This is a genomic window from Desulfohalovibrio reitneri, assembly GCF_000711295.1.
GTDB lineage: Bacteria > Desulfobacterota > Desulfovibrionia > Desulfovibrionales > Desulfovibrionaceae > Desulfohalovibrio > Desulfohalovibrio reitneri.
Genome location: NZ_JOMJ01000003.1, coordinates 2030945 through 2257927, shown reverse-complemented (window position 1 = coordinate 2257927; position 226983 = coordinate 2030945). Strand labels below are relative to the sequence as shown.

The 226983-nt window shown below is 65.8% G+C and carries 217 protein-coding genes, 1 tRNA gene, 1 other RNA gene and 1 pseudogene (2 of these 220 only partly in view); 101 read left to right on the top strand and 119 right to left on the bottom strand.

Annotation, left to right across the window (positions count from 1 at the left end; translation table 11 throughout):
* A protein-coding gene (locus N911_RS0111280) for a HAMP domain-containing methyl-accepting chemotaxis protein (protein ID WP_029897196.1) crosses the window boundary here: on the bottom strand, positions 1-1405 show its 5' portion. Its footprint begins 614 nt before the window's first position; 1405 of the gene's 2019 nt are visible here — the first part of the coding sequence; its start codon is at positions 1403-1405; its stop codon lies off the left edge, out of view.
* 259 nt (positions 1406-1664) lie between these two features.
* A complete protein-coding gene (locus N911_RS0111275; protein ID WP_029897194.1) occupies positions 1665-3776 on the bottom strand; it encodes a methyl-accepting chemotaxis protein in 2112 nt (703 codons plus the stop codon).
* A 191-nt stretch (positions 3777-3967) separates the two neighbouring features.
* On the opposite strand from N911_RS0111275, the gene N911_RS18475 reads away from it, so the two are divergent.
* Both N911_RS18475 and N911_RS0111265 read left to right on the top strand, forming a co-directional pair.
* Entirely contained in the window at positions 3968-4117 is a 150-nt protein-coding gene (locus tag N911_RS18475; protein ID WP_161781623.1) for a hypothetical protein, read from the top strand.
* A gap of 78 nt (positions 4118-4195) precedes the next feature.
* Positions 4196-5530, top strand: coding sequence for an alkaline phosphatase family protein (locus N911_RS0111265; protein ID WP_029897192.1), 1335 nt, complete (start codon positions 4196-4198; stop codon positions 5528-5530).
* On the opposite strand, the gene N911_RS0111260 is transcribed toward N911_RS0111265, so the two are convergent.
* From N911_RS0111260 to N911_RS0111235, 6 genes are read right to left on the bottom strand one after another with little or no spacing between them, the layout of a single operon-like run.
* The gene (locus N911_RS0111260; protein ID WP_051694227.1) at positions 5506-5853 is read right to left on the bottom strand and encodes an ArsR/SmtB family transcription factor; all 348 of its coding nucleotides are present in this window, start codon (positions 5851-5853) and stop codon (positions 5506-5508) included. The genes N911_RS0111265 and N911_RS0111260 overlap by 25 nt on opposite strands.
* Before the next feature lie 50 nt (positions 5854-5903).
* The gene (locus N911_RS0111255) at positions 5904-7082 is read right to left on the bottom strand and encodes a GNAT family N-acetyltransferase (RefSeq protein WP_029897189.1); all 1179 of its coding nucleotides are present in this window, start codon (positions 7080-7082) and stop codon (positions 5904-5906) included.
* Positions 7083-7142: 60 nt separating this feature from the next.
* Positions 7143-7565 carry a Fur family transcriptional regulator gene (locus tag N911_RS16975; protein WP_051694225.1) on the bottom strand — a complete coding sequence of 141 codons (423 nt, stop codon included), beginning with the start codon at positions 7563-7565 and terminating at the stop codon, positions 7143-7145.
* Positions 7562-8389, bottom strand: coding sequence for a metal ABC transporter permease (locus tag N911_RS0111245; protein WP_341860303.1), 828 nt, complete (start codon positions 8387-8389; stop codon positions 7562-7564). The genes N911_RS16975 and N911_RS0111245 overlap by 4 nt, the downstream gene beginning before the upstream one ends.
* Positions 8386-9147, bottom strand: coding sequence for a metal ABC transporter ATP-binding protein (locus tag N911_RS0111240; protein WP_035104718.1), 762 nt, complete (start codon positions 9145-9147; stop codon positions 8386-8388). The genes N911_RS0111245 and N911_RS0111240 overlap by 4 nt, the downstream gene beginning before the upstream one ends.
* A 16-nt stretch (positions 9148-9163) precedes the next feature.
* On the bottom strand, positions 9164-10204 hold the full coding sequence (locus N911_RS0111235; RefSeq protein WP_029897181.1) for a metal ABC transporter solute-binding protein, Zn/Mn family: 1041 nt from the start codon (positions 10202-10204) through the stop codon (positions 9164-9166).
* Between the two features lie 118 nt (positions 10205-10322).
* Here N911_RS0111235 and N911_RS0111230 point away from each other — a divergent pair, with 118 nt between their 5' ends.
* From N911_RS0111230 to N911_RS0111210, 5 genes are all read left to right on the top strand, one after another.
* Complete coding sequence (locus tag N911_RS0111230; RefSeq protein WP_029897179.1) at positions 10323-11252, top strand: permease; 930 nt, start codon at positions 10323-10325, stop codon at positions 11250-11252.
* On the top strand, positions 11249-12040 hold the full coding sequence (locus N911_RS0111225; RefSeq protein ID WP_029897177.1) for a TIGR03943 family putative permease subunit: 792 nt from the start codon (positions 11249-11251) through the stop codon (positions 12038-12040). Before N911_RS0111230 ends, N911_RS0111225 begins: the two co-directional genes overlap by 4 nt.
* 73 nt (positions 12041-12113) lie before the next feature.
* Complete coding sequence (locus tag N911_RS0111220) at positions 12114-13778, top strand: ABC1 kinase family protein (RefSeq protein ID WP_029897175.1); 1665 nt, start codon at positions 12114-12116, stop codon at positions 13776-13778.
* A gap of 10 nt (positions 13779-13788) precedes the next feature.
* Positions 13789-14115, top strand: a complete 327-nt coding sequence (locus tag N911_RS0111215) for a phasin family protein (protein WP_029897174.1) — start codon at positions 13789-13791, stop codon at positions 14113-14115.
* A 3-nt stretch (positions 14116-14118) separates the two neighbouring features.
* Complete coding sequence (locus tag N911_RS0111210) at positions 14119-15108, top strand: NAD-dependent epimerase/dehydratase family protein (protein ID WP_029897172.1); 990 nt, start codon at positions 14119-14121, stop codon at positions 15106-15108.
* Between the two features lie 38 nt (positions 15109-15146).
* On the opposite strand, the gene N911_RS0111205 is transcribed toward N911_RS0111210, so the two are convergent.
* Entirely contained in the window at positions 15147-15902 is a 756-nt protein-coding gene (locus tag N911_RS0111205) for a class I SAM-dependent methyltransferase (protein ID WP_029897170.1), read from the bottom strand.
* A 134-nt stretch (positions 15903-16036) separates the two neighbouring features.
* Positions 16037-17383 (bottom strand): response regulator, encoded by a 1347-nt coding sequence (locus tag N911_RS0111200; protein ID WP_029897169.1) that lies wholly within the window; start codon positions 17381-17383, stop codon positions 16037-16039.
* A 105-nt stretch (positions 17384-17488) separates the two neighbouring features.
* On the opposite strand from N911_RS0111200, the gene N911_RS17640 reads away from it, so the two are divergent.
* The gene (locus tag N911_RS17640) at positions 17489-18040 is read left to right on the top strand and encodes a tetratricopeptide repeat protein (protein WP_051694223.1); all 552 of its coding nucleotides are present in this window, start codon (positions 17489-17491) and stop codon (positions 18038-18040) included.
* Between the two features lie 12 nt (positions 18041-18052).
* Here N911_RS17640 and N911_RS16970 read toward each other — a convergent pair whose 3' ends face one another.
* From N911_RS16970 to N911_RS0111160, 7 genes are all read right to left on the bottom strand, one after another.
* A complete protein-coding gene (locus tag N911_RS16970; RefSeq protein ID WP_051694221.1) occupies positions 18053-20491 on the bottom strand; it encodes a sensor domain-containing protein in 2439 nt (812 codons plus the stop codon).
* 1 nt (position 20492) lies between these two features.
* Positions 20493-20894 carry an FxsA family protein gene (locus N911_RS0111185; protein ID WP_029897163.1) on the bottom strand — a complete coding sequence of 134 codons (402 nt, stop codon included), beginning with the start codon at positions 20892-20894 and terminating at the stop codon, positions 20493-20495.
* Positions 20891-21553 carry a response regulator gene (locus N911_RS0111180; RefSeq protein WP_029897161.1) on the bottom strand — a complete coding sequence of 221 codons (663 nt, stop codon included), beginning with the start codon at positions 21551-21553 and terminating at the stop codon, positions 20891-20893. The genes N911_RS0111185 and N911_RS0111180 overlap by 4 nt, the downstream gene beginning before the upstream one ends.
* 2 nt (positions 21554-21555) lie before the next feature.
* Positions 21556-21837, bottom strand: a complete 282-nt coding sequence (locus N911_RS0111175; protein WP_029897159.1) for an amphi-Trp domain-containing protein — start codon at positions 21835-21837, stop codon at positions 21556-21558.
* Positions 21834-23018 carry a PAS domain-containing protein gene (locus N911_RS0111170; RefSeq protein ID WP_029897157.1) on the bottom strand — a complete coding sequence of 395 codons (1185 nt, stop codon included), beginning with the start codon at positions 23016-23018 and terminating at the stop codon, positions 21834-21836. The genes N911_RS0111175 and N911_RS0111170 overlap by 4 nt, the downstream gene beginning before the upstream one ends.
* Positions 23005-23778: a ParA family protein gene (locus N911_RS0111165; RefSeq protein WP_029897155.1), complete on the bottom strand. Its 774-nt coding sequence runs from the start codon at positions 23776-23778 to the stop codon at positions 23005-23007. Before N911_RS0111165 ends, N911_RS0111170 begins: the two co-directional genes overlap by 14 nt.
* Before the next feature lie 176 nt (positions 23779-23954).
* Positions 23955-25562, bottom strand: coding sequence for a flagellar hook protein FlgE (locus tag N911_RS0111160; protein WP_029897153.1), 1608 nt, complete (start codon positions 25560-25562; stop codon positions 23955-23957).
* Positions 25563-25819: 257 nt separating this feature from the next.
* Between N911_RS0111160 and N911_RS0111155 the strand changes: the two genes are divergently transcribed.
* Complete coding sequence (locus tag N911_RS0111155; RefSeq protein WP_051694219.1) at positions 25820-27271, top strand: leucyl aminopeptidase family protein; 1452 nt, start codon at positions 25820-25822, stop codon at positions 27269-27271.
* 56 nt (positions 27272-27327) lie between these two features.
* On the opposite strand, the gene N911_RS0111150 is transcribed toward N911_RS0111155, so the two are convergent.
* Positions 27328-28089 carry a tetratricopeptide repeat protein gene (locus N911_RS0111150; protein ID WP_237559946.1) on the bottom strand — a complete coding sequence of 254 codons (762 nt, stop codon included), beginning with the start codon at positions 28087-28089 and terminating at the stop codon, positions 27328-27330.
* Positions 28090-28285: 196 nt separating this feature from the next.
* On the opposite strand from N911_RS0111150, the gene N911_RS0111145 reads away from it, so the two are divergent.
* The 3 genes from N911_RS0111145 (at position 28286) to N911_RS0111135 (ending at position 30430) form a co-directional block, all read left to right on the top strand.
* Positions 28286-28654, top strand: coding sequence for a hypothetical protein (locus N911_RS0111145; RefSeq protein ID WP_029897148.1), 369 nt, complete (start codon positions 28286-28288; stop codon positions 28652-28654).
* A 188-nt stretch (positions 28655-28842) separates the two neighbouring features.
* Positions 28843-30018: an alpha/beta hydrolase family protein gene (locus N911_RS0111140; protein WP_161781622.1), complete on the top strand. Its 1176-nt coding sequence runs from the start codon at positions 28843-28845 to the stop codon at positions 30016-30018.
* Between the two features lie 196 nt (positions 30019-30214).
* Positions 30215-30430 carry a hypothetical protein gene (locus tag N911_RS0111135; RefSeq protein ID WP_029897146.1) on the top strand — a complete coding sequence of 72 codons (216 nt, stop codon included), beginning with the start codon at positions 30215-30217 and terminating at the stop codon, positions 30428-30430.
* A 477-nt stretch (positions 30431-30907) separates the two neighbouring features.
* On the opposite strand, the gene N911_RS0111130 is transcribed toward N911_RS0111135, so the two are convergent.
* Complete coding sequence (locus N911_RS0111130; RefSeq protein ID WP_029897145.1) at positions 30908-31357, bottom strand: arsenate reductase ArsC; 450 nt, start codon at positions 31355-31357, stop codon at positions 30908-30910.
* 131 nt (positions 31358-31488) lie between these two features.
* On the opposite strand from N911_RS0111130, the gene N911_RS0111125 reads away from it, so the two are divergent.
* Complete coding sequence (locus N911_RS0111125) at positions 31489-32019, top strand: YbaK/EbsC family protein (RefSeq protein WP_029897144.1); 531 nt, start codon at positions 31489-31491, stop codon at positions 32017-32019.
* Here the strand turns inward: N911_RS0111125 and N911_RS0111120 are convergent.
* On the bottom strand, positions 31982-32458 hold the full coding sequence (locus N911_RS0111120) for a DUF3124 domain-containing protein (RefSeq protein ID WP_029897143.1): 477 nt from the start codon (positions 32456-32458) through the stop codon (positions 31982-31984). The two genes, N911_RS0111125 and N911_RS0111120, sit on opposite strands and share 38 nt — an antisense overlap.
* 193 nt (positions 32459-32651) lie before the next feature.
* Here N911_RS0111120 and N911_RS0111115 point away from each other — a divergent pair, with 193 nt between their 5' ends.
* The 6 genes from N911_RS0111115 to N911_RS0111090 all read left to right on the top strand — a co-directional run bounded on the left by N911_RS0111115 (position 32652) and on the right by N911_RS0111090 (position 37687).
* Positions 32652-33026: a response regulator gene (locus tag N911_RS0111115; RefSeq protein WP_029897142.1), complete on the top strand. Its 375-nt coding sequence runs from the start codon at positions 32652-32654 to the stop codon at positions 33024-33026.
* Between the two features lie 177 nt (positions 33027-33203).
* Complete coding sequence (locus N911_RS0111110; protein WP_029897140.1) at positions 33204-34097, top strand: ADP-ribosylglycohydrolase family protein; 894 nt, start codon at positions 33204-33206, stop codon at positions 34095-34097.
* The gene (locus N911_RS0111105) at positions 34097-35071 is read left to right on the top strand and encodes a hypothetical protein (RefSeq protein WP_051694216.1); all 975 of its coding nucleotides are present in this window, start codon (positions 34097-34099) and stop codon (positions 35069-35071) included. Before N911_RS0111110 ends, N911_RS0111105 begins: the two co-directional genes overlap by 1 nt.
* A 10-nt stretch (positions 35072-35081) precedes the next feature.
* The gene (locus tag N911_RS0111100; RefSeq protein ID WP_029897136.1) at positions 35082-35618 is read left to right on the top strand and encodes an aminodeoxychorismate/anthranilate synthase component II; all 537 of its coding nucleotides are present in this window, start codon (positions 35082-35084) and stop codon (positions 35616-35618) included.
* A gap of 435 nt (positions 35619-36053) precedes the next feature.
* A complete protein-coding gene (locus N911_RS0111095) occupies positions 36054-36893 on the top strand; it encodes a chorismate-binding protein (protein WP_051694214.1) in 840 nt (279 codons plus the stop codon).
* Positions 36890-37687 (top strand): aminotransferase class IV, encoded by a 798-nt coding sequence (locus tag N911_RS0111090; protein ID WP_051694213.1) that lies wholly within the window; start codon positions 36890-36892, stop codon positions 37685-37687. Before N911_RS0111095 ends, N911_RS0111090 begins: the two co-directional genes overlap by 4 nt.
* Here N911_RS0111090 and N911_RS0111085 read toward each other — a convergent pair.
* From N911_RS0111085 to N911_RS0111065, 5 genes are all read right to left on the bottom strand, one after another.
* Entirely contained in the window at positions 37671-40142 is a 2472-nt protein-coding gene (locus N911_RS0111085; protein WP_035104711.1) for a PEP/pyruvate-binding domain-containing protein, read from the bottom strand. The genes N911_RS0111090 and N911_RS0111085 overlap by 17 nt on opposite strands.
* A 48-nt stretch (positions 40143-40190) precedes the next feature.
* Complete coding sequence (locus tag N911_RS0111080; RefSeq protein ID WP_029897127.1) at positions 40191-40556, bottom strand: response regulator; 366 nt, start codon at positions 40554-40556, stop codon at positions 40191-40193.
* Positions 40557-40648: 92 nt separating this feature from the next.
* Positions 40649-42289, bottom strand: coding sequence for a glucose-6-phosphate isomerase (pgi, locus tag N911_RS0111075; RefSeq protein WP_029897125.1), 1641 nt, complete (start codon positions 42287-42289; stop codon positions 40649-40651).
* A gap of 13 nt (positions 42290-42302) precedes the next feature.
* Positions 42303-43025, bottom strand: coding sequence for a ribose-5-phosphate isomerase RpiA (rpiA, locus tag N911_RS0111070; RefSeq protein ID WP_029897123.1), 723 nt, complete (start codon positions 43023-43025; stop codon positions 42303-42305).
* Positions 43022-44260, bottom strand: a complete 1239-nt coding sequence (locus tag N911_RS0111065; protein WP_029897121.1) for an RsmB/NOP family class I SAM-dependent RNA methyltransferase — start codon at positions 44258-44260, stop codon at positions 43022-43024. Before N911_RS0111065 ends, rpiA begins: the two co-directional genes overlap by 4 nt.
* A 156-nt stretch (positions 44261-44416) precedes the next feature.
* Between N911_RS0111065 and N911_RS0111060 the strand changes: the two genes are divergently transcribed.
* The 4 genes from N911_RS0111060 to N911_RS0111045 all read left to right on the top strand — a co-directional run bounded on the left by N911_RS0111060 (position 44417) and on the right by N911_RS0111045 (position 48167).
* Positions 44417-45436 carry a TRAP transporter substrate-binding protein gene (locus N911_RS0111060; protein ID WP_029897119.1) on the top strand — a complete coding sequence of 340 codons (1020 nt, stop codon included), beginning with the start codon at positions 44417-44419 and terminating at the stop codon, positions 45434-45436.
* Positions 45437-45505: 69 nt separating this feature from the next.
* Positions 45506-46006, top strand: a complete 501-nt coding sequence (locus tag N911_RS0111055) for a TRAP transporter small permease (protein ID WP_029897118.1) — start codon at positions 45506-45508, stop codon at positions 46004-46006.
* A complete protein-coding gene (locus N911_RS0111050) occupies positions 46003-47304 on the top strand; it encodes a TRAP transporter large permease (protein ID WP_029897116.1) in 1302 nt (433 codons plus the stop codon). Before N911_RS0111055 ends, N911_RS0111050 begins: the two co-directional genes overlap by 4 nt.
* Positions 47301-48167, top strand: coding sequence for an RluA family pseudouridine synthase (locus N911_RS0111045; RefSeq protein WP_029897114.1), 867 nt, complete (start codon positions 47301-47303; stop codon positions 48165-48167). Before N911_RS0111050 ends, N911_RS0111045 begins: the two co-directional genes overlap by 4 nt.
* Here N911_RS0111045 and N911_RS0111040 read toward each other — a convergent pair.
* The 8 genes from N911_RS0111040 to N911_RS16965 form a co-directional block, all read right to left on the bottom strand.
* Positions 48157-48972 carry a sugar phosphate isomerase/epimerase family protein gene (locus N911_RS0111040; protein ID WP_029897112.1) on the bottom strand — a complete coding sequence of 272 codons (816 nt, stop codon included), beginning with the start codon at positions 48970-48972 and terminating at the stop codon, positions 48157-48159. The genes N911_RS0111045 and N911_RS0111040 overlap by 11 nt on opposite strands.
* Positions 48973-48992: 20 nt before the next feature.
* Positions 48993-50756 carry a M99 family carboxypeptidase catalytic domain-containing protein gene (locus tag N911_RS0111035; protein WP_029897110.1) on the bottom strand — a complete coding sequence of 588 codons (1764 nt, stop codon included), beginning with the start codon at positions 50754-50756 and terminating at the stop codon, positions 48993-48995.
* Positions 50722-51432, bottom strand: a complete 711-nt coding sequence (locus N911_RS0111030; RefSeq protein ID WP_029897108.1) for a hypothetical protein — start codon at positions 51430-51432, stop codon at positions 50722-50724. Before N911_RS0111030 ends, N911_RS0111035 begins: the two co-directional genes overlap by 35 nt.
* A complete protein-coding gene (locus N911_RS0111025; RefSeq protein WP_029897106.1) occupies positions 51429-52697 on the bottom strand; it encodes a L,D-transpeptidase Cds6 family protein in 1269 nt (422 codons plus the stop codon). The genes N911_RS0111030 and N911_RS0111025 overlap by 4 nt, the downstream gene beginning before the upstream one ends.
* Complete coding sequence (gene pyrE, locus N911_RS0111020; protein ID WP_029897105.1) at positions 52697-53254, bottom strand: orotate phosphoribosyltransferase; 558 nt, start codon at positions 53252-53254, stop codon at positions 52697-52699. The genes N911_RS0111025 and pyrE overlap by 1 nt, the downstream gene beginning before the upstream one ends.
* Positions 53251-54564: an adenylosuccinate lyase gene (purB, locus tag N911_RS0111015; RefSeq protein ID WP_029897103.1), complete on the bottom strand. Its 1314-nt coding sequence runs from the start codon at positions 54562-54564 to the stop codon at positions 53251-53253. The genes pyrE and purB overlap by 4 nt, the downstream gene beginning before the upstream one ends.
* Before the next feature lie 105 nt (positions 54565-54669).
* A complete protein-coding gene (locus N911_RS0111010; RefSeq protein WP_029897101.1) occupies positions 54670-55002 on the bottom strand; it encodes an FmdB family zinc ribbon protein in 333 nt (110 codons plus the stop codon).
* Between the two features lie 360 nt (positions 55003-55362).
* On the bottom strand, positions 55363-55707 hold the full coding sequence (locus N911_RS16965) for a hypothetical protein (RefSeq protein ID WP_029897099.1): 345 nt from the start codon (positions 55705-55707) through the stop codon (positions 55363-55365).
* Positions 55708-55790: 83 nt separating this feature from the next.
* Between N911_RS16965 and N911_RS0110995 the strand changes: the two genes are divergently transcribed.
* Positions 55791-56351, top strand: a complete 561-nt coding sequence (locus N911_RS0110995; protein ID WP_029897097.1) for an HDIG domain-containing metalloprotein — start codon at positions 55791-55793, stop codon at positions 56349-56351.
* A gap of 3 nt (positions 56352-56354) precedes the next feature.
* Here N911_RS0110995 and N911_RS0110990 read toward each other — a convergent pair whose 3' ends face one another.
* The 3 genes from N911_RS0110990 to N911_RS0110980 form a co-directional block, all read right to left on the bottom strand.
* Positions 56355-57995 carry a sensor histidine kinase gene (locus N911_RS0110990; protein ID WP_029897095.1) on the bottom strand — a complete coding sequence of 547 codons (1641 nt, stop codon included), beginning with the start codon at positions 57993-57995 and terminating at the stop codon, positions 56355-56357.
* Positions 57996-58116: 121 nt separating this feature from the next.
* Positions 58117-59784 (bottom strand): FmdE family protein, encoded by a 1668-nt coding sequence (locus N911_RS0110985; protein WP_081859170.1) that lies wholly within the window; start codon positions 59782-59784, stop codon positions 58117-58119.
* Positions 59781-60161: a winged helix-turn-helix domain-containing protein gene (locus tag N911_RS0110980; RefSeq protein ID WP_035104703.1), complete on the bottom strand. Its 381-nt coding sequence runs from the start codon at positions 60159-60161 to the stop codon at positions 59781-59783. The genes N911_RS0110985 and N911_RS0110980 overlap by 4 nt, the downstream gene beginning before the upstream one ends.
* Positions 60162-60322: 161 nt before the next feature.
* Between N911_RS0110980 and N911_RS0110975 the strand changes: the two genes are divergently transcribed.
* Both N911_RS0110975 and N911_RS0110970 read left to right on the top strand, forming a co-directional pair.
* On the top strand, positions 60323-61723 hold the full coding sequence (locus tag N911_RS0110975) for an MATE family efflux transporter (RefSeq protein ID WP_029897088.1): 1401 nt from the start codon (positions 60323-60325) through the stop codon (positions 61721-61723).
* Entirely contained in the window at positions 61704-62570 is an 867-nt protein-coding gene (locus tag N911_RS0110970; RefSeq protein ID WP_029897086.1) for a DUF2156 domain-containing protein, read from the top strand. Before N911_RS0110975 ends, N911_RS0110970 begins: the two co-directional genes overlap by 20 nt.
* 411 nt (positions 62571-62981) lie before the next feature.
* On the opposite strand, the gene N911_RS0110965 is transcribed toward N911_RS0110970, so the two are convergent.
* The 5 genes from N911_RS0110965 to N911_RS0110945 form a co-directional block, all read right to left on the bottom strand.
* A complete protein-coding gene (locus N911_RS0110965) occupies positions 62982-64037 on the bottom strand; it encodes a tRNA (5-methylaminomethyl-2-thiouridylate)-methyltransferase (RefSeq protein WP_029897084.1) in 1056 nt (351 codons plus the stop codon).
* A gap of 133 nt (positions 64038-64170) precedes the next feature.
* A complete protein-coding gene (gene pstA / locus N911_RS0110960; RefSeq protein ID WP_029897082.1) occupies positions 64171-65331 on the bottom strand; it encodes a phosphate ABC transporter permease PstA in 1161 nt (386 codons plus the stop codon).
* A 24-nt stretch (positions 65332-65355) separates the two neighbouring features.
* Complete coding sequence (gene pstC / locus N911_RS0110955; RefSeq protein WP_029897080.1) at positions 65356-66600, bottom strand: phosphate ABC transporter permease subunit PstC; 1245 nt, start codon at positions 66598-66600, stop codon at positions 65356-65358.
* Positions 66601-66699: 99 nt separating this feature from the next.
* The gene (locus tag N911_RS0110950; RefSeq protein WP_029897078.1) at positions 66700-67728 is read right to left on the bottom strand and encodes a PstS family phosphate ABC transporter substrate-binding protein; all 1029 of its coding nucleotides are present in this window, start codon (positions 67726-67728) and stop codon (positions 66700-66702) included.
* Positions 67729-67935: 207 nt separating this feature from the next.
* Positions 67936-70344, bottom strand: coding sequence for a methyl-accepting chemotaxis protein (locus tag N911_RS0110945; RefSeq protein WP_029897076.1), 2409 nt, complete (start codon positions 70342-70344; stop codon positions 67936-67938).
* A 221-nt stretch (positions 70345-70565) separates the two neighbouring features.
* On the opposite strand from N911_RS0110945, the gene N911_RS0110940 reads away from it, so the two are divergent.
* Positions 70566-71741 carry a BaiN/RdsA family NAD(P)/FAD-dependent oxidoreductase gene (locus N911_RS0110940; RefSeq protein ID WP_029897073.1) on the top strand — a complete coding sequence of 392 codons (1176 nt, stop codon included), beginning with the start codon at positions 70566-70568 and terminating at the stop codon, positions 71739-71741.
* 103 nt (positions 71742-71844) lie between these two features.
* Here the strand turns inward: N911_RS0110940 and N911_RS19190 are convergent, their stop codons facing one another.
* The 8 genes from N911_RS19190 to N911_RS0110900 form a co-directional block, all read right to left on the bottom strand.
* Positions 71845-72222 (bottom strand): rubredoxin, encoded by a 378-nt coding sequence (locus N911_RS19190; protein ID WP_081859169.1) that lies wholly within the window; start codon positions 72220-72222, stop codon positions 71845-71847.
* A gap of 110 nt (positions 72223-72332) precedes the next feature.
* Positions 72333-73439, bottom strand: a complete 1107-nt coding sequence (locus N911_RS0110930) for a protein-tyrosine phosphatase family protein (protein ID WP_029897070.1) — start codon at positions 73437-73439, stop codon at positions 72333-72335.
* A gap of 18 nt (positions 73440-73457) precedes the next feature.
* Positions 73458-74558 (bottom strand): 3-dehydroquinate synthase, encoded by a 1101-nt coding sequence (gene aroB, locus N911_RS0110925; RefSeq protein ID WP_029897067.1) that lies wholly within the window; start codon positions 74556-74558, stop codon positions 73458-73460.
* Positions 74558-75661 (bottom strand): chorismate mutase, encoded by a 1104-nt coding sequence (locus N911_RS0110920; RefSeq protein ID WP_035104696.1) that lies wholly within the window; start codon positions 75659-75661, stop codon positions 74558-74560. The genes aroB and N911_RS0110920 overlap by 1 nt, the downstream gene beginning before the upstream one ends.
* A gap of 33 nt (positions 75662-75694) precedes the next feature.
* A complete protein-coding gene (locus N911_RS0110915; protein ID WP_029897064.1) occupies positions 75695-76102 on the bottom strand; it encodes a hypothetical protein in 408 nt (135 codons plus the stop codon).
* 66 nt (positions 76103-76168) lie between these two features.
* Positions 76169-77323: an MFS transporter gene (locus N911_RS0110910; protein WP_029897062.1), complete on the bottom strand. Its 1155-nt coding sequence runs from the start codon at positions 77321-77323 to the stop codon at positions 76169-76171.
* Positions 77324-77640: 317 nt separating this feature from the next.
* Positions 77641-79455 carry a chloride channel protein gene (locus N911_RS0110905; RefSeq protein ID WP_029897060.1) on the bottom strand — a complete coding sequence of 605 codons (1815 nt, stop codon included), beginning with the start codon at positions 79453-79455 and terminating at the stop codon, positions 77641-77643.
* Between the two features lie 48 nt (positions 79456-79503).
* Complete coding sequence (locus tag N911_RS0110900) at positions 79504-80466, bottom strand: bifunctional riboflavin kinase/FAD synthetase (RefSeq protein WP_029897057.1); 963 nt, start codon at positions 80464-80466, stop codon at positions 79504-79506.
* A gap of 140 nt (positions 80467-80606) precedes the next feature.
* Between N911_RS0110900 and N911_RS18470 the strand changes: the two genes are divergently transcribed.
* From N911_RS18470 to N911_RS18870, 6 genes are all read left to right on the top strand, one after another.
* Positions 80607-81185, top strand: a complete 579-nt coding sequence (locus N911_RS18470) for a GNAT family N-acetyltransferase (RefSeq protein ID WP_051694211.1) — start codon at positions 80607-80609, stop codon at positions 81183-81185.
* Entirely contained in the window at positions 81182-82663 is a 1482-nt protein-coding gene (locus N911_RS18300; RefSeq protein WP_029897054.1) for a cryptochrome/photolyase family protein, read from the top strand. Before N911_RS18470 ends, N911_RS18300 begins: the two co-directional genes overlap by 4 nt.
* Positions 82651-84024, top strand: a complete 1374-nt coding sequence (phrB, locus tag N911_RS0110885) for a deoxyribodipyrimidine photo-lyase (RefSeq protein ID WP_035104690.1) — start codon at positions 82651-82653, stop codon at positions 84022-84024. Before N911_RS18300 ends, phrB begins: the two co-directional genes overlap by 13 nt.
* A gap of 785 nt (positions 84025-84809) precedes the next feature.
* Positions 84810-84896, top strand: a tRNA-Leu gene (locus N911_RS0110880).
* A gap of 56 nt (positions 84897-84952) precedes the next feature.
* Complete coding sequence (locus tag N911_RS18050; RefSeq protein ID WP_081859168.1) at positions 84953-86431, top strand: deoxyguanosinetriphosphate triphosphohydrolase family protein; 1479 nt, start codon at positions 84953-84955, stop codon at positions 86429-86431.
* Between the two features lie 54 nt (positions 86432-86485).
* Positions 86486-86821, top strand: a complete 336-nt coding sequence (locus N911_RS18870) for a DUF4870 family protein (protein ID WP_029897048.1) — start codon at positions 86486-86488, stop codon at positions 86819-86821.
* Between the two features lie 693 nt (positions 86822-87514).
* On the opposite strand, the gene N911_RS0110865 is transcribed toward N911_RS18870, so the two are convergent.
* The gene (locus tag N911_RS0110865; protein WP_081859167.1) at positions 87515-88207 is read right to left on the bottom strand and encodes an outer membrane protein; all 693 of its coding nucleotides are present in this window, start codon (positions 88205-88207) and stop codon (positions 87515-87517) included.
* A gap of 281 nt (positions 88208-88488) precedes the next feature.
* Positions 88489-89637 carry an MFS transporter gene (locus tag N911_RS0110860; protein WP_029897044.1) on the bottom strand — a complete coding sequence of 383 codons (1149 nt, stop codon included), beginning with the start codon at positions 89635-89637 and terminating at the stop codon, positions 88489-88491.
* Between the two features lie 564 nt (positions 89638-90201).
* Here N911_RS0110860 and N911_RS16950 point away from each other — a divergent pair.
* Positions 90202-90702: pseudogene (locus N911_RS16950) on the top strand (transposase); the annotation flags it as partial.
* Between the two features lie 330 nt (positions 90703-91032).
* On the opposite strand, the gene N911_RS0110845 reads toward N911_RS16950, so the two are convergent.
* The gene (locus N911_RS0110845; RefSeq protein WP_138774385.1) at positions 91033-91605 is read right to left on the bottom strand and encodes a hypothetical protein; all 573 of its coding nucleotides are present in this window, start codon (positions 91603-91605) and stop codon (positions 91033-91035) included.
* Positions 91606-91623: 18 nt separating this feature from the next.
* Positions 91624-92703, bottom strand: coding sequence for a hypothetical protein (locus N911_RS0110840; RefSeq protein ID WP_138774384.1), 1080 nt, complete (start codon positions 92701-92703; stop codon positions 91624-91626).
* 459 nt (positions 92704-93162) lie between these two features.
* Here N911_RS0110840 and N911_RS0110835 point away from each other — a divergent pair, with 459 nt between their 5' ends.
* From N911_RS0110835 to N911_RS0110820, 4 genes are read left to right on the top strand one after another with little or no spacing between them, the layout of a single operon-like run.
* Entirely contained in the window at positions 93163-93765 is a 603-nt protein-coding gene (locus N911_RS0110835; RefSeq protein WP_029897036.1) for a TetR/AcrR family transcriptional regulator, read from the top strand.
* Positions 93762-94766: a TRAP transporter substrate-binding protein gene (locus N911_RS0110830; RefSeq protein WP_029897034.1), complete on the top strand. Its 1005-nt coding sequence runs from the start codon at positions 93762-93764 to the stop codon at positions 94764-94766. The genes N911_RS0110835 and N911_RS0110830 overlap by 4 nt, the downstream gene beginning before the upstream one ends.
* 1 nt (position 94767) lies before the next feature.
* Positions 94768-95286, top strand: coding sequence for a TRAP transporter small permease (locus N911_RS0110825; RefSeq protein WP_237559945.1), 519 nt, complete (start codon positions 94768-94770; stop codon positions 95284-95286).
* Complete coding sequence (locus N911_RS0110820; protein WP_029897030.1) at positions 95286-96599, top strand: TRAP transporter large permease; 1314 nt, start codon at positions 95286-95288, stop codon at positions 96597-96599. The genes N911_RS0110825 and N911_RS0110820 overlap by 1 nt, the downstream gene beginning before the upstream one ends.
* Here N911_RS0110820 and N911_RS0110815 read toward each other — a convergent pair.
* Both N911_RS0110815 and N911_RS17635 read right to left on the bottom strand, forming a co-directional pair.
* On the bottom strand, positions 96596-98008 hold the full coding sequence (locus N911_RS0110815) for a sigma-54-dependent transcriptional regulator (RefSeq protein ID WP_029897028.1): 1413 nt from the start codon (positions 98006-98008) through the stop codon (positions 96596-96598). The two genes, N911_RS0110820 and N911_RS0110815, sit on opposite strands and share 4 nt — an antisense overlap.
* Positions 98008-99885, bottom strand: coding sequence for a hybrid sensor histidine kinase/response regulator (locus N911_RS17635; protein ID WP_051694210.1), 1878 nt, complete (start codon positions 99883-99885; stop codon positions 98008-98010). Before N911_RS17635 ends, N911_RS0110815 begins: the two co-directional genes overlap by 1 nt.
* 276 nt (positions 99886-100161) lie before the next feature.
* Between N911_RS17635 and N911_RS0110805 the strand changes: the two genes are divergently transcribed.
* The 13 genes from N911_RS0110805 (at position 100162) to N911_RS0110745 (ending at position 116463) form a co-directional block, all read left to right on the top strand.
* Entirely contained in the window at positions 100162-101313 is a 1152-nt protein-coding gene (locus tag N911_RS0110805; RefSeq protein WP_081859165.1) for a Coenzyme F420 hydrogenase/dehydrogenase, beta subunit C-terminal domain, read from the top strand.
* A 2-nt stretch (positions 101314-101315) separates the two neighbouring features.
* Complete coding sequence (locus N911_RS0110800) at positions 101316-103367, top strand: CoB--CoM heterodisulfide reductase iron-sulfur subunit A family protein (protein WP_051694208.1); 2052 nt, start codon at positions 101316-101318, stop codon at positions 103365-103367.
* 2 nt (positions 103368-103369) lie between these two features.
* Positions 103370-103846, top strand: coding sequence for a hydrogenase iron-sulfur subunit (locus tag N911_RS0110795; RefSeq protein WP_051694206.1), 477 nt, complete (start codon positions 103370-103372; stop codon positions 103844-103846).
* Between the two features lie 16 nt (positions 103847-103862).
* The gene (locus N911_RS0110790; RefSeq protein WP_029897020.1) at positions 103863-105014 is read left to right on the top strand and encodes a formate dehydrogenase; all 1152 of its coding nucleotides are present in this window, start codon (positions 103863-103865) and stop codon (positions 105012-105014) included.
* A 10-nt stretch (positions 105015-105024) separates the two neighbouring features.
* A complete protein-coding gene (locus N911_RS0110785; RefSeq protein WP_029897017.1) occupies positions 105025-108531 on the top strand; it encodes a 4Fe-4S binding protein in 3507 nt (1168 codons plus the stop codon).
* Positions 108528-109061 carry a 4Fe-4S dicluster domain-containing protein gene (locus N911_RS0110780; protein WP_029897016.1) on the top strand — a complete coding sequence of 178 codons (534 nt, stop codon included), beginning with the start codon at positions 108528-108530 and terminating at the stop codon, positions 109059-109061. Before N911_RS0110785 ends, N911_RS0110780 begins: the two co-directional genes overlap by 4 nt.
* Positions 109058-109960, top strand: coding sequence for a CoB--CoM heterodisulfide reductase iron-sulfur subunit B family protein (locus N911_RS0110775; protein ID WP_237559944.1), 903 nt, complete (start codon positions 109058-109060; stop codon positions 109958-109960). The genes N911_RS0110780 and N911_RS0110775 overlap by 4 nt, the downstream gene beginning before the upstream one ends.
* Before the next feature lie 16 nt (positions 109961-109976).
* Positions 109977-110912: a universal stress protein gene (locus N911_RS0110770; protein WP_029897012.1), complete on the top strand. Its 936-nt coding sequence runs from the start codon at positions 109977-109979 to the stop codon at positions 110910-110912.
* Between the two features lie 55 nt (positions 110913-110967).
* Positions 110968-112302: a (Fe-S)-binding protein gene (locus N911_RS0110765; RefSeq protein ID WP_029897009.1), complete on the top strand. Its 1335-nt coding sequence runs from the start codon at positions 110968-110970 to the stop codon at positions 112300-112302.
* Between the two features lie 65 nt (positions 112303-112367).
* Entirely contained in the window at positions 112368-112826 is a 459-nt protein-coding gene (locus tag N911_RS0110760; RefSeq protein ID WP_051694202.1) for a thermonuclease family protein, read from the top strand.
* A 388-nt stretch (positions 112827-113214) separates the two neighbouring features.
* On the top strand, positions 113215-114330 hold the full coding sequence (locus N911_RS0110755) for an SDR family NAD(P)-dependent oxidoreductase (protein ID WP_029897004.1): 1116 nt from the start codon (positions 113215-113217) through the stop codon (positions 114328-114330).
* A gap of 1 nt (position 114331) precedes the next feature.
* Complete coding sequence (locus tag N911_RS0110750) at positions 114332-115480, top strand: NAD-dependent epimerase/dehydratase family protein (protein ID WP_029897002.1); 1149 nt, start codon at positions 114332-114334, stop codon at positions 115478-115480.
* Positions 115471-116463 carry an NAD-dependent epimerase/dehydratase family protein gene (locus N911_RS0110745; RefSeq protein ID WP_029897000.1) on the top strand — a complete coding sequence of 331 codons (993 nt, stop codon included), beginning with the start codon at positions 115471-115473 and terminating at the stop codon, positions 116461-116463. The genes N911_RS0110750 and N911_RS0110745 overlap by 10 nt, the downstream gene beginning before the upstream one ends.
* A 188-nt stretch (positions 116464-116651) precedes the next feature.
* Here the strand turns inward: N911_RS0110745 and N911_RS0110740 are convergent, their stop codons facing one another.
* Positions 116652-117128: a hypothetical protein gene (locus tag N911_RS0110740; RefSeq protein ID WP_051694200.1), complete on the bottom strand. Its 477-nt coding sequence runs from the start codon at positions 117126-117128 to the stop codon at positions 116652-116654.
* Positions 117129-117205: 77 nt separating this feature from the next.
* Between N911_RS0110740 and N911_RS0110735 the strand changes: the two genes are divergently transcribed.
* The gene (locus tag N911_RS0110735) at positions 117206-118255 is read left to right on the top strand and encodes a response regulator (RefSeq protein WP_161781621.1); all 1050 of its coding nucleotides are present in this window, start codon (positions 117206-117208) and stop codon (positions 118253-118255) included.
* A gap of 337 nt (positions 118256-118592) precedes the next feature.
* Here N911_RS0110735 and N911_RS18865 read toward each other — a convergent pair whose 3' ends face one another.
* The 42 genes from N911_RS18865 to N911_RS0110535 form a co-directional block, all read right to left on the bottom strand.
* Complete coding sequence (locus tag N911_RS18865) at positions 118593-118844, bottom strand: hypothetical protein (RefSeq protein ID WP_237559943.1); 252 nt, start codon at positions 118842-118844, stop codon at positions 118593-118595.
* A complete protein-coding gene (locus N911_RS16940) occupies positions 118793-119944 on the bottom strand; it encodes an alkaline phosphatase family protein (protein WP_237559942.1) in 1152 nt (383 codons plus the stop codon). Before N911_RS16940 ends, N911_RS18865 begins: the two co-directional genes overlap by 52 nt.
* Positions 119945-119951: 7 nt before the next feature.
* Complete coding sequence (locus tag N911_RS0110725) at positions 119952-120530, bottom strand: hypothetical protein (protein WP_029896995.1); 579 nt, start codon at positions 120528-120530, stop codon at positions 119952-119954.
* 64 nt (positions 120531-120594) lie between these two features.
* A complete protein-coding gene (locus N911_RS16935) occupies positions 120595-121407 on the bottom strand; it encodes a glycosyltransferase (RefSeq protein ID WP_138774383.1) in 813 nt (270 codons plus the stop codon).
* Positions 121356-121721: a glycosyltransferase family protein gene (locus N911_RS17630; RefSeq protein WP_051694197.1), complete on the bottom strand. Its 366-nt coding sequence runs from the start codon at positions 121719-121721 to the stop codon at positions 121356-121358. The genes N911_RS16935 and N911_RS17630 overlap by 52 nt, the downstream gene beginning before the upstream one ends.
* The gene (gene asnB / locus N911_RS0110715) at positions 121714-123618 is read right to left on the bottom strand and encodes an asparagine synthase (glutamine-hydrolyzing) (RefSeq protein WP_029896993.1); all 1905 of its coding nucleotides are present in this window, start codon (positions 123616-123618) and stop codon (positions 121714-121716) included. The genes N911_RS17630 and asnB (N911_RS0110715) overlap by 8 nt, the downstream gene beginning before the upstream one ends.
* 48 nt (positions 123619-123666) lie before the next feature.
* Complete coding sequence (gene wecB, locus N911_RS0110710) at positions 123667-124743, bottom strand: non-hydrolyzing UDP-N-acetylglucosamine 2-epimerase (protein WP_029896991.1); 1077 nt, start codon at positions 124741-124743, stop codon at positions 123667-123669.
* Positions 124740-125915 carry a DegT/DnrJ/EryC1/StrS family aminotransferase gene (locus N911_RS0110705; RefSeq protein ID WP_029896989.1) on the bottom strand — a complete coding sequence of 392 codons (1176 nt, stop codon included), beginning with the start codon at positions 125913-125915 and terminating at the stop codon, positions 124740-124742. Before N911_RS0110705 ends, wecB begins: the two co-directional genes overlap by 4 nt.
* Positions 125912-127492 (bottom strand): Gfo/Idh/MocA family oxidoreductase, encoded by a 1581-nt coding sequence (locus N911_RS19015; RefSeq protein WP_029896987.1) that lies wholly within the window; start codon positions 127490-127492, stop codon positions 125912-125914. Before N911_RS19015 ends, N911_RS0110705 begins: the two co-directional genes overlap by 4 nt.
* A 129-nt stretch (positions 127493-127621) precedes the next feature.
* A complete protein-coding gene (locus N911_RS0110695) occupies positions 127622-128743 on the bottom strand; it encodes a glycosyltransferase (protein ID WP_029896985.1) in 1122 nt (373 codons plus the stop codon).
* Positions 128740-130641, bottom strand: coding sequence for an asparagine synthase (glutamine-hydrolyzing) (gene asnB, locus N911_RS0110690; RefSeq protein WP_029896982.1), 1902 nt, complete (start codon positions 130639-130641; stop codon positions 128740-128742). The genes N911_RS0110695 and asnB (N911_RS0110690) overlap by 4 nt, the downstream gene beginning before the upstream one ends.
* A 14-nt stretch (positions 130642-130655) precedes the next feature.
* A complete protein-coding gene (locus N911_RS0110685; protein WP_051694196.1) occupies positions 130656-131789 on the bottom strand; it encodes a DegT/DnrJ/EryC1/StrS family aminotransferase in 1134 nt (377 codons plus the stop codon).
* A 10-nt stretch (positions 131790-131799) separates the two neighbouring features.
* Complete coding sequence (locus N911_RS0110680; RefSeq protein ID WP_029896978.1) at positions 131800-132837, bottom strand: dTDP-glucose 4,6-dehydratase; 1038 nt, start codon at positions 132835-132837, stop codon at positions 131800-131802.
* A complete protein-coding gene (locus N911_RS0110675) occupies positions 132837-133577 on the bottom strand; it encodes a WbqC family protein (protein ID WP_051694194.1) in 741 nt (246 codons plus the stop codon). The genes N911_RS0110680 and N911_RS0110675 overlap by 1 nt, the downstream gene beginning before the upstream one ends.
* A 134-nt stretch (positions 133578-133711) precedes the next feature.
* Positions 133712-134638 carry a radical SAM/SPASM domain-containing protein gene (locus N911_RS0110670; protein WP_029896974.1) on the bottom strand — a complete coding sequence of 309 codons (927 nt, stop codon included), beginning with the start codon at positions 134636-134638 and terminating at the stop codon, positions 133712-133714.
* Positions 134622-135125, bottom strand: coding sequence for a GNAT family N-acetyltransferase (locus N911_RS0110665; RefSeq protein ID WP_161781620.1), 504 nt, complete (start codon positions 135123-135125; stop codon positions 134622-134624). The genes N911_RS0110670 and N911_RS0110665 overlap by 17 nt, the downstream gene beginning before the upstream one ends.
* Positions 135126-135186: 61 nt before the next feature.
* Complete coding sequence (gene asnB / locus N911_RS0110660; protein ID WP_051694191.1) at positions 135187-137064, bottom strand: asparagine synthase (glutamine-hydrolyzing); 1878 nt, start codon at positions 137062-137064, stop codon at positions 135187-135189.
* Positions 137065-137165: 101 nt separating this feature from the next.
* Positions 137166-138374, bottom strand: coding sequence for a glycosyltransferase (locus N911_RS0110655; RefSeq protein ID WP_029896967.1), 1209 nt, complete (start codon positions 138372-138374; stop codon positions 137166-137168).
* Positions 138371-139063 (bottom strand): CatB-related O-acetyltransferase, encoded by a 693-nt coding sequence (locus N911_RS17625; protein ID WP_138774382.1) that lies wholly within the window; start codon positions 139061-139063, stop codon positions 138371-138373. The genes N911_RS0110655 and N911_RS17625 overlap by 4 nt, the downstream gene beginning before the upstream one ends.
* A gap of 149 nt (positions 139064-139212) precedes the next feature.
* Positions 139213-140712, bottom strand: a complete 1500-nt coding sequence (locus N911_RS0110645; RefSeq protein ID WP_029896963.1) for a capsular polysaccharide export protein, LipB/KpsS family — start codon at positions 140710-140712, stop codon at positions 139213-139215.
* Between the two features lie 91 nt (positions 140713-140803).
* Positions 140804-142063 carry an N-acetyl sugar amidotransferase gene (locus N911_RS0110640; RefSeq protein WP_029896962.1) on the bottom strand — a complete coding sequence of 420 codons (1260 nt, stop codon included), beginning with the start codon at positions 142061-142063 and terminating at the stop codon, positions 140804-140806.
* A 12-nt stretch (positions 142064-142075) separates the two neighbouring features.
* Positions 142076-142903 carry an imidazole glycerol phosphate synthase subunit HisF gene (gene hisF, locus N911_RS0110635; protein ID WP_081859164.1) on the bottom strand — a complete coding sequence of 276 codons (828 nt, stop codon included), beginning with the start codon at positions 142901-142903 and terminating at the stop codon, positions 142076-142078.
* Complete coding sequence (gene hisH / locus N911_RS0110630; protein ID WP_029896958.1) at positions 142900-143517, bottom strand: imidazole glycerol phosphate synthase subunit HisH; 618 nt, start codon at positions 143515-143517, stop codon at positions 142900-142902. Before hisH ends, hisF begins: the two co-directional genes overlap by 4 nt.
* An 11-nt stretch (positions 143518-143528) precedes the next feature.
* Positions 143529-145202, bottom strand: a complete 1674-nt coding sequence (locus N911_RS0110625; RefSeq protein ID WP_161781619.1) for an ABC transporter ATP-binding protein — start codon at positions 145200-145202, stop codon at positions 143529-143531.
* A gap of 111 nt (positions 145203-145313) precedes the next feature.
* On the bottom strand, positions 145314-145880 hold the full coding sequence (locus N911_RS0110620) for a GNAT family N-acetyltransferase (protein WP_029896954.1): 567 nt from the start codon (positions 145878-145880) through the stop codon (positions 145314-145316).
* Complete coding sequence (locus N911_RS0110615) at positions 145881-146111, bottom strand: acyl carrier protein (RefSeq protein WP_029896952.1); 231 nt, start codon at positions 146109-146111, stop codon at positions 145881-145883.
* Between the two features lie 14 nt (positions 146112-146125).
* Positions 146126-147910 (bottom strand): HAD-IIIC family phosphatase, encoded by a 1785-nt coding sequence (locus tag N911_RS17620; RefSeq protein WP_161781618.1) that lies wholly within the window; start codon positions 147908-147910, stop codon positions 146126-146128.
* Between the two features lie 10 nt (positions 147911-147920).
* A complete protein-coding gene (locus N911_RS17615; protein WP_237559941.1) occupies positions 147921-148847 on the bottom strand; it encodes a class I SAM-dependent methyltransferase in 927 nt (308 codons plus the stop codon).
* A gap of 54 nt (positions 148848-148901) precedes the next feature.
* A complete protein-coding gene (gene pseI / locus N911_RS0110600) occupies positions 148902-149966 on the bottom strand; it encodes a pseudaminic acid synthase (protein WP_029896947.1) in 1065 nt (354 codons plus the stop codon).
* Positions 149967-149982: 16 nt separating this feature from the next.
* Positions 149983-150663, bottom strand: coding sequence for a PIG-L deacetylase family protein (locus N911_RS0110595; RefSeq protein ID WP_029896945.1), 681 nt, complete (start codon positions 150661-150663; stop codon positions 149983-149985).
* Complete coding sequence (gene pseG, locus N911_RS18045) at positions 150663-152873, bottom strand: UDP-2,4-diacetamido-2,4,6-trideoxy-beta-L-altropyranose hydrolase (RefSeq protein ID WP_081859161.1); 2211 nt, start codon at positions 152871-152873, stop codon at positions 150663-150665. Before pseG ends, N911_RS0110595 begins: the two co-directional genes overlap by 1 nt.
* Before the next feature lie 18 nt (positions 152874-152891).
* Positions 152892-154211 (bottom strand): aminotransferase class III-fold pyridoxal phosphate-dependent enzyme, encoded by a 1320-nt coding sequence (locus tag N911_RS0110585; protein WP_029896942.1) that lies wholly within the window; start codon positions 154209-154211, stop codon positions 152892-152894.
* Complete coding sequence (locus N911_RS17610) at positions 154208-155254, bottom strand: Gfo/Idh/MocA family protein (protein WP_029896941.1); 1047 nt, start codon at positions 155252-155254, stop codon at positions 154208-154210. Before N911_RS17610 ends, N911_RS0110585 begins: the two co-directional genes overlap by 4 nt.
* Positions 155251-156297, bottom strand: coding sequence for a sulfotransferase (locus N911_RS0110575; protein ID WP_029896939.1), 1047 nt, complete (start codon positions 156295-156297; stop codon positions 155251-155253). Before N911_RS0110575 ends, N911_RS17610 begins: the two co-directional genes overlap by 4 nt.
* A gap of 20 nt (positions 156298-156317) precedes the next feature.
* Positions 156318-157556 (bottom strand): methyltransferase domain-containing protein, encoded by a 1239-nt coding sequence (locus N911_RS0110570; RefSeq protein ID WP_029896937.1) that lies wholly within the window; start codon positions 157554-157556, stop codon positions 156318-156320.
* Positions 157556-158257 (bottom strand): acylneuraminate cytidylyltransferase family protein, encoded by a 702-nt coding sequence (locus N911_RS0110565; protein WP_029896934.1) that lies wholly within the window; start codon positions 158255-158257, stop codon positions 157556-157558. The genes N911_RS0110570 and N911_RS0110565 overlap by 1 nt, the downstream gene beginning before the upstream one ends.
* A gap of 1 nt (position 158258) precedes the next feature.
* Positions 158259-159332: an N-acetylneuraminate synthase family protein gene (locus tag N911_RS0110560; protein WP_202593865.1), complete on the bottom strand. Its 1074-nt coding sequence runs from the start codon at positions 159330-159332 to the stop codon at positions 158259-158261.
* 24 nt (positions 159333-159356) lie between these two features.
* A complete protein-coding gene (gene pseC, locus N911_RS0110555; RefSeq protein ID WP_029896931.1) occupies positions 159357-160490 on the bottom strand; it encodes a UDP-4-amino-4,6-dideoxy-N-acetyl-beta-L-altrosamine transaminase in 1134 nt (377 codons plus the stop codon).
* On the bottom strand, positions 160487-161467 hold the full coding sequence (gene pseB / locus N911_RS0110550) for a UDP-N-acetylglucosamine 4,6-dehydratase (inverting) (RefSeq protein WP_029896929.1): 981 nt from the start codon (positions 161465-161467) through the stop codon (positions 160487-160489). Before pseB ends, pseC begins: the two co-directional genes overlap by 4 nt.
* Positions 161468-161471: 4 nt before the next feature.
* Positions 161472-162452, bottom strand: coding sequence for a UDP-glucose 4-epimerase GalE (gene galE, locus N911_RS0110545; protein WP_029896926.1), 981 nt, complete (start codon positions 162450-162452; stop codon positions 161472-161474).
* The gene (locus N911_RS0110540; protein WP_029896924.1) at positions 162449-163405 is read right to left on the bottom strand and encodes a UDP-glucuronic acid decarboxylase family protein; all 957 of its coding nucleotides are present in this window, start codon (positions 163403-163405) and stop codon (positions 162449-162451) included. Before N911_RS0110540 ends, galE begins: the two co-directional genes overlap by 4 nt.
* Before the next feature lie 14 nt (positions 163406-163419).
* Positions 163420-163944 (bottom strand): GntR family transcriptional regulator, encoded by a 525-nt coding sequence (locus N911_RS0110535; protein WP_029896922.1) that lies wholly within the window; start codon positions 163942-163944, stop codon positions 163420-163422.
* Between the two features lie 111 nt (positions 163945-164055).
* On the opposite strand from N911_RS0110535, the gene cysC reads away from it, so the two are divergent.
* Entirely contained in the window at positions 164056-164667 is a 612-nt protein-coding gene (cysC, locus tag N911_RS0110530) for an adenylyl-sulfate kinase (protein ID WP_237559940.1), read from the top strand.
* A gap of 15 nt (positions 164668-164682) precedes the next feature.
* Here the strand turns inward: cysC and N911_RS0110525 are convergent, their stop codons facing one another.
* Positions 164683-165405, bottom strand: a complete 723-nt coding sequence (locus tag N911_RS0110525) for a class I SAM-dependent methyltransferase (RefSeq protein WP_029896918.1) — start codon at positions 165403-165405, stop codon at positions 164683-164685.
* Between the two features lie 191 nt (positions 165406-165596).
* Between N911_RS0110525 and N911_RS0110520 the strand changes: the two genes are divergently transcribed.
* Entirely contained in the window at positions 165597-166556 is a 960-nt protein-coding gene (locus tag N911_RS0110520) for a lysylphosphatidylglycerol synthase transmembrane domain-containing protein (RefSeq protein ID WP_051694184.1), read from the top strand.
* A gap of 13 nt (positions 166557-166569) precedes the next feature.
* Here N911_RS0110520 and asnB (N911_RS0110515) read toward each other — a convergent pair whose 3' ends face one another.
* Genes asnB (N911_RS0110515) through N911_RS0110505 form a run of 3 tightly spaced genes read right to left on the bottom strand, consistent with a single transcriptional unit; the run spans position 166570 to position 171337 of the window.
* On the bottom strand, positions 166570-168459 hold the full coding sequence (asnB, locus tag N911_RS0110515) for an asparagine synthase (glutamine-hydrolyzing) (RefSeq protein WP_029896914.1): 1890 nt from the start codon (positions 168457-168459) through the stop codon (positions 166570-166572).
* 3 nt (positions 168460-168462) lie between these two features.
* Entirely contained in the window at positions 168463-169512 is a 1050-nt protein-coding gene (locus tag N911_RS17605; RefSeq protein ID WP_051694182.1) for a glycosyltransferase family 2 protein, read from the bottom strand.
* A gap of 7 nt (positions 169513-169519) precedes the next feature.
* Entirely contained in the window at positions 169520-171337 is a 1818-nt protein-coding gene (locus N911_RS0110505; RefSeq protein WP_138774381.1) for a hypothetical protein, read from the bottom strand.
* A gap of 64 nt (positions 171338-171401) precedes the next feature.
* Between N911_RS0110505 and N911_RS0110500 the strand changes: the two genes are divergently transcribed.
* Both N911_RS0110500 and N911_RS0110495 read left to right on the top strand, forming a co-directional pair.
* A complete protein-coding gene (locus N911_RS0110500; protein WP_029896908.1) occupies positions 171402-171629 on the top strand; it encodes a hypothetical protein in 228 nt (75 codons plus the stop codon).
* 143 nt (positions 171630-171772) lie between these two features.
* Complete coding sequence (locus tag N911_RS0110495; protein WP_051694181.1) at positions 171773-172270, top strand: putative molybdenum carrier protein; 498 nt, start codon at positions 171773-171775, stop codon at positions 172268-172270.
* Here N911_RS0110495 and N911_RS0110490 read toward each other — a convergent pair.
* Positions 172243-172974, bottom strand: a complete 732-nt coding sequence (locus tag N911_RS0110490) for a hypothetical protein (protein ID WP_029896904.1) — start codon at positions 172972-172974, stop codon at positions 172243-172245. The two genes, N911_RS0110495 and N911_RS0110490, sit on opposite strands and share 28 nt — an antisense overlap.
* A gap of 166 nt (positions 172975-173140) precedes the next feature.
* Here N911_RS0110490 and N911_RS0110485 point away from each other — a divergent pair, with 166 nt between their 5' ends.
* On the top strand, positions 173141-173320 hold the full coding sequence (locus tag N911_RS0110485) for a hypothetical protein (RefSeq protein ID WP_029896902.1): 180 nt from the start codon (positions 173141-173143) through the stop codon (positions 173318-173320).
* A gap of 374 nt (positions 173321-173694) precedes the next feature.
* Here the strand turns inward: N911_RS0110485 and N911_RS0110480 are convergent, their stop codons facing one another.
* From N911_RS0110480 to N911_RS0110445, 7 genes are all read right to left on the bottom strand, one after another.
* Positions 173695-174318, bottom strand: coding sequence for a class I SAM-dependent DNA methyltransferase (locus tag N911_RS0110480; protein WP_029896901.1), 624 nt, complete (start codon positions 174316-174318; stop codon positions 173695-173697).
* Positions 174319-174404: 86 nt separating this feature from the next.
* Entirely contained in the window at positions 174405-175415 is a 1011-nt protein-coding gene (gene proX / locus N911_RS0110475; RefSeq protein WP_029896899.1) for a glycine betaine/L-proline ABC transporter substrate-binding protein ProX, read from the bottom strand.
* A 67-nt stretch (positions 175416-175482) separates the two neighbouring features.
* Entirely contained in the window at positions 175483-176325 is an 843-nt protein-coding gene (locus tag N911_RS0110470) for an ABC transporter permease (RefSeq protein WP_029896897.1), read from the bottom strand.
* 3 nt (positions 176326-176328) lie between these two features.
* On the bottom strand, positions 176329-177576 hold the full coding sequence (proV, locus tag N911_RS0110465; RefSeq protein WP_029896895.1) for a glycine betaine/L-proline ABC transporter ATP-binding protein ProV: 1248 nt from the start codon (positions 177574-177576) through the stop codon (positions 176329-176331).
* A 48-nt stretch (positions 177577-177624) separates the two neighbouring features.
* Complete coding sequence (locus N911_RS0110460) at positions 177625-178104, bottom strand: MarR family winged helix-turn-helix transcriptional regulator (protein WP_029896894.1); 480 nt, start codon at positions 178102-178104, stop codon at positions 177625-177627.
* A 438-nt stretch (positions 178105-178542) separates the two neighbouring features.
* Positions 178543-180285, bottom strand: coding sequence for a dipeptidase (locus tag N911_RS0110455; protein WP_051694177.1), 1743 nt, complete (start codon positions 180283-180285; stop codon positions 178543-178545).
* A gap of 558 nt (positions 180286-180843) precedes the next feature.
* Positions 180844-181857: a Rossmann-fold NAD(P)-binding domain-containing protein gene (locus N911_RS0110445; protein ID WP_237559938.1), complete on the bottom strand. Its 1014-nt coding sequence runs from the start codon at positions 181855-181857 to the stop codon at positions 180844-180846.
* A gap of 568 nt (positions 181858-182425) precedes the next feature.
* On the opposite strand from N911_RS0110445, the gene N911_RS0110440 reads away from it, so the two are divergent.
* Complete coding sequence (locus N911_RS0110440) at positions 182426-182788, top strand: CGGC domain-containing protein (RefSeq protein WP_029896891.1); 363 nt, start codon at positions 182426-182428, stop codon at positions 182786-182788.
* Between the two features lie 36 nt (positions 182789-182824).
* On the opposite strand, the gene N911_RS0110435 is transcribed toward N911_RS0110440, so the two are convergent.
* The 4 genes from N911_RS0110435 to N911_RS0110420 all read right to left on the bottom strand — a co-directional run bounded on the left by N911_RS0110435 (position 182825) and on the right by N911_RS0110420 (position 187780).
* Positions 182825-183259, bottom strand: coding sequence for a DUF2721 domain-containing protein (locus tag N911_RS0110435; RefSeq protein ID WP_029896889.1), 435 nt, complete (start codon positions 183257-183259; stop codon positions 182825-182827).
* A 118-nt stretch (positions 183260-183377) separates the two neighbouring features.
* Entirely contained in the window at positions 183378-184670 is a 1293-nt protein-coding gene (locus N911_RS17600) for an OmpA family protein (RefSeq protein WP_051694176.1), read from the bottom strand.
* A 582-nt stretch (positions 184671-185252) separates the two neighbouring features.
* Positions 185253-186881 (bottom strand): DUF342 domain-containing protein, encoded by a 1629-nt coding sequence (locus N911_RS0110425; protein ID WP_029896886.1) that lies wholly within the window; start codon positions 186879-186881, stop codon positions 185253-185255.
* 185 nt (positions 186882-187066) lie between these two features.
* The gene (locus N911_RS0110420; RefSeq protein WP_035105317.1) at positions 187067-187780 is read right to left on the bottom strand and encodes a M48 family metallopeptidase; all 714 of its coding nucleotides are present in this window, start codon (positions 187778-187780) and stop codon (positions 187067-187069) included.
* 108 nt (positions 187781-187888) lie between these two features.
* Here N911_RS0110420 and N911_RS0110415 point away from each other — a divergent pair, with 108 nt between their 5' ends.
* On the top strand, positions 187889-188293 hold the full coding sequence (locus N911_RS0110415) for a cupin domain-containing protein (RefSeq protein WP_029896882.1): 405 nt from the start codon (positions 187889-187891) through the stop codon (positions 188291-188293).
* 42 nt (positions 188294-188335) lie between these two features.
* Positions 188336-189595 carry an O-antigen ligase family protein gene (locus N911_RS0110410; RefSeq protein ID WP_029896880.1) on the top strand — a complete coding sequence of 420 codons (1260 nt, stop codon included), beginning with the start codon at positions 188336-188338 and terminating at the stop codon, positions 189593-189595.
* A gap of 328 nt (positions 189596-189923) precedes the next feature.
* Here N911_RS0110410 and N911_RS0110405 read toward each other — a convergent pair whose 3' ends face one another.
* The 3 genes from N911_RS0110405 to N911_RS18040 form a co-directional block, all read right to left on the bottom strand.
* Positions 189924-190697, bottom strand: coding sequence for a 4Fe-4S double cluster binding domain-containing protein (locus N911_RS0110405; RefSeq protein WP_051694175.1), 774 nt, complete (start codon positions 190695-190697; stop codon positions 189924-189926).
* Positions 190698-191289: 592 nt separating this feature from the next.
* Positions 191290-191910, bottom strand: a complete 621-nt coding sequence (locus N911_RS0110395) for a hypothetical protein (protein ID WP_029896876.1) — start codon at positions 191908-191910, stop codon at positions 191290-191292.
* The gene (locus N911_RS18040) at positions 191907-192593 is read right to left on the bottom strand and encodes a LexA family transcriptional regulator (RefSeq protein WP_081859156.1); all 687 of its coding nucleotides are present in this window, start codon (positions 192591-192593) and stop codon (positions 191907-191909) included. The genes N911_RS0110395 and N911_RS18040 overlap by 4 nt, the downstream gene beginning before the upstream one ends.
* A gap of 219 nt (positions 192594-192812) precedes the next feature.
* Here N911_RS18040 and N911_RS0110385 point away from each other — a divergent pair, with 219 nt between their 5' ends.
* From N911_RS0110385 to N911_RS0110180, 41 genes are all read left to right on the top strand, one after another.
* A complete protein-coding gene (locus N911_RS0110385; RefSeq protein ID WP_051694174.1) occupies positions 192813-193241 on the top strand; it encodes a hypothetical protein in 429 nt (142 codons plus the stop codon).
* Positions 193238-193513, top strand: coding sequence for a helix-turn-helix domain-containing protein (locus tag N911_RS0110380; protein ID WP_051694172.1), 276 nt, complete (start codon positions 193238-193240; stop codon positions 193511-193513). Before N911_RS0110385 ends, N911_RS0110380 begins: the two co-directional genes overlap by 4 nt.
* A 205-nt stretch (positions 193514-193718) precedes the next feature.
* Positions 193719-195683: a Mu transposase C-terminal domain-containing protein gene (locus tag N911_RS0110375; RefSeq protein ID WP_237559937.1), complete on the top strand. Its 1965-nt coding sequence runs from the start codon at positions 193719-193721 to the stop codon at positions 195681-195683.
* Between the two features lie 15 nt (positions 195684-195698).
* Positions 195699-196400, top strand: coding sequence for an AAA family ATPase (locus N911_RS0110370; protein ID WP_029896866.1), 702 nt, complete (start codon positions 195699-195701; stop codon positions 196398-196400).
* A complete protein-coding gene (locus N911_RS0110365; protein ID WP_237559936.1) occupies positions 196397-197008 on the top strand; it encodes a winged helix DNA-binding protein in 612 nt (203 codons plus the stop codon). Before N911_RS0110370 ends, N911_RS0110365 begins: the two co-directional genes overlap by 4 nt.
* Complete coding sequence (locus tag N911_RS0110360) at positions 197005-197208, top strand: hypothetical protein (protein WP_029896862.1); 204 nt, start codon at positions 197005-197007, stop codon at positions 197206-197208. Before N911_RS0110365 ends, N911_RS0110360 begins: the two co-directional genes overlap by 4 nt.
* A gap of 10 nt (positions 197209-197218) precedes the next feature.
* Positions 197219-197725, top strand: coding sequence for a host-nuclease inhibitor Gam family protein (locus N911_RS0110355; RefSeq protein WP_051694170.1), 507 nt, complete (start codon positions 197219-197221; stop codon positions 197723-197725).
* A complete protein-coding gene (locus tag N911_RS0110350) occupies positions 197725-197988 on the top strand; it encodes a hypothetical protein (protein WP_029896858.1) in 264 nt (87 codons plus the stop codon). Before N911_RS0110355 ends, N911_RS0110350 begins: the two co-directional genes overlap by 1 nt.
* 10 nt (positions 197989-197998) lie before the next feature.
* Positions 197999-198277, top strand: a complete 279-nt coding sequence (locus tag N911_RS0110345) for an HU family DNA-binding protein (RefSeq protein ID WP_029896856.1) — start codon at positions 197999-198001, stop codon at positions 198275-198277.
* Between the two features lie 4 nt (positions 198278-198281).
* Positions 198282-198348: hammerhead ribozyme type II (locus N911_RS18035), an RNA gene on the top strand.
* A gap of 218 nt (positions 198349-198566) precedes the next feature.
* Positions 198567-198986, top strand: coding sequence for a hypothetical protein (locus N911_RS0110335; protein WP_138774380.1), 420 nt, complete (start codon positions 198567-198569; stop codon positions 198984-198986).
* 90 nt (positions 198987-199076) lie between these two features.
* Positions 199077-200471, top strand: coding sequence for a replicative DNA helicase (dnaB, locus tag N911_RS0110325; protein ID WP_081859155.1), 1395 nt, complete (start codon positions 199077-199079; stop codon positions 200469-200471).
* The gene (locus N911_RS0110320; RefSeq protein WP_029896851.1) at positions 200468-200722 is read left to right on the top strand and encodes a DUF3850 domain-containing protein; all 255 of its coding nucleotides are present in this window, start codon (positions 200468-200470) and stop codon (positions 200720-200722) included. The genes dnaB and N911_RS0110320 overlap by 4 nt, the downstream gene beginning before the upstream one ends.
* Entirely contained in the window at positions 200719-201000 is a 282-nt protein-coding gene (locus N911_RS0110315) for a hypothetical protein (protein WP_029896850.1), read from the top strand. The genes N911_RS0110320 and N911_RS0110315 overlap by 4 nt, the downstream gene beginning before the upstream one ends.
* An 84-nt stretch (positions 201001-201084) precedes the next feature.
* Positions 201085-201561: a regulatory protein GemA gene (locus tag N911_RS0110310; protein ID WP_029896849.1), complete on the top strand. Its 477-nt coding sequence runs from the start codon at positions 201085-201087 to the stop codon at positions 201559-201561.
* Positions 201562-202207: 646 nt separating this feature from the next.
* Entirely contained in the window at positions 202208-202354 is a 147-nt protein-coding gene (locus N911_RS18850) for a hypothetical protein (protein ID WP_237559935.1), read from the top strand.
* A 4-nt stretch (positions 202355-202358) separates the two neighbouring features.
* Positions 202359-202805: a hypothetical protein gene (locus N911_RS0110295; RefSeq protein WP_029896844.1), complete on the top strand. Its 447-nt coding sequence runs from the start codon at positions 202359-202361 to the stop codon at positions 202803-202805.
* 94 nt (positions 202806-202899) lie between these two features.
* Positions 202900-203334 (top strand): hypothetical protein, encoded by a 435-nt coding sequence (locus tag N911_RS16905; RefSeq protein WP_051694167.1) that lies wholly within the window; start codon positions 202900-202902, stop codon positions 203332-203334.
* A 2-nt stretch (positions 203335-203336) separates the two neighbouring features.
* On the top strand, positions 203337-204071 hold the full coding sequence (locus N911_RS0110285; RefSeq protein ID WP_029896840.1) for a hypothetical protein: 735 nt from the start codon (positions 203337-203339) through the stop codon (positions 204069-204071).
* On the top strand, positions 204072-204356 hold the full coding sequence (locus N911_RS0110280; protein ID WP_029896838.1) for a hypothetical protein: 285 nt from the start codon (positions 204072-204074) through the stop codon (positions 204354-204356).
* The gene (locus N911_RS18030) at positions 204349-204564 is read left to right on the top strand and encodes a TraR/DksA family transcriptional regulator (RefSeq protein ID WP_035104674.1); all 216 of its coding nucleotides are present in this window, start codon (positions 204349-204351) and stop codon (positions 204562-204564) included. The genes N911_RS0110280 and N911_RS18030 overlap by 8 nt, the downstream gene beginning before the upstream one ends.
* 2 nt (positions 204565-204566) lie before the next feature.
* Complete coding sequence (locus N911_RS0110275; protein ID WP_029896837.1) at positions 204567-205034, top strand: hypothetical protein; 468 nt, start codon at positions 204567-204569, stop codon at positions 205032-205034.
* On the top strand, positions 205031-205273 hold the full coding sequence (locus N911_RS0110270; RefSeq protein ID WP_029896835.1) for a hypothetical protein: 243 nt from the start codon (positions 205031-205033) through the stop codon (positions 205271-205273). Before N911_RS0110275 ends, N911_RS0110270 begins: the two co-directional genes overlap by 4 nt.
* A 2-nt stretch (positions 205274-205275) precedes the next feature.
* Positions 205276-205857 (top strand): hypothetical protein, encoded by a 582-nt coding sequence (locus N911_RS0110265; RefSeq protein ID WP_029896833.1) that lies wholly within the window; start codon positions 205276-205278, stop codon positions 205855-205857.
* Complete coding sequence (locus N911_RS0110260) at positions 205854-207383, top strand: terminase large subunit domain-containing protein (protein WP_051694165.1); 1530 nt, start codon at positions 205854-205856, stop codon at positions 207381-207383. The genes N911_RS0110265 and N911_RS0110260 overlap by 4 nt, the downstream gene beginning before the upstream one ends.
* Positions 207383-208903 carry a phage portal protein family protein gene (locus N911_RS0110255; RefSeq protein ID WP_029896829.1) on the top strand — a complete coding sequence of 507 codons (1521 nt, stop codon included), beginning with the start codon at positions 207383-207385 and terminating at the stop codon, positions 208901-208903. The genes N911_RS0110260 and N911_RS0110255 overlap by 1 nt, the downstream gene beginning before the upstream one ends.
* Complete coding sequence (locus N911_RS0110250) at positions 208893-210170, top strand: phage minor head protein (RefSeq protein WP_029896827.1); 1278 nt, start codon at positions 208893-208895, stop codon at positions 210168-210170. The genes N911_RS0110255 and N911_RS0110250 overlap by 11 nt, the downstream gene beginning before the upstream one ends.
* A gap of 105 nt (positions 210171-210275) precedes the next feature.
* Entirely contained in the window at positions 210276-211211 is a 936-nt protein-coding gene (locus tag N911_RS17590) for a hypothetical protein (protein WP_029896825.1), read from the top strand.
* A gap of 12 nt (positions 211212-211223) precedes the next feature.
* Positions 211224-211817 (top strand): hypothetical protein, encoded by a 594-nt coding sequence (locus N911_RS0110240; protein ID WP_029896823.1) that lies wholly within the window; start codon positions 211224-211226, stop codon positions 211815-211817.
* A gap of 9 nt (positions 211818-211826) precedes the next feature.
* Positions 211827-212819, top strand: coding sequence for a major capsid protein (locus N911_RS0110235; RefSeq protein WP_029896821.1), 993 nt, complete (start codon positions 211827-211829; stop codon positions 212817-212819).
* An 89-nt stretch (positions 212820-212908) separates the two neighbouring features.
* Positions 212909-213352 carry a phage protein Gp36 family protein gene (locus tag N911_RS0110230; RefSeq protein WP_029896819.1) on the top strand — a complete coding sequence of 148 codons (444 nt, stop codon included), beginning with the start codon at positions 212909-212911 and terminating at the stop codon, positions 213350-213352.
* Complete coding sequence (locus tag N911_RS0110225) at positions 213352-213789, top strand: phage virion morphogenesis protein (protein WP_051694163.1); 438 nt, start codon at positions 213352-213354, stop codon at positions 213787-213789. The genes N911_RS0110230 and N911_RS0110225 overlap by 1 nt, the downstream gene beginning before the upstream one ends.
* A complete protein-coding gene (locus N911_RS0110220; RefSeq protein WP_029896816.1) occupies positions 213786-214214 on the top strand; it encodes a Gp37 family protein in 429 nt (142 codons plus the stop codon). Before N911_RS0110225 ends, N911_RS0110220 begins: the two co-directional genes overlap by 4 nt.
* Before the next feature lie 4 nt (positions 214215-214218).
* Complete coding sequence (locus N911_RS0110215; RefSeq protein WP_029896815.1) at positions 214219-215388, top strand: phage tail tube protein; 1170 nt, start codon at positions 214219-214221, stop codon at positions 215386-215388.
* A gap of 8 nt (positions 215389-215396) precedes the next feature.
* A complete protein-coding gene (locus N911_RS0110210; RefSeq protein ID WP_029896814.1) occupies positions 215397-216179 on the top strand; it encodes a hypothetical protein in 783 nt (260 codons plus the stop codon).
* A 110-nt stretch (positions 216180-216289) separates the two neighbouring features.
* A complete protein-coding gene (locus tag N911_RS0110205; RefSeq protein WP_029896813.1) occupies positions 216290-216478 on the top strand; it encodes a hypothetical protein in 189 nt (62 codons plus the stop codon).
* Between the two features lie 4 nt (positions 216479-216482).
* On the top strand, positions 216483-220892 hold the full coding sequence (locus N911_RS0110200; RefSeq protein ID WP_029896811.1) for a phage tail tape measure protein: 4410 nt from the start codon (positions 216483-216485) through the stop codon (positions 220890-220892).
* Entirely contained in the window at positions 220892-222016 is a 1125-nt protein-coding gene (locus tag N911_RS0110195) for a hypothetical protein (protein WP_138774378.1), read from the top strand. The genes N911_RS0110200 and N911_RS0110195 overlap by 1 nt, the downstream gene beginning before the upstream one ends.
* Positions 222013-222849 carry a hypothetical protein gene (locus N911_RS0110190; RefSeq protein ID WP_029896807.1) on the top strand — a complete coding sequence of 279 codons (837 nt, stop codon included), beginning with the start codon at positions 222013-222015 and terminating at the stop codon, positions 222847-222849. The genes N911_RS0110195 and N911_RS0110190 overlap by 4 nt, the downstream gene beginning before the upstream one ends.
* A gap of 413 nt (positions 222850-223262) precedes the next feature.
* Complete coding sequence (locus N911_RS17585; RefSeq protein WP_161781616.1) at positions 223263-224801, top strand: discoidin domain-containing protein; 1539 nt, start codon at positions 223263-223265, stop codon at positions 224799-224801.
* The gene (locus N911_RS0110180) at positions 224801-225241 is read left to right on the top strand and encodes a hypothetical protein (protein WP_029896803.1); all 441 of its coding nucleotides are present in this window, start codon (positions 224801-224803) and stop codon (positions 225239-225241) included. Before N911_RS17585 ends, N911_RS0110180 begins: the two co-directional genes overlap by 1 nt.
* Positions 225242-225683: 442 nt before the next feature.
* On the opposite strand, the gene N911_RS0110175 is transcribed toward N911_RS0110180, so the two are convergent.
* Both N911_RS0110175 and N911_RS0110170 read right to left on the bottom strand, forming a co-directional pair.
* Positions 225684-226694, bottom strand: a complete 1011-nt coding sequence (locus tag N911_RS0110175; protein ID WP_425266022.1) for an ABC transporter ATP-binding protein — start codon at positions 226692-226694, stop codon at positions 225684-225686.
* Between the two features lie 2 nt (positions 226695-226696).
* Positions 226697-226983 carry the 3' portion of an ABC transporter ATP-binding protein gene (locus tag N911_RS0110170; protein ID WP_029896799.1) on the bottom strand. It continues 685 nt past the right edge of the window, so only the last 287 of its 972 coding nucleotides appear in the window; its start codon lies beyond the right edge, outside the window — the gene reads right to left on this strand; its stop codon occupies positions 226697-226699.

Here is a 226983-nt window from a genome sequence, read left to right as displayed (position 1 = left end):
TCTCCTCGATGATGGAGATTTTCTCGGCGATGTCGCGCATGGCCGAAACGGTGCGCTCCACCGCCTCGCCGCCGCGCTTGGCGTTGTCCGAGGCCTTGGTGGCCATGGACTCGGTTTGCCGGGCGTTGTCCGTGTTCTGGCCGATGTTGGCGGCCATCTGCTCCATGGAGGCGGAAATCTCCTCCACGCTGGCGGCCTGCTCGCTGGCCCCCTGGGAGATGCTCTGAGCCGTGGCGGACAACTCCTCGGAACCCGAGGCCACGTTCTCCGAGGCGGAGCGCACCTCGCCCACCACACCGGTCAGGGCATCGGACATGTCCTTCATGGAGGCGTACACGCCACGCACCTTGTCCTGGTCGAAGCGTGTGCTCAGGTCGCCACGTGAGATGCTCTCGGCGATGTTAGCCACCACCGAAGGGTCGCGGCCGAGTTGGGCGGAGACGCCGCGGATGATGAGCCAGGCCATGAGCGCGCCGAAGAGCAGGGCCGCTCCGGAGACGATACCGATGAGGCGTATGGTGAACCTGTTGGATTGCTGCACGCTGGAGCTAAGCTGGTTCTGGTCCTCGATGATGGACAGCTTGACGTCCTCGGTCAGTCCGGCCACCTCCGGCCCGATGCGGTCCAGGCTGTCCTCGATGAGGCGGTTTCGCTCGAAGATGGCCGGGACGAAGGCATCGAAAAACGTGGACGTGTAGCGATCCCGGCTTTCAATGGTCCCGGCCAGCAGCCCGCGTCGCTCCGCGTCCTGTATCGCGCGTTCCAGCGCCGCCATTTCCTCGTCCATCACCTCGAACTCGTCGCGCACCCGGTCCACGTCCGCTTGGTCGTTGCTCTCCAGGAACTTGACGACGTACAGCCTGGCCAGCAGCAGGTGCCGCAGGGTCAGCCCGGCGTGGTAGGCCGTCGCGGAGTCGCCGTCCCCCTCGGCCGTGCGCATGAGTTCCGCGAGGTTCCGCTCCATGGCCGCGCCCTCGGGGGCGAGGACGCCCTGGAGCAGTTCATCGCGGCGGTCCATGAGCTTGACCACCTCGCCGAAGCTCTTCTGATAGGTGTCCAGTTTCTGATCGGCCTTGGCGATCATGGACGCGCGCTCCGGGTCGCTTATGCGCCCCTTGGCCTCCTCGAGGAAGCCCTGGGTGGCCGTCATATACTCGTCGAACTCGCGGCGCTCGCTCTGCTCGCCGCTCAAAATGTAGTCCTTCACCTGCATGCGCAGCATAAGCATGTTGCCCTGCACGCGCCCGGCCAGCACCGAGTCCCGGGCCAGCTCCCGGTAATCGGTGAACCCGTCCGTGGCCGAGGTCAGCGCCCTGAAGGACACGATTCCCAGCACCACCAGCAGCACCAGCACGGCGCAGAATCCCAGGATGAGCTTCCTGGCCAACGACATATTCTTGAACATGAAGGCCCCCTTTCGAATGTCCGTGGATTGCGCGGCACACGCGGAGCGAGGCGCGAACGCGCCGTTTTCCGTACCGTGTCTCGCGGACGAAATCGTGATTACAGGCATACTGACAGACTCGCCATGATAACTGAACGGTTGTGCATGAAAATATAACGCCCGTCCCGGAGGCCGCGCCGGGCGGACGCGAAAAAAGGCCCGGGGACGACGTCCCCGGGCCTTGTCGCGTCGGTTGGTCCGGCCTGGAGGCCGGAAGCGGCTAGAAGCGCTCGAACTCGTCGTCCTCGCCGCTCTCGTCCATGTCGTAGGAGAAGCCCTTGGAGCCGGATTTGCCCTCGCCGCCCTGTCCGGCGCCGCCCTTGGCGCGGGTATTGCCGTTGCCCTGGGCGGCCGGCTTCTTCCCGGGCTTGTTTTCGCCACCCTGCGGCAACGCCTGGCGGGACGTCCCGGCCGTGGCGGCTTTGCGCTGCCGCCCTCCGGAACCGTGGCTGGTCTCCAGCTTGAAGAAGGAGATGGTGGAGAGCAACTGCTCCGACTGGGAAGACAACTCCTCCGAGGTGGAGGCCATTTCCTCGGCCGCGGAGGCGTTCTGCTGCACCACCTGGTCCAGCTGCTGGATGGCGTTGTTGATCTGCTCCGCCCCGGATTTCTGCTCCTCGGACCCGGCGGCGATCTCCTGCACCAGGTCGGCGGTCTTGGTGATGTCCTCCACCACCTGGTCGATGAGCTTGCCCGCTTCCTCGGCGGTCTCCACGGAGGAGGACGAGACCTCGGTGATCTCCCCGGCGGCCTCGCCGCTGCGCTCGGCCAGCTTGCGCACCTCCGCGGCCACCACGGCGAAGCCCTTGCCCGCCTCGCCCGCGCGGGCCGCCTCGATGGCGGCGTTGAGCGCCAGCAGGTTGGTTTGCCGGGCGATCTCCTCGATGATGGTGATCTTCTCGGCGATGTCGCGCATGGCGGACACGGTACGGCCCACAGCCTCGCCGCCGCGCTTGGCGTTGTCCGCGGCCTTGGTGGCCATGGTCTCGGTCTGGCGGGCGTTGTCCGTGTTCTGGCCGATGTTGGCGGCCATCTGCTCCATGGAGGCGGAAATCTCCTCCACGCTGGCGGCCTGCTCGCTGGCCCCCTGGGAGAGGTTCTGGGCCGTGGCGGACAGCTCCTCGGAACCGGAGGCCACGTTCTCCGAGGCCTCCCGCACCTCGCCCACCACCTCGGCCAGGCGCCCGCCCATGGTGCGCAGGGTCTCGGCCATGCGGCCTATCTCGTCCTTCTGGTAGACGTGCACGTTGGCGGTCAGGTCGCCCTCGGCGATCTCGTCGGCGAAGCCCATGCTCGCCATGAGGGGGCGGAGGATGCCGCGCGCGATGACCCAAGCCAGCAGCACGCCGATGACCAGGGCGCTTCCAGCCAGCCACTCCACGCCCATGCGCGTGGTGGAGGCCGCTTGCAGCATCTCCTTGTCGGTCATGACGTTCTCTTCGACCGTGGTCTCGGCGCGGTTCAGCAGCTCCTTGACCTGCTGCAGATTTGGCAGGGTCTTCTGGGCATAGATCGCCATGGCCTTCTCGTAGCCCTCGCGCCGCGCCTCGTACCACTCCCTCACCTCGTCCAGACCGGCCAGGGTCTCGTCCGCGGCCGTCTCGGTCTCACCTCGGAAGACCTGTTCCGCCTGGACGCGATCGTTCTGGTCGATCAGCTCCTGGATGGTGATGGCGCTCTGGTGCAAATGCTTGTGCGGGTCGTATATACCCTCAATGGCCTGCCCGAAACCGGGGTTCTCCCTGGCCATTGCCTTGGTCTCGTCGGAGTAGAGCCACTTGCCCAGGGAACACTTGGTCCAGTCGGTCTCCACGCCGAGTTGCGTGATGGAAGGGTCCAGCAGGGCGTCCTTGACCTTGTGGGTCCAGCGCAGGTGGTCGTTCTGCTTGTCCGCCAGGAAGGTGCCCAACCCGGTGTCCACCGGCGTATAGACCTCCTTGATCTCGCGGGCCGATTCGTGGAGGTGGATGTGGGGTTCTTCCACCTCGGCCATGACGGACCGGATTTCCGGCACCATCTCCTCGGCCTCCTGCCTGCCCTGGCCGTAGTACCACTTGCCGAAGCCGCACTCGCGCGGGTTCAGCTGCACGTCAAGCGTGTTCTGCTCGTCGTCGGTGACGAAGACGCTCACCGCCTCGGCCCACTCCAAGTGGTCCACCAGCCGCGAGGTGAACTCGCCCCGCAACTCGTTGCCGTGGATGACCTCCTCGGCGTTCTCGGTGATGTCACCCACGCCGAGGAAGGCCCAGCCTCCCACCAACAGCAGCAGCAACAGCACCGCACCGAATCCGACTCCGAACTTGCCCTTGAGGGAAATGTTCTTCCAGCTCATCTCGCCCGCCCTTTTGCACGATCGTTCAGGATATGTTTCGCAGGGTATATCCATACCATACGGGCATTCAAGGGCAAGGTCGGACCGCCAATAATCAAACGCCCCCGGGAAATCCTTGCGGTATGCGGAAATCCGCCCCGCCCCCTCAAGTCAGGGACAGCATCGTCCGATAGGATTCGAAAGGGAGTTGTATGGAGATTCAGGAAGTGGCCGCCAAGGCCACCAGCGCCATCCAGGCGCAGCTTTCCATGCGGGTCATTCAGGGCACCCTCGAACACGGGCAGCAGTCCCAGCAGGCGCAGCAGCCGGACAAGGGGCAGCGGCTGGACATCAAAGTCTGAGGACCTTCCCGCCCGCGAACGCTCCGGGAGAAGGTATAATCCCTTCCCTCCGAGTCCGTTTGCCGCTAGGCTTTCCCCATGCCCCGCAATTGCCTGATCATCCTTCTCGACGGCGCGGCCGACCGGGCCCACCCCGGCCTGGATGGCCGCACTCCGCTGCAGGCCGCGGCCACCCCCTTTCTGGACTCCCTGGCCCGCCAGGGCAGCGTGTGGCTGCATCACCCCACCGATCCCGGCCAGCCCCTGCCCGTGGAGTCCGCCCTCTACCCTCTGCTGGGCATGGGCGCGCACCACGCCCCCAGCCTGGGCGTGCTCTCGGCGCTGGGCTCGGGCATGGACCTGGCCCAGGGCGACGTGGTTTTCTCCGCCAGATTGGCTTCGGTTGAGCGCGAGGAGGACGGCGCGCTGGTGCTCATCGACGAGGATCCCTCCTCCACCGACGAGCCGGACGAGGCGGCCCACGCCTGCACGGGCGAGGCCTGCGCCGATCTGTTCAGGTCCCTGGAGCCCGCCACCCTGCGCGGCGTAGAATTCCAGCTCGTGCACACCGAGGGGCTGGACGGCGCCCTCATCCTGCGCGGCGCGGCGGACGAGCGCGTGACCGACGTGGACCCCCTGGCCGAGGGGCTGCCCCTGGCCAGGCCCATGGCCCTCGACGGGGCGCCCATGATCGCCGAGGAAACGGCCCGCGCCCTTGGAGAGTACCTGGCCCGGGCGCACAGCACCCTCTCCGGCCTGGAATTCAACCGCCTGCGGGAGGAGCGCGACGAGCCCCCTGTGAACGCCCTGCTCACCCGCGCGGGAGGCCGCCAGACCCCCTCGCTTTCCTTTCTGAATCGCTTCTGCATGGAGGGGGGACTGGTCTCCCCGCTGGCCGCCCTGGGCGGGGCCGCCCGGGACATGGGGCTGGCCTTCCGCCACGACCCGGACCGGGGCGAGGCGGGGGAGGACCTGGCCCGCCGCCTTGGCTGGGCCAGGGAGTTGTTCGAACAGGGCACGCGGGTGGTGGTTGTGCACAGCCGGGCTTGCTTCCGGGCCGCCCGGGCCAAATCGCCGGGCCGCAAGAAACGCGCCCTGGAAAGCCTGGACGCGGCCCTGGCGGAAAACCTGCCCTCCATGACCGTGGCCGGCAGGCGGCCGCTGGTGGGCATAGCGGCCGGGCCGGGCGCTCCCGCCTCGGGGCGGCTCATCCGCACCGGCGAACCCTATCCCGTGCTGCTGCACGGACCTGGCGTGCGCTGCTGCGCCGGGACCTCCTTCCAGGAGTCCGAGGCGCGGGCGCTGCTGCGTTCCACCGAATTCTTCGCCCTGCTTCTGGACCTGCTGGACCGCTCCCGCCTGGCCGGCTGGCGCGAGACCCCGGTCCCGGCCTGGGCCTGGCCCGCGCCCTACGAACCCTTCAGGGTGGACTGAGCCGCGCAGTCGCAGGCGGGCTCGGCCTCTTCCCCGCGCCGCGCCGCGTCCACGCAGTCCATGAAGTGCGGCACGCAGGGCATGGCCACCCGGTAGAGCACAGCGCTGCCGCGCTTGGTGGAGGCGACCACCCCCGCCTCGCGCAGCACCGAGAGGTGCTTGGACACGGTGGACATGTCCAGTTCCAGGGCGTCGCGCAGGTGGCCCACGCCGCATTCCCCCCGCAGGGAGAGCTGGTGCACGATGAACAGCCGGGCGGGGTGGCCCAGGGCTTTGAAGATGCGGGCGTGGGGATCGAAGGCTTGGCGGATGGTCTCTTGCATGGGGCTCCTCGGATGGGCAATGTACCTCCTACGAATGCCCGCTTCCCCCGTCAAGACCGCCCCGCGGTCCACTCCTTGAACGGCAGCAGTTCGTTGAGCTCGGCAACGTGGGTCCGCTCCAGGGAGTTGATCTCCGGCATGTGGCGGCGCAACAGGGCGTGCAGCCGGGGATCGCTGAAGCGGTGCAGGGAGTAGGCGCTGCGCGAGGCGAAACCGCGCCTGGCCTTGTGCGCCCCGCCCATGCCGGGGTCGAACTCCCGCAGTCCATGCTCTATGCAATACTCCATGGGGGTGTAGTAGCAGACCTCGAAGTGCAGCCCCGGGACTTCCTCGAAGCAGCCCCAATACCGGCCCCACAACCGCTCCCCCTGCTTGGCGAAAAGGGCCATGGCCAGGGGGCGCTCCCGCCCGCCCTCGGTGGCCCCGGCCACCACCAGATTCTCCGGCAGCTCCCGGAATATGCCCTGGAAAAAATCGCGGTTGAGGTAGTGGCAGCCCCAGGGGCCGAACTTGGCGTTGGTGCGCTCGTAGATGGCGTACAGCCACTCCACCCAGGCATCGGACACGTCCGCGCCCTCAACCATCTCCACCCGCACGCCCCGCTCCCGCAGGGCCCTGCGCTCCCGCGTCACGTTGCGGCGGCGGGAGCGGCGGAAGTAGGCCAGGAACTCGTCCAACGAGGCGTAGCCGGGGTTGCTCCAGACGAACCCCTGGTGCTCCCAGCGGACCATGCCCGCCCGCTCCGCCGCCTCGGCGAAGCGCGGGGAGGCGAAATTGACGTTGAGCCCGGACAGGCCGTGGCCGCGCACGAAGGCCTCGGCCTCGTCCAGCACGCGGGTGAACACGTCCTCGGTGTCGGCTTCCGGCGCGGTCAGGGGCTCGTACCCCGTGGCCGGGGTGAAGGGGCTCATGGCCGTGAGCTTGGGGTAGTAGGAAAGCCCGATGCGGGCGGCCACCTCCGCCCAGACCTGATCGAAGACGAACTCCCCGGAGGAGTTGGTGCGCACGTACATGGGGGCGGCCCCCACCAGCTCTCCGCCCCGGTGCAGCAGCAGATGCCTGGGCAGCCAGCCGGTCCCGGGAGTGACGCAGCCGGTTTCCTCCAGAAGCCGCAGCCAATCCCAGCGCATGAAGGGCGTGCCGGGCCGGAAGCGCTCCCAGTCCTCGCGGCGGACATCGCTCAGGGATTCCGCCCAGGCGGCGGTGAGGGGTTCGCGGGGCTGTGTCATATTTCCATAGTACGCCCAAAGGGTGCTGGAAGGGAACCCTTGGCTGGAAAAAGCGGGCAGTCAGGCGGAGGTTTTTTCGCAGTCGCGGCACACCCCGGACAGGGTCAGGCCCACCTCGTCCACGCTGGCGGCCGGGGGCGGCGGCTCCGGCGCGGGCGGCAGGCTCTCCGGCCCCAGGCAGAAGCATCGGCCGCAGCGGCGGCAATGGAAGTGGCCGTGGCGGCGCGGCCCCTGGTCCACGGGCTGGGTGAGCACCCCGGCGCAGAAATGGGCCGCCTCCGAGCCCTGGTGCTTGAGCACCAGCCCATGCCGGGTGAGCAGGTCCAGAATGCGGTAGAGCGTGACCTTGTTCATGCGCCCCTCCACCCGCGCCAGCAGTTCCGGCGCGCTCAAGGGCCCCTCCGCCCGGTGCAGCAGGTCCAGCACCAGGGAGCGGTTGGCGGTGGGCTCCAGCCCTGCCAGGCGCAGGCGGGACTCGGTCATACCCTCGCCTCCGGGGTCTTTCTTCCGCCCAGGGCCAAGTCGGCCAGGTAGCAAAGTCCGGCCAGGCCGATGACCGCCGCGCCGGAGGTCACATCCAACAGGTAGGCCGCAAGCACCCCCAGCACGCAGAAAGCCGCTCCCAGGACCGAGGCCAGGGCCATCATGGAGCCCAGGGAGCGGGTGCGCCGCTCGGCCAGGGCCGGGGGGATGGTCAGCAGGGCGATGACCAGGATGAGTCCCACCACCTGCACCACCATGACCACGGCCAGGGCGGTCATGGCCGGGAGCAGATAGTGCAGCAGGGTCACGGGCACCCCCTTGGTGCGGGCGAATTCGCGGTCGAAGGAGAAGGCCAGGAAGTCACGGTAGAAGCGCAGGCACAGCCCGGTGATCAGCAGGGTAAGCAGGGCGATGGCCAGCAGGTCGCCCCGCGAGACGGTGAGGATGGAGCCGAAGAGGTAGGACATGAGCCCCCCGGCGTGCTGCGGGGCGAAGTCCACGCAGACGATGCCGAAGGCCATGCCCAGCGCCCACATGGCCCCGATGACCGTGTCCGCCCGCTGGGGGTGGCGGCGGGTGGCCGCGGCCATGGCCGTGGACGAGGCCAGGGAGAAGCCCACGGCCGCGGGCAGCACCGGCAGCCCGGCCAGCATGGCCAGCCCCACCCCGCCGTAGGCGGCGTGGGCCACCCCCCCGGCCAGGAATACCAGCCGGTTGACCACCACCAGGCAGCCCACCAGCCCGCAGGCGATGGAGGCCAGCACCCCGGCGGCCAGGGCGTTTTGCATGAAGGGGAAGGACAAGGCCTGGAGCAGGTCGCTCACGCGTCCTCCCACTCCCGGACCCGCAGGTCCGGCAGGCTGGTCACGGCACGCATGTAGGTGTCCGCGGGACAGGTGTGCTCGTGGCTGCCGTAGAGCAGGGAGAGCATCTCCTGGGTCAGCTCCGGGGAGGGATTGTAGAGCAGGCGGCGGTTGACGCAGGCCACGGCCGTGACTCCGGAGGCCATGATGGACAGGTCGTGGGAGACCACCACCACGGTGGTGTCCCGGGCCAGCCCGGCCAGGAACTCGTAGAAGCAGAAACGGCCGTGGGGGTCGATGGAGGAGGTTGGCTCGTCCAGCAGCAGCAGGTCGGGCCGCGAGGCCAGGGCGCGGGCGATGAGCACCCGCTGGGCCTCGCCGCCGGAGAGGTCGGCGAAGAGCCGCTCCGCCCGGTCGGCCATCTCCACCCGCTTAAGCGCCTCCATGGCGCGCTCCCGGTCGCCCTTGCCGGGCCGGTGCAGGTGCAGCCCCATGAGCGCCACGTCCAGCGCCCTTACGGGGAAGGCCCGGTTGCCCTCGCCGTGCTGGGGCACGTAGCCCACACGGTCCAGGACCTTGCCCGGGGGCTTGCCGAAGAGGCGGATTTCCCCCTCGTCCGGCCGCAGCAGCCCCACCAGCAGCTTGAGCAGGGTGGTCTTGCCGCCGCCGTTGGGGCCCAGCACGGCCAGGTACTCGCCCTCCCCCAGGTGCAGGGAGACGTCCCGCAGCACGGGGCGGCCGTCGTAGGAGAAGCTCAGGTGGTCGACGTCGATGGACATGTCCGGAAACCCTGCCCTATTTGGCCGCCGAGCGGAAGGCGCGCGCCAGCCGCTTGAGGTTGTCCGGCCAGTCCGCCGCCAGGGGGTCGGCCTCCACCACCTCCGCGCCGATGCGGTCCGCGATGATCGAGGCTTCCCGGGTGGAGAACTGCGGCTCCACGAAGATGGCCTCCACACCCTTCTCCCGGGCCATTTCCGTCAACTCGGCCAAGCGGCGGGGACTGGGCTCCTTGCCCGCCTGCTGGATGGCCACCTCCCTCAGCCCGTAGGCCCGGGCGAAGTAGGCGAAGGCCGGGTGGTAGACCAGGAAGGCCGCCCCCCGGGGGACGTCCGCCAGGATGTTCCGCACCTCGCGGTCCGTGCGCGCGACCTCCTCCAGCAGCCGGGCGTGGCCCGCGCGGTACGCCTCCGCGCCCGCCGGGTCCGCCTCAACCAGCGCGGCCAACATGTTGTCCGCGATGACCCGCACCGGTTCGGGCGCCAGCCAGACGTGGGGGTCGTACGCTCCGTGGCCGTGGGCTTCGCGGCCGGGCTCCCCATGGCCGTGGGATTCATGAGCATGCGCATCATTGCCGTGCTCCGCGTGGCCATGTTCGCCATGGCCGTGTTCGCCGTGGCCGTGTTCGCCATGGCCGTGTTCGCCGTGGCCGTGTTCGCCGTGGCCGTGTTCCTCATGACCGTGGGCTTCATGGCCGTGCCCCTCGTGGCCGCTCTCCCCCATGGGAATTTTGTCGATGCCGCTGTCCGTATGCACCACCCGCATGGCCGGGCTGATGGAGCCGAAACGTTCCAGCCAGGCCCGCTCGAAGGGCGCGCCCACGGCGAAATAGACATCCGCTTCCGAAAGGGAGCCCACCTGGCGGGGCGACGGCTCGTAGGCGTGGGGCTCGGCGCCGGGTGGCACCATGACCGTGAGCGCCTCCAGCCGCTCTCCGCAGATGGCGCGGGCGAAATACTCCTGCGGCGGGATGGACACGGCCACGGACAGCCCTTCTGCGGCGGCCGGGGCGGGGAGCAGCAGAAACAGCGCAAGCAGCAATCCGGATAGTTTGTTCATGGGATTCTCCGCGACTGGATTGAAGGATTATGTGGCATTCTGGTTATGCAACCGAGTTGCACAGAGGTCAAGCTCTCCCCTTGCCACGTTCCGCCTCCCGACGTAGGAAACGGGCGTCATGGAGGAGCAAGCCGCCATCTTCGCCACCATCGCCACAGCCATCGTGCTGGAGGCCTCGCCCTTTCTGCTGCTGGGCTCCCTCTTCGCGGCCGTGTTCGAGTTGTACGCCGAGCCCGAGGCCCTGGCCCGCAGGCTGCCCTCCTCCCGGCCCGGACAGTTGCTGGCCGGGCTCTTCGGCGGTCTGCTGTTGCCTACCTGCGAGTGCGGCACCGTTCCCTTGACCCGGCGGCTGCTGGCCAAGGGAGTCAGCCCGCGCACCGCCCTGGCCTTCATGCTGGCCGCGCCCGTGGCCAACCCGGTGGTGCTGGCGGGCACCTACGTGGCCTTCCGGGGGGAGTGGTCCATGGTGCTGGGGAGGCTGGCCATGGTGCTGGTTCCGGCCGCCGCCCTGGCCTGGGCCGCGGGCGAGGTTCCGGTGCGGAAGCTGCTGCGAGCCCGTCTGGACGCTTCGCCCCATGGCGACGGCTGCGCCTGCGGATGTGGCCACGAGCACCACCACGGCCCCGCCCCGCGCGGCCTCCGCGCCATCCCCCGGCTGCTGGCCCTGGCCGGGCAGGAGTTTCTGCACATGGCCGGTTTCCTCATCCTGGGGGCGCTGGCCGCCGCCGCGGTGAAGACCTTCCTGCCCCAGGACCTGCTCTTCGGCCTGGCCTCCTCGCCGGTGCTGGCCATCGCGGCCATGATGCTGCTGGCCGTGCTGCTTTCGGTCTGCTCCGAGGCGGACGCCTTTGTGGCCGCGGGCTTCGCCTCCTTTCCCATGCAGGCCCAGGTGGCCTTCACAGCCATCGGCCCCATGGTGGACCTCAAGCTGCTGCCCCTCTACTTCGGGGTCTTCGCCCGGCCCCTGGCCGTGGCCCTGGTCGTGGTCCCGGCCGTTTCCGTCTTCTTCCTCTCCCTGGCCTGGGTTTGGCTGGGAGGCGGCCTGTGAGCCCCGCCCTTCGCCGCTGGCTGGCCGCGGCCGCCCTCGTGGGATTGGGCGGGTTGCTGGCCGTGCTGGCCGAGTCCGAGATCTACTGGCGCTTTCTCAACCCCAGGTTCCAGCTGCTGACCCTGATCACAGGCGGGACGCTTCTGGCCTGCGGGGCCTGCCTGCCCTTCGCCCGGGACCTGCGGCCCAACCTGTGGCAGACAGCCGTGCTGGTCGCCTTCCTGGCCCTGGCCGCGCTGGCCATGGAACCGGCTGGAACGAAGTCCTTCGCCCCCGGCCCGCCGCCGGGCTCCACCTTCTCCCTTGGCCAGCGGCCCGAGCCCCGGGGCCCCTCGCGGCTCACGCGCGGCGGCACGGAGTACGTGCGCCTCAGCCCGCCGGAGCTGCACATGCTGCTGGACGAGCGGCCGGAGTACGCCGGCTCCACCCCCTTCGCCATGCGCGGCCAAGTGCGGCGCTCCCCCGCCCTGGACGCACGCGGGGAGATCGCCCTAGTGCGCACGGTGGTGGTCTGCTGCTTCGCCGACGCCCTGGCCGTGGGGATGCCGGTGCGGGTGGACGACCCTGCGGACTATGAGGATGGCCAGTGGCTGCGCGTGCTGGGCCGGTTGCGCGAGGCTGCTGACCCGGCCGCGCGCGAGGAGGACACCCCGCCCGCCACGCCCGGGGTCATCATGACCATCCTACCCCATGACCGCGTCTTTATCCCGGACCACGCCGAGCCGGTGGAGCCACCCAAGATCCCTTACGCCTTCGAGGTGCGGAGCAAGGAACCCTTCGCCTTCTGAAGCCGCGACGAATCCCGCCGCGGCTTGTCCACGGACCGCGCGCCGTGCTAAGAACGCGGAAACAAGGGGAACCATGCAGAACGAACCATTTCCCTTCCGCCCCGGCCAATCCCTGCTGCGGCTCAAGGACATTCTCTTCATCCTCGGCCGCTACGGCTTCGGGGAGGTGCTGGAAAACCTGCCCCTGCCCAAGCGGGTGAAGCCCAAGTGCGTGGAATGCCCGGAATCCCCCCGGCTTGCCCTGTGGACCAAAATCCGCCGCGCTCTGGAGGAGCTGGGGCCCACCTTCATCAAGGTGGGGCAGATCCTTTCGGTGCGGCCGGACCTGGTGCCCATGGAGCTGTGCGACGAGCTGAAGCACCTGCAGGAGGACGTGCCCCCGGAGAAGTTCGAGGACATCGCCGCGCGAGTGGAGGGCAGCCTGGGCGGCGGCCTGGACACCCTATTCGCGGAGTTTTCCCGCGAGCCGCTGGCTGCGGCGTCCCTCTCGCAGGTGCACCGCGCCCGCACCCATGACGGCCGGGACGTGGCCGTGAAGGTGCTGCGTCCCAAGGCCCGTTCAACCGTGGCCGCGGACATGGACATCATGGAGTACCTGGCCGGGCTCATCCACTCCCGGATGGAATCGCTCAAACCCGCCCATCTGCCGGACATCGCCTCCGAAGTGCGCAAGGGGCTGCAGCGGGAAATGGACTTCCTCAGCGAAGCGCGCAACCAGATGCTCTTCACCTCCCGCTTCGGGCCGGAGCAGGGCGTCATGGCCCCTGAGGTGATCGAGGAGTTGACCACCCCGGACGTGCTGGTCATGGAGTACGTGGAGGCCGTGCGCCTGGACGAGTACCAGGGCCCGGACGAAAAACGCCGCCAGCTGGCCCAGATCGGGCTGGACTGCGTGGCGGCCCAGATGCTGGACCACGGCTTCTTCCACGCCGACCCGCACCTGGGCAACCTGGGCGTGAACCGCGACGGCCTGCTGGTCTTCTTCGACTGGGGCATGGTGGGACGCCTGACCCCTGACATGCGCTCCGCCCTGGTGGACTACCTCATCGCCATGGTCCAGGGCGACGCCGAGGCCATCGCCCGCACCGCCCTGGAGATGTCTGTGGAGGTGCCCACCGACCTGGATTTCCAGCGCTTCCTGCGCGACGTCATGTACTACCTGGACAAGGTGCGCACCCCCGTGGCCGGGCACGCCAACATGGGCCGCTTTCTGCTGGACCTGACCGCCGCCTGCCGGGAGTTCGGCGTCTACCTGCGCTCCGATTACATCCTCATGGCCCGCGCCCTGCTCTCCACCGAGGCGGCCGGACGGACCATCGACCCGGACTTCTCCGCCCTGGACGGCCTCAAGTCCCTGGCCATCCGCCACGTGGTCAAGCGCGCCTCCATGGTCTTTTCCGACCGCCCCCCGTGGCGGCGGGCGGAGCGGGAGATACGCCGGCTGGGGCGGCTGCCCGCCCGCGTGGAGGGGGTGCTGCAGCGGCTGGAGAAAGGGGAGCTGCGGCTGCACGTGCAGCAGGACTTCCTCAAGGACCAGATGGAGTACCTGCGCGGCATCGCCTTCGTCATCGCCTCCTCCCTGGTGGTGGCCTCCCTGGTCATCGGCTCGTCGCTCATCTACGTCTCGGACGTGGCCCCGCACCTATGGGGCGTCCCCATACTCGGCCTGACCGGCTTCGTGCTCTCCGGACTGTTCGGAGCCTGGCTGGTCTGGCGGCTGCTGTTCCGCAAACGCTAAGGAGATACCCATGGACGTTTTCAGAAAAGGATTCTTCACCGGCCTGGGCCTGGGCATGCTGGCCAAGGACGAAGTGGAAAAGAACTTCTCCGAGGTTTTCGGCGCGGCCCGCGACACCGCCAAGGAGGGCATGGACGAGGCCCGCCGCCAGGGCGAGGACATGGCCAACCAGATCGCCGAGCAGATTTCCAAAATGGAAATGCGTGGCGAGGGCGAGGTGCAGGACGTGCTTTCCAAGGCCGGGCTGGCCACCACCGCCGAGGTGCAGGAGCTGCGCACCCGCGTGGAGGCCCTGGAGAAGGCCCTCGAGGAAATCCAGGGCAAGGGCGGGCAATAGCCCATGCGCCGCGTGCTGGTCACAGGGGCCACAGGCTTCATCGGCTACCGGGTGGCCGAGCTGCTGGCGGAGGAGGGGCTGACGCCCAGGCTGATGGTGCGGCGCATGCCGCGCGGGACCATCGTCTCGCACCTGCGGGCCGAGCCGGTCATGGGCGATTTGCGCAGCCCGGACTCCCTGCGCCGGGCCGTGGAGGGCTGCGACACCGTGCTCCACCTGGGCGCGCGGGCCAGCTTCGAGCCCTACGACACCCTCAAGCCCTCCCTCATTGACGGCTCGCGCGAGCTGGCCCGGGTGGCGGCCGAAGCGGGCGTGGAATGCCTGGTCTTCGCCGGGTCGCTCCTTGTCTACGGCCAGGTGGAGCGGGGCGGCGTGCCCATCGACGCCTCCACCCCGCCCGCTCCGGCCAGCGACTACGGCAAGGCCAAGCTGCACGCCGAAATGGAGATGGCCAAGGTCTGCCGCAACGCGGGCATGGCCTTCGCGTCCCTGCGGCTGCCCCACGTCTACGGCGCGCGCGACGCCGTATTCTCGGCCATCCGCGAGGGCGGCTTCATCATGCCCGGGGATGGGGAGAACGCCTACGGCCACCTGCACGTGGAGGACGCGGCCAGGCAGTTGATCGAGACGGCCCGCAAGCGGCTGTCCGTCATCTCCCCCTGCGCCGACGACCGCTCCGCCACCTGGAACGAGTTCTTCGCCCAGGTGCGGCGCTACTACCCGCGCCTGCGCCTGCGCAAAGTGCCGCGCGGATTGGCCATGGCCGGGGCGGGCTGCCTGGCGGCCTGGTCCAGGCTGCGGGGCAGGCAGTCCCTGGAAACCCCGGACGGGGTGCGCTCCTTCACCCTGAGCCTGCCCGTGGCCGAGGGCCTCTTGTGGGAGGAGCTGGGACTTCAGCCCCGCTACCCCACCCTCTACCAGGGCGTGCCCGCAGTGCTGGACGACTGCGTGTCCTACCGCTGGATGCATCCCCTGGAGGATAACCAGGGCTGAACCGCTTCCCTGGATTCACAGGATCGGAAGCGGGGGATTCACTCTCCCACCTTGCCCGAAACGTAGACCCCGTAGCTGTAATAGGCGCCATACCGTTCGTAGAGGGCGATTTCGTCTTTTTCCGCCGCAACGATGCGCCGTGCCGCTTCACTTTGTCCATGCCGGTCAAGGAAGCCCTCGAAACGGCTCAGCAATGGGTGGTAATACGCCTCGGTCCAGCAATGCCTCGGGAGGACGAAGAACGCTCCGGGGCTGTAGCCATGCCGCTCAAGCGACTCGAGCTTCGCCGACGCGACATCAACCTCCGGGTATTCCCTTTCCCAATGGGCCTGGATTTCCGGGGGCCGTGCGGCGGTAAGCCAGGTTATTTCGGAAACGACGAGCTTCCCTCCCGGCTTCAGAAACCGCCGCCAAGCCGAAACCCCGGCTTCAAATCCCATATTGTAGATGGCCCCTTCGGACCAAATCACGTCGAATTCCCCCTCCGCGAAAGGGAGGGCATCCATGGAGCAATTCACTGTGGCGATTTTGTCCAACACCCCCTGCTCATGGGCCCTTGATCGCAATTCGTCGAGGAATTCCTGCAGAAAATCCACCGCGGTGATCTCCGCGTTGAGTTCCTTCGCGAGCAGGAGAGTCGAAGCCCCTGTGCCGCACCCGATGTCCACGATTCGCAACGGCCGGGAGCGATCGACACGAGCCAGATCCAAGGCCAGTTTCGTTTCCGCCTCTCCCCCGGGTCCTTGGCGAGCGGCACCCCGGTGAAGGTCGACAAGCAGTTCGAGTTCATCCATCTTGCCCGCCTCCAGATATGTCGCCGCGCTTCCATGCCGGAGCGTACGCCGCGGCGTGCGGTAGCCCCCTTCCCGGCCCCGGCAGGCGTCCGATCATCGGGAAGCCTGCCCGATCAGGGGCTGCCATCGACCGCCTAGGACAGCTTGTCAAGCAACTTTTTGGCCTTGGCGTGGTCGGGATCAAGCTTCAGGGCAGCGTTGAGCCGTTCCTTGGCCAGATGGTCGTGCCCGGCCATGGAGTAGATGTAGCCGATGTTGAAGCAGGCCGTGGCGCTGCGGTAGCCGAACTCCGGATTGAGCTTGACCGCCTTGTTCAACTCCTTGGAGGCGTTGTCGAACTCCTTGCCGTCCACGTAGGCCATGGCCATGTTGTAGTGCAGGTTCTCGTCCTCCGGGGCCACCTTCCTGGCCTTTTCGTACTCGGACAGGGCGTCCTTCCAGCGGCCCTGCCGCCGCAGGACGATGCCCAGGGTGTTGAAGGTCTCCAGGTCCGACTTGTCCAGCATGTCTCCCTTGGTCTCCAGGGACTGCCGCAGGTACTCCTCGGCCATCTCCGGGTCGGCGTCCATGCAGCTCTCGGCGATCTGCTTGAGCATGGTGCTGACCTTGGAGAAGGCCTGGCGGGTGGCCAGCTTCTTGGCCGAGTCGAACATGCCCCTGGCCTTATCCGTGTCCCCCCGTTTGAGACTGATGCCGCCGATGTCCACCTTGCGGTCCACGTTGAGGGGGGAGAGGCGGTCCAGCTCCTCCAAATATTTGAGCTGCATGTCCAGGTCCTCTTCCTCCTTGTAGAACTGGACCAGCTTCTTGATGGGCTCCAGGTACATGGAGGCGCCGCGCCTGGCGCCCTCGTAAGCGGCCAGGGCCTCCTGGCGCTTGCCCAGCCCCTTGAGGGCGTCGCCGCGCAGCATGAGCCCGGCCGGGCTGTCCTGTTTGAGGGAGAGCACCTTGTCCGCCACGGTCAGGGCCTTGTCGAAGTCGTGCTTGGCGTTGAAGCGTTTGCCCGCCTCAACCAGTTCGCCCAGCCGCGAGGGCGGCTTGATGGTGTTGGCCATCTTCTCGATCATGACGTTGGCCGAAACCGGCTTGGTGACGAAGTTGTTGACCCCCATCTCGTGCAGAAGCACCAGGCCGTCGCGTTCAATCTCGCCGGTGAGGACGATGATGGGCAGGTGGGGGTAGTCGTTGCGCAGGTAGCTGACGAACTCCACCGAGAGCACCCCTTCCAATTCCCGCTCGATGATGACCAGGGGCTTGTTCCCGGCGGCCAGCGCGGCCTTGACCTGCTTCTGGGCCCGCGCCTTCTCGGCGAATGCCTCCACGCAGCCCTGGGGCAGGGCCAGGGTCTTGTACATGGTGCCCCGAAACACCTTCAGGAAGGTTTGGTCGTTGCTGACCACGATGAAGGTTCCCCGGTCCTCCTCCACGAAGTCCCGTACTATCTCGTCGTATTGCTTGGGCTTCTGCCCACCGTTGCCCATTGCGCCCCCTCCTTGTAAGGATATCGAAAGGCGTACAGTCTTGTGCACCTTATCCACCCTGTCAATACGGACGTGGAACCCCATAGACACGAAAGAGGAGGCCGCGTGGCTGACAAACTCTCCAGACGGGAACTGCTCTTCGGCCTGGGCAAACGGTTCAAGGCCAGGCATTGGAAGGACGAGTGGGACCGCATGCGGGCGGACCAGAACGGCAACGACGGCCGCCCCGCCCGACCGCCCAGGCGCGACACCCGCGAGGGCCCGCCCACCTTGCTGGTGCAGGGCAAGCTGGAGGACGCCGAGGCCCTGCTCCTCTCCAGGCTGGAGGAGGACCCCGAGGACGTCGAGTCCCGCTGCTGGCTGGGGGTCTGCCTGTACCGCCGGGGACAGTACGTCCGCTCCCGCTGCGAGCTTTCCCGGGTCTGCCGCAAGGGAGGGCCGCCCGCGGCCTCCCTGCACCTGGGCCTGGCCCACGCCCGCCAGGGCGACATGGACAAGGCCGCCGAGATCTGGCGCAACTACTTCGAGCCGGACAACACCGCTGTGCAGCGCGAGGTGAACCTGCAGCTGGCCCTGCACGAGTCCGGCTCCTGCACCGGCGAGGAGTGCGCCCAGGCCGTGGAGCGCGCCCTGGGCTACCCGGAAGGGGAGGAGTGACGACCCGGGCTGTCAGCCCGCCCGGCCCGACCTGCCGCTGGCCAGGCCGGTGCGCAGCAGGTCGGCGAACTCCCCCGGCGGCAGGGGCGGAGCGTACAGGTAGCCCTGGCACTCGGCGCAGCCCAGCCCCAGCAGGAAATTGAGCTGGCGGGTGGTCTCCACCCCCTCGGCCACCACGGACAATTCCAGCGCCTTGCACATGGAGATGACCGCCGTGGTGATGGCGATGTCCCCGGGGTCGTCCGGCAGGTCTTTGACGAAGCTCTGGTCGATCTTCAACGCCCGGATGGGGAAGCGCTTGAGGTAGTACAGGGAGGAATAGCCGGTGCCGAAGTCGTCGATGACCACCCCCACCCCGATGTCCGCTATCCGCCGCAGTTCCTGCGCCGCGGCCTGGGGCTCCCGCATGACGGCCGTTTCGGTCAGCTCCAGCTCCAGTTTTTCCGCCGGGTAGCCGGTCCGCTCCAGCACCCCGGCCACCAGGTCGGGCAGGCCGCGCGAGCGGAACTGGTGCGCCGAGACGTTGACCGCCAGGGTGAAGTCCTCCCGCTCCCCGGCCCAGGGCAAGGCGGCGCGGCAGGCCTCTTCAAGCACCCAGGCGTCCAGTTGGGCGATGAAGCCGGACTGCTCCGCCAGGGGAATGAACTCCGCCGGGGAAACGGCCTCCCCCTTGCGCGTCCAGCGCAAAAGCGCCTCCGCCCCGGACACCGAAGGGCCGGCAAGCCGCACCTTGGGCTGAAATGCCAGGTGGAACTCCCCCCGCTCCAGGCCGCCGCGCAAATCGCTGTCCAGGCGCAGCCGCCGCAGGGCCTCGTCGTTCATGGCCGGGGTGAAGAGGCGGTAGGTGTTGCGGCCGTCGTTTTTCGCCCGGTACATGGCCGTGTCCGCGTTGGTCAGCAGCGTTTCGGGATCGTCGCCGTCCTCGGGATAGAGGGCGATACCGATGGAGGTGGTGATTCGAAAGGCCTGCCCGGCCAGCGGGAAGGGGTCGTCCATGGCCTCCTTGATACGCCTGGCAGCGGCCAGGGCGTCCTCGGCCCGCAACAGCTCCAGCGCCAGCACCACGAACTCGTCCCCGCCCAGGCGGGCCACGGTGTCGGCCTGGCGCACTGCGCCCAGCAGCCGCTCCCCCACCTCCTGCAGCAATTCGTCGCCCCGGGCGTGGCCCAGGGAATCGTTGATCTGTTTGAAGTTGTCCAGATCCATGAAAAGCAAGGCCAGCTTGCGGCCGTGCCGCTTCCCCATGGCCACGGCAGTGCGCACCCGGTCCTTGAGCAGGGCGCGGTTGGGCAGTCCGGTCAGGGGATCGTGGTAGGCCAGCCTTCGTATTTGCTCTTCGCGCCGCTTGCTCTCGGACACGTCGTGGAAAACGCCCACGTAATTGGCCACCCCGCCCTTGTCATCGGTGATGGCCGAGATGGACAGCCACTGGGGATAGGCCTCGCCCGACTTGCGGCGGTTCCATATCTCCCCCTCCCACAGCCCGTCGGTCAGCAGGGACCGCCACATGCCGCGGTAGAACGATTCGGGGTGGCGGTCGGACTTGAGCATGCGCGGGTTGCGGCCCAGCACCTCGTCCCGGTCGTAGCCGGTGATTCGCTCGAAGGCGGGGTTCACGCGCAGGACGATGCCCCTGGCGTCCGTGACCATGATGCCCTCGATGGAGCTTTCGAAAACCCTGGCGGCCAGCTTGAGGTCGCGCTCCGCCGCCTTGCGGCCGGTGACATCGCGCACGTTGGCCATGATGATCGGCCCCCCCGGCGGCTCCAGCCGGCTCAGATACACCTCCACGTCGAAGGTCTCCCCGCTGCGGAGGCGGCGGGCCTTCCACTCGAAGAAACGCGGGCGGCCGGCCATGACGTCGTCCCAGATGGCGGGCAGGTCATCCACCCGCGCCTCCGGAGCGGAAAAGTCCGAGATGTCGAAGCGAAGGGCCTCCGCACGGTCCACGCCGTACATGGCCAGCATCTTGTCGTTGACGTCGACGATGCGGCCCCGGGTGTCGTGCAGGAAGATGGCGTCGTAGACGTTGTCGAACACCGTGCGCAGGGACGCGCCGACCCCTTCCGGACATCGCCCGGGCCATCTCCCGTCCGCCTCGCGGACCACTGTCAGGAGGCCAAGCTCCTCCCCGTCCCCGCCATGCGCGGCGGCCGTCTCCAGCCGAGCCAGAGAGGTTTCGCCACGGGGCGTCTGGAAGGCGCGCACCCCGGACAGGGGCGGTCCGCCCTCCGCCTCCCCGGCCAGGGAGTCGTCGGAGCGCAGGAAATCCTCCAGGCGCGCGCCCTCGACCTCCCTGAACGGGCGGTCAAGAAAGGAAAGGTAGTCGCGGTTGGCGTCGCGGATGCGGCCGGAGGAGTCGGTCAGCAGGACGGTCAGCGGCAGGGCCCGCCAGAGGGGCCGCTTCAGGGAGCCGCCCGGGCGGCGGGGGTACGGTTCGTCGGCGGGCACCTCACGGCCCCCGGTGGATATGGATGGTCCCCTGGTCCATCTTCCGCTTGATCCAGACGCGCAGACGCTTCTTGATCACTTCCCGCCCCTGCGGGACAAGCAGGAAAAGCCCCACAAGGTCGGTGAAGAAGCCCGGCGTGAGCAGCACCACCCCGGCCACCAGGATGAGCGCGCCGTCCAGCAGCTCCTCGGCCGGGGCCAGGCCGCGCTCCATGGCCCGGCGGATGCGCCGCATGGCTTCCGCCCCCTGGGCCCGGGCCAGCGCGGCGCCCACGGCCGCGGTGATGATGACCAGCACCACGGTGTTCAGGCCGCCAATGCGCTCCCCCACTTTGACGAAGAGGAAAATCTCCACCAGCGGAACCAGGGTAAAGAGCAGAAAGAGGCGGACGCCGAGGCTCATGCCACGTCTCCCCCGCCCCGCATGAGGAAGCCGGCCTTGAGGGCGCAGGAGACCAGTTCGGCCACGGAGTGCAGGCCCAGCTTGCGCATGAGGTTGGCCCGGTGCTTTTCCACGGTCTTGATGCTGATGTGCAATTGCTCGGAAATCTCGCGATTTTTCAGTCCCTGGGCCACCAGGGAGAAGATTTCCCGCTCCCGCTTGGTGAGGTTGCTGAACTCCGTCGGTCCCGGCAGCCCGGCCGCGCTGCCGGGGCCGTCCGGATCCAGTTCCGGTTCGAAGTAGACGCCCTGGCTGAGCAGATCGCGGATGGCTCCGGCCAGCTTGTCCTTGTTGGAGTTCTTCAGCAGGTAGCCGTCCGCCCCGGCGGCCAGGGCCAGGCGCAGCAGGTTGCGGTCCTCGTGGGCCGTGAGGATGAGCACCTTGGGCGGCTCGTCGCTGTCCCCCTTGATGGTGCGGGTGGCGTCGATGCCGTTGACCTGGGGCATGCCGATGTCCATGAGCACGATGTCCAGGCGGGTGTCGCGGGCGATGCGGATGGCCTCGTCCCCGTCCCCGGCCTCGGCCACCACGTCCAGGTCGGGCTGCGAGGCCAGCAGCCGGCACAGCCCCTCCCGCACGATGGCGTGGTCGTCGACGATCAGGATGCGTGTCTGGTCCATACTCACTCGATTTCCATGACGGGCCCATCGGCGGAAATGGTCACGTCATCCCCGGCCTTGTCCCGCTTCCAGGACATCTCCACCTCGAATTTTTCCTTGTCCTTCTTGCGGGAAAGGGTCAACTCGAAGTCCACCACCTGTCCCGGCGTGAGGGTGACGGATTCCCCGCCGGAGGAGACGCGCAGACGGCCTCCCTTGAGCGAAGCCAGCAGATCCTCCAGATAAGCGATGGCCTGGGGCAGCCCCATGACGGACTCGATTTCCAGCTTCTGCTTGTCGCTCATTGTTCGCTCCTTGTGGCGTTCCGGGCGGGAAGGGTCAAGCGCAATTCGGTCTCTCCGTCCCGGATGAGAAGGGCGGAGCCCCCCCGGCGGACCACCTCGGCGGCTATCCGGGCCACGCCTTCTTCCTTTTTGTCATGCAATTTGATCTTTTTGAAGAGCCCCGCGTGGTCCAGCAGCGACAGGCGGACGCCGTCATGGCCGTGGCCATTGAGGGAAACCTCCAGCCCCGCGCCGGGTTCCGCCTTGCCCCGCATCCTTTCCAGGCCGTAGCACAGGAGGTCGAAGAACACGAAATCCAGAAACACGGCCAGCGAACGCGGCAGGGCGGGACAGTCAGCCCCCACCCCCACAGCCACTGTCTTAGGGGGATAGCCAGCGCGCTCCAGCAGCGGCCCGGCCGAGGCGGCCATGCTTTGCCGCAACTCCTCCGCCTCGACCTCCGGCCGGGGGAAGAGCCCGCCGCTCTGGCTGGATTCGCGGTAGTCGCGACAGGAGTCCGCCAGCCGTCTGCCGCCTTCCTCGGCAAAGGCAAGGGCGGCCCCCAGGTCCTCGGCGGCGTCCCGGGGCTCTTCCGCCTCATGGCCGGTTTCCGGCTCAGTCTCCGGCTGGGGCGCCGCGTGCTCCACCGCCTCCGGAGGCGGCGGGACCGAGGCGGCCTCGCCCGTGGCCGGCAGCGGCTCCCGCGAGGGGTGGCGGAAATAGGAGAATACGCACTGGCCGCCGCCCTCCAGGGAGGCGGGCACGCACTCCACCTCCATTTCCGCCTCGGCTTCGCCGGGCAGGCGCACGGCCGACCTGCGGGGCCGGCCCGTCTCCAGGGCCTCGCGCCGGGCCTCGGCCGCTCCGGGGCTGTCCGGGCGGAACTCGTCGGGCCAGCGGACGCCCTCCAGCCCCTCCCCGCCCCACATCCGCCTGAAGGCGGCGTTGGCGAAGACCAGCCCGCCTTGGGCGTCGGTCACGCAGAAGGGCTGGGGCAAGTGCTCCAAGGCCCTGATGGGTTGCCAGGGCACGCCCGAGGCGGCCCGGAAAAAGCGCTCCAGGGAGCGGTCCGAGGGGTGGGCGCGGCCGGGGCGGTAGGCGTAGCCTTCCCCGGCTGAGTCGGCTTCGGCCCCGCCCTCATCCGCGGAGGGCTTGAGCCAGGCCAGGGGGTCGGCGCCGAGGCGGTTTTCACGCGTGGGCATGTCGCTGGCTCCGCTGTATTTCCCGGCACAGGGCCATGTAGTCCATGGCGCCGTGGCTGTCCGGGCGGTAGGTGAAGATGTCCTGGCCGAAGCTGGGGGCCTCGGCCAGGGAGATGTTCTCGCGCACGGAACTCTCGAAGAGCTTGTCACCGAAGTAGTCGCGGATCTTGCGCACCACCTCGCGGCTGAGCTTTTTCTGCTTCTGGTAGCGGGTGGCCACGATGCCCGTGACCTCCAGGGAGGGATTGAGGCGTTTTTTGACCACCTCCACCGTCTCCAGCAGCTTGGACAGCGACTGCAGGGCCAAAAACTCCGTCTGCAGGGGGATGAACACCTCCCGCGCGGCGGTCATGGCGTTGATGGTCAGGATGCCCAGGTTGGGCGGGCAGTCCACCAGCACGTAGTCGTAGCGGGACATCTCGTGGAAGCCTTCCAGTGCCTCGCGCAGCAGGAACTCCCTGCCGGGCAGCGCTGAGAATTCCAGGTCCGCCCCGGAGAGGGACAGCGAGGAGGGCAGCACGTCCATGCCGTGCCGCTCCAAAAGGGTGGAGGCCACGTCGGCCTCTCCCTTGAGCACCTCGTAGATGGTCGCTTCCAACTCGTGGGCGGGGATGCCCAAAGAATAGGTCAGGTGGGCCTGGGGGTCGAGGTCCACCAGCAGCACGCGCTGGTCCAGCCTGGCCAGCCCGGCGCCGATGTTGATGGTGGTGGTGGTTTTGCCCACCCCGCCTTTCTGGTTCATCACGGCAATGGTGCGCATGCGTCGGCTCCTGGTCTCGCTTGGGGGCGGCGCAATCCCTTGGGGGCACGTCATCTACGCGACGGAGGTTACGTCCTGACGACGCACCACGCCATTTCCCATACATGCGCGAGATCAGGCCAAAAGGCAAGCGAGAGCCGGACGAGCCGTACTCAGAGGCGGGGTCGCACCCCGCGTCAGCGCTTCATCTGCGTCAGCGTGGTGGTCATCTGGTCCGAGGTGGTTATGACCTTGGAGTTGGCCTGGAAGCCGCGCTGCCCCAGGATCATGTGCGAAAACTCCGTGGCCATGTCCACATTGGAGGTCTCCAGGGTGGACTGATGGATGGTGCCCATGCCGTCCTGGTTGGCCCGGCCCTCGATGGCCTCCCCGGACTGGGCCGTCTCGCTGAACAGGTTGCCCCCCTCGCGCCGCAGCCCGTGGTCCGAGGTGAAGCCGTACAGGGCCACCTGATACAGTCCCTCGGTCTGGCCGTTGGAGAAATGGCCGCTGAGCACGCCGTCGCGGTCCACCGTGACGTACTCCAGGTAGCCCTCGGCGAAGCCGTCCTGGTTCTCGTTGAGGGTCACGGAGGAGGTGGCGTAGCTGGTCATGCGCTGGGCCTCCAGCTGCGGGCCGGTCATGCCCACCAGATTGCCCGCGTTGGAGCCCACCTCCGCGGCCGAGGCCTGGGCCGTGTTCCAGGAGGCCCCGGAGGACGTCACCCCGAAGTCGAAGGCGATATCCTGGGCTGCCGCCGACCCCTCCTGGGTGGCGAAGGTCATGTTCATCATGGGCGCGCCGTCCTCGTTGAAGGAGGCCGGGCTCCAGTTGGAGAGCACGGTGTGGTCGCCACCCTGCAGGGTGTAGGAACTGACGTCCACAAGGTCGCCCGCGGAGTTGAACTCCAGGGTGCCCATCATCATCAGCCCCTGGGCGCCCGAGGCCAGCCCCCGGCCGTCCTGGGCCGGGTCCACGCCAACCGCGTACTCCCAAATGTTGAGATTCCCGCCCGCGCCGCTGGAGGTCACGCCATTCTGGGCCGGGTCGAAGTAGAAATTCAGCTCGTGCTGGTTGCCCTGGTCATCGTACACGGACAGCGCTGTGCGGTACTCGAAGTTGTCCGGGCTCAGCGGCTGGGAGCTGGTGCCGTCCCAGCTTGTGCCCAGGGCGAAGAAGGGATGGTTCTCGTCCGCGGTCAGGTCCGGGGCGGTGGAATCGAGGTTGGCCACCATGTCCACCAGGGAGGTGGCGCGCGGGTCGGAGCGGAATACGGTCTCCCCCTCCTCCTGGTCCACGGGCAGCTGGATGTCCATGGTGGCGTTGCCCACCTCGCCGGTGCGGCGGTCCACCCCGTAGCCCTGCAACACGTTGCCATTGGGATCGCGCAGAAGGCCCTGGGAATCGAAGCGGAAGTTTCCGGCGCGGGTGTAGTAGAACTCCTCCTCGCCGGAGTCAGCCCTGCCGCCCTCGGCGTAACTGCGCGGCTGGGCCCGCACGCGGAAGTAGCCCTCCCCGCCGATGGCCAGGTCCGTGGCCGCCGAGCCATCCTGGAAATCGCCCTGGGTGAAGTCGGCCACCACCGCGGCCAGCCCCACGCCCTTGCCGATCTGCCCGGCGGAATGGACGGTTCCCCCGGATTCGAAACCGCCCGGCGCGTCCTGGCTCATGAGGGTCTCGAAGTGGGTCCGTCCGGCCCTGTAGCCCACGGTGTTCACGTTGGCCAGGTTGTTGCTCATGACCTGGAGCCACTGGTTGTGGGCGACCATGCCCGTGGCTCCCGTGTACATGCTGCTGAAACTCATGGCGTCGCTCCCGACTGCTCCCGCCGCCGCTCGACCCCGGACGGCGGAAAAAAGGTTCACTCCGCCGCACCATGTCGCAAGGGGCGTGCCCGCCGCGTCCGGCCCGGGTCCATCACGCGGCAACCAGCCGCAATCCCATGAGATGTTTTCAAAACGGCCGCCCCCGTTCCTGGGCCGCCGCATGACGGGGCATGAAAAAATTGCCCGCTTAGCCCGTGCTCTGCTACCTTGCCGCCTCACCAACCAAGGAGGAAACCGTGGATATACGTTTGCATGATACCGTTCCCGGCCCCGGCGACGTGGCCGCCGTGCTGGCCTTCGCCCGGGAGGGGCAGGCCGCCATGCTGCCGAGGGGATTCGAGTCCTGCGCCGGAGCCCCCGGCATGGGCAATTTCAAGGGCAAGGAGCTGCGTACCGGGATTTTCTACTGCGCCAACGGCTCGCCCGCCTGCATGGTGGTTGTGGTGGGGCTGGGCTCCCGCGAGCCTTCCGCCGCCCTCTTCCGCCGCGCCGTGGCCAAGGGTGTGAAGCTGTGCCGCGAGCAGAACGCGGGCAGCGTGTACATCGAGCCCGCCGGTTGGCCGGGAGCGCCCGACGACCCCGACAAGGCCCTGGAGGAGGCGGCCGTGGCCGCCGGACTGGGCCTGTATTCCTACGCCGGGCACAAGAGCGAGCAGGACGACGCCGAGCCCGAGCCGGAGCTGTGGCTGGGCGGTTCCGGCCCCGGCGCGGAGCGCGCCGCGGCCCGCGCTCGGGCCCAGGTGGCCGGCGTCTCCCTGGCCCGCGACCTGGCCAACGCCCCCTCCAACCGGGCCACACCGGCCATGTTGGCCGAGGCCGCCCGCGATCTGGCCTCGCGCCACGGCTTCGCCTGCACCGTCATGGAGGGCGGGGACCTGCGCGAGTTCGGCTGCCTGCGGGCCGTGGCCCAGGGCAGCGCGGAATCCGCCCGCTTCGTGGTGCTGGACAGCGGGCCGGAGGACGAGGAACATCCCCTGGTATACTGCGGCAAGGGCGTCACCTTCGACACCGGCGGCATTTCCCTGAAGCCCTCGGCCAAGATGGAGGAGATGAAGGGCGACATGGCCGGGGCCGCCGCCGTGCTGGGCTTCTTCGAGGCCTACGGCGAGCTGGGCGGCGGCCGCCGCGTGGTGGGCCTGCTGCCCCTGACCGACAACATGCCCGACGGCCGGGCCGTGAAGCCCGGCGACGTCATCGACTCCTTCAAGGGGCTGACCGTGGAGGTCATCAACACCGACGCCGAGGGGCGCCTCATCCTGGCAGACGCCCTGGCCTACGCCGAGCGCTGCGACCCGGCCCTGACCGTGGACGTGGCCACCCTCACCGGAGCCTGCGTGGTGGCCCTGGGCGAGCAGTGCGCGGGGCTCTTCTCCCCGGACGACGAGTTGCGCGGCAAGGTGGCGGCCCTGGGCGAGGCCGTGGGCGAACGCTGCTGGCCCATGCCCCTGTGGGACGAGTACGCCGAGGCACTCAAAAGCGAGGCGGCCGACGTGAAGAACGTGGGGCCGCGCGAGGGCGGGGCCATCCACGCGGCCAAGTTCCTGCAGCGCTTCGCCCCGGAAAAAGCGCCCTGGGTCCATCTGGACATCGCGCCCACCGGCTTCGTCTCCTCTGCCAACGAGCTGCGGCCCAAGGGCGGCACCGGCTTCGGGGTGCGCATTCTGCTGGGGCTGGCCACGGAAGAGTAGCCGCCCCCCTCCTTCCGAACGAGGCGCGGCCCTCCGCTCAGCCGGGGGGCCGCGTTTTATTTCGCGGCCCCGCCGTTCCCCGCGCGGGCCACACCCAGCCGCCTGAACAGGGCCAGGGCCTCGCCGTCCGGCCGCAGCCCCCGCTCCAAGGCATGACGGGCCAGGCTCCGCGACTGGGCGTGTCCGGGGTCGCCCTCCAGGGCCAGGCGCAAATGCTCGAACATCTCGCCGTACTCCCCCTTTTCCAACAGCGCCCGGGCCATGTTGAAGCGCAGGTTCTCGTCGTCCCGCCCCAGCTCCAGGGCGCGGCGGTAGTAGCGCAGGGTCCGGGCCAGCATCCCCCGCTTGCGCAGGGCCATGCCGAACTCGTTGAACAGGTGCTTGTGCCGGGGGGCGAAGGTCTCGTCCATGTCCACCAGCCGCTTGAATACGTAGTCCGCCTTGTCCGTCTCCCCCTGGGACAGGTAGACCAGCCCCAGGCCGAAGTTGGCCCGGATGTTCTCCTCGTCCACGGACAGTGCGCGGGAATACTCGATGCGCGCCTCCTGCGCCTCGCCCCGCGCCCGCCGCTCGTCTCCTTTGGTGACGCGCAAAGTCACCAGCTCGTACCAGACGTCCGGCTCCAGCCTGTACTCCCGGAACAGCCGCTCCCTGGGCACCAATGCGGATTCGCCAGTGGGCAGCCAGTCGCGGTCCAGCCGCTGCATGGCCACCTGCCCGCCCTCGCGCTCCTCCCCTTTCCAATAGACCCGGCAGCCGTCGGCCGCCGTGTCCCCGGCCATGGAAAAGATGCCCTTGATGCCGCCTTGTCCGCCCATGGCGCGGAGTATGGCCCAACCTCCCATGGCGGGCAAGAACTCCACGTATCCAGAAAACGTGGAGCGAAATCCCCCACCATTGATGGACCCGGCCGTCCCAAGGCCCCGCCACCCGGCGGTTCTCCCCTTGCCAAACGTTGGCACGGCCTCTGCATTGGCGAGACCACGGGGGAGAAGATCTGTTCAGGAGCACGCCATGCTGAATGAAACCATGCTATTCGCCAGTCGGGCCGCCGCCCTTGACCTGCCCGCCTCTTCGCTGGAAAGCGCCGTCGCCCTGGCCGCCATCGGCCTCTACTGCCTCTTTTGCGGCCGCTGCCTCCTGGCTCCCATGGTCCGCGTGCTGCGACGCCTTGCCCAAGCCAGGGCGGAGCGCAGGGCCGCCAGAATAGCCCAGGCCAGAATCGACGCCGCCTCCCGCGCCCAGGCCAGGGCCGAGGCCCGCAAGGCGCGGCAGTCCGCACGCGCCCCACGGGCGGATGGCGAAAAACGGCGCTTCGGGCCCTTCCCGGTCAACGAACAGAGCGTGGGTCCCTGGCTGGAACCGCTTTCCAACCGGGCCTGATTCCTTCTTTCGACTTCCGCCGCGCGCGGCCTCACCCAACCGGTATTCGGGCGACCCTCCCCCCGCCCGTCGGGCGCCCCGGAAGCTGAAGCTTCCGGGGCGTTTTCCTTCCAACCCGCGCCGAGGTGGAAACAAACCCTTTTCAGACAACCCGTCCAGGATTACCTTGAATGCGTGAGGGGGAGATCATGACTGACAATCCGTTGACCTGGCTCGCTCCAGGCGACATCTCTTGGCCGCTGGCCGGCCGCTCCACGCCGCTGCCCGACCTGCTCACAGCGCTGACGCAGACCGGCGGCGGCCTGGGCGAATCACTGGCCGTAACCGGGCGCATCGCCCCGGACGATCCCGAATCCTGGTGGGAGCAGTGGCGCGGCGAGGCCCACCGCAACCTGGCCCGGGCGGAATACGCCCTGGCCAGAAACAGCCGCACCAGCGCGTCGCAGGGATATCTGCGGGCCGTGGCGCAGGGCGCGGCCGCCGAACGCGGCCTGCGCCTGCTGCCCACCGACGACCGCCGCCGGGAGGCGGCCGCTTTCATCCGCGACGCCTTTCGCCGGGCCATGCCCTTGCTGGCCCCCCGCACCGGGGAGGTCCTCGTCCCTCTCAACGGCTCCCGCCTGCCCGGCTACCTTCTCCATCCCAAAAAACGCGGCAAGTCGCCCTTGGCCTGGATTACCCTGGGCGCGGGTTCGTTCGCCGAGGAAGGTTTCGGCCTGCTGGGCCAGGCTCTGCTGGACAGGGGCTTCGCCGTGCTCCTGCTGGACGGCCCAGGCCAGGGCCGCAGCCTTCGCGAAAACGGCCTGCCCCTGCGGCCGGACTGGGAAACCGTGGCCCGGGCCGTGGCCGCGCACGCCAGACACTTCCCCGGCATCCGGCGCGACCGCATCTGCGTCCTCGGCCGGGGACTGGGCGGCCACCTGGCCCTGCGGGCAGCCACCCGCGAGGAAATCAGCGCCGTGGTCTGCGACCCGCCCCTCCATGGTGTCCATTCCTGGCTGGCCGCCGGACTGCCGCCGGACGGCCGTCCCGCCCTGTGGTCGGGGCATCCCCCCGGCTCCGCCCCGGCCCGGCACGCCCTGGACTGGCTGGCCGAAACCCTGGGTGCGGACGATCCGGCCGCGCTGCCCGCCGCCCTGGACGCCTACACACTGGACGGGCAGCAGCGCGCCGCGGCCGACGCCCTGCTCGTGACACCCGAGGAAATGGCCGACCAAGCCCGGCGGACCGCCGACATCCTCGGCCCCAAGGCCCGGATCGTCCCCTTCACCCACGACGAAGGGGCCGGACCCGACCCCCTGGCCCTGGCTCCGCACCTCTTCCACGCCCGCGTAACAGATACTTTGGCCGACCTCGTCCGGTAGCCGGTCGTCCCGCATCCGAACCGCTCGGGCGCGGCAGGGACCCTTCCGGCGACCATCAGGACTGGAAAACAAATCCACTATCCGTGGGTTTGCCTCGGTTCATCCGAAAAATACCCATTCATTCCAAATACAAAATGTTTGGCCCAGCTTTTGCTCGGCATTCCCGGCAATCCAAACAAACCACCGGGAGAACACTATGGACTTCCTGAACCAGATCCCGCAAATCATCTCACTGATGGGACCAGAACATGGCCTGGCGAACATCCTTCTCTTCTCCGGAGGAGCCGCCCTGGCCACCGCCGCCGTATTCTCCTTCGTCAACCGCGTGGGAAAACTCCTCACACCCTCACCCAAACCCGACCTCACCGAACGCTGGGAACAACTCAAACGCGACGAACGGCAAACCGCGTAAGAGAAGAAAGAGGCAAGAAAGGAAGAGAGGAAGATTTCGCCTTCGGCGACCAAGGGGCTACGCGCCCCCTGGACCCTGCGGCAAACTACCTTTGCATGTATTTTCGCGGGATGCCGCGCCTCAGGGGAAATGCGCGGGAGCACCCCGGCGAACCGGCAACAGGAGAACAAATTTCCCTGATAGCCCCTTTCCTGGCCGTTTGGTTTCAGATGCGTTGAACGCGAAATTGGGCTGAAGCCCCCGCCAACCACTTCCACGCACCCCGCCCCGAGCGAAGCGAGCGATAAAAGGTTTGGCGGAAGGAGGATGAGGGTTTGGGAGAAGGAGGAAACCGCTTTTTTAAAAGGGGTTTCCTCCTTCTCCCAATGCCCTGAATTCTATTCCCCGCCAGCCACCATCCATTCCCCTGCCCCTTCACATAAAAAAAGCGGCGCATGGGCTAGCCCATGCGCCGCTTTTTCGTTCCCCAACCTCTCCCTATTCGGGGCAGCCCTGTTCGCACCATTGCAGGAACTCCTGGATTTGTTCCTTGATCTGGTCTCGGACGCGGCGGGTTTGTTCCAGGATGTCCTCGCGGGTTCCCTGGAAGGAGGCGGGGTCGGGGAAGGGCCAGTGGAGGCGGTGTTGCAGGCCCGGGAAGACGGGGCACTTCCCTTCGGTGGCTTCGTCGCACACGGTGATGACGTGGTCGAAGAACGCGCCGGATTTGTAGAGTTCGAAGGCGCTTTGCGGTGTTTTGACGGACAGGTCCACGCCTTCCCCGCGCATGGCCTCGACCACGCGCGGCAGCACGGCTTCGCCGGGTTCGAGGCCGGCGCTTTGGACTTGGAAGCGGTCGCCGCCGAGTTTGTCGAGGAAGGCCTCGGCCATCTGGCTGCGGGCAGTGTTGTGGGAGCAGATGAAGAGGACGCGGTTGGGTCTGGCCATGGTCATGCCTCCGGGGGGTCTTGATGGGCGGGTACTGTAGCCTGAAAATGTTGCGGTTGGGTTGCGGCCGCGGGAGGATGGGCTTTTGTTTCCGGGCGGGATGAGGCTATGTTCGCGGTTTGGAGGAACGCATGAGCATGCTTGAACGAATCGAGGACTTTCTCACGAGGCGCTGCGTGGACTGGAGCGAGCTGGCCCACGCCCCGGTGGAGGGGTGCGAGGACTCCGCCGCCTACCGTCGCCAGGCTGGCTGGCGGGGGGCGGATTCCAAATGCATCCTGTTCCACGCCAAGGGTGTGTTCCACCTGGTTGTCACAACGCGCCAGCGGCAGGTCAACGCACGGCGATTCAAGAAGCCCTTCGGCACCAAGAACATCCGTTTCGCCACGCCGGAGGAGGTGGAACGGGTGCTGGGCTGCCGGGTGGGATCGGTGCCGCCGCTGCCGCTGGGCGCGCCGGAGGTGCCGATCTACGCGGACGAGGCCATCCTGGCCGAGGAGTGGTTCCACTTCAATCCGGGCGATCCGGAGCGCAGCTTCCGCATCGGTTCCACCTCCCTGCCGCCGTTGTACAGCTGGCTGGAGAACCCCTGTTTGTGGTTCCGCGAGGAGGAGGACGGGCGGTTCACCTTCCTCCGATCCCTGTCTCCGCCTCTTCGATGACCCGCCCCTCGGTGAGGAAGGAGATGCCCTGGCTGGCGGCGGAGCCGATCATGACCGCTTCCACCACGGGTGCCTGGACAGGGGCGGCGGCCTGCCAGGAAATAAGGAAATTGGCCCCGGCTCCGCCGGACTCGTCCCCTTCCTCGATGACGAACTCGGCCGAGGCCAGCGGGGCCAGTTCGCGCGGTTCGTCCAGGAAGCGCCGGACGAGTTTGCCCCGGTCGTCGTAGTAGTCCACCGAGGTGATGGTCAGCCGTTTGGCAGGTGAGACGTTGCGGACGCTGCAGGTCACGGTGAGCAGGAAGGGGCGCGTCTTGATGCCGTGATAGATGTGGGAGTAGGCGGGCAGGTAGACGGTCTGCCCCACGGAGTTTCCATGGGCTGCGACGGCCGGGAGCAGCAGGGCGGCGGCCAGGACGAGGCGGACCAGATGCTTCATGTTTTTTTCTCCTCCGGCTTTCCGGCCGGGTGAACCATAACCTCTTTACACCAGGACGTTTTTTCATGCCAGTAATTCCGGGACATGCGCCGCATGGGGGAAAGTGGGTATTGCCTTGCCGCCCCTCCGTGGGCATAAGAACATAAAGCGTAAGGGCCATGCCGGGGGGGCCGCCCTGCCAGGAGATGGAAACATGAAACACGTTTTGGTCATCGACGACGACCGCTCCACCTGCGACCTCATCAAGCACTATCTGGAGTCGCAGGGATTCGAGGTGGAGACCGCGCCGGACGGCCGCGAGGGCATCCGCCGCTACCACGACCACCCCGCCGACTTGGTCATTGTGGATATTTTCATGCCCCACAAGGACGGCATCGAAACCATCATCGACCTCCGCTCCCAGTCCCCGGAGGCGCGCATCCTGGCCATCTCCGGCGGCGGCGACATGGGCGGCATGGAGTACCTGGACTACGCCCGCGTGCTGGGCGCCACCAATACCCTGGCCAAGCCCTTCGACCGCTCCAGCCTCATCCGCGCTGTGACCTCCACGGCCTCCCACGCCGCCTGACGGCTCTCGCCCGCCCGGTATTCACCTGGGCTTTCCCAGCGTCCGGCGCGGCCACTCCGCGCCCCCTTCCCTTTTCCGCCGTCTTGCCGCCCATGGCGGATGATGCCATGATTCGGGGTGTGCCATGGCATCGGGCCGTCGCATCGCGCCAATGCATCGCACAAAAGGAGCAGGCCAATGCCGGAAAACAGAAAAGCGGCCGTGCTGGCCGCCTTCGCCGGTGACTCCCTGGCCCTGGGAGCGCACTGGATATATGATGCCGACTCCATCAAGGAACGCTTCGGCCGGGTGGACGAGTTCATGGACCCGCCGGAGGACTCCCACCATAAAAACCGCACCAGGGGGCAGTTCACCCACTACGGCGACCAGATGCTCATTCTGCTGGAGTCCTGCTCCCGCATGGGCGGCTTCGAACCGGCGGACTTCTCGTCCCGTTGGCAGGACCTCATGCGGGACTACGACGGCTACATGGACCAGGCCAGCCGCAAGACCATGGCCAACCTGGGCGAGGGCGCACCCCCCTACGAGGCGGGCTCCGACTCCTCCGACCTGGCCGGGGCGGCCCGCATGGCCCCGCTGCTGTATTTCATCCAGGACGCCGACTCCCTGGCGGCGGCGGCCAAGGAGCAGTGCCGCCTGACCCACAACAACCCCCGCGTGCTGGCCGCGGCCCAGTGCCTGGCTCACGCCGTCTGCAAGACCCTTGAGGGCGCGCGGCCGCGCGAAGCGCTCATCGAGGCGGCGGCGCTCAAGCCGGAGGGCATCGACCTGACCCCGTTCGTGAACAAGGGACTGGAGAGCCTGGAGGAGAACACCGCCCAGGCGGTGCGCCGCCTTGGTTCGCACTGCCACCTCGAGGGCGCCTTTCCGGCCGTGGTCCACCTGGCGGTGAAGTACCAGGACCGGCCCGCCGAGGCGCTGGTGCAGAGCGTCATGGCCGGGGGCGACTCCGCCGCCCGCAACGCCGCGCTGGGGCTTTTGCTGGGCGCGCACCACGGCATGGGTTTTCTTCCCCAGTCCTGGCTCGACGGCATGGAGGCCTCGGCCCGCATCCACAGGTTGCTCGGCTGATGTCCGGGGAGGGGGAATCCGTGCCCGGCGCGCCCGAGCGCAAGCCGGTGGTGGTGGAGGCCTGGAACTGCTGCCTGAGCCTGTTCAAGGTCATGGTGCCGGTGGCCGCCGCGGTGAAGCTGGCCCAGGACCTGGAGCTGATCTCCCTGCTGGCCGCGCCGCTGGAGCCGTTCATGCGGCTGTGCGGCCTGCCCGCCGAACTGGGACTGGCCTGGGCGGCGGCCCTGCTCAACTCGGTCTACGCCGGGCTGGCCGTGCTGGCCGAGCTGGCCCCCCGCCTGGACATGAGCGCGGCCCAGGCCACCATCCTGGCCACCATGATGCTCATCGCCCACGGCCTGCCGGTGGAGGCGGCCATCTCCCGCGCCGCCGGGGTCTCGGCCTGGTTCCAGTGTCTGCTGCGCTTCTGCGCCGCCCTGCTGGCCGGGGTGGTCCTGCACTGGACATATGGAGGGCTGGACGCCCTGCAGGGTCCGGCCAACATCCTGCTGGCCCCGCCGGAGGGCGGCAACGGCTGGGGCACGTGGCTCATCAACCAGGCCCGGCTGCTGGGCTCCATCCTGGTGGCGGTCACCGTTCTCATCGCCCTGCTGCGCTGGCTGGAGCGCATCGGCGTCACCCGGCTCATGGACAGGCTGCTGGGGCCGGTGCTGCGGCTTCTGGGCATCGGGCCGAGGGCCTCGTCCATCGCCGTGGTGGGGCTGACCCTGGGGCTGTCCTACGGCGGCGGGCTGATCATCGCCGAGGCCAAGCGCGGCCTGCCCGCCCGCGACGTCTTCGCGGTGTTGAGCCTCATGGGGCTGGCCCACGCCCTCATCGAGGACACCCTGCTCATGCTGCTGGCGGGGGGGCACCTTTCCGGCATCCTGCTCACGCGCGGGCTGATTGCCTTGGTGCTGACCGCTGTCATCTCCAGGGTGGCGGCGCGCATGCCGGACGGCCTCTTCCACCGTCTGCTGGGTCGGCCCGCGTAAGGGAGGGGCGGTGCGGCTGCTCATAGCGGACAACGACGACTCCTTCACCCGCAACCTGGAGCACCTGCTGGCGGTGGAAACGGGCGTAGCCCCGGTGGTGGTCAACCACGCCCGGCTGGACTTCGAGCGCGCCCGCTCCTGCGACCTGCTGGTCATCTCCCCCGGGCCGGGCCACCCGGACGACTACCCGGCCTACTTCCCCCTCTTGCGCGATCCGGCCTGCCCGCCGGTGCTGGGCATCTGCCTGGGCATGCAGCTCATCAACCAGGCCCTGGGCGGACAGACCGACCGCCTCAAGGGGTGCGTGCATGGCAAGGCCGAGGCCATCCCCTTCCAGGGCGGGGAGGCCGTGGTGGCCCGCTACCACTCCCTGGCGGTGAGCGGGGTGGCCCCGGAGCTGGTGGTGGAATCGGAGAACGCCGAGGGCACGCCCATGATCCTGGCCCACCCCTCACGGCCCCTGCTGGGCTACCAGTTCCACCCGGAATCCTTCCTCACCCACGACCCCGGACGGTTCATCCGCCATGCCATCGCCCGCCTTCTGTAGCGCCAGCCCGCGCCAGGCCTTGGACCTGCTGGCCCGGCTCAAGCGCGATCACCAGGTGGACCTCTTTCTGACGCCGGACGAGGAGGGACGGGCCAGCTTCGCCGCCGGGGTGCGGCCCCTGCGCACCTTCGCGCCCACGGCCTCGGACGGCCCGGACCGGCTGGCCTCCTTCGCTTTCGCCGACTCCGCCCCAACCTTCGGCTTCCTGGGTTACGAGTACGGCCTGGACCGCATGGGGGTGGCCTCGGACAAGCCGCGCGACCAGCAGTCGGGGCTGCTCAAGAAGTACGCCCTGTGCCTGACCTACGGCGACGGGCGGCTGTGCCTGGCTCCCAACCCCGCCTCCACCGGCGGACGGGAGTTGGCCGACGCCGCCCTGCACATGGTGCGGCGGCCGCCCCCGCCCCCCCGGAGCCGCCCCGCTTCCAGGGTCCGGTGGAGGCCTCCCTGGACCGCGAGGCATACGAGAACGTTGTGCGCCGGGCCCTGCGGTACATCCTGGACGGCCACGCCTACCAGCTTACCCTTTCCATCCGCTACGGCGCCCGGGGCCGGGCCGACCCCCTGGACTTGGTGCGCCGCCTCTTCCTGCGCCATCCAGCGGCCCACTACGCCCTTTTCCACACAGATTCCAAGGCCGTCATTTCCGCCTCGCCGGAGCGATTCCTGCGGGTCAGGGACGGGGACATCCTCTCCCAGCCCATCAAGGGCACGGCCCGGGTTCCCCAGGGCGGCGACCCGCACCGCATGGCCGAGCGGCTCATGGCCTCGGACAAGGAGTCGGCCGAGCTGTCCATGATCGTGGACCTGGTGCGCAACGACGTCTCGGCCAACGCGGACTACGGCACGGTGAAGGTGCGTGGCCACAAGAACGTCTTTCTGGTGGACGACCTGCTGCAGATGCGCTCGGACGTCACCGCCCGGCTGCGCTCCGACCGCACCGCCCTGCACCTGCTGCACGACGCCTTCCCAGGCGGCTCGGTCACGGGCTGCCCCAAGCGGCGGGCCATGGAGATCATGGAGGAACTGGAGCCGCACACGCGCGGGGTATACTGCGGCACGCTGTTCATGGCCTTCGGCCCGCGCGACCTGGATTCCTCCATCGCCATCCGCACGGCCGTGCTGGACCAGGCCTCGGGCGACTTCACCTTCCACGCTGGCAGCGGCATCGTGGTGGACTCCGACCCCTCGCGGGAGTTCGAGGAAACCACGGCCAAGGCGGACAAGTTTTTGAATCTGGTGGAGCGCGGCGGCTTCGGGGAGGGCACGCCGTGACCGCGCATCTTCTGGACGGACGGCTGGAAGCGGGCGGAGTGCGCCTGGACCCGGGCAGTTCCGCCCTGCGGCACGGGGCGGGCTTTTTCGAGACCATCCGCCTCTCCGGCTGGTCCGTGCTGCACCTGAAGCGCCACCTTGAGCGGCTCACGGCCTCCCCCAAGGCCTACGGCCTGCCCGCTCCGGCCTGGCTGCCGGGCGAGGCCGACCTGCTTGCCCTGGCCGAGGAGCTGGGGCTGGCCGGGGGCGAGGCGCGGCTGAACGCGGCCCTGCTCTACGACGACCTGGACGCCCCGCCCCGCTGCCTGGCCACGGCCGCCGCCTACCATCCCCCCGGGCCGGAGGCGGAGCGGAGCCTGGCACTCTCCCCGTGGCGGCAGACCTCCCACCTGGGCGGGCACAAGTCCGCCTCTTACCTGCATTATCTGCTGGCCGGGCGAGCCGCCAGGCACGCCGGGGCGGACGACGCCCTGCTGCTGGACCACGGGGGGCGGCTGCTGGAAACGACCACTTCCGCCCTGGTGGTGGCGGACGGCACGGGACGGCTGCTGACCCCGGAGTCCGCCTTCGCCCTGCCCTCGGTCTCCCTGGCCCTGGCGCGCGGGGCGCTGGGCATTGGCTTGGCGGAGCTGACCCCGGACAGCCTGCGCTCGGCCGAGCGGGTCTACTGCTGCAACTCCCTCACCGGCATGCTGCCGGTGACGCGCATCGACCTCGGCGACGGGGAAATATTGATTTTCGGGGCGGACCATGCGGCCTGCCGCACGGCCAACGGGGTCATTCTGCGGCCGTGATGGAGCGGCCCATGTAGGTCTCGGCGAACTCCTCGGCCAGCTCCCGCGCCTGCCCCAGATCTTTCATGGACATGTCCATGACCCGCGTGCGGGCCAGGATGACGCCCAAAAGCCGCAGCGCCTCCTCGGTGTCCTCCCGGGAGCTCCGCCGCACCTGGGCGTCCATGAGGTCGCCCCGGATGCGTGTCTCGAACCCGGCCGCCTCCAGCACCAGCCGCAGAAACTCCAGCCGCAGCAGCCGCTGCTCGAAGGAGGCCCCGCCGCCCTTGAAGCGGAAGCCAGCGTAGTTGGCCTCCGGGTCGTCCGAGATGTAGGCGTCCACCATGGCGAAGTGGTAGCCGAAGCGGATCATGAGGTGGGCGTAAGGTCTGGAGACTATGGCGTAACTGGCCATGGTGGCGTCCACCAGCCCGGCGGTGGTGGCCATGCGCTCGTCGAAAACCGCCTCGTCCAGGTGGGCCATGGCCCCCTCCCAGGAGAACTCCGGGTGGGTCAGCCCGTCCCAGACGGCCCGCATGGGGCGGGAGGTGATGGCCTCCGGCGGCACCATGCCGGTGGCCCGCTCCCAGTCCACGCCGTCCTCCAGGTCCAGCACCCGGAACTCCAGGGGCAGGTCGGTGTCCATGCGCTTGGCCCCGCTCATGCCGCGCCCGCCCAGTCCCACCAGGTCGAACATCTCCCGCACGCCCATCTCGTGGCAGTAGCGCACCAGGTCATGAAAACTCTGGATGCCGCCGGGCTTGAAGGCAGCGGCCGTGGGGTCGGTCAGGCTCAGGGGAGAGACGAGGTCCATGAAGGATTGCATGCGCTGGCGCAGGGGGGTCTCCGGCAGGGTGCGGCGGCCCATGCGGGCCCGCAGTTCCTCCACCGCGCCGTGGTAGACCGCCCCGGTGTCAGCGTCCACCGTGACCACCTCGCCTTCGGGCAGGGTGCCGAAGGGGTCGGGCGCGCCCACGATGACCGGAACGCCGTATTCCCGCGCCACCGAGGCGAAGTGCCCGGCCCGCGACCCGGCCGGGGAGACCACCGCGGCCATCCGGCCCATGGAGGATACGAGCCTCGGAGAAAGGGTGCGGCAGACCACCACCGCGTCCACGGGGATGTCGCGGGCCTCGGTGTGGCCGCGCGGGAAATGCACCGTGCCCATGGCCACTCCGCCCGAGGCGCGCTCGCCGCCCCGCAGCAGCACCTGGGCGTCCACCTGCTCGCAGCCGGGCAGCCCTGTGGGGCACTCCTCGTCCACGGCCTCGGCCGCGAAGGGCCGGGCCTGCACCACCAGCGGGCCGCTCTCCTCGTCCCAGCACCACTCGATGTCCTGGGGGCCGCCCATGGCCCGCTCCACACGCAGGGCCACGCGGGCCAGCTCCACGGCCTCGTCCGAGGTGAGCGGCCCATCCTCCGGAGCCTTGAGCAGCTCCGGCGTCTCGTCACGGGAGAGGGCGTACTCCGCGCCGCGTTCCTCGCCGCCCACCAGATCGTCCGCCAGGCCGGGCACGGCGTAGATGAAGAGTTTTTCGCCGCCGGGGGGGCCGTCGGCGGTGTAGACGACCCCGGCCGCGCGGGGCCTGGCCATGCGCACCACCAGGGCGGCCATGGGCGCGTCCTGGTCCGGCAGGCCCGCGCGGATGCGGTAGGCCACGGCCCGGGAGCCGTACTTGGAGAGAAAGACCTCGCGCAGCGCGTCGGCCACCCCCTCGGAGGGTACGTTCAGCTTGCTGTCGTACAGCCCGGCGAAGGTCAGCCCGGCCTCGTCCTCGCCCACTGCGGATGAGCGCACCGCCCATAGCCAGCCCTCTCCGCCGGAGACCTCCTTCACCGCACCGGCCGCCTCGGCGGCCACTCCGCCGGGCATGGCGCCGTCCTCCAGCAGCTCCTGCATGTGGGCGGACAGCTCGTCCAACTGCTCGGGATTCTCCGGCTCAACGCGGGAGAGCAGCTCGTCCAGGCGGGGGCGCAGGTCGTTTTCCGCTAAAAAGGCGTGGAAGGCGGAGGCGCGCACGGCGAAGCCCTCGGGCGTGCGCACTCCCTCGATGCGGGCGGCGCGGCCCAGGTTGGCCGCTTTGCCGCCGCACTCGCCCGGCCGGTCCGCGGCCTCGTCCAGGGAAAGCACATACGGCGGTCCGGCTTCCGGGGAGGGCTCGGCGAGCCGCTGGGCCAGTGCCGCGTCCAACTCGTCCAGCCGCTCGCCCAACCCCCGGTGGGCCAGGGGGTTCATCTCCAGCAAGGAGTCGGCCAGTTCGCGGGCGGACCAGCGCAGAGCGGCCACCAGGGAGGCCACCCGCGCCCAGTCCACGGCCACCTGGCCGTGCAGAATCTCCTCCAGCTCGGTGATGCGTTCCAGGCAGCGCTTGTCGCGGTCCAGAAGCCGCTTGAAGGCCTCGTAGCGCCTGCGGAGCTTCTGCCCCGGGGCGAACAGGCTCTCCGCCCAGTGGCGAAAGAGGTGGCGAAGCTGCACGGCTTCCTCCCGTCGGCCGGATGTGGGGAACGAATCTGGAAGCCGCCTCTACTCGGACTCCTCCAGGGCGATGGCCACCTTCTCCTCCAGTTCGTCCTTGTCGATGGGCTTGACGCAGTATTCGAAAGCCCCGAGCTTCTGCGCCTCGCGGGCGGTTTCCAGAGTGGGGTAGCCGGTGAGCATGATGACCCGGGTGGAAGGGCTGACCTTCTTCATCTCCTCCAGCACCTCCACGCCGCTCATCTTCTTGAGCTTGATGTCCAGGATGGCGATGTCCACCGGGTTGTCGCGGACGTAGGAAAGGGCGTCCTCCTCCTCGGTGAAGGATTCCACCTCGTGCCCCCTGCGCGACAGGATGCGCTTTATCATGACCCCGGCGTCCAACACGTCGTCCAGCACGATGATCTTGGCCATGACTCCTCCTTGCGGGCCAACCTACCCGGAAACGCGGGCGAACGAAAGCCGTGCCCTGCCCATGGGCGGCATGGCGTTCGTCCGGGCGGATACTACCGCATGTTCTTGACCGCCTGGATCAGCCCGTTGGTGGAGCAGTCGTGGGCCGTGGGATCCGGCGTTCCCTCCAGTTCCGGCAGAATGGCCTTGGCCAGCTGCTTGCCCAGCTCCACCCCCCACTGGTCGAAGGAGTTGATGTTCCAGACGGCGCCCTGGACGAAGATCTTGTGCTCGTACAGGGCGATGAGGACGCCCAGCATGCGCGGGGTCAGCTCGCGGAAGAGGATGGCGTTGCTGGGCCGGTTGCCGGGGAAGGCCTTGTGCGGGGCCAGGCGGTCCACCTCGTCCGGATCCATGCCCTGCTCGGCCAGCTCGCAACGCGCCTCCTCCAGTTCCTTGCCGCGCATGAGCGCCTCGGGCTGGGCCAGGAAGTTGGCCAGCAGCATGTCGTGGTGGCGGCCCAGGGGGTTGAGGCTAACGGCCGGGGCCAGGAAGTCGCACGGCGCAAGCTTGGTGCCCTGGTGAATGAGCTGGTAGAAGGCGTGCTGGCCGTTGGTGCCCGGCTCGCCCCAGATGACCGGGCCGGTCTGGTAATCCACCTCCCGCCCGTCCAGCCGCACGCGCTTGCCGTTGGACTCCATGTCCCCCTGCTGGAAATAAGCGGCGAAGCGGTCAAGGTACTGGTCGTAGGGCAATATGGCGTGGGTCTCCGCCCCGAAGAAGTTGTTGTACCAGATGCCCAGCAGGGCCATGATGATCGGGATGTTGGACTCCGGTTGCGCGGTGCGGAAGTGGGCGTCGGCCTCGAAGCCGCCATCGAGCAACTCCTCGAAGCGGTCCATGCCCACGGCCAGGGCGATGGACAACCCGATGGCCGACCACAGGGAGTAGCGGCCGCCCACCCAGTCCCAGAACTCGAACATGTTGGCCGTGTCGATGCCGAAGTCGGCCACCAGGTCCTTGCTGGTGGACAGGGCCACGAAGTGCCGGGCCACGGCGTCCTCGTCCTGGGCCGCCTCCATAAGCCAGGTGCGGGCGGTGTGGGCGTTGGCCATGGTCTCCTGGGTGGTGAAGGACTTGGAGGCCACGATGAAGAGGGTGGTCTCCGGCGAGACCTGTTTCAGGGTCTCGGCCATGTGGGTGCCGTCCACGTTGGAGACGAAGTGGGAGCGCGGGCCGTCATGGTAATGGGCCAGGGCGCGGGTGGCCATGACCGGCCCGAGATCCGAGCCGCCGATGCCGATGTTGACCACGTCGGTGATGGGTTTGCCGGAGTAGCCCAGCCACTCCCCGGAGCGCACCTTCCCGCAGAAGGCGCGCATCTGCTCCAGCACCCGGTTGACCTCGGGCATCACGTCGCGGCCCTTGACGTAGACCGGGCTGTTCTCGCGGTTGCGCAGGGCGGTGTGCAGCACGGCCCGCCCCTCGGTGGCGTTGATCTCCTCTCCCGCGAACATGGCCTCGCGTTTGGCCTCCACGTCCTCCTGGCGGGCCAGGTCGAAGAGCAGCCGCATGGTCTCATCAGTGACGCGGTTTTTGGAGTAGTCGAAGAGCAGGTCGTCGCCCAGGCGCACTGAGAAGCGGTCGAATCGCTCCGGATCCTCCCGGAAGAGGTCGCGCATGTGCGTGTGGCGCACCTGCTGGAAATGGTCTTCCATGGCCTTCCAGGCTGGGGAATTGGTCAGTTTGGACATGGCGGCTCCTTGTTCAGCTTGGCTGCATGTGCTCCACGCCGTCCTCGCCCGCGGCCAGGACGTCGGTGGCCAGCCCCAGGAAGAGGCCGTGCTCCACCAGCCCGGCCATCTCTTTGAGGGCGCGGTGCAGGGCGCGGGGATCGTCGATGGGCCCGCAGGCCAGGTCCAAAAGCATGTTGCCCTGCTCGGTGAGCGCGGGGATGCCCCGCTCGTCGCGGCGCAGCCTGGACTCCAGGCCAAGATCGCGGCGGATGTGCCCCCGCACCGGGGCCAGGGCGAAGGGCAGGACCTCCACGGGGAGGTCGAAGGAGGAGCCCAGCCTCTCCACCAGCTTCTGCCGGTGGCAGACGATGACCAGCCTCTCGGACATCTGGGCCAGGACCTTCTCGCGCAGCAACGCGCCGCCGCCGCCCTTGACCAGGTTCAGGGCCGGGTCCACCTCGTCCGCGCCGTCGATGGTCAGGTCCAGCCCCCCCATCTGGGCCAGGGAGCGCACGGGCAACCCCAGGCCCCTGGCCTGGGACGCGGTCTCGGCCGAGGCCACGGCGCAGGTCAGGCCGGGCAACTCCCCGCGCTCGTATCGCCCGGCCAGCACCTCTACGGCGTGACAGGCGGTGGAGCCGTGCCCCAGGCCGACCCGCATGCCGGGCCGCACCAGGGTCGCGGCTTCCTCCGCGGCCAGTCGCTTGTGTCGTTCCACGGCGTCCGCGCCGCCGCAGGCGGGTTCTTCACTCATCTGGCCCATAATACCCGTTTTCCCTTGCGGCTCAACCAGCCAAGCGGGATTTTCCGCCACCATACCCCCCTGCCCTCGCCCGGGGCCCGCAAGCTCTGCCCTTGCAGCAGTCCGCGCAGGGCTTCGGAGTCGTCGATGTTCAGTCCGTGTTCCGGAGCGTATGGCGGCAGCAGCAGGGCGGTCTTGGGCTCGGGGCGGAAGCGGCCGCGCTTGTCCAGTCTGCCCAGGGGAAAGCCCTGCCAACGCAGGGCGCGCGGCAGGGCGAGGGCCTTTCTGTGCAGAAAAAGGACGCGCCCCTTGAAAAGACGCACCTCCCCGGGCGGCAGGTTCTCCCAGGCCGGGGCGGGGTGCAGGCCCTCGGCCAGCTCCGCCGGGTCCACCGGCTCGCCGGGAATATCGTCCGAGGGCGGGGTGGAAACGTACGGCGACTCGCCCCGCTTGGCCAGCAGGCAAAGGTAGAAGCCCTGCGCCCCGGAGCCCGTGGCGTCCACGGTCAGCCCGCCCGCCGCGTCGGCCTCCGCCCGGAAGCCTTCGGGCAGCCGCAGCGGCAGGATTTCCAGCTCGTGCTCCCCGGCCGCGCGGGCGGTCTGCTCGCCGTTCTCCTCCGGGTTGGTGGTGCAGGTGGAGTAGAGCAGCCTTCCCCCCGGGGCCAGCAGGGTGGCGGCGTGGTCCAGCAGGGCGCGCTGCAGGGACAGCAGGCCGGATGTACGCTCGCCGCTCCATTTCTCGCGGATGCCGGGGTGGCGGTCCTCGGTTCCCCAGCCGGAGCAGGGCGGGTCCAGCAGCAGGTGGCCCCAGCCGCCTTCAATCAGCGGAATGCGCTCGCCCGGCCAGGAGCAGGTGGCGGTGTTGGCCAGGTTCAGCCGCCGCAGGTTGGCCCGCAGGGTGCCCAGCCGCTGCGGGTTGGGCTCGTTGCCCAGGACGAAGCCCTCCCAGCCGACAAGCCGCGCCAAAAGCGAGGTCTTGGAGCCGGGCGCGGCGCACAGGTCGGCCACGGCCGCCCCCGGCGGCGGGTCCAGCAGCAGCGGCGGCAGCATGGAGGAACGGTCCTGGATGTAGACCAGCCCGGCGCGCGCGGCCGTGGACTCGCCCAGGGGCGCGGGTTCCTCCGTGAGCACCCGCGCCAGGGGGTGAACCGGATCGGGCCGGGAGACGAACCCCTCGGCCGCCAGCAGGTCCAGCACGGCCGGGGCCTGGTTCTCCGGGCACTCCAGGCGGAAGGAGCGGCCGCTCATCGCCCCTCTCCCGAAGCCTGAACAGACCTCTCCGCGCGGCCCGCCGAACGACCGGGGCCCTTTGCCAACCAGGGCTGAAGCGTGTATGGCTCTACCATTCCGCACCATCGCTCGACGCGGCCCAAAAGGCCGCAGATTTTCCGGAGGAACCGTCCCATGCGCATTTCCCGTTTCCGCTTGAGCCTGGCCCTGTGCCTGGTGCTTGCCCTGGCCACCGTCTCCCAGGCCGCCGACATCACCCTCAGCTACGCCAATTTCCCGCCCGCATCCACCTTCCCCTGCGTGCAGATGGAGCGCTGGGCCGACGAGGTCGAGAAGCGCACCGACGGCAAGGTCAAGGTGGAGACCTACCCCGGCTCCACCCTGCTGGGCGCCAAGAATATGTTCCGGGGCGTGCAGATGGGGCAGGCCGACATCGGCTGCATCTCCACCTCCTACCAGCCAGGCGTCTTTCCCTTTTCCTTCGCCTGCAACCAGCCGGTGGGCTTCACCTCGGCCACCGTGGCCTCCATGACCCTGTGGGACCTCTTCGTCAAGTACCAGCCCGAGGAATTCGACGGCGTGAAGGTGCTGACCATGTTCACCTCCGCCCCCTCCCACCTCATGTCCAAGGAGCCGGTGCGGACCCTGGACGGGTTCAAGGGGCTGCGCGTTCGCGCCTCCGGCACCCTGGCCCAGACCATGACCGCCCTGGACGCATCGCCCGTGGCCATGCCCATGCCCGAGGTGCCGGAGGCCGTGCAGAAGGGAGTGGTCACATCCCTGCTGACCTCTTTTGACGTCCTCAAGGACATGAACTTCGCCGAGACCACCCGCTACGAGACCATCCTCAACTTCCCTGTCTACCCCTTCGCCGTGATCATGAACAAGCGCGCCTGGGCCTCCCTGCCCGAGGACGTAAAACAGGTCATGGACGACATGCGCCGCGAGCAGGCCCTGTGGACCGGCAAGTACATGGACCGCCACGTGGCCAACGCCCTGGACTGGTCGCGCGAGAAGTACGGCATCGAGGTCATCGAACTGCCCGAGGCGGACTACGCCGAGGCGCACGAGCGCATCCGCCCCCTGGTTGACGAGTGGAAGGTCGAGGCCCGCGAGGCCGGCCTGCCCGCTGACAAAATCATGGACGACCTCAAGGCCTTCAAGGCCGAACACGAGAAGCAATACGGCGAATAGCCGCCGGGCGGGGGGAGGCCGCGCGCCTCCCCCCTTGCCTTGCCGCCGTCCCTCCGTTAGACCCCGGCCATGCTTGACGCCCTGAATCGCTTCCGCGCCCTGCTCTCGCGCGCATTGGCAGCCGTGGCCGCCGCCTCCCTGGCGGGCATGGTGGCCCTGGCCTGCGCCAACATGGCCCTGCGCTTCTTCGGGCACCCCATCGACGGCGCCTTCGAGCTGATGGGCTTCCTCGGCGGGCTGACCGCCGCCCTCTCCCTGGGCTACTCCCAACTACACAAGGGGCACATCGCCGTCTCCCTGCTCTCGGGCAAGCTGCCGCCCGCGCTCAAGCGCGTGCTGGACGCCCTGGGACACCTGGGCGGTGCCCTCTTCTTCCTCATCGGCGGCTGGGAGGTCTTTAAGCTGGCGGACTTTCTGGTGATGTCCGGCGAATTGTCCGAGACCCTGCGCATGCCCTACCACCCCTTCGTCTACGCTGCGGGCGTGGGCTGCCTGGTCATGGGGCTGGTGCTCATCGTCGATTTCCTCATGGCCCTGGCCGGACGCGACGAGGAGAAGCTGCCCGCATGAGCCTGGCCATGGTCGGACTGCTGGGCGTGGCCGCCCTGCTCTTCGTACTTTTCATCGTGCGCATGCCTGTGGGCTTCGCCATGGGGCTGGTTGGCTTCCTGGGCCTTTGCCACGTGCTCTCCACCCGGGCCGCCTTCGGCATGCTGGGCAACGAGATATGGTCCGTCTTTTCCTCCTACGGGCTGACGGTCATCCCCCTGTTCATCCTCATGGGGCAGGTCTGTTTCCAGAGCGGGGTCAACAAACGGCTCTACCGCACGGCCTACGCCTGGATGGGCCAGGTGCGCGGCGGCGTGGCCATGGCCACGGTGCTGGCCTGCGCCGGGTTCTCGGCCATCTCCGGCTCCAACTCGGCCACTGCCGCCACCATGTCCACCGTGGCCCTGCCGGAAATGCGCAAGTACGGCTACTCGCCCATCCTCTCCACCGGCTCGGTGGCCGCGGCCTCCACCCTGGGCGTGGTCATCCCGCCTTCGGTGGTGCTCATCATCATCGGGTTGCAGACCGGCTCCTCCATCGCCTCCCTCTTTCTGGGCGGTGTCATCCCCGGGCTCCTGCTCACGGCGTTGTTCCTCGTCACGGTCAACGTGCTCTGCCGCATCCATCCCTCCTGGGGACCGGCCGGGCCGCGCACCAGCCTGCGCGAGAAAGTCGCCGCCCTGCCCGGCTCCATCGAGATGCTGGTGCTCTTCGCCCTGGTCATGGGCGGGCTGTTCGGCGGCGTCTTTACACCCAGCGAAGCGGGTGCGGCCGGGGCCGGGCTGGCCATCCTCATCAACGCCGTACAGGGCAAGCTCTCCTGGGGCGGGTTCAAGGCCGCCCTCATGGATACCCTGCGCGTCTCGGCCATGATCCTGGTCATCATCATGGGCGCGGTGGTCTTCGGCCGCTTCCTGGCCGTCACCCGCCTGCCCTTCGAGATCGCCGGTGCGGTGACAGAGTTGGCCATCCCCGGCTGGACGATCATGCTGCTCGTCTGCGTCATCTACCTGCTGGGCGGGGCCATCATGGACGCCCTGGCGCTTCTGCTCATCACCCTGCCCATCTTCTTCCCCGTGGCCCAGGCCCTGGGGTACGACCCCATCTGGTTCGGGGTCTTCATCACCGTGGTCACCACCATCGGGGCCATCACCCCGCCGGTGGGGCTGACAGCCTTCATCGTGGCCTCCATGGCCGCGCCCACCACCATGGGCGATGTGTTCAAGGGAGTCTCCCACTTTCTCATCCCCTTCGCCGTGGCCGTCATCCTGCTCCTCCTCTTCCCCGGCCTGGTGACCTTCCTGCCGGGGCTGATGTGAGCGCGCGCACCGTCACCGTCTCCCGCGCCGAAGCCGGCTGCAAGCTGGTGGATTTCCTGCAGCGCCGCGTGGGCGAGGGCGTGCCGCGCGGCGCGGTGATGAAGTGGGTTCGCACCGGCCAGGTGCGGGTGGACGGCGGCCGGGCCAAGCCCTTCCGCAAGCTGCGCGAGGGCGAGAAGGTGCGCATCCCCCCGCACACCCCGGCCACGCGCGAGGAGAAGCCCCGCCCTCCCCTGGAGATCGTCTTCCAAAACGAGGACGTGCTGGCCGTGGCCAAGCCGCGCGGCCTGCCCACCCAGCGCGGCGCGGGCTGGAACGACTCCGTGGCCGACCGCATGCGGGCCATGTTCCCCGGGGCCGACTACCCCCCCGCCCCGGCCCACCGCCTGGACAAGGACACCACCGGCCTGCTGCTGGCCGGGCGCAGCCACGCCTCCCAGCGCTGGCTGCACCGGCTGTTCGAGGAACGCGGGGTGGGCAAGCGCTACCTGGCCTGGGTGGCCGGAAAGTGGCCCCATTCCGGCGAGACCGAGGTGGTGGACAAGCTGGAAAAGGGTGCGGAGACCGGGGAGATGGAGAAGATGCGCGTCACCGAGTCCGGCCGCGAGGCGCGGGCCGTGGTGCGTCCCCTCTTGGTGCGGGAGGACGCCACCCTGGTGGAGGTGGAGTTGCTCACCGGACGCACCCACCAGATCCGGGTGCAGCTGGCCTCGCGCGGGCACCCGCTGCTCGGCGACCGCAAGTACGGCGCGCCGCCCCACGCCACCCCGCTCATGCTGCACGCCTGGCGGCTGGAACTGCCGTGCTACTGCCTGTGGCTGGACCCGGACTGGGCCCCGCCCCACGCCTGGCCTACAGGCTGAACACCTTCCCCAGCCGCTCCGCGTGCTCCGCCAGATACCGCGCGGAGACGGCGTAGTCCTCCTCCGAGTGCGGCTCCAATGTCACGGTGGGCCGTGTGCCAATGGCCGCCATGCGCTCCAGCAGCTCGTCCCAGGGCACGGCCCCGGCGCCGATGCCCAGGTGGTCGTCGTCGCGGCCGAAGTTGTCGTGCAGGTGGACGTGGCCGATGTACGCCCCCAGAGTCTCCAGCCAGAAGCCCAGATCCTTCTTGGCCGCCCCGTGGGAGAAGGTGTGCCAGTGCCCAACGTCGAAGCAGATGCCCACCGTGCCGGGGGCGCGCTCGGCCACCTCCGCCACCAAATCGCGCAGCCGCACGGGGTCGCTGTCGAAAGTGTTCTCCAGGTACAGCGGAGGATGGTCCCCGCCCCAGGCGGCCAGCACCTCCAGCCAGCTCTCCACCCCGGCCTCGTGCTGCCGCCGCGCCGACCCCTCGAAGGGCAGGTGCCCCAGGGTAGGATGGCCGATCAGGTGCACCGGGTCGTGGATGCGGGCGATCTCCACCGCGCTGCCCAGACGGATGCGGGCGGCGCGCAGGGCCACCGGGTCCTCGCTGGCCGGGTGGAGGTCGTCGAAGGGCAGATGGATGGCGCGGGGCAGACCGGCGCTGGCAAAGGCGGAAGTCACGTGGCGGTGCCACGCCTCGCCCGGCTGGTCGATGGCCCAGGCGTCCAGCCCCAGTTCGGGCCGGATGGACTGGCTCAGGAAGAGTTTCAGATAGCGGGGCCGCTCATGGACGTAGCGCAGGGGCAGGTTGGCGAACGGCATGGTTCTTCCGGAATGGCCGGTCAGTGTGTCCGGGTGGCTTCGCCCAGCATGGCCAGGGCGGCGGCGGAAAGGCGCATGGAGCCCATGGGGCGGAAGGTGGAGGCCTGCCGCAACTCGAAGCGCCGCACCTCGTCGAAGCCCACCCGCAGGGTGGAGCCCCAGTCCAGGGGCAGGCCGTCCAGCATGGGGGTCAGCCGGATGCTCTCGCCATTGGACCAGGCCCCGGCCAGGCGGTAGGTGCCCGGCGCCAGGGGGAACGTCGAGCCGTCCCGCCAGGGCAGCAGCACGTGCTCGCCGTCGTGGCGCACCAGCATCAGCGCCTGGACCTCGCGCGGCCGCATCTCCAGAAAATATTCCTGCCGGGGCGCGCCTTCGGTTTCGCGGGCGATGCGCACCCGCACCCGCTCCCCCCCGGCCGGTTCCAGGTAGCGCTGGATGAAGGCCCGCTTCTCAAGCACGATCTCCTTGCCCGCGTCCTGGCCGTGGTTGGTTCCGGTGGAAGTGACGATGCCCTTGACGTTGAGCACCTCCTCGCGCGGGCTGCCCCACACCCCCTCCAGCACCACCCGGTCGCCCTCGATCACGTCCAGGCTCTGTCCCGGCGCCAGGAACCGCTGGCGGCCGTTGCGCCGCAGCACCAGCAGGCCGTCCTCCCCGTCGCGCGGCTCCTCGCCGGTCCAGTCCACCTTCACCTTGCCCACGCTGCGGCCGTCGGCCCGCACTTCCAGTCCGTCCAGGGGGCGCAGGGCGGTGAAGGGCGTGCGGGAGAGGTCCAGTTCGCCGCCGGGGGCGAACAGGGCGGGCTCGGCGCGAGGGGCCCCGGCGTAGGAAGATATCGCGTCCAGCCGCACCGTGTCGCCCAGGGAAAGGCGCAGCGGTTCGTCCGGCTCCAGCGGGCGGCCGTTGACCCGAAGGCCCGGCCTGCTCCCGGCGTGCTTGTCGAAGTGGCCGGGCGGGGCTTCCGGCAGTTCGATATGCACCCCGAAGGTTTCCAGAAAGAGCCGGGTGGCCTTGAGTTGCTCGCGCACTTTCCAGTCGAGCCGGTCGATGTTCTTGGAGACCTCGATGGCCAGGGCCGGGATGCCGTGAGCCGTGAGGGCGTGGCAGGTCAGGGACTTGCTCATGGACTGGCTGTATGGGGAGTCGTCGTCGAAGGTGCGGGTGTTGAACAGGGCGAAGCGGTAGTCCGCGGGGTCCACCTGCGGGTTGAGCCGCTTGAGCACCCCTTCGGCGTAGTCGGCCAGTGGTATGGACCGGTAGCTGGCCGTGTCGATGATGACGCTCTGGCCCCAGCGGCGGGGGTTACGCAGGTGGTTGACGTAGGTGGGGCTGTAAAAGCCGGAGCCCTCGTGCAGGTGGATGAAGGCGTCGGCCATGCCCAGGTAGTGGGAGATGACCCGGGCCAGCCGGTCCTCGTAGAAGCGGGAGCGGTCGCGGTCGAAGCGGCGGTTGAGGTCCACGTTGACCTGCCGCGTCCGGCGGCTGATGGAGGGGGCGTTGGCCCGGGGGACGATGATCAGCCGCCCCCGCTCCACCTCCGCCTCGGTGAGGCGCTGGGCGGCTAGGTACCCGGCCACCTCGTCGCCCTGGATGCCGCCCTGCACCATGACCGTGGGGCCGGGCTGGCGCCCGCGCAGCACGTGGACCTCCAGGGGGTACTGGGTGTCCTCGAAGAAGACGTGGCTGCTCCCCGGGGCGGCCGCCGGGAGCAGCAGGATGAGGACCAGCAGCAGGGCCGCGGCGGGAAGTCTAGGAGAGGACGCGGTACAGCGGATAGGTGTCACTGAAGATCGCCTTGCCCTCGGGTGTGCGGATGACCAGGCGCAGGCCGAATACGTCGCTTTGCTCCAGGCCTTCGGGCAGGGTCAGCGTGGCCCGTATCTGCTTGAACTTCTGGATGGAGAAGGACAGGTCCGAGGGGTCCTGCGCCTCCGCCCGCTCCAGCCGGCCGGTGTTCGTCACCAGGGCGAATTCCACCTCGCCGGAAAGCCACTTCTGGCTCTTGTCCGTCTGCATGTAGTTGAGGTCGAAGCGAACCCGCATGCCGCGGCCGGTGAACTTGGCCTGGATGTTCTCCACTCCGGCCTGGTGGGAGTCCACCTGGGAAAAGATCTCCGAGAGGTCCATGGGCGGGGTGTCGGGGACCTGATCCGACTCCACCGAACCCAAGAGGGCCTGCAGGTCGTCCGGGTCGTTGGACTGGAGGATCTTCTCCACGTTCTCCAGCCGCTCCATGCGCACCTCGGCCTCGATGAGCCGACGCTCCAGCATCTTGCGGGCGCGGGTCAGCTCCTGGTTCTCTTGCCAGAAATGGTAGCCCGCGAAGAGCCCGCCGCCCGCGACCAGGATGAGCAGGGCCAGAAACCAGACGAAACACTTGATCCAGAAGGGATGCATGCGGAAACGGCGCACGTGGCGGTCGTCGCGCATGAGGAGCACGGAATACTTGGAGCGGCTCATGAAATCCTCCGCCACTCTTCGGAAACGATGCGCCAGCCGTCACCCGAGGGCTCCAGCACCAACGTTTTGCGGCCAACATCGGAGTAGCCGCTCTCGGCCGAGTATCGCTGGGTAAAGCTGACTTGCAGGCCATCGGGATGCAGCCGGGCGGAAAAGCCCTCCACGTCCACCCGCTCGGGCAGCCCCTTGTCCCAGACCTCCCGCTTGTGGGCGGTAATCTCCTCCAGTCCCTCGCGGCCTTCCTGCTCCGCCCCCGGGGCGTAGTAGGAGGCGTACTCCTCCAGGTCGGCCCGCTCCCAGGCCTCGCGCCAGCCGGCCACCAACTCCATGGCCTCCTGGCGGGCGTGGAGCAGGTAGTCGCGGCGATAGTCGCCTTCCGGCCGGGCGTACTCGTTGCCCACGATGCGCCATTCCCCGTCCTCGTCCTTCTGCCAGTAGAGGCGCTTGACGATTTGCGAATCCATCTGCGGGGTGCGGTAGTACTGGCCGAACCACGTCACCCAGTAGTCGGGACCGGGAAGGGCGCGGATGTCATGCACCCGCACGGCTATCCAGTCCACCTGGTCGAAGATGCGCTGCTTGCGCTGGCGGAAGCGCTCGAAGGCGCGCTCCGCCTTGGAGTAGCGCCCGGGATGGTAGTAGGAGAAGAACTCGGGGCTCTTGGCGGCCCAGGCCTCGGCCCAGCCACGCACCCGCCTGGCCAGTTCCTCGGCGGTGCGGCTCATCTCGCCCGGCTCGGCGGAAAAGGCCACCTCGCGGGCGATGACCACCGGCACGCCGGGGGCCAGGTCGGGGCCGATGCCCGCCAAGTCGTCGTTGTTCAGTGCCACGCAGCCCTTGGTGTCGCGCGGGGTCAGAGCGCGCCCCCGGCCGTGCACCCAGATGCCCGAACCGGTCTTGCCCTTCAGCACGTCCACCGGATTGGGATAGTCCAGGGTGTAGGCGGTGTCGCCGTACAGTTCGAAATCCAGCCCGCCGGTGCGCTTGCGCTGCACGAAGTAGACCCCCTCCGGGGTCTTGAGGTCGCCCTCTCGGAGCTTGTCGCCCGGCTTCTGCCCGGTGGTGCAGGTCAGGCTCTTGCGCAGGTTCAGCGGGGAGTGGCGGCCGAAAGCCAGCACGGTCTGCCGCTGCTTGGCCACGGCCAGGAAGAATTCGGGCGATGTGGGCGAGTCCTGCAGAGTCAGGTCCCACGCCCGCGCGCCAGGCGCGCCGGCCAGGACGGCGGCGGCCAGCAGCGCCGCCGCTATGGCCGGGAAGGGGCGCATCAGCCGCCCGCCTCCACCAGTTCGGGCCGGGTGAAGAGGCTGCGCAGGTCCAGCCCGGCGTCGGCCAGGGCCTCGGTGCCGCCCTCGTGGCGGTCCAGCACGGCCACCACGCAGGCCACCTCGAAACCGGCCTCGCGGATGCGCTCCACCGCCTTGAGCACGCTGCCGCCGGATGTGACCACGTCCTCCAGCACGGCCACCCGCGCGCCCGGGGCCAGGTTGGCGGCCCCCTCCACGAAGCGGCCGGTGCCGTGGCCCTTGGCCTCCTTGCGCACGATGAAGCCGGGCAGGGGCGTGCCGCGCTCATAGGAGACCACGTTCACGGCCGTGACCAGGGGGTCCGCCCCCAGGGTCAGGCCGCCCACGCCGTCAACATCCAGGCCGTCGAGGGCGTCCAGCAGCAGGTTGCCCAGCAGCCAGGCGCCCTCGGGGTGGTAGGCGGTCTGCTTGCAGTCGAAATAGTAATCGGACTTGCGGCCGGAGGAGAGGGTTATCTCCCCGGCCACATAGGACTTCTCCATCAGGAGCTTGGCCAGGCGGGCCTTGTGGTCGTTCATGTCGCGGTCGTCTCGCAGGTGCCGAAAACCCGTTTCAGGATGAGGTCCTCGTGGCCGAGGTAATAGCCGGGATCAAACAATTCTTCAAGCTCGTCCGGGCCGAGGTGCTCGGTTATGGACGGCTCGGCCCGCACCTCGTCCGGGAAGGGCCTCGACTCCTCCCAGCAGCGCATGGCCACGGCCTGCACCTTCTCGTAGGCCTCCTGCCGCGGCAGCCCCTTGTCCACCAGGCCCAAAAGCACGCGCTGGGAGAAGAACAGCCCGTAGGAGCCCATGAGGTTGCGCTCCATGTTCTCCGGCTTGACCACCAGTCGCGAGAGCACCCCCCGCAGGCGGTGCAGCACGTAGTCGGCCAGGATGGTGGAGTCCGGCATGATGACCCGCTCCACCGAGGAGTGGGAGATGTCCCGCTCGTGCCACAGGGCCATGTTCTCCATGGAGGCCAGGGAGTTGGAGCGGATGAGCCGGGACAGCCCTGTCATGTTCTCGGCGGAGATGGGGTTCTTCTTGTGGGGCATGGCCGAGGAGCCCTTCTGCCCCTTGGCGAAGCCCTCCTCCACCTCCAGCACCTCGGTGCGCTGCAGGTGGCGCAGCTCCACGCACAAACGTTCCACACCGCCCGCCATGACCGCCAGGGCGGTGAAGAAGGCGGCGTGGCGGTCGCGCTGCACGATCTGGGTGGAAACGGGGTCCACCTTCAGGCCGAGGATGTTCAGGGCGCGCTCCTCCATCTCCGGGGAGAGGAAGGCGTAGGTGCCCACCGCGCCGGAAATCTTGCCCACCTTGACGCCCTTGACCGCCTCGGCCACCCGCTCGCGGTGGCGCATGAACTCGGCCGCGAAAGAGGTCATCTTCAGGGCGAAGGAGGTGGGTTCGGCGTGGATGCCGTGGGTGCGGCCCATGCAGAGCCTGCCCTTGTGGGCCAGGGCCATGGACTTGAGCTGCTCGACGAGGGAGTCGATGGCCTCCACCACCATGTCCCCGGCGCGGCCCAGAAGCAGGCCGTTGGCCGTGTCCACGATGTCCGAGGAGGTGCAGCCCAGGTGGATGTAGCGGGCGGACGGGCCGACCTTCTCCTCCACGGCGGTGAGGAAAGCTATGACGTCGTGGCGGGTGGTCTTCTCGATCTCCAGGATGCGGTCCAGGTCGAAGGCGGCCTTCTCGCGGATCTCGGCCATGGCGTCGTCGGGGATGCGGCCCAGGCTGCGCCAAGCCTCGCAAACGGCCAGTTCCACCTCCAGCCAGGCGGCGAACTTGTTCTCCAGGGTCCACAGCGCCCCCATCTCGGGGCGGGTGTAGCGCTCGATCATGCTTCCTTCCAGGTCGCGGTTGGCGTCGTCGAGGCAGGTTCTACCTTGTTTCCGGACGTAAAAAAAGGCGGCCGGAGCCGCCTTGCACAATCCGTCAGGCCGCTTTTACGCCTCGGTGGACGAGGAAGCGGACGACGACGAGGAGTCCGAAGAGGACGAGGCGGAGGAATCGGCGGTCGAGGAGGACTCCTTTTTGTCGGAGCCGTTGCCGTTTCCATTTCCGGTGTCATTGCCGTTGCCGTTGCCGCTGGACGACTTGCCCTGGCAGTAGTCGGTCACATACCAGCCCGAGCCCTTGAGCACGAAGGACGTGTTGGAAATGATGCGCGGGGACTCTGTCTGGCAGTCGGGGCAAGGCGCGACTTCGGCCTCCACGCTTTTCTGCCACTCCTCGAAGATATTCTCGCAGTCGGGGCACTGGTATTCATAGATGGGCATGGTGACGCAACTCCGTTGGCGGTTCCTCTTAAATATGCGAAGACGCGGCCGGTTCCGTGGCCGAATCGTTTGATAAGTCGGGAACCCGGTTCGTCAAGAGCCACCGCCGGCCCGGATGGACCGGCGGCGGAAAACGGGTCTGGCGGCCGGGCTGGGGCGGCTACTTGCCGCCCTTTTCCTTCTCGGCCCGGATGCGGGCCTTGACGCGCTCTTTGCGGCGCTTGCGGCGGCGGTCCAGTTCTTTCTTGCGCTCGTGCTTCTTGTGGCGGGCCATGTGTTCCTCCAGAATAAAAAGGGCTGCGCCGCCCAGGGGCGGCGGGAAAGACAAGCAGACATTATAAGAATGGTTCCGAGTCCAAGTCAAGCCCCGGCCAGATGGCGCAGCGCGTCCTCCTCGTCCGGTCCGCCCAGCAGGGCGTTCTCCAGCACCACAACCTTCGGCGCCTCCTCCCCGAAGAGGCTGGCCACGCGCATGGCCAGGTCCGCCCCCTGGCGGCCGTCCGGCAGCAGGGCCGGAGCGGCCACGGCGTGAAAATCCTCCCCACGCTGCTCCGCCGAGGCGATGAGGCGCAGGGCCTCCTTGAACCCGGCGGCTCGGGCCACCTCGGCTCCGGCGTCGGCAGCCGCGTCCGCCAGCGACTCGCGCCGCTCGAAGTCGCCGTCCACGATAAGGACGCGCTTGCCTTGCAGTTCGGCTCGGGACATGGTCCGAGGGTATCCGCCTCCGGGGTTGTTTACAAGCCGCCGTCCCCCCGGCTATCTCTGTGCGGCAAACCCAAGGAGCCATCATGCTGGACCGCGACGATGCCCTGCGCCTGATGCGCGAGCGCATAGCCGACGAGAACACCCGCCGTCACTGCCTGGCCTCCGAGGCCGTGCTGCGGGCACTGGCCGAACGGCTCGGCCACGACCCCGAACTATGGGGCCTGACCGGGCTGCTGCACGACCTGGACTACGCCGAAACCCATGACGCCCCCGAGCGCCACGGCCTGGCCGCTGCCGGGGCCCTGGAGGGCAAGCTGCCAGAGGAGGCCGTGGCGGCCATCAAGCTGCACAACTGCGAGCGCAACGCCTGCGGCGAACCTTCCAGCGAACTGGACTGGGCCCTGCGTTGCGGCGAGACCGTGACCGGCCTCATCACCGCCGCCGCATTGGTGCGGCCCAACGGCATGGAGGGCATGAAGGCCAAGAGCCTGAAGAAGAAGATGAAGGACAAGGCCTTCGCCCGCAGCGTCAGCCGCGGGAACATCCAGGAATGCGAGAAGCTGGGCCTGGACCTCTCCGAGTTCCTGACCCTGTCCGTGGCCGCCATGACCCCCCTGGCCGGGGAGCTGGGGATTACGGAGTAGGGACTACTCTTCCCTCCACCCCGGCAGGCGCAGGTGGAGGGTGGTGGCCTGGGCTGCCTCGTCCAGAATGACGCTGAGCTCGCCGCCCATGACGCGGGTCATGAGGCGGGCGGAGTAGGCGCCAAGCCCCGTTCCCCGGTGCTTGCCCCGGGTGGCGTATTTTTCGAAGAAGCGGCCGCGCATCTCCGCCGGGGGCAGGCCGGGGTTGGTCAGGTACAGGTCGGCCCAGCGGCCTTCGCTCCTGGTGGCCAGGCGGATCCTGCCGCCGGGGGGAGCGGCCTCGGCCGCGTTGCGCAGCAGGTTGCCCAGTGCGGTGCCAACCAGTTCCTCCTCCGCCCGCGCCTCCACGCTTCGCAGCCCGTCCGTGTCAAGGTCCAGCCCCTTGCGCTCCAGAAGCAGCAGGTTTTCAGCTGCCGTGCGCCTGGCCGCCTCGTCCAGGCGCACCCGCTCCGCCGTGGGCTCGTAGGTGCCCTGCTCCATACGGAAAAGGACCAGCGAACGGTTGACCAGCCGCAGCACCTTGCGGGCGCTGTCGCGCACCTGCCGGAATGCCTCGGCGATCTCCGGGTCGCCGGTCTCCTCGGCCATGTGCTCGGCCAGCCCCATGATGCCGCTCAACGGGCTCTTGAGGTCGTGGCGGGTGATGTTCTCCACGTCTTCCCGCAACCGGGCCAGCTCCCGCTCCGCGGTGATGTCGCGCACAAACCCCTCGTAGTAGAGGATGCGGCCGCGTTCGTCCCGCTTGGCCCGCGCATCGCGGCTGGTCCAGACCAGCTTGCCGTCCGGGCGGGGGACGCGGCACTCGAAGCCCTCCACCACCCCTTTTTCAGCCAGCTCCGCCCGCAGCCGCTCCCAGTCACTCCGATTCTCGAAAACCTGCCCGCCGATGTCCCGCACCGTGGTCAGCAGATCCTCGGGGCTTGCGTAGCCGTACATGTCCGCCAAGGCCTGGTTAGCGTCCAGGTAGCCGCTTTGCATGGAAGTGCGGTAGATGCCCACCGGCGCTTCCTCGAACAGTTCCCGCGCCTGCCGCTCGGCCTGCCGCAAGGCGCGCTCTGTGCCGCGCTGCTCGGTGACGTCGAAGACAATGGAGAAAAGCAGGGTGCGTTCGTTCTGGGTGATGGGGCCGGAGAACACCTCCACCTCGCGGTGCTCGCCGGAGCCGAGGGTGTGCACGAACTCGTGCCGCTGTCCGCCGCGATCCACGGTCCTCTTCATGGCCTCGTTGAGGCGATCCTCGGGCAGGGGGTTGATGCGGCTGATATGGTTGCCGGGCAGGCTTTGCAGGCCGTAGAAGGCGCGGGCCGAGGCGTTGGCCTCCACGATGAGGCCGGACTCCGGGTCCACCAGGAACATGACCGCCGGGTTGTGTTCGAACAGGCCCAGATACCGGTCGCGGCTGCGGAAGGCGCGGTTGCGGGAATCCTTGAGGTCGGCCATGCGGATGGACCGCACAGCCAGCAGGATGACCGCGCAGGCCGCGAGCAGCACCGCCAGCCCCACGGCGACGCCGGCAGAGACCGCCCCCGCCACCTGGGCAAGCGCATCCCGCCGGAAGCCCAATAAAAAGACCAGGGAGATGCCCCCCAGACAGAGCGCGCCCACCAACAGGGCCTTCCAGAGGCCGCGTGTGCTTGTCCGCATGTTCTCCCTTCGGCCCGCCCGTGCGGCCGCGCATGCTCGCGGCTTGAGCGGAATGCCTCCGCTCGAAGCAGGTATTCCTCGCTTTTCGGGAACCTACAACCTCCCAAGGCTTGCGGGCAAGCTATTTGCCGAAAGGACAGTGCGGAAAGCGGCAGACCTCGCATTCGGCGCACATGCCGCCCGCCCCAAGCCGGGCCAGGTCGCGCCGGGAGAGGCGCAGGCCGGCCAGAATCCGGGGCAGCAGCAGATCCAGGCTGGTCACGGCGAAGTACAGGGCGCAGGCGGGCACGCCGATGAGGTCGGTCTGCCCGATGCGGCCGGTGAGGGTCATGGCCCCGGGCAGCACCGGCATGCCGTGCAGCAGGTCCTCCGCCCCGGCGTCCAGCAGGGCCTGGCGGGTGACGTCGTCCGGGTCCACGGACAGCCCGGCTGTGGTGATGACCAAGTCGCAGCCCGCGTCCAGCAGCTCCCGCAAGCCGGAAGCGATGGCCTCGCGGTCGTCCGGGCGGATGAGGCTCTTGACCACCTCGCCGCCGAACTCCTCCAGCTTGCGGGTCAGGATTGGTTCGAAGCGGTCCTCGATAAGTCCCTGAAAGACCTCGGTGCCGGTGATGAGCAGCCCGGCCCGGGCTTTGCGCAGGGGAAGCACGCGCACCGGTTCGGCCCCGGCCAGGGTGGCCAGGGCGGCCTCGGTCTCGGACCGGGAAAGATGCAGGGGAATGGCCCGGGTGGCCGCCACGGCCTCGCCCTTCTCCACCAGGGCGGCGTGGGGGCGGGTGGCGGCCATGACGCGCGGGGCCAAGTTGAAGGCCTCCAGGGCCTCCTCGTCCACGGCCAGCAGGCCGTCATGCGACGCGTTCAGGGTGACCTTACCCTCCCGCGGGGGCCCAGCGGGCTCCACGGAACCGTCCGGGGCCAAAGCCCCGGCGAAGAGGCGAGCGGCCTCGTCCTCGTGCACCCAGTCCTTGTTCTCGTCCTCGTCCAGCAGGTAGACCCGCTGCCTGCCCATCTGCTGCAAGCGGCAGACGTCGCCGGGCATGACCGCCTGCCCCCGGGTGAAGGCGGGGCCTTTGGAGACGCCCGGCTCGATTTGGGTCATGTCGTGGGCCACGTGGCGGCCCACGGCTTCCTCCACCGGAACGGCGCGCAGGTTGGGTCCCTCCCTCGAGGCCCGATGCAGTTCAGACTCCACCGGGGCGCGGCCCTGGCAGCCCAGGCAAATGCGCCCGGTGCGCTCGGGGTAGGCTTCGCCGCACAAGGGGCAGGCGCGGATGGGCCCCTTGGAGGTCTTGCCCACGTGCTCCGGCTTGACCTGGGCGGGCTCGATGCGCAGCACCGACTCCCCGGCCAGCCGCATCTCCTCGCGCAGCCTGTCCACGTCCTGCTCCGGCTTGCTCTTGGCCTTGAAGAACCAGTCGCGGAACTCGGGCCAGTCCTGGAGCTTCTCCGGGTCCAGGGCCACGCGCACCCCTTCGCCGGTGTGCTTGTTGAACAGGGTCAAGGCGTAGCGGCCCAGGTCGATGACCCGCAGCCAGCCGTTGCCCGCGGTGCAGGGAGTGAGAATCTGCACGGCGTCCGGCAGGCAGCTGGAGGCCTCGGAAATGGCGTCGAAAAGGACGCCCTCGGGCAGGCGGCGGCGGGCGGCCTGCACCATGATGCCGCCGATGATCAGCCCTGGCGCGGGGTAGCCGTGGAAGCGCCTGGCCTCCTCAATGAACTCCGCGAAGGTGTGAGGGCCGATGTGGCTGATGGCCGTGTACGGCTCGGGGGTGGTCTGGGTCTGGCTCACGAGTCGCCTTCATGAAAGGTCTGAACGTTGAAGGGAAGCCTGCGCGCGGCGGCCTCGGCGGCGAAATCCTCGACCTCCTGATACCAGGCCTCCAGGGCTTCCAGCACCTCGCGGCCGAAGGAAGTCAGCACGAACCCGCCGTGGGGTCCCTGCTTCTCCACCAGGGGGCGGCCGATCTTCTCCTGGCAGCGCTTCATGCGCCCCCAGGCCGCCCGGTAGGACATGCCCAGGGCCTTGGCCGCCTTGTTCAGGGAGCCCTGTTCGGCCACCTGGCGCAAAAGCACCATGCGGCCCAGGCCCAGCACCTGGTCGCCGTCGTCCTCCAGCCACATGCGCATGCGCAGGGTGGCGGTGGGCTGTCCGCTGTCCTCAGGCATTATTGTCCATTGTCTTCAAGCATTATGTTAATTCTAACAAAACATATTCTAGTCATGTACTACCCCCCGGGCCGCTTGGCAAGCCTCCCCCTTTTCAAAACCGGCCACTCTGCTACAAGAGGGGGCTCCGGGCGACAGCCCGCCCCCCGAGGACTTCCCTCATGGACGTATCCGCCAAGGACATAGAACGCAGGCCCCTGAGCACCATCTGGCGGCTGGCCTGGCCCCAGACGCTGATGATGGTATTCCACTTCCTCATCGGCTTCATCGACGTTTTCGTGGCCGGACGCATCTCATCCAACGTCCAGGCCTCCATGGGCATGATCAGCCAACTGCTGTTCTTCTTCCTGGTGCTAGCCATGGCCGTGGCCAACGGCTCGGTGGCGGCCATCAGCCAGTCCCTGGGCGCGGGGCTGCACCGCCGCATCCTGCGCTTCATCGGACTCTCCCTGCAGCTGGGACTGGCGGGCAGCGCCATCATCCTCATGGCGGGCTGGCTGGCCAAGGACGCCGTCCTCTCGCTGCTGCAAGTGCCTGCCGAAATCTCCGGCATCATGAGCTACTTCTACGACGTTTTCCTGCTCATCCTGCCGGTCTATTACCTCTTCATCATCACCAACGCGGTATTCCGCGCCCGCCAGCAGGTCTTTCAGCCCCTGTACGCCATGATCCTTGTGACCACGGTCAACACCCTGGGCGACTTCGGCCTTGGGCTGGGCTGGTTCGGCCTGCCGGAACTGGGCTACAAGGGGCTGGCCTGGGCCACTTTCGCCTCCATCGCCTGCGGCACGGTCTTCAACGTCTTCCAGCTGCTGCGCTTCGACCTGCTGCGCGCCCGCTCCTTCCCCCCGCTGCGCTGGATACGCCCGGCCGTGGGCTACATCTTCAAGGTGGCCTGGCCCGGCGGGCTGATGATGGTCGTCTGGCACTCGGCCTACATGGTCCTCTACGCCCTGGTGGCCTCCCTGCCGGAAGGCAGCGTCACCGCCCTGGCGGGCATGTCCGCCGGGCTGCGGGTGGAGTCCTTCCTCTTTCTGCCCGGATTCGCCTTCAACATGACCGCCTCCATTCTGGTGGGCGAGTACCTGGGCAAGGGCGACCCAGGCGAAGCCAAGCGCATGGGCTACCGCATCTGGCTGCTGGCCCTGGGCTGCATCGGCCTGCTCACCCTGGGGCTGTGGCTGGTCATCGAGCCGGTGGCCGCCTTCATCGCCCCCGACCCCACGGTGGCCGCGGAAACGGTCAATTACCTGACCTACAACATGGCGGCCATCCCCTTCGTGCTCACCGTCATGACCCTGGCCGGAGCAATGAACGGAGCGGGGGCGACCCTCTACAACCTGCTCTCCTTCTCCATCGGCTCCTGGGTCATTCGCCTGCCCCTGGCCTGGTGGCTGGGCCACCACGCCCTGGCCGAATCCACCGGCATATGGATGGCCATGCTCACCTCGCAGGTTCTGCAGGCCTGCATGGTGCTCTACATTTATACTTACTGGCCATGGCAGCGCTTCGCCCTGGTCAAACGACGCAAAGGACAGCCCAATGGATTTCGAACCAGTTAGCCTGGACCTGCAGGACGAATACCGCCGCCGCTTCGAAGCCACACCCGCCCGGGCCTCGGACTACTCCTTCATCAACCTCTGGGGCTGGTGCGAGGTGTACGGCCTGACCTGGCGCTTCGACGACGAACTGGTCTGGATCCGGCAGGAACACCCCGAGCCCGCCCTGTGGGCCCCCGTGGGCCCCTGGGACAAGGTGGACTGGTCCGCCTACCCCCTCCCGGACGTGGCCCCCAAACTCATCCGCGTGCCAGAGGAACTCTGCGAAACCTGGCTGCGCGCCCGCGACGGCGTGACCATCAAGGACGCCCGCGACCACTGGGACTACGTCTACCGGGTGGACGACCTCCGCAACCTGCCCGGCAAGCGCTACAAAAAGAAACGCGACCTGCTCGAACAGTTCAAGGCGGACTACGACTGGGACTACCGCCCCCTGTCCCCGGAATGCGTGGAGGAAGTGCTGGACATGCAGCTGGAATGGTGCCGCTGGCGCGACCGCGAGTCAGACACCACCCTGCAGGGCGAAAACGAGGCCATCCGCCGCACGCTCACCGACTGGGACCGCCTCAAGGGCATCACCGGCGGCGCCCTGCGGGTGGACAACCGCATCGTGGCCTACACCGTGGCCGACGCCCTGGCCGGCGACCCGCTGGTGGTCCACTTCGAAAAAGGGCACACCCGCATCGAAGGCGTCTACCAAGCCATCAACCAGATGTTCCTGGAAGACCAGGGCAAGGACTACGCCTACGTCAACCGCGAACAAGACCTCGGCGACCCCGGCCTCCGCCGCGCCAAACTCTCCTACGATCCTAGCCATTTCGTGAAGAAATTCGAGGTCATCCCGGAATAGCGGGTGCGCGGGAATGAAAAGTGGCTGGCGGGGGTGAATGGGCAGGGCAGCGGGGGAAGAGGAAACTTTTTTCTGGCGACAAAAAAGTTTCCTCTTCCCCCACACCCCCAACTCCTTCAAAAAATTCGCTTGGTTCTCGCTTCGCTCGGGGGCGTGGTACGGCGGGTGGCAGCCGGGCGCCCACAACCCAATTCCGCGTTCCACGCATGTGGAGCCAACCGGACAGGGCTATGGCTGTACCGGGTACAGCGAGTCACCCAGATGTGCCTTCGCCGGGGTGCCCCCCCGTCCGCGAATCCACCACGCCCCATCCCGCGAACACACATGCAAAGTTACTTTGCCTCGGGTCCAGGGCCGAGTAGGCCCTGGTCGCCGAAGGCGAAATGCTTCCCTCTTCCCTTCTTCACCTTCTCACCCCGGATAGGCTTCTTTTTTCCATTCCAGGGTTTCTTCCCAGGTGGGCGAGCGCCAGCCCAGGGGTGTTTGGCGTGCGGGGGTGACAGGAATTTCGGTTTGCTGGCCGCCGGTTTCCAGGCGTGCGCGGACTTCCTCGCCCGCTTGGGCTGCTTTGGCGGCTTTGGGGGAGAAGGAGGCCAGCAGGGAGGCGGCGTCGTCTGCGTCGGAGGGCTCCAGGGGGGTGCCGGGCAGGGGGCGCAGGAGGGCCCAGGGGCTGGGGAAGCCGACCAGGGTGATGGTGGTGTCGCCGGGCCGGGCCAGTTGCAGGAGGCGTTCGTTGTCTGCCTTGTTGCGGCCGATGGTCAGCCACTTGTTTCCGGCCCAGTACTGGCGGCCGACGTTGGCCAGGTGCAGGTCGTCGGCGGTGGGGGCGGGGTGGCGGGCCAGCAGGGGGTGGTAGCGGCGGCAGTTTTCCTTTTCCGTGAGGCGGCAGCCGCCCGCGGGCGTGGGCACTTCGGTGATGCCGAGTTCCTCGGCCAGGGCGAGCTGGCCTTTGCGGCCGCGCCCGCCAAGATTGAGGAGCTGGTCGCGATCCACCAGCCCGGCTTGTTCCACCGGCGTGGGGTCGAGGTTTCTGGCGCAGAGGGGGCGCAGCAGCACGTCGCGGACCCCGGCCTCGCGGGAGATGGCGTTGAGGGCGTCGTGGCGCTGGGACATGGGCCGCTGGCCGATGACCTCGCCGGTGGCCAGGATTTTGGCGCTGTATCGGGGCATCAATTCCTTGGCGTGGCGCAGCATGAGGATCTTGCAGTCCACGCAGGGGTTGAGCCGTTTGCCCAGGCCGTAGCCGGGCCCGCGCAGGAGCATGTCCACGAAGGGCTGACCCACGTCCACGGGTTCGATGTCCAGGCCGTATACCTCCCGCCAGTGGGGCAAGTTGTCCGGGCAGCCGAAGAAGGGGCTTGTGAAGTGCAGGCCGAGGACGTTCAGCCCCTGGCGCTGCAGGAGCTTGGCCGCCAGCAGGGAGTCCAGCCCGCCGGAGAAGAGGGAGAGGGCATCGTATTTGGGCATGGCGAGGCAATGTAAGGCCGTTTTTCCCACCCCGCAAGGCTGGTTTGCCATTCCCGGCAATTGATCGGGGAAAAGAAAGCGCCCGCCTCCGCGTAGGGGGCGGGCGCTGGAACTCGCTGTCAGGAAGCGGTGCCTACCATTTGCGCTCGTACTTGTTGCGAAGCCAGATGGCCAACCCGTTCATGCTCAGCAGGATGAAGAGCAAAACGATGATTCCTGCGGCCGTGCGCGAGGAGAAGGCGCGCAGGGCGCTGGAGGACCAGGTGTAGATCTGGGCGGGCAGCACGGTGGTGGCCTCGGTGACGCCGTCGGGCGCTTCGGGGATGTAGGCCATCATGCCCACGATGAGCAGGGGGGCGGTCTCGCCCATGGCCTGGGCCAGGCCGATGATGGTGCCGGTGAGGATGCCGGGCAGGGAAAGGGGCAGCACGTGGTGCCAGATGACCTGCCACCTGGTGGCACCCAGGGCCAGCGCGCCTTCGCGGATGGAGTCCGGGATGGCCCGAATGGCCGCGCGGGTGGCGATGATGATGATGGGCAGGGTCATCAGGGAGAGGGTCAGGCCGCCCACCAGGGCGGAGGAGCGCGGCACCTCGAAGAAGTTGATGAAGATGGCCAGGCCCAGGAGGCCGAAAAGGATGGAGGGGATGGCCGCGAGGTTGTTGATGTTGACCTCGATGATCTGCGTGAGCCGGTTGTCCGGGGCGTATTCCTCCAAGTAGATGGCGCACATGACGCCGATGGGGAAGCTGAAGAGGAAGGTCAGCAGGATGACGTAGAAGGAGCCCACGGCCGCTGCCTTGATGCCGGAGAACTCCGGCAGCTTGGAGTCGCCGTTGGTGAAGAAGGCGAAGTTGAAAAACGCCTCCGCCCTGCCTTCACTCTCCAGGCGGTCGACCACTTCCTTCTCGGCGGGGGAGAGGCGGTTGGGCTTGCCCTTGATGTACTGGTCCACTTCGGCCGTGGCCAGCACCCACTCGGTGCGGGTGGTGCCCATGAGGTCCGGGTTGTCGTCCATGCGGCGGGGGATGAGGCGCAGGTAGCCCCGGCTGACCAGCTCCTCGTACTGCCGCTCCACGGCGTTGTAGGAAATCCGCTTGCTGGCCTCGTTGTAGGAGACCTCGACCTGGATCTTGGTCTGCCAGAAGGCGGGGTAGCCCTTGGTGACGATGTCTCCCAGGAAGAAAACCAGGAAGGCCCCGGCCAGGAAGATGGCCGCCATGGAGTAGAGGCGGAATCGCTTCTCCTTGCGGCGCCTGGCCTTGTTGATTTGGTCGATGTTCGACCAGTCCATTTCTTTGGCCACGAAAGGCTCCTCCTACTCGTACTTCTGCCGGAATTTGCGGATGATAACGAGGGATATGACGTTCAGCACCAGGGTCAGGACCAGGAGCACCAGGCCCAGGCCGAAGGCGGAAAGCGTCTCCGGGCTGTCGAAGGACTGGTCGCCGGTGAGTGCGGCCACGATGCGCACGGTGACGGTGGTCATGCCCTCCAGGGGGTTGGCCGTGAGGTTGGGGCGCAGCCCGGCGGCCATGACCACGATCATGGTCTCGCCCACGGCGCGGGACACGGCCAGCAGGAAGGCGGAGACCACGCCCGGCAGGGCAGCGGGCAGCACCACCTTCTTGATGGTCTCCGAGGTGGTGGCTCCCAGGGCGTAGGATCCCTCGCGCATGTGCTGGGGCACGGAACTGATGACATCGTCGGAGAGGGAGGAGACCAGGGGAATGATCATCACGCCCATGACCAAACCCGGGGCAAGGGCGTTGGTGTAATCGGCGTTGAGGCCCACTGCTTCGACGGCCCTGACGATGAGCGGGCTGACGGTGATGGCCGCGAAGTAGCCGTAGACCACGGTGGGGATGCCGGCCAGGATTTCCAGGGTGGGCTTGGCGAACTTGCGGGTGCGGGTGTCCGCGTATTCGGACATGAAGATGGCCGCAAACAGCCCGATGGGGATGGCCACCAGCATGGCGATGGCCGTGATCATAAAGGTGCCCGCGAAGATGGGCACCGAACCGAACTCCGGTTCGGCCACGTTCTCCCCGGCCCGGCCCGCGCCGCCCAGGAAGGCGGTGTCCGGGCTCCAGGTCGTGCCGGTGAGGAAATCCCACAGGGAAACGATGTTGAAGAAGCGGATGGCTTCGACGACGATGGAGATGACGATGCCGATGGTGGTCAGAATGGAGATGAGGCTGGAGACGATGAGGGTCCAGACGATGACCTTCTCCACCTTGTCGCGCGCGCGCAGATCCGGGGCGATGCGGCGCAGGGCGAAGAGCAGCCCGGCCGCGCCCAGCCCCAGCCCGGCGGCCAGGAGCATCGGCCCGGGGACCTCCCACAGATGCACCAACTCCCCGAAGGCGGCCAGCACGGCCACGATGAGCGGCGGCAGGACGACCCACAGGGCCCCGTACCAGCCGTAGGAGCCGGAAGTGGAATGGAACCTCTCACCCCTGGCCTGTCCGACCCTGACCCGGGAGCGGGACAGGAAGAAGGCCAGGACGCCCAGGGGGATCAATCCGAGTAGCAGGTATTGGAAGACGAAGGAGGTGCTCACGTTCCGCCTCGACTGAAAAAGACTTGAGGAAAGATGGCCAGCCCGGGGGATGTCCCCCCGGGCTGGCCTTACTGTTCTCTGCGTGGTGGCGTCAACTCTCTAGAAGAGGTCGCCGCTTTCGAGCTGGGATTTGGTCATGGGGGTGAAGCTGGTCACCTTCTCCTGCATCTTGGCGCGCACGCTGTCAGGCAGGGGGATCAGACCAATGCGCTGCAGCAGGCCGCCGGGGCCGATCATCTTCTCGGACATGAACATCTCCACGTACTCCTTGACGCCGGGAACCTGCCCGATGTGGGCGTTCTTCACGTAGAAGAACAGGGAGCGGGAAATGGGGTAGTCGCCGGAGGAGATGGCCTCGGGCTTGGGCTTCACTCCCTCGATGGAGGCGCCCTGGATGCGGTCCTGGTTCTCGGCCAGGAAGGAGTAGCCGAAGATGCCGAAGGCGTCGCGGTCCTTGGTCAGGCGCTGCACGATGAGGTTGTCGTTCTCGCCGGCGGGCACGTAGGGGCCGTCCTGGCGGATCTTGGTGTACTCGCCGCCGTACTCGGGCATTTCCTCGGAAGCGGCCTCCATGACCAGCTCCTCGAAGGCGTCACGGGTGCCGGAGGTCGTCGGGGGGCCGTAGATCATGATCTTGCGGTTGGGCAGGCTGGAATCGATTTCGTTCCAGTTGGTGTAGGGGTTCTTCACCAGCTTGCCGTCCTGGGGCACCTCGGCGGCAACGGCCAGGTGCAGCTGCTCCAGGGTCAGGTCGACGGGGTCGTTGGCCACGTTCTGGGCGATGGCGATGCCGTCGTAGCCGATGACGGCCTCGGTGATGCCTTCGACGCCGTTGGACTGGGCGCGCTCGAACTCCTTGATCTTCATGCGGCGGGAGGAGTTGGTGATGTCCGGGGTGGACACGCCCACGCCGGCGCCGAACAGCTTGTGGCCGCCGCCGGAGCCGGTGGACTCGATGACCGGGGTCTTGAAGTCGGTGGTGGCGCCGAACTCCTCGGAGACGTAGCTGGCGAAGGGATAGACGGTGGAAGAACCCACGATCCGGATCTGGTCGCGGGCGTGGGCGGTGCCGACCCCAAGGGCCAGCAGCGCGGCGAATACAACGGCGAGCCTCAACATGTTACGCATGTAACTCCTCCTTACGAACTTTGGGATGATTCCCGTTTGAGCAACCTCTTCGAACCTCAACTTGATATGATCCACGTGTTACACTTGCTTGGTTGCCATATGACATTTCGGAAACAAGCCGAATCCGCTCAAAACGCTTATTCGACAGCTTTTTTCCGTCGGCAGCCCGAGTGACAACACGATTCGTCACCAAACCGTAACAATGCACTAGGAGCGCATGCCCTCGATGACCTGTTTCAGGGTCCCGGCCAGCTTCTCCAGGTCGGTGATGGCCTCCCTGGAATGGCGCATGGCCTCGGCGGTTTCCCCGGCGATGAGATCCACCCGCTCGCTGGCGCGGTTCACCTCGCTGGACACACCGGCCTGCGACTCCACCACGTTCACGATGCCTTCCACGTGCTCGGCGGTCCGCTGGGCCATGCTCACGATCTCGCCGAGGGCCTCGCCGGAGCGGATGGTCAGCCGGTTGCCCTCGTCCAGGGCCTCGGCAGCCTCCTGGGTGGATGAAACGCTGGAGGAAGCCGAGGACTGGATGGCCCGGATGGCCTCGCCCACCTCCTTGGTGGCCCCCATGGTTTTCTCCGCCAGCTTGCGCACCTCGTCGGCCACAACGGCGAAGCCTCGCCCCGCCTCGCCCGCGCGAGCGGCCTCGATGGCCGCGTTGAGCGCCAGCAGGTTGGTCTGGTCTGCGATGTCGGTGATTACGCCGACGATGCGGCCGATGTCCTCGGCCTGTTTGGCCAGCTCGCCCATATCGGTTTGCAGCGCGCCCGCCTTCTCCGATACGCGCTCCATGACCCGCACGGCCTCGCGCACGACCTCCTCGCCCTCCTCCGCTTTCCCGCGGGTGCGGCCGGAGAGATCGGCGGAGGTGGAGGCGGAGACCGAGACCTCCTCCACCAGGGAATTCATGCGCTCCATGGCTCGGGCGGCCTCGGAGGCGCGGGCCTTCTGCTCCTCCGCGCCCCGGGCCGAGGAATCGATCTGGGCGGCCAGCTCGGTGGTGGCGGAGGAAAGCTGCTGGGATATGTCGCCCGCGTCGGCCGCAGCCTCGGCGATCTTCTCGTTCTGCGCCGTGACCCGCTCCTGCTGCTCACGCTCCCGGGTCAGGTCCACCCACATGGCCATGGCGCCCATGATGGCCTTGTCCAAATCATAGATGGGGGTGGCGGCGGCGCGCAGGTAGAGGGTGGAGCCGTCGGCCCGGCGGTACTCGGTCTCCTCGGTGATCTGCCGCTTCTCGTCCATGGCCCGCCGCGTGAGGTCGGCCAGGCGGCACGGCCCCCCGGCCAGTTCCGAGACGGGGTGGCCCCGGTACTCCTCCGGCTGGCCGCTGTGGCCCAGGATGTCCATGGCCTCGCGGTTGATGTGGGTGATGCGGTCGTCGAGGTCCACCACGGCGCAAGGCACGATGAGCCCGGCCAGCACGCCCTGGGAAAAGCCCAGCTTCTCCTTGAGCTCGCCGACCATGGAGTTCATGGCCCGCACGGTCTGCCCAATGGTATCGTTGACCCCGTACTCGAAAGTGGCGTTGAAGTTGCCCCGCGAAACCTCGCGGGACAGGTTGGCCAAGCCGTACATGGGCCGCATGAGGGTGCGGCTGGTCAGCCAGATGACCAGCAGGGAAGCCGCCAGGGCCACGGCCGCGGCGATGCCGCCGCCGGTGATGATCTGTTCATTCACTCCGGCCATGAGATCGGCGCGGGAGACGACCGTGGCGAAACGCATGTCCCAGGGCTCGAAGTACATGACCCGGCCCAGCCACTCCTCGCCGTCCAGGTTGTAGGAAACCAGGCCCCCGTCGGCCTCCAGAAAGGCATCGCCGTAGGAGAGCCTTCCCAGATTCACGGCCAGCTTGTCCCCGGGCCGGATGACAACCCGCCCGTCCCCGGTGAAGGCGAAGGAGAAGCCGTGGCCGCCCACGTCGAACTTGGGCACGGCCCGGGCCAGCTCGGCCGTGACGATGGGCCGGGCAACCTCCACCGCGCCGATGATTTGGTCGCCCATGTCCTTGACCGGGGCATAGGCGGCCATGGCCCAGCCGTCCCCCACCCAGGCGCGGGCAGTGACCGGCTCGCCGCGCTCAAGCGCCTGGTAGGCGGGGGAGTCGTTCTCCAGATACGTCCAAGAGGCGCGTCCGCCGTCCGCCTGCACGCTGGTGCTCACCCGGATGAGCCTGTCCTCGTGCAGTTGCAGAACCGAGGCCCAGGCCCCGGTGAGATCGGTGACCTTGTCCACCAGGCCGGTGTCCTCGTGCAGGAACTTCGGGCCCAGCTTGAAACCGGGCAGGGTGGCCTTGGCGGGCTGTCCGCCGCGCTGGGAGCGAAGGGGGGCCTCCACCTCCATCAGCGGCTGGACGATGGGGAAGCCCTTCAACTCGAACTGGGTCCGCATGATGCTCAGGTCCGAGGCGGCGTTCTTCTTCTTGAGGTCGTGCTGCAGGCTGGCCAGCTCGCGCAGGGAACGGCTGACGTTGGACAGCGTCTCCTGGCCGTTGCGCAGGTAGCCGCGCTTGGTGGTGACGAACTGGGTGGCGGCCATGCAGGCCAGGGTCACGAAAACGATGAACAGGGAGGCGATGACCAGCTTGGTGCGAAAGGGTATTTTCCGGAGCATTCCTTTTTCCCGCGGTGAGTTCGCCGAATGATTCGGCCTTCCTGGCGCGCCGCGGGAGTCCCCCTCCCGTGCGGAACGCGGGGGCAGAAAAGCAGACAAGCGTGCCGCGCGTATCACGCCAGTGTGACGGCGTTCGTAACAATCCGTTTTCCCGCAACTTCCCGGCTGGATAGCCCGCAGCCATTGCCGCCCGGCCTCGCCTGGGCTACACCTGCCCGGTCATGCGTTGCCACGTCTGCATCATGGGCGCGGGGGCCGCCGGGCTGACCTGCGCTGCCGAGGCCGCCTCCCGGGGACTGGACACGCTCGTCCTGGAGCGCGGCCCGGGAACCGCGCGCAAGGTGCGCATCGCCGGGGGCGGCGGCTGCAACCTGACCAACCTGGAGTTGGACGCGGGCGACTACCTGTGCGCCAACCCCCACTTCGCCAAGTCCGCCCTGGCCCGCTTCACCCCCTGGCAGGCGGTCGACTTGCTGCACAAAGGCGGCCTGGACACGGTGGAGCCGCACGAGCCGGGCCGCATCTTCTGCGCCCAGGGCGCGGAGGCGGTGGCGGACTGGCTGGAAGAGCGCGCCCGCCAAGCCGGGGCGCGCATCCGGCTGGAGACGGCCGTGCTGTCCGTGCGCCAGCGCGACGGCGGCGGCTTTCTGGTGGAGACATCCGGCGGCGAAGTGGCCTGCGACAAGCTGGTGGTGGCCTCCGGCGGCCCGGCCTGGCCTCAGGCGGGAGCGACACCCGATGGCTACGCGGTCTGCCGCTCCCTGAGGCTGGAGGTCATCGAGCCGCGTCCCGCCCTGGTCCCCCTGCGCGCCGCCGGACCCCTGAAGCCAGTCTGCCGGGAGCTGTCCGGCGTCTCCGCCCGGGTGGCCGTGCATCTGGACACCCCCCCGCCCCGGCCCGTGGCCGGCAACCTGCTCTTCACCCACACCGGCTTGTCCGGCCCGGCCGCGCTGGACGCCTCCCTCTTTCTGGGGGCCGGGGAACATCTGGTGGTGGACTGGCTGCCGGGTCTGGACTTGGCTAGAGAACTGGCGGGCCGGGACAAGATGCTGGTCCGCAACGCCCTGGCCCGCCCGCTGCCCAAACGACTGGCCGCCGCCCTGTGCCGCCTGCTCGGCTGGAACGGCACCCTGGGCGACCTGGGCGCGGACTGGCCGGAGAAACTCGACGCCCTGCACCGCCACGACCTTGGCCTGTTGCCGCCCGATGCCTGGGCCAAGGCCGAAGTCACCGCCGGGGGCGTGGACACGCGGGCCATCTCCTCCAAGACCATGGAGGCCCAAAGCGTGGCGGGGCTGTTCGTCGTGGGGGAATGCCTGGACGTCACCGGGCGGCTGGGCGGCTACAACCTGCACTGGGCCCTGGCCTCGGGCATGGCCGCCGGGCAGTCCGTCTGACCCGGCCCGCGCTTTTCTTCACGTTCCAATAAAAACGGGCGGCGGGGAGCCTCGCGCTCCCCGCCGCCCGCTTCGGTTCGCCGGACTGGACGTCCTTTGGCAGTTAGGCCTGAGGTTCCTTGTCCTGGTGGTCCACGGACTTGTGGATGTCCACGTCAGCCGGGGCGGCCCCCCGGGCCGAAGCGGCCACGCGGCTGGTGATGCGCACATCGCCCTTGGCGATGTGCTTCTCGATCTCCTGGTCGCTGTACCCGGCCATGCCCGCGTGGTGGCGCACGTTCTCGTACAGCACGGAGCCGGGACCGGCCAGGGGCTTGAACATGTGCTTGTGCGCGCCGCAAATGGGGCACTTCCAGTCCTCGGGCAGGTCCTGGAACTGGGTTCCGGGCTTGATGCCCCGGGGGGGGTCGCCCACTTCCGGGTCGTACACGTAGCCGCAGTTGTGAACCTGGCACTGGTACATTTCATTCGCTTTACCCATGATCGACTCCTTGTTTTCCTTTTCCGGTTCATTGTCAGCACTACCGGAAAAGCGCGGAAGCGACAGGGGAGTGAATGGGGGGGTTTCGGTGAGAGGGTTTTCCCCCGCCGTCAGGGAGCAGCCGCCCCCCGGGACGCTTCGTTCTTCACCAGCAGGTGGAAAAACTCCTGCACGAAGCGGCCGGTGAGGACGTTGTTCAGGGAGAAGGTGGCGTCCAGGGTCTTGGGGAAGGTTCCGGCGTAGGCCTGGAAGAGGTCGCCGGAGAGCTTGCGCAGGGAGGGGGAAAGCTCCAGCCGCAGCTCCGCCCGCTTCTCCCTGGGCAGATCGGACAGGCGGCAGGAAACCGGGCGCTGGGGAAAGATGCGGCACTCGCCAAGCTCGCTCAAGGGGCAGGTGACGCCCTCCTTGCGGTAGGCGCGCGAGACCTCCGGGGTGAGCCCTCCGTGGCCGGTCCGCGCCCGCACCTCCCGCTGCACCCGCCGCTGCGTCTTGCCCGCCTCCACGGCCCGGCTCTTGACCTCCTCGCGGTCGCGGCGGCCCAGGGACAGGTTGGAGGCGTGGTGGATGTACACCGCCGCCGCCAGGGAAAGCCGCACCAGGGAGGTGCAGCAGCCGTCGTGCTCCATGCCGCAGCGCTCGGTGACGCCCTGCTCCCGCAATTCCTCGTCCAGCCGCTCCAAAAGGGCCTCGTAGTCGGCGAAGAAGGGGGCCAGGTCCACCTGGCGGTTGTGCTCCAGGGAGGGCTCGCGGATGGTCAGCTTGCTCTGCTGCTTGCCGTAGCGGCGCAGGAACCGCCATTGGCCGAAATTTGCCGGCTGGGAGCGGAAGCCGTGCAGCCGCTTGTCAGCCTGCTTGGAGGTCAGCCCCTTGCGCAGCAGCCAGGCCTTGATCACCGTACCGGTGCGGCCTATGCCGAAGCGGCAGTGCACCAGCACCTTGCGGCCGAGGTAGATTTCCCCGTCCAGCCACTCCAGGGCCTTCTCCAGCTCGTCCATGTCCGGTGCCTTCTCGTCCGGGATGGGCAGGTAGTAGACCTCCAGCCCGGACTCGGACTCCAGCCAGTGCAGGTCGCAGAACTCGGCGCACAGGTTCAGCACGGCCCGCACGCCCTGGTCCTTGATGGACTCCAGGTCGGCGTAGGACATGGGGGCGGAGCCCACGGCCAGCGAGTCCGTGATCCACCGCAGCTCGTAGACTTCCTTTTTCTTCGCGCCCACAGCCGCCTCCCGCCGGAGCTAGGCCGGATCGGCCAGGGTTTCGGCCACCGCCCGGCGCAGCAGGTGGCGGTCCACGTCGTCGCGGACCTCCACCCTGCCCAGGGCGGTGGGCACCACCAGCCGCAGCACCCCGCCCCGGGCCTTCTTGTCCGTGGCGGTGGCGGCCAGCACACGGTCCACGTCCAGATCCAGTGGCCTGGTGGCCAGGCCGAAGGCGTTCAAAAGCCGGTCGTGCCGGGCCTGGTCGCTGGGCGACAGCATGCCGGTCATGCCCGCCAGACGCGACATGCAGCGCATGCCGTAGGCCACGGCCTCGCCGTGGCTGAGGCCGTAGGAGCTGATGTCCTCCAGGGCGTGACCGATGGTGTGGCCGTAGTTGAGAATCATGCGCGGGCCGGACTCCCGCTCGTCCCGCTCCACCACGCCGGCCTTGAGGGAGCAGCAGGCGGCCACGGTGCGGGTGGCGGCCTCGTCCTCCAGGGCCAGCAGGGAGCGGGCGTTTTCCTCCAGATAGGCGGCGAACCCCTCGTCCGCGATGAGGGCGTACTTGACCACCTCGGCCAGCCCGCTGCGCAGCTCGAACTCCGGCAGGGTGGCCAGGGCGCGCACGTCGGCGTACACGCGGGCGGGCTGATGGAAGAGGCCGCAGGCGTTCTTGGCCCCGGGCAGGTTGACAGCGGTCTTGCCGCCCACCGAGGAATCCACCTGGGACAAAAGCGTGGTGGGCACCTGCGCGAAGGGGATGCCGCGCATGTAGCAGCCCGCTGCGAAGCCGCCCAGATCGCCGACCACGCCGCCGCCCACGGCCAGCAGGCAGTCGCCCCGGTCCACGCGCTGGGCCAGCATCTGAGAGAGCACCCGCTCCAGCACGGCCAGACTTTTTGACTCCTCGCCCGGCCGCACCTCCACGTACCCGGCGCACAGGCCGCGCTCAACCAGTTGCCGCCGCAACTCCCCGGCGTACAGTTCGCCCACGGTGGCGTCGGTGAGCACCAGATAGCGAGCGGCCACGGGGCGCGCCGCCAGGTCGTCGGCCACCCTGTCCAACTGCCCCGGCCCCACGCGGATGTCATAGGAAAGGTCCTCCTCCCGGCGGAGGCAGACCCGCACCTCCTCCATCAGTCCCTTTCCCCGGTCAGGTCGGAGGCCCCGGACTCCTGGTGGCGGATGGATTCCTCATGCACGTACTGGTAGACGCGCAGTACGAAATCCTCGTCCAGCCCCAACTCCTTGCCCTGGCGGATGCGCTGCTGCAGGGTCTGCTTCCAGCGCTTGGGCTGGTACACGGAGATGCCGTTGGCCTTCTTGAAGGCGCCGATGGAGCGGGAAACGTCCATGCGCTGCCGGATGAGCCCCAGCAGGGCGGTGTCGATCTGGTCCAGGATGCCGCGCATGTTGTCCAGGTAGGCGGCCTGCTCCGACCCGGCCTTCTCCTTCTTGGTCTGCAGCGCGGCCAGCACCTTGCCCAGGGCCTTGGGCTTGAGCTGCTGCTTGGCGTCGGACAAGGCCGAGTCCGGGTCGATGTGCGACTCGATCATCAGGCCGTCGAAGGTCAGGTCCAGGGCGGTCTGGGCGACTTCCTGGATGAGTGCGCGGGTGCCGCAAATGTGGGAGGGGTCGCAGATGATGGGCAGCGAGGGCACGCGGCGGCGCAGCTCGATGGGAATCTTCCAGTTGGGCTTGTTGCGGAAGCGGGACTTCTTGTAGGCGGTGAAGCCCCGGTGGATGGCCGCCAGCTTGGTGATTCCCGAGGTCTGCACCCGCTCCAGCGCACCCAGCCACAGCTCGATGTCCGGGTTGATGGGGTTCTTGACCATGACCGGGATGTCCACGCCCTTGAGGGCGTCGGCGATGGGCTGCACCGAGAAGGGGTTCACGGTGGTGCGCGCCCCGATCCAGAGCACGTCGATGCCCGCCTCCAGGGCCTCTTCCACGTGTTGCGGGGTGGCCACCTCGCAGGTCACGGGCAGGCCGACCTCCTTGCCCGCCTGTTTCAACCAGTACAGCCCCTCCTTGCCCACGCCCTCGAAGGATCCGGGCCGCGTGCGGGGCTTCCAGATGCCCGCCCGCAGCATGTTCACCCGGCCAAGCTCGGCCAGCCCCTTGGCCGTGGCCAGCACCTGCTCCTCGCTCTCGGCGCTGCACGGCCCGGATACAACCAGGTATTCGTCAAAGGGGATGCCCCAGCTCGTCAGTTTTTCCGCCTTTATCGCGTCAGACATGTCGCCCCCGGAAAGTTTGGGTTTTGCGGGAGCCTAGTTTCTTTCCGCGCGCGGGGCAAGGAAGGCGGTATCCGAATCGGCCAGCGTCCCCTCGTAGTTGCGGCGGCAGTAAATCTTGCAGTTGAGGTCCGCGTTATCCAGGATGTCGATGCAGTTGATGGCCGCCTGCGTCTTGCTGCGCACTTCCTTGCGCAGCCGGTCGCAGGTTTGCAGGCACTGGCGCAGATCCGCGTCCGCTCCCAGGGCGGCCAGGCCGTCTGAGTAGTCGTTGCAGATGCGCTTGCGGGTAAAGGAGCTGCAGGCCGCCGGATACCGATGCAGGTTGCGGTTGGTGACGAAGTTGCAATGGAACCTGAAGTTGGACAGCGTCATGGTCGGCTTGGCGCAACCGGCCAGCATCGCCGCCAGTATCAGCAAGGCGAGCCACGTTTTACCGGGCATGGGGACCTCCGTGTTTTACGGCCACAATACCATGGTCCGACTCCCTGGCAAGCGTCTTGCGCGGCGCTACCGGATGAGCTTGAAGCAGGCCAGGCCCATGGCCACGGCCATGGCCGAAGCCAGCAGGAATACTCCTTCCAGCCCGGCCAGGAGGTAGACCCCGCCCATGAGCAGCGGGCCGATGGACTGGCCGACGCGCAGGATGGTGGCGTTGGCGGCCATGAACATGCCCCTGTACTTGCCCGGAGCCAGTGTGTTCAGAAGCGTCAGCGCCGATGGAATGTTCAGCCCCTGGGCCAGACCGAAACAGGTCACCGGCGCGAGAAGCCACCACTTCTCGCCGATGAATGGCGTCACCCCGAAGGCTATGGCGTACAGCAGGTAGGCCACCCGGATTAGGCGCTTCTCCCCCACCATGGCGGAAAGCCTTCCCAGCTGCGACGAGGCCAGCGCGGTGAAGAACGAAGAGACGGAAATAATCAGCCCGATGATGAAGGGCGAGGCCTCGAACCGGCTGGACAAGAGCACCGGGTAGTAGGTCACCAGCGGTCCGTACAGCAGAACGAACGTCACCAGGGCGGACAGCAAAAGCCCCAGCACCGTGCGCGTCTTCATCTCCCGCAGCGAACCGCGCAGGTAGCTTAAAAACTTTTCGTCACGGGAGGACGGCACCGTCTCCAGCTTTGTCAGCACCACCCAGGCCAACGGCAGGGCCACCAGCGGCAGGACAAAGGGATACCGCCAGCCGAACAGCCCCAGCAGCCCGCCGATGAAGGGATAGGCCGCCGTGCCCACGGACAGCGCCCCGGCGTTGAACCCCATCACCGTGGCCAGCTCCCGGCCGGACCAGAAATCCCCCAGCATGGTGGTGGCCAAAACCCCCAGCGCCGAAGCCCCCACGCCCTGCAAAAGCCGGAGCACCAGCAAGCTGGAGAAATCCGGCGCGAAGGCGCAAGCCGACCCGGCCAGGGCGAATAGCACCATGGAGGGCACCAGCACCAGCTTGCGCCCCCACCTGTCCGCCAGCATCCCCAGAAACGGCGTCAAAAACACGCCCGGAATGGTGAAGGCGGCCACCACCCAGCCTATCTTCTCCGGCCCCACGCCGAACGCCCGGCCCATGTCCGGCAAAATGGGAATAATCGAGGAAACCCCCAAAACCACCATCAACGTGACGCCGAAAATGATCCGCAAACGCGGATCCTTCAACAGTTCATGCATCCGGCGGCAATACCAGCACCCCCCGGGCAGGGCAAATGGAGATTTGGGAAAATCACGGGTGGCGGGGAATGGGGTGAGGTCGGCGGGGGTGTGGGCGGGGGTTGGCTGGGAATAGCGGCCCAATTCCGCGTTGAACGCATCTGGAGCCAAACGGCCAGGGCGAGGTTTTACTGGCTGGGAAATCACCACAATCGCAGGTTCGCCGGAGCGCTCCCGCGTATGCCCATGGCGCGCCCCATCCCGCGAACCCACATGCAAAGTTACTTTGCCGCGGGTCCAGGGCCGCGCAGGCCCTGGTCGCCCGCCAGGGCGAAATCTTATTCTTCCTTCAACCTTCTTATAGTCTGGGAGTAGGCCTGGAAGACGTCGTGGCGGTTGATGATGCCGAGGACGTCGGTGGCGTCGTCGGGGTCGATGACGGGGATTTGTCCGTAGTCGGTGTCCACGAATTGCAGCAGGGCGGTGTAGAGGTCGTCATTGGGGTAGAGGAAGGCGGGCTTGCGCATGAGGTCGCGGGCGACGATGAGCTCGAAGAGGGCGTCCTCGTAGAGGACTTTGCGCACGTCCTGGAGGGTGAGGATGCCGGAGATACGGTCGTCGTCGCCGCGCACGGGGAAGAAGAGTTCGTTGGTGTTAGCGATGATGTGGGTGAGGACCTTGAGGTTCATGGACTCTTCCAGAACGGTGACGCGCCCTTTCTTGTAGAAGTCCTTGACCTGGAGTTCCTCGAGGATGTTGATGGTGGCGTCGTTGACGTGCGCCGGCGACTCGAACTTGTTTTCCACCTGGTGTTCGTAGAGGGAGGTGCGGCGGCAGAGCACCAGGGCCAGGGCGGAGGCGAGCATGAGGGGCGCGAGCAGGCCGTAGCCCTGGGTAATCTCCGTGACCATGATCAGCGGCCCGATGGGGGCGTTGGCCACGCCCGCGAAGAAGGCGGCCATGCCCACCAGGACGTAGGCCCCGGGTTCGCCGACGATGTGGGGGTAGCGGATATGGGCCAGCTTGCCCACCATTCCGCCTGTCATGCCGCCCACGAAGAGGGCGGGGGCGAACATGCCGCCGGACATGCCGGAGCCGATGGTCATGGAGGTGGCCACGGTCTTGCCCAGGATGATGGCCAGCATGAGCATGAGGGGGAGCTGGCCGAAGATGGCCATTTCCAGCCAGCCGTAGCCGCCGGTGAGGACGTGGGGGAAGAAGACGCCGAAGGCGCCCATGCACAGGCCGCCGAGTCCGGCGGTCCACATGAGGCCGACCTTGGCGCGCACGCGGTGGAAGATGCTGAATTTGATGAAGTAGAAGGCGCGCACGTAGAACCAGCCCACGGCCGAGGTGGCCACGGCCAGAATGGCGTAGAACGGCAGTTCCAGGGGGTTTTCGAACTGGAACGAGGGGATGCCGAAGATGGGTTCGGTGCCGTAGAAGAGGGTGAAGATGGTGTAGGCCACCACGGAGGAGAGAACCGAGGGCAGGATGGCCTCGGCCTCGAAGTCCTCGGTGTAGATGACCTCGATGGCGGTGAGGGCGCCGCCCAGGGGGGCGCGGAAGATGGCGCCCAGGCCGCCCGCCGCACCGGCCAGGAGCATGATGCGGCGTTCGCGCACGGACAGGCCCAGTCGGGTGGCCAGGAACGAGCCCACCCCCGCGCCAATCTGGGAGATGGGTCCTTCCTGCCCGGCGGAGCCGCCGCCGGAAATGGTGAGGATGGCCATGAGCCCCTTGATGATGGGTGTCCGCGGCCTGATGCGTCCTTCCTGGTTGTGGAAGGAGTTGATCATGGCGTCGGTGCCGTCGGTGCCCGCGTCCTTGGTCTCGGGGATGAAGCGCTGCACCAGCCAGCCGGTGAGCAGGCCGATGGCGCACAGGGCCACGGGCACGATCCAGGGCCGGAAATCGCCGGTGTGGCCGCCGTGGACCAGGCGTTCGCCCGCCGGGGCGGGGAGTTCGAAGCCCGCCAGGGTGGTGAGGATGAAGTGCTTGCCGTGCTCCACCCCGAGGTAGAAGAGGACGGCTCCCAGGCCGGAGGCCACGCCCACGCCGATGCCCAGCACCAGCCAGCGCACGGAGCTGATCTGGCGGTAGGAGCGCAGGAATTCGCGCCACAGCCGGATATGCCGTCCCAGGGGGCTCACCGGGACCCTCCTGGGAGGGGTATGGCGCGGTTCGTATCGCTCATCGTCCTAAAGCAGCGCCTCGGAAGCGGCCAGGATGCGCCGCCCGAGGCGCACGTCCTCGGTGATGCGGGCAACCAGCTCCTCGGGACCGGAAAAACGTTGTTCGTCGCGGATGCGCTGCACGAAGTGCAGGCGGATGTTCTGGCCGTAGATGTTCTCGGCGAAATCCAGCAGGTGGGCTTCCACCGAGAGGTCCGCGCCCTCGCCGAAGGTGGGGTTGTGGCCCACGTTGACCACGGCCGGTACGGGTTCGCGCTCCTCGCGGGGCTTGTCAAGCAGTTCCGCCCAGCAGGCGTAGACGCCCACGCGGGGGACCAGTTCGTCCACCAGCTCCAGGTTGGCGGTGGGGAAGCCCAGCTGCGCCGCGCCCCGCCCCACTCCGGAGACCACCTTGCCCGCCACCTGGTAGAAGCGGCCCAGCAGCTCGCGGGCGTCCCACAGCCTGCCCGCCTGCACCAGATCGCGGATGCGGGTGGAGGAGACCACGGCGTCGCCCACCATGACCGGGCCGAGCTGGGTGACGGAATAGCCGTAGCGTTCGCCCAGGGCCTTGAGTGCGGAATAGTCACCGGCGCGGTTGCGGCCGAAGGCGTAGTCGTAGCCGATGTAGAGGGCCTTCATGCGCAACCCCTCGACAAGGTGGCTGCGGACGAACTCCTCCGGCGGCAGGGCGGCCAGCTCGCGGGTGAAGGGCATGACCAGGCAGACCTCCACGCCAAGGGCGGCTATGAGCTCCAGCTTCTGGTCCAAAAGCGTGATGAAGGGCGGGGCCTTGCGCCCGGCCAGCACCTTCATGGGGTGGGGCTCGAATGTGACCACCACAGAGAGCTGGTGGTGGCAGACGGCGTGTTGCGTGACCGAGGAGATGAGTTTCTGGTGGCCCTTGTGCACGCCGTCGAAGTTGCCGAGCGTGACGCAGGACTCGGTCAGGCTGCCTTCGAGCTCGCTTGGGTCGTTGATGACGATCATGCTTTCGGGGCCTCTGTCCGGCCCGGCTCAAGAGGCCGGGTAACGGAGTCGTCGCATGGCTATCGCAAATCCCCCAGCGGCGCAAGTCCGCGAATACCCCACGGCTTTCCCCCGCTCCCGCGCCGTGTTATCCGTTGAGCATGACCGATTCCGTCTCGTCCGCCCGCGCGGAGCGTCCCGCGCCCTCTCCCGCCATACGCCCCGCCCGGCTGGAGGACGCGGGACGGCTGCTGGAGCTTGTCCGCCGCGTGGAGGGCGGGGCCCCCTATCTGCTGGACGAGGTGGACGAACTGGGGCTGACGCCCAAGACCATGCTCTCGCGCATGGCCTCCATCCTGTCGCGGCCGACCTCGTTCATCCTGGTGGCCGAGGACGAAAACGAGCGGCTGGTGGGCTACGTGTTCGCCCTGGGCGGCCATTTGACCGGTCTGTCCCACGTGAGCCGGGTGAACGGCATCGGCGTGCTGCCGGAGATGCGGGGGCACGGCGTGGCCCGGGCGCTGATGCGCGCCCTGGAGGTGCTGGCCCGCGAGGCGGGCGTGCGGCGGCTGGAGCTGAAATACATGACACCCAACACGGAAGCGGCTTCCCTCTACGAATCCCTTGGCTTCCAGCGGGAGGGGGTGGAGCGCATGGCCTACCGGGTGGGCGGGGAGTACCTGGACGCCGTGGTCATGGCCAAGCTGCTGCCCGTGGACGAGGAGGCGGAGGAGCGGTGAAGGCCGCCCTGGTCCTGCCCCACCAGTTGTTCGACGACCATCCGGCCCTGGACGGCGCGGAAGCGGTCTATCTTTTCGAGGATCCCCTCTTCTTTTCCGACTCCGAACGAAGCACCCGGCTGCACCGCCAAAAACCCGCCCTGCACCGGGCCAGCATGCTGCACTACGCGGACCGGCTGCGGGAGCGCGGCGCGAACCCCATCCACCTGCGCTTTGAGCCCAAAGAGCCGCCGGACCTGTGGGCGCGGCTAAGGGCGGACGGGGTGGCTGAACTGCGGCTGTGCGACCCGGTGGACCACCCGCTGGAAAAGCGGCTGGAGGACGGCGCCGCGGAGCACGGGGTGCGTCTGGCGTATCTCCCCTCCCCCGGCTTCCTGCTGGACGACGCCACGGCGCGGGAGTTGGCCGGGAAGGAGGGACAACGCCACTCCCAGACCTCGTTCTACCGCCAGGTGCGCACGCGGCGCGGCGTGCTGGTGGACGAGGCGGGCCACCCCGAGGGCGGCAAGTGGAGCTTCGACCCGGAGAACCGCCGCAAGCTGCCCAGGGACGAGCCGGTGCCGGACATCCCCGCGCCGCCCGCCACGCAGCACCTTACCGATGCCCTGGCCTGGGCGGCCCGGGCTTTTCCCGACAACCCCGGCGACCTGGCGGGCTTCCGCTGGCCCGTCACCCGCCAGCAGGCCCGCGACTGTCTGGACGACTTCCTGGACCATCGGCTGGCCCGGTTCGGGGATTTTCAGGACGCCCTGGAGCCGGACCACCCCTTCCTGTTCCACTCCCTGCTCTCCCCCGCCCTGAACACCGGCCTGCTGCCCCCGGCGGAGGTGGTGGAGCGCACCCTGGAGCGCGGCCGCGACGCGCCGATGAACTGCCTGGAGGGGTTTCTGCGGCAGGTCATGGGCTGGCGGGAGTACGTGCGGGCCATGTACCGCGTGGAGGGGGAGAACCAGCGGGCGGCCAACGCGCTGGGCCACCATCGCCCCATGCCCCGTGCCTTCTATGACGGAACAACCGGCCTGCCGCCCGTGGACCTGGCCGTGGCCAAGCTGCGCCGCCGCGCCTACACCCACCACATCGAGCGGCTTATGGTGCTGGGCAACGCCATGCTGCTGTGCGAAATCGACCCCGGCGAGGTCTACCGCTGGTTCCTGGAGCTGCACATCGACGGCTTCGACTGGGTGATGGTGCCCAACGTCTACGCCATGAGCCAGTACGCCGACGGCGGGGGCATGACCACCAAGCCCTACTGCTCCTCCTCCAACTACCTGCGCAAGATGGGCCGCTACCCGCGCGGGGAGTGGGAGACCGCCTGGGACGGGCTGTATTGGCGGTTCGTGCGCCGCCACCGGAAACTGTTCGAGTCCACCCCGCGCCTGAAGGCCATGCCCGCCGCCCTGGACCGCATGGACCAGGGCAAGCTGCGGGACAAACTGCGCGCGGCCGAGAACTTTCTGGAGGAAGTATGGGACGGCTGATGAACCACCGCCGGGCACGGCCTTTCGACGGCCGCGCGGCCGGGCCGCAGCACGGCGCTGGCCCGGTGCTGTACTGGATGCACCGCGAGCACCGCGCCCGCCACAACTGGGGCCTCATCCACGCCCTGGAGCTGGCCCTCACCCGCAAGGCCCCGCTGGCCGTGGTCTACTGCCTGGCCGACTCCTTTCTGGACGCCGCCCGGCGGCAGTACGACTTTCTGCTGGGCGGGCTGCGGGAAGTCGCCGCCGACCTGGAGGGCATGAACATCCCCTTCCTCCTGCGCACCGGCGACCCGCCGACGGAGGTGGCGCGGCTGGCCCGCGAGGTGGACGCGGCCTGCGTGGTCACGGACTTCGACTCCCTCAAGCCCAAGCGGGAGTGGATGCGCCAGGCGGCGGACGGGCTGGACCGCCCCCTCGTGGAGGTGGACTCCCGCAACATCTGCCCCTGCTGGGTGGTCTCGGAAAAGCGGGAGCACGCCGCCCGCACCATCCGGCCAAAGATCCACCGGCTGCTGGACGAATTCCTGGAGCCGTTCCCCGCCGATCTCCCGCCCCCGCCCGCTCCCTGGCCGTGGGACGTCCCGGCCATCGACTGGCGGGCCGCCGTCCGGGGCCTCGCCATCGACGAGACAATCCCCCCCTTGGACTGGGCCGCGCCCGGCACCCGCGCCGGGCTGGGTAGGCTGGGGGCCTTCATCCAGCACCGCCTGGGCGGGTACGAGGACAGCAACGACCCCAACGCCGGGGTCGTGTCCGGTTTGTCGCCGTGGCTGCACTTCGGCCACATCAGCGCCCAGGAGGCGGCCCTGGCCGTCTCCCGCTCCGGCAAGAAGCACGAGACGGTGCAATCGTTTCTGGAACAGCTGGTGGTCCGGCGCGAGCTGTCCGACAACTTCTGCCTGCACGCCGAGTACGACTCCCCGGCCTGCTTCCCCGACTGGGCCAGGCAAACCCTGGCCGACCACACCGGCGACGAGCGCGACTACCTCTACTCGAAAGACGAGTTCGAGCGTGCCGCCACCCACGATCCCCTCTGGAACGCGGCCCAAACGCAGATGGTCGAAACCGGTTACATGCACGGCTACATGCGCATGTACTGGGCCAAGAAGGTGCTGGAGTGGACCCGCACCCCGGAGGAAGCCATGGCCGCCCTCATCCGCCTCAACGACCGCTATGAGTTCGATGGCCGCGACGCCAACGGCTACACCGGCATCGCCTGGTCCATCGGCGGCGTTCACGACCACGGCTGGAAGGAACGCCAAGTGTTCGGCAAAGTCCGCTACATGAACTTCAACGGCGCCAAACGGAAATTCGACGTGCAGGCCTATGTAAAGAGGTGGACGGAGGGCAAGGGGTAGAACGTTGCATCGCCCTTCGGGCAAGAAAAGAAATGCGTTTCGCCCTTCTGGCGACCAGGGCCTGCGAGGGAAAAGATTTCGCCTTCGGCGACCAGGGGCTGCGCGCCCCCTGGACCCGGCGGCAAACTAACTTTGCATGTGTGACGCGGGATGGAGCGCGCCAGGGAACGGACGGGAGTAACCCGGCGAACTTGCGATTTGCGGAACGCGTTTACCCGGTAAAACCAATCACCGCCGTCTGGCTGGCCATGCGTGGGACGCGGGATTGGGCTGTTGCCTCCTGGCTACGACACGCCAGCCTCCGACCCTCGCGAATCGGACCACTCTTCTTTCCCGGAAGAAAAGATTTCGCCCTCAGGGCGGCCAGGGGCTACGCGCCCCCTGGACCCGGCGGCAAACCATCTTTGCATGTGTATTCGCGGGTTGGCGCGCGTCAGGAAGATGGGCGGGAGTGCTCCGGCGAAGGGACTACCATGGCAAGGAAATCCTTGAGTCAATCCAGGCCCTGCCGAAGGATTGGCAAGGGCTGAAACAAGACATCCACCTTCGCACCAAGCAAGCCACACAACTCCGTATTTCCAAGCCAGTCCCGTACACGAGTGCAACCAAAAACCCGAACCAAGCCGCCACCGAGTTCGCCAAGAAATCCGCCAGGCACCATGGAGCCGAAACCCAAAAAGCAACCACAACCCACCGCGCACTACCACAGCCACAAAAATTTTCACCTCACCCCCCAAAACCCCTTGCCAAGCAGCCCAGCTTTGGTTAGGTACTCCCTCTCGCGTGCCGAAGTGGTGGAATTGGTAGACACGCTAGGTTCAGGGTCTAGTGGCTTCACGGCCGTGGGAGTTCGAGTCTCCCCTTCGGCACCACAAAAAAGCCCCCGATCGTTTGATCGGGGGCTTTTTTGTGGTGCCGAAGGATCTAATTGGCAATATTCAAATATTCTTATAGCCTTGGCAAAAAAGGATTAGCTCTGGCTAAAAGAAAATTCAAAAATGACCCGTTAACTGTTCCTGAAAAGTTTTGCTGGCGCTCATCTGGAAAAACAGCAGACACTTATCGGTCAAATTTTCAAAGAGACCGAGACCGAATTTTATACTCAAAATCTTTCAGGCGATTGAATGGGAAGACTCAAGTTTTTTTATCACAAGCCCATGACCATGTACGAAACAGGCTTACACACACACTTGAGGTTGTGCAGATATCTAGAGTTACAGCAAGACAACTTGCCCTGAACGAAGACTTGGCTGAAGCCATAGCTCTTGGGCATGATATTGGTCATACTCCATTCGGCCACATCGGAGAGAGAGCTTTAAATTACATCATGAACAATTGTGAGAATATTGGACTGGATGTGCCAAGAAAAACCACTGCTGGCTTCAAGCACAACTGGCAATCCTTACGTATTGCCTGTGAACTCAACTCATTATACGACGAAAACCATGGCATGGACCTCTCTAATTTCACTCTTTGGGGAATACTACACCATAGCAATACATTTTGGAAGCAGTGCGAGCACTATTTTTACGGCAAATGTTTTCTTGGGATATCCGAACAAAATTGTCCAAATGACGGAACAACAATGCTTAGCGCATATGAACAATACGAGCCATATACTAAAATAAACAATGACAACCCGGCATGGTCTTTTGAAGGGAGACTTGTAAATCTGGCTGACGAAATTGCACAGCGGCATCACGACATCGAAGATGCATTCATAATGGGCATACTTAACAAAAAAGACATTATTGCTATATTCAAAAAGCACTTTGAGGATTTATTAGAGGACGATGATATTCAAAACCTTTACTTGGTAGAAAGTAAATTGGATTCTTATTTCCTTCCACTAATATCCAAGCTCATCGTTCATTTTTACAACAAAAATCTTATTAATCATTCTGCATCAATGATGAGAAAGTTTATGAAAAAATACAATATCAAAAATAAGACAGATTTCGCCCAAAAATACCTATCGGTTGACCCTGACGAGGCAGAAAAGAGCATAGATTTTCCACGTGAACTGAAGGAAGCTGACAAGAAATTTAAAGGCTTCCTCAGAGATACTATACTCAATTCTTTTTGGGTTCAAAGAATGGACGGGAAAGGTCTTTATGTCATAAAAAAGTTGTTCAAAGCTTACTTAACAAATCCAAACCAGCTTCATGACTATACAATCATAAGAGCATTCAACATGTTTGATACAGATATAAAACTCGACGCAAACAAAATTAATAAACAAGAGTTAGGCGATTTGAGAAATAAATTGAGCAAAACAGAGTTGAAGAACTCACCTGAGTTTCAGTCCGCCCTGTTGAGGTCAATCTGTGACCACATTGCAGGCATGACTGACTCTTTTGTCATCTCAGAGTACAACAAACTGTATGGCGACGCTCCTATTGGCTAGAGAATAAGCATTACGGCAACTACAATGCCTACCTCCCACAGATAGAGTACAGAAGTGACCAACTTTTCCAAAAACCGCCGCCTTCTCTTCGCCGTCTACATCCTCCAGGCCCTTTCATTTGTTGTGGGGATTACGTTTTTGATTGCGGTGATTGTGGATTATGTGAAGCGGGGGGAAATGCGGGGGGATTCGGTGCTTTCCTCGCATGTGACCTGGCAGATTCGGACGTTCTGGTGGACGTTGGCTGGGTCCGTGGTCGGGGTGGTGTTGTCTCCGGTGTTCGGGCTTGGGGTGGCTATCCTGGTGGGCGTGTCCATCTGGTGCCTGTACCGCATTGTGAAGGGCTTTCTGTACCTGCGGGACGGACGGGCCATGCCGCTGCCTTCGTAGGGTCCTGCGCGGCGTTCAGAGACCCCGCGGGTTCGGCATTTGCCTGGCCTGGAGCCCGCTTTGCGTTCCTGCAAGCCACTTGCCGCCGCTGATCCAGCGCCCACCACGCCACCCCGCAACCAATTCATTCCTCTGCTTCAGCTCGTTCAAAGCACGCCACCCTTCCGCCAGACAACCACGCTTCCGCCTCACCGGCTGGATTCACCACCCCGCCGCCCATTCGCCGGGGTGCTCCCTGTTCTCCCCGCGACTCACTCCCCAACACGCGATACACGTGCAGGATTATCCTGCCGCAGGGTCCAGGGGGCGCGCAGCCCCTGGTCGCCAAAGGCGAAATCTTTCCTCTCCCGAAATGCCTATGGTCGGGGATAGTTGGGGCGGCAACCCAGCTTCGTTCTCAGCGCGTTTGTGAACAAGAAACCAGGGCAAGGTTGAACCGGCGAATGGCACCTGGGTAGCGCAACTTCGCGGTCCGCTCTCTTTCCGTCGCCTGACTCGCCCCCACACGCGCTGCACATGCGGGACAATCCCGCCGCGGGTCCAGGGCCGCGCAGGCCCTGGTTGCCCACCAGGGCGAAATGCCTTTCCTTCAGCCTCCCCTGGCCACCGAAAGCGAAGTCCCCCATCAACGCAAAAAAGGCGGGCCTCCCGTGGGAAGCCCGCCTTTGCTGGCGGGTAGTACTCGGCCGGGCGCTAGAAGGTGTAGCGGATGCCCAGCACCACTTCGTGGGTGGTGATGTCGTCGGGCTTGACGGAGACGAACTCGGACTCGCCCCATTCCATGTCGCCGACGTCGAGGTATCGGTAGCCCAGGTCGGCGGTCCAGTTGGTGTTGATTTCGTAAGCTACGCCCCCGCCGATGTTCCAGGCGGCGTTGGTCTCGTCATTGTCGTGGCTGGCGGAATCGCCGGTGGACAGGTCGGTGATGGTGCCTTCGGAGTTGAGGAAGGCCCAGCCGATGCCGCCGCCGACGTAGGGGGTGAAGGCGGTGCCGGTGGGGATGTCCACGTAGGCGTTGAAGAGCAGGGTCTGCACGCTCATATCCAGGCTGCCCTTGTTGGGGATACCAGCCCCGACGAACGCGGGTTCGGCGTCGAAGCTGAAGTCGGAGCGGTACATGTACTCCATCTCCAGACGAACGGGGACCTCGGTGGTTTTCCCGAAGTCGTAGCCCACGGCCGCGCCGCCGACAAAGAGGGTGTCGTCCTCTTCCGACTTGTGCACATCCAGGTTCGAGCCATCCGTGGTGTTCTTGATGCCGTCGGCCGTCATGAAGGACGCGCCCAGCTTGCCGCTGAGATACACGGGCACGCGGCTTTCCGCAGCGGCCTGCGCGGCGAACAGCAGAACAATGGCCAACAGAGCGATTCCCTTAACAACTTTCATTCCGCCACCCCTGTCGCGTTTTTGAGGATTTTGCCAAAAATCGTTCCATACGACCGGCTCACGCAACAAGTCAATGCTGTATTCAATAATATAAAGAGGATGGCCATTCCATGCCTTCCCGACGCGCCCAGCCTCCGCCCATTCGCCGGGGTGCTCCCTCCCCTCCCCGCGACTCGTTCCAACACGCGATGCACGTGCAGGATTATCCTGCCGCGGGTCCAGGGCCGCGCAGGCCCTGGTCGCCCGCAGGGCGAAATCTTCCCTCTTCCCTCCAGTTTTCCCTACTCTTCACCCTTCAACCGCACTTCGCGGTCGATGAGCTGGACGAATACCAGGGAGGCGACTGCCAGGCCGACTCCGGCGGTGAAGACCGCCGCAGGGGAGACGGTGGCCCAGACGATGCCGCCCAGGGCGGGGATGGCCACGGCGGCAATGTGGTTGATGGTGAAGCCCACGGCCATGGAGGGGGCGATGTCCTCGGGCGCGGCGATTTTCTGGAAGAAGGTGCGGATGGCCATGGCGAAATTGAAGACCAGGTGGTCCACAACGTACATGGACGCCACCAGCCACTTGCTCTCGGAAAAGGCGTAGACCACGAAGACCGCCAACAGGGAAACGTACTCCAGGCTGAGCACCTTTCGCTCGCCGAAGCGGTTGACGGCCTTGCCGATGTAGGGGTTGGCGAACCAGCCGATGACGTTGTTGACGATGAAGAGCGCGGCCACTTCCTGGATGGAGAACTCGAACTTGCTGACCAGCAGGTAGACCGCGAAGGCCACGAAGATCTGCCGCCTGGCCCCACCCAAAAAGGTGAGGACGTAAAACAGCCAGTAGGTGCGCTTGAGGACCATCTTCTTGGACTGGGCGGGCAGGTCCACCCGCGTGGGGTCGGCCAGCAGGCAGCCCAGGGCCACAACCACCGCGAACCCGCCCAGCACGGCGTACATGGAGACGTACTCCAAATGCGTGGAGGCCAGCCAGACCAGCCCGCCCACGGCGATGTTGGTGGCCGAGCCCACCGCCCGCAGCCGCCCGAACACCAGCGGCGCGGTGCCCTTATCGAAGTATTGCAGGGTCAGCGACTGGTTGCAGGTCTCGAAATAATGGAAGCCGAAGGACATCAGCAGGGTGGTCAGCATCAAGCCGCCGTAGCTGGGGAACAGCCCGGTCAGCCCCACGCCCAGCCCCAGCAAGAGCACGGACAACGCGGCCAGGCGGTGCTCCCGCACGATGAGCAGCAGATACACCACCAGCAGCGCCAGAAAACCCGGCACCTCGCGCACCGACTGGATGACGCCCATCTCCAGCCCGCTGATGCCCGCGCGCTCCACCGCGAAGTTGTTCAACAGCGTCCGCCAGCCCTGAAAACCCGCGAACGTGGCCACGGTGAGGGCAAACAAAAACAGGTACATCTTCCGCGATTCACGCATGACCGGTCGGTCCTACACCTTTGACCGGGAAGATGCCAGAGGGCGCGGGATTGGGAGTGGGGGAATGGATGATGATTGGCGGGGGTTTCTATTCAGGGCATTGGGAGAGGGAGGAAAAACCCTTTGGAAAGGGTTTTTCCTCCCTCTCCCAAACCCTCACCCTCCTTTTCCAAAACTCCCTGTCGCTCGCTCCGCTCGGGGGCGGGGTACTGACGTATGGTTGCCGCAGGGACCACAGCCCAATCTGGCGTTCAGCGCATCGCTAGCCAAACGGCCGGGCAAGGATATTTACCGGCTGGAAATAGCCCGGCAATCGCGGGTTCGCCGAAGTGCTCCCTTTCCGCGATCCCACCACGCACCATCCCGCGAATACACATGCAAAGTTACTTTGCCGCAGGGTCCAGGGGGCGCGCAGCCCCCTGGTCGCCCGAAGGGCGAAATCTTCATTCACTCGTGGCTCAGAAAGCGTACCCAGCGGCCCTGCGTTGGCGAAAGAGGATGGTGGCGCGGATGAGGAGGATCACCCAGGAGACAATGAAATAAAGGAACGCGTAGATGGTTGCGAGGTACGAGTCCGGACGCAAGGTCTCCATCGCCTGGACCAAGACCACCGGTGTGATCGTAGGAGCCATGTCCTTCAAGGAGAACGTTTTCGACGGTCACACCCTGCCGGATGTTCTGGAGCAAGTTTCGCAAATCACGGAATCCTGCCCCGAGGCGGCCATCTGTGACCGGGGTTACAGGGGGCGCAAAAAAGTCGGTGACACGAGCATTCTGATTCCGGGCCGGCCGAAGAAAAGCGACACGCCCTACCAGAGACGAAAGGCCAGGCAACGTTTTCGCAGACGCGCTGGCATCGAGCCGGTGATCGGACATCTCAAACACGACTTCCGCATGGCCAAAAACTTCCTGAAAGGGGCCCTCGGTGATGCGATCAACCTGCTGATGGCCGCAGCCGCGTTCAACTTCAAGAAGTGGATGCGGGGACTGAAGCACTTTTTGTCTCTTTTCGCCCCTTGGCTCTGCTTCGGAACCTGGAGTCGGGGCAGACTAAAGTACGCCTGATTCAATCTGAAAGGCCTTTTTCAGGACCGACTACATATCTTTTTTCCAAACAACATATGAAAAGTAGGCTTGCAGCATAAACATTACGGATAGTAACAAAATGAAATATATTGAATCAAAAAATGGAAAATATCTCATACATCTGTTCCATCTTAGCCTCCAACATGCCACCTGTTCCCAGCTACCTGAGGACAGGTGGCATGTGTCTTTATTCAGTTTATCGGTCAAATCTTAAATTCGCGACTTCCACTTAGATCAAGGCTGTTTCAAACCGGACCGGGGTGCGCAGCCCCTGGTCGCCCGAAGGGCGAAATCATACCCGCTTTCGACTTACATCGGGAATCCAGCGGCCCTGCGTCGGCGGAAGAGTATGATAGCTCGGGCAAGCAGGATTATCCAAGATACGGTGCAAAAGAGGGCGAGGTAGGCATAGGCCAGTAAAGCTGGCAATCCTTCAGGATGAACCCCCATTACGATGAGGGGGGCCAGGAAATATACGTTTTCCTTGACATAGGGAGCAATGCCTTGGGCTTTGTCGGCAGTTTTTGGATCGTCTGGGTCGTAGCGAAGACTGATGCTGGAAAACATCAAGGCGAGAAGAAGAAGGAGAAGCCCAGCGTAGAAGTGGCCGAACTCGGTTCTGCCCGGCCCCAGGAGAAAAAGCACAGCAAGCACAGCCTGCCCGATGAGGAATCGTTGCGTGCTCTTCCCCAGAAATTCGGTGAACACGAACCTATTGTGCCCGAGGTCTTTCCGGCATGCGACATAGGCAAAATACACCTGCAAGAGAAAGACGGTCCAAAGAAAAAACTTGAAGGGTGCCGTCTCGAAGATGGCTTTGACGGTCTCCAACAGCTGCGTTGCATCCATCCGCGGGTCCTTATTTGGCTTGACCCTTTCCATCAGGGCCAAGCCACATGATTATTTTTTCTCGCTAATTTTCTGTAGCTTTTCAATTGTCGGGCTTATTCTTTTTTCCCATCTCTCCAAGTCGCTTACCACTTTAGCAGTCTTCAAAGGTGCCTGAAGCCCCTCATATAGAGAACTCGAGGCAGTTAATGGCCCTCCCGCAGCCAGAACGGCTCGAGAACCATTTTGAACTATCTGCCGCCCCACCTCTTCGGCTACGAATTTCGAAACCGCCCCTGCCATCTCAAAGCCTTTGGCGGTCCGCTCATCGGTGACCGCCTCGTACGAAGCCGGGATCGCTCGTTCGAACGTCTCGACGAGTATCTGTCCTGGATAATCCTGATCCTTAAATGAGCGGGGAGTGCCGTCATCCTCTTTAGGGCGTGCTTGCTTGTGTGAAGAATCTCTACGCGCGGTCACCCCGCCTTCCTGGCTTTTGGATGGCGGATGTGGCTTGGTGGTGTTGGCGTCCGGCGAGAAGAGGCTGGTTGTGGGTATGGCGGCCGATTGATCGAAATCCTGAGGTTCTTCCGGGGCGAAAAGTGACCCGCGAGTGAATTTCTTGTCCACCGAGGTGATTGATGCGGTTGCGGCGCGTCCATTTTCTTCCGGGGCATGATTTCCGAGAAGCTCCCGTTCAAACTTGGCCATGTAGTCTGGATTACCGAAAGCTACACCGAGGTAGTCTTCGGAGCTGATGGGTTCGTCAGGGAGTCGCTCCAGAAACTTTTTCGGGAAGCGGTCCCCATTTTCCAACATGAGACGTGACTTCGGAAGCGGATTTGGTTCTGGCATCTGAGCAGGGGAGCCAGAATCGAAACGCGGGCTCGCCGGGTCGATGGCGAAGTCCGGGTCGGGATTGCGCCGAGGCCTCCCGGGGTCGATTTCCCGCACTTTCGGGAAGATTTCGTCCAAAAGACCCTCGCTGAAAGTGGAAACGGCCTTTCCCCTGCCAATAAAGTGAGATCGCCCAGCCATGTGGCCTCCATGTGTTGCACGTTCGTCCAGTAGCGGCAAGCCGAACTCCACCGTCCACCCCCCAAAGCTTGGATTTCTTCGAAGCTTGAAAACGTGGACGATCACGAAGACCATTTTAATTATAGACCATACTGAAGATACTTAGCAAGCACTTAGTTCTGCAAAATCCAAATTTACTTGGTAGCTCTGCCTTTGCTGGATGGCACGGCTGGGGACGGATTGGCCGGGCAGTCAAAATCACCCTGCCATCCCTGGACCGCGACCAGGCATACTCAGAAATACTCCCCCACTCCCCCAGCCGCCAATCCGCCGGGGTACTCCCCTTCCGCACCCAGCCCCGCGCCATCCCGCGAACACACATGCAAAGTTACTTTGCCGCAGGGTCCAGGGGGCGCGCAGCCCCCTGGTCGCCCGAAGGGCGAAATCCTTCTTCACCCCCATCGTGCGCGTGTTTGGCGCGTGCCTTGCCCGCCGAACACGCTTGACACCACCCCCTCCCCCGCATACAACCTCCTCACAAAATGACCGCCGGTCACTTTTTGACCGCCGGTCGCTTTCGGGGACGCACATCGGATGACCAAGCAGCGGGAGAAGTCGCGGCAGACGCGCAGGGAGTTGATGGACGCGGCCATGGCCTTGTTCGCGGACAAGGGGTTCGGCGAGACGAGCGTGGCGGAGATTACGGCCCGGGCGGGGTACGCCAAGGGCAGTTTCTACCGGCACTTCGACGGCAAGGACCGGCTGTTTCTGGATATTCTGGAGCGCAAGCTGGCGGAGTACCGGGCGCAGCGTGACCGCAGCATCGAGGAGGCGGCGGACCTGGAAGAGGCGCTGCGAGTCATCTGGGATTTTCTGGCCACCATGGTGGCGGACCGCAACTGGGCCAAGGTGTTTTTGGAGTTCACGGTGCACGCAGCGCGCGACGAGGGGTTGCGCGAGGAGCTTGGCGCCACGCGGTACAGGCTGTCCGAGGACCTGTTCGCCCGGCTGATCCGTCCGTTCGTGCCCGAGGGGTACCCGGCGCGCAAGCTGGGGGCTTTGAACACGGCTCTGTTCGAGGGGTTCATGGTGCACAACGCTTTGGAGTCCGGGGTGCTGGACCTGGCGGACGTGCGGGAGGCCGCGGTGGCCTTGTCGCGCACGCTGGGAGCGGCCGGACACGAGGAGGAGACATGAGGCGCATTCTTGTTCTGGCCGCGATGCTGGTCCTGGCCCTGGCCCTGTCCGCGCAGGCGGCGCAACGGCTGACCTACGCGAGCTTCTTCCCGCCCACCCACGTGCAGTCCAAGCTGGCCAAGCAGTGGTGCGCGGAAGTGGAGAAGCGCACGGACGGCGAGGTGGCGGTGGACTACTTTCCCGGCGGCACGCTGGTGAAGGCTGCCCAGACCTTCGACGGCGTGGTGCACGGCATGGCGGACGTGGGCTTCTCCGTGCTGGCATACTCGCGCGGGCGGTTCCCGGTGATGGCCGCGGTGGACCTGCCCCTGGGCTACCCCTCGGGCGAGGCCGCCACCGAGGTGGCCAACGCGGTGTACGACGAGTTCCAGCCCAAAGCCTTCGACCAAGTGAAGGTGATGTACTTCCACGCCCACGGGCCGGGGCTTTTGCACACCAAGGGCGGGAAGGTGGACGAGCTTGCCGACATGAAGGGGCTGAAGCTGCGAGCCACGGGCAACTCCGCGCGGCTGGTGGAGGCCCTGGGCGGCACGCCGGTGGCCATGTCCATGCCGGACTCCTACCAGGCCATCCAGAAGGGCGTGGTGGACGGCGGCATGTACCCGGTGGAGACCAACAAGGGCTGGAACATGGCCGAGGTGGTGGACTACATGACCGAGTCCCACCCCGTGGCCTACACCACCACCTTCTTCGTGGTCATGAACAAGGCGCGCTGGCAGTCCATCTCCGAGAAGAACCGCCAGGCCATCGAGGCCATCAACCGGGAGTGGGCGGACAAGCACGCCACGGCCTGGGACGAGAGCGACGCCGAGGGCATGGAGTTCTTCAAGGCGCAGGGCGGCGAGGTCGTTCCGCTCAAGGCCGGGCAGGCCGAAACGTGGAAAGCCGCGGCCGAGCCCATGCTTGAAAACTACGTCCGGGAGGCGGACTCCAAGGGCGTGGACGGCCGGGCCGTGCTGGAATTCACCCGGAAATCGCTGACCGAGGCCAAGGGAGAGTAGCGTGGCCGGTGCCCGCCAGAATTCGGACGCGCCCGGCGCGCTGGAGCGGCTGACCAGGGCCATGCGCGGGCTGGCCGCGGCCTGCCTGGCGGGCATGGCCGTGGTCACCGGCGTGGACGTGGTGGGCCGGGGGCTGTTCAACGCCCCGCTGTACGGCTCGGAGGAAATCGTCTCCATCCTGGCCGTGGCCGTGGTGGGGCTGTCCCTGCCCTACGCCCACCGCAAGGGCAGCCACATCGGGGTGGAGGTGGTCTACCGCCGCCTGCCGCGCGGGGCGCGGCTGGGGCTCACGGCGGCCACATCGCTGGCCGCCTGCGTGTTCTTCGCGGTGGTGGCCTGGCGCATGGCCCTGTACGGCGCGGCCATGCAGCGGGTGGGCACCCTGACCATGAACCTGGGTCTGCCGGTGCATCTGGTGCAGTACGGCTTGGCAGCGTGTTTCGCCGTCTTTTCCCTGGCCCTGGGGCGCACCGGCCTGCTGGCGCTTGGGGGCAAACGGGAGCGGGAGGCGGCCGACTGATGGAGCCGACAACCGCCGGGCTGCTTGGCATCGCCGCCATGCTGGCCCTGTTCGCCACGCGCATGCCCGTGGCCTACGCCATGGCCGTGACCGGGTTCGTGGGCTTCTCTTTGCTGACAAGCTGGCAGGCGGGCATGGGCATGCTCTCCCGCACCATCTACGATGCCTTCGCCTCGTACGAATTGTCCACCATCCCGCTGTTCATCCTCATGGGGCAGCTGGCCTTCCACAGCGGCATCTCGCGGCGGCTGTACGACACGGCGGACCACTTCCTGGGGCACGTGCGCGGCGGGCTGGCCATGGCCACGGCCGCGGCCTGCACCGCCTTCGGCGCGGTCTGCGGCTCCTCCCCGGCCACGGCGGCCACCATGTCCCTGGTCTCCATCCCGCAAATGAAACGGTACGGCTACGCCGACTCCCTGGCCGCCGGGTCGGTGGCCTCGGGCGGCGGGCTGGGCATGATCATGCCACCCTCGGTGGTGCTCATCGTCTACGGCGTGCTCACGGAGCAGTCCATCGGCAGGCTGTTCGTGGCGGGCATCGTGCCCGCCCTGCTACTGACGGTGCTCTTCATCGCGGCCATCGGCGCCTTCTGCGCGGTGGAGCCCCAAGCCGGGCCCGCCTCCCCGGCCAAGCCGTGGGGCGAGCGGCTGCGCTCGCTGTTGGGGCTGGCCGACACCCTGGCGGTCTTCCTGCTGGTCATCGGCGGGATATTCCTGGGATTCTTCACCCCCACGGAGGCCGCCTCCATCGGCGTGCTGGCCATCCTGGCGCTGTCGCTTCTCAAACGGCAGATCAGCTGGAGCGGCTTCACCGCCTCCCTCACCGAGACCCTGCGCACCTCCTGCATGGTGCTCTTTCTGGTGGCCGGGGCGCTGGTCTTCGGCAAATTCCTGGCCGTGACCCGCATCCCCTTCACCACCGCCGCCTGGGTGGCGGGCATGGAGCTGCCCGGCATCGCGGTCATGGCCATGATCCTGGCGGTCTACTTCCTGGGCGGCTGCGTCATGGACGCCCTGGCGCTGATCATGCTGACCATCCCGGTCTTCTACCCCGTGGTGCAGAACCTGGGCTACGACCCCGTCTGGTTCGGCATCGTCATCGTGCTGGTCACGCAGATCGGGGTCATCACCCCGCCGGTGGGCATCAACGTCTACGTGGTCTACGGCATGACGCGGAAGATAGCCCCGGACATCTCCCTGGAGTCGATCTTCAAGGGCGCGGTTCCCTTCCTGCTGGCCATCCTGGCCGGGCTGGGGCTGTTCTTCCTGTTTCCGGAAATCATCCTCTGGCTGCCGGGGCTGATGTACTAGTCCACCGGCTCCCGGAAGGCCTTGCGGGAGACGCCGTATTTCTTGAGCAGGGCGTAGAAGCGCGCCCGGGACAGGCCGGAGACGCGGCAGGACTCCTCCACCACGCCGCCGGTGGCGGCCAGCAGGTCGAGGAGGTATTGCCGTTCCACCTCCTCCATGGCCCGCTCCCGCGTCTCGCGCAGGGTGGGCAGTGACTCGGGCTCGCCCGGGCCGCCCTCCTCCTCCGACCGTCCGCCGCCGGAAATGGAAGTGCGGGCCAGGTGGACCCGGATGTCCATGGGCAGGTGGGCAGGAGAAAGCACCGCCTGCCCGCCGGAAGCCGCAGCCGCGCTCTGCACCGCGTTCATCAGTTCCCGCACGTTGCCGGGCCAGTGGTAGCGGCCCAGCGCCTCCAGAAACTCCGGTGAGAGGTGCTTGCCCTGGCCGTTGGGCATCCTGGCCAGGGCGTGTTCGGCCAGCGGGCGCACGTCGCCGCCCCGCTCGCGCAACGGGGGAACCTCCACCAGGATGGTGCGAACCCGGAAGAGCAGGTCCTGGCGGAAGGCCCAGCGGGAAACCATCTCGTCCAGGTCGCGGTTGGTGGCCGCCACCAGGCGGAAGTCGCTCTCCACCTCCGGCCCGCCGCCCACTGGACGGTAGCGGCGCTCCTGCAGCACGCGCAAAAAGGCCTTTTGCATGACCAGGGGCAACTCGCCAATTTCGTCCAGGAAGAGGGTGCCGTGGTGCGCCTCGCGGATGAGGCCCGGCGAGGCGCGGTCAGCTCCGGTGAAGGCACCGCGCTGGTGGCCGAAGAGGGTGCTCTCCACCAGGTTGTCCGGCAGGGAGGCGCAGTCGACCACCACGAACGGCCCCTTGGCCCGGGCGCTGTTGACGTGCAGGGCGCGGGCGATGAGCTCCTTGCCGGTGCCCGTCTCGCCCGTGACCAGCACGTTGGCGTCGCTTCGGGCGGCCTGGGCCACCTGGTCCAGGCAGGCGGTCAGGGCGCGGCTCTGGCCCACGATGCCGCAGCGGTCCAGGCTGAACTCGGCGCTGCGGCTGAGCTTGTGGCGGCGGTACTCGATGGCCCGCTCCACCGGCAGCCGGATCTTGCTCAGGGTGGGCGGCTTGGGGATGTAGCTCCAGGCCCCGCTGCGTATGGCCAGCTCCGCGCCGTCCGGATCGGAGGAGCCGGAGAGGATGATGACCTCCGGCTTGTCGGGGCACTCGCGGAAGGCGGGCAGGGCGTCCAGGCCGCTGCCGTCGGGCAGGCGGATATCCAGGATGACCACGTCGAAAGAGCGGCGGCGGCAAAGGTCCAGACCCTGGGAGAGGAATCCGGCCGTGGCCGCGCTGTGCCCCATGCTCTCCATGACCTTGCCGAGCGCCTTGCACAGCTGCATGTCGTCGTCCACGATGAGCACCCCGGCCATCACGCCTCCTCCGTCGTCCGCAAGGGCGCCGCCCGCCGCAGCACCCCTTCCAGTTCATCCAGGCAGCAGGGCGTGCGCAGAAAGGCTCGCACCCCGGTGGCCTCTGCCCGGTCCGGGGGGAAGACCTCGGTGAAGCTGGAGAGCACCACCACCGGCAGGTCCGGCCGGGTCAGGCGCAGTTCCCGCACCAGCTCCATGGCCCGCATTTCCGGGGTGGCCACGTCCACCATGGCCAGCTCCACCGCGTCCGGGTCCTGGCGGAACCGGGCCAGGGCCTCGTACCCGTTGCCGCAGACGCGCGCGGCGTAACCCAGCTGCTCCAGGGCGGAGGCCACCCCCCTGGCCGAAACCTCGTCCCCGCAGACAAGCAGCACTCCCGGCCGCCCCGGCGCCTCCCCGGATTCCCTCGGAGGCGGCTCAAGGGGGCGCACCGGCGCCGCGGGCCGGGGCAGGTAGACGTCGAACACTGTGCCCCGTCCCACCTCGCTGGACAGCCGCACCTCTCCTCCCATGGAAGAGACGATGCCGCGCATGACGGTCAACCCCAGCCCTGTGCCCACGCCCGCCCGCTTGGTGGTGAAGAAGGGGTCGAATACTCGCTCCAAATGTTCCGGCGCGATGCCCCGGCCGGTGTCCGCCACCCGCAGCCGCAGATAGGAGCCGGGCGGCAGTTCGGCCTCGCCGGGGCTGCGGTCCTCTCCCACCTCCACCCGGTCCAGGCGCAGGTCCAGGCTGCCCGTCTCCCCCATGGCCTGGGCCGCGTTGGTGCAGAGGTTCATGACCACCTGATGGATCTGGGTGGGATCGGCCACCACGGTGTCGTCGGCCGCCTCGTTGGCGAAGGAGATGGCGATGGAAGAGGGCAGGCCGGGCCGGATGATCCGCAGGCACTCCTTGACGCTTTGCCCCAGGCGGAAAGGCAGCGGAGCGTCGCGTTCCCGCTCCCGGCTCAGGCCCAGGATGTGGTTGACCAGCCCCCGGGCGCGGTTGGCGGCGTCGAGAATCTCGCCCAGGGATTCGCGGTTGGGATCGTCCGGCCCTGCCCGAGCCAGCCCCAGCTCGGCGTGGATGATGATGGGGCCGAGAATGTTGTTGAAGTCGTGGGCAATGCCCCCGGCCAGGGTGGCGATGGCCTCCATCTTCTGGGCCTGGCGCAGCTGCCGCTCCAGGGCGCGCATTTCGGTCACGTCGCGCCAGATGCTGACGAAGCCCAGGGGCAGGTAGCGCTTGCCCCGGATGCGGCCGATGGTCTGCTCGCAGCTAAAGACAGAGCCGTCCTTGCGGGTGTTGTTGGTGCGTCCGGCCCATTTGTCTCCATGGGCGAGACACCCCATGATGTTGCCCAGCACCCCGGCCTGGTCCTCGCCTTGGTAGAGCACTTCGATGGAACGGCCCTTGATTTCCTTCTGGGCGTAGCCCGTCATGGCCTCGAAGGCCTGGTTGACGTACTCCACCACCATGTCCTCGTCGAGGATGATGACCGCCTCGGCCGCCTGCTCAATGGCGCAGGCCAGCCGGTAGCGCGACTCCTCGGCGCGCAGGTCCTGGGGCGCGTCGCGCACGGCCACAACGGCCATGTCCGCCCCAGCGCCGTCGGCGACGGGATGGATGCGGCACTCGAAAGGCGTCCCGGACTGCGAGACATCCTCGAAGGTCATCGTTTGGCCGGAGTCGATCGCCTCGCGCAGATGGCGGCGCCTGTCCCTGGCCACCGGCTCGGGGAAGAGGCTGAATACGTCGCGGTCCAGGAGCGAATCGCGAGGGATTCCCAAACGACGGCAGGCCGCGTCGTTGGCCTCCAGCACCCGGCCGTCGGCGTCGACAAGCAGGGTCTGGTGGAAGCTGGCGCGCAGCAGCGCGCGGTGCAGGACGTCCATGCCCGCCTCCGTGGGCTGTAAGGACTATCCGCCATTTCCTGCATACGCCGGGTGGGAGAAAGGAGCAACCCCTCTCCGCCTGTCTCGCCGCGCGAGACAAACCGTCCCGCCGGACGGGACGAATCCCTCCGTTCACGGCCCCGCCAAGCCCCCTCAGCAAACCGGCTCCGCATCCCCGCCCTTGTATTTCCTGCCCTTTTCCATCCGGGCACGCCTTTTGTTTTTGACGAGTCAGGCGAAGGCCCATCCCTCCCACGGCAACCGGGAGAAGCGCCCATGAAGACGTTCGAGAATCTTGTCGATGAAGTCCAGCGGCCCGGTCTGTGCCACAACTGCGGCGGCTGCGTGACCTTCTGTTCGGCCATCAACTACGGCGCGCTGGAAATGGACCCGGACAACGGCCCCCGCTACCGCGACGAGGCCAAGTGCATCGAATGCGGCTTCTGTTACCAGGTCTGCCCGGAGACCGACGATCTGCTGCCCGAAACCCGGGAGCGCCTGCACTGGTCCGAGCCCATGGGGCACGTGGACACCCTCTACATCGCCCGCGCCCGCGACGAGGTGCTGCGGGAGCTGGGCACCGACGGCGGCGTGGTCACGGCCATGCTGCTGCATCTGCTGGACAACAAGCGCATCGACAGCGCCATCGTCTCCCGCCAGACCGGGCCCTTCCAGCGCAGGCCCTGGGTGGCCTCCACCCGCAAGGACGTCATCCTCTCGGCCGGGACCGCCTACGAGGAGTCCTCGGGCACGGTGGCCCTGGGCGGGGCCTACTCCACCTACTGCCCCTCGCTGACCAGCCTGGGCGGCCTCAAGGAGCGCGACCTCAACCGGGTGGCCTTCGTGGGCGTGCCGGACCAGGTGCTGGCCATGCGCAAGATGGAGACCCTGGGCATTCCCCCGTCGCAACAGATCAAATACTACCTCGGCCTCTTCTGCGCCCGCAGCTTCACCTTCGGCGACGTGGAGCGCAAGCGGCTGGAGGACATGGCCGGGTTCGCCTGGGATGAACTAGAGTCCATGAACCTCAAGCGCGAGCTGCGCTTCAACCTCAAGGGCGGCCGCTCCGCCTCCCTGCCCCTGGACGTGCTGGACTTCATGACCCGGGGCGCCTGCGCCTACTGCACCGACTACTCGGCCGAGTACGCCGACATCTCCTTCGGCGGGCTGGGCGCGCCGGACGGCTGGACCGTGGTGCTCACCCGCACCCCGCGCGGGCGGGAGCTGTACCGCAAGGCGCGGGAGACCGTGCTGGAGGAAATGGAGCTGGCCAAGATGAAACCCCTGCGGGAAACCGCCCTGGAACTCATCCGGCGCTACTCCGCGGCCAAGCGGCACAACGCCCAGGCCAACCGGGACGAGGGCCGGGGCGTCTCCGCCTACGCCTTCTCGCCCGCGGGACGCGAACACAGGCATCCGGGAGTCTGACCATGGCCAATCGCATCGGCGTCTACGTCTGCCATTGCGGCACCAACATCGACCCCAAGGTGAACACGCACGAGGTGGCCCAATACGCGGCCACCCTGCGCAACGTGGCCGTGGCCCGGGACTACAAGTTCATGTGCTCCGACCCGGGTCAGGACATGATCATCAACGACATCAAGGAAATGGGTTTGAACCGGGTGGTGGTGGCCTCCTGCTCGCCGCGCCTGCACGAAAAGACCTTCCAGAACGCCTGCCTGCGCGCCGGGCTCAACCCCTTCCTCTTCCAGATGACCTGCATCCGCGAGCACTGCTCCTGGATCACCGAGGACTCCTCGGAGGCCACCGCCAAGGCCAAGCAGCTCGTGGCCGCGGCCGTCACCCGCGTCAACGAGCATCACGAGCTCTACTCCCGCCGCGAAACCGTCCACCCGGACGTGCTGGTGGTGGGCGGGGGCATCGCCGGCATCCAGGCCGCCCTGGACGTGGCCCGCTCCGGCCACAAAGTGCACCTGGTGGAGCGCGAACCCTCCATCGGCGGCCGCATGGCCCAGTTCGACAAGACCTTCCCCACCCTGGACTGCGCCGCCTGCATCTCCACGCCCAAAATGGTGGCCGTGGCCCAGGAGCCCAACATCAACCTCATGACCTACGCCGAGGTGGAGTCCCTGGGCGGCTTCGTGGGCAACTTCCAGGCCACCATCAAGCTCAAGCCCCGCTACGTGGACATGGTGGCCTGCACCGGCTGCGGGCTGTGCATGGAAAAGTGCCCCACCAAGGTGGAAAGCGAGTTCGAGGAGGGCATGGGCCTCCGCCGGGCCATCCACCGCAACTCGCCGCAGAGCGTGCCCAACAAGCCGGTCATCGATCCGGACCACTGCCGGGTTCTCAACGGCAAGAAATGCGGCGTCTGTCAGAAAGTCTGCCCCTCCGGGGCCATCGACTTCGAGCAGGCGGAGCGGCGCATCACCCTGGACGTGGGCTCGGTCATCCTGGCCACCGGCTTCTCCACCTTCGACCCCGCCCCCCTGGGCCAGTACGGCTACGGCCGGTTGGACAACGTCCTCACCGGTCTGCAGTTCGAGCGGCTGAACAACGCCGTGGGCCCCACCGGCGGCAAGATTCAATTGAAGGACGGCCGCGCGCCCGAGTCCGTGGCCATCGTGCACTGCGTGGGCAGCCGCGACGCCGCCCACCACCCGTACTGCTCCCGTGTCTGCTGCATGTACGCCTTGAAGTACGACCACCTGCTCAAGGACAAGGTGGGCCACCACGTCAAGGTGACGAACTTCTACATCGACATGCGCTGCTTCGGGAAAGGCTACGAGGAGTTCTTCCGCCGGGTGCAGGAAGAGGGCGTGACCTTCATCCGCGGCCGCCCGGCCGAGATCACCGACCAGGCCCAATCCCCGGAGGAGGAGGGCAAGCTGGTGGTGGTGGCCGAGGACACCTTGTCCGGCAAGGTGATGCGGGTGCCCGTGGACATGGCCATCCTCTGCACGGCCATGGAGCCGCGCCCGGACTCCCCGGACGTGGCCCGCCTCTTCGGCGTCAGTCAGGGACTGGACGGCTTCTTCCTGGAGGAGCACCCCAAGCTGGGGCCGGTCTCCACCGCCACGGACGGCGTTTTTCTGGCCGGGACGTGCCAGGGGCCCAAGGACATCCCGGACGCGGTCTCCCACGCCTCGGGCGCGGCCTCCAAGGCCCTGGGGCTGGCCGCCAGCGGCGAAGTGACCATCGCCCCCACCATCTCCTGGATCAACCCCGACGTCTGCGTGGGCTGCAAGACCTGCATCGGCCTGTGCGCCTACTCGGCCATCGAGTTCGACGAGCGCCGCCACGTGGCAGTGGTCAACGAGGCCATGTGCAAGGGTTGCGGCAGCTGCGCCGGGTACTGCCCAAGCGGGGCGGCCCAGATCAAGCACTTCAGCGAACGGCAGGTCTTCGCCGAGCTGGAGGGGATGCTGGAGGCGGCCCGCTCGGCCGCGGCCTCGCCCCATCCCGCCGAGCAACCGGCGCGGACCGCGCACGCGGAAGAAACAACAAGCCAGGGAGCCTGACCATGCCAGCCACCTTCGACCCCGTGATCATCGCCTTCGTCTGCAACTGGTGCACCTACACCGCGGCCGACCTGGCCGGGACATCGCGCCTGAAGCAGAAGCCCAACGTCCGGCTCATCCGCATGATGTGCACCGGCATGGTGGACCCCAAGTACGTCCTCAAGGCCCTGTTGGCCGGGGCGGACGGGGTGCTCATCAGCGGCTGCCATCCGGGGGACTGCCACTACATCAACGGCAACTACAAGGCGCGTCGCCGGGTGCGCTTGCTCAAGGAAGTGCTGACCACCTACGGCATGGACCCCGGACGGCTGAAGCTGACCTGGGTGGGCGCGTCCGAGGGCAACGAGTTCGCCGATGTGGTCAACGAGCTGGTCGAGGACATCCGCCGCATCGGCCCCAACCCGCTGGCCCCCGGGCGCAGGGAAACGCCCGCCGCCCCGCCGGCCGAGGCCGTGGAAACCGCCCAACCGCAAGCCTGAGCGCAAGGAGCCCGATATGGCCACCACCGCACGCATACCGGTCACTGACAACGACCCCTCCGCTTCCATGCGGGGCTTTCTGGCGGACCTGCTGCGCACGGGCGCGGCCCGGGCCGTGCTGACCCCCATGCACCGCCCGGAAAGGGCCATGCCCATGCCCGAGCTGGTCACCGACCCCGAGCACATGCGTTACGCCGAGCCCTTCAGCCCGGCCTACCCCATGAACGCGGCCAAGCTGCTCAGCCGCCTGACCATGGACGCCGAGGGCGACGGCGCCATCGCCGCCCTGGTGCGCCCGTGCGAGGCGCGGGCCTTCGTGGAGCTGGTCAAGCTGAACCAGGGCACCACCGACAACCTGGTGCTCATCGACTACGACTGCCCCGGCGCCTATTCCAACCGCGAGTACCTGCGGGCGGCCGAAGGCGTCGAGGCCCACGACCTGACCCGCCGTTTCCTGGAGGGCCAGGGCGTGCCCGGCGGACAGCGGAGCGAGGATCCGGACATGGCCACTGCCTGCCGCATGTGCGAGCACCCCGAGGCGGACGAGGCGGATTTGCATCTCGGCCTGTACGGGGTGGACGCCGCCGACGCCCTGCTGCTGCTCTCCGGCTCCGCCCGGGGCGAGCGGGTGGTCAGCGCGCTCGGCCTGTCCGACGCGCCCCTGCCCACGGAACGCGCCGCCGCCCTGCGCGAGCTTGTGGCTGAGCGCACCGCCCGCCGCGACGAAATCTTCCAGGAAACACGCGGGAAGGCCCCGGACATCGCCGCCCTGGAGACGTACCTGGCGGGCTGCGTCAACTGCTACAACTGCCGGGTGGCCTGCCCGGTCTGCTACTGCCGCGAGTGCGTCTTCGTCACCGACGTCTTCGACCACAAGCCGTGGGAGTACCTGGGCCGGGCCCAGCGGGAGGGCGCGCTGCGCCTGCCCACGGACACGGTATTCTACCACCTGACCCGTATGGCCCACATGTCCGCGGCCTGCGTGGGCTGCGGACAGTGCTCCAACGCCTGCCCCAACGAGATCCCCCTGGCGGAACTGTTCCGGCTGACGGCCGACGGCGTGCAGCGGGCCTTCGACTACGTCGCGGGCCAGGATCTCAACGCCCCGCCGCCCCTGTCCGTCTTCCGCGAGGACGAGTTTCCGGACGTGACCATGGCCACGTCCTGAGGAGGCCCAGATGAAGAAGAGTTACGGCGCATTGGTGGTCGGGGCCGGCATCGGCGGCATGCACGCCGCCCTCAGCCTGGCCGAGACCGGGCAGAAGGTGGCCCTCGTCGACGCCAAGGCCACCTTGGGCGGGTTGCTGACCCAGCTGGACCACCAGTTTCCCAGCGACAACTGCGGCATGTGCAAGATGCTGCCCCTGACCGAGCGCGACAGCTCCAGCCAATTCTGCATGCGCAAGGGGCTCTTCCACCGCAACATCGACGTCATGCCCCTCACCGAGTTGCACGCCCTGGAAGGGGAGCCCGGCCTGTTCCAGGCCACCCTCAAGCGGCACAGCCCCTTCGTGGACCCCCACAAATGCATCGGCTGCGGCCGCTGCTCCGAGGTCTGCCCGGTGCGGGTGCCCAGCGAGTTCAACGCCGGGCTGTCCGAGCGGGCGGCAATCCACCTGCCCGTGCCCCAGGCCATCCCCAACGCCTACACCGTGGACCTGGACAACTGCGTGCGCTGCCTGGAGTGCGTCGAAGCCTGCCCCACCGGCGCGGTGGACTTCCAACTGGAAAAACGGGCGGAATTTCCCGTGCTGCTGGCCCACCCCGACCCCGAAGCGGCCGAACCCCTGGCCGCGGGACTGCGCAAGCGGGAGTTCCCGGTGCATTCGGCCGCGAACGCCGAAGAGGCGGTGGCCGCCCTGGAGTCCGGCGGCGCGGGGCTGGTTCTGGCCTCCCTGGACCTGCCCAGGGGCGACGCCGAGCGCATCATCGGCCGGGCCTTGGAGCTGGCTCCGGCCACCCCTGTCGTCCTCCTGGCCCCGGACGCGGCCACTGCGAACGGCGAAGCCGCCAAGGAGATGCTGGACAAGGGCGCGGCCGAGGTCATGGTCGTCCCCGAAGACCCGGCCAAGCTGGTGCCGGACCTGGAAAAGCGGTTCATGCGGCTGGTCAGCGACGAGCTGGTGGACATCGACGTGGCCTCGGTCATCCTGGCCGCTGGCTTCCAGCTCTTCGACCCCGCCACAGACCCGGCCGCCCTGGGCGACTTCTACCTCTACGGCCAGCACCCCGCGGTGCTGACCTCCATGGAGATGGAACGCTGGCTGAGCGGCACCGGCCTGGACGCCGGGCGGCGCGGCGACGGCCACGGCGGCCTGCCCCGCCCCCGCGACGGCCGCCCGGTGAAGCGCATCGCCTGGTTGCAGTGCGTGGGCTCGCGCGACGTGCAGCGGCAGGGCGGCTTCTGCTCCTCCTTCTGCTGCCTGGCCTCCCTCAAGGAGGCGCGGCTGGTCAGGAAACGGGCGCGGGAGCTTGGCCTGGAGGAACCCGAAGCCACCGTCTTCTACATGGACGTGCGCACCCACGGGAAGGACTTCCAGCGCTACTGCGACCAGGCCCGGGATCGCGACGGCGTGCGCTTCGTGCGCGCCCGCATCCACACCCTGCTGCCCTCCATGGACGACCCCGGCCAGGTGCGCATGCAGTACGTGGACGAGACCGGCAAGCTCGTCACCGAGAGCTTCGACATGGCCGTGCTGGCCGTGGGCGCGCGGCCGCCCAGAGGCATGGAGGAGCTGGCCCGCGTGACCGGCATCGAGACCAACGAATGGGGCTTCTGCCAGACCGCCAACCTGACCCCCTCTCGCACCTCGCGCATGGGCGTCATGGCCGCGGGCAGCTTCGCCTGGCCCGCGGACATCTCCGAGTCCATGATCCTCTCCGGCGCGGCCGCCCTGGAGGCCTCGCGGCTGATCAACATCTACGCCCCCCTCAAGGAGCGCAAGCCCGAACCACGTCCCGAGTACCGCGACGTGCGCCGCGAGCGGCCGCGCGTGCTGGCCGCCCTGTGCACCGCCTGCCCCCTGCTGGAGGAGGAGGCCGACATGGGACGCCTGGCGGAGCGGCTGGGAACCGTACACGGCGTGGCCTCGGTGGAGTCCGTGCCCCGCTGTTGCACCGCCGAGGGCTGGGAGCGCATCACCGAGTTGATGGACGAGCACAAGCCCAACCGGCTGCTCATCGGCGCGTGCATGCCCTACGCCTACGTGCCCAAGCTGCGCGAGTTGTCGGAAAAGACCGATCTCAACCCCGCCCTCATGGACGTGGTTGACGTCTACTCCCCGCTCATGGCCGCTGGGAGCGATGAACCCCGCGACCCCGCCGCCATGGCCGACAGGCTGGCCTCCGGCCTGACCATGGCCGCCGTGCGGCTCTTGGACCAGGACCCCGAGCCGGTGGAGCCGGTGGTGGAGGTCTCCCGCGAGGCGCTGGTGGTGGGCGGCGGGGTGGCTGGCATGACCGCCGCCCTGGGCGTGGCCGACCACGGCTACAACGTCTGCCTGGTGGAAGAGGCCGAGCGGCTGGGCGGGCTGGCCAACAAGCTGCACACCACCCTCACCGGCGACGACCCGGTGCGCTTCGTGGAGAACCTGGTTGAACAGGTGGAGAAGCACCCCCGCATCCGGGTTTTCCTTGAGGCGCGGGTGGCCCTGTCCACGGGCCGGGCCGGACACTTCATGAGTCTCATCTCCACCCCCGATGGCACCTACCCCCTGGAGCACGGCGCAACCATCCTGGCCACCGGAGGACGGGAGGTGAAGGTGCACGACTTCGGGCTGGACGTGCACAAGAAGGTCATGACCCAGCGCCGCCTGGAGGAGGTGCTGGCCTCGGGCGAACTGGATCTCGCGGGGCTCTCCGGCGTGGCCATGATCCAGTGCTGGCGCTCCCGCGACGAGAACCGCAACTACTGCAGCCGCGTCTGCTGCCCGCAGGCCCTGAAGAACGCCCTGCTGCTCAAGAAGCGGCGGCCCGACCTGCCCGTGGTCGTTCTCTACCGTGACATCATGACCCCCGGCTTCATGGAGGAGTACTACACCCGCGCCCGTGAGGCCGGAGTGCTCTTCGTGCCCTACACCCAGGACGACAAGCCCCGGGTGGAGTTCGAGGACGGCCGCCCCAGGCTGACCTACACCGACCCCATCCTGGCCGCCCCCGTGGCCATGGACCCGGACCTGCTGGTGCTGTCCATCGGCCTGGAGGCGGGCGAGGCCGAGGAGACCGCCGAGGTGTTCGGGGTGGAATTGGACCAGGACGGCTTCTTCCGCGAGGCCGAGAGCAAATGGCGGCCTGTGGACAGCCTCAAGCAAGGGGTCTTCTACTGCGGAGTGGCCCGCGCCCCGGGCGGGCTGCGCGACACCGTGGCCTCGGCCAAGGCGGCCGCCCAGCGCGCCCTGCGCATCCTCTCCGAGACCCGGCTGGCCGGCTCCCGCGTCACCGCGCGGGTGCGCCACAGCCTCTGCTCCCGCTGCGGCCGCTGTATCGAGGTCTGCCCCTACGGTGCCCGGCGTCTGGACATGCGAAGCGGCACGGTTGTGGTGGACGACCTGCTCTGCCAGGGCTGCGGCTCCTGCGCCGCCGTCTGCCCCAACAGCGCCAGCTTCGTGCGCGGCTTCACCGACCGCCAGGTCATGGGAACCATCGACGCGGCCCTGGCCCAGGGCCGAGGGGAGACCTGCAAATGAACACCGCGGCCCGCACCGACCCCCTGGCCCTGATCCGGGAGACCATGGCCGCCTGCATGCAGTGCGGCACCTGCTCCGCCTCCTGCGTCAACGCGCCGGACATGGACATCACCCCGCGCCGCATGTGGCGGCTGGTGCAGCTGGGACTGTGGGACGAGCTGTTCGCCTCCCGCACCTTTTGGCTGTGTTCCGCCTGCTACGCCTGCACCCTGCGCTGCCCGCGCGGCCTGCCCCTCACCGATACCATCGCCGCGCTCAAGCGCGCCGCCCAGGCGGCCAACGCCCCCCGCGCCAAGGAGTCCTCCGCCTTCTACCGCGCCTTCATGGACAACGTGCGGGGCTACGGCCGGGTGCAGGAGAGCGCCCTCATGACCCGCTACCTGCTGGCCCGCCGCTCCCCGGCCCTGGGACTGAGCTACCTGCCCATGGGGCTGAAGATGCTGGCCAAGGGCAAGCTCCATCCCCCGTCCACGGCGCGGCGGGGGAGGCTCGACACCCTCTTCGCCGCCCAAGAGGAGAAGGAGTCATGACCATGACCTACGCTTACTACCCCGGCTGTTCCCTCAAGGAGAGCGCGGTGGAGTACGACGCCTCCACCCGGGCCGTGCTGGAGGTGCTGGGGGCCGAACTCAAGGACATCCCGGACTGGACCTGCTGCGGGGCCTCGGCCGCGGACGCGGTCTCCGAGAGCATGGGGCTGCTGCTGCCCGCCCGCAACCTGGCCCTGGCCGCCCGCGACGAGCCCGGCTGGGATGTCCTGGTGCCCTGCTCCGCCTGCTACCTGAACCTGCGGCGGGTGGCCGAAAAGACCCGCCACGATCACGCCATGCTGGACCGCATTAACAGCGGCCTGGCCGGAGAAGGGCTGGAACTGTCAGGGGAGGTGCGGGTGCGACACCTGCTGGACGTGCTCTCCTCCGACCTGCTGGAGGCCTTTACCGGCCGCGTCAAGCGATCCCTCAACGGCCTGCGCGTGGCCCCCTACTACGGCTGCCAGGCCCTGCGCCCCTACGCCGTGTTCGACGATCCCGAGCACCCCGTGTCCATGGAGCCGCTTGTGGAGGCCATGGGCGGAGAGGTGGTCCCCTGGGGTGCCGGCAACCGCTGCTGCGGCGCGTCCCTTTTGGTCACGCACCGTCAGGCGGCCCTGGACCGGGTGGATGAGATACTGGCCCAGGCTGGGGACGCGGACGTGGTGGTCACGGTCTGCCCCCTGTGCCAGATGAACCTGGAATCCGCCCGCCGGTCCGCCCTGGCGGGCCGGGAGAAGCCCCTGAGCATCCTCTACCTGCCCCAGCTCATGGGGCTGGCCCTGGACTTGGCGCCCAGGCGGCTGCTGCTGGACAAGAACATGCGCGCGGAGCCCGGCTTGGCCGCCGGCCGTCTGCCGGAACCCGCGCAGAAAGACGAACCCGTGGTCAACGCGTAACCCAGGGAGGTACGCCATGTTCAAGGACATCATTCTCGCCGTGACGCCCTCGGAAATCTGCGAGTGCGCCGTGGACGCGGCCCTGGCCTACGCCCGCCGCTTCGACTCCAAGCTCTACCTGACCTACGTCACGGGCATCGAGCGCGGCTGGGGCGACATGGAACACCTGGAGGCCTCCGGCGAATGCCAGCGCCTGCGGGAGAACATCGAAACCTACTACAAGGAGAAGCTGGAGGGCGTGCCCAATCTGGAAATCCTGGTCAAGGCGGGCATCCCCTACAACGAGATCCTGCGGCTGGTGCGGCAGAAGAAGGCCGATCTGGTGGTCATGGGCCCGCACACCAAGGAGTACACCGAGCGCCGCTCCAAGATGTGGGGCATGGCCGGGTCCACCCTTGAGCGGGTCAGCCAGCGGGCGCCCTGCCCGGTGATGGTCGTCACCTCCGAGGTGGGCAAGCCGGAGTGCAGCTTCGACACCATCCTGGTCTGCACCGACTTCTCCAAGCCCGCGGAGTGCGCCGTGAACTACGGCGGCCAGATGGCCCGCCACTACAAGTCCCGCCTCATCATCCTCCACGTGCAGGAGTCCGGCGCGCCCCAGGAGCAGATGGACGCCATCATCCAGGAGAACCGCGACCGCATGCGCGAGGAATTCGCCGAGCGGCTGAAGGGCATCGAGAAGGTGGACTACGAGTGCACCGAGGGCAAGCCCTCAACGGAAATCCTCAAGGCCGCCCGCATCAACAAGGCCGGGCTTGTCATCATGGCCCACCACTCCAAGGAGGTGGACCCCGAGAAGGCGCTTCTGGGCTCCACCGTCATCCAGGTGGCCCTCAACTCCGCCTGCCCCACCATGAGCGTGAACAAGCACTTCGACCTGCGCTGCGGCCTGATGTACGACCAGACCGGCGCGGTCGCCGAAACCACGGCCCAGGCCGAAACCCAGGCCTGAGCCCCACCCGAGCGGAGCGCGGCGCTGGGAGCCGCGCTCCGCGCCGGAGGCAGACATGACCGAAGCCGCCGAGATCATCCACCCCCGGGAACTGCCGGGGGAAGTGCGCGAGTACCTGGACAAGTTCGACCTCAGCGCCTGCATGACCTGCGGCAGCTGCGTGAGCGGCTGCCCCACCTCCTGCGCCCCGGGATACGAGGACTGGAACACCCGCAAGGTGCTGCGCATGCTTTCCCTGGGCATGCTCCAGGAAGTGGTGGACTCCAACTACGTCTGGCTGTGCACCGGCTGCGGCCGCTGCACCCAGAACTGCCCGGCGGGCGTGGACATCGCCCCGCTCATGCTGCACCTCAAGCACCTGCGCGACCGCGACAAGGTGCCCGGCACCCTGCACAAGGGGGCGCAGCAGAACCTGGACACCGGCAACAACCTCGGCATCCCCCTGGAGGACTACCTGCAGGGCATGGCCGAGCTGGGCGCCGAAATGGCCGAGGAGGAGTGCCCCGGCTTCTACGTGCCCGTGGACAAGGACGGGGCGGAAATCCTTTTCTTCCCCAACTCCAAGGAAGTCTACGGCGACTTTGAGGACCAGTACTGGTGGTGGAAGATCTTCTACGCCGCCCGGGAGAACTGGACCGTTCCCTCCACCGGCTGGGAGGCTGTGGACTGGGCCTTGTTCACCGGCAACTACGAGGGCACCCGCAAGCTGGCCCGCCGCAAGATCGACTACATGCGCCAGCACGGCATCAAGCGCATGATCATGCCCGACTGCGGGGGCGGCTCCTACGGCTGCCGCACCGGGCTGAAGTACTGCCTTCAGGAGAGCCCGGAGACCTCGGAAGTGGAATTCATCTACCTCTACGAGTACCTCAAGGAGATCATCGAGCAGGGGCGCATCACGCTGGACAAGAGCGTCCACGCGGGCAAACGCTTCACCTTTCACGACTCCTGCAAGCACGGCCGGGAACTCATGCGCCACTACGGTCAGGCCTTCTTCGAGGAGCCGCGCTGGATTCTCTCGCAGTGCGTGGACGAGTACGTTGACCTGGTGCCAAACCGCATGGCCAACTTCTGCTGCGGCGCGGGCGGCGGCATGTGGCCCATGCCCTTCGAGGAGCAGGCCGCCTACCACGGCCGCTTCAAGGTGGAGCAGATCAAGCGCAGCGGCGCGGACGTGGTGGTCGTTGGCTGCTCCAACTGCCGCGACCAGATCATGAAGCGGCTGCCCAAATACTACGAAGGCTGCGACTACGAGGTGAAGTACATCTGGCAGGTGGTGGCCGAGGCCCTGGTCATCGAGCCCCTGGAAGGCAAGGAACTCGAGAAGGCCGAAGCGGAAGCCGCGGAACAGTGGGAGCGGCTGGGCATCGACCTGGATGTGGAGTACTGAGCCCGATCTTACGCTCCACGGACGGAAACCTTGCGGCAGAGTGCGGCTGGGGGTATTCCGGGGGCATGCCCGCCCGGTACCTGGCCGCCATGCTCCTGGCCGCCCTGCTCGCCGCCCCGGCCTGCGCTGAACAGCAGTCCAACCCGCCGGAAACAGCCCAACTCGTGCGGGTCATCGACGGCGACTCCTTGCTGGTGCGCCATGGCTCCAGGGAGACCCAGGTCCGCCTCATCGGCCTGGACGCCCCTGAATGGAACCAGCCCTACGGCCAGCAGGCCGAGGATTGGGTCGTCCGGCACTGCCCTCAAGGCAGCCGACTCCATCTACGTTACGACCAGGAACTGCGGGACCGCTACGACCGCCTCCTGGCCTATGTCACCTGCCGCGGCCGCTTCCTCAACCTCCACCTCGTCAAGTCCGGTCTGGCCAAGGCCAAGTTCTATAAGCCCAACGGCAAGCACCAAAGGGAGTTGAAACAGGCCATGGAGACGGCGAAGAAAGCGAAGAAAGGGATGTGGGAGTAGGGAAGATTCCGCCCTTCGGGCGCCCAGGACCAGAAAGACATTTCGCCTTCAGCGACCAGGGGGCTACGCACCCCCTGGACCCTGCGGCAAAGTAACTTTGCATGTGAATTCGCGGGATGGCGGGAGTCAGGTGCGAGGGAAGGGAGCGCTCCGGCGGATCGGCATGGCTTGGCTCCAAAACCGCTTGACGCATTTCCCGCATAACAAAAACTGTTTATTTCTCCTTTCTTTTGCCCAAACCGACACCACCCACCCCATCCCGCCTGGCTTGCCGGAGCGCACTTAGCGCTGGTTTGCCAGGGTCTACGGGAGCGTGTATCCGTTCGGCGAGACAGCGGATTGTTCCACGGCAATGGTACCGGAACACGAACGGACCGCGGGGAGAACCATGAGCGAATCGATTGCCGAAAAGCGGGTGCTGGTCACCGGGGCCTGCGGCACCATCGGGGCCAGGCTGGTGGAGCATCTGCTCCGCGACCACAAGGTGGCCGAGCTGGTGGGCATCGACAACAACGAGTCGGAGCTGTTCTTCAGCGAGCAGCGGCACGCCGCCCGGCCGGGGGTCTCCTTCCGTCTGGCCGACGTGCGCGACCGCGACACGTTGGGCCGGGTCATGGAGGGCGCGGACGTGGTCTTCCACACCGCCGCCTTCAAGCACGTGGTCATGTGCGAGCACTCGCCCTTCGAGGCCACCCAGACCAACATCATCGGCGTGCAGAACGTGGTTCACGCCGCCCTGCGCTGCGGCGTGGAGCGGGTGATCTTCACCTCATCGGACAAGGCCGTGAACCCCACCAACGTCATGGGCACCTCCAAGCTCATGGGGGAGCGGCTCATGACCGCTGCCAACCTTTCCGGCCGAGGCGGTCGCCCGGTCTTCGCCTCCACCCGCTTCGGCAACGTGCTGGGCTCGCGCGGCTCGGTCATCCCCATCTTCAGCGAGCAGATACGCCGGGGCGGCCCCGTGACCCTCACCGACCCGGAAATGACCCGCTTCATCATGAGCGAGGAGCAGGCCGTGCGGCTGGTGGTGGACTCCGCCACCCTGGCCAGGGGCGGGGAAATCTTCGTCACCAAGATGCCGGTCATCCGCATCATCGACCTGGCCGAGGTCATGATCCGCGAGCTGGCCCCGCGCTTCGGGCACGACCCGGAGGACGTGGGCATCGAGACCATCGGGGTGAAGCCGGGCGAGAAGATGTACGAGGAACTCATGAGCCACGAGGAGACCCGCCGGGCCGTGGAGCTTGAGGATTACTTCGCGGTGCTACCCGCCTTCCGCGGGCTGTTCAAGGACATCGAGTACGACCACCCGGGTCTGCTCTCCGAGACGGTGGACAACCCCTACAACTCCCAGAACGAGACCCCCCTGGACCAGGAGGAGCTGCGCCGCTTCCTGCTGGACAACGACCTGCTGGCCGAGGCGGAGCGGGAGGTGGACCACCCCGCCCGCCGCTACTGGCCGGGGGACAAGGAAGAACTGGCCGAAGGCCGGGAGAACTGACATGCGCGTCCTCATCCTCGGCGGCGACGGCTACCTGGGCTGGCCCACGGCCATGGCCCTGGCGGCCAAGGGGCACGACGTCCTGGCCGCGGACAACTACCTGCGCCGCACCATCTGCCTGGAGACAGACTCCGAGCCGCTGCTGCCCGTGCCCACCCTGGCGGAGCGGGCGGAACTCTTTCAGGAGGCCTCCGGCAGCCAGGTGCGGGTCGCCGTGGGCGACTGCGCGGACATGCGCTTCATGGAGTGGCTGGTGGAGGAACACCGCCCCGAGGCGGTCATCCACTACGCTGAGCAGCCCAGCGCGCCGTACTCCATGATGGGCTTCGAGCAGGCCAAGCTGACCCTGGACAACAACCTGGGCACCACCTTCAACCTCGTCTGGGCTGTGCTCAGGCACGCGCCGGACTGCCACATCGTCAAGCTGGGCACCATGGGCGAGTACGGCACCCCGGACATCGACATCGAGGAAGGCTGGCTTGAGATCGAGCACAAGGGCCGCCGCGACACCTTTCTCTACCCCCGCCAGGCCGCCAGCCTCTATCACACCACCAAAATCCAGGACACGGACCTCTTGTGGTTCTACGTGCGCACCCACGGCCTGCGCGTGACCGACCTCATGCAGGGTCCGGTCTACGGCCTCTCCACGGACGAGGCCGACCTGCACCCGCGCCTGGCGCCCTATTTCAATTACGACGACATCTTCGGCACCGTGGTCAACCGCTTCCTGGTACAGGCCGCGGCCGGGGTGCCCCTGACCGTGTACGGCAAAGGCGGGCAGGAGCGCGGCTACCTGAACATCAAGGACACGCTGCAGTGCGTGGAGCTGGCCATGAACAGCCCGGCAGACAAGGGCGAGCTGCGCATCTTCAACCAGTTCACCGAGCAGTTCACCGTGCTGGACCTGGCCGAGCGCATCCAGGCCGCGGGACGGCTTCACAGCCTGGACGTGGCCGTGAAGTCCATCCCCAACCCGCGCAAGGAAGCCGAGGAGCACTACTACAACGCCGCCCATTCCGGCCTGCTGGATCTGGGGCTCAAGCCGCACTACATGACCGAGGACGTGCTGGGCGAAATGCTGGAGCGGGTGCTGCGCAACCGCGACCGCATCGACAACCGCAAGATTCTGCCGAGGGTGAAATGGTCCTAGAGCGCGCCAACTGGCTCATCACCGGGGGCTGCGGCTTCATCGGCCGCAACCTCATCCGCCGCCTGCTGGCCGAGGGGGAGCCCTTCATCCGCGTGGTGGACAACCTCAGCGTGGGCACCCGCGAGGACCTGGCCCTGGCCTGCGACTTCGTGGAGGCGGCTGAGCCGGGCCAGCCACGCCCGGGCAAGGTGGAGCTCGTCCCCGGCGACATCCTGGACGAGGACCTGGCCGTGCGCGCCGCCGAGGGCATGGAGGTTGTTGTCCATCTGGCGGCCAACACCGGCGTGGCCCCGTCGGTGGAGAACCCCCGCATGGACTGCCGGGCCAACGTCATCGGCACCCTCAACTATCTGGAGGCGGCGCGGGCGGGCGGCGTGCCTCGCTTCGTCTTCGCCTCCTCCGGCGCGCCCGCCGGGGAGGTGGAGCCGCCCATCCGCGAGGACATCCCGCCACGGCCGGTCTCGCCCTACGGGGCCTCCAAGCTGGCGGGGGAGGGCTACTGCTCGGCCTATTACAACACCTTCGGGGTGGAGACCGTGGCCCTGCGCTTCTCCAACGTGCTGGGGCCGCTGTCCGGCCGCAAGTCCAGCGTGGTGGCCAAGTTCATCCGCAAGGCCATGGCCGGGGAGGAGCTGGAGATTTTCGGCGACGGCACCCAGACGCGGGATTTCGTGTACGTGGACGACCTCATCGAGGCCATCCTGCGGGCGGCCTACGCCCCCGGGGTGGGCGGTGAAGTCTTCCAGATCGCCACTGCCCGGGAAACCTCCATCCTGGAATTGATGGACGTCCTGGTGCCGGAGCTTGAACGCGCCGGCATAACCGGCTTCACCGTGCGCCACGGCGAAAAGCGGCAGGGCGACGTCATGCGCAACTACGCCGACACCTCCAAGGCCCGGCGCATGCTCGGCTGGCAAGCCCGCACCGACTTGCCCGGGGCGGTGCGCCGCACCGTGGCCTGGTTCGCTGGGGGCAATACGTAAAGGCTGGGAAGATTTCGCCCTTCGGGCGACCAGGGGGCTACGCGCCCCCTGGACCCTGCGGCAAACTAACTTTGCATGTGTGTTCGCGGGTTAACGCGCGTGAGTGCGAGGGAAGGGAGCGCTTCGGCGAATCCGCGACCGGGGGCAGGATAATACTCACATTCCACTACCCTTCATCCCTCTTCCGCCTAAAACAGCGGCATCTGTCCCGTCGAGGCCTGTATGAGGTAGTTGGCGATGGCCAGGACGTAGAAGCAGAGGCCGATGAGGACGATCTTGAGGGAAGTGCGGAAGGCGCGGGTCTTCTGGTTGCGGGCGGCGATGATGCGGCAGAAGCTCTCTTCCGGGTTGTCCGCGATGTAGGTGGATATCCAGCGCAGTCGCGAGAATCCATACAACGCCACCAGCAGCCCGGCCATGACGATGACCAGGCCGATGACCAGCGGGATGCCGGACCACGGCCCGGCGGCCACCATGCGGTGGCCGGAGAAGCCGGTGACGGTGATGGCCAGCGCGCCCAGGGTGAAAAGGGTCTGGATGCGGTGATGGATGACGCCGAACTGGTGCTGCAGGGTCTTCCAGACCTCGGCGTCGCTGCCCAGCACCTTGCGCATCTGGGCGTACTCCAGATCGCAGCCTTCGAAATCCTTGTTCTTCCCCGCCATGCATCCTCCTGGCACCGCAACTGCATTCTCCACGGCGTATGTCCCAAAAAGGGAAAAAACTGCCGCTGGAGAACGTCATGCCGCAATTGGGAACCGTCCTGGTCGTTTCGGAAAACGAGGCCCGCGCAAGGCTTGACCGGTCCATGCTCAAAAACCTGGGCGCCGAAGAGGTCAACTCCTTCGAGTCCGGCGGGCAGGTCCTGCGCCACCTGGAAAAGAACGAGGCCGACCTGGTCCTGTGCGACCGCGTGCTGTCCGATATGCCGGGCACGGAACTCATCAACCGCCTGCGCGACGTCCACCACAATCTGCCCGTAATCATGGTTTCGGACAAGAACCACCGCAACCACGTGCTGGACGCCGTCTCCTCCGGCTGCTTCGGCTTCCTCGTGCGGCCGTACTCCCAGGACGCCCTCTCCCAGCAGATCAACCGCGCCCAGCGCAACGCCCGCCTGCCCACCGCCGCGGCCATGATGCTGGCCAAGGCCCGGGCCATGCGCCGCGAAAGCACCCGGCAGGCCGAGCGCACCGTGACCTCCTACGCCCGCGCCCACCCCGCCCGCGACCACCTGGAGCAGGGACTGGACCACCTGGCCGCGGCCAACTACGACCAGGCCGTCACCAGCTTCAAGACCGCCCTCTCCCTCAACCGCGCCTACGCCGAGGCCTATGAAGGCCTGGCCCGCGCCTGGAAGGCCAAGGGCGACAAGAACGCCTTCCTGCGGTTGATGAGCAAGGCGGCCTGGCTCTACGCCGAACAGGACCGCTTCATGGAGGTCAAGGCTATCTTCGGCGAAGTCCTCAAGGACGGCGGCTCCATCGAAAACCCCTTCTTCGAACTGGGCAAACAGCTCTGGAAAAAGGAACTCTACCGCCAAGCCGTCCTGGCCTGGAGACGGGCGGTCAAACTCACCCCCACCTGCCAGAAAACGGTCACCTGCTTGGCCAAGGCCTACATCATCATGGGCTACGAGGACCGGGCCGAAGACCTGCTCCAGCGCCACCAGCTCCCCCAGCCGGTCACCGTGGAACAACTCGCCCAAGCCCTTGAAGCCAGCCGCCAACCCCGCAAACCCTCCTGGCTGGACCACATCCGCCGCGCCTTCAAGAAACTGCGCGTGGCCTAGGGAGCAAGAGAATGGAGGGTGGCTGGCGAGGGTGAGCGTTCAGGGCATTGGGAGAGGGAAAAAAACCCTTTAAAAAGGGGGCTTTCCTCCCTCTCCCAACCCCTCTCCCTCTTGACCTGGGGCCACATAGGAAACTTTCTATCGCTCGCTTCGCTCGGGGGCGTGGTACTGGCAAAGTTTAGCCGGGAGACCGTAGCCCAATTCCGCGTCCCACGCATGGGAAGCTAAACGACCGGGGCGAGGTTGTACCGGCAGACGCGCTCCACAATCGCCGATTCGCCGGAGTGCTCCCATACATCCCACTGACGCGCTCCAACCCGCGAACACAAATGCAAAGTTACTTTGCCGCGGGTCCAGGGCCGCGCAGGCCCTGGTCGCCCGCAAGGGCGAAATCTTCACTTCCCGAACCAATCCCGAACCATTCCAGCACCAGCTCTCCCACTTCCCGCATTCTTCCCGGTTCACCGTGCCCTGTGTCGGTGAAGATGGCGTCGTGTGGGGTGTGGCAGCCGAAGCGGCCGTGCAGGGAGAATATGTCTACGCGGTCGAGCTTGGCCTTGAGCTCGTAACCGGGGTGGGCCGTGGCCACCAGGTCCGGTGCGCGGGGGGCGTCGTTGTAGAGGTCGTGGCGGGTGTGGACCTGCTGGATGACGGGCTGGCCGTGGTGCTGGAGGGCGGCCAGGCGGTCGCTGACGGCCCGGGCGATGGCGGGGGCCTCGGCCGGGGGACGGGGCCGTGGGGGAAGCGGTCGCTGGTGTGGATGTAGACGCGGGAGGGGTCCAGGGCGAAGGCGCGGGAGGCGGGGTCGATGGCGGTGGTGTCCCACTCGTCGCGCGGTTCGTGGCGCAGGCGCAAAAGGCCCATGTCGCGGAGCACGGCGTTGAGGTCCACCTCGGTGATGGTCTCGGTGAAGCCGTGGTCGGCCACGGTGATGAAGCGCTTGGGTTCGGGCAGGTCGTGGTGGCGTTCGAGGACCTCGCCCACAAGTTCGTCCCATTGGCGCAGCACGGCGGTGATGGGGGCGAAGAGGTGGTTGTCCGGGTCCAGGGCGGCCGGGAGGAGGAAATGGAAAAGGCGGTCGGTTTCCGTGAGGACGAGGCAGAAACAGTCCCAGTCCAGGTCGTCCCAGAGCAGGTCCAGCGCGGAGCGGCGGGAGGCGATGGTCTGGCGGAGCTGGGCCAGCAGGTGGTCCGGCTCGGCCGCGCCCCGGGTGGTGTCGGCTTCCAGCAGGTAGCCGCGCTGTTCCAGCATGGCGGCCAGCATGGGCGGGTGGCAGGCGCGGTGCAGGTTCGGGGCCACGAAGCCGGAAACCAGCATGCCGGGGATGGGCCGGGCCGGGTAGGTGTTGGGCAGGTTGACCACCCGGGAGGTGAGCCCGGCCTCGCCCAGGCGGTCGAAGACGGTGGGGGCCTGGACGTGGGAGAAGTCGGTCAGGGAGAGGGAGAAGTCCGTGGGGTCCAGGCGGGTGAAGCCGTACACGCCGTGGGTTTCCGGCCCGCTGGCCGTGGCCAGGGCGGTCCAGTTGACGGGCGAGAGCTCGGGCAGTTCCGAGGGGACGGTGCGGGCGGAGGGGGCGGTGGCCAAGCTGGCCACGGCGGGCAGGCGGTGGAGTTCCGCCAAGCGGCGGGCCAGGGGCAGGGAGAGGCCGTCGAGGCCGAGGATGGTCAGGCGGCGGCGCTGGGCTGCCATGGGGAAGCTAGGTGAGGATGTGGCCCTGGGCGCGCAGCAGGCGGATGGCCTGGTCGGTGAGGATGTAGCCCTTGGTGTAGCGCACGGCCTTGCCCTTGAGCTTGATGTAGAGGATGTAGCCGAGGTCGTAGAGGATTTTCATGTCCCGTTTGTCGTATTCCTCGACCTCGTGCTTGGGGGCGATGCCGTTGAACTTCTTGATCTGGATGAAGTGGTAGATGTCGCGGATGATGTTGATCTGTTCCTTGGTCAGCTCGCCGAAATCCTGGTCCGTGGGGATTTCCTCGATCTGCCCTTCCTCGGTGAGGTCCAGGCCCATCTTGCGCAGGTCCCGGCGGGCGGTGTCGGTCAGCCGGTAGCCGCGCAACTGGGAGCCGCAGCGGGCGATGACCGTGCCCTCCTCGATGAGGGAGTTCTCCTCCAGGTAGTCAAGCAGGCCGGGGTCGTAGAGCAGGGCGTGTTTCTCCGGCAGCATGCCGTGATAGCGGCGGATGCCGGAGAACTTGTAGATGTCCTGCAGGGCCTGGAGGTGCTTCTTGTTCAGAAGCGTGGCCCCGGGGTGGGAATCAACGACTTGTGCTTCCATGGCGACACGAAAATGTAACACCGGGGTTGGGGGATGGCAACAGCCTGGAGCGGTCCGGATGGGCTCAGCGACCGGCCAGACGGCGGTACAGGGCGGCGTAAGCATCGACCATGGCCTGGATGGAATAGCGGTCGATGATGCGTTGTCTGGCGGCCCGGCCCAAGGCGGCGCGCTCATCCGCGGGGAGCGCGGCCAGGGAAGCCAGGGCGTCGCCCAGGGCCTCGGCATCGCCCACAGGGGCCACCCGGCCGGTATCGCCCACCAGGCGGGCGGTGTCCCCGGCGTCGGTCACGGCGCAGGGCAATTCGGCGGCCATGGCCTCGCCCACCACGTTGGGCAGACCTTCGCTGCGGGAGGACAGGGCGAAGGCGTCCAGGCCGGCCAAAATTCGCTCCACGTCGCGGCGTGGACCGAGGAAGCTGCAGCGGGAGGCGTTGTCCTGGAAGAGGTTGATTGCGGGGTCGTCCGGGCCGAGGCCGCTGCCTGCCAGCACCAGCCGCAGTCGGGGGTTGGAAGCGGCGGCCCGGTTGAATGCGGCAGCCAGACAGGGCAGGTCCTTCATGGGGTCGTCGCGGCCTATCCAGCCCACCAGCACGTCGTCGTCCGCCGCGCCCAACTCGGCTCGCACCGCCGCCCTGGCTTCGGGGTCCGGACGGTATCTGCCGGTGTCGAACCCGCCGGGGATGATCTCGTAGTCACGGTCCGCGTAGCCGAGGCCCTGGTGGACCTCCACCGCCTTGCGGGAGTTCGTGGCCACGGCCCCCGGCCGGGAGGAAAGCAGGGCCAGGGAGCGCACCACCATGCGGGTCAGGCGGGAGTACCTGCTCAGGTCCATGTCCGAGCAGCGGATGTTCCAGGCCACGGGGATTCGAAGCATTCCCCCGCCACCAGTCCAAGGAAGTCGGCGTGGTAGAGCCAGGTTTGCAGCACGTGCGGCCGCTCGGCCCGCAGCAGGCGCAGCAGGCGCGGCATGCCCAGCGGGGCCACCACGCCCCGGGAGAGGCGCAAGCTGTCCACGGGTGCGCCGGCTCGCCGCACGTCCTCGGCCACCACGCCGGGCGGCAGCAGGCAGATGACGCGGTGGGAAAAAGCGCCCGGGTCCATGGAGGCCAGCAGCTTGGCCAGGGAGGCCTCGGCCCCGCCCTGGTCCAGGGAGGTAATGAGGTGCGTGACGCGCACCGGCTCAGCCACGGCGCTCCTCCAGCCAAGCCTGGAACATGAGCACGTTCCACAGCAGGGAGGCGCGGGAGGTGTCGCACTCCTTGAAACCGGACCACAGGGAGCGCACCCCCTGGGTGTCCAGCAGGCCGTGGGACAGGGCGTTCGGGGAAAGCAAGTCCTCGGCCCAGGGTTTCAGCTCCCCGCCCAGCCACTCGGGCAGGGGCACGCCGAAGCCCTGCTTGGGGCGGGTGGTCAGCTCCGGGGGCAGCAGGTCGGCCAGCACGTCCTTGAGCACGGCCTTGCCGCCGCCCTCCACGTCCAGGTTCAAATCCGGCGGCAGGGAGGCGGCCAGCTCCACCAGCCGGTGGTCCAGAAGCGGCACCCGCGCCTCCAGGCCGCAGCCCATGGAGGCGCGGTCGGTCTTGGTCAGGATGTCGCCCGGCAGGTAGGTGCCCACGTCCCACAAACTCATACGGCGGTAGCGGTCCAGCCCGGCGGGGTTCCAGGCCGGGTCGGTCAGGGGGGTGGGCGGCTCGGAGCCGCCGGGCACCAAGCGGGCGGGTTCGGGCTCGTGGGAGACCAGGTCGCGGTAGAAGGCCTTGAAGTCACGGGAGGCCAGCAGCCCGGCCCGCCAGCGCAGCTTGCGGCCCCGCTCCCCGGCCAGGTTGAAGCAGGCCCCTGGCCAGGCCTTGCACAGGGTGGCGGCCGCCAGGCGCAGGGGGCGGGGAAAACGCTCCACGTGCTCGAAATGGCGGGCCCAGAAATAGCGGGCGTAGCCAAGGAAAAGTTCGTCCCCGCCGTCCCCGGCCAGGGCCACGGTGACGTGCTCCCTCGCCAGCCGCGAGACCAGCAGGGTGGGGGCCTGGGAGGCGTCGGCGAAGGGCTCGTCCCAGAGCTTGGGCAGGTCCGGCACCAGCTCGCGCACGGCGGAGGGCTCCAATACCCGCTCGGTGTGGCGGCAGCCCAGGTGTTCGGCCACGGTCCGGGCGTGGGCGGACTCGTCCAGGGCGGAGTCGGAAAATCCGATGGTGAAGGTGCGCAGGGGTTCCGCGTGGTGGCGGGCGGCCAACGCGGCCACCAGGGAGGAGTCCACCCCGCCGGAGAGCAGCACGCCCACGGGCACGTCGGCCACAAGCCGCAGGCGCACCGCGTCCTCCAGGATGCGCCGGACTTCCCCGGCGGCCTCGGCCGCGTCGCCGGAGAAGGGATTCTCCAGGCCGCGTTGCCACGCCTCGCGGGCGGACCACCAGGGGCGGGGGCCGTCCACGACCACCTTGTCGCCCTCCAGCCGGGCTGTGAGCAGGTGGCCCGGTGGCAGCTTGGCCGCGTCCCGGTGGATGCAGTAGGGGTCAGGCACGTAGTTGTGCCGCAGGTACAGGGTCAGGGCGGCGGGCTCGATCTCCCGGTTGAAGGCGGGATGCTCGGCCAGGGCCTTGAGCTCCGAGCCGAAGAGGAGCTGCCCGCCCTCCCCCTTGGCGTAGAAGAGCGGCTTGACGCCCAGGCGGTCGCGCACCAGGGCCAGTTCCTTGACCCGCTCGTCCCACAGGGCGAAGGCGAACATGCCAATGCAGCGGCCCAGGGCGTCCTCCAGCCCCCAGTGCTCCACCGCCTCCAGCAGCACCTCGGTGTCCGTGCCGGTGCGGAAGGGGCCGACGCCTTCCGCCTCAAGCTCGGCGCGCAGTTCGCGGAAATTGTAGATTTCGCCGTTGTAGGCGATGCGGAAGCGGCCGGAGGCCGAGGCCATGGGCTGCGCCCCGGCCTGGGAGAGATCGAGGATGGCCAGGCGGCGGTGGCCCAGGGCGGCCGCGCCGCCGCCCCACTCGCCGCGTCCGTCCGGGCCGCGCGAGGACAGGGCGTCGGCCATGCGCCCGGCCAGGGGGGCCAGGTCGCCGCCGGAGGGGTCGAAGATGCCCGCAATGCCGCACATGGTGCCCTAGCTACCAGCCTTCCCCCGCAGCCACAACCGTACCATCGTTCAAGCCGCGAGGGTCGTCTTGAGGATGTCCGCGATGCGGTCCGCCGCATCGCCCCGGCCATACAGGGCGGGGCGTTCGCCCGACGGTTCGAACTCCGCCACCGCCCGGGCCAGCCTGTCCGGGGCCGCGCCCGCGAGGGTGTTCCAGCCCGCCTCCACCGTCTCCACCCATTCGGTCTCCTCCCGCACGGTGACGCAGGGCACGCCCAGGAAGTAGGCCTCCTTCTGCAGACCGCCGGAGTCCGTGACCAGCTTGGCCGCGCCCGAGACCAGCCGCAGCATGTCCAGGTAGCCCAGGGGATCGACGAAGCGCAGGTCGCCCCACCCCTCGGGGTCCCAGCCGGGCAGGGCCTCCATGCGGGCGCGGGTGCGGGGGTGGACCGGCAGCACCACCGGGCGGCCGCACCCGGCCAGGGCGGCGAGCGCTGCCCGCAGCCTCTTCGGATCGTCCACGTTGGCCGGGCGGTGCAGGGTGGCCGCCAGGTAGCCCTTCTCCTCCAGGCCCAAACGCTTGAGGATGGTGGACTTCTCCCTGGCACGTTTCTCGAATGCCAGCACCACGTCGTACATGGTGTCGCCCACCTGGTGCACGCCCCCGGTCACGCCTTCGGCGCGCAGGTTGGCCACGGCCGCGTCCGTGGGGCAAAAGAGCAGGTCGGAGCAGTGGTCGGTGAGGACGCGGTTGATTTCCTCCGGCATGTCGCGGTTGAAGGAGCGCAGCCCCGCCTCCACATGGGCCACGGGGATGCGCAGCTTGGCAGCGGCCAGCGCCCCGGCCAGGGTGGAGTTGGTGTCGCCATAGACCAACACCGCGCCGGGCCGGTGCGCCTGCATCTCCGACTCCAAGAGGGCCAGCATGCGGCCGGTCTGCTCGCCGTGGCCGCCGGAGCCCACGGCCAGGTTGGCCTCGGCCGGGGGGATGTCCAGCTCGTCGAAAAAGACCTGGGACATGGCGTGGTCGTAGTGCTGGCCGGTGTGCACCAGCCGCTCGGCCACGCCCGCCCGGGCCAGGGCCGCCCGCACCGGGGCGGCCTTGATGAACTGGGGCCTGGCCCCGACGACCGTCAGGACGCTCACGCGAAGTTTTCCGCGCCCTGGCGCACGGCCTGGCAGATGGTTTCGATCTGCCCGTCCTCAAGATACGGATGCATGGGCAGGCTCATGATGCGCCTGGAGACGCCCTCGCTGATGGGGAAGTCCCCTTCCCCGTAGCCCAGCCCGGCGTAGGCGGTCTGCATGTGCAGGGGTTTGGGGTAGTAGATGACCGAGGGCACCCCGGCCTCCTTGAGGTGGGCCATGAGCCCCTCGCGCGCCTGGGGGCCGGGGGTGAGCAGGGAGTACTGCGCCCAGGCCGAGAGCATGTTCTCCGGCACCGTGGGGGTGACGACGCCCTCCAGGCCCGCCATGCCCTTGGCGTAGGCCGCAGCCACCTTCTGCCGGGCCTCGATCTCGTCGTCGAAGATGTCCAGCTTGGCCAGCAGCACCGCCGCCTGCAGGGTGTCCAGCCGGCCGTTGATGCCCACGCGCACGTTCTCGTACTTGTCCCGGCCCTGGCCGTGCACCCGCACGGAGGTCAGCTTCTCGGCCAGCTCCGCGTCATCCGTGAACACGGCCCCGCCGTCGCCCCAGCAGCCCAGGGGCTTGGCCGGGAAGAAGGAGGTGGCCCCGCACAGCCCGAAGGAGCCGCAGCGGCGGTCGCCCAGGCGGCCGCCGAAGCTCTGGGCCGCGTCCTCGATGACCGCCACCCCGTGCTTCTCGCACAGGGGCAGGATGCGGTCGTAGTCCGCGGCCTGGCCAAAGAGGTCCACCGGGATGACCGCCTTGGCGGTCAGCTTGCCCGCGTTGGGCGGCAGGGTGTGGATGGAGGAGTCGTTCTGCTCCACCGCCCGGATGGCCGCTTCCAGCTTGTCCGGGTCGATGTTGAAGGTCACGGGGTCGATGTCCACGAACACGGGCGTGGCCCCTAGCAGGGAGATCACCTCGGCCGTGGCGATGAAGGTGAAGGGCGTCGTCAGCACGGCGTCGCCCGGGCCGATGTCCAGGGCCATGAGCGGCATGAGCAGGGCGTCGGTGCCCGAGGCGCAGGACACGGCGTGCTCCACGCCCACGTACTCCGCCAGCCGCTTTTCCAGTTCGTCCACTTCCGGCCCCATGACGAAGCGGCCATGCTCCAGCACGGCGTCCATGCGCCGCCTGGCCTCGGTTTCCACGCGGCGCTTCTGCGCCTGCAGGTCTATGAATGGGATCATGCGTTCTCTCCGGCGGCCGGGGCGAGGCCCTGGCCCGATTCGATGTATGCGGCCCCGCAGTCGGGGCAGGAAAGGTCCTCGTCGAGCTTGCCAGCGCAAGCGCACACCCAGCCCGCGAACCGGGCGGGGTTGCCCAGCACCTGGGCGTGGTCCGGCACGTTGCGGGTGACGACCGCGCCCGCGCCCACCATGGCGTAGCGGCCAATGGTCACGCCGCAGACCACGGTGCAGTTGGCTCCCAGGGTGGCGCCCCTGCGCACCAGGGTGGGGCGCAGTTCGTCCATGCGGCGGATGGCCGCCCGGGGGTTGAAAACATTGGTGAAAACCATGCTGGGGCCGCAGAAGACGTCCTCCTCCAGGGTCACGCCCTTGTAGATGGAGACGTTGTTCTGGATCTTGCAGCCGTTGCCCACGGTCACGTCCGGCCCGGCCACCACGTTCTGCCCCACGTTGACCCGCTCGCCCAGGCTGGTGCCGGGCAGCAGGTGCGAGAAATGCCATATTCTGGAGCCACGCCCCACGCGCACGCCGGGGTCGATGACCGCGGACTCGTGGGCGAACCACTCCCCCTCCCCGGCCTTGGCCGGGGCCAGGGGAACCCGGCAGCCGTTCCCGTTGAGGGAGCGCTGGGCGGCGTTGAGCACTCGCAGCACCCGCAGCCCCTCGCGGCCGTTGGTGTAGGGCTGCTTGCCGGTGGCCATGCACTCCAGAAAATGCTGGCACTCGGAGCGCAGCGGCTCGCCCCGGCCCACCTCCACCCGCTCCGGGTCCGCCTTCTCGGGCACGGGCACACCGCCTTCCCAGCGGATGGCGTGGGAGTAGACCCGCAGCTTGTCCTCCCAGGGCTGCACGTCGTCGAACACGGCCATCTTCTTCTCGCCCACCACCACCAGCTTCTGCTCCTTGAAGGGGTGCAGCCAGGAGACGAAGATGTGCGCCTTGAGCCCGGTGGAGAAGGCGAGATGGGTGGTGGTCACGTCGGCGATGCGCTGGTGCAGGTAGTTGCCGCCCGCGGCCATGACCTCCTCCGGATCCTCCCCGGCCAGGGCCAGGATCATGGAGATGTCGTGCGGGGCGAAGGAGAAGAGGATGTTCTCCTCGCGGCGTATCTTGCCCAGGTTGAGACGGTTGGAATAGATGTAGTCGATGCGGCCCAGCTCGCCCGAACCGGCCATCTCCTTCAGCTTCACGAAGGCCGGGTGGTAGTGCAGCAGGTGCCCTACCATGAGGATGCGCCCCCGCTCCTCGGCCAGCTCAATCAGCTCGCGGCCGTGCGCCTCCTCCAGCACCAGGGGCTTTTCCACGTAAACGTGCTTGCCAGCCAGAAGTGCCTCGCGGGCCATGTGGAAATGGCACTCCGCCGGGGTGGCGATGACCACGCCGTCCACGTCGTCCCGGCCCAGCACCTCGGACAGGGACACGGTGGTGTCGATGCCCTCGAACCGCTGGCGCATGGACTCCAGCGCGTCCGGGTTCTCATCGCAAACCAGCCGCAACGCCCCCAACTCATGGAAGTTGCGGACAAGGTTCTTCCCCCAGTATCCCGTGCCGACGACGGCTATGTTTTGTTTGTCCACTCTTTCACTCGTGTAGCTTGATTTGCGTCATGCGGTAACGCGCGGCAAAGGTGCGTTTGTACCTCCTCCGCTTGGGGGGTGGCAAGTCCGGCCGAATGTCCCTAACGAGCGCGACCACCCTTCCCGTCACTACCGCCGCCGGCAAAACTCCCGCAACAATCTTCCTGTCTTGCTCACCATTGTTTCGGTGTCGAAACCGTGCATCCGCTCCCGGGTCTTTTTCCGCACCCCTCCTCCGTCCTTTCGCAATTGTCCAATGGCGGCCTCGAGGGCCCTGGCTACTCCAGGGGCGTCCCCCACCTGAACAACAAGGGATGGATCTCCGACGATACGTGGCATGTCCCCGGCTCGGGTCACAACGCAAGGCGAGCCGCAGGCCATGGCTTCCACCACCACGTTGGGGAAGCCTTCCGAGGTGGAACACAAGCAGCAAACGTCCATAGCGGAATAGACCCCGGGCAGATCGCTCCGCTCCCCGGCGAAGACAACCTTGTCCGCAAGCCCTAGCTCCCCTGTCAACGCGCGCAACCCGTTTTCGTAAGCCACGTCACCGCCTCCGACCAGAAGAAATCGCAGGGAGTCGTCACGCGCCACCATCTCTGAAGCCGCCCTGAGAAACGTCGCATGGTCTTTGATCGGGTCCATCCTGGCCACCATGCCTACAACCATAGAATCGCCCGGAATGCCGAGCTCCGCGCGTACCGCCTCTCCTGCCGCCGGGTCGCGGCGGAAATGATCCAGGTCCACCCCGTTCTCCACCACATGCAGCCGGTCCGAAGGAAACCCCGAAGCCCGCAGGTGCTCCAGACCGGCTTGGGAGTTGACCACCACCGCGTCCGCCAGCTTGGCCAACCTGGGCTGCAGGGCATACTCCAACCGCACCACACGGTCGTAGTGGGAAAGGTCCATGTTGGCCGAGCGCACCCCCCAGACCACTCCGGGCCTGCCCGCCAATCGCGCGCCAAGACCGGCCACCAGGTTGGCCGTGCCCAGAAAGGAGTAAATCACGTCCGGTTGCTCCCGCCGCACCAAGCGGGCGAAACGCCATAGGAGCCCGGCCACGTCCCATCTGCCGCTCTTGCCAAGGTCGAACAGGGGCACATCTCCGGCCTCGCCGCGCAATTCCCCCTGGTCGTAAAAAAGGATAATTGAGGCGTCCTCCCCCATCTCCCGAAGTCTGCGGGCCAGAAGCAAAGCCTGCCGCTCCGCCCCACCCCGGTGCAGGGAGCGCAAAAGAAATAGGACCTTCACGGCCGCGCCTCCCCCGCCCGCTGGTCAAGCCAAGCCTGCAGCATGAGCACGTCCCACAGATAATAGGCGCGGTCGGCCTTGCCGGACTGGTGTTCATTCCACCAGCGCTCCACCTGGCATGGGTCGATGAGCCCCTGCCCGCGAATGGCTGTGGGGTTCAGCAGGTCTCCGGCCCATTCCTTGAGTTCGTTGCGGAGCCAGTCAGCAATGGGCACGCCGAAGCCCATCTTGGGCCTGTCCACCAGTTCCGGCGGGACGTGGCGGTACAGCACCTTGCGCAGAATGCGCTTGCCCCTGGGCGGAACCGGACGCATGGCCGGCGGCAGGCTGGCGGCGAACTCCACCACCCGGTGATCAAGCAGCGGCACCCGGACCTCCAGGGAAACCGCCATGGAGGCCCGGTCCACCTTGGCCAGGATGTCGTCAGGCAGGTAGGTGGCGAGGTCCCAGTATTGCATGGCCCGCACCGGGTCACCCAGCGCCCGCCAGTCCTCGCCTTCGTCCGTAAGAACTGTGGTCGGCTCACGGCCGCTCCGTACCAATCGCTCGGGATGCTTGGTGTGCGACACGAGATGCTTGTAGAAGGCTCGAAAATCCCGTGATCCCAGACAGTCTAGGCGGGAGGCAAGGCGGCTGTCCCGACCCAGGGCCGGGCCGAGCAGAGAGGCTGCGAGGCGAAGGCTCCCGGGAATGGCAGTCATGCGGTTCCAGAGCTTCAGGGCGGCGTAGCGCTCGTATCCGGCGAAGAGCTCGTCCCCACCATCGCCGGAAAGGCAGACGGTTACGTGCTTGCGCGCCAGCTTGCAGACCATGTACGTGGGTACCTGGGAGGAGTCGGAAAAGGGCTCGTCCCAATGCTCGGGGATGCGCGGCACCACGTCGAGCAGGTCCGAAGGGGAGCAGGTGAGTTCCGTGTGGTCCGTGCCCAGATGCCTGGCCACGGCCGCTGCCCGCTCGGCCTCGTCGTACTCTCGCTCGGCGAAACCGATGGAGTACGTATTCACCGGCCGCTGGCTTTGCTTCTGCATGAGCGCGGCCACGGCAGAGGAATCGATGCCGCCCGAAAGGAAGGCGCCCAGGGGCACGTCCGCTATCATGCGCAGACCAACGGCATCGGTGAGTATGGCCTCCAGCCTGTCGGCCGCCTCCTCCTCCGTGCCCCCAAAGGGCGCGGCCAGCCCGGCGTCCCAGACCGCCCGCGCTGACCAGTACGCGGTTTCCCCCATGTCGCGCAGACCGCCGTCCGCCAGCCGGAACGTGCGGATGGTGCCCGGGCGGAGCTTCCAGGCGGCGGAGTAGATGGAATGGGGCGCGGGGATGTAGTTGTGCCGGAAGTAGAGAGCCAGGGCGTTCGGGTCCAGGGCCGTGTCGAATCCGGGGTGCGCCGTGAGCGCCTTCAGTTCGGAGCCGAACACCAGGTCGTCCCCGGCGAACCCGGCGTAAAGCGGCTTGATGCCCAGCCGGTCCCGCACCAGGTGCAGCTCGCGCGCGGCCGCATCCCAGGCCGCGAAGGCGAACATGCCCACGCAGCGCTTGACCGCCTCCTCCACCCCCCACTGGGCGATTGCCGCCAGCAGGACCTCGGTGTCGGAATGGCCCCTGAAAGCGTGGCCCAGACTTTCCAGCTCGACCCGGATTTCGCGGTGGTTGTAGATTTCCCCGTTGTAGGCGATGACGTGGCCGCCGCAGGCCGAGACCATGGGCTGCGCACCCTGCGGGGAGAGGTCGATGACAGCCAACCGCCGCTGCCCCAGCGCCAGGCATCCGGCCGCGTCCACCCACACCCCGGAGCCGTCCGGCCCCCGGTGCGCCAGGGTCGCGGCCATGGACCGCGCCCGTTCCCGCAACCCGTCCCTTGAGCGGGGTGAGGGGGTGAGTATGCCGGTTATGCCACACATGGGAGGACGGCACGTCAGCCTTTGCCGAATTTCCCGGCGAGCACCCGGACCACGTAAGCCACTTGCTCGTCCGTGAGCCCAGGGTAAAATGGCAAGCTCATGGTGCGCCGCCCAATGGAGCAGGCATGGGGGAAGTCTTCGGGCTCGTGCTTGAGGTTCTCCCGGAACCAAGTAAGCGTATGGATGGCTCGGTAGTTCACGGCCACGCCCACGCCGTTGGCCCCCATGTGTGTCAGCAGTTCGTCCCGCATGTTCTCCGGGACGAGGACGGTGAACAGGTGGTGAGACGGCTCACCTCTGAGTTCCGGCAGCTCGACAAGCCCAGCGTCCAGCAAGCCCGCCAGGGCCTCGCTGTAGACCCCGTGCAGGCGCTTTCGTTCGGCCTGCATTTCGTCCAGCCTGGTGATTTGATCCACCATCAGGGAAGCGCGGATGTCATCGAGATTGGCCTTGTAGCCCAACTCGATCATGTCCCAGTGCTGGTAGGTACCGTGGTAGCGGTCGCTTGCCTCTTTGTTCATGCCGTGCTGCCGCAGCAGCCGCACTTGTTCGGCGAGTTCGCCATTGTTCGTGGCCAGGGCGCCGCCCTCGCCGCAGGTCAGGTTCTTGGTGGCGTAGAAGCTGTAGCAGGCGCAGTCGCCCAACTCGCCAACGTACACGCCGCCGCGGGAACTGGCCACGCAGTGGGCAGCATCCTCCACGATGGCCAGGCCATGCCGGTCGGCGATCTCCCGCAGGGCCGGCATGTCGCACATGGTGCCGTATAGGTGCACAGGCAGGATGGCGCGGGTATTCGGTGTCACCGCCTCCCTGACCCGGTCGGGGTCCAGGCAGCCGGTGGCCGGATTCACGTCCGCCAAAACGGGTGTGGCCCCGGCATGCAGAATGGCCGTGGCCGAGGCGATGAACGTCATCGGTGTGGTGATGACCTCGTCGCCCGGCCCGATTCCCAAGGCCAGCAGTGCCAAGTGCAGTGCGTCCGTGCATGAGTTCAGGGCCACCGCGTGCTCTAAGCCGGTGTACTCCGCGAAGCGTTTTTCGAACTCGCCGCACACCGGCCCGGTGGTGAGGAACACGGACTCGAGTACCCGCCGCGCATTGGCGCGGTCGGTCTCATCGAGATTGTGGCGGTAGAATTCGACCTGCATACGGACGCCGTTAGTGCAGCTCTTTCTTGCCTTCAGCGGTGATAATGGGAATCCCCCGCATCCACAACATTTTCCGCCACCACTCCTCGTTTTCCGAATACCAGCGGATCACCCTCTTGAGGCCCTCGTCCCAGTCCACGCACGGTTCCCAGCCCAGCACGTCCTTGATCTTGCCGTAATCGCAGGTATGGCGCATGACCTGGCCCGGCCTGTTCCCCACATGCACCCAGCACTGCTTGTCCGTGCACATGATAGAGGTGATGTCCTGGGCGATGGAGAGGATGGAGCGGTGCTGGCCGCTGCCAACGTTGAACACCTCGCCGACCACCTTATCCTGCGGAGCGTGCAAGGCCATGTCGATGGCCCTGCAGGTGTCGTCCGTATGGATGAAATCGCGGGAGGACTGGCCGTCGCCGTGAACACGCAGCTTTTCGTCCAGAATCACGGAAGTGACGAAGCGGGGGATGACCTTTTCCAGGTGCTGCCGCGCGCCGTAGTTGTTGAAGGGGCGGATAATGACGGCGGGGATGTTGTAGGTGGACCAGTAGGAGTACACCAGCCTGTCCGCCCCGGCCTTGGCCGCGGCGTAAGGGCTCATGGGATTGAGGGGGTGCTCCTCGTCCATGGCTCCAGATTCTGCGGTGCCGTACACCTCGCTGGTGGAGATGTGGATGAACCGCTCCACCTTGTCCTGGTACTTGCAGACCGCGTTGGCGATGGCCTGCGTGCCCAGCACGTCTGTCTCGAAGAACAGCTTGTTGTCGTAAATGGAACGAGTCACATGGCTTTCCGCCGCGAAATGGACAATGTAGTCGCTTTCGGCGACCAGGGTGCCCACCAACTCGGCGTTTAGCACGTTGCCGTTCCAGAACTGGAAGCGACCGTTGTCGAATTCCTTGCAGATGTCCACAGGCAGGTTTTCCACGGAACCCGCATAGGTGAGCGCATCAAGGACCAGGATTCTGTAGTCGGGATATTTCTCGTAGATGTAGTGGGCGAAATTGGAGCCGATGAACCCGGCCCCGCCGGTTATGAGGATGGTTTTCATTACGCTGTGTCCTTTGTTGCCGAATCTGTGGAGGAGAGGATGGAAAGGCTCTCCGGCCCGTGGTTCATGAGAAGGTCCAGCACGGAAAGATACGGCGTGAAATCTCCGTGTAACTGGTCATATACCGGGTGCTCGTAATCCTGGTAGCGGACCCGGATTTCCTCCCTTTCAAATTCCGAATCATCAATGTAGTTGCGCCCCGCCGAGCCCTCGTAGAATTCGGTGGCCCCGAAATGGCGCAGAATCCGGATCAGCCGCTGCGTGGACGCGCCCTCGATGCCCAGTTCGCTGGAGAGCACGCACTCGGTGCGGATGCCGAGCTCGCTTTGCAACCACGAGAGCACGGACATGTTCAGATCCAGCAGCAACTCCCAGCGGCGGCCCAACATTTCGAACAACGGTTCCGCATAGCGCTCGAAGTACTGGGCCTTGGCGTAATGCTGCCGGATGGTTTTCACATGCTTGTCCGCCCACGGCGTGGCGTTGTTGATTCGCACTTCCGTGAGCAGCTGGGCGCCCTTGCCTTTCGTAATGACCGGCACGGTAAGCCACTGGGGGCCGCCCGGCGTCTTGATGCGGTTGCGGTTGCGCCAGCTGCCCTTTTCGTACTGCGTATCGTCGTAGTGCACGAACACATCCGAGCGGTTCATCTGCTCGAAGTATCCCAGCCACGGCAGGTAGCTGGGCTGCAGAATGCCGACGACCTTTTCTTGGGGCTGGCTGCCGTGCTGCCTGCTCATTCCCACCCTGTTCCTGAATCCTCATTGGATGTTCGCAAGTTACGCCCGTTGCAGCGGCAACGCGTCGCCACGCCAGCCCCGAAACCACTCTTTCCGCAGGGATGGCGCGTTAGCCCCAGAGCTTTGCCAGCCACCTACCCAGTCTTCTTGAAGGAGGCGTATCCGGATTGCCAGTCCGAGCAATTGCTGCACATGTCGGGCAGTTCGTCGAACCGCCCTTCAAGGTGCATGGCGCGGTATTCGCGCAGGGTGGACTGCCACACGTCCTTGATGCTCCTGTCCACCACGCTACCGCAGTCAACCCGGCAGTGTACGTCAACTGAACACAAGGCGACGCGGCCGTCCGCGCAAATGTTGATGGTCTGCATCAGCCAGTAACAGGCCTTGCGGTCCACGTCCTCGTTGGCGGACAGGTTGTTCGCGTTCACGAGCCCCGCCCAGCTGACTTTCGGCCGGATCTTCACGTTCACGCCTTCCGCGTTCCAGAAATCGATGAAGTCCTGCACCTCGTGTTCATTGAGTTCGTCTTCAACGAACTGCACGTACAGCTCCTGCCCGGGCTTGCCGATCTCACGCAGGATGTCGCGGTAGGCAAGCACGTTGGCCACCGCTTTGTCGAAATCACCGCCCACTCGGATTTTGCCGTATGTTTCAGCAGTGGCCGCGTCGATGCCGCAGTAGAGGGCGTCCAGGCCAGCTTCGATCACGGCGCGCGCCTTCTCCGGCTTCATCTTCACGCCGTTGGTGTTGAGCACCACATCGGTCAGGCCCTTTTCCTTGGCGTAGCGGATGCGCTCCGGCATGTCGCGGCACATGAACGGATCGCCGAAGAATATCTGCCACACTCGCGCGTCAGGGTTCTCCACCGCGATTTCATCAATGAGCTTGCGGTACAGGTCCATGTCCATGAGCTGCACCTTGCGGTATTTGTCCATGTTCGGGTGATCGCACATGGAACAGCGCAGGTTGCAGGCGTTGCAGTTGTCGATGAGCAGGACCTTGGGAAACTCGGCGGCTTCCTGAATGCGGTCAGCCTTGGCGATGTCACTTTTGGGACTCATATTCACTCCGGAGAAGGGTCATGTGGGCAACGTCAACCCGTTGATTTTCTATGAGGTAATGTTCCGGCATCAGGCCGGTGGCCTTGAAGCCGAACCGTTCGTACAGCGCGATCGCACGGTGGTTCTCGGCGCCTACGTTCAGGTATATCTTGTGCAGGCCCAGCGTGTTGAATCCGAAATCCAGCATGAGCGCCAGGGCTCGGGAGCCAAGGCCGCTTCCCCACCGGGAGCTGTCTCCCACCAGAATCCAGAACTCCGCGCGGCCATGGTGGCGGTCAATGTGATAAAAACCTGTATTTCCTACGTGTTCTCCGCTGGCGGCATCTTCAATGGCGAACACCTCCCGGGTTCCGTCAGCCAGGAGGTTCTCGTACCAGCCCTGCTGGTCCGCCACGCTAACGTGGGAGACGCGGAGTATCAATCGTTTCAACACCGGATCGTTGGCCCACTCGCGGGTGCGCTCCAGATGCCTGGGTTCGATGGGCACGAGCCGTATGCTCGAATCGGAAAGCACAGAATTCATCCGGTGAAATCCTCCTACCCGGCCATCACGCGTGACGCAGCCAGACCGAAAAGCAGACCAGATTCCAGACCCGGGCGTTCAGGGATTCGTCGCCTTGGTCGAAGGCCCGCGTCAACCTGTCCAGGTAGTCGCGATTGAAAATCGATGCGGGCAGGTCTGCGAGACATTCCAGCATGAACGGCTTCAGCCCCCCGTGCATCCACGAATAGATGGGAGGCACAAAGCCCTCCTTGGGCCGGTTGACCAACTCGGGCGGCAGCAGGTCCGCCACCGCGCGCTTGAGAATGGCCTTGTTGGTCGGGGAACCCCCGTCGCCGCGGCTGATCTTGAACCGACCGGGCAACCGATTCACATATTCAACCAGCCTGTGATCCAGAAAGGGGCAGCGGACCTCAACGGAGTGGGCCATGGAGAGCCGGTCCACGAAGGGCAGGACCTGATTGGGCAAAATCTCCGCCTGGTCGGTTTCCAGCGTCCGGTTGAGCGCGTCCGACGCGGTATGGGCCGCAGCGAGCTCCGCATAGGGGTCCTTGCGTTCCGCCTCGGGAATCTGGTCCAGGAAGTCCGGCGAGAGCAGCTTTTCTCTTTCTGTCAGTGGAAAGACAGACAGGGCGTCACGCCAGACGGCTTCATCCGGGTTGGCGCGGGAGGAGAGGAAAGCGTACCCGTCCGGGTTGTCGAACGGTGCAAGGGCCTGCCGTTCATCGGGCGAAAGGTCGCCCCAGTCCCGCCAGGCGCCCATGGCCAGCAGGCGCTGCATGGGGAAGGCCATTCGATGCGGCAGGTAGCTGGCGAACAACTCGTCCGCCCCGTCCCCGGACACGGCCACTTTCACGTGCTCTTTGATGAGAATGGAGAGGAAATACGTGGAAATGCTGCCTGAGAACGGCTCGTCGAACGCGGCCAGCACCTCGGGAAGTTTTTCCGCAAACAGGTCGTAGTTGATTATGAACTCGTGGTGGTCGCTGTCGATGCGTTCGGACATCTGGCGGGCGAAGAGGATGTCGTTGGCCTTCCCCTTGAACTGCCCGGCAGCCTCGTCCTCGTAGCCCAGGCAGAAGGTCTTGACCGGGCGGTCGTGAAACCGGCTCATTAGGGTGGCCACCGCGGACGAGTCCACGCCGCCGGAAAGGTAGGCTCCGAACGGAGCGTCGCACTTCATGCGCAGCCTGACCGCGTCCTCGAAAAGGCGTCGAATCTCGGCGGCGGCCTCTTCCTCCGTTACAGTCTCCAGCGGTGAAAAATCGGCCCGCCACCATCGCTTGATCTCGATCTCACCGTCCTGCCAGACGAGCATTTGGCCCGGCTCCAGCTGGCGGATGTCGCGGTAGGCCGTGCGCGGGGCGCTGGTGTTCTTGAGCCCGAAGTACTGGAAAAGCGCGGTTGGGTCGGGCTCCCTCGAGACCCCGGGATGCAGGAGCAGCGACTTGATCTCGGAGCCGAAGACGATGTCCCGGCCGCTACGCGCCCAGTAGAGCGGCTTTTTGCCAAGCCGGTCGCGATACAGGCACAACCGTCCTCGCCGCTTGTCCCACACGGCCAGCCCGAACATGCCCCAGACGTGCTCGACCCACTCCGGTCCGTGCTCCTCGTACAGATGCACGATGGTCTCCGTGTCCGAGTGGTGAGTGCGCAGTTTGTGCCCGCGCTCGACCAGCCCGCGGCGCAAGTCTTCGAAATTGTAGATCTCCCCGTTGAACACGGCCCAGACGGTCTCGTCTTCGTTGGCGATGGGCTGCTGGCCGGATTCGATGTCCACGATGGCCAGCCTGCGCATTCCGATGGACACGCGTTCGTCGTGGTAGCACCCCTGGTCGTCCGGCCCCCGGTGCACGATGGAGGCGCACATGGAATTGAGGAGCCGGGAGTCCGGCTCGCCGGTGAACCCGGCTATGCCGCACATGATGTCCGCCCCTCGCAATCCGCGGGTCTCCCCGCCTGCGCGCTGCCCATGGGGCTGCACATGCTCCGACCCCGGCTTCGTTTACTCATCTTCATGGCTTGTTACGGTCTCAGTATTCCCTTGGGAGGGCTTTGGAACATGTTCGTGAAGCTGGCCGCGAACACTTCTTCCGAGCAGTTGTCCACTATCCATTGCCAAGCCTCGCGGCCAAGGGCATCTCGCTTGCCGGGAGTGGCCAATGTCTCGGCCATGTACCTGGCGATGTCCTCGGGGTCGACGCTGTTGTGTATCGGCGGAAAGCTCTTGTAGATGGGGACGTCGTTGGCGCTGTCGGTATGGGAAACGCAGGGGGTGGCGTTAGCCAGCGGCTCCAGCACAGCGAAGCTGAAAACGGGCGTACCGAACTGGGCCAGGCAGAAATCCGCCCCGGCGTAGTATTCATCGAGTTCACCCCGGGGCATGGGCTTGACCCAAACCACGCGCCCGGCAATGCCCAACTCCTCGATCAATCGCCTTGATTCCTCCACGTCGTTACCCTTTTCCACCAGAACTAGCCGGGTGTCCTGCTCCGGCGCCAGACGAACGAAGCGCTCGAACGCCCTGATGAGCACGTCGTTGCGCTTGTTGTCTTTGTACTCCTTGAGAAAGCCCGCCCATTCGTGTCGGGTGGCGGAGAAAACGTACCGGTCGCAGCCCAGCTTGGCACAAATTTCTGCCTTGGCTCGCCGCTTGAATTCGGCCAATTGCTCGTAGGGCATGGGCGTAAGGAAGTGCGGCAGAAAGAACAGTTCCCTTCCCGGAAAGACGTCCAAGGCCATCGGTTTCTGGTGCGGGGCGAACATGACCCGGCTCGCCAAACGGTAGGAGCGGCGCTGCCTGCGGCGCGTGCGAAAGCGGAACCCCAGGCGAAGCAGGGGCCATTTCCAGGCGGGTATGGAGGGATGGTGCACAGGGTCGAAGCAGTTCTGGTCGAGGTCCGAGCCGTACGTCCAGTAGTGGTATGGTATGCCAGCCTCGGCCAGCAGATAGGACAGATTGCCCGTGGCCAGGCAGCCCTTGATGTCCAGTTCCCCGGCCAGTTCCCTCAACTGTTTGCGGATGCCCGGCCGCGAGTCGAGTGTGTGCGCGAAGCGCCCACTCAGGTCCCAAAGAACATCCCCCACATCGTAATGGTAACGGGTGGAGTCATGCCCCGAGGCGATGGCGTCCACCGAAACGTAGAAGGTTTCGTGGCCAAGCCGGTTCAACAATTCCGCCATTTTGTAGGGGAAGCCGCCGACTTCGAAGGAGCAAAAGATCAGATAGCTCACTCTAGGAAATCCGTTTGTCGCAGTGTGGTCAGCAGCGGCCCGAAAATCTCTTCAGCGGGACGGTCCCACCAACGCATTTCCAACAGCCGTTCAATGGTGCGTTCGGAAAACCGCATTTTGATCACCTTGGCGGGCACCCCGCCGAGCACGGCGTAGGGCGGGTACTCCCCGGCGGTCACCACGCTGCCCGCCGCGACCACACTGCCGTCCCCAATGCGCGCACCGGCCAGAATCGTCACGCCGCGGCCGATCCAGACGTCGTTGCCGATGACGATTTCCCGGCCCACAAACTCCTCGTACTCACCCTGCGTCCCGTGCAGCGTGGTTTCCAGAGCGAAGTTAGCCAAGTATCGCGTATTGTGGTTTTCGGACCAGATGTAGCAATCCGGGCCAATACCGCAGAATCCTCCGACCACAATGCGTCCGAGGCCGTTCAGCGCGGTTTTCGTGTTAATGCCCGTGTACCTACCCACCGCCACGTTGTCGCCGATGGTCGCGGACTGGATGATGCACTGTTCGCCAATGTCGGCTTTCAGGCTCACCTGGCTGTCGCTGGAAACGAATGCTCTAGGGAAGTGCTTGCGATAACGCCGCCAAGCCCTGAAGCGAAAAAGGCCGGCGGGCAGAACGCCCTTGAGAATCTGCCGTCGCTCGTTGGCTTGGAGGCGTTGCAGGAATTCCGGGGTCATGTGGGGATTTGTGCGCATGAATTAAACGGTCGGATCGCTCTTTTGGGCATGAAAAGAGCGGCTTCAACCACCAAGCGTAGGCGAGACAGCCAGTCGAGGAAAATCACGTCATGCATTCTGTAGCACTTGTCTGCCGCCAGCCGATGCATTCAGACTTTCTCCGGAATGGTTCCTTGAATCTCGTCGCGCCAATGACGCAGATGTTTCCTGAGATTCTCCGCGAAGGCCCGTGCGTTGGAACGGGCGTCGCTCCGCTTGGTATCAATGCCGATATCCCCCATTGTGCCAGGGAATGAACTGCCGAAATAGGCGCGCACGGCGTTGCGTCGTCTCTGTTCGGTCGTCTCGAAGTTTTCCAGATACCGTTTGAGTTCCGAAGTGAATCCCTCTTGGAACAGATTGCTTTTGAAAATCCCAGGCAGGAAATTGTAGAAGACGTTTCCAAAGGTCACTGTCGGCTTTCCGAGCAGAAAGGCTTCCCAGCCAGCTGTCCCTGTAACAGTCACAACTGCCCTGCTGTTGCGGATGAGTTCGAACGTGCTGACCGAAGGATGGATACACTGCACGTTATACAACGATTTGAGCTTCTTATAGAAGCTAGCGGGCCGGCGCCCGAGCATGGAGGTATGGTCCTTGACGTAGATTTGTACGTCGGAAGGAACGCGCTTGGCCAACTGCACCACATACCCTTCGTGGTGGTCATAGTTGGTGCCGTACACCAAGTCGACGATCTCCGGTGTCAGGTGCAGAGGAAGATAAAAAAATGGCTCGGAAAGATCCGGCTCGCTGTTGAACAGGTTACTTCTGTTTTGCGCAAGCGCCCGCACTCTTCCTTTAACGCCATTGACAAGGTATTGGGATGGACTGTCTATATACCTGAACTCTTTATCAAAGTCATGGCGAGAATATTGGCGCAGGACGTTTGGCGACAACTGTGCCACAGCCTTGCGCGCCATAGACAGCGGGGAAAAGCTCCCCCGGGAGTTCATAATGGCGTACGGTGGCCTTTTGGGAGCGGAAACGAAATTCTCGTACCATTCATCCGCCTGCGCCCGGACGTCCTTCGGCACGGCGTCTTCGTCCCCAGCCATGAGCCGGTTGAAGAGCGTCTCCATGCCTATCTGCTGCCCCATTTTGTCAATGACGGCTATATTTAAATATCTCGCATCGATCGTCGTGATATAGGGGATATCGCGTGACAGGCAGGCTTCCTGCAAGCAATTCATGAAGTATGTCGAAACACCGGAAAGGACAAACGCGTATTCCTCGCCATCAAGTATCGTATCGAGAAATTCGAGATATGCGAGTTGCCTGTACCGCAAATCATCATAGGAAAATTCTCTCCTGAAGTGCGGATCATAATACGTGAACAATGCGCTCGTCTCTATCGAATATTTTCTTTCGATAGCCAACTGGCGGGCATCGATTTCCTCCCTGTTCATGCTTTTCAGCGTTTCGATCCGCTCCTTGTAGAATTCAACGAAATTAAAGTTGCTGTTAAATTGTCCACGCCATGACTTTTCGTAGATATCGTTCGCACATTGCATGTAGGTTACGATGTCCACCTGCATACCAAATGCTTTCTGCATAGCTTCGGCAAAAAAGAAGTTCCCTTCCCTGCCGGCCGTCATAAGTATTTTATTGCGCATTCATCCAACTCGGTGTTCTGAATTCGATACAAGTCTAGCCAAGCTCAACCCGTGACTGGTTGCGGTGTCTGGCCCCGGGCGGCGACCGTCCTTACAGGACGATGTATTCCGTCTGCTCGTTCATGCGTTGGGCGTGGGTGCTTGTACGCTCGGGGGTGGGGCGCACCGGCTCGAAATCGATGAGTTCGAGCTTGGCCGCCTCCACTCCCGGGTCGTTGACATGATTCACCACCGAGTCCTTGGCCACCCACTCTCCATCCACCTTCTCCCAGATCATGGGGTCACGCATGGGGTCGACGTATTGGAGAAATTCCTCTTCGGTCATATCCGCCTCGCGCAGGAAGATATCCAGATCCCTGGGCCGGACGTGGTCGTGCCTGCCAACCATCTCAATGCCTTCCTCGCGGGTCATACGGCCGAACCGAATTTCCATGGAGGCGTCGTCTGTGGCCCTGCCATACCCGAACTTGAGGTATTTCAGGTAGTCGTGCACGCCGTTGGCGTGGATGTCCTCGAGCTTCGAGTAGATGTTGAAGGTCCGCTCGCGTGACTGGGCGGTTTCGAAGCCCAATTCGTCCACGAGAAAGCGGACCTGTTCGTAAGCGTCCCAGCGCACGAAGTTGGAGATGTAGATGCCGCGCACCCCGACCCGCTCGAGTTCTTCATCGGACGGGTAGAAGAAAGGCGCCAGATCATAGCTGGTCAGGGGGCAGTCAGGATCGTCGATGAGATCCTCGGGCTCGAACCCGCGCATGGAGTGCTCCTGCCTGACCTTTTTGGTGAATTCGACGCCGTCCTCGAGGTCGTACATGCCCACGAGGTCCTGGAATCCGTGTTCGCCCCAGATGATGAGCGGAACGTCGTGCATCACCGCGGCCTTGATGGGGAAGGTGGTGATCCCCGCGTGGTAGTGCCACGTGAGATCGCCGACCTTCTCCAGCATGTATTTCGACATGCGGATGGCCGACCCTGGGGCGGAGGTAAAACGCACAAGGTTGCAGTCCAGCCGTTTGACCATGTTGGCCAGATTCCGCATGCCCAGCGGGGTGTTGTACGTATGGTTGTAGCAGACCAGCAACGGATTGAAGCCGAACTTCTCCTTGATCAGCCACGTCTGCCAAGTGCTGTCCTTGCCTCCGGAAACGGGAATGATGCAGTCGTAGGGATTCTTTTTTTCCCTCTGCCTGGCGCTGTACTCGGCAAGAATCTCCTTGAGCTGTTCTTCCCTGTCTTCGAACGGCGTGTTCAGGCGCTGTTCGATGGACCTGCAGCCGGAACAGACACCGTGCTCGTCGAAAATGATGCCGGGACGGGCATTGGCCGGGTAAACGCAGCGCTGACAATAATCCATCACGTCTCCTCGCTATCTCGCTTTGAGGTATTTCTCGTATTGGGGGTGGCGGGGCATGTCCACCTTGTAGAAGGTGCTGGCGCGCACCGGAATACCCTGCTCCGCCATGAAATCCTTGGCCTTTTTTGTGGAGTGTTCCGTGTAGTGGAAAATGTTGCCCGCGGCCACCGCATCGGCGTGACCCTCTCGCACGCCCTCGACGAAATGCTCCCACTTGCCTACACCGCCGAAGGCGATGACGGGCACCGGGACGCTGTCCGCCACGGCGCGCACCAGGTTCAGGTCGTAACCCTGCCGGTTGCCATCGTACTCCAGGGAATTGATCATCAACTCCCCCGCTCCCAGTTCCACAACATGGGAAGCCCACTCCAGGGCGTCAAGCCCGGTTTCCATCTTGCCGTTGTCGATCATGGGTTCGTATCCGGAGGGCATGTCCTCGTTGGGCCGGCAGTCGATGGATACCACGCAGCACTGGGTACCGTAGTTGTCCGCGATCTGCCTGACCAAGACGGGATTGCGCACTGCGTTGGTGTTGACCACCACCTTGTCCGCCCCCACACGAGTCAACCTGTGCACATGCTCCAGGGAATCGACCTTGCCGCCCACGGAAAGCGGGACAAAGCACCGCTTGGAGAGGTCGTTGAGGATGTCGACGAACCGCTCCATAAAAGTGCGGGTGTAAGAAATTTCCAGGACCATAATTTCATCAACGGTCCAGGCGTTGAAGAAGTCCACGGCCGTGAAGGCGCTACCGACCATGTTGGTGCGCTTGAACTTCCGCGCCTGCACCACTTGGCCGTTGTATACGAGCAAGGAGGCGATGAGCCGATTCTTGATCATAGCTTGGTCAGGAAGGTTTCCAGGAGCTTCAGCCCGGCCAGTTGCGACTTTTCCGGATGGAACTGGGTGGCCATGATGTTGTCGCGCTCCACCGCGGCGCAGAAGGTGAGGCCGTGCTCGCACGTGGCAGCCAACGGAACGTCCGCGTTGGCGGGCGCATAGTAGCTGTGGACAAAATAGAAGGTCAACGGGGGATGCAGTTCCGACAAAAGCCGTCCCCCGTTCACGGGTTCGATGTCGTTCCACCCCATGTGCGGCACAATGGGGTGACTGGGCCCGGTGGGGAATTTTGCGCACTTGCCTGGCAGCCAGCCAAGCCCTGCGGCCTCGCCCTCCTCGCTGCCCTCGAAGAGGAACTGCAATCCCAGGCAGATGCCCAGGAAGGGTGTGTCCCCCCGCAGCACCAGTTCGCTCAGCACCTCTTCATGACCGCGTGAGCGGATGCCGCGCATGCCCGCGTCGAAGGAACCAACACCCGGCAGAACGATCTTGTCCGCTTCGCGCAGTTGCTGGCCGTTTTCCGCGATGACGATGTTCACCCTGAAGCATTCCAGGGCGTTGTAAACCGATCTGATATTGGCCAGTCCGTAATCAACCAAGGCAATGGTCTGCATGTCGCCGCCCCTCATTTCACCGCTTGACCGGCCAAGGTCGTATGCTTCCGTCCCTCGGACCTGTCCTCTGCCTTGCCGTCCTTGAGGAAAAACACGGAATCGGCGCACTTTACCAACGCCGGACGGTGCGTCACGGCCAGCACGCATGTGCTTCTGGCAAGCTCCCTGACGGTGGCCGCCAGTTCTCGCTCGGTTTGCTCGTCCAACGCGCTGGTGGCCTCGTCCAGAACCAACAGCCTGGGTTTGCGCGTCAGGGCCCTCGCGATGGCGATGCGCTGGCGCTGGCCTCCGGAAAGGATGCCGCCCCGCTCCCCCACCTGCGTGTCCAGGCCGTCGCGCATGGACATGACAAAATCGTAGGCTCCCGCGCTCTTCAGCGCGTCATGCACGTCCTCGTCCGTCAGGGTCTCGTCGCGCAGGGTGATGTTGTTGCGGATGGTGTCGTTGAACAGGAACAACTCCTGGGGCACGTAACCGATGATCGAGCGCCAAGCCTTGATGTCGATTTCTTCCAGAGGCGTGCCGTCAATCAGAACCTGCCCCTTGTCCGGAGTAACCAAGCCGATGATGATGTCCGCCATGGTGGTCTTGCCCGCCCCGGACTGCCCGGCGAGAACGGTCATGCCGATGGCCGGAACGTCCAGGTTCAGATCGGTGTACACGTCCTTACCGTCGTAGTTCTTGGCCACGGAGCTCAGGCTGATGCCCTGGGTGAGGCTCGGTTTCTCGGTGCCGGTACTTTGCTCCCTGGCCGCCACCGCGTTCTCAATGGTTCTGTGCAGTGACCAAAAGGCGCTCTCGTTCACCACCATGTTCTGATAGACCACCTGCACCGTGCCGAACCTGGTGACGATCCTGTAGAACAGAAAGACCAGCACCATGAGCTCGGACAACGCGATCTGCATGTAGGTCAGGGCGAAATACATGATCAGCGCCAGGAACACGATGAGAATGGGCTCCTGGGTGGTTGTCAGCGCGCCGCGGGCGAGGACGAACTTGCGCAGAGCCTTGTCCAACAGCCGGTTTTCCTTCTCCAGCAGTGGAGAGAGCCTACCCTCGGCGGCCATGGCCTTGAGCGACTTGAGGCCCGACAGGGCGTCAGCGAAACGGGCGGAGATGTTATTCATCAACTCGGTCTGCTGGATGCCCGCCGCCCGTGCCATTCGGATGAACCCGCTGACCGCCAGGGTGAACACTCCTCCCACAAAGAGCGACGCTATGACCACAGGCCAGGAGACCAAACACGAGGCCACGGCGTAGAACAAAATCTGGAACAGCAGGGCCGTGGCCTGGCACATGGCCCAGTAGGCCTTGGCCCCGCTGACGCTCTCGTAGCTCAGTGCGTTGGCGAAGGTGCCCACGGGCAGGTGCATGAAGTGGGACCAGCGCGTCTTGAGCAGGGACTGGATGAGATCCTGCCGCAAGTCTGTGGAGGCATTGGCCACGGCGTACCCCACCTGAATGATGGCCAGATAGGAGAAAACCGCCTTGAGCAGCATCAGCACCACGATGAAGGCCAGCAACACAGGCACTGTGGCTGGCAGGGAGAAGAAGTCCAGGATGCCGACCACGAACTGGTGCAGCGTGGAGGACTCGGACATATTTCCAGTGGCAATGGACAGAAGCGGTAGCAGACCGAGCACGCCGATACCGTCCAGCATGCCCGCCACAAACTGCGCGACCAACACCAGCGTGGTGCCCAGAGGATACTTCCTGTAAAAGTAGAGGAAGCACTGTATGCTGCTTTTGGCAATCATTTCGTGACTTCTGGGATAACGTCGTTTTTTTCGTTCAAGTCAGCCCTCGATCCGCTTCATGTTGCGCCGCATCCAATCGTCGCGGTGCAGCATGACCATGACGTTGTCCGTGTAGGCGCCATTACACCAGATGAGATTCTCGTATCTGCCGACTTCCCTGAAACGAAACACGTCCAGAATCGCCTTTGAGGACTCGTTGCAGGCCAGATAACCTCCCTTGACGATGCGCAGATTGAGCCTGAGGAAGGCGATCTGCAGCAGCATGGAGACGCATTCCAGAACATAGGGGCCTGTGCGGTATTCTTTCTCACCGATGACCACGGCCATGTCCGTGTACCTGTGCAGCCAGTTGATGCCGCTAAGATTGCACACGCCTATGTGCCGATCGGTCTCGATGTCCACCACGGACAGGACCATCCGCTCCTTCCCCTTGGTGATGGACTCGTAGAACGCGCGCTGGTTTTCCAGGCAGTTCGGCCAATAGCGCGAGCCGAGCCAGAGCGTGGTCTCCTCGTCGCTCAGCCATTCGTGCCAGCGGCCTTCAACGTCTTCCGGCGTGGGATGCCGCAAATAGACGCGCTTGCCCACCATGTAGGGGTTGTACATCTACTCCGCCCCCTTTTCCGAAAGCTTGTCGAGAATAGACCGGGCGTCCTCCATTTCCACGATGTCCTCATCCGTAAAGGTGACGCCGAAGGCTTCCTCCACAGCCAGCAGCAGGTTCATGTGCTTGAGCGATTCCCACGCTGCCACGGTCTTGGGGGAAGAATCCTTGTCAATGGAATCCGCAGGCACGTTCATGACGTTGGCGATAATCTGGTACAGCTTCTCTTCCACGGTTCGCTGGCTCCTTATCCTTCCGGAATGTAGCTGGTTATGCTCTTGAAATGGTCGAAGTCGGGTGGGGAGTAGCCATCCAGGGGCAGGTGGAAGTACCGCTCCTCGGCGCTGCTGTGCTCGGTGTCCTCGGTGAAACCATTGTCCGAGAAAAATGTCTTCACTTGGCTGTTCTTGGCTGTCTTGAGCCAGACCCCTTCCGCGAAAGAAGCCCCCTGATCCCTGGCCCTCATGAGCGCGTGGGCCAGGAAGACCCGCTCCACGTCCCTGCCGAGTACCCTGCAGGACAGCAGAAACGAGTCGAACTCGGCGCGGTATTCGGCGTACCGCAGGATGCAGCTGCCCACGATGCCGGAATCGCCGAAACGGTCCATGACCCGCATCCACATCACGTCGCTGTCGTCCGCCTTGGCCAGCCGCTCGATGTCCCGCTCACTGTAGCGACGGGTGGTCAGGTTGAACTGGTTGGTTTTCTGCGTTTGCTGGGCTATGCGCGGAATGGTGAATTCGTCAGCCAAGCCGATTTCCACCTCCATCTCCAGGGAACGATAGAAATCGATCATGTTCGTGGCCTGAGAGCTTGCCCGGCGGCGGCACGCCTCTGCGCGGTACATGGCGCCGCGTTTCTTGTCCTCTGCGGTGAGGGTCAAGGTATCGAACAGGCCGCACGCGGCGAGCATGTCGCGGTATTCGATGGGCTTTTCCTTGGGCAGATGGACGACTTCTACCTCGGGCAGTTCCGTCCGTACCAGCTCGGCCTCGAATGGACTGTCATCCACGAAAACCATGCTGTCCAGGCCGATGCTGAGGTCGCGGGCCAGCTCGCGGATGTTGGCCGCCTTGTCCTGCCAGTTGATCCGCCAGGCCGCGATATGCTCTCGTTTGAGCACCATGTCCGGGTGGTTGTCGAAAACCTCCCACACGTCATCCTCGTTGTTCTTGCTGCACAAGGCCAGGATTATCCCCCGGTTGGCCAGGCCCAAAATCTCCTGCTGGAACTCGTGGAAGGCCGAGCCGGGGTGCGTCCTGGCGAGCTTGATGCCCGCGAGGCCGTCCTCGCCCACGATGCCGCCCCACAGGGTGTTGTCGCAGTCCAGAATCAGGCACTTCTTGTTCTTCCCCTTCAGGGCACGGAAAAACTTGAGACTCTCGTGGGCAATTTCGCCGAGCGCCTCCCGCGTGTAGGGCGCGCGGCCGATGTGCCAGAACCGCTGGTCATAGAAGCGATTGGCGCCCACGCGCGCCAAGCAGTTGCCCATGTCGAGGCAATAGGCGTTGGAGGTTGCGGACAGCGCCTTTCGAAGGGCTTGGTTGACCTTTTCCACGGCTGCGGACTGTCCCGTTCCGTTCTGTGCGTCGGCGATGCCCAGAGCCGGGTGGACGGGCGGCTCCATGCCGCACCACAGGATCATGGCGTCGGTCTGGGCGCGGAGCCCCTGGATCACGGCGGAAAAGAAATCACCGAGACGCCGCACTTCCTCATCCACAGCCTGTTCGGACAGCGCGGGAAAATTCCTGGCCAAGTCCCAGGACAGCCCTTCCAGACGTGTGAAGAGCATGACAGCGTCCAGCCCTTCCTCACGCAGCGCCGGCGCGCCGCCGACCGCTTCCTGAAAGACGTTGTCGAACTCCCCGAAGCCCAGATTGAGATCGTAGCCGGATTGGCAGGTCAGATAGCGCATGTAGGGCGCAATGGGCTCAACCATGACGTTGCGCAATACCTGGACGCGCAACGGCTGCAGGGCCGATGTGTCCAGGTTCGCCAACTGTGCTTCCATCTCGTGCATCGACGGGTACATGGTTCCTCCGTTACCAGATTTCGTTGCCCCGCTTTTGCAAAACCAGGGCCATGGACCTGGGCAAAAACGACCTCTCCCGCGGGTAGTTCCGCGGCGAGGCGGAGAAGGCGTTGACCAGCCGCAAACCGGCATCTTCCGCCATCAGGACGGGCTCGGATTCCCTTCGCATTTCGAAAATGTGGTCCACTTCGGCAGCAGTCAGGGCCACAGTCATGAAGGCGTGCCCGCCCTCTTTCAATGCCGCGGCGACTCTCTCGAAAAGCACCCGCGGCTGCTCCAGGTGCTCCGCCAGAAAGCAGGAAACGCAGGCGTCCCCGGGTTCGCGGGGCACGTAGGTCAGAGCGTCGCCCACCACGTATTGCGCCCGCCCTTCCAATCCGCTCTTGGCGGAGAAGGTTTGCGCCTGCTCAGCCGAGGTCCGGCTGATGTCCACGCCTGTCAGGCTCCAGCCAGGGAGCCGCTCCAGGGCGAGCAGACCCCAGATGCCCGAGCCGCATCCGAGTTCGAGGATGTGCCCGCTTTCTTCCTCAAGGCGGGGCAGGAAGGCGTCCCGGTACAGCTCGTAGATGTGCAGGTGGTGTTCCCAGAAAACCGTGGTCAGATAGACCCCCCAGTGATAGTTGCGCATGAAGCAGGGGTCGTCATAGGTGCACTCATGGACGGAGGCGAAATCGGTGTTGGCGTACCTTCCGTCCCGTTCATACAGCGTCTGGTGGCGATTGGCGTTGGTGGTGAAGAACTTGTAGCCGTCGCACAGCGTCGCGATCCAGTCGTCGCCGAGGTGGTGCTCTGCCCAGGCCGCCATGCGCCCCCCCAGTTCGTCGAACGTTTGCTTGTTCCGCTCGCGGTTGGCGGAGACGGACTTGAAGGCCATGAAGTTGCGTTGCTCGAACTCCTCCATGAGTCGTTCGAGGCATTCCATGCGATGTCGTTCCAATGCGTTCATGAGGCGGTCCTGGGGTATCCGTTCAAGGCTGTTCCAAAGCGCCGATTATCCATTGGGCGGCGAGGCGGCCATGGTCATATCCAGCGGCTCGCCTTTTTTCAGGCCGCGCGAGGCGCGCCTGCCAAGCATCTCTTCCAGGTGCCTGGGGTGCATGCCGCCGGCCGGGCGCAGGCAGCGGATATTCTTTTCCGTAAGAACCTCCCCTTCGGCGATGTCCTCGGCCACCCACAGCGAGCGGCGGAAGGCCGCAGAGGCCCGCTGCTTGTCCGTGAGGTCGTAGCAGACCGCGCCCAGCGCCTGCTCCACGTTGCGCACCGCCCGCGCCATGGACGCGAACTCCTCCGGCTCCAGGCTGAAGGCGGCGTCCGGCCCGCCGTCGGACCTGGAAAGGGTGAAATGCTTCTCCACGATGCGCGCCCCCAGGGCCACGGCCGCCACGGCCGCCTCGGTGCCCAGGGTGTGGTCGGAAAGCCCGGGCACCGCGCCGAAGGCCTGGCCCAAGTGGGGAATGGTTCGCAGGTTCATGTCCGAGGCCGGGGCCGGGTAGGCGCTGGAGCACTTGAGCAGGGCCAGTTCCCCGCAACCGGCTCCGCGCAGGGTACGCACCGCCTCGTCGATTTCCCCCAGCGTGGCCATGCCCGTGGACATGATAACCGGCTTGCCAGTGGCGCCTATCTTACGCAGCAAAGGGATGTCCACCACTTCAAAGGAAGCCACCTTGTGCGCGGGCGCTCCCATATCCTCCAGAAAATCCACCGCTGTGGCATCAAAGGGCGTGGAGAACAGGTCCAGGCCCAGATCGTCCGCGGCTTTCTTTAATTTAGGCTGCCATTCCCAGGGGGTATACGCCTCGCCGTAGAGGTCGTGCAGGTTCCTGCCTTCCCAGATGGTGCCCTTGATACGGAACGGCTCGGCGTCGCAGTCCAGGGTCATGGTGTCCGGGGTGTAGGTCTGCAGCTTCACGGCATCCGCCCCGGCCTCCTTGGCCGCGCGCAGGATGGCCAGGGCGCGGTCGAAATCCCGCCCGTGGTTGGCGCTCATCTCGGCGATGAGATACACGGGACTGTCTTGCCCGATACTGCGGCCGGAAATGTTCATGGTGGCGGTCATTGGCAATACCTCGCGATCAGCGCACGGAGCGGATCAGTTCAAAGGCCTCGGCCGCGTCCAGCCCTGTCTCGCTCCCCCGGCGCAGGGCCAAAGCGCGCAGCGCCTCGGGCGAGCGGGGATGAGGATGGGGACGCGCCTCGGCCTCGTAGCGGGCCATGGCGCGCACCTTGGCCTCCAGCGTCTCCCCGGCGTCGAAGTACACCGAGGGCACGAAAGGCCGTTCCACCTTGCCGAAGCTCCATTCCGTGGAGGACGGCACCTCGAAGCTGTAGATGTCCTTCACCGGGCAGCCCCGCATGGGGCGGGCGGCCGTGAGCACGGCCCGGAACAGGGCCGAGTGGTCCACGTTCAGGTCCCCGCCGTGGTGGGTGAAGACCGAATCCGGCGCGTAGTCGTCGATGACCTCGGACACGGCCTTGACCAGTTCGAGCAGGGGCCTGCTGTCGAACTGGTTGTCGGGAAAGTCCAGAAAAAGCGGGGCTTCCACGCCAAGTTCACCAGCGGCGTCCCTGGCGCAATTGCGTTGCGCCGCCAGGCGTTCGGCCAAGTCCTGAGGCGGGGCGTCAAAGCGCGAGGCCACGCCGCCGCTGCAGATAAGCGTCCGCACCTCGTGCCCCTGCGCGGCCAGTCTGGCCATGGTCGCGCCGCAGCCCAGCACTTCGTCATCAGGGTGGGCGGCCGCAACAAGCACTCTCATTATGCCTCTCCCTCCTGGTTGCGGGAGGTGATGCTCACCCGTGCCACCACCTCGCCCTTCCGGATGCGGGCCTTCTCGAACTCGAAACGCAGCCGCCCGTGGCGCGCGAAGGCGCGCGGGTAGCCGTCCGCGTCCAGCATGCGGATGTGGTCGTACACAGCCCGCGGCGTCGCGTCCGGCGGCAGCTCGCTTTGCTCCGGGGTCCTCCGGGAAAAGACCTCGGGCTCCCCCTGCTGCGGCTCGGGCCTGGGCTGGACAGCCACCATGCGGGCCACGATGTCCGCGGCCAGCCAGGAGGCCCGCTCGTAAATCGCGCGCGCCGGCCCGGCCAAGTCCAGCGGCAGTTTGGCATAGACAGGGCCGGTGTCCAGCCCGCGCTCCATGCGCAGGGCGGTGAGCATGGTCCCGGCGTGGTCCCGGACGATAAGGTTTTGCAGCGGACTGCCGCCACGGCCGTAAGGCACGTCCGTCATGTGGAAGCACACGCACTCGTGGTTGGACGTGACCGCCTCGTCCACGATCCAGGACCAGTGCAGGAAGAAAATATACCTGGGCTTGATGCGCTCCAGGGTTCCGGGAGTCAGGTCCTCGCGCCGCTCCACGTAATGCCAGCGCCCCGGAAGATGGCGCGCCAGGTGGTCGAAGACCGGGCGGTTCCATGGCCTCGAGGAGACCACCACGTAGTCCAGTTCCTCGGGACGGGAGAGGCGGAAGCGCACATACTCCACACCGTCCACGGTCTCGGTGGCTCCACGGTCGAAACCGGCCCGCTGGAAGCATCGGAGGGAAGGAGCGTTGTTAGTGCGCACCGCGCCGGTAATCCCCTTCGCGCCCAGATCCCGACAGACCTCGGCGGCCCGGGCCGTGAGCAGCCGTTCGCCCAGGCGCAGCCCCCGGAACGCCGGGGCCACGCAGTAGTCGATGACCGCTTGGCCGCCCTCCAGGTCGTGCCGGATAAATCCGGCGGGCACGCCATGGATTTCCAGCAGGTGGATGCGTGTGTCCGGAGAGGCCATTTTCCGGGCGAACCAGCCCTGGTGGTCCTCCCAGGGAATGGGCTCGGGAGAGAAGGAATTGGCCCGCAGGTCCGGATCGTTGGCCAGCCGCCACAGAGCCCGGGCGTCGTCCGGACGGACGGGGCGCAAATGGCGGGTCACGCTGAACCGCGCGCCGGACATGGCCGCCATGAGACCGGCCACCCGCTCCGCGCCCTTGCCGTCCACCAAATGCCGCGCGGAGCTGGACATGGCCGTGCGGGCGGCGGCATCACCGAGCAGGGGGGAGAGCGCTTCGGCAACCCGTTCCGGAGTCAGGTCGGCGTGTCCGCCCAGGTCCAGGGCGGCCCCGGCCTCGGCCAGTCCCGCAGCGATGCCGCGCTGGTTGTCGGCCACGGTGATCAGCAGGCTGGGCGCGCCCACGCAGGCGAGCTCCCAGCAGGTGGACCCGGCGGCGGAAACACACAGGTGCGCCCTTCGCATGCGATCGGCCATGTCCGCGTCAGCTGTGATCACCTCGCCCCGCAGCGGTCCCTGGGCGAGCATTCGCTCCAGTTCCGCCCGGTGCGGGTTGGCCGGTCCGGCCACTACGGTCACGCGGAGGCTTGACCCGGCCCGGGCCAACCCCTCGAGCACCGTGGCGGTGACATTGTCCGGGTCGCCGGCGCCCATGGTGACAAGAATCTCCGTGGCGGCCTCCGGCTCCGCTGGGCGGCACGGGAGCGCGGTGAACTCTTCGCGCAGCAGCGCGAAGCGCAACCCGGCAAGCACCAGAGTGGCGGGCGGGGCCGGGTAGTCGCCTTGCCGTGCGAAAATGTTCTGGTTGAGCACCACGTCCGCCGCGTAGGCCTCAAGGGAGGCTGTGTCATCCAACACAAGCAGGCGGTGCGGGGTTTCGCGCAGGGCGTCCTGCCAGGAGGGACCGAAACCGTAGCCGTCCAGCGCCAGCCAGGCGGCTCCGGAAGCAGCCCCGTCCAGCATCTCCAGGGTTGCCCGGATGTCCTCGGCTTCACTTCCCGGCGCATGGGGCATGTGGGCGAAGCCCTCGTACTCGATCCGGGCGGCCAGCCGGTCCGAGGCGATGCGCCCCACGAAGACCGCCTCGCCGCCCCGGGCCTGCCAGGCCTGGGCGAGGGCCAGGCAGCGCATGACATGCCCCGCCCCGATGTCGGGACCGGCGTCGGCTCGGATGCACAGAAGCGGTGTCGCGGTCATGTCCGTGTTCCCGTCCCGTCAGGCCATGCGCTTGAAACCGGCCACGCTGGACGCGCCGCGCAGGCGGCCCTCGGCGTCGCCCGCGGCCCGGGCCTCGGCCACCACGGCCAGGGCCTCGTCCGCGGCCTGCAGATAGGCGCCCACGTCGTCCATGGTATGGGCATGCATCATGTAGCACAGCGTGGAGGCGAGGATGTCCCGGTCCAGCATCTCCTGCACGAAGAGCGCCTTGAGTGCGTGGGGGTCGCCGTCCTTGAAGGAAAAGTGGGTCATGGGCTTCATACCCCCCACGTCCATGGGCAGGCCGTGTTTGGCCGCCAATTCGCGCAGCCCCTCCTGCACTGCCTGCCCCAGCCGCATCAGGTGGCTCGCCGCGTCCATCCGGCGGAACTTGCCTATCGTGGCCAGGGCGGCGGCCGGACCGGTGCGCTCGGTCCAGTTGGTAGAGCTGATGAAGCAGTACCGGGCAGCGTCCATGACCTCGCCCCGCCCGATGACAGCGGAAATTGGGTAGCCGTTGCCCAACGCCTTGGAGAACACGGCCATGTCCGGAGTGAGCCCGTACAGCAGGTGCGCTCCGCCCGTGGTCAGGCGGAAGCCAGCGGAAATCTCGTCGAGGATGAGCACCGCCCCGCAGGAGTCGGCAAGCTCCCGCACGCCGGGCAGAAAGCCGGGCGCTGGCTCCGCGCCGCGCGTGGGCTCCATGACCACGGCGGCCAGGTTCGCGCCGTGTTGTTCAACGATGGCCGCCAGGGCCTCGAGGTCGTTGTAGGCGAAGGGGTGCGCGGTTCCGGCCAGGGCGGCGGGCACGCCCAATGGGTCCAGCCCGGCCTGCAGGTGACCGGAGAGCGCGTCCCCGGAACCGATGTTGGCCGCCAGGTACCAGTCGTGCCAGCCGTGGTAGCCGCAGAAGGCGACCACGTCGCGCCCCGTTTTGGCGCGGGCGATGCGCACGGCCATGGCCATGGCCTCCCCCCCGCATCGGCCGAAACGGGCCATGTCCGCCCACGGGTGCAACTCGCAGAGCAGGTCCGCCAGTTCCAACTCCTCAGGGCAGTTGAGCGAGCTGGCCACGCCGTTGCCGATGGCATCCCGCACAGCCCCGTCCACATCCGGGTCGGCGTAACCCAGCACTGTGGCGCCAATGCCGCCGATGGACATGTCCAGGTACTCGTTGCCGTCCAGGTCCCAGACGCGGGTCCCGGCAGCGCGGGAAAAGTAGCCGGGCCAGACCCCTTCTGAAAAACGGTCAGGCCGCTTGGACAGAAGCTGGCTCACGCCCGGGATGCGCTCTTTGACGCGGCGCAGGTGGTTCAGGCTCTTGGAGATGTCCTTCATGGCTGTCCCGCCGGTTGTTTGGCGCGCATGGAGGCCTCGCCCTGGCGCAGCGCCTCCAGGGCAGCGGCAAGCTCCACTTCCGCCTCGCGGCCCGTGAGCAGGGGTGACCCGCCCGGAGAGCGGCCCTCGATGGCATCGAGAAAATGGTCGGCCAAGGCTGCGAACGGCGCGTTCATGTCCAGGGAGTCGGTCTCCAGCACTGTCTCCCAGGCCTTCCTGGCCGTTGTGTACAGCCGCACGGAGCAGACCTCAGGAGCCTTGCCCTCGCTCTCCCACAGCAGCATGCCCTCCGTTCCCACGATCTCGCAGCCGCGGCGCTTGCAGGGGCGCAGATAGTCCAGTTGCAGGCTGGAAACCGCTCCTGATTCGTGGCGCAGAACCATGTGCGCGTAGTCCTCCACGTCCATGTCCAGGCCGGAGAGCCGTTCCGCCTCGCAGGAAATCGAGCCCACCCGGCCGAACAGCCAGGAGAGGTAGTCGATCTCGTGGATGGCGTCGAGGATGACCCCGCCTCCCTGGTCGCGGTGGGCGCAGTACAGGTCGCGGTAGTCCGCGCCGGGACGCATGTTTGGCAGGTAGTTGCCGTAGTGCGCCCGGGCGTGCAGAGGGCGGCCCACAGCGGGCAGGTGCTCGGCCAGGGCGGCCACCGCCGGGTGGAAGCGCATGTTGCAGCCCACGAAGACCTGTTTCCCCGCCTCTTCCGCATATCGCAGGAATCCGTCCACCCCTTCCAGGGAATTGGACAGGGGCTTTTCGATGAAAACGTGCGCCCCCGCGTCCACGGCCAGGCGGGCCACAGACAGGTGCAGGTGGTTGGGCACCGCCACCACCACTCCGTGCGGCCGCCAGGAGGCCAGCTCTTCCATCCCCGGCAGCAGACCGGCGCCGGAACGGTCCGCCACGTGTCGCGCCCGGTCCGCGTCCGCGTCGCAAACCGCCACCCGGCAACGCCCGGTAGTCGAGAAGTTGGCGGCGTGGCGGCCGCCGATGGAACCGCAGCCGATGACGGCCACGCGAAGGTCGGGTCCGGTGTCCTGGATCATCCGGCCGAATGCTCCCGCATGAACCGGTCGATGCGTTCAAGCCGTTCATCATCCACGCGGTCCTGGAATTGTTCCTTCAGATGCTTCCCCTTCCCGATGCTCTGCGGGTCGGGGCGCGAGGACAGCTTGGTCGTGGCGAAGGACGAGTTCTGGTAAACCGGAATGCCGTTGAGGGTGGTCTCCATGAGGGCGGAGTCGAACCGCAGCCCCAGGCTCTGGGCGAAGTCGTGGACCGCCGAGTCGTAGGACTGGACAAGGCGCTCGTATTGCAGAAGCACCAATGAGTCCCCCATGGCTTCCCGCCGGCGCATGATCTCCTCGTGCGCCCCGAGGTAGAGGTCGTGGAGTTCGTCGAACTTCTCGATGGTGAAGCCGCTGTTGATGTTCACCATGGAGTTGACCCAATCGTAGAAGTCCCTGGACACGAAAACGAGCTTGGCGTCCTTGTAGCAGGATTCGAAATTGGCCAGCTTGGTCCCGAATTGCTCCATGCCCGTTATGGTGGTGTGGACGGCGGTCAAGGACGCCTTCCGCCTGTAGACGTTGTTACGCCAGGCGAAAAAGAAGGCGCTTAATACATTGTTGTAGTATTGCCTCACATTCCCGGTGTATTGGCATTGGGCCAACGCCTTGGCGAACCACCTGGGGTCGAATTGGACCGGGACCTCGGCCTGGGCGCAATTCGACGCCTCCTTGGTCAAGCCGAAATAGTTGAACCTGGAGAGGTCCAGCCGGGAAACAATGTCGTTGTCCTTGCGGTAGTCCGGGTAGGCGGTGTGGCTGAGGAAACCCGCCATTGTCACCGGAACCGTGTTGATGTCCGGGTGCGAGTCCACCAGGCGCAGGAGCATGGTGCCGCCAGAGCGGGGCAGCAAACAGAACACCAAGGGCCTGGAATCATTATCCGGACGCATGCGGAAGTTGGGGACATTGGCGTACACCGATCGGAGCCAACGGGAAGCACGGTTGTGCCTGCCCAAGGCGTTCGCCAGCTTAGCGTCCAGGTAGGCGATGGACTTTCGAATGATTTGTTTTTCGAGCATCACGATTCCCGCGAGGCGGTTCAGAAGAACTTCTTCCAGACGCCCTTCATGCTTTTGTAGATCAGGCCTTCCCGGTACTCCTCGGCCCCGGCGGCTTGCTCGAAGCCCGCGGCGGTATTTGTGGACCCGGTCCGCACGAAGAGGATTGAGTGGTAATGGTTGGTCAGATCTACCAACCTGAAATTACTCTTGAATCGCTGTACCTGCGCAACGATTTCATCAAGTTCTCCTGCATGGCGCTTGAGGATTCCCAATGGCGTCAGCCCTCCGAAGGAGTACTCGTCGCTGGGCAGGTTGCAGTAGTCGAACTTGATGGGCACCAGCCCGTGGGCCAAACCCTTTTCCAGGTAATCGTGCAGGGTCGGCCGGTCGGGCTCGAATTCCTCGTGCAGCCTGATCATGACATCGGCGTCATCCGGGAAGTGCTCCCGCGCGTAGCGGGCGAAGTCCGGCGTGGACAGCCGCTGTGCGGCAAACGGGAAATGGCCCGCCATCCAGGTCGGATTGAAGGCCCGCCACCAGTTGGCCGCCACCATGTAGAAAGCCCCGTTGTCACCCAGCAGATTGCCGACCTTGGAAAGTATGGAATCCAGATCGAAATAGCCCATGGCGTTGAACGAGGTGATGAGGTCGAACTTACGGCTCTCGTCCAGGTCGAAGACGCTCTGCACAAGGTGCTCGTCCAGCTCCGGGGTGGCGGTCATGGGGTGCTTGTAAATGTCGCTGCCCGGGTCGCTGCCGTATTCGTTGATGTAGAAGGAACGCAGCGTGGTGACGTTGTTGACGATGGTGTTCTGGAAGGCGTTGCGTTTTTCCTGCGGCACGGCCCTGTACCTGGCCTTCAGGCCGTCCAGCAGGCGTCCCACGGTACGCAGCTTGCGGTGCAACTTCTTGATGGCGCGCGGGGGGTACTGTTCCGAATGGCGAATGTCCACACCCGTGGCGTAGCGCGCCACCCCGATGCCCCGGAGTATGGCCGGCTGGATGCCCTGGCCGCAGCCGATGTCCAGCAGGTTGTCGTAGGCGCCGTAGAGATTGGTGTCCTTGAGCATCTTCACCAGCGAATACGCCCTTGCGTACCGGGTCTGGTAATGCGCGTAGGAGATTCCCCCCAGCGTGCTTGCGGACGACTCGTCGAAGAGCGGAGGCCGCTTGGGGCCGCCGTTGTAGAACAGGTTGTCCCGCCGGGCGTACACTTCGATGTCATCGGTATCGAAATGGATCGTGTCGCCGTAGGAGGTGGTGAACGTCTTCTTCATCATTCGTCCTGGGCGGCTATGCCGGTCTTTGCCGCATAGAATTCGGCCAGTTCCAGATCCTCGGGCAGGTCGATGTCCACGCTGCGTTCGCGCGGCATGACGTGGCCGCGGATGGCCGGCCCGTTGAATGTCTTGTCCCGGCGCATGACCCGGGCCGTGACGGCGTAGGTGGAGCCGTTGTCCACGTACAGCGGCCCGACGGCCTGGGAACTCTTGTCGATGATCTCCGGAAACATGGGGTGCAGCGCGCCGTCCTCCCCGGGCTTGAGCGCCTGCCACGCCGGATAGTGGAAGCCGGTCACGGCCATGGCATAGTCGTGGACACCGGGGACCACCAGATTCACCACGGCGCGAATGTCCCCGGCCCCGCGCAGGGGAGCCGTGGGAAACAGACAGCAGACCACATCAAAGTCCCGTCCAAGGCGCTCCTCCTCTTTCAACAGGTGCGCGCACACGTCCGCGGCTCGGGCCGTGTCCGTGGCCAATTCCGCCGGCCGATCGTGGATCATCGCCCCCGCCTCGCGTCCGGCCGCGGCGATATCCTGGTCGTCCGTGGACAGGATCACGCGCTCGAAGCAGCCGCTGGCGCGGGCCGCCTCCACGGTATAGGCAAGGATGGGCCTGCCCAGGAACGGGGCCACGTTCTTGCGCGGGAACCGCTTGGACCCCCCGCGCGCGGGTATCACGGCCAACACGCGCATGTCAGGCGACGTCCTCCAGCGCGAGCATGTGCCCGGCGGGCAGGTCGCGCGCCAGCTTGCCGCCTGCCAGCCGCTCAAAGACGTCCGGCTGGATGCCGTACCCCGGACGGCGGAAGATGATCGGCGCCTCGGCCAGCAAAGTGCCCGCCGCGGCGTCCTCCGCCAAAAAGGCGCTGCGCCGCACCGCGTCCCTGCGAGCGCGCTCCTCCGGGGTCATGTACCTGCGCGGCTCGCCCAGGGCGCGCTCCACGGTGCGGATGGTGCGTACGAACGTTTCCAGGTCCGTAGGCTCCAGGCTGAAATAGTGCTCCACGCTGCGGGTTGTGCGGTCGTGGGTCAGGGTTTTTTCCAGCAGGTTCGCCCCAAGGGCGAGTGCGGCTACATCCATGTCGTGTCCCGGCGTGTGATCCGAAAACGCAACTGGCAGGCCGAACATCTTTTTGAGTGTGGGGATCATACGTAGGTTGATGGAGTCCAAGTGCGCGGGGTAGCCGGACGGACAGTTGTGAACGATAATACGGTCGTTGCCTTCGGCCAGGCACACGTCCACGGCCGCCTCCACCTCGCCGATGGAGGCGTTGCCCGTGTCAAGCTGGATGACCGCCCCGGTGCGCGCGGCCAGGCGGATGAGCGGGAAATGGTTGACGTCGGCCGAGGCGATCTTGATGGAATCGCAGCCGAGTTCGCCCACGAGCTCCACCTCGTCCTCGAAGCCCACGGTGGCGAAAAAAGCCAGGTCCAGGGTATCGCAGTGCGCCTTGACCTCGCGCCATTCGTCAGCACTGAGGCAGCGGCGGCTGAGAATGTCGTACAGCGGCTCGGACACGGTCTCGGTGGCCCCGGTCTCACGGTCCACCAGCACCTCGTAGGTGAAAAGCTGGTTCCTGTCGGCCACCAGCCGGTCCGGGTCCAGAATCTGGAACTTGACCGCGTCCACGCCCGCCTTCGCCGCCATGGAGGCGTACTCCTTGGCCCGCTTCAAGCCATCATGGGTGGCTCCCGCCTCGGCGGTGATGAAACAGGGGTTGCCGTCGCCTATGGACCGGTTGCCAATATGGATGGTTGATGCGCTCAACGTGCCCTCCTGTCGCATCGCTGTTCAGCCCGCCAGCCGTTTCACGGCCTTGATGACGTCTTCCACGTCCCGGTCGGTCATGGCCGGGAACATGGGCAGGGAAAGAATGCGCTCATAGGCCTCTTCCGCCGCTGGGCAGTCCCCCGGACCGGTGCCCAGACGATGGCGGCAGTAGGGGTGGAGGTGGACGGGTATGTAGTGGACGTTGGTGCCCACCCCTGCCTCACGCAAATCCTTGAACAGTCTCTTGCGATCCGTACCGAGTGACTGGAAGTCCACCCGCACCACGTAGAGATGGTAGGCGTGCGATACCTCGCCGCCGCAGCCCAGGGGCGACACCGCGGGGAGCCGGGAGAACGCCGCGTCGTAGCGCGCGGCCACCTCCCTGCGGCGGGCGAGGAACCCGTCCAGCCGCTTGAGCTGGGCAAGGCCCAGGGCGCACTGGATGTCCGTGATGCGGTAGTTGAACCCCAATTCCGTCATCTCGTAATACCAGGTGCCCGCGCTCTCACGCTGCTCGGGGGTGGCCGTGATGCCGTGGCTGCGGAAGCGGCGCATGCGCTCGGCCAGGGCGGAATCGCCGGTGACGATCATCCCCCCCTCGCCGGTGGTGATGTGCTTCACCGGGTGGAAGCTAAAAACGCTCATATCCGCCAGGGTGCCCACCCGGCGGCCCTTGTACTCCGCGCCCAGGGCGTGGCAGGCGTCGGCCACCAGGGCCAGGCCATGACGGTCGGCCACGGCCCGCAGGGCGTCCCAGTCGCAAGGCTGGCCGGCGTAGTCCACGCCGATGATAGCCTTGGTGCGCGGGGTGACTGCCGCCTCGGCCTTGTCCGGGTCCAGCAGCAGGGTGTCCGGGTCCACGTCGGCGAAGACCGGGGTGCCTCCCTGGTAGAGCACGCAGTTGGCCGTGGCCGCGAAGGTCAGGGGCGGCACCACCACTTCGTCGCCGGGCCCGATGCCCAGGGCGTGCATGGCGGCGTGCAGTGCAGCCGTGCCGTTGCACACGGCCACTCCGTATGGCGCGCCGCAATACGCGGCCACAGCCTCCTCGAACTCCGCCACCTTGGGGCCGGTGGTCAGGAAATCGGAGGTCAGCGCCTCGGTGACGGCCTGGATCTCGTCCTGGCCGATGTCTTGCCGACCATAGGGAATCATAGCTGCTCGAGAATCTCCTTGAGCCCTTCCACCGAGAGCTTCTGGGGATTGGAACCGGAGTCGTACTCGAAGTCGGAGGGCACGGGCTTCCCTCCCATGTCCTGGAAGCGGTCCGTCAGATAGTGGTTGTCCGGCTGGATGACGAAGTGGTCGTCGAACTCCCTGGTCATGCGGGCGTCGTCCTGGGTGATCATGAGCTCGTGAATCTTCTCGCCCGGACGGATGCCGATGCTCTCCACCTCGCACTGCGGGCAAATGGCCTGGGCCAGGTCCATGATGTTCATGGAGGGCAGCTTGGGGACGAAGACCTCACCGCCGACCATGCGTTCGAAGCAGGAAAGCACGAAGTCCACGCCCTGCTCCAGTGTAATCCAGAAACGGGTCATGCGCGGGTCGGTGACGGTAATGCGGCCCGCCTCCCGCTGTTTGATGAACAAGGGAATGACGCTGCCCCGGCTGCCCATAACGTTGCCGTAGCGGACCACGGCGAAACGGGTCACGTCACGGGCCACGAAGGCGTTGGCCGCCACGAAAAGCTTGTCCGAGCAGAGCTTGGTGGCGCCGTAGAGGTTGATGGGGTTGGCCGCCTTGTCCGTGGACAGGGCGATGACCTTCTCCACGCCCCGGTCCGCGGCCACGTTGATGACGTTCTGGGCGCCGTAGATGTTGGTCTTGATGCACTCGGTGGGGTTGTACTCGGCCGCGGGCACCTGCTTCAGGGCCGCGGCGTGGATCACGTAGTCCACTCCGTGCAGGGCCCGCTGCAGCCGTTCCTTGTCCCGCACATCGCCGATGAAGTAGCGCATGCACTCGTACTTGGACTCCGGGAAGCGCTGCGCCATCTCGTACTGTTTGAACTCGTCCCGGCTGAAGATGATGATCTTTTTGGGCTGGTGGCGGGTGAGCAGGGCCTCGGTGCACTTCTTGCCGAAAGAGCCGGTGCCGCCGGTGATGAGGATGGTCTTGCCGTCGAACACGTTCCTATCCTTGATGATGCAGGTTGCGGTGCCATTTCCAGGCCGATTCGACCATTTCTTCCAATCCCTTGACCGGACGCCAGCCAAGTTCCGATTCCGCGCGGGAGGAGGAGGCCACCAGCCGCGGGGGGTCGCCCGGACGGCGGTCCGCCGTGACCACCTCCACCGGCCGCCCGGTGACGCCGCGCACGGTCTCGATGACCTCCAGCACGGAGCGGCCCGAGCCCACGCCCAGGTTGTAGGCGGCGGACTCCCCGCCCTCCTCCAGCCGCTCAAGGGCGAGGAGGTGCGCCTCGGCCAGGTCCTCCACGTGGATGAAGTCGCGCACGCAGGTGCCGTCCGGGGTGTCGTAATCATCCCCGTACACGGCCACGTGCTCCCGCCTGCCCAGGGCGGCGTCCAGCACGATGGGGATGAGGTGCGACTCGGGGTCGTGCCACTCGCCGATCTCCCCGTCCGCCGAGGCCCCGGCGGCGTTGAAGTAGCGCAGGGAGACGGAGCGCAGGCCGTGGGCCGCGCCGAAGTCGGCCATCATCTGCTCGGCCATGCGCTTGGTCCAGCCGTAGGGGTTGATGGGCAGCAGCGGGTGGTCCTCGGTCAGCGGCACGGAGCGGGGGTTGCCGTAGACCGCGGCCGAGGAGGAGAAGATGAGCTTGTCCACCCCCGCGTTCCGCATGCCTTCCAGCAGGTTGAGCACACCACAGAGGTTGGTGCGGTAGTAGGAGCCTGGCTCGGCCATGGACTCGCCCACCTGGATGAGGGAGGCGAAATGCATGACCGCCTTCACCCCGCGCTCTGCCAGGAGCGCCGCCAGGGAGGCGGGGTCGTCCAGGATGTCCGCCCGGACGAACTCCCCCCAGCGCAGGAACTCCTCGTGCCCGGTGGAGAGGTTGTCCAGCACCGCCACCTCGCGCCCGGAGGCGGCCAGGGCTTTGGCGGTGTGCGAGCCGATGTAGCCCGCCCCGCCCACGACCAGGACGCTCATGCCACGCCCTCCCGCACGAGCCCTTCGAAGTAGTCGATGGTGGGTTTCAGCCCCTCGCGAAGGGAGGTTGCCGGCTGCCAGTCAAGCTCGCGGCCGGCCAGGGCGATGTCCGGCTGGCGCTGCTTGGGATCGTCCTGGGGCAGGGGGCGGTGCTCGATCTTCGAGGCGGAGCCGGTCAGCTCCACCACGGTCTCGGCCAGCTCGCGGATGGTGAACTCGCCGGGGTTGCCCAGGTTCACCGGGCCGATGAAGCCGTCGGGGGAGTCCATGAGCAGCAGGAAAGCCTCAACCATGTCGTCCACGTAGCAGAAGGAGCGGGTCTGGGAGCCGTCGCCGTAGACGGTGATGGGCCTGTCGCGCAGGGCCTGGATGATGAAGTTGGAGACCACCCGGCCGTCCGCGGGGTGCATGCGCGGCCCGTAGGTGTTGAAGATGCGGGCGATCTTCACCGCCACCTTGTGCTGGCGGTGGTAGTCCATGCACAGGGTCTCGGCGCAACGCTTGCCCTCGTCGTAGCAGGCGCGCGGCCCAAGGGGGTTGACGTTGCCCCAGTAGTCCTCGGTCTGCGGGTGGATTTCCGGGTCGCCATAGACCTCGCTCGTGGAGGCTTGCAGGATGCGCGCGCCGGTGCGCTTGGCCAGGCCCAGCATGTTGATGGCCCCGTGCACCGAGGTTTTCAGCGTCTGCACGGGGTCGTGCTGGTAATGGATGGGCGAGGCCGGGCAGGCCAGATTGTAGATGCTGTCCACCTCGATATACAGCGGCATGGTCACGTCGTGCCGCATGAACTCGAAGCGGGGGTGGGCGATGAGGTGGTAGACGTTGGACTTGTCCCCGGTGAAGCAGTTGTCCAGACAGATGACCTCGCGGCCCTGCTCGATGAGCCGGTCGCAGAGGTGGGAGCCCAGGAATCCGGCTCCGCCGGTGACGAGTACGCGCCTGTGCAGCTGCATGATCCGTTCGCCCTTCAGGCCACCTTCCAGTGGGGCCGGCTGAGGTACATGTCCCGTTCCGCCTGAAAATCCTCCGGGGAGACCACGTGCACCCGGATGCGGCGGTTGATTTTCTTCTCCACCCCGCCCCGGGTGCCTTCCAGCAGCCCCCGGTCCGGGTCGCCCACGATGAGCAGGTCAATGAGGCCGGAGTCGCGCCCCTGGGCGTAATCGTCCAGGATGTAGACCGCCTCGATGGGCGCCAGGGCGCTCATGACCTGATCCACCACCCGGTCGATGCCGAGATGCTTCTTGACCAGGGAGTGAATCTCCGGAAAGAAGGGATGGGACGAATTGGCCCGGAAAAACACCGAGCGGCCGTTGCGCTCGCGCTCCAGATATCCGGCCTCGCTCAAGTGGTCCAACTCTCCCTTGATGACAGCGGGCGAGACACCGAACTCCCCGGCCAGCTCCCGCAGATAACAGCGCACCTGGGGGTTGAGGAAGAGCTTCAGGAGCAGCTTCGCCCTGGTCTTGGAGGTAAACAGGTCGGCCAGCATGGTTGCTTCCTGTTAGGAAAAAGCGAACGAACTGTCAACACGCCGGGGTTGCCATTTGCGCCCGTCGCGCCTATGCAATGGCCGCTGACCACAACACGACACGGGATTCGCATGTTCACCATATGGTTCACGGGCCTTTCCGGGGCCGGCAAGACCACCATCTCCTCCAACCTCCTCGTGGAGCTGCGCAATCGCGGCCTTCGAGCCGAGTGGCTGGACGGGGACCTCATCCGGGCCAACTTTTCCCAGGAGCTGGGCTACTCCAAGCGCGACCGCGACATCAACGTGCGCCGCATCGGCTTCGTGTCGCACCTTTTGAACAAGAACGGCGTGGTCAGCGTGGTGGCGGCCATCGCGCCCTACCAGGAGGCGCGCGAGGCCAACCGCTCCCTCATCGGCGAGTACATCGAAGTCTTTGTGGACCGCCCTCTGGAAGCGCTGGTGGAGAACGACACCAAGTGTCTGTACCGCCGCGCCCTGGCCGGGGAGATCACCAACCTCACCGGGGTCAACGACCCCTACGAGGCCCCGGACGACCCGGACGTGCACCTGGATACCCACCGCGAAAGCGTGGAGGAATCGCTGTCCAACGTGCTGGACCACCTCTGCTCGCGCGAGCTGGTGCCCGGCGGCCCGACGCTGTGCCGCGAGACCTCCTTCACCTTGCAGGACGAGCTGGACTGGCGGCGCAAGCTGGCTGAACTGGGCTACGCCAAGCCCTGAAGGCCTGCTTGGTACTCAGCGCTCGAAAACCAGCAGATAACGGAAGGCGGCCCAACGATCGAGCCGTGTTCCAGCGGCAAGCCGGGTCATTCCATCGTCCAGGCGGCAAACAAGGTCCGACCGTTTCTCGAAAAAGGGCAGCGGCCGCCGCAGGAATCCACCCCCCAGGGGAAGGCCCAGCACGTCGTAATACCAGGAAGCTCGCAGGCTGTATCCGCCTTGCCCAAAGGCCTCCACGATCTCCCGGCGTGACCACTCAGCGTGCTCCTCATGTCCGTGTAGGGAGCGGTAGAGGCGCAGCGCCAGGTTGGCCAGATTGGAATCGCTGAGAATCACCTGCCTGGCGTCGATCTCCCGCAGTTTGTCCAAGGTCCGGTCCAGGGAAAGATGGCTGATGACGTCGAAAAACAAGGCAACGTCGTACTCGCCCTGTACGTCATAAAGGCTAGTGTTCTCCGCCTCGATGCCGTGGATTTCATGGGCCAGTTCGATGGAAACCTCGTCCACATCGATGGGTCGCACACTGAACCCGGCTTCCCGGCACATGCTGGTCAGAAGCCCGAAGCCACAGCCGCAGTCCAGCACCCGTGTCCCTCGCAGTTCCCGGATTACCCGCTGGTAGTGCTTGCGCAGAACACGGCCGTAAAGGCCGCGGCTGTTGGCCACCGCGATTTCCCGGTCGATCTCGTGGATGATGTTGTCCCGCAGAAGCTTCCTGCGTTCCTTGTCCTGGCCCATGCGACTCCCCGGATGATGGAGTGAGAAGAATGCCCCTGGCGGGCGGGTACCGGCCGGGGGGCTTGCGAGCCAGGGCAGTGCCTACCCCATTCCCCCTCGTCCCGCAACACCGCCTGTTTTCCAGAGGACGGGATGTTTGCCATCACCCGGCCTTTGTGCCATCTCTGCCCTCTCCAAACACGTGTCCCCCCATGCAGCACCTTCCAGCCAAACTATTCCAGATCGGCCTGCTCGGTCTTTGCCTGTGGTATCTTCTGCACGACGCGGACTTTTCCGGTGTGCTGCGCGCCCTGTCCGAATTCGACCCCCTTCTGGTGGCAGCCGGAATTGGTCTGCAGTTGTTCGCCATGCTGCCCCCTTCTCTGCGCACGCGTTTTCTACTGCACGGCCGTATCGGCCTGGCCCTCAGCTACAACGCCACCATGTTCGGCATGGGTATGAACAACATCCTGCCCGCCAAGCTGGGGGAGATCTCCAAGGCCTGCTACCTAAAGACAGCCGCCTCCATCCCCATGGCCCGCTGCCTGGGGTCCGTATTCTGGGAACGGTTCGGGGACCTCAACGCCCTGCTGCTGCTCGGCCTGCTTGCCATACTGCAGTACCTGCGCCCGGGCTACGTGCTGGCGCTGGGCGGGGTGGTCGCCTTTTTGTGGGCCATGCTGGCGGTGAACAAAATCGTTCCCCGGGCGGGGCGTGGGATAGTCGGCCTGCTCCCTCTGCCCCGGGCCAGACGGGTGGCTCTGGAAATCCTTGACCACCTGCGGGAGTTTACCCCCTCCTTTCTGCTGCGTCTGGGCTGGCATACTCTGCTCACCTGGGCCGGCATCCTGGCGGTCTATGCTTTTGTCATCCTGCATGTGGCGGGGCTCGACATTAGCATGGGCCAACTCCTGGTGGTTCTCACCCTGGCCTCACTGGGCTTCGCGCTGCCCTCCTCTCCCGGATCGCTGGGGGTATTCGAGGCCGCGGTAGTCATGGGGCTTGGGCTGTCCGGCGTGGGCAAGGACCAGGCCCTGGCCTCGGCACTGTTGCTGCGGGTAGTGCAGTTCCTTCCCGTCACCGCCTGGGCCTTGGCCCTCATGGGTCTGACCCGCATCAGCGCCCAACAGATCCGCAAACGGCAGGCCGAGGCCTGCGGCAGAGAGGACTGACCCGGAGAATCTGCTACAGGGAAGATCCATCCAGACCGAATCGCCGCATCCAGGAATCGAGGCAAAGAAGCTGCCAGACGCGGTGGGCTGCCAGTTCGTCCACCGGGCGCAGGCGGCGGTGCCAGCCGTCGCGAAAAGAACGCCAGGCCCCGGCCAGTCCGGCATCGGTAAAAAGCCCGCGCAGCGGGCTGTCCGAAGCCGTGAGCCGTTCCTCGGTCCACTGACGCAAATCACCTCGCAGCCAATGATTCAACGGCGTGGGGAAGCCGCGTTTGGGCAGCCGGTAGAGGATGCCCGGCAACCTCTCGCGCATGGCCGCCTTGGGTACAGCCTTGAGTTCGCTCTGGTGCAGCTTGACGCCGAATGGCATGCGCAGGGCCAGATCCACCATGGCGTTGTCGCACAGCGGAGTGCGCGACTCCAGGGAGTGGGCCATGGATATTTTATCCTCCACCACGAAAAGCCCGGGCAGATAGGCCCGCATGTAGGTCCGCGTCAGCCTGCGGTACGGTTCCCGCTCGCCCTGCAACAGCTCCTCCAGCCCCTCGGCAGGGTCTATGGACAACAGGCTACGCGCGGCATCCGGTCGCAGCCGCTTTTCCAGGGCTGAGGAGGAATGGATGGTCGGCAGGAAGTTCCACGGTCTCCGTGAGATGGCAGCCCGCCCTAGGAAGTAGGCTAGGTGGGGGACCTCTGCTGGCCTGGTGGAGCACGCCAGACGCAGGACCTCGGCCGGGGACGAGCCCAGGGCGCCCAGCAGCCGGGCGATCTTGAACACGGGATATCCTGCGAAGAACTCGTCTCCGCCGTGTCCGGTGAGGATGACCTTGACCCGGCTCGCGGCCTGCCGCGCAACCATGTACTGGGAAAAAGAGCCGAAGCCCATGCGCGGCTCGTCCAGGTGATGGATCAACTCGTCAAAGACACCGGCGAAGTCGGCAGCCCCCATGCCAGTAGACATGTGCTCCGAACCAATGCCCGAGGCCACCGCCTCCGCACCCTTGCTTTCGTCGTACCAGCCGGACCTGTCGAACCTGCCTGTGAAGGTGCGCAGCCGCCCGGGGAGGCGTTCCGCCGCCAAAGTGGCCACGGTGGTGGAATCGAATCCGCCGGAAAGATAGGAGGCTAGTTCCACGTCACTCATGAGATGGCGGTCCACCGACTCCCGCGCAGTATCCTGGTAGGCTTGACAGGCCTCCTCGAAGTCCATCCCCTCCTGATCGTCGAAGGAGATTTCCCAGTAGCTCCTGGTCTTCGTCCACCCCGCCTGAAAGGTGACAAGTTCGCCGGGACGAACCATGCGCACGCCCCGAAAGAGGCTGCGCGCGCCGAAGACGTTTTCGAAGCCGAGGTACTGGCGCAGTCCAATGGGATCGATGGCCGCCTCCAATCCAGGGTGTGACAGGATGGCCTTGATCTCCGAGGCGAAGACCAGTCCGCCCCCGACTTCCCGGTAGTACAGGGGCTTGATGCCCAGGCGGTCGCGACCCAAGGTGAGGCGCTGCCGGTGGCGGTCCCACAGGGCGAAGGCGAACATGCCGTTGAGCCGAGTTGGCCAGTCGGCGTCCCCTTCCCGCTCGCCCCGCTCGCAGAGGTGCAGCAGCACCTCGTTGTCGCTGCGGGAACTGAAGGCGTGGCCCTCGGCCTGGAGTTCGCGGCGCAATTCAGCGGCGTTGTATATCTCGCCGTTTGCCGCCAGGACCAAATCTCTGGACTCGCTGAAGAAGGGCTGGTTGCCGGACTCGGAGAGGTCCACGATGGCCAGCCTGGCGTGGCCCAGAGCGACCTCCCCTTCCTCCCACACCGCGTGGTTGTCCGGCCCCCGGTGGGCGATGGTTCCAAGCATGGTCCGGACGGCCGCGCTCCCCCCGGACGTGCCCACGCAGCCCGCCACACCGCACATTGGCTACTCCCTCTCGCCCAGGAGTTTCCGCAATCTGGCGTTGGTCCGGCAGGTCAGGATGTACTGCTCGTCCTTGCCGTGCTTTTGCTGGTTGGCCAACAAGGTCAGGGCCCCGAACTGCAACAGGAACAGGACGCAGAAGCCCAGCAGGAAGAAGGACACCTTGGCCTGCAGGATGACTTTCCGCAGCGCGGCGAAGACCTGCGAAGACAGGGCAATGTCCTGCGGCTGCTGGGCCAGCAGGTCGGCAAAGGCCCAACCCACATTGCCCAGGATGGCCAGCATGATGGCCACCGTCAGAGCCGCTGGAAGATAAAGCAGGAGGTTGGGGCGGAAGAGGAAGTTGGCGAAGAGATGGTTGCAGGTCATGCGCGCCAGCTTGCCCAGGGAGAGCCCCTTGCCGCCGCCGGATGTGCGTTTGGCCGGCCGCCATTTGAGATGCGCCGGGATCTCGGCCACCCGGAAGCCCAAAAGCATGGCTTTTTGCAGAATCTCCAGATGGAAATCCTTGCCATCGCTGATGAGTTCCAGCGTGTCGGTCACTTCACGGCGGTACCCGCGCACCACGCAGGTCACGGTGTGCAGGCCGCCGGGAAAGGAACGAGCCAGGATCATGTTGGCCACGCGAGAGATGAAGGCGCGCTTGAAGGGCACATTCCGCACGCTCCCTTCCGAGTGATAGGCCGAAGCCAGGACCACGTCGGCCTCGCCGGATTCCAGCGGCGCGAGCAATCGCTCAATGTGTTTCGGTGCGTAGGAGAGGTCGGCGTCGAGGCTGACCACGTACTGACCTTGGGCGTTCTCGAAACCGGTGCGTATGGCCCGGCCGCGCCCGAGGTTGCGGGGGTGGTGGACGGCCCGCAGTTGCGGATTCTCTCCGGCCATGCGGTCCATGATGCCGGGGGTGGCGTCCGAACTGCCATCGTCCACCATGACGATCTCGAAGGGCTTGTCCCCTGGCAGGAGGTTTTCCAGGTAGGCGGCCACCTGGTTCACATGCTCCTCGATGATGCCTTCCTCGTTGAAGGCGGGAAAGATGATGCTCAAATACATGCGTTGCTCACGGGCTGCTTTCCTTGTTCATTCCACTCGCCTCGAAGATGGTCACGACCGGCCCCGGCCGTTCCAAGAGAAGCAGGTTCGATGCGGTGTCCCCGAAATCGTGCAGAATGTCGCCTGTCCTCCCCAGGGCCTTTCGCTCCCCGGCGAAGGGCTCGAAGACCGCTCGCCTGTCGAGGTTGAATCGCTCACTGAGGCGTTCGGTCATGCCTGGGTGCCAGACAGCAATGTTATTCTGTTCCCCGAACCGCTCGTGAACATAGAAGACGCGGTAGCCTCGGGCAAGAAGTTCGTCCACCAAGCCGGGAAGCCCAACCCCGGTCTGCGTCACCCGCCACACAGGCACCCCGTTGGCTTCGCCCGGCAACTCGTGCTCACGTGCCGACCGCTCCCTGGTTCCCACCGCGGCGGGCAGTATTTCCGTCAGCACTCTGGCGGTTTCCGGCTTGGGGGCGAGGTAGCTGGTGGTCATGGTGTCGTAGAGCACGAAGGACTTGCCCTTCTGGTGCTCCATGAGCCAGGAGGCAGCCTGCTGCCGGGTGTCCTCGGCCGAGACGATGCGGCACCATTGCCCCACCGCCAGGAGGCTGATCAGGAGGCAGGCCATTAGAAGCGCGCCGTGGACCCGGGGACGACGGGAGGCCAGCCGGGCCGGGGCCAGGGCGGCCACCGGCGCGGTGGTGAAGAAGAGCAGCAGGGCGTAGTAGTGACCGTAGGCTCCCAGCAGGGAGAGGAACAGAAGCCCGGCGGCCGCGGAAGCCACCGGCAGCATCCACAGCCAGGCGCGTTCCGCGAAGCCCAGCGCCAGCAGGGCCAGGGAGGCGGCCAGGGCCGCTGCCTGCAACGGCTGTATGAGGGCGAAGGCGCGCAGGTAGGAAAGAATGAAGCCCCAGTCCGGGCTGGCGGCCAGGTAGCTGCCCCCCCTGGCCACGTTCTCCCCGGCTCCAAGATAGGCAGTCAGGAGCCAGGCCGCTCCGCCCACGACGCAGAGCAGGCTCGCTTGCCGCAGCAGCCCCGGCAGGTCCCTTCCTTTGTGCCGGGCGTACAGCAGTGGGAGGTAGGGCAGCAGGAAAACGACCACAGGCAGGGTAAGGATGGACACTGCCAGCAAGGCGTAGGCCGCAGCCGCCCTGGCCAAGCTGGACCGGGCGTAAGCGCCGTGGGCCAGATAGAAGCCGATCAGGGCCAGTGAATATGCCGGAATCCAATGCTTGATGGTGTGCGCCTGGGCCAGGATGAGGACGTTTCCGGCCAGAAGCAGAAAGAGCCACAGCCCATAGGGCCTGCCCACGGTCTCGTCCCCGGTCCGCTTGGCCAGCCACAGCGCAAGCACGAACAGTAATCCATTGATCGCCCGCATGCCCGCCAGAGCCATCTGGTAGTCGGCCAGCACCATCCGTTTGAACTCCGCCAGCGGCGGCAGGCCCTGAGCCAGAAAAGCCCCCAGCCAATACAACATCAGCCCCGGAAGATGGATGAGATGGACCCAGACGGAATAGGGCGAGGAGGACTGGACCTTGAGCGACCCCGCTGCCAGGGCCTGGTATGCGCTTTTGAGGATGGGCAGTTCGTCTGCCACCGTGTGGATGGGCAGTCCCGCCCAACTGAAAAGACCATAGGCCAGAAGCGCTCCCAGAAGAATCATCTTCTCCAAAGGGGATGAGGGGATGCTGGCCTGGCGCTTCATTCTGGGCTCTTTTGGCTTGCGGTTGCGGTGGCTGTGGACCGGACCGCCCGCGCTCTCCACAGGCGGGCCGAAGCGTACGTAGAATATCCGTGCCGTGGGCCTAGCCGATGGGGCCGGGAAGGTCAACGGCACGCATTTCGGGCTGTCCAGCACTGGGGGAGTTGCCAAAGCTGGCGGTCTGGGGCATGGAGCACCCATGACCGAGTTCATACGCAAGCTGATCCTGCTGCTCGGCGCGGCCGTGTCCGCCCCCTTCCTGGCCTACGGCGTGGTGGGGCTCATGCGGCGCTACGACGTGGACAACCTCTTCGCCGAACTGCTGCGCTTGCGCATCCCCTCCGGGCTGGCCCCGTCGCTGGCCTACCTGGCCGTGGGCGGCCTGCTGGTCTTCGCCTTCAAGGTCCTGTCCGAACGGCTGCGCTGACCGCCTTCTTCGGCGGCGTCCCCCTTCTCCCTCCCGGAATCCCGGCGGCTCTTCTATGGGCAAATCTATACACTTGCGCCACCTCCCTACACAGTGTATCTATAAACCTGTTTCATGAGCGGCCAACCGAATCAGGAGGGAGCATGGCCGGACCAAGGGCGCCCGGGCGCATCATTTCCGGCGGACAGAGCGGGGTGGACCGGGCCGCACTGGACGCGGCCATGGACCTGGGCATCCCCCACGGGGGGTGGTGCCCGCGCGGCAGGCGGGCCGAGGACGGCCCCATCCCCTCCCGTTACAACCTCACCGAGGCCGAGAGTTCGGGCTATCCCGAGCGCACGGAGCTGAACATCCGTCAGGCCGCGGCCACCCTCATCCTGAACCTGGGCGAACTGGACGGCGGCACCCGCCTGACCATGGGATTGGCCCGCAAGCATGGCGCGCCATGCCTTGTGGTGGAGCTGGACCGCCCCGGACTGCTGCACGGGGCGGAGATACTGGACTGGCTGGAACGATGGGCCGGGCAGACCCTCAACGTGGCCGGGCCCAGCGAGTCCAAGCGGCCCGGGGTGTACGCCCGGGCGCGGGAGGCCCTGGTGCGCACGCTTGGGGCTTACGGCCCCGCTTTGAACACGGCCTGATCCACGCCCGTCTGGTCGTCCTCTGGCCGGTGGGCCACCACCACGGCCCGGTACGCGCCGCCTTCCTCAAGCATGAGGGAGCCCGCGAACCGGCTGACCTCTCCGGTCGGCTCCATGGCCACCTCGCGCACCGGCTTTCCATCCGCATACAGCAGCGCCCGCACCTCGAACCCCGCCGCATCCCAGGCGCCGCCCGGCGTCACCGGACAGCCGCACCCCATGGTCACGCTGGCCTCGATGCGTAGCCCGCGCGGCAAGCCATGGACCCGCGATGCGCCCACCGGCTCCAGCACGTCCACCAGCAACCCGTGGCGGGTGAGCACCCAGCCTCCACCCGCGTCCACCGCTTCGCCGGGCAGCACCCACCGCTCCTCGCTAACGCGGGTGGCGGCCTGTCGCTGGCCCAGCGGTCCGAAGGCTTCGGCCCGCACCAGGGTGGGGCGGTCGATGTCGATCTCCGTCGTGAAGGCCGCCTCGCCGGAGGGGCCGGAAGTGACGCCCGATGCCAGGATTTCCCCGGTGTCGGCGCGGGAGAGGACAATACGCGCACCGCCCGCGGAGTCGCCGATGTACTTGGCCCCCACGGAAGAGACGCGCATGGTGATCGGCGTGGGTTCGGCCAGGGCGGGCGCGGCGGCGAACAGCAGGGCCGCCAGGGCGGCCAGGGCGAGGGCCGCGAACGGCGCGGCGGCGAAACGTCGCATGACAGGCTCCAGGATTGACGGATTCTCCAATCCCATCACCATACCGGCTCCAGGCCCCTGGTCAATGTCCTTTTCACTCCCCTTGCGGAGCGGCGGTTTTGCGGTATCCTGACCTGTACTCGGACAACTCCGGGCCGAGGCCCGGACACCCCAAGGGAGGAGCCACATGAGCGGCATGGACGTCATCTGCCCCCACTGCGACAAGAGCCAGAAGGTCGTCGAGGACAAGGATCCCGGCCACATGCGGGCCACCTGCCAACACTGCTCCCACGACTTCCTCTACAAAGTGGTGGGCGAAGGCGCCCGCGCCTACAAGCCGGAAGAAGCCGAACAGAACAAGAAATAACCCCGCAAACGAAGAAGGCCCGCCACAAGGCGGGCCGTTTTTCTTTCAGACACTCGAAAGAGGACGCAACCCCTTCTTCCAGGCGCGCGCTCGCGCCAGAACTCTTGAGCATCCACGTTCTCCCAGGCGCGCGCAAGCGCCATAGCATTAAAGCATTCCACGCTCGGCGACATCCGCTTTCTTCCAAGCGCGCGCAAGCGCCCCCACTCTTCGCGATGTCCGTGCCCCCGGAGCGGACGAGCCCAGCCCAAGTTAATGGACCGTCGAGGTCGTTCACTGGCTAGGCGCGTCCGCCTCGGAAGGGCCGGACAGTACCCCCGTACGGCCGGTCCTTCCGAGGCGGACGCAACGACGCCAGGGGACGTCCTCGGCGGTCACGCTACCCTATACGTGCAGACTTTGCAGGAGACGTTCTCCTTCTCGAAGTAGGTCTCGTCGCGCATTTCCTGGAGCTCCCATTTGCCGTCGCACTCCAGCTGCAGCATCTTGGGGCGGTAGTCGTGCTCGTCGTAGGCGCCCTCGCGCACGGTGAAGGTGACGATGCCGCCGGGCTTGACCACGCGGATGACCTCCTCGAAGGCCTCGGGAGTGACGTGGCCGTAGGTGAAGGTGCCCACGCAGATGAGGGCGTCGTAGGCGTTGTCCGCGATGTCCATGGGCTTGGACATGTCCACCTGCATGCACTCGCGGTAGACGCCCTTCTTCTCGGCTTCCTCCAGCATTTCGGCGGAGTAGTCCAGGGCGTCGATGTTGGTGAAGCCCAGGGGCTTGAGGACCTCGGCCACCAAGCCGGTGCCGCAGCCCGCGTCGAGGATGCGGGCGGAACGGTCGTCCAGGTAGCGCAGCATGGACTCGGCCGCGGCCTTGGGGGCCACGTAGCCGAACTCGCCCACGGTGTCGTTGTCGTAGTCCTTTGCCCAGTCTTTGTAGGCGTCCATCAGATCTTCATGGTTCTCGGCGGTGTAGACCTTCTTGAGAACTTCCTTGTCGGTGTTCACGGCTCCTCCCGATTGTGGTGGTTGGAATAAAAAAGGGGGCCCTTCCTCCAGGGAAGGGCCCCCGGCGGGGATACGTTGGTTTCGCGCTACTTGGCGGCCTTTTTGGCCTCGGCGATCCAGCCGTCCCAGGTTTCCTGGTTGTTCTCGATCCACTCGTCCACATGGCGCTCGATGTCGCGCTGGGAGTCCTCGCCGTTGGACATCTTCACGTTCTGCGCGGCGATGTCGCCCAGGGGAATCTTGACCAGCTCGAAGAAGCGGCGGGCCTCGGGATTCTCCTCAAGGAACTCCTTGTTGGCCGTGATGCGGATGTCGGAGGCAACGAAGCCCATCTTCAGAGGATCGGACACGGCGCCCTCGATGCCGGAGGCAACCAGGTCTTCCACCTTGGCGCCTTCCTGCGGCGGAGCCAGCTTGGCTTCGGGCACGTTGACCCACATGACGTCCTCGCCCGGACGCAGCTTGTAGATGGTCCAGTTGGGGGTCCAGGTGTAGAAGAACACGTTCTCGCCGGCCTGGTGGCGGGCCACGGCGTCGGCCATGGAGGCGGAGTAACCGGCCTGGATCATGTTGACGTGGTCTTCCAGGTCATAGGCCTTCATGTGGTAGGACATGACCTTCTCGCAACCCCAGCCCGGAGGGCAGGCCACGAGGTCGGCCTTGCCGTCGCCGTTGGAGTCAAAGGCTTCCTTGACTTCGGGACGCTTGAAATCGTTGAGGTCCTTGATGTTGAACTTCTCGACCGCCTTCTTGGAGACGAGGTAGCCGCCCAGGCCGCCGTTCTTGACCAGATAGCCGACCAGCTCGGCCTTCTCGTGGAAGTTGGAGGGCAACTGGGCGTTGTGCATGGGGAACCAGCCGTTGGCCCAGTAGTCCACGTCGCCCAGGGCAACGGACTGATAGAAGATGGGGTTCTGCAGGTCCTTGGCCTTGGCCACGTCGAAGCCCAGTTCTTCCAGGCCGCGGGAGACCAGGGCCTCGTTGAAGAAGCCGGTGGTCCAGGTGCAGCGGCCGGGGCGGGCGTCCTTGGCCATGGCCGGGGCGGCCAGGGCGGCCGTCAGCAGGGCCAGGCCCAGGATGGTGAGAAGTTTACGCATTCGGGTCCTCCTTGTTTCGGGTGATCAGTGGGGGGAGAAGGGTCTCCCCCCGTCAGCCGTCCTCGAACTATTTACTGCTGCCGAATCCCTGGGTGATGCGGTCCAGGACCATGGCCAGCAGAACGATGGCCAGGCCGCCGATGCCGGCCAGGCCCACCTGCAGGCTGTTCAGTCCCTGGAACACGGGCACGCCCAGGCCGCCGGCGCCGATGAGGGCGGCGATGACGACCATGGAGAGCGACAGCATGATGGTCTGGTTGAGCCCGGCCATGATGGTGGTCCAGGCCAGGGGGAGCTGCACCTTGCGCAGGGTCTGCCAGGGGGTGCAGCCGAAGGATTGGGCCGCCTCGATGAGTTCCGGGTGGACCTGGCGGATGCCGAGGTTGGTCAGCCGGATGATGGGCGGCATGGAGAAGACGATGGTGGCGATGACGCCGGCCACCGTGCCGATGGAGAAGAGCATGACCACGGGAACCAGGTAGACGAACGCTGGAGTCGTCTGCATGGCGTCCAGAAGCGGCCGCAGTGACGATTCGAACTTGTCGCTGCGGGCCGATATGATGCCGAGCGGTATGCCGATGACGGTGCAGAAAAGCACAGCGGAGAGCACCATGGCCAGGGTGGTCATGGCCTCGGACCACAGGCCCAGCAGGCCGATGAAGAGAAAGGTGACAAAGGAAAAGACAGCCAGCCGGATGCCGGAGGCGCGCCAGGCCAGGAAGGCCAGGGCCAGCAGCACCACGACGGGCGGCAGGACGTTGAGCAGCCCGTCGACGCCTTCCAGGGTCTGTTCCACCGGCCACTTGATGAGCTGGAACTGGGCCCGGTAGTTGTCCACCAGCCAGTTGACCAGCGTTTCGATCCAGTCCTCCAGGGGCAGGACAGCTAACTCATCGAAATCGAATAGCATGGCTTATGCCTCGCTCTTTTCTTTTTGTTGCTCCGCGGCCTCTTCGATCTCCTCGGCTTGGCGGGACAGGGTGCGCAGGAATACGTTCTTGGAGATGCAGCCCTTGTAGCTGCCATTGCGGTCGGTCACGGGCAGCGGCCAGGGGGAATTGATGAGGTCGTCCAGGATTTCCTGCAGGGGCTGCTTGGCTTCGTAGGTGTGGGGCCCCTCGATGAAGGCGTTTTCCAGTCGGTGCTCCGGCTCGGGCTTGTCCAGCAGTTGGCGCAGGGACTCGGTGGAGACCACGCCCTTGAGCTTGCGCTGGGAGTCCAGCACGTAGCCGAACTCGCGATCGTGCTCGTTGAGCCGGTGCAGGGCCGCGAGGGGGCCGACGTCCTGGCGGCGGGCGAAAGTGACCTGGTTGTCGCGGCAAATGTCGCCGGCCGAGAGCACGCTGGTGGGGTCCACGCCGCGGAAGAAGGCCCGCACGTAGTCGTCGGCGGGGTTCTTGAGGATGTCGTCCGGAGTGCCCACCTGCACGATCTTGCCGCTCTCCATGATGGCGATACGGTCGCCGATGCGCATGGCTTCGTCGAGGTCGTGGGAAATGAAGATGACCGTGCGGTCCGATTCGGCCTGCAACCTGAGCAGCTCGTCCTGCATCTCGGAGCGGATGAGGGGGTCGAGGGCGGAAAAGGCCTCGTCCATGAGCATGATTGTGGGGTCCACGGCCAGCCCGCGGGCCAGGCCCACGCGCTGTTGCATGCCGCCGGAAAGCTCGCTGGGCATGGAATTGCCGTAGGGGCCAAGGCCCACCTGCTCCAGGGCGGCCTGGGCGCGCTTCTCCTGCTCGGCGCGGGAAATGCCCGCCACCTCCAGGCCGAAGGCCACGTTTTGCAGCACCGTGAGGTGCGGCATAAGGGCGAAGGACTGGAAGACCATGCACATGTTGCGCCGGCGCATCTCCACCAGCTGCTTGTCGTTCATGGCCGTGACCTCGCGGTCGCCGAGAAACACTTTGCCCCGGGTGGGCTCGATGAGGCGGTTGAGCATGCGCACCAGGGTGGACTTGCCCGAGCCGGACAGGCCCATGACCACGAAGGTCTCTCCGGCCTTGACCTCGAAGGAGGCGTCGTGGACGCCCACGGTCAGTCCGGTCTCCTTGTAGATCTCGTCCTTCCCCTTGCCCTTCTCGATCAGGTCGAAGGCCCTTTCGGGGTGGTTGCCGAATACCTTGAACAGATTCTCGACAACGAGTTTTTCACTCGACATGCGATGCGTATCCTTTTGCTTGAATCGTTTTTCGTCGCAGGCACCGGATCAGGAGACGGACTTGTGCCGCTCCTCCCCCGTATCCGGCGGGGGAGACTCCATCATCTCGGCCAACTGGCCGACGGCCCGCTCCAACTCGTCCCGCTTTTCGGGCGGCATCTGGGCCAGGGAAAGCCCCAGGCGGTCCTGGACGGTCCAGGGCGCCATGGCCAGAACGTCCGCGCCGGATTTGGTCATCTCCACCAGCACCTTACGGCGGTCCACCTCGTCGCGGCGACGCTGCACCATGTCCTTGCGCTCCAGCCTGTCCACCAAACCGGTGAGGGAAGCGGGCGATGTGTGCACCCGCCTGGCCAAAGCCCCGAGGGTCATGGGGCCGGCCACCTGCAGCTGGCGCATACAGACCAGTTGCGGCGCGGTGAGATGAATCGAGGCGTCCAGGCTTCTGCTCTGGCGGTTCATGGCCTGGCGGATCCGCCCCAGCGAATCCAGGATGCTCTCGAGTTGGGCTTGGTAGTCCTGCATCATTTTGTACGCCTGAATAAATTCCTAAGCAAGAAATTTAAGATACGAAAAGTCAACGTGAAGGTTTTTAAGCTCCTTCCCTTCTCCTGTCAACCCTCGCTGGCTTTTCAGGTGGGGAAAGGGCGGCAGGCGGGAAAAGATGGCGAAAAACCACGCGCCATCAGCATCATTCAAGCGAATCCCGGCCTGACACGGCATCAGGACGGATACCACCGCTTTCCCGAACGGCCGGGGATGATGCCGGCAACAGGCTGGAGCACAGATTTCCGGTCTTATTTCCGGATAGTCGCGCGGGAACGGAGCGTTTCAGGCCGCTTGATCGCGAAAACGCAGCACAAAAGAAGGCGACGGGCGGGGCGCCCGTCATGCGCGGGGGGCTGGGAACGGAGGAGGGAGGACCCAGGCGGGTCCCGGGCTCTCCCTCCCGTCCTTAGCGGACGGCTACTCGCCGGGCTTTGTGTACGTCAGGGGGCCGTCGGTGTAGCCCGCCTTCTTCAGCCACCAATCGGGGTAAAACAGGGGCTGGGCAAGTCCCCGCGGGGTATTCAAATAGCCGTCGTTGTACTTCACGTAGAGGTCTTCGTTGAGCTTCCACCAGGCGGTGCGCACCTTTTCCGCGTTCTTCCCGGCGTACTCCGTGAGAAACTTCTTCGCCTGGGCCCGCTTGCCGTCCTTCCACAAGGCCAGCGCCTTGTCCTCGACCGGCTCCTGCCCGCCGAAGAAGCCCGTCTCGAATTCCTTCCGCTTCTCGGTCAGGTCGCGGACCATGCGGTCGTATTTGAGCATGACGAAGTTTGCCATGTAGTTGAACGTGGTCCACATGCTTTCGCGGTCGAAAGTCAGGGGGTGGCCCTTCTGCAGGGACTCGGGCAGGTCGTTTATCCCGGCGTGGAACGGCATCACCACGGTGGTGGCGGGCCGGTCCGCGCCGAACCAGGCCATCCCGCCGATGGCGTCCGGCAGCCAGCTCCGCGCTTGGCACACGTAGGAGTAAACACAGCGGTAGATGTTCAGCGGACGCTCGAAAGCGCCCTGAACGTCCGGCCCCTCCTCCGTGGCCATGGCCGACTCCTCGCCGCCCTCAAAGCGGTTGGGATTGCCGAACGGCCCCGCCGCGACCCCCTTGGTCAGATCGAACTCGGTGCCCTCGTAGTTGTCGCGGTGGATGCGCATCACGTCCGCCACGTCCATCTTCTCGTCCGGCTCGATGGAGAAGGGGTAGGTCCGGGTGAAGGGTCCCTCCACCCAGGCCGGCAAATCCAGCGAGGGCGCGGCCAGGGACATGGCCCGCCACACCCGGCGCAGGGAATAGTACGGATGGTGGAACTCCCCGTCGCCGAACACCCTGGCCCAGTCCAGGGGGCCGTCCTCCGGCTTCCACCACCCCTTTTCCCGGGCGATGTCGAAGATGTTCTCCGAATACAGCAGGTCCGGGTCGTCCTTCTCGATGTCGCGGATGCGGAACTGGTTGGCCGCCGCGAAGAAGTGGCCGTCCGGCACCCTTCTGGCCACCCACACGCCGCCCGTGCCGTCCATGTCGTAGCCGCACATCTCCATCACCCAGGCCTCGTCCGGATCGCCCACCAAGAGGGTCTCGCCCGTGCCGTAGTAGCCGTACTTCTCGATGAGCCTGCCCATGAGCAGCACGGCCTCCCTGGCCTTCTTGCAACGCTCCAGGGCCACCCGCGACAATTCGGCTGAATAGAAAATCCGCTTGCCCGGCTCGGGTTCGGGATGCACCTTGGCCTTGTCCGTGCACTCGCCCATGACCAGCTGGTGCTCGTTCATTACGCCGTAGTTGCCGTCGAAATAGGCGTAGGTGTGCTCCACCTGGGGAATTTCGCCCAGCGGCCTGGACGGCGGCACATCCTCCCCGGCCTTGTAGTACGGGCTGCGACCTTCAATGTTCAGGCGAATGGCCGGGTCCGCGCCGAAACGCTTCTCGTACCCCTTGGCCGACTCCGAATAGTACACCTTGCGCATGGACCCCGGCTCGTGGTCCCTGGCCGGAACGTACACCAGCCTCGGATCGCCCAACCCGTCCTCGGAGTGGGAAACCAGCACCGAGCCGTCGGCCGAAGCGTCCTTGCCCACGATGGTCGTGGTGCAGGCCAACGCCCCGCCAGCAGCCAACAACACGGCGCACACCGCCGCGCTCAGAAAAACAGGTCGCACCCCAGCCATTCCCCCCTCCCAAGATGCTGCCGGATGATTCCGGCTGTTAAATAGACCCACCATTCCTCCAACATATCGCCGGCAATGGCAAGATGTGGAAATGATTGCAGACCTCGGAGAATAAGATTTCGCTCTGCGGGCGACCAGGGCCTTCTCGGCCCTGGACCCGAGGCAAAGTAACTTTGCATGTGTATTCGCGGGTGGGCGCGCGGGAGTGAAATGGAGGGGAGCACTTCGGCGAAGCCGCGATTGTGGCGCGCTTCCACCCGGTAAAACCCCGCCCAGGCCGTTTGACCAGAGATGCGTTGAACGCTGAATTGGGCTGAAGTCCACCGGTTGCCACTTCCCCGCACCACGCCCCCGAGCGAAGCGAGCGGTAAAAACTTTTACGGAAGGAGGATGAGGGTGCGGGAGAAGGAGGAAACCGCTTTTTTAAAAGGGGTTTCCTCCTTCTCCCGCTGCCCGGAACGCTCACCCCGCCAACCACCATTCATTCCCCTCCACCCGCAACACGGAAAAGTCCGGCGCGGGGCCCCGCGCCGGACTTTTTCAATACGCTGCTTCCGCTTACACCCTTCTTGGTTCAGGCAGGGGGATGAGGAATTTTCCTTGGTATCCCAGGGCGCGGAGCCTGGAGTAGGCGGTTTCGGCTTCGTCCGGTTCCAGAAAAAGGACGTAGTCCGGCTGGTGCTCGGCAAGATCCTCTTCGGAAACAACCGGGATCCGCGTGCCGGGCAGGCAGCGCCCCAGGCGGGGCGAGCCGGGGGTATCCGCCACGCGGGCGAGCATCTGCTCGTCCAGGCCGGCGTAGCCCACCAGAGTGGAGGCTCCCGGCCCGGCGCCCATCCCCCAGATGGTCTCGCCGCGCTCCACCAGTTCCGAAACCATGCGCACCAGCTTGACTTTTGACTCCATGCACCAGCGGGCGAAGTCGTTCAGCACCATGGAGTCGCCCAGGCCGAGTCGCTTTTCCTCGTCCAGCATGGTGGCAACGGCTTTATCCGGTTCGAGCGTGCCGGATCGGGCGGCCACCACGCGCATGCCCGGCCCGCGCTCCGTTCGCGAGGCGCGCACCGGCTCAAGCCCGTGCCTGGCCAGCAGCCCGGACAGGGCGGTCAGGGAAAAGAGGCGGGGCCGGTCGTGCCGCACCACGTCGTAGCGCACCGTTTCCATTACCCCCAGCAGGGAAGGCATCCGCATGACCACCACTCCCCGCTCGTCCAGCAGGGACAGGGCGACCTCAAGGCTCTGGTGCGGATCCATGGACGAACCGACCTCTTCGCCCAGACAGACCACGCCCGCAGGTCCTTCCCTCTCACGCAGCCGTCCGGCTTCCTCCAGTGTCGGGGCACACTCGAAAGCGCTCATGCCACGCTCCCGCCAGTAGGGCGAAAGCTGGACGTGATCGGCCATGCAGACCACCGGACCCTGGACCTCGTCCACGGACAGCACGTCGCCGACCAGGGCAACCACCTCGTCCTCCTCCAGGCGCGGAGACAAGGCGAACTCGCCCGGCCCCAATTCCTCGCGCGTCTCGGGGACATACCCCATCTGCACCAACGCGCAGCACGGACAGAACACCAGCTGCGCCGGAAACGCCGCCTGCGCCCCCGGAATCTCCTCCCAGGGCCGAAACAACAGCGGCGGCGCCAAATATCCCAGAAAAAGCACCGGCTCCAAACCATGCGAACCGCAAGCGTGACAAACAACCATGCACAACCTCCAGCATGAACCACCTATACCGGGAAACAAACCAGCCGACCAGGGTTGGTATGAATGGAGAAGAGGGAGAAGGAAAAGCAGAAGGAGAAGGAAGATTTCGCCCTTCGGGCGACCAGGGGCTTCGCGGCCCTGGACCCGCGGCAAAGTAACGTTGCATGTGTGTTCGCGGGATGGCGTACGTCAGGATGTTCTGCTTGAGCGCCACGGCGAATTCGCGGTTGTGGGGCGATTTCACCCGGTAAATCAAACTATGGACTCTTGGCTACAGAAACGGTGAGCGCGGCGCACTTTGCGCCCTTTGCGCCCGACCGGGCGAAAAGGGCGCCGCCTCCCCTGCTCACTGTCCAAATAATGCTATACATTCAAACATATTATAATCGGCATGATCCATGCTTAGGGGTGGAAGATGAATCCAATGGAGGGAGACATGGACAAGGTTCTGATCATCGGCTGCAAGAACACCATGGACGACGTGTGCATCGGGTGTTCCAGGTGTCTGGTGGGATTCAATCGGCGCGACGGCATGTTCGAGCGGTACGGTGCGGACGCACAGCTCATGGGCCTTTTGTCCTGCGGCGGGTGTCCCGGCGCGGGCATCGTGCAGCGTTTGGCGCAGGTGAAGTTGTGGAACGCGCCCCTGGACGAGTCGCCTACGCACATCCACGTGGCGCCCTGCTTATCCGACCACTGCCCCCACGCCGACGACATCGTGACCAAGATTCAGGCCAAGGCGGGTATCGAGGTCATCGAAGGCACGCATCCCTACCTGCCGCCCGTGGTATTCGGATAGCGGCCAGAAGCACCGGACGCGCCCCGGGGCGCACTCCTACTTTGGGAGGTGCCGCGATGTTTCCAGGTCCAGGCTGCGCAGGGTAAGCCGGATATCGGAAAAGAAGAATACCAGGCAGCCCATGAGGCAGAGCAGCGCGGCGCAGAACAGGCCTTCCGGCAGCAGCGGTGGACGCGGAGCGACCGGGAGGAGGAAAAGCGTGAGCATCAGGGCGGCGGAGCAGAAAACGCCCGCCAGGGCCAGGCCGATGGCCGTGCGCAAAAGGCGGCAGCGCCGGGTGAGGACCTGGATCTGCTGGCGCAGATTACCCAGATCGTCGCCTGTGGCTGCATCCACTTCACGCAGCAGTTGCCGCGTCCGGTCGATGGGGCGGCCCAGGCGGTTGGTCAGGGAAAGCAGCAGCAAGCCGAATGCGGATATGAGCACGCTGGGCGCGATGGCCGCCTGCAGCGCGTGAACGAGTTCTTGCATCAAGGCATTGTTTCACGCTCCGGCCCGACCGGCAAGCCGGTCGGGCCGGGATGCGTGACGAATGGCGGGCTATCCCTGCCGCGCGGGAATCTTTCACGCGGCCGGGAAGCCTTCCGGGTTATCTCTGTTCGAAGGTGCCGGAGACCTTGGCCTCCACGCGGCGGTTCCCGGCCCGCCCCGCCTTGGTCTGGTTGGAGGCCACCGGCCGGGATTCGCCGTAGCCCCTGGCATCCAGGCGGTCGCCGTCAATGTTGAAGTTGTTCTCGATGTAGCTCTTCACGCTCTCGGCGCGGCGCTGGGACAGCTTTTCGTTGTAGGCAGCGGAGCCGGTGGAGTCGGTGTGGCCGCCGATTTCCACCATGGCGCCCGGATGGTCGCGCAGCAGGCGGCCGATCCGATCCAGCTCGGCGCGGTAAGCGGGCTTGATCTCGGCCGAGTCCACATCGAACTGGATGTCCAGGGTGATGGTGGTGGGGATGGCGCAGCCGGTCTCATCCACCTTCATCTGCTTGGGCGTGCCGGGGCACTTGTCGTAAAAGTCTATGACCCCGTCGCCGTCGGAATCCAGGGCGCAGCCATCGGCGTCAACCGGGGCGCCGGTGGGGGTGCCTGGGCACTTGTCGCGGTAGTCGGGCACGCCGTCCTTGTCCGTGTCGAAGGGGCAGCCGTACTGGTCAACCTCAACCCCCGCCGGGGTGCCGGGGCAGCGGTCGTCGGCGTCGTCAACGCCGTCGCCGTCCGTATCCTTGCCTTCCTTGAGGAACACCTTCTGAACAAAACTGTTCAGCCCCTGCTCCGAATCGAGGTCGGTGGCGTCGAACACCTCGCCGCAGTCAGCCTCGGCCACGATCTTCTCCAGCAAGGCGCGCCCGTTGCCGGTCTCGGCGTAGCTCACCGCGTACAGGCACATGCCTGGATTGTCCTCAACCACCCCCTCGGCCATGGCCACGGGGTTGCGGCCCTGGTTGTTGGCGCCGTCGGACATGAGAATCAGCGCCGAGGGCGCGTCGAAGTCCGGATTGTCCGCCCCGAACCCGCGCAGGCCGTCGCCCAGGGTGGTGGGGTTGCCGAACATGTACCCGCCCGCGCCGGGCAGCATGTCGATGGCCTGGCCGTATCCCTCGGTGGTGTACCTGGCGGAGGTCAGCAACTCCCTGTACGGGGAGGATGTGGCCAGTCCCGCTCGCCAGTCCAGCTCCGGCAGGGCCTTATTCACCCGGGCAAGCAGGTCGCGCGCCTGCTCCGCTTTGCTCATGGCGGCCCCGCCTGCCGTGCAGCCCCGCATGGAACCGGACGTGTCCACCTGAAAGGCGAACCGGTCCACCTTGGCCTCCATGGCCGCCGACGCGCCCGAAGCCGCCAGCAGCACCGCCAAAAACACACCCGCGAAAACAACTCGAATTTCGTTCATGACAAAACCCCTTTTTCCGACTGTAAAAGGAAAAAATTTCCAGTTTAGATATACCACAAGACGATTTATCGTGTCGAATCGGAAGAATGGAAAGAGAGGACTTCGCCCCTGGACGGAGCAGAGGCCGCGAGGCGAAACCGCCCTGGAAGCCGGTTTGGAGCAAGCGCGGTACGCTTGGTCCGCAGGACAAAATCTTTTCTCAAGGGTATCGAGGTGGGCTGGCGGGCAGAGAGTTCAGGGCAGTGGAAGAAGGAGGAAACCCCTTTTTATGAAGGGATTTCCTCCTTCTTCCACTGCAATTTTTTCTCTCTCGCTCCGCTCTGGGGCGCGGTGCTGACGTGTGGAAGCCGGTGGGCAACAGCCCAACTCCGCGTCCCACGATGGGAAACCAGACAGCCAGGGCAAGGCTTTACCGTATATTCGAGTCCCACAATCGCCGCTTCGCCGGAGTGCTCCCGCGCATCCCCCGCCACGCGCCATCCCGCGAACACACATGCAAAGGTACTTTGCCGCAGGGTCCATGGGGCGCGCAGCCCCCTGGTCGCCGAAGGGCGGAATCCTCCCTTCTTCCCTCGATCTCCTTCAGCCGATTTCGAACCGCATGTTTTCCATGCTGAAGCGTATCGTGGGGGCGTGTTTGGTTTCCTCGATTTTGAGGGTACGTCCGAGCATGACGACGCGTGCGCCGGGATAGACGACTCGGCGCGCTTTAAGGGTGGCGCGGGTGCAGTCGAGAAAGCAGCGGCGTTCCTCGTCCAGGAGGCATTTGATTTCGCGTTGCTGGCTATGGAGGGTGGAGCGGTATTTGAGGAGTTTGACCACGCGCTCGCGCTGGTCCACGGGGGTGCGTTCCAGGATTTCGCGGGCGTCTCCGGTTCCCAGGGCGTTGTCCAGCTTGGCCAGGTGGTCCTTGATTTTTTGCCGTTTGGCCAGGAGTTCCTTGCGGTCCTGCGAGGTTTCCTGGGGGCCGATGCGGATGGTTGTGACAACGCCGTATTCCGAGCCCACCTCGTTGCATTCCACGCCCTGGAAGGCGTTGAGTGTGCCCCCCTGGACAACGCCTTTGCCGCGTGTACAGACGATTTTGCCCTCGGTTTGCACGTGGCAGTTGGTGATGTTGTGGGCCACGGTGATGTCGCCTCCCGCGGCCACGCATGAATTTTCCATGAACTGCGCCCGGACCGGACCGCCCGCGTAGACGCCGCCGTGTTCTCCGGACAGGATGCCGCAGCCCACCATGACGGAGCCGCCCGCGCTGATGGTGGCGGCCTGGACGTTGCCCTTGACCGTGACGTCGCCGGGGGCTTCCACCCGGAAGCCGTCGATAACGGAGCCTTTTATCAGGACGCTGCCCTTGTCCAGGCTGATGTTGCCGGTGGAGAAGTCCACGTCGCCCTGGATTTCCAGGGCGTCCAGCACGTTGAGTTCGTTGCCGCGCCAGGAGACAAGGCCGGGGGTGGTGGCCCGCACGGTTTCTCCACCCTCGTCCAGTTCCGCGCCCTGGCCCACGGTCACACCGCTGGCTTCCCCGGATTCGCAGGGGGGGATGACGTTGCCGAATACGTCGGTGCCGGCCTTGCCGGGCTTGGGGGGGACAAGGCGGCCGAGGACCTCGCCTTCGGCCACTTTGCGGAAGCAGCTGCGCTCGCGCGGGTCGAAGCAGGCAAGGTCGTTTCCGGCTTCCGCCTCCTCGGACTCGGCTGGCTCGAAGCGGCCGGGTTCGCCTTCCTCGGGCCGTTCGCCCCGGGCGATGATGATGCTTTGGGAGGGGTTGCCGGTGCGCTTGGCTTCGGCCAGGGCGGCGTCCACGGCGTCGCGGTCCACTGGCACGCCGAAGCCCATGGATTCAAGCACGCCGGAAATGCGCCCGGTGGTGACTTCCCCGCCGTCAAAGGCGCAGTGGTGCAGGCTGGCCTTGATGGCGGTCTTTTCCTCCACCACTTTGAGCAGAGGGCGCACGACCAGTTCGCCGTCCTTGAGCGCCAGCAGGCCGAAGCCTTTGGCCTGAAGAACGCCCCGGCTCTTGTCGTGCTGGAAATATTTGGCGGAAACGGAGATTTCGCCGGAGGCCACGCCGTCTTCCAGGCTGGCCACCACGTCGCCCTTGAACACGGGGCATTCCGGATCGCCCAGCAGAACCAGCCCCGAGGCCCGCAACTGTTCGGCGAGGCCGCCGGAATTCCGGTCGGTCCCGGGCTTGCCCGGCTTCATTGATAAACCCGCCAGTTCATCTGCCCCCCGGCCAGCGAGAGGTCCGGATATCGCTCCCCTGCGCCGCCCGTCCCGCATCATGTACCGGCTTGGGCGCACACGTCAAGGTATCCGCCGCGAATACGGCCCGTTAGGTGGATTACGGACGACCAGGCGTTGTGCCAGGCGCGACCCCGGAAGGGATTTCAACCCAGAAAACCTGGCACAAGAAACCGGGATTCCTTGAGTTCCTTTTCCCTTGCTCGCCAGTCCGGCTCCAGTTCCGTCACCCGTTCCCAGAAGGCTGGGGAGTGGTTGAGGTGGCGCAGGTGGGCCAGTTCGTGCCGGATGACGTAGACCGCCACCCGCTGCGGCAGGAAGAGCAGCTTGGCGTTGAGGCTGAGGCTCCCCCGGCTGGAGCAGCTTCCCCAGCGGCTGCGCTGGGCGCGCACAGTGACCCCGGCCAGATCCTCCCCGGCCTCGCGGGCCAGCTCCTCGGCCAGCCCGGGCAGGATGTCCCGGCCCCGGGCCCGGCAGAAGTCGAGCAGGGCGCGGCGCACCGCCTGGCGGTCGGCCAGCCCGCCGGAGACCAGCAACCGACCTCCAGCATTGGTCCGCAGCCGCACCGGCCCCTGGCCGCGCTCGGCGTAGTCCACCCGCCAGGACTCGTCCGCCGCCCGCAGGCGCAACTCATCAGGGGGGTCCGGCGGCGATCCGCCCGGCCTGCCCAGCTTGTCCATGCAGCGTTCTATCCAGTCCCGCCGGGCCTCAACCACATGGTGGGCCATGGCGGGGTCGAAGCCGGGCGGCACGGTCAGGCGCAGCTCGCCGCCCGGCGTCAGGCGCAGAGTAACGCGCCTGGACCGGGGGTTTTCGCGCAGGCTGAAGGGAGGCAGGCCGTCTTTGGCCGGAAAACGCATGCGGGGATGGTAGTCCCGCCCAGCCGCCGGGGCAAGCCCGCAGTCTTCCATCCCCGGCAAGGACGGTGTAGCCTGCCGGGCGAATCGAAAAACGCCACCGGAGCGAGCATGGACCACCCCAAGATCGACATCGAACCCCTGCCGGTGACCGAGGAATTCCGCCGCCAAAAACGGCTTATCCAGGAACGCGGCGAACTGGCCCTCATCGAGGACGGCCCGGCCTTCCACCACCTGGCCTGCTTCTCCCTCAACCCCGGCCAAGGGCTGTACCGGGGCGGGCACTACCACGAGACCAAGGTGGAACGCTTTTACGTGGTGCAGGGCGAACTGCTGGTGGAGTGCCATGACATGGACGACGGCCAGCGGTTCGAGGTCCGGCTCCGCGCCGGGGACCGCGCGGTGGTCCATCCCCGTCTGGCCCACCGTTTCTCGGCCGTCGAGTCCGCCTGGGTCATCGAATACTACGAGGGTACCTTCGACCCGGACGACGACAAGCCATTCCACGGCTGGTAGCCGATTGACCGGGGCCAAGCGCGCGGCTACAACCTGCCAGCCATGACCCCACCCAGCGCCCATTCCCCCCTGCGCAGGCGGGCCGCCCTCTCCTGTTTGGCCCTGGCCTACCTCGGCCTGTGCATCTACGCGGCGGGTGCGCCTTTTTCCATTTCCCTGCGCGAAATCGGCGGCTCCACCGCCTCGGGCGCGGTGGTCCTCTACTACCTGCTGGACTGGCGCGGAGCCAGGCTGCCCCGGACCCCCCTGCTGTGGGCCTTCCTCGCCTTCGCCGCCGTGCTGGTCCTGCAGACCGTCCACACCATCCACCCCTCTCTCAGCGGCTACGCCCTGACCCACGCCGGGTACAAGGCGCTGCTGCTCTTCGCCGCGGGCATGGAGGCCATCCGCACGCGCCGCCAGCTCCTGGCCCTGGCCGGGGTATTCGGCCTGGCCGCCTTGGTGGAAGGAAGCCTGGGGACGGTGCAGTGGATCACCGGCGTGGAACCGCTCACCGGCGATCCACTGTACGGGTCAACCAGGCTGACCGGAACCATGTCCACCCCCCGGGTGGGCAACTGGCTGTCCATGGCCATCCCCGCCGCCCTTGGCCTGTGGGGATTGCTGCCCCGCTCCTGGCCTTCACGGCTCCGTTCCCTGGTCCTGGCCCTGGTCCTGGTTCCTTCCGTCGTCACCCTCGTCGGCTCGCAGACCCGTTCCGCCTGGCTGGGCACCGCCGCCGCCCTGGGCCTCCTCGGCCTGTTGCGGCTGGGCTGGAAAAAGGCCCTGGGCATCGGCCTGCTGGTCCTCATCCTGGCCGTCAGCCTCTTCCCCAACCGCTTCACGCCGGAGGTAATCCGGCAAGCCCCGCGCACGGAAATCTGGGCCACGGCCCTGGAGACCTTCGCAGAACGGCCCGTCCTGGGCTGGGGGCTGAACACCTTCAACCCCGCCTACAAGCAGCTCGGCATCACTCTGCAACGCTCACCCGCCGACCTGCCCCACCCGCACAATATCTACCTGCAACTCCTGGTGGACGGCGGCCTCCTCGGCTTTCTGGCCGGGCTGGCCTTCCTCTGGGGGGCGGCCTGGTGGTGCCTACGGGCCGTGCGGCTCCCCGCGCGCCCGCCCTCATCCCCCGGCGGGGAAGGCTGGCTCTGGGCCGCCCAATGCTTCACCGCCTCCTACGTGGGCTACCTGGTCACCGCCGCCACGGCCCACAACCTCTTCCGCACCTGGTGGCTCGGCACCGCCATGACCATACTCGGCTGCGCCCTGGCCGGAGCCTGGCTGGCACGGGAAGCCGGAGAGAGGAAAGAGTAGGAAAAGAGGATTCAGGAAGAGAGGATTCAGGAAGAGAGGATTCCGCCCTTCGGGCGACCAGGGGGCTACGCGCCCCCTGGACCCCGCGGCAAAGTAACTTTGCATGTGGGTCGCGGGATGACGCGCGTAAGAGCGCGGGCGGGGAGCACCTCGGCGCCGGGCTAATATGGGGCTATTTCATCCGGCAAAACCCTGCCCTGGCCGTTTGGCTGACGATGCGTTGGACGCGGAACTGGGCTGTTGCCCTGGTGCTGCCACGTGGCAGCACCACGCCCCCGAGCGAAGCGGGCTATGCAACGTTTGTGGAAGGATGGAGGGGGCTTGGGCCTCACACCTTTGCCAACCGCCCCGTCTTCCCCTCAGCCCGTTTTTTCTTCTTCTTTTTCTTGCCCCACGGGCAGGAGGCGACGCAGACGCCGCAGAGGTAGGGGGTAATGTGGTCGGCCTGGGAGAAGCGGTTGAGCTGGCTCACGCAGGCGTCCAGGTCCAGGGCCGCGTCGCGGCTGGCGAAGTGGTAGTCGGTTTTCTCGCCTTTGATGGCTCCGGCCGGGCAGGCGTCGGCGCAGATGGTGCATTTGCCGCAGAGGTTCTTCATCGGTTCGTCCGGGGGCAGGTCCAGGTCGGTCAGCACCGTCACCAGCCGCAAGCGCGGCCCGAACTTGGGAGTGACCAGCAGCGTCGACTTGCCCTGCCAGCCAATCCCCGCCGCCAGGGCCACCGCCTTGTGGGACAGGTAGGAATGGAAGGTCTCCTCGCAAAGAATCTGGCTCGCGGGCATGGGCAGCGCCTGCCCGCCCCGCTTCTGTATCCACCCCATCAGCTTTGTGGCGACGTCGTCCAAGAGGGCGTTCACCCGCTGGTAGTGCTGGGAGTAGAGTTCCGTGGGGCCGTCCTTCACCGTGTCCATCACCCCGCCGGACAAGCGCACACCCATGACGACCGCCCGGGGCCACCCCTCGAGCAGGTCGTCCGGCCGTGTCCCAATGCCCTCCAGACGGGCCGTGTCAGCCACGCCCACCACGTCCGCTCCCCACTCGCGCACCTGCTCGATCAATTCCTTCTTGATATCCTGAATAGCTCGCTCCCTGGCGTTTAAATGCATGAGATATACAACGCATCGTTTCACAAGTTACAGGATTTGTCCAAAATGCGAAGAAGAGAGTGCGTTCGGCGGCCAAGGTCAGGAAGATGTTTCGCCTTCGGCGACCAGGACATGACTCGTGCCGGCTCCGCTCTCTTCATCCCTATGACCGGGCAAGCTCGGCCCAAAGGCTGAAGGCTCCTTGGCCCGAATCATCCTCCGGGGCGTTTCGTGTCCAGGCCCTGGACCCGAGGCAAAGTAAGTTTGCATGTGTATTCCCTGGATGGCGCGCGTCAAGGAAATGTGCGCAAGTGCTCAGGCGGACTAGCGTTTTTCCAGTTGAAGTCCATCCGTCTAAACCTCACCCCGGCCGTTTTGATTCAGATGCGCTGGACGCTGATGTGGGGGGACAGGAGAGATGAGAATGCGCGGGACGCCTTGGTTGGATGAGAGAAATACGGGGGGAATACAGGAGTGGGGCGGGGTCTCGGGCGCAGGAGAAAAAACTTTCGCTCAGAATCTCAAGTTGAGAAAAATGCTGGCCAGCCCGTCAGTCGGACAGTCTAGATGAGAAGGGCTTTGTCCGACCCGGTGGTCAGCGCTGGTGAACCAATCAGTCGGTGAGCGCCTTCGTGATTTCACCGTCTGTCATTGTTCCGCTCATAACAGATACGCCAATGTCCAGGGCAATGCCGATGATACTTAGAGCGGTATCGGCAGCTTGGTTCCATTGCACAGCCCCGTTGCCTTTGTTGGGAGGGTTTTCGTCAAGTGTGGACAGCTTGACTTCCACTTTTGTTTCCACCCTTCTCTGTATCGCACTCAGCATTTCGTTAAATTTGGATTCATCTACTTGGCTGAACTTGACTGGAGTCGTTCGGTCACCCTTTTTATACGACAGGCTCATTCTGATCTCGTACATGGTTGTTATGACATTTTGGACCGGCATATCAGGTTTTTCCTCAACATCGAACGCGACGAGTAGTTGGCCTGCGTCGCTGCCCACGACACCTGTAATATTCTCCGTTCCATGATCAGGAATGGCAAAATCGCCTTCCCTGAGTATTGCCCGAATCGAATTATCGACTTGAGATTTGTAGAGCGCTTCCACAGTAGTGGACATCTCGCTCGAACCATTGGCTTCTGACACGTTGTCTTTGGGGTAGTTGGTCTTCGTCGCAGCGCACGACGTCAGTAGTATCATGGTCATGATCAGTATAAATTCCTTTCTCATCTCGCCTCCCTGCACCACCAAATCACGCGACCTATAATACGTATTTGGTCTCTCAGTTGTTCCATATCCAGTTCGACTGCTGGGTACTCAGGGTTCTTAGACCTAAGAACAAAACGGCCTGGCCAGCGGTCAACGAACTTGACCACGACCTCTTCGCCGATCCCTATCGCATATATCCCACCAGCTAGGACATCGGATTGGGATTGATCAATCAGAACTGTATCGCCTTCCTTGATTTCTGGCTCCATGGAGTCGCCGTACACGTCCATAAGCACCATTTGGTCAGGCCTTCCCTTGCTCCGAATCCAGGGGCTCTTAAAGGCGTAGCGCCCCACCACATCCGCGCTGGTTTCGAATGAACCACCTCCAGCTGAGAGTCTGGCTCGAACTTTAGGAACCATCACAACATCAGGTTTGCAAACCTCTGGTTTTTCACTGCCAACCTCAGGTCTTTTCTTTTCTCCGTAACATAGCCAGTCCAATGAGACCCCGGTTGCCCTTCCTACGTCGACGATCCACGACGACGGAACCTTGCCTTGAGATTTGGACTTATAGACGGCCTGGGGGGTGACCCCCAGAATTGTGGCCAAAGAGTGAGTTGTGCCGTCAGGTGAGGCCTGAATTAGTCGGTCCAGAATTGCGGCAGCCTCAGTTGAATCCTGACGACCTGAGGTTTCAACCATCGGCTAAACCCCGGAGATTGGCACTATTGCCAATTATTCCAACCGTGTGGATTTCAGGTTTTACGCGACCAACTTTTAACCTTACCAAAGGTTGACTCCGTGTGAGTTCAGGTATAAAAACGACCTCAGCGTTGGTCACGCAATGCGCGACATGGGCTGACCATAGCCGTGCAAACATAGCGAGTTCAACATCTGTTGTCACGAAATGACCGGACACCAATGAGCAGACACTCGGACCCCAACCAACTCTCCTTGTTCGGTCCGGGCCTTGATGTGGTCCCGGCGGTCAAGCGGGCAATGCACCAGGCCGCCAAGGCCAGTCCACTGTCTCGGGAACAAATCTGCGACAAAATGAATGAGTTGGCGTCCAACCATGGTGTTCGCTTGAACGGCGGCAACACGCAGCGCCTTTCGACCGCAACCCTGGAGAAATGGCTCAACCCGTACGCCGAACACTATCCGAGCGTCAGGGCACTCGTGGTTTTTTGTCGGGTGGTCGACGACCTGCGTCCGATTCAGGCGCTTTGCGCGCCTCTCGGCGCCCAGTTGGTCGATGAACGGCAGGCGAAGCTACTGGAGCGAGCGGAGATCGAGGCACAAATCAAAGCCTTGCAGAAAAAGAAAAAGCACATCGAGGCGGAACTATGAAGGAAGTCCGAATTGCGCGTCGGAGGAAAAAGCTCACTCACCCCATCGGCTCCGGGCGTGAGCGGCGTCCCTGGGATATCCGCAGATGGCTGAACAACCAGGGATACACGATCAAGGATTTGGCTGGAGAGCTTGGCGTCACTCCTTCCGCGGTGAGCCACACCATCCGGGGCGCGAGGAACCATAGGAAGGTTTTGGAGTTGCTGCGTCACCTGGGCTGCCCAACGAAATACCTAGCCTTGCCCGAAGACATGCAGGACGAGGCGGCGTGAGGATTCTGGCTTTGTGCCGCTCGAAGGAGAACTGAGAGGTAGCACCATGAATAGGGCCTTGGCATTGAAAGATATTGCGGTCGCGCTTGGCGTTACAGTCCAGGCAGTCCACAAAAGGGCTAAGCGTGAGTCATGGCCGCGTACACCTAAGCCCCAGCGTGGCGGAGGCTATGTCTACCCGGTCTCGGGTCTCCCGAAGGATGTCTTGCAAAAACTCAAGCTCCATGAGGCCAAGGAGTCCACGGCAGAAAACGCCTCCGGGACGTCGGTTCAACTGGATGATCGGCGGAAGCGTGTGGCGGCGGCGCGGTTGGACCTGGTGAATCTGTACCTGGATTGGCTGGCCAAGCAGGGGAAGGGGGTCGAGCAGCGCGAGTCGTTCATCCGTGCTTATCAGGTCGGAATGTGGCCGCAGTTGCTGGAGACCATCGGCCCCAAAGTCAGCTGGAAGACTCTGGAGCGCTGGAAGAAATCAGCCGAGCGGGGCGGATTGGCCGCTGTTGCTGACAAGCGGGGCCTGACGCGCAAGGGCTCCAGGCGACTGACCGAGCACCAGAAGCAAATGTTGATCCGCTTCTGGCTCCAGCCCGGCCAGCCCTCCATCGCCAGCGCCTACCGGGAGGCCAACAAGGCGCTGGCTTTCGAGGGCGGCGAGCTGATCCAAAGCGAGCGCACGGCACGGCGCTTCTTGCTTGAAGACTTCTATCCATACCACTACGGCGACTCCGTCTACACCAGGGAAGGCGCGAAGGCCTGGAATGACCGGTGCGCCTTTTTCATTGAGCGTGATTACAGCCTCATCGAGGTCGGTGACATTCTGGTGGCGGACGGCCACAAACTCAACTTCGAGATCATCAACCCCACCACAGGCAAGCCGCAGCGCATGGAGATGGTGCTTTGGTACGACATGCGGAGCAACTTCCCCATGGGCTGGGAGATCATGCCCAGCGAGAACACCCAGTGCATCGCAGCCGCGTTCCGCCGGGCCTGCCTGCTGCTGGGCAAGTTTCCCAAGGTGGCCTACCTGGATAATGGCCGCGCTTTCCGGTCCAAGTATTTCAACGACATAGACTTACGTGAAACCGGGTTGGGAGGCCTGTTCGCCGAACTCGGCGTCCAGACGTTGTTCGCCTGGCCCTACCACGGCCAATCCAAGACGGTGGAACGATTCTTCGGGACGTTCGCCGAGTTGGAACGGTGGGCTCCCAGCTATACCGGCACGTCCATCGCCACCAAGCCCGCACGCATGCTGCGCGGGGAAAAGGTGCACCGGGACATCTACGAAAAGTCCGGGGCGCGGCCGCTGACCCTGATCGAGGCGCACCAGGCCATTGCCATGTTCTTCGACGAGTACATCGCACGGCCGCAAAAGGGGCACCTGGCGGGCCAGTCTCCGCTCGAGGTCTTCCAGGACGGGCGGGGGCCTGGGTTGGGCGATGCCGACCTGGTCAAGCTGCGAGACCTGATGCTGACCAAGACTGTGCGGAGCGTGCAGCGCAATGGCGTGTCCTTGTTCGGCCGCACGTATTACGCGCCGGAACTCTACAACCGGCGGCATCCCGTCACGGTCAAATACGATCCACAGGATCTGGACGCGGACGGTGAAGTGGCCCGGGTGCTGGTGTACGACACCGACGGACGCCCCATTTGCTGCGCCGAGAAGACCCGCAAGTACCACCCGGCGGCGCGCATCCTGGGTAATGAGCAGGACGTGGCCGATCTGACGCAGGCCATTGAGTTTCGCAAAGGGCAAGAGCGTCAGGCCAGTCGGTATTGCCGGACGTTGCTGGAGCGGGTTGTCATCCCAGAGACCCAGCGGCGCATGGAATTGGTGGCCGAGCACGGGCAGGAGCGCCCGACAGCACAGCCCGAAAACACCGAGCCCACCCAGGCGGAAGTCCTGGCCATTGAGGATGCCCAGGCCAAGGCCAGCGCACGCCGGTCTTCCCGCCCCGCCTACACCCCGCCTGAACAGGTCCGCGAAATCACCGACGAACTGTCCAAGTACGAATATCTCTTCAATATCCGCCACCGCGACGGCATCGAACTGCGGGAGTCAGACGCTCAGTTCATGGAGCAATTCGAAGCCAGTCCAGACTACCCGGAGGCCCGTTATTCCAAGCTGTTGCGAGTGTTCAACCATTGGAATTCCGCTTCCGCGGCCAGCTAACCCAAGGAGGAATTTATGCGGCAGGTGTTCATCGAAACCGACAACGTCTCCAAGTTCCGGCGGGCCGTGGCCACCATGGAGGATATGGAGCACGGCCAGCCGGGAATCGCCGTCTGCTGGGGCCAAGCCGGGCGCGGAAAGACCGTGGCCGTACAGAACTACTACAGCGAGCATGGGGGCGTGTATCTGTACGTCTGGCAGGACTGGACACAGTGCGCCTTTCTCCAGGGGCTCTGTTTCGAAATCTGCGGCCAGCGGCCCAGATCAGCCAACGACTGCAAAATTAAAATCGTGGCGGCCCTGTCCAAGGAACCCCAGACCATCTTCGTGGACGAAGCGGACAAACTCAGCGTCGCCCGCATCAACGACCTGCGTGACATCCACGAACTGACCGGCTCCTCCATCGTCCTGGTGGGCGAGGAGGAGTTGCCCGCGCTGCTCGGCCAACAGAGGCGGGTATGGAGCCGGGTTGTTCAGGAAGTTGTGTTCGGCCCGATCAGCGAGTCGGACGTGGCCATGTACGGAATGGACGCGGCTGACCTGCGCATTCCCGCCCGGGAGTGCAAGCTGATCGTCAAGAAGACAGACGGCGACTTTCGCCTGGTGCGCAACATGTTCCAGATGTTGGAGAACGCGGCCAAAGCTCGGGATACCGACACGGTGGACGAGGCCATGGTGATGGATGTGCTCAAGCATCGCAGCTGGAGGCGGTCATGAGCGTGAGCTTCACCATGGAGGAGCTGCGTCCCGTCATCCAGGGGCTGACCCGAGGCGGCAAGAAGTCCTTCACCGCCGGGCTGCTCATCGAGGCGTTGTGCCTGGAGGACGAGCAGGACAAGGCCAAGGTGCGGCGGCGTCTGGAGGACATGAAGGAGCGTCGGGAGCTGATCCGCGTGGAACGGGGCACATACACCTGGAACCCCCATGCCGCCACCCGCGGCGGCGAGTTGTACGAGCGAATCTGGCGGGCCATTCGGGCCAAAAAACCAGGGTGGACGTTCCGCGACGTGTCGCAGGTAAGCCGCGCCTCCTACACCCATGTGGCCAAGTACGTCCGTTGGCTTGAGGCGGAAGGCTACGTGGCTAGGCACGGCAAGTCGGGCAAGTCTTATGCGTACAGGGCCACCCAGAAGGCGCGGGATCAGCGCAAGACTCCATTCCCCCCCAAGCCCATTACCGACCCGTTCGCCCAGGTGCGCAACGCAGCCTGCCGCATGGTGCGGGCGCTCATGGAGCGCGACCCGTACCAGCCCAACGTGCGGCAACGCATCATCGAGGACTGCCGGACCGTCCTGGCCCGGTTCAACGAAGAGGAGGAGGCATGATCCACGAGAAATACCTCGGCGCATTGGCTGACCTGCGGTCGCTGGCTGGCGAGGTGCCCCCTGAAATTTGGGAGCGCATGCGGCCAGCCGTGAACCAACTGGCTGGGGTGATGGAGATCGTCGAGGCGCTGGAGTCTACGCCGATCTGCGTCATCCAGGCGATGGCTCTGTCCCGGGCCCAGCAGCCGGTGAAACAATAACGGAGGAGAGATGAGCAACATCGAAATCAACGATTGGGACGGCGTGGACGCGGCTGTGCGGCGCATGGGCGAGATCGACATCGCGGTGGAGCGCATCAACGGCAAGGCCCAGGAAGAGATCAACGACGTCAAGGAACGAGCCAAGGAGCGGATGGCCCCGCTCTGCTCCGAGCGCAAGCAGCTGGAGACGCAGGTCCAGGCGTTCTGCGAGGCGCGCAAGGACGAATTCAGCAAACGCCGTACCCGTCGTCTGACATACGGCGAGATCGGCTACCGGCTGGTGCGCTCGGTGAGCATCCCCCGCGCCAAGGACAAGGTTGCGTCGCTGCTCAAGTCGCTCCGCGCCTACGGGCTGGGTGACGAGTGCATCCAGGTGGAGGAGAAACCCAAGCGGGATGCCATCGAGTCCTTGGACGACTCCACCATCGCCAAGCTGGGCCTGAAGCGCACGGTTAAGGACAGCTTTCGGGTCGTGCCTGACATGGATGCCGTGGAGGGGTTCAAGGAGGTCGCGTGATGAGTGTGCATGAACCGCCTCATCAGGAGCATTCCAGGCCCCCAGATCCACCGCAGAAACGCGGCAACATCCGTCGCGAGGCTCTGCGGTCGGCTGAACGGATGGCGCTGCGCAATCGGAGTCTGGCCCAGGATTTCGGGGCGTGGGCAAAAGAAATGTTGGCGCGGGGCGCGGTGCCCGGCGATCTGGAAACTCGGGCGGCCGAACTGCTCCAGCGCGTGGATGCGCTGGACAGCGGCGGCCTGCAAACCACCTACGAATAGGGAGGATACCGTGAACAAAGGCGAACTCATCACCCGTGTGTCGGACATGCTTTCCATTTCCAACTCCGAGGCCGAGCGGGCCGTATCCGGCACCCTGGAGGCCATGGAAGGAGCCCTGGCCAAGGGCGACAAGGTGACCCTCACCGACTTCGGCACCTTCGAGGTCAAGCAGCGCGCCGGGCGCACCGGCCGCAACCCGCAGACAGGGGAGGCCGTGGAGATCGCGCCCAAGAGGGTGGTGACCTTCAGGCCCGGCAAGGGGCTCCGGGCGGCCGTCAACGAGAAGTAACCCCTCGCGAAACAGCCCCCGCGGGGGCTGTCGTCCGGGCGTGGTGGCCCGGGCCTGATGTGCAGCTAGAAGGGAGGATGCATGGACGCCAAGATTCGGACTCAACTCGTGCAAGAAGCGGCTGGTCGGTACGGCACTCCTGTCGTGGTGCCCGAATGCGGCTACAAGCCGTGTCCTTATGCCACCAAGAAGGATCAGCTTTGGAGGGCCTTCGATGTGGGGGAATCCAGCTGCATCTGCCCTGGATGCGATCGCGGCTGTGCTCTGCCGCAGGACATCCAGCGGGGCGATGAATTCATCATTTCGCGGCCTGGCCGACTGCCGAAGGGATGCTGACATGCGCCGCAACTGCCCACCCTCCACCCCTCGCGAGTGCGCTCTGCGCCACGTGCATGCCCAGCGCAAAATCTCTGAACCCTGCGCCGGATGCGACACCGGCCAGCGTCTCATGGCGCTGCCATACATCCCCGATTCGTGGACTGAAGTCCCGGCGTGGGAGGCGTTGGCGGCGGTCCTGGACGAATACGCCGCCGAGCGACGTGACCGCATCGGCGTGGAGCGGCTGCGCATGGACATCAATCAGCGCGTCGATGGTTCGTGCCGCAGCCTCGGCTACACGGACATCTGCACCATGCTGGACGACTGGGGCGTGTCCCCCATTCCGGGCTCCTCTCCCCGTGCAATCCCTGTTGGAGTCCACCATGACTGACCTGCATGTGTATCTGCTCGTCATCGTGGCGGCCGCCGTCGTCGAGGTGGCGGGTGTGTGGCTCGTCCTGCGCTATTGGGAGCGGCACCCATGACCGTGGCCGAGAGTATTCTCCCGGCGTCTAGCTCCCAGCCGGATACCATCCAGCCCCCGGCCAATCTCGATGCCGAGCAGGGCGTGCTGGGCGGCGCGTTTCACCGTGGCGAACTGGATCAGTTGGCGGCCATTGTGACAGCAGCGGACTTCCACCAGCCGCGCCATCGCCTGATCTGGCGGGCCATGGAGCGCCTGTCCGAACGCGGCATGGCTTTGGACCTGATTACGGTGGCCACCGAGTTGGGGGATGAGCTGGAGCGGGCTGGGGGTAAACCCTACCTGGCCGAGCTGGTCTCCTCCATCGTCAGCAGCGCCCACGCGGCCCACTATGCCCGCATGGTCGCGGAGTTGGCGGGGCTGCGGCGGCTGATTGCCGTGGGTACAAAGCTGACGCGCGAGGCATCGCATCCCCGTGCGGATCTGCGCGATCTCTGTGACCGGACCTCGCAGGCTGCCGATCGCATCGCCGCGCGCGACCGCGACGACACGGCCCACGCCACCGGCCAGCTCGCCGACGCGGCCATGGCCAATCTGGCCGAGCTGGCGGCGCGTGACGGCGCGTTGACCGGCGTGGACACGGGGTACGCCAAGCTCAACGAGTACACCGCCGGATTGCAGCCGTCCGACCTGATCATCCTGGCCGCGCGTCCCTCCATGGGCAAGACGGCCTTCGCTCTGAACCTGGCGCTGAATGCGGCCACCGCGTCGCCGGAGACGCCCGTGATGGTCTTCTCCCTGGAGATGAGCAAGGAGCAGCTCGCCTCGCGCATGCTGTGCATCCAGGGAGGCGTGGATCTGTCCCGGGTCCGGCGCGGCTGGCTGTCCGAGTCAGACTGGAGCGCTCTGCGCGGAGCGCGGGATGTGCTGGCCAGGCTGCCCCTGTGGATCGACGACACCCCGGCGCTGGGCGTCATGGACCTGCGGGCGCGGGCGCGGCGGATGCGCCGGGAGCGCGGCGTGGGGCTGGTCATCGTGGACTACCTCCAGCTCATGCGCGCCTCGCACCGGGTGGACTCCCGTGAGCAGGAGATTTCCGACATCTCCCGCAACCTCAAGGCCCTGGCCAAGGAGCTGAATATCCCCGTGATCGCGTTGTCGCAGCTCAACCGCAAGGTGGAGGAGCGCTCCAACCGGCGGCCGATGCTGTCCGATCTGCGGGAGTCAGGGGCTATTGAGCAGGACGCGGACATGATCGTCTTCCTCTACCGCGACGAGGTCTACAACAAGGAGACCCCCGCCAAGGGGATCGCCGAGGTCATCATCGGCAAGCAACGCAACGGCCCCGTGGGCGAGTTGGAGTTGCTCTTCAGGGCGGAGTCGAACCGCTTTGTCGAGGATGCCCCGTCGCCCGAGGGGCTCCCCCGGGTGGGGCAAGGAGAGCTGGCATGAAACACGAACTGAAATGTGAGCCAGGCCCGTTCCTAGCCCTCCTTGAAGGTCGCAAGCGGGTTGAACTGCGATTCGATGATCGTGGATTCGCCGAGGGCGACACCCTGTTGTTGCGAGAGATAGTCGGTGAGGGGCGGTACTACACCGGCCGCCATGTTGAGGTCAGCGTACTCCACGTTCTGCACGGCGGTCAGTACGGCCTGCAACCGGGGTGGGTGGCCATGAGCATTGAACTGAAGGAGACAGCATGAGCCCGCAAACTCTTGTCTCCCTTACCTTCCTCGCCCTCTACTATTTCGGGGCCCAGCAGGGAATCGCGATAGCCATGCTGCCCTGGAAAATGCAGCGCGACCGCCGCTGGATCGGCCGTCTCATGGGGCCGGATGCGGCCACCGAGCGCCGTGAGGCGGACCGCCTGGGCGTCCCCCGCGCCGCCCGCATCAACTGTTTGGATACCCACGCGGAGATGACCATCTACGGCATGCCGCTCAACGAGGAGCTGCGGAGGCTGCGATGTGCCTGCACCTAGTCCGCTGCCCGCACTGTGGCCGTCTCGTCGTGTGGGACTTTGACAACCGCTGCCTGCTCTGCGGGCGCGATCTGGGAGGATACCATGGGTAAACCCGCATATGCGCCTGACCCGCGCCGCCGAGCGCTGTTGGCCAAGATTCACATCGCCAAGAAAGGTTTGGGCCTTTCGGATGCCGACTACCGGACCATTCTTCACGAGTTGTTCGGAGTGGGCAGCTCCGGCGACCTGGCCATCCACCAGATGGCCGAGTTGCTGAACCATTTCATCGCCCGCGGCTGGACCAGCGGCGGCACCAGCCGCGCTCCGGCCAAACCTGCCAGGGGGCGTGCCTGGATCGACATTCCGGATTCCGACCCGCACCACCGTCAAAAACGCAAAATCCTGGCTATGGCGAGGGATATGGGGTGGAGTTTGGATGGCCTGAACAAGCGTGTCGAGCGCCAGTTCGGCGTCAGTGACATCCGCTGGCTGGCCAACCAGGACGATCTCCAGGTGCTGGTCAAGGACATGATCAACCGGATGGGCCGCAAAGGCGTTGATCCGTATCCCGAGCGGTAATGGACACGGAACACGAGGCGGCCCGGCTGCGGGCCGAGATAGAGCAACGGCATGGGACAATTCACCGATTCTGCGCAGTCACCGGGGCTCCGCGCGGCACTGTCTACCAGGCCCTGGCGGGACGCTACGCCGGAAACACTGTTCGGCAATTGGCCAGGATCAGGCGCTGGCTGGACGGACAGGGCGACCGTGATCAGGCGGTCTACCAGGCAATCCAGCGCGCAGCATGCTCACGCTGCGTCGTCACTGGTGAGTGCAACCGTTGCCACCGCTTGTTCAGCGCCCAGGCGGATGCGGTGATGAACACTCTGCGGCATTATTAGGAGACTCGCTCAACATGGCAGAACAGCGTGACAAGTCGCTTTCCATTTTGCTGCACCGGGGGCGCAATGATGTCGTGGGCCGCCTGGAGTTGTTCCCGGCGGAGGCATGGCCGGACCATGCCGGGGCCGTGCCGGGCCGCTATCGTCTGCGGCTGGACGGGCGATGGGTGCCTGGGGCTGACGGACGTAAGTGGAGTGCCAGCTCCCCTGCTGAGACCGGCGCTCTTGTAGGGCGAATGGTGGCCGAGGCTCTGGGCGGGGCAAACGTATCTCAACGGCCTGACATTCCACGGCAAACGCCAGTTCGCGTGCCGATTCGCGTAGTGTCCGGCCAAACGCGCTACGAGATCACCAGAACGGCGAGCGAGCCCATCCAGGGGATGGATGGCCGCTGGTACGTGGCGGTCCTGCTTGTCGGGGCCGGCATCACCCACGTCCCCGTTGACGAGATGCAGCTGATGGGAGGCTGAAACGATGTCCGTACGCCAACAGACCCGTGAAATTCTTTGCCTGCTGGATCGTGGGTTCGTGCCCTACCATGGCGAGGTGGACCCGGCCGTGTACGAACGCCTGGGATGCACGAAACGACGCCAGGCGCAGTGGTTCGTTCGGGGACAACGTTTTCTGTGCCTGTCGTGCGCCAGGCGTTGCGCGTTGGTCAATCCGCCCGGGTTTCAGCTCGTCCTCGCCCAGCGCTCGGCTCCCTCCCGGCGGCTTGCATATCAGGAGGTGCCGCAGATCACGGTAGATCAACTGCTCAGCCAGGGGCGACCGCTGCGCGTGGACGAGGCAGCGTGGGCCACCGCGTTGTCTGAGCGCCAGGTCCGCTACCTGGTGGAAGACGGCACCCTGGAACGCGTGGGTGACGACCGCCCGTTGCGCATATCCTCTCGGAGCGTCCGCTCCTACCTCGGCCAATAGGCCGCACCGGGTGAGCAAAACCGCTCGCCGAATCCCTGCATATTCTGCATAGCCGAATACGCAAATCGGTTTTCCGGGGGCACTCTGCCCCCGTATGGTGACGCACTACTTCCCCGAATTCTTCAGCCTGGACGAGCTGGTGCCCAGAGAGCACTACCTGACGCTGCCGCACAGCGAGCTGTGGTGGCTGTTGGATGCGCGTCTGCTGTTCAGCGCCGACGCCCTGCGACGACTCTACGGGCCGATGGTCTGTAACGACTGGCACGTGGGCGGCGGCAACGAGTACCGCGGCTGGCGTCCGTCGGACTGCCCCGTGGGGGCGGACCGGTCTGACCACAAGTGGGGCCGGGCGTTGGACCTGGTCCCCCTGCGGACGTCGGCGCGGGCGATTCGTCAGGACATTCGGGCAGGTGCAGATGAACGGCTGATGCATGCGGTGCAGTACATCACGGCCATCGAGGCCGGGGTGGGCTGGCTGCATATCAGTGTGCGCAACGTCAGCCCGATCCAGTGGATCGGACGGAGGTGATCGTGTCCAACAATCCGAAGATGCCCTGGGAATCCAAGACGCTGCAAGGCGTTGTGATGATGGTGGTGGCCTGGGCCGTTTCGCGGCTGAACTTGCCGCTGGGCGACGAAGCCATTCAGGAGGTGGCCACTGCGTTGCTGACGCTGGTGGGCGCTGGGTGGACAGCCTATGGCCGCATCAAGGCCGACCGCCCCGTCAAAATCAAGAAGACCAGCGCTGGCCCGCTCGCGGCCCTGTTGCTGGCGGTGTGCCTCGCGGGCTGCGCCGCCGTGGACCGGGTCTCCGCCCTGGATCCGCCCGAACAAGCCCGAGTGGCCGCAGCCACGTTGCTGGACAGCTACATGGCAACCCACATGGCTTACCTGGATCTGCATCAGGCGGCGTCCCCGGCGGAGCGCGAACATCTGGAGACCCAGGTGGCGCCGGTGCTGGATGAGGCGAAACGGCTCATCGTGCTGGGGTCCCGGGTCAGCGTGGTCTACAGCCAAGTGGCCGCCTGGCGTTCCGAGGTGGCCGTGGCCGGGGACTCCGGCAGCGACCCCCCTCTCCTGGGTGAGTACGTCGATCGCCAGCGGGTTCGGCAACTGCTGGACTCGGCTGGGCAGGTGCTGGGGCGGCGGTTCGAAGTCCAGGCACCCGGCGAACTCATGGACACCATAGCGGAAGCCTCGGCCGGGCTCTACGAGGCCGGACTGAAAGCACTGGGGCAGGCCCGGCAAAACATGGAGGAGGGCTAGATGCTTCCGGTTCAGAGCATCGCGGCCATGGTGACCGCGGCCGTTCAGGCGGTCCGATCCGCTCGCGGCCTCTACGACGATATCGAGTCCGGCTCGGTGTCCGTGTCCGGTGTCGCCGTGCCTGCTCTGAAGTCCCTGCACCACTCCCTGGAGCTGGCCAGGGAAGCCAGCACGGCGGCGGGAGTGCTCCGGGATTTCGGTGAGCATGTGCCCGGAGTGGATGAGCTGGAGGCCATGATCGCCGAGATCGAGGCGCTTCCGGATTTGGCTGACCACCATGGCTGACGAAGTTGATCGAGCCCAGGCCTCTGAGGCTGCGTTTCTACGCAGTGCCCTCGGCAGCAGGTCCGCGTCTTCTGGCGAAGGGCCGGAGTGGTGCGGTGGAGTGCCGTGCTGCCGCGACTGCGGCGACCCCATCCCCCCGGCGCGGATGACGGCGGTTCCCGATTGTTCACGCTGCACCACGTGCCAAGAAGAAACGGAGGCTGATTAGTCGTGGATCCGACGCAGCTGGTGGCCATCATCTCATCCCTGGCCCAGGTGGTTGAGACTCTCGGGGCATGGGGCGTCGTCGGTTTGGTGCTGGCATTTCCCCTGACCGCAGTGGCCCTGTTCACCTGGCATGCGTGGCGGCAAGACAAGATCCTCAACGCCATTCGTCGGGACCACGCGGAATCGTTGCGGGCGCAGAGCCAGGAGACCCGAGCCGTTCTGGAGGCATACCGCAAGGATTCGATCGCCTGGGCTGATGAAGAGCGCAAGCGGGTCGAATGCTTCCTGCAGCAGCACAAAGAGGTTTCCCAGTTCTACAGAGACAACGTCGAACTGGTGCGCAGCTGGGAAGGTTTGGCCAAGGATCAGCGGGAGGTGCTGCTTCTGGTGTCCCAAACCATGCAGAAGGTAGCGGACAAGATCGACAGCAACCTGTTTTGCCCCATCGTTAAGAGAGAGCAGGGAAAATGAGCGAGCGCATTAAGTACATGGGTTACAAAGCTGATCGAGAGCAGCGCCGTGCCGAATTGAAGACCAGGATCAGCGGGTTGCTCGGCAGTCTTCGTGATAACCTGGATCCCTTCAAGTCCCCCGAGGCACTGCGAACCGACGTCATTGCCCAGCAGGCGCTGGAACTGGACGCCGCCCGTACGGAGCTGGTGGAAGTCCTGGCCGAGCTGGATCGCATCGCCGAAGTCCTGGGGCGCTAGCCATGGGTTGGGAGTACCCACCTGACCAGGTCTTCGAAGCCGAGGACCTGTTTTGCGTTGAACGCCTGCCTATGCGGGAGGTGTCCGAGCGCACCGAAATCCCGGAATCCACGCTCTGGCGCTGGGCGGACAAGTACGAGTGGTCCGAGAAGCGCCGCGAGCTGCGCGAGGCCATGTCCTCGATCCGGACCAACACCATCCGCTTGCGGGCCCAGCTCATCAAGAACTGCCTCGGCAGCCTGAATCCCATGGACACCTTTGCCGTGGCCAAGATGGAAGAACTGGCCATCAAGGCCGAAGAGTCCGCGTTGGAAAGGCGTGTGGCCGGAGCAGGCGCCGACCAGCACTTCAGCTCGGCCGAGGACGCGGCCCAGGCCCTTGAGGCCGCGCTGAGTGCCAAGCTGTCCCAAATGATCGCCAACCCGGCAGCCCTGGATTTGGGTGAGCTGAAGCACGTGAAGGCCTCCTTCGACCTGCTGCACCAGCTCCAGCCCAAGCCTGACGAGGAGACCGGCAAGAAACCCCGGGGCATGACCGACGCGTCGGTGCAGGAAGCCAAGCGGTTGCTGGGGATTCTGGGATGAGCACACCGGAGCACGTTCCCCGCCACCATGACGAACCCCTGCTTCTGCCCTACCAACGGCGCTGGGTGGCTGACGAGTCCGCCGTGCGGGTATGGGAGAAATCACGCCGTATCGGCGCATCCTGGGCCACAGCCGCTGGTGCGGCCCTGGAGGCCGCGTCCGAGAAGGAATCCGGAGGTATGGACGTCTGGTACATCTCCTACAACAAGGGGATGACCGAGACGTTCATCAAGGACTGCGCCTTTTGGGCTGGCATCTATTCCTTGGTGGCGTCGGACATGGAAGAGTTCGTCTTCGAGGACGAAGATCCCGGCGGCAAGGTAGTCGCCTTCCGCATCACCTTTGCCAGCGGACACCGTATAACGGGGCTTTCCTCCGCTCCCCGTTCCCTTCGCTCCATCCAGGGACACATCGTCATCGACGAAGGGGCCTTTGTGGACCAGCTGGCCGAACTGCTCAAGGCGGCCTTGGCCATGCTCATGTGGGGTGGCCGGGTGGACGTCATATCGACGCACAATGGCGCGGAAAACCCATTCGCGGAGTTGATCCAGGAGACTCAATCCGGGGCGCGGCCATACAGCCTGCACCGAACCACGTTCGACGACGCGCTGTATGAGGGGCTTTATCGCCGCATCTGTCTGGTCAAACAGGGGAAAGCGCCTACCGAGGCGGTCCGGGCGGAGTTGGCCTGGTCTCCCGAGTCGGAGGCCAGGTGGCGGCAGGAGATGGTGGACTTCTATGGGGACAACGCGGAGGAGGAACTCTTCTGTGTTCCCCGCCGCTCCGGCGGAGCCTACCTTTCCCGCGCCCTGATCGAAGCTCGCATGCACCCCGACATTCCGGTGCTGCGGTGGAGCCTGCCCGACGACTTCGTGGACTGGTCGGAGATTCGCCGCCGCCGGACGGCGGAAGCCTGGTGCCGTGAGCACCTGGAGCCAGTCCTGCGATCGCTACCATCCCAGACATGTTTCGTGGGCGAGGACTTCGGCCGCTCTGGCGACTTGACCGTGCTGTGGGTGCTTCAGCGACAGGCCGATCTGGACTTGCGCACCTGCCTGACAGCCGAGTTGAGAAACGCTCCCTTCACCACCCAGCAGTACGTGCTGGAATACCTCATCGACCGATTGGACCGCTTCGGCGGTGCCGCCCTGGATGCCCGGGGCAATGGCGCATTCCTGGCCGAGGTGGCCAGGCAGCACTATGGCGCGGGGCTCATCGACGAGGTGGCCCTGTCCGAAGCCTGGTACCGGGAGCACATGCCCCGCCTCAAGCAGCAACTCGAGGACGGCACGCTCACACTCCCCAAAGACAGCGACGTGCTCGACGATCTGCGGGCCTTCCGCGTGGTGAAAGGGGTGGCGCGTCTACCCGAGAAAAGTACCAGGGGCGGTGCTGAACAGCGCCACGGGGACTCCGGCGTGGCCCTGGCAATGGCTGTGTACGCGGCCACGGTAATGGAGCCGCAGGAGTGGGATGTTGTCACCGGTCCGCCCCGAGAAACCACCACCATCACAAGGGGGTATTGATGGACGGCCTCTGGATTTCCCCCTCCGAGTTCCGGTCATTCAGCAGCACCCGGCGCGAGGAACTGTTCAACGAACTGGCCACGCGTGAGGCGGCTGGCGAGGACGTGTTCGGCTCATTCCTCGGCTTGCTGCCCGACCCCGATCCCATCCTGCGTAAACGCGGCGAGGACGCGGAGGTATTGGATGAGCTGACCGCGGATGATCAGGTCACAATGGCCATCCAGTCGCGCAAGTTGGGGACGCTGCACAAGTACGATTACCAGATCAAGCCGGGACACACGCGCGGCGAGGAGCCAAGCACGGGAGCACAGCGCCTGGCTGACGAGCTGATCGAGGACCTGGAGCGAGTGGACCTCTACAACGTGGTCAGCGAAATCCTGGACGCCCCCTACTACGGCCACACCGTGGCCGAGTTGATGTGGCGGCAGGACAACGGCCGCATCCGCCTCGACGGCATCACCGTCAAGCCCCGGCGGTGGTTCGGCTTCGATGGAGATCGACGCTTGGTCTTTCTCTCCATGGGGGCTCCCAATGGCGAGCCGATGCCGGAGGATAAATTCCTGGTGGCCAGGCACTTCCCCACCTATGACCGCCCGCACGGCCTGCGGCTCCTGTCGAGGTGCCTCTGGCCGGTAGCCTTCAAGAAAGGCGGGGTGCGTTTTTGGTCGAACTTCATGGAACGCTTCGGCATTCCCTGGGTGATCGGCAAGGCCCCGCAACAGTCCTCCCGTGAGGAACGGCAGCGCATGTCCTCCGATCTGGCCAGCATGGTTCAGACAGCCACGGCCGTGCTGCCGAGCGGCAGCGAAGTGGATATCCACGAAGCCAGCGGCAAAAGCGGCGATCTGCATCAGTCCTTCGTCAAGATGTGGGATGCGGCCATCTCGAAGGTGTTGATGGGGCAGACGCTGACGGCCGAACTGGGCAAGGCAGGCAGCCGAGCTGCCAGCGAGACGCACTACGCCGTGCTGGGGGACTACCGCGAAGCGGACGAGCGCATCGTGGCTCAATTCTTCGACAGCCTTGGCCGCATCTACGGGCAGCTGAACGCTCCGGGTGAGCGCCCCCCCGTGTGGCGCTATGAGGAACCGGCGGACCAAGACCGTGAGGCGGCTCTGGCCAAAAAGATCACGGAATCCGGCAAGGTCCGATTCACCAGCGTCTTCTACAAACGGCGCTTCGGCCTGATGGACGATGAGTTCCTGGTCGAGGGCGAAGGTAGCCAGAATGAAGACCATGGCGGGGAGTTCGCCGAAGGAGAGGCCCGAGACGGCCAGGACGCCCTGGACGCCATGCTGGATGATCTCATGCCCGAAGCGCAGCAGGCCGCAGAGGAACGCAAGCGGGCGATTTTGGAGGCTGTCGACCGGGCCGAGTCGTTCGAGGACATGCAGATCCTGCTCGCGGAGTTGTTGCCGGAGTTGGAAGCCGACTCCTTCGAGCAGCTGATGCGCCGTGCTCTGCTGGCGGCTGACCTGCATGGCCAATTGACCGCGCGCGAGGATCCCGATGCCGGTTAGTCCGCCTCTGCTGCCCTTCCAAGAGGCCCGCGATTACTGGGCGTCCAAGGGCATCGTCACCCGGAAGGAATTCGACCGCCTGGAAGGCGTCGCCCGCTCCCGCGCCTTCACTGTTTCCGGCTTGGCCAGGATGGATCAGCTGGCTGAAGTCCACTCGGCCATCGGCCACGCCGTCGAGAATGGGGAGAGCCTGGCGGACTTCAAGACGCGTGTCCGAGGGCTGATCGAGCGCAAAGGGTGGAGTTCGTGGCGCGTGGAGACCATCTTCCGCAACAACGTCCAATCCGCGTACATGGCGGGCCGTCACGCCCAGATGATGCGGGCCGCCCAGGCCCGTCCGTACTGGCGGTACGTGGCGGTCAAGGACAGCCGCACCCGCCCCAGCCATCTGGCCCTGAACGGCATGGTGTATCGCCACGAGCATCCCTTCTGGAAGCAGTTCTATCCGCCCAATGGCCATCGGTGCAGGTGTTCCGTGGTCACATTGTCCGGACGGCAGGTTGAGGCGCGCGGTTACCAGGTCGAGGAGGACATGCCCGACATGGTGGAGCCGATTGACCCCGCCACCGGTGAAAAGCTGCCTCCGGTGCGGCCCTGGCCGGACAAAGGGTTCGCCACCAACGTGGGTGAGAGCTGGACGTCCGGAGTCACCCCCGAGCCCATCAGGCTCGACGACATCAAGCCCGTGGCCACCAGGACCATATGCCGCGACGGACACGGCCTCTTCGCCGACGATCCGTGTAAGCCGCCCCTGGCGGATCTGGACCGGCGGCACGTCCTGCCTGTCGAGGAAGGGGACCTGCTGGAAAAAGGACTCCAGCCGGAGGTGTACGTCAAAACATTCTTGGCTGAATTCGGCCTGAATTCCCTGGATGGAGAAACCGTGCATAGGCTGCACGGCGGGCTGCCACTGCCCATCAACAAATGGTTCTTTGTCGACAAGGCGACACGTGATTGGAAGGTCACGTCATGGAAGGACAAGGGGCCGTACATGAAGCTGTTGGCCAGGACCATCAAAAGGCCATTCGAGATTTGGCAGATCACCAGCGAAATCAGAGGAAAGCCTGTTCAGTCGATACGCCTGGTCAGGCTCTTCGCCAGGCAGGGAAAGGATATCGGCGGATTCTGTGTCTGGCATTTGCTGGACGGGAAATGGGCCAGCGCCACCGCCTTTAGTCCGAAGGCTGAAAGATCGCCCAAGGCAATCCTCGAATACTTGGAGCGAATGCGGGAAGGAATCCTGCTGTTTAGGGAAAAGCTCACGTAGCCCGGTCTCGTGAGCGGACGCATCGGAGCCCAGATCCCGGCCCCCGGGGGGACACTCCGAAGCACCCATAAAATTAAAATAGGCCGAGGATAAGTGGGAGTCAAGATGGCCAGTATCAAGGGTGTCGAAGTGTTCCGGGCGGGAACGCACACCGATTCCGCCGGGCGGACCAAGACTTGGACCGTGGATGACCTGCGGGAGATCGCGCGCTGCTACGACCCAACCTTGGCCGAAGCGCCAGTCGTGGTTGGGCATCCAAAGACAGACGCTCCGGCCTACGGCTGGGTGGCTGGCCTGCGGGTGGAGGGCGACACGCTGCTGGCTGATCTGTCCCAGGTGGAGCCGCAGTTCATGGATCTGCTGCGCCAGGGGCGTTTCAAAAAGCGCTCCATCGCACTCTACGACGATATGGGGTTGCGTCACCTGGGTTTTCTGGGGGCGACACCACCTGCGGTGCAAGGGCTCAAGGACGTCAGGTTCAACGGAGCCGAAGACGTCCAGGAATACACGTTTCATGAAACCACGGAGGACGAGATGACCCTCAAGGAAGTGCTCAAAGAGATCAAGGCGCTGCGCGACGAGGTCTCGGGCCAGAACGGCCAGCAGGCGTTCGCCGAGCGTCTGCGCGCCATGGAAAGCAACGTGGAGGCAGCCGTGGCCGAGGCCGACGCCAAGGTCAAAGACGCGGACGAAAAGCGGCAGAAGGCCGAGAAGGACCTGGCCGAGTTCCGGGCGGCCCGCACCAAGAAGGACCGTGAGGACCGGTTCGAGGCCCTGGTGGCCGCTGGCAAGGCCCTGCCTGGCGAGAAGCCGCAGATCATGGCCTACGCCGAGCAGCTCGGCCAGGCCACCCAGACCATGGAGTTCTCCGCGCGGGACGGCCACACCGAGGAGGTCAGCCTGGAGGAGTCCTACTGGCGCGGACTGGAGCAGCGCCCCGACGCGAACGGACACCTGTTCAGCGAGCAGGCCACTCCCGATCGGGCCGGTGGGCAGCGGCAGGAACCCGAAATCCCCGCCGACGTCGGCGATTATTGCTAGGGAGGCAAGATCATGGTGATCAGCGGAAAAGTCATGTCCGGCTCGGTGCATACCGAGCACGCGGCCGCCGGAGGCAACCATCCCGCGATGGTGGTCCCGGCGTCGCTGAAGGCCGACGACGGGGTGTACCCCTTCGGTCTCATCCTGACCAGGGCCAGCGGAGTGTTTTCGCCGCTGCTGGAAGTGTCGGCCGAATCCATCGGCACTGGCGACAACAGCGCCACCGAGTTTTCCTCCACCCTGGCCGAGGGGCCGGTGCACCCCCGCTCCGTGGTAGTGTCCGACGGGGTGGAGACCCTGGCCGACGATGGGCACGGCAAGCTGTGGGGCGACTCCGGAGGCAGCGGCACCATCAACTACGGGACCGGCGAGATCCAGGTCGCGTTCAACGCCGCCCCGGCCACCGATGCGGACGTGGCCGCGGACTACGTGACCAGCGTGGACGGCGTGCTGGACGCCAACGCCGACACCTCCCGCGAGGGGGGCATGGTGGTGATCCACGGGCCGGTCCATTCCAGCGCTCTGAAGGTGGGCGCGACGGCCCAGGCCGTCCCGTCGTCCGCCATCCTGAACCATCTGGCCAACGCGGGCATCTACGCCCTGTAAGGAGGAGTCATGACCATCAACGATCTGCGGCAGTTCTACACCCCGGCGGCGGTGGCCGCCCGGTTGAAGAGCCTGCCCAAACTCAAGACCTCCATCCTGGATCTGGTGTACCAGATCCGCCGCCGTCACCCCTTCGCCATGGTGGCGGCCGAGGACATCACCGAGTTGGGCGTGGCCCAGCCGCTGGTCATGCGCGGCGCGCCCAGCCTGCGTATGGGCGGCTCGCCCACGGCGGTGGGCATGTACGAGCCCTACGAGGTATCCCTGCACCGCGACCTGACCGCCGCCGCCATGAACGACCTCAAGCAGCTGGGGCGCGACGGCATCCAGACGCACCTGGCCAACCTGGACGACAGCATGCGCCGCGCCAGCCGCGCCACCGCCGAAGGCATCGCGGCCACGTCCCTGACCGGCACCATCTCCTGGCCGGTGCAGAACGAATCCGGGAGTTTCCAAACCTACGAGGTCCAGTTCGGCAGCCCGCACAGCCACACCCCCTCCACTCTCTGGGACGCGGCCGAGGCCAAGATTCGCCAGGTGTTCGCCGACCTCCAGGCCATGGAGACCCTGATCACCGACTCCGGCTATGCGTCCACGGTGGTCTTCCTGGCCGGGTCCAGCGCCTACACCGCCCTACTGGCCCTGTCCGAGGCCTACGCCGAGAACCCCCGGGCCAAGCTGCGGGTGGACGTCTCCGAGGAAGGAATCTCGATCGGCGGGTACCTGGTCAAGCGGATGTCCGAGAAGTACCGCAACCCGCAGACCGGGGTGTCCACGCCCAAGGTCCCGTCCACCAAGATCTGCGCGGTGGGCACGGACGCGCCGTTCTCCCTGTTCTACTGCGCCATCGACGACCTGGACGGAAAGCTGCAGCCGCTGCCGTACTTCAGCAAGCCGGTCAAGCTGGCGGACCCGTCGGTCCACCGCATCATCGGAAAGTCCAAGCCGTTCCCGGTGCCGGTGGTGAAAGCCATCTGCTGGGCCACGGTGACCTCGGCCTAAAACGGCTCGTGACAACCGCCGAGTCGGCGGGGCGGGCTACGGCTCCGCCCCGCACCCTCGAACTAGTGTGAAACTAGTGTGAAATGCGAATGAGCACCTACTGCACGCCCGACGACATGCGCACCTGGCTTCCGGAGAACGAGCTGATCCAGCTGGCCGACGACAGCCTGGACGGTTCCGGCACCTGGGAGAGTGTGGCCGAGGTCCTGGAGGATGCCATCGAGCGCGGCTCCGCCGAGGTTGATGGCTACTTGGAGACGGTCATGGAGTTACCGCTCCCCACGCCTTTGCCCGGCTTGGTTAAGAGCCTCGCCGCCCGCCTGGCGGTTTCCGCCCTGCTGTTGCGGCGAGGGGCGCTGGGGCCGGATTGGGAAGCGGAGCGGGCCAGGTGTCTGCGCACGTTGGAACGCATAGCCGATGGCCGCCTGCGCCTTGGGGCCGAGCCCGCTGAACAATCCGCCATGCCAGACACCCTCATCGAGGTGTCCACCCCGGCACGGCTGTGGGGTGATGATACCTGGAGGAAGTTCTAATGCCCGGTGCCTCTCTGCGAATGGATGTTGCCGAGGTCAACGACGGCCTGACCAGGCTGGCGGGCGCGGTGGATGATCTGCGCCCGGCCATGGAGGCCATCGGCGAAATCGTCCTCACCCAGATCATGGACTCGTTCGAGACCGAGGTTTCTCCAGGCGGGCAGCCGTGGGAGCCCTCCACACGAGCCAGGCGGACGGGCGGGCAGACGTTGTCCGACTCCGGCACCCTGCGCAAGTCCGTACACGTGGAAGCCGGGAGGGATGGCGTAGAGGTGGGCACCGACCTGGTCTACGCTCTGATCCACCAGCTGGGCGGCCGTGCCGGACGCAACCATAGCGTCCAGCTGCCCGCCAGGCCATACCTGCCAACCGAGGACGAGTTGGACATGGACGAGATCGCGGCGACCATCACCGATTACCTGGAGGCCGCCTGGTGACCCGGGAACAAATCGAAGACGCCCTGGTAGCGCACCTCGTCGCAGGGCTTGCCTCTCCGGTGATCAGCAACCCCTTCGGCACGGATGACGATGCTGTGCGACGTCAACTGAAGCACGGCCTAGTGGTGGTCACGTACGCCGGAGGCAAAGGCGGGGCGAACCAGGAGTACGGGTTGCTTCAGGAACAGACCGTGCGCTGGTCACTCATCTGCCTGGCCAGGTCATACCGCTCCGCGTCAGAGCGCGGCGACGCCGCGCTGGCGCTACTGGACCACGTCCACGCCGTGCTGGATGGCTGGTGGATGGACCCGCCCGGAGCCCGGTGGATGTTCGAGTCCGAACGTCCGGCCCCATTGAGCACCGAGTGGCGCGGCGTCATGGCCTACCAAATTACCGTATCCATTCCCGTAACCGTGGAGAGATAGCATCATGCCCAAGGATTTCCTCCTGGACGAACTGACCACCATCGGTTTGGCGGCCCAGCCGTCCGAGACACCGCCGGACCCGGCCGACTATTCGATCATCCGTATCCAGCGCGACCCCTCCCTGGAACCCCAGGCCGACGCGCAGGATCTGAACGAGTACGAAGGAGACGGAGCCGCCTCGCCGCAGTCGCTGCTGATGAAGCGGTGGAACGCGTCGCTCAGCGTGTTGGCCAGGGGTGGAGGGGTGGACGTTGACTCCAAGCCGCTGCTGCCGGACTACGCCCCCTTGCTGCTCTGCTGCGGCATGCGGCAGGCCGACGTGCTCATCATTCCCGTGGACGCCGTCACCGGGTTCACTCCCGGCGGAGTTGTCACCGGTGGCACCAGCGGCGGCGAAGGCACCGTGGTCTGCGTTGACCACGACTCCCTGGTCGTCACGGTGTCCATGGACGGGTTCGCTGACGGTGAGGCCATCGACCAGACCGACCCCTCGGCCACAGCCAATATCACCGGCGCACCCATGCCAGGCAAACTGCTGCGTCCCAAGACCGACGACTCAGCCCATGAGCATGCCGCAGTCCAGCTCTACAAGGACCGCATTCTGCGCGAGGTGCTGAGCCTGGCCTGCTCGTTCAACCTGGATGCCCAGGTGGGCAACCGTCCCGTCTTTTCCATGGAGGGACAAGGGCTCTACAGCGGGCCTGTGGACGCGCCGTTCGGCGACATCCCCGCCGTGCCCACAGCGCCACCCAAGGTGGAAAGCATCGGGCTGCGCATCGGCGACCGGCTGGACGCCACCGGCCCGTGGCTCCCCCCCAATACGGGCGTCAGGTTCTCCCAGGGCGGCCGCGTGGAGTCCATCCGCGACGCCAACTCCGCCAACGGGTTCCGGGGGTTCAGCGTGGTGGGGCGGGAAGCCACGGTGGAGATGACCCTCTACGCCTGCACGCTGGACATCTTCAACCCGTTCGCCATCTGGAACGCCGAAACTCCCGTCCCGGTCTCGTACACCATCGGCTCGACCGCGGGGAACCGGCTGCGAATGATCATCCCGGCCATGCAGATCTCCAGCGTCTCCGACAGTTCGGAAGCGGGCAAGGTGACCTGGTCAATTTCCGGCCGCTGCACGCGCGGCGCGCTGGAGGATTCCGAATTCGGCCTGATCTACTTCTAGGGGGAGCGATGAGCCGCTACGACATCAGCGACAAACACGTCCGCCTGGAAATCACGGACGCGGTGGCGGGCCACCACGCCCTCATCGTCCGTATCCCCACCGACCGCGACTTGGCCAGGTGGGCCAGGGCGCAGGTGCCCGAGGCATTGGCCCGGGCCAATCAAGGCATTCCCGGGAACGAGCTGCCCGAGGAGGCTCGGGTGGTGCTGGATCTGGTGACCGACTTTGAGCACCTGCCCTACACCACCGGGGGCACGCTGTGGTCCCCCGATCCCGACTCCCCGGATTACCAGCCCGACTGGAAGACCCTGCTCTGGAATCACCGGCCGGATCTGATCCGGGCAGTCGAAATGAAGCTCTTCCGCGAGACCCGGGCGTTCGGCGATGGAGCCATGGAGATCGGCTCCGACGAACAGACCATTCGGGTGGTGGACGGGCTCGCCGGGTGTGTGCATGAACTGCGGTACTCCTCCCCCTCCGCCGAGGCCAGGGCCACGTATGCCGCGTCGATGTATCGCCGCCAGGGAGACCGCATCATCAATCGTGTCGCCCAGGCCCGGGTGGAGCACGGCCGCCGCCTGGTGGAGGGGTTCACTCCCGGCACCATCTCCGATGGCGACGAGGATCTGACCGACACCAAGGCCAACACCAAGCGGCTGTTGAAAGCGCGGCCGGACATCGCCGCCGCAGTGGCCCGGGCCGTGTTCGAGGACGCGGCCGAGGCCGCCCGTGGCATGCCCAAGATCGACATCGAGTACGAGGAGCCCGACGTCCCTTTAGGGAACTCCTAGACCGGCTGGAGGATGGATGCTCGGACAGCAGGCGAGCGGAATGCGAACAGAACAACACGGCCATGGTACAGGCCGGATGCCCCGGCTGCCCTCGGGCGAACGGGGCATCCGTGTCTCCGTGGCTGGCCGGACTGTTCTGGCTGCGCCGCCTGCGGAAGGGTGGTCTGCGTTTCCAGGTGCCACTGGACGTGTCCGATGCGCTCGGCGAACTGGACGAAATCCTGGATGCCCGCATGGAGCGGGCCAAGCTCGATGCGCTGCGGCAATCCATTCTGTCCGCGCTGGGAGTGAGGACGTGATCTAATGCCTGGCAACACGGCGTACATCGAGATCCGCGTCGAGGGGGACCGCGCACGTGAGGTCGTGCGCAACCTCCGCGGCGAGCTTGGCGGCCTGGAGGGAGAGGCCCGCCGAGCCGGTCGCGGCCTCGACGACATGGGGGGCGGAGCCCGGCGCGGGGCCATGGAGCTGGGCCGGGTCGAGAACTACGCCCGGCGCGGCGCGGCCGGTCTGGGCACCCTCTACTCCAGGCTGACCAGCGTAGGCACATTGATGACCGCCGGGGCTGCCGGGTACGGCGTCAGCCGACTGGTGACGTCGTTCGCGGAGTTGGACTCCGGCCTGATCGGCGTATCCAAGACCACCGGCATCACGGGCAAGTCGCTGGATGACTTGGGCCGAGATATATTGGACCTCTCCAAGACCCTCCCTACCTCCAAGGCGCAACTGCTGGCCATTGCCCAGGCGGCTGGCCAGCTCGGTGTGGAGGGCGCGGCCAACATATTGGAGTTCACGGATACTGTGGCCAAGCTGGAACTGGCCACGGACATGGCCGGTGAAGCGGCAGCAATGCAGCTGGCCAGATTGCTGTCCGTCTCGCGCGAGGCTGCGGACGGTGTGGATGAGCTGGGTGCGGTCATCGTATCGTTGGGCAACTCCATGGAGGCCACCGAGTCACAGATCGCCAAGAATGCCCTGCGCGTCGCCCAGTCCAGCTCCGTCTACAACGTGGCCAGCCACGAGTCCGCTGCACTGGGGGCGACGCTCAAGGCCATGGGCGTGGAGGCGGAATTGGGCGGGTCGGCGGTCGGCAGGACCATGCGGACGCTGGATCAGGCCCTGCGCCAGGGCGGCGATGCGCTACACGCCCTAGAGGAACTGACCGGCAGAACAGGGGAACAGCTGCGGAAGGCGTTCGGAGAGAATTCTGTCTCAGTGTTGCAGATGTTCCTGGAGGGGCTGCGTCAGGTCAAGGCGCGCGGTGGAGACGTGGCCGCCTCCCTGGAGCAATTCGGGCTGAAAGGGCAAGAAGTTCTCCAGGTGTTGCCCGCGTTGGCGCTGGGCTCGGATAAGCTGGCCAGAGCGCTGGCGCTGGCCAACGAGCAGGTGGAAAAGGGCACCGCCCTGGACGAAGAGGCCCTGGCCGCCTCCAAATCGTTTACGGCCCAGATGACGATGGCGGGCAATGTCATCGACACGGTGGCCGCCACAATGGGCCGCGAACTGGCTCCAGCCGTCGTCCGCACCAGCAAGGAGTTCGCGTCCTGGTTGGATGAACACAGCGGAGACCTGCGCGATTTCGCCGGGGATATAGCCGGCCTGGCCACGGACTTCGCCCAGTTTGGCGGCCACGTGGGCGACGTGTTCGACTTCACCTTGCGGGGGTGGGACGCCCTGCCGTCGGTCATCCAGGAACTCGGCATCGTCGGCGCGTTGGTGGGCGGGGTCAAGGGCAGGCTTGCGCTGGGGTTGATTGTCGGCGCGTCCGGCGCGCTGACCGACATGATCGAGCTTTCCAAATTGGCGGCCGAGGGCAAGGCCAGCTGGTGGACCGCACTGCATGGTTTCGCCGACCCGGACGAGATACGCGAACAGAGCGAATCCATCGAAGGGCTGCGCGAGCAGATCGATCGGCTGCGTCGCAGGCGCAGTGGCGTGATCTACGCAGACGAGAAGCGGGAGCAGATCGAGCAGCTGGAGCGCCAACTCAAGCTGAAAAAGGAGTTGGCCAAGGCGGACCAATACGAAGGCGTGGTGGATTTGTCCCGCACCAAAGGTGATCCGGCTGCGGGAAGGGACGAGGCGCTGGCGTGGCTGGCGCAGTACGAGGATAAAGCCAAGAAGGTCGAAGATGACGTCTTGGCCAGGCGGAAGGACGCCTTGCGGGAATACAAGCAGGCCACGCTCGATTCCCATGAGTTCCAGCAATGGAGCCTGCGCCAGACCGCCGCGGAGAAGCGCGAGGCAGCCGAAGGCGACAAAGAGACCATCCGCCTGGTGAATGCCTGGGAGACTGAAGCGCTGGCCGAGTTGGCCAGGAAGAAAGCCGCCCACATTTCCGAAGAGCAGAAGATGATCCTGGGCCGGGTGGAAACCCACCGTGACGCATGGGAGATGATCCACGGCGTCTATGATGACCAGTCTCAATGGCTGGCGGAGATTGATCGCGCCGCCATCAATGGAGCCGCCGAGGCGGCCGCGAGAGCAACGCGGCGACGTGAAAAGCTCAGGGCCGAGGTGTCTCCGGCGTATAAGGCGCAGAAACTCAAGCAGGAGCTGGATCGCGAGCACAAGGCCCTCAAGGGCCACGTGGAAGACGAGACCGCCCTACGCATCTGGCACGCCCAAGAGGCGTGGGAGATCGAGCGGGACCGCATCAAGGAGGAAGAACACCAGCGCCGCGACGAATATCGGCGCAAGGCGCAGCAGGCGGATTCGTGGCTGGGATATGCGGCCAACACCGCAGCGTCGGAGTCCGACATCTGGAAAGACGAGCAGACTCGCCGCTTGGAGCACTGGCGGCGGTACTACGATCACACCGAGGACCTGCTGCGCGATAACGGGCAAGCCCTGCAACGGACGGGCAGCAATGTGCTCTTTGACTGGTGGAAAGGCGAGTTCCGCAGCATGGAGGAGTACACGAACCAAATCCTTGATTCCATGCTGCGGTCCATGTCCGAGTACGCGACCGCCATGGCCGCGGAGTGGGCTGGCAGCCAGCTCATGAGCTGGGGCTCCGGGCTGCTGGACGGGCTTTTGTCGTTCCACACCGGTACTGCGGCAATCCGACAGGACGAGGTGGTGGCCAAGCTCCAGAAAGACGAGATGGTCATCCCCGCCCAGCAGGCCGAGGCGGTGCGCCAGGCCGTGGGCGGCGATGGCACGTCAAGCTCGGGGTTCTTCGACAACGTCGTGGGTGCTGTCCAAGTGGGATCGCGCGTGAACCCCATCAGCCAAGGGCAGTTCAGCGACTACGCCATGGATTCCGCGTTCGGGCTTTCTCTCAGCGGAGGGGACCCCTCATGGGTCGGCGAACAAATGGGGCGCAAGCGCGGCGTGGAGTTCGGTCATTTTTGGTCTGGCCTGTTTGGTGGCGGCCTGGCTGCCTGGAATAACTACTCCCGGGTACAGACCCTGGGCGAACAGCTCCAAGATCTGGATGTCGCCATCCCCCAGGACCGCATAAACGAAGTGGCCAAGGATGCCGCGCTGACCGGCTTCGCCAGTTCCATGTTCAGCGGGCTGGCAGGTTGGGCGGGGGACTTGGCCGCCTTCGGGCTGGGCGTGGAGGAATACGCCATGCCCGCCCGGATCGCCAACACCGCCCTGGCCTCCCTGCTGGGTATCGGGGGGGCTGGCATTCTGGCGGCCGCCGCCACTCCACTGACCGCATACGCCATGTCGCAGGTGGCCGACTGGATGGGCCTGCGCAGTCACGAGACGTTCCGCGATGCCCTTGAGGACCAATTCGGCGGCCTGGCTGGGCGACAGGCGTACCAATCCCTGTCCACGTCGATGCCTGGTATTGAATTATGCGATGGGCTGGAGATAGGGTACGTGGCGCCTGACCATCCGGCGCTGCCTCATCAAGTGTACTCCTTCTCGGAGCTGGCCGCCATTCTGGGGGAATCCCTTGGCCGCCAGACCGGCCCGACCGCCGAGCAGATGCGCATGGCCAGCGGCATCTACGGGCTGGATTTCGCCCAGGCCGTGTTCAGCTCAGCGCCCGCAGCGGTGCAGCAGGCGTTGGCCGAGGCGGTGATGGCCGATACCGGCTTCTACAGCAATGAGACCAGGGCGGCAGCCGCGCAGCAGGTTGGCGGGTTCGTCCACGGCAATACGTTCTATAGCGGCGACGGCCGCATGGTTGATATTTCCGATTGGTCAAACGTGTCGTTCCAGAACGGCCAACTGCGGCAGGGAGGCGGCAGTGGCCGCGACCTTGGGATTGACGGCGGCACCAGTGCCACCAGCATGGGCGGCCGCGAGGCCCATGAGATGATCGGGGGGTACGGCGATTACGCCCCAGGCGTGGGAGGATATGGTGGAGGAGGCCTGGGTGAGCCGTCCACTCCTGGCTGGCGTGAGGGTGGATGGACCGGATGGGGGCCACTGAACGAGGTTGCTGGCGCTGTCCATCGGCGCGAGTACGTTGTCTCCTCCGCGGGCATCGACTTCCTTGACAGCCTGCTGGAGATGCGTGTGCCGGATCAGCTGCGCTCCACCCAACCCGGTCAGGCGTTCTCCGTGGCCAGTCTGGAACAAGCATTCGTCAACGCGCTCTCCCGGGCCAGCGAGGGGGATGGAGGAGAGAAACGGACGCACATCCACCTGCATCTGGATAGCCGCGAGGTGTTCGAGGCCATGCTGCCCCACATCAGTGACGCCGCCGGGGCCGGGCGCGTGGTCATATCCTCCGGGGGTGTGAACTGATGCCCACCGCATCCACCCTGCTGAGTTCAACCAGCTCGGCCAAGATCTACACCGTGGAAGTGGAGCTGGTTCGCCCGGACGGAACCGAACCAACAACCTGGCGCGCCGCGTCCATGGGCATACAACCGAATCGAACGAATCATTATTATCCGCCCCGTATCACGGGGGTGCCTTCTGTGCGGCGGTCGCTCCAGGAAACTTCGTATGGACGGTCGCAGTTGACTTACGGCGATGTGGTCCTGGCCGCGCCGGGCATGGAGGCCGATCTGGACGAGTGGGCTTGGGTCGGCCGCCCGCTGACAATCAAGTTGGGCTGGCCGGAAGTCCACGTGGATGAGTTTCTGCCAGTGTTCAGTGGTCGTGTCCGTGGGATCCGCCAGACCCAGCGGGCCATTACAATACAGGTGGTGGACACCCAGGCCGACCTGTGGGAGCGGCACCATCCGGAGCATAACGGGCAAGATACGCTGGCAAATCTGGTCAGCGGCGCGTTGTCCGCGGCGGAGATTACCGACATCGACCAGGATGCCTGGGACGCGTGGGCGGCTGAGAATCCGTGGTCCGCATATCTCATCACCTCCGGCAACGAGTCGATGGGGTCGATCCTGGACCGTCTGCTGGCACCTCTGGGCTGCTGGTACACCATGGACCGCCAGGGACGGTTCGTCGTCGGAACAATGCACCCCCCGGCGGATGCGGCCAACTCCGTGCGGGGGCATATCACCGCACGCAACCGACTGCGCGGGTCGTGGACCAGCGAGCGTCAGGCCGCGCGGTGGCGGATCGAACTGTCGTATATTTCATCGCCCCCCAGCGGCACCACGGCCTTGTCCCACGAGGATCAGGCAATCAGGGACGTCAATCCTATTGCGTCCTCAAAGGGGCCGTTGAGTTCGCAACTTGTGAACGAGACCGACGCCCAGGCGGTCGTGGATCGTCTGTGGACCCTCTACGGGGTCGAGCGGAGCAAAGTGCGTGTGACCACGAAGGTGAAGTCGCTGGCGCTGAATCTCCACGACTGCCTGGAGGTCGATTTCCCTGGTGCCGGGTCCAAGCTCATGCGGGTCACTGGGCTGAATGAGGATCTGCAACGGTCGCGCGTAACGCTGGAGCTGTGGGGATGAGTTGCGTCTTTGTCTTCAACGACGAACGGCTGGACACCGCCACGCTCACCGCATCGACCGAGGATGCGGCCTGGCCGGTGGTCAACGCGCAGACCCCTGACCGGCTCCAGGTGTGGAAGAGCACGTCGGATCCGGCATGGATCAGAGTGGACTACGGCAGCCCCGTCCCCCTGAGTGCCCTGGCGCTGGTGGAGCACAACCTGGTTCCCCCGGCCGAGGTGGTACTGCGGCGCTACCCTGACGATACGTGGACCACTCCCGACTACGAGGAGATCTGGCCTGCCTGGGAGGGGCTGTTGGGGTGGGGCCAGGGTGACTGGGGACAGGTCGGCTGGGGTGGCTATCCGGCCCAGGACGATTTGGCGGATTTCCCCCGCGTGACCACTATGCGCCTGCTGGGCAAAGCGATTTCGGCCCGATATGTGGAAGTGGAGCTGCGAAACGGTGGGACTCCGCCAAGCTTGGGGCGCCTCATCCTGGCCAGGCATTGGAGTCCTCGGTGTGGTGTGGATGTGAAGCTGGAGATGGAGCTGGTGGACCCTACGGAGGTATCCCGAGCCGATGATGGTCATGCATGGAGGGATGTGCGGCCGCAGTACTACCAGGTGAAATTTGACCTGCGTCGTCTCCCTGAGGGGGATTACTTCAATAATCTGCAAAAGCTGCAACGGATGGCGGGCAACCGCCGGGAATCCGTGCTGCAATTGCTGACCAAAAACCCGCAGCGACGTGCGTACACGACCCTGTACGGATCTGTGCCTGGTGGGGTCACGTTCAAGGGCGAAGCACCGGGGGTCGGCAACGTGAAGCTCACATTCGAGGAGAGCATATGAGCGTAACAAGGGACTTTCTCAAGGTTCTGTACGACCTGACGGCCGCCGATACCGGGTGGGACGTTCAATTTCAGCAGTTCCTGGATGGCCTGGAGGTAGAGCTGGACTCCCTGGCGGACTCGATCGACACCAATCGCTCCGCCAGCGCAGGCACTCAGTTCCCCGGCTCCCCGGTTCAGGGCCAGGTCTGTGTCCGCACTGATCGAGGGCATGCGGTGTACCGCTACACCGGCGACACTGAGCAAGGCGAGGCGGGGTGGGTGGATGCGACCGCCCTGTCCCTCGTGTTTCAGGCCCTCAAGAGCGAAGTCGAGTCCGCTCGCGGACTGGCATCCACCCTGGCGGCCCGGTTGGACGTATCCACCAACCTGGATGGGACACTGAAAGGTGATGCCCCGGCAGGATCCTGGTGGATGGGTGAGGCCGATGCCGTGACCTATCAGTCGGCCAGCTCGTTCGGGGTCGGTGGAGACAAGACCGCGATTTACCTCCCACGCAGGTCGGTGCGGCTGTCGCAATCCGGTGGTCCCACGACCACGCACGTGGCGGCCAGAAACTACGACTCGAACTCGGACGTCACAACGGTGAGCCTGGAAGACGCTGTGGTGGCCACCGACCTGGCGGGCGTAGCGTTTGGCCAGCAGCCGGGAAACGAGCCTGGCCATACGCATGATGAGTACGAGGCCGCTGACCCAAATATTCTCAAATCGAATGACATCGGCGCGAAGGTCGTGGCCCCCCAGGCCCGCTCCCAGGCACCAAGGCAAGCCATCCTCACCTGTCCGACCGATGCGAACGGCCTGCCCGACTTCCTGGCCGACAACGCGGGCGACCTGGAAATCCAGGCGTCGGCCTCCGCTCCCCTGACCCTGTCCTTCGCCGAGGGGTTCGGCCAGGACGGCCCCCTGGACGGATACCTGCGGCTGACCGCACCGCTGACCGTACCGGCGAGTGCCTTGACGAACGACACGCGGAACTATGTGTTCATCAACGGTGATGGGACGGCTGGCGTGACCACCATGCGGCCCCAGTACGGCCCCCACCGCGCTGGCGTTGACCGTGTTCCCACCATGTCCGCCAACAGCCAGGACGGCATCACCCTGTCCGCGTCCAGCGTCTACGACAGCAGCTACGAACCCTACATGGCCTTTAACGACTCCATCGGCGAGGAGGACCGCTGGGTGACGCAGGACGGCGTGTCCACCGGCTGGCTCCAGGCGGCTTTCCCCGAGGCCCGCCGCGTGGACGGCTACACCCTGCAATGCCCCGCCGCCAGCAAGGCAGGCTCCATGCCGAACACCTGGACCTTCGAGGGAAGCGATGACGGGGCCACCTGGACGGAGCTTGACGCGCAAACCGGCGTGACGTGGACCGGCCAGGAGGTGAAGCGGTTCTCTCTCGCCACCCCCGGCCAATGGCGGTGCGTCCGCATCAACGTCACCGCCCTCAACGGCGGCTCTGTCCTGAACATCGGCGAGATGGAAATCCTCGGCTCGGGGGACTTCTTCGACCTCGTCCGCATGGAGATGCGGGATTCCGCAGACGTGGTGGTGCCCCGCGTGTACGGGGGCTACTGCGATGTTGATTCCTCGGGCAACATCACCGGGACGTACAGCTACGCGCCGGGAACCTTCGCCGTGCGCGCGGTCAACGGCGGGGCGAACATTGGCACTAATCAGCGTCACGAGGAAGAGAACCCCTTCGGCCACGGTATGCCCATTCACGCGGTGGCGCAAATCAAGCCCGAGGGCGACGAGTGGGGCCACAACGGGTTCACCAACACCGTTCACGGGTGTCGCGGCATGTTGGGTCAGCCCTACGCGGGCAACATCGTCGTGCAGACCGGCGACGATGCGCTGTGCAGCTCTCCCACGAACGACGGCAGCCCGTTCCTGAATGCGGGCAAAGCCCTCTCGGCCCCGTGCCGCATCAAAGTATGGAGGGCGTTCTGATGGCAAAGCGAATTTATGCAGTTCCCGGCGAATCCTTGGAGCAGTATGCGCTCACCCGGCCTCCCGGCGCGGTGGAGATGGACGGCCCCCGCCCCGGCCCGGAGTACGTGGCGCAGCCAGATGGAACCTGGGCGGTGCCCGCGCCGGAGCCAGTGTACGCTATCGACCCCAGCGACTTTCAGGACCGCTTCACCGACGATGAAGTAGCTCTGGCCCGTCGGTATGCTGTCGAGGAAGACGGCAGCGGCAATCCGACCACACGGGCCAAAGGTGTGAGCCGCATCCTATCGGTCATCTGGACAGTGCGCGTCGTCAACCTCGATGCCAGCACGGAGGCTGGGAAGAAGACCCGCGCCCTGCTGGATCAGTTGGTTAATCAGGGAGTGCTGACTGATTCGGCACGAGTGGATGAACTGATGGTCCCGTTAGCACCGCAATAACAGAGTGGAGCAGGCGGGGGTATGGCAGTAGCCTACGCGCGCACATGCGCACGCGCGTAGCAAGGGAGGTGCCATTGGGAGTTGCGCCACCTAACGCAGTTCTCAACTTAAGTGACAAGATTTCTCAAATGACGAGTCCGCTTACAGCTGAATTGGGCTTTGGTCTCCCGAACGCTCCCCACCCGCACAGCGCCCCCGAGCGAAGCGAGCGATAAAACGTTTCGGAAAAGGAGGGAGAGGGTGCGGGAGAGGGAGGGAAAACCCTTTGCAAAGGGTTTTCCCTCCCTCTCCCGGTGCCCTGAACTTCCACCCCCGACAGCCACCATCCATTCCCCCGCTCCATAAAAAAAGCGGGCGCCGCGCGGGGTTCGCGCGGCGCCCGTCTTCTTTATGTAAACTCTTGAGGGGCGGGCCCGCTCAAGGAGGTTTCACGCGTCGTTTGCTAGTCCCGCCCTTCTTCCACGGCGTGGCAGGCGACGACGGTGCCGTTGGCCAGGTGGAGGGGTTTGGGGATTTCGCGTGGGCAGCGGTCGAAGGCTTTGGGGCAGCGTCCGTGGAAGACGCAGCCGGAGGGCAGGTGGATGGGTGTGGGCACGTCGCCCTTGAGGCGGATGTGCTCGAAGCCCTTGTGGCCCAGGCGCGGGATGGCCGAGAGCAGGGCCTTGGTATACGGGTGGCGCGGGCTGTCGAAGAGCAGGTCGGTAGGGGCCAGTTCGCACAGCGACCCCAGGTACATGACGGCCACGCGGGTGGAGATGTGCTCCACCACGGAGAGGTCGTGGGAGATGAAGAAGTAGGTCAGGCCGCGCTGTTCCTGCAGGTCCATCATCAGGTTGAGGATCTGGGCCTGGATGGAGACGTCGAGGGCGGCGATGGGCTCGTCGGCCACGATGAACTCGGGGTCCACGCACAGGGCGCGGGCGATGGAGATGCGCTGGCGCTGTCCGCCGGAGAACTCGTGCGGGTAGCGGTCGGCCCAGTCCGGGTCCACGCCCACCTGGCGCATGACCTCGGCGGTGCGTTCGCGCAACTCCCTGGTCTTGATGCCCGGGTGGTGGAAGCGCACGGGTTCTTCCAGGGACTGGCGCAGGGACATGCGCGGGTTGAGCGAGGCGTAGGGGTCCTGGAAGACCATCTGCATGCGCTTGCGGAAGGGCAGCAGCCTGTTGCGGGAAAGATTGTCGATGCGGGAGCCGTTGAAGCGGATTTCGCCGGAGGTGGGCTCGTGCAACCGCATGACGGTGCGGGCCAGGGTGGACTTGCCGCAGCCGGATTCGCCCACCACGGAGAGGGTCTCGCCCTTGCGCACGTCCAGGGAGACGTCGTTGACCGCCTTGACGATGGTGTGGACGGATTGCAGGCGGCCGTTTCTCCACTTCAGACGATCCAGCAGGGAGCCGGAGATGTCGAAGTGCTTGACCACGTTTTGCAGGCTGACGAGGACCTCGGACACGATTACTCCAGCAGGTGGCAGGCGGCCAGGCAGCCGGTTTCCTTGTCTTCCAGAATGGGCGAGCGGGAGCGGCAGATCTCCTCGCAGCGGGAGCACCGGTTATGGAAGGGGCAGCCCGGGGGCATGCTGCTCAGGCCGGGCATGACGCCGGGAATCTGGTTGAGCTTGCGGCCGCGCTCCACGCCCTGCGGCAGGGCGGCCAGCAGCCCCTTGGTGTAGGGGTGCTGCGGGTTCTCCACCACCTGGTTGGCGTCGCCCAGCTCCACGATGCGCCCGGCGTACATGACGG

Bases quoted from the DNA above. Each gene is read 5' to 3' on its own strand.
- N911_RS0110520 (WP_051694184.1), top strand. From the start codon at position 165,597: ATGCAGCACCTTCCAGCCAAACTATTCCAGATCGGCCTGCTCGGTCTT.
- aroB (WP_029897067.1), bottom strand. From the start codon at position 74,558: ATGGAGGAGGTGCGGGTCTGCCTCCGCCGGGAGGAGGACCTTTCCTAT.
- N911_RS0111200 (WP_029897169.1), bottom strand. From the start codon at position 17,383: ATGGGCAACGGTGGGCAGAAGCCCAAGCAATACGACGAGATAGTACGG.
- N911_RS0110355 (WP_051694170.1), top strand. From the start codon at position 197,219: ATGAGCAACATCGAAATCAACGATTGGGACGGCGTGGACGCGGCTGTG.
- N911_RS0110470 (WP_029896897.1), bottom strand. From the start codon at position 176,325: ATGCTATTCGATTTCGATGAGTTAGCTGTCCTGCCCCTGGAGGACTGG.
- N911_RS0110770 (WP_029897012.1), top strand. From the start codon at position 109,977: ATGTTCAAGGACATCATTCTCGCCGTGACGCCCTCGGAAATCTGCGAG.
- N911_RS0111080 (WP_029897127.1), bottom strand. From the start codon at position 40,556: ATGGCCAAGATCATCGTGCTGGACGACGTGTTGGACGCCGGGGTCATG.
- N911_RS0110800 (WP_051694208.1), top strand. From the start codon at position 101,316: ATGGCCAATCGCATCGGCGTCTACGTCTGCCATTGCGGCACCAACATC.
- N911_RS0110270 (WP_029896835.1), top strand. From the start codon at position 205,031: ATGAGCGAGCGCATTAAGTACATGGGTTACAAAGCTGATCGAGAGCAG.
- N911_RS0111135 (WP_029897146.1), top strand. From the start codon at position 30,215: ATGGACTTCCTGAACCAGATCCCGCAAATCATCTCACTGATGGGACCA.
- N911_RS0110815 (WP_029897028.1), bottom strand. From the start codon at position 98,008: ATGGCCGGGGTGCTCATCGTGGACGACGACATGCAGCTGTGCAAGGCG.
- cysC (WP_237559940.1), top strand. From the start codon at position 164,056: ATGTTCACCATATGGTTCACGGGCCTTTCCGGGGCCGGCAAGACCACC.
- N911_RS0111150 (WP_237559946.1), bottom strand. From the start codon at position 28,089: ATGGGCGGACAAGGCGGCATCAAGGGCATCTTTTCCATGGCCGGGGAC.
- N911_RS0110260 (WP_051694165.1), top strand. From the start codon at position 205,854: ATGAGCACACCGGAGCACGTTCCCCGCCACCATGACGAACCCCTGCTT.
- N911_RS0110780 (WP_029897016.1), top strand. From the start codon at position 108,528: ATGAACACCGCGGCCCGCACCGACCCCCTGGCCCTGATCCGGGAGACC.
- N911_RS0111240 (WP_035104718.1), bottom strand. From the start codon at position 9,147: ATGTCCATCGACGTCGACCACCTGAGCTTCTCCTACGACGGCCGCCCC.
- N911_RS0111030 (WP_029897108.1), bottom strand. From the start codon at position 51,432: ATGAGCCGCTCCAAGTATTCCGTGCTCCTCATGCGCGACGACCGCCAC.
- galE (WP_029896926.1), bottom strand. From the start codon at position 162,452: ATGAGCGTCCTGGTCGTGGGCGGGGCGGGCTACATCGGCTCGCACACC.
- N911_RS0110540 (WP_029896924.1), bottom strand. From the start codon at position 163,405: ATGCAGCTGCACAGGCGCGTACTCGTCACCGGCGGAGCCGGATTCCTG.
- N911_RS0110645 (WP_029896963.1), bottom strand. From the start codon at position 140,712: ATGCGCAATAAAATACTTATGACGGCCGGCAGGGAAGGGAACTTCTTT.
- pstA (WP_029897082.1), bottom strand. From the start codon at position 65,331: ATGGACTGGTCGAACATCGACCAAATCAACAAGGCCAGGCGCCGCAAG.
- N911_RS0110235 (WP_029896821.1), top strand. From the start codon at position 211,827: ATGACCATCAACGATCTGCGGCAGTTCTACACCCCGGCGGCGGTGGCC.
- N911_RS0111110 (WP_029897140.1), top strand. From the start codon at position 33,204: ATGCCGGAAAACAGAAAAGCGGCCGTGCTGGCCGCCTTCGCCGGTGAC.
- N911_RS0110360 (WP_029896862.1), top strand. From the start codon at position 197,005: ATGATCCACGAGAAATACCTCGGCGCATTGGCTGACCTGCGGTCGCTG.
- N911_RS0111210 (WP_029897172.1), top strand. From the start codon at position 14,119: ATGCGCCGCGTGCTGGTCACAGGGGCCACAGGCTTCATCGGCTACCGG.
- dnaB (WP_081859155.1), top strand. From the start codon at position 199,077: ATGACCGTGGCCGAGAGTATTCTCCCGGCGTCTAGCTCCCAGCCGGAT.
- N911_RS0111180 (WP_029897161.1), bottom strand. From the start codon at position 21,553: ATGGACCAGACACGCATCCTGATCGTCGACGACCACGCCATCGTGCGG.
- N911_RS0110525 (WP_029896918.1), bottom strand. From the start codon at position 165,405: ATGGGCCAGGACAAGGAACGCAGGAAGCTTCTGCGGGACAACATCATC.
- N911_RS0110500 (WP_029896908.1), top strand. From the start codon at position 171,402: ATGACCGAGTTCATACGCAAGCTGATCCTGCTGCTCGGCGCGGCCGTG.
- N911_RS0110255 (WP_029896829.1), top strand. From the start codon at position 207,383: ATGGACGGCCTCTGGATTTCCCCCTCCGAGTTCCGGTCATTCAGCAGC.
- N911_RS0110575 (WP_029896939.1), bottom strand. From the start codon at position 156,297: ATGCTCGAAAAACAAATCATTCGAAAGTCCATCGCCTACCTGGACGCT.
- N911_RS0110240 (WP_029896823.1), top strand. From the start codon at position 211,224: ATGGTGATCAGCGGAAAAGTCATGTCCGGCTCGGTGCATACCGAGCAC.
- pseI (WP_029896947.1), bottom strand. From the start codon at position 149,966: ATGACCGCCACCATGAACATTTCCGGCCGCAGTATCGGGCAAGACAGT.
- proV (WP_029896895.1), bottom strand. From the start codon at position 177,576: ATGTCGAGTGAAAAACTCGTTGTCGAGAATCTGTTCAAGGTATTCGGC.
- N911_RS0110775 (WP_237559944.1), top strand. From the start codon at position 109,058: ATGACCATGACCTACGCTTACTACCCCGGCTGTTCCCTCAAGGAGAGC.
- N911_RS0110790 (WP_029897020.1), top strand. From the start codon at position 103,863: ATGGCCACCACCGCACGCATACCGGTCACTGACAACGACCCCTCCGCT.
- N911_RS0111025 (WP_029897106.1), bottom strand. From the start codon at position 52,697: ATGCGCCCCTTCCCGGCCATAGCGGCGGCGCTGCTGGCCGCCGCCGTC.
- N911_RS0111235 (WP_029897181.1), bottom strand. From the start codon at position 10,204: ATGAACAAACTATCCGGATTGCTGCTTGCGCTGTTTCTGCTGCTCCCC.
- N911_RS0110570 (WP_029896937.1), bottom strand. From the start codon at position 157,556: ATGAAGAAGACGTTCACCACCTCCTACGGCGACACGATCCATTTCGAT.
- N911_RS0111185 (WP_029897163.1), bottom strand. From the start codon at position 20,894: ATGAGCCTCGGCGTCCGCCTCTTTCTGCTCTTTACCCTGGTTCCGCTG.
- N911_RS0110395 (WP_029896876.1), bottom strand. From the start codon at position 191,910: ATGAGAAAGGAATTTATACTGATCATGACCATGATACTACTGACGTCG.
- N911_RS17605 (WP_051694182.1), bottom strand. From the start codon at position 169,512: ATGTATTTGAGCATCATCTTTCCCGCCTTCAACGAGGAAGGCATCATC.
- N911_RS0111260 (WP_051694227.1), bottom strand. From the start codon at position 5,853: ATGCAAGAGACCATCCGCCAAGCCTTCGATCCCCACGCCCGCATCTTC.
- N911_RS0110900 (WP_029897057.1), bottom strand. From the start codon at position 80,466: ATGATCGTCATCAACGACCCAAGCGAGCTCGAAGGCAGCCTGACCGAG.
- N911_RS0110840 (WP_138774384.1), bottom strand. From the start codon at position 92,703: ATGGTCTTCGTGATCGTCCACGTTTTCAAGCTTCGAAGAAATCCAAGC.
- N911_RS0110795 (WP_051694206.1), top strand. From the start codon at position 103,370: ATGCCAGCCACCTTCGACCCCGTGATCATCGCCTTCGTCTGCAACTGG.
- N911_RS0110750 (WP_029897002.1), top strand. From the start codon at position 114,332: ATGCGCGTCCTCATCCTCGGCGGCGACGGCTACCTGGGCTGGCCCACG.
- N911_RS0110335 (WP_138774380.1), top strand. From the start codon at position 198,567: ATGAATTCATCATTTCGCGGCCTGGCCGACTGCCGAAGGGATGCTGAC.
- N911_RS0110180 (WP_029896803.1), top strand. From the start codon at position 224,801: ATGGCAAAGCGAATTTATGCAGTTCCCGGCGAATCCTTGGAGCAGTAT.
- N911_RS0111275 (WP_029897194.1), bottom strand. From the start codon at position 3,776: ATGAGCTGGAAGAACATTTCCCTCAAGGGCAAGTTCGGAGTCGGATTC.
- N911_RS0111170 (WP_029897157.1), bottom strand. From the start codon at position 23,018: ATGCCCACGCGTGAAAACCGCCTCGGCGCCGACCCCCTGGCCTGGCTC.
- N911_RS0111165 (WP_029897155.1), bottom strand. From the start codon at position 23,778: ATGCGCACCATTGCCGTGATGAACCAGAAAGGCGGGGTGGGCAAAACC.
- N911_RS0110845 (WP_138774385.1), bottom strand. From the start codon at position 91,605: ATGGAAAGGGTCAAGCCAAATAAGGACCCGCGGATGGATGCAACGCAG.
- N911_RS0111065 (WP_029897121.1), bottom strand. From the start codon at position 44,260: ATGAGCGGCCGCTCCTTCCGCCTGGAGTGCCCGGAGAACCAGGCCCCG.
- N911_RS0111055 (WP_029897118.1), top strand. From the start codon at position 45,506: ATGCTTGACGCCCTGAATCGCTTCCGCGCCCTGCTCTCGCGCGCATTG.
- N911_RS0110385 (WP_051694174.1), top strand. From the start codon at position 192,813: ATGAGCAGACACTCGGACCCCAACCAACTCTCCTTGTTCGGTCCGGGC.
- N911_RS0110705 (WP_029896989.1), bottom strand. From the start codon at position 125,915: ATGATCCCATTCATAGACCTGCAGGCGCAGAAGCGCCGCGTGGAAACC.
- phrB (WP_035104690.1), top strand. From the start codon at position 82,651: ATGGGACGGCTGATGAACCACCGCCGGGCACGGCCTTTCGACGGCCGC.
- N911_RS0111105 (WP_051694216.1), top strand. From the start codon at position 34,097: ATGTCCGGGGAGGGGGAATCCGTGCCCGGCGCGCCCGAGCGCAAGCCG.
- N911_RS0110405 (WP_051694175.1), bottom strand. From the start codon at position 190,697: ATGCATTTAAACGCCAGGGAGCGAGCTATTCAGGATATCAAGAAGGAA.
- N911_RS0110915 (WP_029897064.1), bottom strand. From the start codon at position 76,102: ATGCCCGGTAAAACGTGGCTCGCCTTGCTGATACTGGCGGCGATGCTG.
- hisF (WP_081859164.1), bottom strand. From the start codon at position 142,903: ATGATCAAGAATCGGCTCATCGCCTCCTTGCTCGTATACAACGGCCAA.
- N911_RS17610 (WP_029896941.1), bottom strand. From the start codon at position 155,254: ATGATCCAGGACACCGGACCCGACCTTCGCGTGGCCGTCATCGGCTGC.
- N911_RS0110485 (WP_029896902.1), top strand. From the start codon at position 173,141: ATGAGCGGCATGGACGTCATCTGCCCCCACTGCGACAAGAGCCAGAAG.
- hisH (WP_029896958.1), bottom strand. From the start codon at position 143,517: ATGCAGACCATTGCCTTGGTTGATTACGGACTGGCCAATATCAGATCG.
- asnB (WP_029896914.1), bottom strand. From the start codon at position 168,459: ATGTGCGGTGTGGCGGGCTGCGTGGGCACGTCCGGGGGGAGCGCGGCC.
- N911_RS0110310 (WP_029896849.1), top strand. From the start codon at position 201,085: ATGGGTAAACCCGCATATGCGCCTGACCCGCGCCGCCGAGCGCTGTTG.
- N911_RS0110190 (WP_029896807.1), top strand. From the start codon at position 222,013: ATGAGTTGCGTCTTTGTCTTCAACGACGAACGGCTGGACACCGCCACG.
- N911_RS0110685 (WP_051694196.1), bottom strand. From the start codon at position 131,789: ATGCAGGTCGAATTCTACCGCCACAATCTCGATGAGACCGACCGCGCC.
- N911_RS0110350 (WP_029896858.1), top strand. From the start codon at position 197,725: ATGAGTGTGCATGAACCGCCTCATCAGGAGCATTCCAGGCCCCCAGAT.
- N911_RS0110490 (WP_029896904.1), bottom strand. From the start codon at position 172,974: ATGCGACGTTTCGCCGCCGCGCCGTTCGCGGCCCTCGCCCTGGCCGCC.
- N911_RS0111040 (WP_029897112.1), bottom strand. From the start codon at position 48,972: ATGCCGTTCGCCAACCTGCCCCTGCGCTACGTCCATGAGCGGCCCCGC.
- N911_RS0110460 (WP_029896894.1), bottom strand. From the start codon at position 178,104: ATGATGCAGGACTACCAAGCCCAACTCGAGAGCATCCTGGATTCGCTG.
- N911_RS0110585 (WP_029896942.1), bottom strand. From the start codon at position 154,211: ATGAAGGACATCTCCAAGAGCCTGAACCACCTGCGCCGCGTCAAAGAG.
- asnB (WP_051694191.1), bottom strand. From the start codon at position 137,064: ATGTGCGGCATAGCCGGGTTCACCGGCGAGCCGGACTCCCGGCTCCTC.
- N911_RS0110975 (WP_029897088.1), top strand. From the start codon at position 60,323: ATGGACGTATCCGCCAAGGACATAGAACGCAGGCCCCTGAGCACCATC.
- N911_RS0110620 (WP_029896954.1), bottom strand. From the start codon at position 145,880: ATGTACAACCCCTACATGGTGGGCAAGCGCGTCTATTTGCGGCATCCC.
- N911_RS0110595 (WP_029896945.1), bottom strand. From the start codon at position 150,663: ATGAGAGTGCTTGTTGCGGCCGCCCACCCTGATGACGAAGTGCTGGGC.
- N911_RS0110210 (WP_029896814.1), top strand. From the start codon at position 215,397: ATGAGCCGCTACGACATCAGCGACAAACACGTCCGCCTGGAAATCACG.
- N911_RS0111220 (WP_029897175.1), top strand. From the start codon at position 12,114: ATGCAGAACGAACCATTTCCCTTCCGCCCCGGCCAATCCCTGCTGCGG.
- N911_RS0110440 (WP_029896891.1), top strand. From the start codon at position 182,426: ATGGACAAGGTTCTGATCATCGGCTGCAAGAACACCATGGACGACGTG.
- N911_RS0110295 (WP_029896844.1), top strand. From the start codon at position 202,359: ATGTCCGTACGCCAACAGACCCGTGAAATTCTTTGCCTGCTGGATCGT.
- N911_RS0110380 (WP_051694172.1), top strand. From the start codon at position 193,238: ATGAAGGAAGTCCGAATTGCGCGTCGGAGGAAAAAGCTCACTCACCCC.
- N911_RS0110805 (WP_081859165.1), top strand. From the start codon at position 100,162: ATGAAGACGTTCGAGAATCTTGTCGATGAAGTCCAGCGGCCCGGTCTG.
- N911_RS0110420 (WP_035105317.1), bottom strand. From the start codon at position 187,780: ATGCGTTTTCCGGCCAAAGACGGCCTGCCTCCCTTCAGCCTGCGCGAA.
- N911_RS0110495 (WP_051694181.1), top strand. From the start codon at position 171,773: ATGGCCGGACCAAGGGCGCCCGGGCGCATCATTTCCGGCGGACAGAGC.
- N911_RS17590 (WP_029896825.1), top strand. From the start codon at position 210,276: ATGGCCAGTATCAAGGGTGTCGAAGTGTTCCGGGCGGGAACGCACACC.
- N911_RS0111120 (WP_029897143.1), bottom strand. From the start codon at position 32,458: ATGAAGCATCTGGTCCGCCTCGTCCTGGCCGCCGCCCTGCTGCTCCCG.
- N911_RS0110860 (WP_029897044.1), bottom strand. From the start codon at position 89,637: ATGCGTGAATCGCGGAAGATGTACCTGTTTTTGTTTGCCCTCACCGTG.
- N911_RS0110830 (WP_029897034.1), top strand. From the start codon at position 93,762: ATGAGGCGCATTCTTGTTCTGGCCGCGATGCTGGTCCTGGCCCTGGCC.
- N911_RS0110945 (WP_029897076.1), bottom strand. From the start codon at position 70,344: ATGCTCCGGAAAATACCCTTTCGCACCAAGCTGGTCATCGCCTCCCTG.
- N911_RS16965 (WP_029897099.1), bottom strand. From the start codon at position 55,707: ATGTCCCGAGCCGAACTGCAAGGCAAGCGCGTCCTTATCGTGGACGGC.
- N911_RS18030 (WP_035104674.1), top strand. From the start codon at position 204,349: ATGGCTGACGAAGTTGATCGAGCCCAGGCCTCTGAGGCTGCGTTTCTA.
- N911_RS0110680 (WP_029896978.1), bottom strand. From the start codon at position 132,837: ATGAAAACCATCCTCATAACCGGCGGGGCCGGGTTCATCGGCTCCAAT.
- N911_RS0110765 (WP_029897009.1), top strand. From the start codon at position 110,968: ATGACCGAAGCCGCCGAGATCATCCACCCCCGGGAACTGCCGGGGGAA.
- N911_RS0110195 (WP_138774378.1), top strand. From the start codon at position 220,892: ATGCCCACCGCATCCACCCTGCTGAGTTCAACCAGCTCGGCCAAGATC.
- N911_RS0111060 (WP_029897119.1), top strand. From the start codon at position 44,417: ATGCGCATTTCCCGTTTCCGCTTGAGCCTGGCCCTGTGCCTGGTGCTT.
- N911_RS16975 (WP_051694225.1), bottom strand. From the start codon at position 7,565: ATGACCGAGTCCCGCCTGCGCCTGGCAGGGCTGGAGCCCACCGCCAAC.
- N911_RS17600 (WP_051694176.1), bottom strand. From the start codon at position 184,670: ATGAACGAAATTCGAGTTGTTTTCGCGGGTGTGTTTTTGGCGGTGCTG.
- N911_RS0111050 (WP_029897116.1), top strand. From the start codon at position 46,003: ATGAGCCTGGCCATGGTCGGACTGCTGGGCGTGGCCGCCCTGCTCTTC.
- N911_RS16935 (WP_138774383.1), bottom strand. From the start codon at position 121,407: ATGCTTCGAATCCCCGTGGCCTGGAACATCCGCTGCTCGGACATGGAC.
- N911_RS0111230 (WP_029897179.1), top strand. From the start codon at position 10,323: ATGGAGGAGCAAGCCGCCATCTTCGCCACCATCGCCACAGCCATCGTG.
- N911_RS0111145 (WP_029897148.1), top strand. From the start codon at position 28,286: ATGCTGAATGAAACCATGCTATTCGCCAGTCGGGCCGCCGCCCTTGAC.
- N911_RS0111125 (WP_029897144.1), top strand. From the start codon at position 31,489: ATGAGCATGCTTGAACGAATCGAGGACTTTCTCACGAGGCGCTGCGTG.
- N911_RS0110425 (WP_029896886.1), bottom strand. From the start codon at position 186,881: ATGAAGCCGGGCAAGCCCGGGACCGACCGGAATTCCGGCGGCCTCGCC.
- N911_RS0110965 (WP_029897084.1), bottom strand. From the start codon at position 64,037: ATGCCCAAATACGATGCCCTCTCCCTCTTCTCCGGCGGGCTGGACTCC.
- N911_RS0110980 (WP_035104703.1), bottom strand. From the start codon at position 60,161: ATGCCTGAGGACAGCGGACAGCCCACCGCCACCCTGCGCATGCGCATG.
- N911_RS0110265 (WP_029896833.1), top strand. From the start codon at position 205,276: ATGGGTTGGGAGTACCCACCTGACCAGGTCTTCGAAGCCGAGGACCTG.
- pseC (WP_029896931.1), bottom strand. From the start codon at position 160,490: ATGATTCCCTATGGTCGGCAAGACATCGGCCAGGACGAGATCCAGGCC.
- N911_RS0110200 (WP_029896811.1), top strand. From the start codon at position 216,483: ATGCCTGGCAACACGGCGTACATCGAGATCCGCGTCGAGGGGGACCGC.
- purB (WP_029897103.1), bottom strand. From the start codon at position 54,564: ATGATCGAGCGCTACACCCGCCCCGAGATGGGGGCGCTGTGGACCCTG.
- N911_RS0110250 (WP_029896827.1), top strand. From the start codon at position 208,893: ATGCCGGTTAGTCCGCCTCTGCTGCCCTTCCAAGAGGCCCGCGATTAC.
- proX (WP_029896899.1), bottom strand. From the start codon at position 175,415: ATGCGTAAACTTCTCACCATCCTGGGCCTGGCCCTGCTGACGGCCGCC.
- N911_RS18470 (WP_051694211.1), top strand. From the start codon at position 80,607: ATGACCGATTCCGTCTCGTCCGCCCGCGCGGAGCGTCCCGCGCCCTCT.
- N911_RS0111160 (WP_029897153.1), bottom strand. From the start codon at position 25,562: ATGAGTTTCAGCAGCATGTACACGGGAGCCACGGGCATGGTCGCCCAC.
- N911_RS0110820 (WP_029897030.1), top strand. From the start codon at position 95,286: ATGGAGCCGACAACCGCCGGGCTGCTTGGCATCGCCGCCATGCTGGCC.
- N911_RS0111140 (WP_161781622.1), top strand. From the start codon at position 28,843: ATGACTGACAATCCGTTGACCTGGCTCGCTCCAGGCGACATCTCTTGG.
- N911_RS0111130 (WP_029897145.1), bottom strand. From the start codon at position 31,357: ATGGCCAGACCCAACCGCGTCCTCTTCATCTGCTCCCACAACACTGCC.
- N911_RS17620 (WP_161781618.1), bottom strand. From the start codon at position 147,910: ATGTACCCGTCGATGCACGAGATGGAAGCACAGTTGGCGAACCTGGAC.
- N911_RS0110365 (WP_237559936.1), top strand. From the start codon at position 196,397: ATGAGCGTGAGCTTCACCATGGAGGAGCTGCGTCCCGTCATCCAGGGG.
- N911_RS0110565 (WP_029896934.1), bottom strand. From the start codon at position 158,257: ATGCGCGTGTTGGCCGTGATACCCGCGCGCGGGGGGTCCAAGCGGTTC.
- N911_RS17635 (WP_051694210.1), bottom strand. From the start codon at position 99,885: ATGGACGTCCTGCACCGCGCGCTGCTGCGCGCCAGCTTCCACCAGACC.
- N911_RS0111115 (WP_029897142.1), top strand. From the start codon at position 32,652: ATGAAACACGTTTTGGTCATCGACGACGACCGCTCCACCTGCGACCTC.
- N911_RS0110760 (WP_051694202.1), top strand. From the start codon at position 112,368: ATGCCCGCCCGGTACCTGGCCGCCATGCTCCTGGCCGCCCTGCTCGCC.
- N911_RS0110755 (WP_029897004.1), top strand. From the start codon at position 113,215: ATGAGCGAATCGATTGCCGAAAAGCGGGTGCTGGTCACCGGGGCCTGC.
- N911_RS18475 (WP_161781623.1), top strand. From the start codon at position 3,968: ATGGAGATTCAGGAAGTGGCCGCCAAGGCCACCAGCGCCATCCAGGCG.
- N911_RS0110865 (WP_081859167.1), bottom strand. From the start codon at position 88,207: ATGAAAGTTGTTAAGGGAATCGCTCTGTTGGCCATTGTTCTGCTGTTC.
- N911_RS0110995 (WP_029897097.1), top strand. From the start codon at position 55,791: ATGCTGGACCGCGACGATGCCCTGCGCCTGATGCGCGAGCGCATAGCC.
- N911_RS0110215 (WP_029896815.1), top strand. From the start codon at position 214,219: ATGCCCAAGGATTTCCTCCTGGACGAACTGACCACCATCGGTTTGGCG.
- pseG (WP_081859161.1), bottom strand. From the start codon at position 152,873: ATGACCGCGACACCGCTTCTGTGCATCCGAGCCGACGCCGGTCCCGAC.
- pgi (WP_029897125.1), bottom strand. From the start codon at position 42,289: ATGTCCAAACTGACCAATTCCCCAGCCTGGAAGGCCATGGAAGACCAT.
- N911_RS0110675 (WP_051694194.1), bottom strand. From the start codon at position 133,577: ATGAGCAGGCAGCACGGCAGCCAGCCCCAAGAAAAGGTCGTCGGCATT.
- N911_RS0110280 (WP_029896838.1), top strand. From the start codon at position 204,072: ATGCTTCCGGTTCAGAGCATCGCGGCCATGGTGACCGCGGCCGTTCAG.
- N911_RS0110415 (WP_029896882.1), top strand. From the start codon at position 187,889: ATGGACCACCCCAAGATCGACATCGAACCCCTGCCGGTGACCGAGGAA.
- N911_RS0110940 (WP_029897073.1), top strand. From the start codon at position 70,566: ATGCGTTGCCACGTCTGCATCATGGGCGCGGGGGCCGCCGGGCTGACC.
- N911_RS0110735 (WP_161781621.1), top strand. From the start codon at position 117,206: ATGCCGCAATTGGGAACCGTCCTGGTCGTTTCGGAAAACGAGGCCCGC.
- N911_RS0110230 (WP_029896819.1), top strand. From the start codon at position 212,909: ATGAGCACCTACTGCACGCCCGACGACATGCGCACCTGGCTTCCGGAG.
- N911_RS0110745 (WP_029897000.1), top strand. From the start codon at position 115,471: ATGGTCCTAGAGCGCGCCAACTGGCTCATCACCGGGGGCTGCGGCTTC.
- N911_RS0110920 (WP_035104696.1), bottom strand. From the start codon at position 75,661: ATGTCTGACGCGATAAAGGCGGAAAAACTGACGAGCTGGGGCATCCCC.
- N911_RS0111205 (WP_029897170.1), bottom strand. From the start codon at position 15,902: ATGGATGAACTCGAACTGCTTGTCGACCTTCACCGGGGTGCCGCTCGC.
- rpiA (WP_029897123.1), bottom strand. From the start codon at position 43,025: ATGAGTGAAGAACCCGCCTGCGGCGGCGCGGACGCCGTGGAACGACAC.
- N911_RS0110225 (WP_051694163.1), top strand. From the start codon at position 213,352: ATGCCCGGTGCCTCTCTGCGAATGGATGTTGCCGAGGTCAACGACGGC.
- asnB (WP_029896982.1), bottom strand. From the start codon at position 130,641: ATGTGTGGCATAACCGGCATACTCACCCCCTCACCCCGCTCAAGGGAC.
- N911_RS0110535 (WP_029896922.1), bottom strand. From the start codon at position 163,944: ATGCTGGCCGACCTGTTTACCTCCAAGACCAGGGCGAAGCTGCTCCTG.
- N911_RS0110835 (WP_029897036.1), top strand. From the start codon at position 93,163: ATGACCAAGCAGCGGGAGAAGTCGCGGCAGACGCGCAGGGAGTTGATG.
- N911_RS0111175 (WP_029897159.1), bottom strand. From the start codon at position 21,837: ATGAGCGACAAGCAGAAGCTGGAAATCGAGTCCGTCATGGGGCTGCCC.
- N911_RS0110410 (WP_029896880.1), top strand. From the start codon at position 188,336: ATGACCCCACCCAGCGCCCATTCCCCCCTGCGCAGGCGGGCCGCCCTC.
- N911_RS0110740 (WP_051694200.1), bottom strand. From the start codon at position 117,128: ATGGCGGGGAAGAACAAGGATTTCGAAGGCTGCGATCTGGAGTACGCC.
- N911_RS0111265 (WP_029897192.1), top strand. From the start codon at position 4,196: ATGCCCCGCAATTGCCTGATCATCCTTCTCGACGGCGCGGCCGACCGG.
- N911_RS0110455 (WP_051694177.1), bottom strand. From the start codon at position 180,285: ATGGCTGGGGTGCGACCTGTTTTTCTGAGCGCGGCGGTGTGCGCCGTG.
- N911_RS16940 (WP_237559942.1), bottom strand. From the start codon at position 119,944: ATGGCAGCCCAGCGCCGCCGCCTGACCATCCTCGGCCTCGACGGCCTC.
- N911_RS19190 (WP_081859169.1), bottom strand. From the start codon at position 72,222: ATGGGTAAAGCGAATGAAATGTACCAGTGCCAGGTTCACAACTGCGGC.
- N911_RS0110990 (WP_029897095.1), bottom strand. From the start codon at position 57,995: ATGCGGACAAGCACACGCGGCCTCTGGAAGGCCCTGTTGGTGGGCGCG.
- N911_RS17625 (WP_138774382.1), bottom strand. From the start codon at position 139,063: ATGACCCCGGAATTCCTGCAACGCCTCCAAGCCAACGAGCGACGGCAG.
- N911_RS0110315 (WP_029896850.1), top strand. From the start codon at position 200,719: ATGAGCCCGCAAACTCTTGTCTCCCTTACCTTCCTCGCCCTCTACTAT.
- N911_RS0110950 (WP_029897078.1), bottom strand. From the start codon at position 67,728: ATGCGTAACATGTTGAGGCTCGCCGTTGTATTCGCCGCGCTGCTGGCC.
- N911_RS0110435 (WP_029896889.1), bottom strand. From the start codon at position 183,259: ATGCAAGAACTCGTTCACGCGCTGCAGGCGGCCATCGCGCCCAGCGTG.
- N911_RS0110725 (WP_029896995.1), bottom strand. From the start codon at position 120,530: ATGGAAGCACAAGTCGTTGATTCCCACCCCGGGGCCACGCTTCTGAAC.
- pyrE (WP_029897105.1), bottom strand. From the start codon at position 53,254: ATGAACGACCACAAGGCCCGCCTGGCCAAGCTCCTGATGGAGAAGTCC.
- N911_RS16905 (WP_051694167.1), top strand. From the start codon at position 202,900: ATGGTGACGCACTACTTCCCCGAATTCTTCAGCCTGGACGAGCTGGTG.
- N911_RS0110785 (WP_029897017.1), top strand. From the start codon at position 105,025: ATGAAGAAGAGTTACGGCGCATTGGTGGTCGGGGCCGGCATCGGCGGC.
- N911_RS0111255 (WP_029897189.1), bottom strand. From the start codon at position 7,082: ATGACACAGCCCCGCGAACCCCTCACCGCCGCCTGGGCGGAATCCCTG.
- N911_RS0110970 (WP_029897086.1), top strand. From the start codon at position 61,704: ATGGATTTCGAACCAGTTAGCCTGGACCTGCAGGACGAATACCGCCGC.
- N911_RS0110640 (WP_029896962.1), bottom strand. From the start codon at position 142,063: ATGGATTATTGTCAGCGCTGCGTTTACCCGGCCAATGCCCGTCCCGGC.
- N911_RS0110370 (WP_029896866.1), top strand. From the start codon at position 195,699: ATGCGGCAGGTGTTCATCGAAACCGACAACGTCTCCAAGTTCCGGCGG.
- N911_RS0110910 (WP_029897062.1), bottom strand. From the start codon at position 77,323: ATGCATGAACTGTTGAAGGATCCGCGTTTGCGGATCATTTTCGGCGTC.
- N911_RS0110320 (WP_029896851.1), top strand. From the start codon at position 200,468: ATGAAACACGAACTGAAATGTGAGCCAGGCCCGTTCCTAGCCCTCCTT.
- N911_RS0111215 (WP_029897174.1), top strand. From the start codon at position 13,789: ATGGACGTTTTCAGAAAAGGATTCTTCACCGGCCTGGGCCTGGGCATG.
- N911_RS18040 (WP_081859156.1), bottom strand. From the start codon at position 192,593: ATGGTTGAAACCTCAGGTCGTCAGGATTCAACTGAGGCTGCCGCAATT.
- N911_RS0110670 (WP_029896974.1), bottom strand. From the start codon at position 134,638: ATGAGTCCCAAAAGTGACATCGCCAAGGCTGACCGCATTCAGGAAGCC.
- asnB (WP_029896993.1), bottom strand. From the start codon at position 123,618: ATGTGCGGCATTGCGGGCATCTTCGACCCCTCCGGCGGCGACCTGGCC.
- N911_RS0111010 (WP_029897101.1), bottom strand. From the start codon at position 55,002: ATGCCCATCTATGAATACCAGTGCCCCGACTGCGAGAATATCTTCGAG.
- N911_RS17585 (WP_161781616.1), top strand. From the start codon at position 223,263: ATGGGTGAGGCCGATGCCGTGACCTATCAGTCGGCCAGCTCGTTCGGG.